The sequence below is a fragment of the Myceligenerans crystallogenes genome, from assembly GCF_039529775.1.
GTDB lineage: Bacteria > Actinomycetota > Actinomycetes > Actinomycetales > Cellulomonadaceae > Myceligenerans > Myceligenerans crystallogenes.
Genome location: NZ_BAAANL010000001.1, coordinates 779,909 through 1,010,594, shown reverse-complemented (window position 1 = coordinate 1,010,594; position 230,686 = coordinate 779,909). Strand labels below are relative to the sequence as shown.

At 73.0% G+C, this 230,686-nt stretch carries 177 protein-coding genes, 1 other RNA gene and 1 pseudogene (1 of these 179 only partly in view); 66 read left to right on the top strand and 113 right to left on the bottom strand.

The window, feature by feature from the left end; translation table 11 throughout:
- From ABD208_RS04110 to ABD208_RS04100, 3 genes are all read left to right on the top strand, one after another.
- On the top strand, positions 1-27 hold the 3' portion of the coding sequence (locus tag ABD208_RS04110) for a DUF3039 domain-containing protein (RefSeq protein ID WP_344099764.1). It extends 285 nt beyond the left edge of the window; 27 of the gene's 312 nt are visible here — the last part of the coding sequence; its start codon lies beyond the left edge, outside the window; it ends in the stop codon at positions 25-27.
- A complete protein-coding gene (locus ABD208_RS04105; RefSeq protein ID WP_344099762.1) occupies positions 24-1,856 on the top strand; it encodes a DEAD/DEAH box helicase in 1,833 nt (610 codons plus the stop codon). The genes ABD208_RS04110 and ABD208_RS04105 overlap by 4 nt, the downstream gene beginning before the upstream one ends.
- Positions 1,857-2,024: 168 nt before the next feature.
- Positions 2,025-3,527 carry a nicotinate phosphoribosyltransferase gene (locus ABD208_RS04100; RefSeq protein ID WP_344099760.1) on the top strand — a complete coding sequence of 501 codons (1,503 nt, stop codon included), beginning with the start codon at positions 2,025-2,027 and terminating at the stop codon, positions 3,525-3,527.
- A gap of 161 nt (positions 3,528-3,688) precedes the next feature.
- Here the strand turns inward: ABD208_RS04100 and nagB are convergent, their stop codons facing one another.
- The 6 genes from nagB to ABD208_RS04070 all read right to left on the bottom strand — a co-directional run bounded on the left by nagB (position 3,689) and on the right by ABD208_RS04070 (position 9,998).
- Positions 3,689-4,468 carry a glucosamine-6-phosphate deaminase gene (gene nagB / locus ABD208_RS04095; protein WP_344099758.1) on the bottom strand — a complete coding sequence of 260 codons (780 nt, stop codon included), beginning with the start codon at positions 4,466-4,468 and terminating at the stop codon, positions 3,689-3,691.
- Complete coding sequence (locus ABD208_RS04090; RefSeq protein WP_344099756.1) at positions 4,456-5,547, bottom strand: ROK family protein; 1,092 nt, start codon at positions 5,545-5,547, stop codon at positions 4,456-4,458. The genes nagB and ABD208_RS04090 overlap by 13 nt, the downstream gene beginning before the upstream one ends.
- Positions 5,547-6,407 (bottom strand): carbohydrate ABC transporter permease, encoded by an 861-nt coding sequence (locus tag ABD208_RS04085; RefSeq protein WP_344099753.1) that lies wholly within the window; start codon positions 6,405-6,407, stop codon positions 5,547-5,549. Before ABD208_RS04085 ends, ABD208_RS04090 begins: the two co-directional genes overlap by 1 nt.
- Positions 6,404-7,357, bottom strand: coding sequence for a carbohydrate ABC transporter permease (locus tag ABD208_RS04080; protein WP_344099751.1), 954 nt, complete (start codon positions 7,355-7,357; stop codon positions 6,404-6,406). Before ABD208_RS04080 ends, ABD208_RS04085 begins: the two co-directional genes overlap by 4 nt.
- Positions 7,358-7,454: 97 nt before the next feature.
- Positions 7,455-8,693, bottom strand: coding sequence for an extracellular solute-binding protein (locus tag ABD208_RS04075; protein WP_344099749.1), 1,239 nt, complete (start codon positions 8,691-8,693; stop codon positions 7,455-7,457).
- A 159-nt stretch (positions 8,694-8,852) separates the two neighbouring features.
- Positions 8,853-9,998, bottom strand: a complete 1,146-nt coding sequence (locus ABD208_RS04070) for an ROK family transcriptional regulator (protein WP_344099747.1) — start codon at positions 9,996-9,998, stop codon at positions 8,853-8,855.
- A 109-nt stretch (positions 9,999-10,107) separates the two neighbouring features.
- On the opposite strand from ABD208_RS04070, the gene ABD208_RS04065 reads away from it, so the two are divergent.
- Together ABD208_RS04065 and ABD208_RS04060 are read left to right on the top strand one after the other, a co-directional pair.
- Positions 10,108-11,313 carry an alanine racemase gene (locus ABD208_RS04065; RefSeq protein ID WP_344099745.1) on the top strand — a complete coding sequence of 402 codons (1,206 nt, stop codon included), beginning with the start codon at positions 10,108-10,110 and terminating at the stop codon, positions 11,311-11,313.
- Between the two features lie 251 nt (positions 11,314-11,564).
- Positions 11,565-11,963, top strand: a complete 399-nt coding sequence (locus ABD208_RS04060; RefSeq protein ID WP_344099743.1) for a RidA family protein — start codon at positions 11,565-11,567, stop codon at positions 11,961-11,963.
- A 151-nt stretch (positions 11,964-12,114) separates the two neighbouring features.
- Here the strand turns inward: ABD208_RS04060 and ABD208_RS04055 are convergent, their stop codons facing one another.
- Positions 12,115-15,801: a family 20 glycosylhydrolase gene (locus tag ABD208_RS04055; RefSeq protein WP_344099741.1), complete on the bottom strand. Its 3,687-nt coding sequence runs from the start codon at positions 15,799-15,801 to the stop codon at positions 12,115-12,117.
- 354 nt (positions 15,802-16,155) lie between these two features.
- Between ABD208_RS04055 and ABD208_RS04050 the strand changes: the two genes are divergently transcribed.
- On the top strand, positions 16,156-16,347 hold the full coding sequence (locus ABD208_RS04050) for a hypothetical protein (RefSeq protein WP_344099739.1): 192 nt from the start codon (positions 16,156-16,158) through the stop codon (positions 16,345-16,347).
- Positions 16,348-16,423: 76 nt separating this feature from the next.
- On the opposite strand, the gene ABD208_RS04045 is transcribed toward ABD208_RS04050, so the two are convergent.
- The 5 genes from ABD208_RS04045 to ABD208_RS04025 all read right to left on the bottom strand — a co-directional run bounded on the left by ABD208_RS04045 (position 16,424) and on the right by ABD208_RS04025 (position 23,585).
- Positions 16,424-18,148, bottom strand: a complete 1,725-nt coding sequence (locus ABD208_RS04045) for an AIPR family protein (RefSeq protein WP_344099736.1) — start codon at positions 18,146-18,148, stop codon at positions 16,424-16,426.
- A complete protein-coding gene (locus ABD208_RS04040) occupies positions 18,075-21,461 on the bottom strand; it encodes a helicase HerA domain-containing protein (protein WP_344099734.1) in 3,387 nt (1,128 codons plus the stop codon). The genes ABD208_RS04045 and ABD208_RS04040 overlap by 74 nt, the downstream gene beginning before the upstream one ends.
- A complete protein-coding gene (locus ABD208_RS04035; protein ID WP_344099732.1) occupies positions 21,458-22,096 on the bottom strand; it encodes a hypothetical protein in 639 nt (212 codons plus the stop codon). Before ABD208_RS04035 ends, ABD208_RS04040 begins: the two co-directional genes overlap by 4 nt.
- 146 nt (positions 22,097-22,242) lie before the next feature.
- Positions 22,243-22,881 carry a trimeric intracellular cation channel family protein gene (locus ABD208_RS04030; protein ID WP_344099730.1) on the bottom strand — a complete coding sequence of 213 codons (639 nt, stop codon included), beginning with the start codon at positions 22,879-22,881 and terminating at the stop codon, positions 22,243-22,245.
- A 101-nt stretch (positions 22,882-22,982) separates the two neighbouring features.
- Complete coding sequence (locus ABD208_RS04025; RefSeq protein ID WP_344099728.1) at positions 22,983-23,585, bottom strand: TetR/AcrR family transcriptional regulator; 603 nt, start codon at positions 23,583-23,585, stop codon at positions 22,983-22,985.
- Positions 23,586-23,681: 96 nt separating this feature from the next.
- On the opposite strand from ABD208_RS04025, the gene ABD208_RS04020 reads away from it, so the two are divergent.
- A complete protein-coding gene (locus ABD208_RS04020) occupies positions 23,682-24,698 on the top strand; it encodes an SDR family oxidoreductase (RefSeq protein WP_344099726.1) in 1,017 nt (338 codons plus the stop codon).
- Positions 24,699-24,753: 55 nt separating this feature from the next.
- Here ABD208_RS04020 and ABD208_RS04015 read toward each other — a convergent pair whose 3' ends face one another.
- The gene (locus tag ABD208_RS04015) at positions 24,754-25,416 is read right to left on the bottom strand and encodes a response regulator (protein WP_344099725.1); all 663 of its coding nucleotides are present in this window, start codon (positions 25,414-25,416) and stop codon (positions 24,754-24,756) included.
- On the bottom strand, positions 25,413-26,615 hold the full coding sequence (locus tag ABD208_RS04010) for a sensor histidine kinase (RefSeq protein ID WP_344099723.1): 1,203 nt from the start codon (positions 26,613-26,615) through the stop codon (positions 25,413-25,415). Before ABD208_RS04010 ends, ABD208_RS04015 begins: the two co-directional genes overlap by 4 nt.
- Before the next feature lie 189 nt (positions 26,616-26,804).
- Here ABD208_RS04010 and ABD208_RS04005 point away from each other — a divergent pair, with 189 nt between their 5' ends.
- Positions 26,805-27,476, top strand: a complete 672-nt coding sequence (locus ABD208_RS04005; protein WP_344099721.1) for a DUF2306 domain-containing protein — start codon at positions 26,805-26,807, stop codon at positions 27,474-27,476.
- A 156-nt stretch (positions 27,477-27,632) separates the two neighbouring features.
- Here the strand turns inward: ABD208_RS04005 and ssrA are convergent.
- From ssrA to ABD208_RS03935, 14 genes and pseudogenes are all read right to left on the bottom strand, one after another.
- Positions 27,633-28,000: a transfer-messenger RNA gene (gene ssrA, locus ABD208_RS04000) on the bottom strand.
- A 228-nt stretch (positions 28,001-28,228) separates the two neighbouring features.
- A complete protein-coding gene (locus ABD208_RS03995; protein ID WP_344099719.1) occupies positions 28,229-29,662 on the bottom strand; it encodes a ferredoxin reductase family protein in 1,434 nt (477 codons plus the stop codon).
- 63 nt (positions 29,663-29,725) lie between these two features.
- Positions 29,726-30,220: an SsrA-binding protein SmpB gene (gene smpB / locus ABD208_RS03990; RefSeq protein WP_344099716.1), complete on the bottom strand. Its 495-nt coding sequence runs from the start codon at positions 30,218-30,220 to the stop codon at positions 29,726-29,728.
- A 112-nt stretch (positions 30,221-30,332) separates the two neighbouring features.
- Positions 30,333-31,799 carry a peptidoglycan DD-metalloendopeptidase family protein gene (locus ABD208_RS03985; RefSeq protein ID WP_344099714.1) on the bottom strand — a complete coding sequence of 489 codons (1,467 nt, stop codon included), beginning with the start codon at positions 31,797-31,799 and terminating at the stop codon, positions 30,333-30,335.
- Between the two features lie 2 nt (positions 31,800-31,801).
- Positions 31,802-32,713, bottom strand: coding sequence for a permease-like cell division protein FtsX (ftsX, locus tag ABD208_RS03980; protein ID WP_344099712.1), 912 nt, complete (start codon positions 32,711-32,713; stop codon positions 31,802-31,804).
- Between the two features lies 1 nt (position 32,714).
- On the bottom strand, positions 32,715-33,452 hold the full coding sequence (gene ftsE / locus ABD208_RS03975) for a cell division ATP-binding protein FtsE (RefSeq protein WP_344099710.1): 738 nt from the start codon (positions 33,450-33,452) through the stop codon (positions 32,715-32,717).
- A gap of 238 nt (positions 33,453-33,690) precedes the next feature.
- Positions 33,691-34,806: a peptide chain release factor 2 gene (gene prfB / locus ABD208_RS03970; RefSeq protein ID WP_344099708.1), complete on the bottom strand. Its 1,116-nt coding sequence runs from the start codon at positions 34,804-34,806 to the stop codon at positions 33,691-33,693.
- Positions 34,807-34,849: 43 nt separating this feature from the next.
- Positions 34,850-35,482: a hypothetical protein gene (locus ABD208_RS03965; RefSeq protein WP_344099706.1), complete on the bottom strand. Its 633-nt coding sequence runs from the start codon at positions 35,480-35,482 to the stop codon at positions 34,850-34,852.
- Entirely contained in the window at positions 35,479-35,883 is a 405-nt protein-coding gene (locus ABD208_RS03960; protein WP_344099704.1) for a pilus assembly protein, read from the bottom strand. The genes ABD208_RS03965 and ABD208_RS03960 overlap by 4 nt, the downstream gene beginning before the upstream one ends.
- 224 nt (positions 35,884-36,107) lie before the next feature.
- The gene (locus tag ABD208_RS03955) at positions 36,108-36,485 is read right to left on the bottom strand and encodes a TadE/TadG family type IV pilus assembly protein (protein WP_344099703.1); all 378 of its coding nucleotides are present in this window, start codon (positions 36,483-36,485) and stop codon (positions 36,108-36,110) included.
- Positions 36,482-36,673 carry a hypothetical protein gene (locus ABD208_RS03950; protein WP_344099702.1) on the bottom strand — a complete coding sequence of 64 codons (192 nt, stop codon included), beginning with the start codon at positions 36,671-36,673 and terminating at the stop codon, positions 36,482-36,484. The genes ABD208_RS03955 and ABD208_RS03950 overlap by 4 nt, the downstream gene beginning before the upstream one ends.
- A gap of 169 nt (positions 36,674-36,842) precedes the next feature.
- The gene (locus ABD208_RS03945) at positions 36,843-37,838 is read right to left on the bottom strand and encodes a type II secretion system F family protein (protein WP_344099700.1); all 996 of its coding nucleotides are present in this window, start codon (positions 37,836-37,838) and stop codon (positions 36,843-36,845) included.
- Complete coding sequence (locus tag ABD208_RS03940; RefSeq protein WP_344099698.1) at positions 37,835-38,689, bottom strand: type II secretion system F family protein; 855 nt, start codon at positions 38,687-38,689, stop codon at positions 37,835-37,837. The genes ABD208_RS03945 and ABD208_RS03940 overlap by 4 nt, the downstream gene beginning before the upstream one ends.
- Before the next feature lie 266 nt (positions 38,690-38,955).
- Positions 38,956-40,200: pseudogene (locus tag ABD208_RS03935) on the bottom strand (TadA family conjugal transfer-associated ATPase); the annotation flags it as partial.
- A 270-nt stretch (positions 40,201-40,470) separates the two neighbouring features.
- On the opposite strand from ABD208_RS03935, the gene ABD208_RS03930 reads away from it, so the two are divergent.
- The 3 genes from ABD208_RS03930 (at position 40,471) to ABD208_RS03920 (ending at position 46,170) form a co-directional block, all read left to right on the top strand.
- Positions 40,471-41,745, top strand: a complete 1,275-nt coding sequence (locus tag ABD208_RS03930; RefSeq protein ID WP_344099696.1) for an ATP-binding protein — start codon at positions 40,471-40,473, stop codon at positions 41,743-41,745.
- A gap of 341 nt (positions 41,746-42,086) precedes the next feature.
- A complete protein-coding gene (locus tag ABD208_RS03925; protein ID WP_344099694.1) occupies positions 42,087-43,310 on the top strand; it encodes a pyridoxal phosphate-dependent aminotransferase in 1,224 nt (407 codons plus the stop codon).
- Between the two features lie 196 nt (positions 43,311-43,506).
- Positions 43,507-46,170 carry a hypothetical protein gene (locus ABD208_RS03920; RefSeq protein WP_344099692.1) on the top strand — a complete coding sequence of 888 codons (2,664 nt, stop codon included), beginning with the start codon at positions 43,507-43,509 and terminating at the stop codon, positions 46,168-46,170.
- 102 nt (positions 46,171-46,272) lie between these two features.
- Here the strand turns inward: ABD208_RS03920 and ABD208_RS03915 are convergent, their stop codons facing one another.
- From ABD208_RS03915 to ABD208_RS03875, 9 genes are all read right to left on the bottom strand, one after another.
- The gene (locus ABD208_RS03915; RefSeq protein ID WP_344099689.1) at positions 46,273-47,121 is read right to left on the bottom strand and encodes a metallophosphoesterase family protein; all 849 of its coding nucleotides are present in this window, start codon (positions 47,119-47,121) and stop codon (positions 46,273-46,275) included.
- Between the two features lie 137 nt (positions 47,122-47,258).
- Positions 47,259-48,020, bottom strand: coding sequence for a thioesterase II family protein (locus ABD208_RS03910; RefSeq protein WP_344099687.1), 762 nt, complete (start codon positions 48,018-48,020; stop codon positions 47,259-47,261).
- Complete coding sequence (locus ABD208_RS03905) at positions 48,020-54,343, bottom strand: type I polyketide synthase (RefSeq protein ID WP_344099685.1); 6,324 nt, start codon at positions 54,341-54,343, stop codon at positions 48,020-48,022. Before ABD208_RS03905 ends, ABD208_RS03910 begins: the two co-directional genes overlap by 1 nt.
- 29 nt (positions 54,344-54,372) lie before the next feature.
- Positions 54,373-62,991, bottom strand: coding sequence for a type I polyketide synthase (locus tag ABD208_RS03900; RefSeq protein WP_344099683.1), 8,619 nt, complete (start codon positions 62,989-62,991; stop codon positions 54,373-54,375).
- A gap of 37 nt (positions 62,992-63,028) precedes the next feature.
- Positions 63,029-76,243, bottom strand: coding sequence for an SDR family NAD(P)-dependent oxidoreductase (locus ABD208_RS03895; RefSeq protein ID WP_344099681.1), 13,215 nt, complete (start codon positions 76,241-76,243; stop codon positions 63,029-63,031).
- 371 nt (positions 76,244-76,614) lie between these two features.
- Positions 76,615-77,541, bottom strand: a complete 927-nt coding sequence (locus tag ABD208_RS03890) for a zinc-binding dehydrogenase (protein ID WP_344099679.1) — start codon at positions 77,539-77,541, stop codon at positions 76,615-76,617.
- 43 nt (positions 77,542-77,584) lie between these two features.
- Positions 77,585-78,412, bottom strand: a complete 828-nt coding sequence (locus ABD208_RS03885; RefSeq protein ID WP_344099677.1) for an NAD(P)H-binding protein — start codon at positions 78,410-78,412, stop codon at positions 77,585-77,587.
- A 72-nt stretch (positions 78,413-78,484) separates the two neighbouring features.
- The gene (locus ABD208_RS03880; RefSeq protein ID WP_344099675.1) at positions 78,485-79,981 is read right to left on the bottom strand and encodes an FAD-binding oxidoreductase; all 1,497 of its coding nucleotides are present in this window, start codon (positions 79,979-79,981) and stop codon (positions 78,485-78,487) included.
- A gap of 218 nt (positions 79,982-80,199) precedes the next feature.
- Positions 80,200-81,282 carry an alkene reductase gene (locus ABD208_RS03875; RefSeq protein ID WP_344099673.1) on the bottom strand — a complete coding sequence of 361 codons (1,083 nt, stop codon included), beginning with the start codon at positions 81,280-81,282 and terminating at the stop codon, positions 80,200-80,202.
- Positions 81,283-81,410: 128 nt separating this feature from the next.
- Here ABD208_RS03875 and ABD208_RS03870 point away from each other — a divergent pair, with 128 nt between their 5' ends.
- On the top strand, positions 81,411-81,836 hold the full coding sequence (locus tag ABD208_RS03870) for a MarR family winged helix-turn-helix transcriptional regulator (protein ID WP_344099671.1): 426 nt from the start codon (positions 81,411-81,413) through the stop codon (positions 81,834-81,836).
- A 62-nt stretch (positions 81,837-81,898) separates the two neighbouring features.
- Here the strand turns inward: ABD208_RS03870 and ABD208_RS03865 are convergent, their stop codons facing one another.
- From ABD208_RS03865 to ABD208_RS03830, 8 genes are all read right to left on the bottom strand, one after another.
- Entirely contained in the window at positions 81,899-82,429 is a 531-nt protein-coding gene (locus ABD208_RS03865) for an ester cyclase (protein ID WP_344099669.1), read from the bottom strand.
- 35 nt (positions 82,430-82,464) lie between these two features.
- Entirely contained in the window at positions 82,465-83,976 is a 1,512-nt protein-coding gene (locus tag ABD208_RS03860; RefSeq protein WP_344099667.1) for an FAD-binding protein, read from the bottom strand.
- Between the two features lie 73 nt (positions 83,977-84,049).
- The gene (locus ABD208_RS03855) at positions 84,050-85,582 is read right to left on the bottom strand and encodes an aspartate aminotransferase family protein (RefSeq protein ID WP_344099665.1); all 1,533 of its coding nucleotides are present in this window, start codon (positions 85,580-85,582) and stop codon (positions 84,050-84,052) included.
- Positions 85,579-86,442, bottom strand: a complete 864-nt coding sequence (locus tag ABD208_RS03850) for an alpha/beta fold hydrolase (RefSeq protein ID WP_344099663.1) — start codon at positions 86,440-86,442, stop codon at positions 85,579-85,581. Before ABD208_RS03850 ends, ABD208_RS03855 begins: the two co-directional genes overlap by 4 nt.
- A gap of 7 nt (positions 86,443-86,449) precedes the next feature.
- Positions 86,450-87,766, bottom strand: coding sequence for an FAD-dependent oxidoreductase (locus ABD208_RS03845; RefSeq protein WP_344099661.1), 1,317 nt, complete (start codon positions 87,764-87,766; stop codon positions 86,450-86,452).
- 208 nt (positions 87,767-87,974) lie between these two features.
- Complete coding sequence (locus ABD208_RS03840) at positions 87,975-89,927, bottom strand: AfsR/SARP family transcriptional regulator (protein ID WP_344099659.1); 1,953 nt, start codon at positions 89,925-89,927, stop codon at positions 87,975-87,977.
- Between the two features lie 482 nt (positions 89,928-90,409).
- Positions 90,410-91,789, bottom strand: coding sequence for an LCP family protein (locus ABD208_RS03835; RefSeq protein WP_344099657.1), 1,380 nt, complete (start codon positions 91,787-91,789; stop codon positions 90,410-90,412).
- Between the two features lie 202 nt (positions 91,790-91,991).
- On the bottom strand, positions 91,992-93,332 hold the full coding sequence (locus ABD208_RS03830) for a multidrug effflux MFS transporter (protein ID WP_425561061.1): 1,341 nt from the start codon (positions 93,330-93,332) through the stop codon (positions 91,992-91,994).
- A gap of 161 nt (positions 93,333-93,493) precedes the next feature.
- Between ABD208_RS03830 and ABD208_RS03825 the strand changes: the two genes are divergently transcribed.
- Both ABD208_RS03825 and ABD208_RS03820 read left to right on the top strand, forming a co-directional pair.
- Positions 93,494-94,294 carry an SOS response-associated peptidase gene (locus ABD208_RS03825; protein WP_344099655.1) on the top strand — a complete coding sequence of 267 codons (801 nt, stop codon included), beginning with the start codon at positions 93,494-93,496 and terminating at the stop codon, positions 94,292-94,294.
- A 62-nt stretch (positions 94,295-94,356) separates the two neighbouring features.
- Positions 94,357-96,078 (top strand): DUF885 domain-containing protein, encoded by a 1,722-nt coding sequence (locus ABD208_RS03820; RefSeq protein WP_344099653.1) that lies wholly within the window; start codon positions 94,357-94,359, stop codon positions 96,076-96,078.
- A gap of 29 nt (positions 96,079-96,107) precedes the next feature.
- Here the strand turns inward: ABD208_RS03820 and ABD208_RS03815 are convergent, their stop codons facing one another.
- The 4 genes from ABD208_RS03815 to ABD208_RS03800 all read right to left on the bottom strand — a co-directional run bounded on the left by ABD208_RS03815 (position 96,108) and on the right by ABD208_RS03800 (position 99,697).
- On the bottom strand, positions 96,108-97,115 hold the full coding sequence (locus ABD208_RS03815; protein WP_344099651.1) for a hypothetical protein: 1,008 nt from the start codon (positions 97,113-97,115) through the stop codon (positions 96,108-96,110).
- Positions 97,112-97,348, bottom strand: a complete 237-nt coding sequence (locus ABD208_RS03810) for an acyl-CoA carboxylase epsilon subunit (protein WP_344099649.1) — start codon at positions 97,346-97,348, stop codon at positions 97,112-97,114. The genes ABD208_RS03815 and ABD208_RS03810 overlap by 4 nt, the downstream gene beginning before the upstream one ends.
- Positions 97,345-98,001 (bottom strand): hypothetical protein, encoded by a 657-nt coding sequence (locus tag ABD208_RS03805; RefSeq protein WP_344099647.1) that lies wholly within the window; start codon positions 97,999-98,001, stop codon positions 97,345-97,347. The genes ABD208_RS03810 and ABD208_RS03805 overlap by 4 nt, the downstream gene beginning before the upstream one ends.
- A 94-nt stretch (positions 98,002-98,095) precedes the next feature.
- Positions 98,096-99,697, bottom strand: a complete 1,602-nt coding sequence (locus ABD208_RS03800; RefSeq protein ID WP_344099645.1) for an acyl-CoA carboxylase subunit beta — start codon at positions 99,695-99,697, stop codon at positions 98,096-98,098.
- A 124-nt stretch (positions 99,698-99,821) separates the two neighbouring features.
- Here ABD208_RS03800 and ABD208_RS03795 point away from each other — a divergent pair, with 124 nt between their 5' ends.
- Positions 99,822-100,724 carry a biotin--[acetyl-CoA-carboxylase] ligase gene (locus ABD208_RS03795; RefSeq protein WP_344099644.1) on the top strand — a complete coding sequence of 301 codons (903 nt, stop codon included), beginning with the start codon at positions 99,822-99,824 and terminating at the stop codon, positions 100,722-100,724.
- Between the two features lie 219 nt (positions 100,725-100,943).
- Positions 100,944-102,083, top strand: coding sequence for an adenylate/guanylate cyclase domain-containing protein (locus ABD208_RS03790; RefSeq protein WP_344099642.1), 1,140 nt, complete (start codon positions 100,944-100,946; stop codon positions 102,081-102,083).
- Positions 102,084-102,182: 99 nt separating this feature from the next.
- Here ABD208_RS03790 and ABD208_RS03785 read toward each other — a convergent pair whose 3' ends face one another.
- A complete protein-coding gene (locus ABD208_RS03785; protein WP_344099641.1) occupies positions 102,183-102,917 on the bottom strand; it encodes a crotonase/enoyl-CoA hydratase family protein in 735 nt (244 codons plus the stop codon).
- Between the two features lie 50 nt (positions 102,918-102,967).
- On the opposite strand from ABD208_RS03785, the gene ABD208_RS03780 reads away from it, so the two are divergent.
- The 7 genes from ABD208_RS03780 to ABD208_RS03750 all read left to right on the top strand — a co-directional run bounded on the left by ABD208_RS03780 (position 102,968) and on the right by ABD208_RS03750 (position 112,353).
- Positions 102,968-103,645 carry a Maf family protein gene (locus tag ABD208_RS03780; RefSeq protein ID WP_344099639.1) on the top strand — a complete coding sequence of 226 codons (678 nt, stop codon included), beginning with the start codon at positions 102,968-102,970 and terminating at the stop codon, positions 103,643-103,645.
- 251 nt (positions 103,646-103,896) lie between these two features.
- Positions 103,897-105,780 (top strand): acetyl/propionyl/methylcrotonyl-CoA carboxylase subunit alpha, encoded by a 1,884-nt coding sequence (locus ABD208_RS03775; RefSeq protein ID WP_344099637.1) that lies wholly within the window; start codon positions 103,897-103,899, stop codon positions 105,778-105,780.
- A gap of 75 nt (positions 105,781-105,855) precedes the next feature.
- Positions 105,856-106,317: a hypothetical protein gene (locus tag ABD208_RS03770; protein ID WP_344099635.1), complete on the top strand. Its 462-nt coding sequence runs from the start codon at positions 105,856-105,858 to the stop codon at positions 106,315-106,317.
- Positions 106,318-106,409: 92 nt separating this feature from the next.
- The gene (locus ABD208_RS03765; protein WP_344099633.1) at positions 106,410-106,916 is read left to right on the top strand and encodes an NUDIX domain-containing protein; all 507 of its coding nucleotides are present in this window, start codon (positions 106,410-106,412) and stop codon (positions 106,914-106,916) included.
- 64 nt (positions 106,917-106,980) lie between these two features.
- Positions 106,981-107,448 (top strand): hypothetical protein, encoded by a 468-nt coding sequence (locus tag ABD208_RS03760; RefSeq protein WP_344099631.1) that lies wholly within the window; start codon positions 106,981-106,983, stop codon positions 107,446-107,448.
- Positions 107,449-107,452: 4 nt separating this feature from the next.
- Entirely contained in the window at positions 107,453-108,886 is a 1,434-nt protein-coding gene (locus ABD208_RS03755; protein WP_344099629.1) for an NAD(P)H-quinone dehydrogenase, read from the top strand.
- Positions 108,887-108,978: 92 nt separating this feature from the next.
- Positions 108,979-112,353, top strand: coding sequence for a DEAD/DEAH box helicase (locus ABD208_RS03750; protein WP_344099627.1), 3,375 nt, complete (start codon positions 108,979-108,981; stop codon positions 112,351-112,353).
- Between the two features lie 33 nt (positions 112,354-112,386).
- Here ABD208_RS03750 and ABD208_RS03745 read toward each other — a convergent pair whose 3' ends face one another.
- Entirely contained in the window at positions 112,387-112,851 is a 465-nt protein-coding gene (locus ABD208_RS03745; RefSeq protein WP_344099625.1) for a hypothetical protein, read from the bottom strand.
- 5 nt (positions 112,852-112,856) lie between these two features.
- Complete coding sequence (locus ABD208_RS03740) at positions 112,857-114,140, bottom strand: AAA family ATPase (protein WP_344099623.1); 1,284 nt, start codon at positions 114,138-114,140, stop codon at positions 112,857-112,859.
- 142 nt (positions 114,141-114,282) lie between these two features.
- Here ABD208_RS03740 and ABD208_RS03735 point away from each other — a divergent pair, with 142 nt between their 5' ends.
- The 4 genes from ABD208_RS03735 (at position 114,283) to ABD208_RS03720 (ending at position 118,702) form a co-directional block, all read left to right on the top strand.
- Complete coding sequence (locus ABD208_RS03735) at positions 114,283-115,122, top strand: purine-nucleoside phosphorylase (RefSeq protein ID WP_344099621.1); 840 nt, start codon at positions 114,283-114,285, stop codon at positions 115,120-115,122.
- A 13-nt stretch (positions 115,123-115,135) separates the two neighbouring features.
- Positions 115,136-116,989 carry a phospho-sugar mutase gene (locus ABD208_RS03730; RefSeq protein ID WP_344099619.1) on the top strand — a complete coding sequence of 618 codons (1,854 nt, stop codon included), beginning with the start codon at positions 115,136-115,138 and terminating at the stop codon, positions 116,987-116,989.
- 54 nt (positions 116,990-117,043) lie between these two features.
- Positions 117,044-117,907 (top strand): glucose-1-phosphate thymidylyltransferase RfbA, encoded by an 864-nt coding sequence (rfbA, locus tag ABD208_RS03725; RefSeq protein WP_344099617.1) that lies wholly within the window; start codon positions 117,044-117,046, stop codon positions 117,905-117,907.
- A gap of 189 nt (positions 117,908-118,096) precedes the next feature.
- Positions 118,097-118,702 (top strand): acyltransferase, encoded by a 606-nt coding sequence (locus ABD208_RS03720; RefSeq protein ID WP_344099615.1) that lies wholly within the window; start codon positions 118,097-118,099, stop codon positions 118,700-118,702.
- Positions 118,703-118,774: 72 nt separating this feature from the next.
- Here the strand turns inward: ABD208_RS03720 and rfbD are convergent, their stop codons facing one another.
- Entirely contained in the window at positions 118,775-119,668 is an 894-nt protein-coding gene (gene rfbD / locus ABD208_RS03715) for a dTDP-4-dehydrorhamnose reductase (protein WP_344099613.1), read from the bottom strand.
- Positions 119,669-119,735: 67 nt separating this feature from the next.
- On the opposite strand from rfbD, the gene rfbC reads away from it, so the two are divergent.
- Complete coding sequence (gene rfbC / locus ABD208_RS03710; protein WP_344099611.1) at positions 119,736-120,350, top strand: dTDP-4-dehydrorhamnose 3,5-epimerase; 615 nt, start codon at positions 119,736-119,738, stop codon at positions 120,348-120,350.
- 45 nt (positions 120,351-120,395) lie between these two features.
- Here rfbC and rfbB read toward each other — a convergent pair whose 3' ends face one another.
- The 4 genes from rfbB to ABD208_RS03690 all read right to left on the bottom strand — a co-directional run bounded on the left by rfbB (position 120,396) and on the right by ABD208_RS03690 (position 124,211).
- Positions 120,396-121,391, bottom strand: a complete 996-nt coding sequence (rfbB, locus tag ABD208_RS03705; protein ID WP_344099609.1) for a dTDP-glucose 4,6-dehydratase — start codon at positions 121,389-121,391, stop codon at positions 120,396-120,398.
- A 49-nt stretch (positions 121,392-121,440) separates the two neighbouring features.
- Positions 121,441-122,607, bottom strand: a complete 1,167-nt coding sequence (locus ABD208_RS03700; RefSeq protein WP_344099607.1) for a nucleotide sugar dehydrogenase — start codon at positions 122,605-122,607, stop codon at positions 121,441-121,443.
- Between the two features lie 88 nt (positions 122,608-122,695).
- Positions 122,696-123,331, bottom strand: coding sequence for a DUF402 domain-containing protein (locus ABD208_RS03695; RefSeq protein ID WP_344099605.1), 636 nt, complete (start codon positions 123,329-123,331; stop codon positions 122,696-122,698).
- Positions 123,332-123,395: 64 nt separating this feature from the next.
- Positions 123,396-124,211, bottom strand: coding sequence for a siderophore-interacting protein (locus ABD208_RS03690; RefSeq protein WP_344099603.1), 816 nt, complete (start codon positions 124,209-124,211; stop codon positions 123,396-123,398).
- 129 nt (positions 124,212-124,340) lie between these two features.
- Between ABD208_RS03690 and ABD208_RS03685 the strand changes: the two genes are divergently transcribed.
- Both ABD208_RS03685 and deoC read left to right on the top strand, forming a co-directional pair.
- Positions 124,341-125,486, top strand: coding sequence for an adenosine deaminase (locus ABD208_RS03685; RefSeq protein ID WP_344099601.1), 1,146 nt, complete (start codon positions 124,341-124,343; stop codon positions 125,484-125,486).
- A gap of 52 nt (positions 125,487-125,538) precedes the next feature.
- Entirely contained in the window at positions 125,539-126,237 is a 699-nt protein-coding gene (deoC, locus tag ABD208_RS03680; RefSeq protein WP_344099599.1) for a deoxyribose-phosphate aldolase, read from the top strand.
- 150 nt (positions 126,238-126,387) lie between these two features.
- Here the strand turns inward: deoC and ABD208_RS03675 are convergent, their stop codons facing one another.
- From ABD208_RS03675 to sdhC, 12 genes are all read right to left on the bottom strand, one after another.
- Positions 126,388-127,392 (bottom strand): type IV toxin-antitoxin system AbiEi family antitoxin domain-containing protein, encoded by a 1,005-nt coding sequence (locus ABD208_RS03675; protein WP_344099597.1) that lies wholly within the window; start codon positions 127,390-127,392, stop codon positions 126,388-126,390.
- 139 nt (positions 127,393-127,531) lie between these two features.
- Positions 127,532-128,842 carry a thymidine phosphorylase gene (locus ABD208_RS03670; RefSeq protein ID WP_344099595.1) on the bottom strand — a complete coding sequence of 437 codons (1,311 nt, stop codon included), beginning with the start codon at positions 128,840-128,842 and terminating at the stop codon, positions 127,532-127,534.
- On the bottom strand, positions 128,839-129,273 hold the full coding sequence (locus tag ABD208_RS03665) for a cytidine deaminase (RefSeq protein ID WP_344099593.1): 435 nt from the start codon (positions 129,271-129,273) through the stop codon (positions 128,839-128,841). Before ABD208_RS03665 ends, ABD208_RS03670 begins: the two co-directional genes overlap by 4 nt.
- Before the next feature lie 29 nt (positions 129,274-129,302).
- Complete coding sequence (locus ABD208_RS03660; RefSeq protein WP_344099591.1) at positions 129,303-130,607, bottom strand: ABC transporter permease; 1,305 nt, start codon at positions 130,605-130,607, stop codon at positions 129,303-129,305.
- Positions 130,604-131,953 carry an ABC transporter permease gene (locus ABD208_RS03655; RefSeq protein WP_344099589.1) on the bottom strand — a complete coding sequence of 450 codons (1,350 nt, stop codon included), beginning with the start codon at positions 131,951-131,953 and terminating at the stop codon, positions 130,604-130,606. Before ABD208_RS03655 ends, ABD208_RS03660 begins: the two co-directional genes overlap by 4 nt.
- Positions 131,950-133,464 (bottom strand): ABC transporter ATP-binding protein, encoded by a 1,515-nt coding sequence (locus ABD208_RS03650; protein ID WP_344099587.1) that lies wholly within the window; start codon positions 133,462-133,464, stop codon positions 131,950-131,952. The genes ABD208_RS03655 and ABD208_RS03650 overlap by 4 nt, the downstream gene beginning before the upstream one ends.
- A 91-nt stretch (positions 133,465-133,555) precedes the next feature.
- Positions 133,556-134,632, bottom strand: a complete 1,077-nt coding sequence (locus ABD208_RS03645) for a BMP family lipoprotein (protein WP_344099585.1) — start codon at positions 134,630-134,632, stop codon at positions 133,556-133,558.
- Between the two features lie 178 nt (positions 134,633-134,810).
- Positions 134,811-135,998: an amidohydrolase gene (locus ABD208_RS03640; protein WP_344099583.1), complete on the bottom strand. Its 1,188-nt coding sequence runs from the start codon at positions 135,996-135,998 to the stop codon at positions 134,811-134,813.
- 204 nt (positions 135,999-136,202) lie between these two features.
- Positions 136,203-136,964 (bottom strand): succinate dehydrogenase iron-sulfur subunit, encoded by a 762-nt coding sequence (locus ABD208_RS03635; protein WP_344099581.1) that lies wholly within the window; start codon positions 136,962-136,964, stop codon positions 136,203-136,205.
- Complete coding sequence (sdhA, locus tag ABD208_RS03630; RefSeq protein ID WP_344099579.1) at positions 136,964-138,796, bottom strand: succinate dehydrogenase flavoprotein subunit; 1,833 nt, start codon at positions 138,794-138,796, stop codon at positions 136,964-136,966. Before sdhA ends, ABD208_RS03635 begins: the two co-directional genes overlap by 1 nt.
- A 9-nt stretch (positions 138,797-138,805) precedes the next feature.
- Positions 138,806-139,288, bottom strand: a complete 483-nt coding sequence (locus ABD208_RS03625; RefSeq protein ID WP_344099577.1) for a succinate dehydrogenase hydrophobic membrane anchor subunit — start codon at positions 139,286-139,288, stop codon at positions 138,806-138,808.
- Positions 139,288-139,668, bottom strand: coding sequence for a succinate dehydrogenase, cytochrome b556 subunit (gene sdhC, locus ABD208_RS03620; protein WP_344099575.1), 381 nt, complete (start codon positions 139,666-139,668; stop codon positions 139,288-139,290). The genes ABD208_RS03625 and sdhC overlap by 1 nt, the downstream gene beginning before the upstream one ends.
- A 177-nt stretch (positions 139,669-139,845) precedes the next feature.
- Between sdhC and ABD208_RS03615 the strand changes: the two genes are divergently transcribed.
- Both ABD208_RS03615 and ABD208_RS03610 read left to right on the top strand, forming a co-directional pair.
- The gene (locus ABD208_RS03615; protein ID WP_344099573.1) at positions 139,846-141,003 is read left to right on the top strand and encodes a mannose-1-phosphate guanylyltransferase; all 1,158 of its coding nucleotides are present in this window, start codon (positions 139,846-139,848) and stop codon (positions 141,001-141,003) included.
- A gap of 46 nt (positions 141,004-141,049) precedes the next feature.
- Positions 141,050-141,616: an endonuclease V gene (locus tag ABD208_RS03610; protein ID WP_344099571.1), complete on the top strand. Its 567-nt coding sequence runs from the start codon at positions 141,050-141,052 to the stop codon at positions 141,614-141,616.
- Here the strand turns inward: ABD208_RS03610 and ABD208_RS03605 are convergent.
- The gene (locus tag ABD208_RS03605; protein ID WP_344099569.1) at positions 141,586-143,556 is read right to left on the bottom strand and encodes a peptidoglycan recognition protein family protein; all 1,971 of its coding nucleotides are present in this window, start codon (positions 143,554-143,556) and stop codon (positions 141,586-141,588) included. The two genes, ABD208_RS03610 and ABD208_RS03605, sit on opposite strands and share 31 nt — an antisense overlap.
- Positions 143,557-143,935: 379 nt before the next feature.
- Here ABD208_RS03605 and ABD208_RS03600 point away from each other — a divergent pair, with 379 nt between their 5' ends.
- Complete coding sequence (locus ABD208_RS03600) at positions 143,936-144,892, top strand: M15 family metallopeptidase (RefSeq protein WP_344099567.1); 957 nt, start codon at positions 143,936-143,938, stop codon at positions 144,890-144,892.
- A 24-nt stretch (positions 144,893-144,916) separates the two neighbouring features.
- On the opposite strand, the gene ABD208_RS03595 is transcribed toward ABD208_RS03600, so the two are convergent.
- The 8 genes from ABD208_RS03595 to sigE form a co-directional block, all read right to left on the bottom strand.
- On the bottom strand, positions 144,917-148,852 hold the full coding sequence (locus ABD208_RS03595) for a S8 family peptidase (RefSeq protein ID WP_344099565.1): 3,936 nt from the start codon (positions 148,850-148,852) through the stop codon (positions 144,917-144,919).
- 186 nt (positions 148,853-149,038) lie between these two features.
- A complete protein-coding gene (locus ABD208_RS03590) occupies positions 149,039-149,926 on the bottom strand; it encodes a YihY/virulence factor BrkB family protein (RefSeq protein WP_344099563.1) in 888 nt (295 codons plus the stop codon).
- Positions 149,927-149,987: 61 nt separating this feature from the next.
- A complete protein-coding gene (locus ABD208_RS03585; RefSeq protein ID WP_344099561.1) occupies positions 149,988-150,527 on the bottom strand; it encodes a 2'-5' RNA ligase family protein in 540 nt (179 codons plus the stop codon).
- Positions 150,524-151,630: a tryptophan--tRNA ligase gene (trpS, locus tag ABD208_RS03580; RefSeq protein ID WP_344099559.1), complete on the bottom strand. Its 1,107-nt coding sequence runs from the start codon at positions 151,628-151,630 to the stop codon at positions 150,524-150,526. The genes ABD208_RS03585 and trpS overlap by 4 nt, the downstream gene beginning before the upstream one ends.
- Positions 151,631-151,706: 76 nt before the next feature.
- A complete protein-coding gene (locus ABD208_RS03575; protein WP_344099557.1) occupies positions 151,707-152,069 on the bottom strand; it encodes a twin-arginine translocase TatA/TatE family subunit in 363 nt (120 codons plus the stop codon).
- Positions 152,070-152,172: 103 nt separating this feature from the next.
- Positions 152,173-153,678 (bottom strand): S1C family serine protease, encoded by a 1,506-nt coding sequence (locus tag ABD208_RS03570; RefSeq protein WP_344099555.1) that lies wholly within the window; start codon positions 153,676-153,678, stop codon positions 152,173-152,175.
- Complete coding sequence (locus ABD208_RS03565; RefSeq protein ID WP_344099553.1) at positions 153,675-154,658, bottom strand: anti-sigma factor family protein; 984 nt, start codon at positions 154,656-154,658, stop codon at positions 153,675-153,677. Before ABD208_RS03565 ends, ABD208_RS03570 begins: the two co-directional genes overlap by 4 nt.
- Positions 154,655-155,242 (bottom strand): RNA polymerase sigma factor SigE, encoded by a 588-nt coding sequence (gene sigE, locus ABD208_RS03560; protein WP_344100025.1) that lies wholly within the window; start codon positions 155,240-155,242, stop codon positions 154,655-154,657. The genes ABD208_RS03565 and sigE overlap by 4 nt, the downstream gene beginning before the upstream one ends.
- Before the next feature lie 205 nt (positions 155,243-155,447).
- Between sigE and ABD208_RS03555 the strand changes: the two genes are divergently transcribed.
- Positions 155,448-156,053: an O-methyltransferase gene (locus tag ABD208_RS03555; protein ID WP_344100023.1), complete on the top strand. Its 606-nt coding sequence runs from the start codon at positions 155,448-155,450 to the stop codon at positions 156,051-156,053.
- Positions 156,054-156,114: 61 nt separating this feature from the next.
- Here the strand turns inward: ABD208_RS03555 and ABD208_RS03550 are convergent, their stop codons facing one another.
- The 4 genes from ABD208_RS03550 to dapE form a co-directional block, all read right to left on the bottom strand.
- Entirely contained in the window at positions 156,115-156,282 is a 168-nt protein-coding gene (locus tag ABD208_RS03550) for a DUF3117 domain-containing protein (protein ID WP_123815402.1), read from the bottom strand.
- Between the two features lie 196 nt (positions 156,283-156,478).
- On the bottom strand, positions 156,479-157,471 hold the full coding sequence (locus ABD208_RS03545; RefSeq protein ID WP_344100021.1) for a dihydropteroate synthase: 993 nt from the start codon (positions 157,469-157,471) through the stop codon (positions 156,479-156,481).
- Between the two features lie 113 nt (positions 157,472-157,584).
- The gene (locus ABD208_RS03540) at positions 157,585-158,391 is read right to left on the bottom strand and encodes an LOG family protein (RefSeq protein ID WP_344099550.1); all 807 of its coding nucleotides are present in this window, start codon (positions 158,389-158,391) and stop codon (positions 157,585-157,587) included.
- 64 nt (positions 158,392-158,455) lie between these two features.
- Positions 158,456-159,604: a succinyl-diaminopimelate desuccinylase gene (dapE, locus tag ABD208_RS03535; protein ID WP_344099548.1), complete on the bottom strand. Its 1,149-nt coding sequence runs from the start codon at positions 159,602-159,604 to the stop codon at positions 158,456-158,458.
- A gap of 103 nt (positions 159,605-159,707) precedes the next feature.
- Between dapE and dapD the strand changes: the two genes are divergently transcribed.
- Both dapD and ABD208_RS03525 read left to right on the top strand, forming a co-directional pair.
- Positions 159,708-160,661 (top strand): 2,3,4,5-tetrahydropyridine-2,6-dicarboxylate N-succinyltransferase, encoded by a 954-nt coding sequence (gene dapD / locus ABD208_RS03530; RefSeq protein WP_344099546.1) that lies wholly within the window; start codon positions 159,708-159,710, stop codon positions 160,659-160,661.
- A gap of 76 nt (positions 160,662-160,737) precedes the next feature.
- Positions 160,738-161,679 carry a hypothetical protein gene (locus ABD208_RS03525; protein ID WP_344099544.1) on the top strand — a complete coding sequence of 314 codons (942 nt, stop codon included), beginning with the start codon at positions 160,738-160,740 and terminating at the stop codon, positions 161,677-161,679.
- Here the strand turns inward: ABD208_RS03525 and ABD208_RS03520 are convergent.
- The 5 genes from ABD208_RS03520 to ABD208_RS03500 all read right to left on the bottom strand — a co-directional run bounded on the left by ABD208_RS03520 (position 161,657) and on the right by ABD208_RS03500 (position 168,589).
- Entirely contained in the window at positions 161,657-163,387 is a 1,731-nt protein-coding gene (locus tag ABD208_RS03520) for an ABC transporter ATP-binding protein (RefSeq protein ID WP_344099542.1), read from the bottom strand. The genes ABD208_RS03525 and ABD208_RS03520 overlap by 23 nt on opposite strands.
- Positions 163,387-164,430 carry an ABC transporter permease gene (locus ABD208_RS03515; RefSeq protein ID WP_344099540.1) on the bottom strand — a complete coding sequence of 348 codons (1,044 nt, stop codon included), beginning with the start codon at positions 164,428-164,430 and terminating at the stop codon, positions 163,387-163,389. The genes ABD208_RS03520 and ABD208_RS03515 overlap by 1 nt, the downstream gene beginning before the upstream one ends.
- A gap of 22 nt (positions 164,431-164,452) precedes the next feature.
- Positions 164,453-165,976, bottom strand: a complete 1,524-nt coding sequence (locus ABD208_RS03510; RefSeq protein ID WP_344099538.1) for an ABC transporter permease — start codon at positions 165,974-165,976, stop codon at positions 164,453-164,455.
- Between the two features lie 117 nt (positions 165,977-166,093).
- On the bottom strand, positions 166,094-167,923 hold the full coding sequence (locus ABD208_RS03505; protein WP_344099536.1) for an ABC transporter substrate-binding protein: 1,830 nt from the start codon (positions 167,921-167,923) through the stop codon (positions 166,094-166,096).
- Between the two features lie 195 nt (positions 167,924-168,118).
- Complete coding sequence (locus ABD208_RS03500; protein WP_344099534.1) at positions 168,119-168,589, bottom strand: cold shock domain-containing protein; 471 nt, start codon at positions 168,587-168,589, stop codon at positions 168,119-168,121.
- 172 nt (positions 168,590-168,761) lie between these two features.
- On the opposite strand from ABD208_RS03500, the gene ABD208_RS03495 reads away from it, so the two are divergent.
- Positions 168,762-169,346 carry a carboxymuconolactone decarboxylase family protein gene (locus ABD208_RS03495; RefSeq protein WP_344099532.1) on the top strand — a complete coding sequence of 195 codons (585 nt, stop codon included), beginning with the start codon at positions 168,762-168,764 and terminating at the stop codon, positions 169,344-169,346.
- A gap of 39 nt (positions 169,347-169,385) precedes the next feature.
- On the top strand, positions 169,386-170,360 hold the full coding sequence (pip, locus tag ABD208_RS03490; protein ID WP_344099530.1) for a prolyl aminopeptidase: 975 nt from the start codon (positions 169,386-169,388) through the stop codon (positions 170,358-170,360).
- Between the two features lie 55 nt (positions 170,361-170,415).
- Here pip and ABD208_RS03485 read toward each other — a convergent pair whose 3' ends face one another.
- Positions 170,416-171,972: a peptide deformylase gene (locus ABD208_RS03485; protein WP_344099528.1), complete on the bottom strand. Its 1,557-nt coding sequence runs from the start codon at positions 171,970-171,972 to the stop codon at positions 170,416-170,418.
- Between the two features lie 157 nt (positions 171,973-172,129).
- Between ABD208_RS03485 and ABD208_RS03480 the strand changes: the two genes are divergently transcribed.
- Positions 172,130-173,917: an asparagine synthase-related protein gene (locus tag ABD208_RS03480; RefSeq protein ID WP_344099526.1), complete on the top strand. Its 1,788-nt coding sequence runs from the start codon at positions 172,130-172,132 to the stop codon at positions 173,915-173,917.
- Positions 173,918-174,010: 93 nt separating this feature from the next.
- Positions 174,011-174,994, top strand: coding sequence for a DUF5829 family protein (locus tag ABD208_RS03475; protein ID WP_344099524.1), 984 nt, complete (start codon positions 174,011-174,013; stop codon positions 174,992-174,994).
- A 57-nt stretch (positions 174,995-175,051) separates the two neighbouring features.
- Here the strand turns inward: ABD208_RS03475 and ABD208_RS03470 are convergent, their stop codons facing one another.
- The gene (locus ABD208_RS03470; protein WP_344099522.1) at positions 175,052-176,125 is read right to left on the bottom strand and encodes an NAD(P)-dependent alcohol dehydrogenase; all 1,074 of its coding nucleotides are present in this window, start codon (positions 176,123-176,125) and stop codon (positions 175,052-175,054) included.
- Positions 176,126-176,222: 97 nt separating this feature from the next.
- Here ABD208_RS03470 and ABD208_RS03465 point away from each other — a divergent pair, with 97 nt between their 5' ends.
- Entirely contained in the window at positions 176,223-176,837 is a 615-nt protein-coding gene (locus ABD208_RS03465) for a TetR/AcrR family transcriptional regulator (RefSeq protein ID WP_344099520.1), read from the top strand.
- 25 nt (positions 176,838-176,862) lie between these two features.
- On the opposite strand, the gene ABD208_RS03460 is transcribed toward ABD208_RS03465, so the two are convergent.
- Positions 176,863-178,920: a right-handed parallel beta-helix repeat-containing protein gene (locus tag ABD208_RS03460; RefSeq protein WP_344099518.1), complete on the bottom strand. Its 2,058-nt coding sequence runs from the start codon at positions 178,918-178,920 to the stop codon at positions 176,863-176,865.
- Positions 178,921-179,050: 130 nt separating this feature from the next.
- Positions 179,051-179,893: an SDR family oxidoreductase gene (locus tag ABD208_RS03455; RefSeq protein WP_344099516.1), complete on the bottom strand. Its 843-nt coding sequence runs from the start codon at positions 179,891-179,893 to the stop codon at positions 179,051-179,053.
- Positions 179,894-180,028: 135 nt separating this feature from the next.
- Between ABD208_RS03455 and ABD208_RS03450 the strand changes: the two genes are divergently transcribed.
- Positions 180,029-180,910: a helix-turn-helix domain-containing protein gene (locus tag ABD208_RS03450; RefSeq protein WP_344099514.1), complete on the top strand. Its 882-nt coding sequence runs from the start codon at positions 180,029-180,031 to the stop codon at positions 180,908-180,910.
- Positions 180,911-181,038: 128 nt separating this feature from the next.
- Here ABD208_RS03450 and ABD208_RS03445 read toward each other — a convergent pair whose 3' ends face one another.
- Positions 181,039-182,568: a DNA recombination protein RmuC gene (locus tag ABD208_RS03445; RefSeq protein WP_344099512.1), complete on the bottom strand. Its 1,530-nt coding sequence runs from the start codon at positions 182,566-182,568 to the stop codon at positions 181,039-181,041.
- Between the two features lie 258 nt (positions 182,569-182,826).
- Between ABD208_RS03445 and ABD208_RS03440 the strand changes: the two genes are divergently transcribed.
- From ABD208_RS03440 to ABD208_RS03420, 5 genes are all read left to right on the top strand, one after another.
- A complete protein-coding gene (locus tag ABD208_RS03440) occupies positions 182,827-183,690 on the top strand; it encodes an ABC transporter ATP-binding protein (RefSeq protein WP_344099510.1) in 864 nt (287 codons plus the stop codon).
- A complete protein-coding gene (locus ABD208_RS03435) occupies positions 183,672-185,297 on the top strand; it encodes a hypothetical protein (RefSeq protein ID WP_344099508.1) in 1,626 nt (541 codons plus the stop codon). Before ABD208_RS03440 ends, ABD208_RS03435 begins: the two co-directional genes overlap by 19 nt.
- 92 nt (positions 185,298-185,389) lie before the next feature.
- Positions 185,390-186,475 (top strand): redox-regulated ATPase YchF, encoded by a 1,086-nt coding sequence (gene ychF, locus ABD208_RS03430; RefSeq protein WP_344099506.1) that lies wholly within the window; start codon positions 185,390-185,392, stop codon positions 186,473-186,475.
- Positions 186,476-186,525: 50 nt separating this feature from the next.
- Positions 186,526-186,828, top strand: a complete 303-nt coding sequence (locus tag ABD208_RS03425) for a hypothetical protein (RefSeq protein ID WP_344099504.1) — start codon at positions 186,526-186,528, stop codon at positions 186,826-186,828.
- Between the two features lie 82 nt (positions 186,829-186,910).
- Complete coding sequence (locus ABD208_RS03420; RefSeq protein ID WP_344099503.1) at positions 186,911-187,546, top strand: maleylpyruvate isomerase family mycothiol-dependent enzyme; 636 nt, start codon at positions 186,911-186,913, stop codon at positions 187,544-187,546.
- Between the two features lie 47 nt (positions 187,547-187,593).
- Here ABD208_RS03420 and ABD208_RS03415 read toward each other — a convergent pair whose 3' ends face one another.
- The 3 genes from ABD208_RS03415 to ABD208_RS03405 all read right to left on the bottom strand — a co-directional run bounded on the left by ABD208_RS03415 (position 187,594) and on the right by ABD208_RS03405 (position 189,826).
- Entirely contained in the window at positions 187,594-188,508 is a 915-nt protein-coding gene (locus tag ABD208_RS03415; protein WP_344099501.1) for an alpha/beta hydrolase, read from the bottom strand.
- Between the two features lie 30 nt (positions 188,509-188,538).
- Positions 188,539-189,171, bottom strand: coding sequence for an NAD(P)-dependent oxidoreductase (locus ABD208_RS03410; protein WP_344099499.1), 633 nt, complete (start codon positions 189,169-189,171; stop codon positions 188,539-188,541).
- Positions 189,172-189,382: 211 nt separating this feature from the next.
- Complete coding sequence (locus ABD208_RS03405; RefSeq protein ID WP_344099497.1) at positions 189,383-189,826, bottom strand: MarR family winged helix-turn-helix transcriptional regulator; 444 nt, start codon at positions 189,824-189,826, stop codon at positions 189,383-189,385.
- Between the two features lie 373 nt (positions 189,827-190,199).
- On the opposite strand from ABD208_RS03405, the gene ABD208_RS03400 reads away from it, so the two are divergent.
- Positions 190,200-190,640, top strand: coding sequence for a hemerythrin domain-containing protein (locus ABD208_RS03400; RefSeq protein WP_344099495.1), 441 nt, complete (start codon positions 190,200-190,202; stop codon positions 190,638-190,640).
- Here the strand turns inward: ABD208_RS03400 and ABD208_RS03395 are convergent.
- The 7 genes from ABD208_RS03395 to ABD208_RS03365 are packed head-to-tail and all read right to left on the bottom strand — an operon-like array spanning position 190,582 to position 198,052.
- On the bottom strand, positions 190,582-191,433 hold the full coding sequence (locus tag ABD208_RS03395) for an ABC transporter ATP-binding protein (RefSeq protein WP_344099493.1): 852 nt from the start codon (positions 191,431-191,433) through the stop codon (positions 190,582-190,584). The genes ABD208_RS03400 and ABD208_RS03395 overlap by 59 nt on opposite strands.
- A 28-nt stretch (positions 191,434-191,461) precedes the next feature.
- The gene (locus tag ABD208_RS03390; protein ID WP_344099491.1) at positions 191,462-192,670 is read right to left on the bottom strand and encodes a FecCD family ABC transporter permease; all 1,209 of its coding nucleotides are present in this window, start codon (positions 192,668-192,670) and stop codon (positions 191,462-191,464) included.
- Positions 192,667-193,959 (bottom strand): MFS transporter, encoded by a 1,293-nt coding sequence (locus ABD208_RS03385; protein WP_344099489.1) that lies wholly within the window; start codon positions 193,957-193,959, stop codon positions 192,667-192,669. The genes ABD208_RS03390 and ABD208_RS03385 overlap by 4 nt, the downstream gene beginning before the upstream one ends.
- The gene (locus tag ABD208_RS03380) at positions 193,956-195,251 is read right to left on the bottom strand and encodes an opine metallophore biosynthesis dehydrogenase (RefSeq protein ID WP_344099487.1); all 1,296 of its coding nucleotides are present in this window, start codon (positions 195,249-195,251) and stop codon (positions 193,956-193,958) included. Before ABD208_RS03380 ends, ABD208_RS03385 begins: the two co-directional genes overlap by 4 nt.
- A complete protein-coding gene (locus tag ABD208_RS03375) occupies positions 195,248-196,105 on the bottom strand; it encodes a class I SAM-dependent methyltransferase (RefSeq protein ID WP_344099485.1) in 858 nt (285 codons plus the stop codon). Before ABD208_RS03375 ends, ABD208_RS03380 begins: the two co-directional genes overlap by 4 nt.
- Entirely contained in the window at positions 196,098-197,039 is a 942-nt protein-coding gene (locus tag ABD208_RS03370; RefSeq protein WP_344099483.1) for a histidine racemase CntK family protein, read from the bottom strand. The genes ABD208_RS03375 and ABD208_RS03370 overlap by 8 nt, the downstream gene beginning before the upstream one ends.
- The gene (locus tag ABD208_RS03365; protein WP_344099481.1) at positions 197,036-198,052 is read right to left on the bottom strand and encodes an ABC transporter substrate-binding protein; all 1,017 of its coding nucleotides are present in this window, start codon (positions 198,050-198,052) and stop codon (positions 197,036-197,038) included. The genes ABD208_RS03370 and ABD208_RS03365 overlap by 4 nt, the downstream gene beginning before the upstream one ends.
- 501 nt (positions 198,053-198,553) lie before the next feature.
- Between ABD208_RS03365 and ABD208_RS03360 the strand changes: the two genes are divergently transcribed.
- Complete coding sequence (locus tag ABD208_RS03360) at positions 198,554-200,797, top strand: alpha/beta hydrolase-fold protein (protein ID WP_344099479.1); 2,244 nt, start codon at positions 198,554-198,556, stop codon at positions 200,795-200,797.
- Positions 200,798-200,958: 161 nt separating this feature from the next.
- Positions 200,959-202,578: an ATP-binding cassette domain-containing protein gene (locus ABD208_RS03355; protein WP_344099477.1), complete on the top strand. Its 1,620-nt coding sequence runs from the start codon at positions 200,959-200,961 to the stop codon at positions 202,576-202,578.
- Positions 202,579-202,618: 40 nt separating this feature from the next.
- Here the strand turns inward: ABD208_RS03355 and ABD208_RS03350 are convergent, their stop codons facing one another.
- A complete protein-coding gene (locus ABD208_RS03350; protein ID WP_344099475.1) occupies positions 202,619-203,548 on the bottom strand; it encodes a CPBP family intramembrane glutamic endopeptidase in 930 nt (309 codons plus the stop codon).
- 143 nt (positions 203,549-203,691) lie between these two features.
- On the opposite strand from ABD208_RS03350, the gene ABD208_RS03345 reads away from it, so the two are divergent.
- Both ABD208_RS03345 and ABD208_RS03340 read left to right on the top strand, forming a co-directional pair.
- Positions 203,692-204,888: a sensor histidine kinase gene (locus ABD208_RS03345; protein ID WP_344099473.1), complete on the top strand. Its 1,197-nt coding sequence runs from the start codon at positions 203,692-203,694 to the stop codon at positions 204,886-204,888.
- On the top strand, positions 204,885-205,508 hold the full coding sequence (locus ABD208_RS03340; RefSeq protein ID WP_344099471.1) for a response regulator transcription factor: 624 nt from the start codon (positions 204,885-204,887) through the stop codon (positions 205,506-205,508). Before ABD208_RS03345 ends, ABD208_RS03340 begins: the two co-directional genes overlap by 4 nt.
- A 24-nt stretch (positions 205,509-205,532) precedes the next feature.
- Here ABD208_RS03340 and ABD208_RS03335 read toward each other — a convergent pair whose 3' ends face one another.
- On the bottom strand, positions 205,533-206,543 hold the full coding sequence (locus ABD208_RS03335; RefSeq protein ID WP_344100019.1) for a 4-hydroxy-3-methylbut-2-enyl diphosphate reductase: 1,011 nt from the start codon (positions 206,541-206,543) through the stop codon (positions 205,533-205,535).
- A gap of 140 nt (positions 206,544-206,683) precedes the next feature.
- Here ABD208_RS03335 and xseA point away from each other — a divergent pair, with 140 nt between their 5' ends.
- Positions 206,684-207,946, top strand: a complete 1,263-nt coding sequence (gene xseA, locus ABD208_RS03330) for an exodeoxyribonuclease VII large subunit (protein WP_425561060.1) — start codon at positions 206,684-206,686, stop codon at positions 207,944-207,946.
- A 133-nt stretch (positions 207,947-208,079) separates the two neighbouring features.
- Here the strand turns inward: xseA and ABD208_RS03325 are convergent, their stop codons facing one another.
- Positions 208,080-209,045, bottom strand: coding sequence for a helix-turn-helix transcriptional regulator (locus ABD208_RS03325; protein ID WP_344099467.1), 966 nt, complete (start codon positions 209,043-209,045; stop codon positions 208,080-208,082).
- Between the two features lie 63 nt (positions 209,046-209,108).
- Between ABD208_RS03325 and ABD208_RS03320 the strand changes: the two genes are divergently transcribed.
- Positions 209,109-210,251 (top strand): epoxide hydrolase family protein, encoded by a 1,143-nt coding sequence (locus ABD208_RS03320; RefSeq protein WP_344099465.1) that lies wholly within the window; start codon positions 209,109-209,111, stop codon positions 210,249-210,251.
- Positions 210,252-210,336: 85 nt separating this feature from the next.
- On the opposite strand, the gene ABD208_RS03315 is transcribed toward ABD208_RS03320, so the two are convergent.
- Positions 210,337-210,588: a zf-HC2 domain-containing protein gene (locus ABD208_RS03315; protein WP_344099463.1), complete on the bottom strand. Its 252-nt coding sequence runs from the start codon at positions 210,586-210,588 to the stop codon at positions 210,337-210,339.
- 278 nt (positions 210,589-210,866) lie between these two features.
- On the opposite strand from ABD208_RS03315, the gene ABD208_RS03310 reads away from it, so the two are divergent.
- The 7 genes from ABD208_RS03310 to ABD208_RS03280 all read left to right on the top strand — a co-directional run bounded on the left by ABD208_RS03310 (position 210,867) and on the right by ABD208_RS03280 (position 215,421).
- A complete protein-coding gene (locus ABD208_RS03310) occupies positions 210,867-210,989 on the top strand; it encodes a hypothetical protein (protein ID WP_344099461.1) in 123 nt (40 codons plus the stop codon).
- A gap of 39 nt (positions 210,990-211,028) precedes the next feature.
- Complete coding sequence (locus tag ABD208_RS03305) at positions 211,029-211,367, top strand: type II toxin-antitoxin system CcdA family antitoxin (protein WP_344099459.1); 339 nt, start codon at positions 211,029-211,031, stop codon at positions 211,365-211,367.
- Entirely contained in the window at positions 211,364-211,774 is a 411-nt protein-coding gene (locus ABD208_RS03300; protein ID WP_344099457.1) for a hypothetical protein, read from the top strand. The genes ABD208_RS03305 and ABD208_RS03300 overlap by 4 nt, the downstream gene beginning before the upstream one ends.
- Positions 211,775-211,938: 164 nt before the next feature.
- Positions 211,939-212,202 carry an exodeoxyribonuclease VII small subunit gene (locus ABD208_RS03295; protein ID WP_344099455.1) on the top strand — a complete coding sequence of 88 codons (264 nt, stop codon included), beginning with the start codon at positions 211,939-211,941 and terminating at the stop codon, positions 212,200-212,202.
- The gene (locus tag ABD208_RS03290) at positions 212,199-213,146 is read left to right on the top strand and encodes a carbohydrate kinase family protein (protein WP_344099453.1); all 948 of its coding nucleotides are present in this window, start codon (positions 212,199-212,201) and stop codon (positions 213,144-213,146) included. Before ABD208_RS03295 ends, ABD208_RS03290 begins: the two co-directional genes overlap by 4 nt.
- Complete coding sequence (locus tag ABD208_RS03285) at positions 213,143-213,823, top strand: carbonic anhydrase (protein WP_344099451.1); 681 nt, start codon at positions 213,143-213,145, stop codon at positions 213,821-213,823. The genes ABD208_RS03290 and ABD208_RS03285 overlap by 4 nt, the downstream gene beginning before the upstream one ends.
- Before the next feature lie 158 nt (positions 213,824-213,981).
- Complete coding sequence (locus tag ABD208_RS03280) at positions 213,982-215,421, top strand: class II fumarate hydratase (RefSeq protein WP_344099449.1); 1,440 nt, start codon at positions 213,982-213,984, stop codon at positions 215,419-215,421.
- A 172-nt stretch (positions 215,422-215,593) separates the two neighbouring features.
- On the opposite strand, the gene phoH2 is transcribed toward ABD208_RS03280, so the two are convergent.
- A complete protein-coding gene (gene phoH2 / locus ABD208_RS03275) occupies positions 215,594-216,853 on the bottom strand; it encodes an RNA 5'-3' helicase PhoH2 (RefSeq protein WP_425561071.1) in 1,260 nt (419 codons plus the stop codon).
- 560 nt (positions 216,854-217,413) lie between these two features.
- On the opposite strand from phoH2, the gene ABD208_RS03270 reads away from it, so the two are divergent.
- Positions 217,414-217,971 carry a DUF1697 domain-containing protein gene (locus ABD208_RS03270; RefSeq protein ID WP_344099445.1) on the top strand — a complete coding sequence of 186 codons (558 nt, stop codon included), beginning with the start codon at positions 217,414-217,416 and terminating at the stop codon, positions 217,969-217,971.
- 128 nt (positions 217,972-218,099) lie between these two features.
- Positions 218,100-219,410, top strand: coding sequence for a Na+/H+ antiporter NhaA (gene nhaA, locus ABD208_RS03265; RefSeq protein WP_425561059.1), 1,311 nt, complete (start codon positions 218,100-218,102; stop codon positions 219,408-219,410).
- Between the two features lie 51 nt (positions 219,411-219,461).
- Here nhaA and ABD208_RS03260 read toward each other — a convergent pair whose 3' ends face one another.
- From ABD208_RS03260 to ABD208_RS03240, 5 genes are all read right to left on the bottom strand, one after another.
- The gene (locus ABD208_RS03260; RefSeq protein WP_344099441.1) at positions 219,462-220,655 is read right to left on the bottom strand and encodes an acetyl-CoA C-acyltransferase; all 1,194 of its coding nucleotides are present in this window, start codon (positions 220,653-220,655) and stop codon (positions 219,462-219,464) included.
- A 123-nt stretch (positions 220,656-220,778) separates the two neighbouring features.
- Entirely contained in the window at positions 220,779-221,435 is a 657-nt protein-coding gene (locus ABD208_RS03255; RefSeq protein WP_344099439.1) for a 3-oxoacid CoA-transferase subunit B, read from the bottom strand.
- A complete protein-coding gene (locus tag ABD208_RS03250; protein WP_344099437.1) occupies positions 221,432-222,214 on the bottom strand; it encodes a CoA transferase subunit A in 783 nt (260 codons plus the stop codon). Before ABD208_RS03250 ends, ABD208_RS03255 begins: the two co-directional genes overlap by 4 nt.
- Positions 222,215-222,341: 127 nt before the next feature.
- Positions 222,342-223,109 carry a 3-hydroxybutyrate dehydrogenase gene (locus ABD208_RS03245; protein ID WP_344099435.1) on the bottom strand — a complete coding sequence of 256 codons (768 nt, stop codon included), beginning with the start codon at positions 223,107-223,109 and terminating at the stop codon, positions 222,342-222,344.
- A complete protein-coding gene (locus ABD208_RS03240) occupies positions 223,106-224,479 on the bottom strand; it encodes an MFS transporter (RefSeq protein ID WP_344099433.1) in 1,374 nt (457 codons plus the stop codon). Before ABD208_RS03240 ends, ABD208_RS03245 begins: the two co-directional genes overlap by 4 nt.
- Positions 224,480-224,669: 190 nt before the next feature.
- On the opposite strand from ABD208_RS03240, the gene ABD208_RS03235 reads away from it, so the two are divergent.
- Entirely contained in the window at positions 224,670-225,599 is a 930-nt protein-coding gene (locus ABD208_RS03235) for a LysR family transcriptional regulator (RefSeq protein ID WP_344099431.1), read from the top strand.
- An 18-nt stretch (positions 225,600-225,617) separates the two neighbouring features.
- Here ABD208_RS03235 and ABD208_RS03230 read toward each other — a convergent pair whose 3' ends face one another.
- Entirely contained in the window at positions 225,618-227,132 is a 1,515-nt protein-coding gene (locus ABD208_RS03230; protein ID WP_344099429.1) for a helix-turn-helix domain-containing protein, read from the bottom strand.
- 175 nt (positions 227,133-227,307) lie between these two features.
- Here ABD208_RS03230 and aceA point away from each other — a divergent pair, with 175 nt between their 5' ends.
- Positions 227,308-228,696, top strand: a complete 1,389-nt coding sequence (aceA, locus tag ABD208_RS03225; RefSeq protein WP_344099427.1) for an isocitrate lyase — start codon at positions 227,308-227,310, stop codon at positions 228,694-228,696.
- 75 nt (positions 228,697-228,771) lie between these two features.
- A complete protein-coding gene (gene aceB / locus ABD208_RS03220) occupies positions 228,772-230,556 on the top strand; it encodes a malate synthase A (protein ID WP_344099425.1) in 1,785 nt (594 codons plus the stop codon).
- Positions 230,557-230,686: the final 130 nt, after the last annotated feature.

Here is a 230,686-nt window from a genome sequence, read left to right as displayed (position 1 = left end):
GACTCCGGGGGCGGTTCCGGCACGTGACCAACACGCCGCAGCTTCCGCGCACACCGTCGTCTGCGGCCGCATCGCACCTGAGTCCCGCGTTCCCGCGCCGTGCCCCCTGGGGTACGGCGTCGAACCTGCGCGCCTGGCAGGCCGCGGCGCTGGAGCTCTACCGCGAGAAGGCCCCGCGCGACTTCCTCGCCGTCGCCACGCCCGGCGCCGGCAAGACGACGTTCGCCCTGCGCATCGCCACCGAGCTCCTCGAGGCCGGGATCGTGCGCCGCGTCACCGTCGTCGCGCCGACCGAGCACCTCAAGCACCAGTGGGCCGACGCCGCCGCGCGCGTCGGCGTCGGCATCGACCCGAACTTCACCAACGCGCAGGGCCGGCACGGCTCGCACTACGACGGCGTCGCGCTGACCTATGCCCAGGTCGCGGCCAACCCCGCGCTGCACCGCGCCCGCACGGACGCCGCCCGCACTCTCGTGATCCTCGACGAGGTGCACCACGGCGGCGACGCCCTGAGCTGGGGCGACGCCGTCCGCGAGGCGTTCGACGACGCCACGCGCCGCCTGGCCCTGACCGGCACGCCGTTCCGCAGCGACACGTCCCCGATCCCGTTCGTGGTCTACGAGGAGGACCGCGACGGCATCCGCCGCTCGAAGGCGGACTTCACGTACGGCTACGGCGACGCCCTGCGGGACCACGTCGTGCGCCCGGTCCTGTTCCTGACCTACTCCGGCGACATGCGCTGGCGCACCCGCGCGGGCGACGAGGTCTCCGCGCGCCTGGGCGAGGCCATGACCAAGGACATGACCGCCCAGGCCTGGCGCACCGCCCTGGACCCGGAGGGCGAGTGGATCCCGAGCGTGCTGCGCGCCGCCGACAAGCGCCTGGCCGAGGTGCGCCGCGCCGTCCCCGACGCCGGCGGCCTGGTCATCGCCACCGACCAGACCACCGCCCGCGCGTACGCCCAGCACCTGCACGAGATCACCGGGCAGCGCCCGGTCGTGGTGCTGTCCGACGACGCCGGGGCGTCCGGCCGCATCGAGGAGTTCACGTCCTCGGACGACCGCTGGATGGTCGCGGTGCGGATGGTGTCCGAGGGCGTCGACGTGCCCCGGCTCGCCGTCGGCGTGTACGCGACGTCCACGTCGACCCCGCTGTTCTTCGCGCAGGCCGTGGGCCGGTTCGTGCGTGCCCGCTCGCGCGGGGAGACGGCGTCGGTGTTCCTGCCGTCGGTCGCGCCGCTGCTGGAGCTCGCGGGCGGGCTGGAGCTGGAGCGCGACCACGCGCTCGACCGGCCCTCCACCCCCGAGGAACAGGGCATCGAGTACGACCCGGAGGCCGCGCTGCTGGCCGCCGCGAACCGCGAGGAGAAGGCGTCGGGCGAGCTGCAGGGCACGTTCGAGGCGCTGGACTCGCAGGCCTCCTTCGACCGCGTGCTGTTCGACGGCGGCGAGTACGGCACGGGCGCGGACGCCGGCTCCGCCGAGGAGCTGGACTTCCTCGGCCTGCCCGGCCTGCTCGAGCCGGATCAGGTCACCACGCTGCTGCGCCAGCGGCAGGCGGACCAGCTCAAGGCGCGCAAGAAGGCCGCGACGTCGGACACGACGCCGGCCGACGCGCCGACCGACCGCGAACGGGCCGCCGAGCAGGCAGAGCACGAGCACCGGCGCGCGGGCGAGCTGCGCAAGGAGCTGTCCAAGCTGGTGGGCGCGTGGTCCAAGAGGTCGGGCGAGCCGCACGGCGTCGTCCACACGCGCCTGCGGCGCGAGTGCGGCGGGCCGGAGGTCCCGCTCGCGACCTCGGCGCAGCTGGAGGAGCGGGTCACCAGGATCCGGCGGTGGTTCGTCGGCACGAGATGAGCGGTTCCCACGCCGGGGTCGGGCTGAACCCAGGCTGACCACAGCCTGGTCCCCGGCGGGACGTGACGGACACCCGTGATGAACAGCACGGGGCCGGATCGTGAGACGAGTGCGAGGAAGCTGTGTTTTCGACCGGCCGAGCCGGGCCGCAGGCCATACCGTTGCCCTATGACCAGCGAGCCCCGGGGCATCGTCGCCCCGCACACCGACTGGCCTGCCCTGCGCCTCGTCGAGCCGACAACGTCGTCGGACCTCTCGGCGGACATCTCCTCGGACACTGTGTCCCCTCAGGGCCGGCCGCCACTTCCCGCGGACTTCCCCGCGGCGCCGCGCCCGGCGGCACGGCCGTCGGTCGCGCTGCTGACGGACCGCTACGAACTGACCATGCTGCAGGCCGCCCTCGCCGACGGCACAGCGCACCGGCACTGCGTCTTCGAGGTCTTCACCCGCCGGCTGGCGGCGGGCCGCCGGTACGGCGTCCTCGCCGGGACCGGGCGGGTGCTGGAAGCGCTGCCGCACTTCCGGTTCGGGGACGACGAGCTGCGCTACCTGGAACGCGAGCGCATCGTCGACGCACCCACCCTGGAGTACCTCGCGAACTACCGGTTCAACGGCTCGATCCAGGGCTACGCCGAGGGTGAGATGTTCTTCCCCGGTTCTCCCGTGCTGCAGGTGGAGGGCACGTTCGCCGAGGCGGTGCTGCTGGAGACCCTCGTGCTGTCGATCCTCAACTACGACTCGGCGGTCGCGTCGGCGGCGTCGCGCATGACGAGCGCTGCCGTGGACCGGCCGGTGCTGGAGATGGGTTCCCGGCGCGCGCACGAGCAGGCGGCGATCGCCGCGTCGCGCGCGGCCGTCATCGCCGGCTTCGCCGGCACCTCCAACCTCGAGGCGGGCATGCGGTACGGCCTGCCCACGATCGGCACGGCCGCGCACGCGTTCACGCTGCTGCACGACGACGAGCTCTCGGCCTTCCGCTCCCAGGTCGCGGCGTTCGGCCCGGGCACGACCCTGCTGGTCGACACGTTCGACGTGATGCGCGGCGTGGAGAACGCGGTCGAGGCCGCCGGGACGGGGCTGGGCGCGGTGCGGCTCGACTCGGGCGACCTGGGCGGGCTCGCCGTGGACGTGCGCAAGCGGCTCGACGAGCTGGGGGCCACGGAGGCCAGGATCGTGGTGACCTCCGACCTCGACGAGTACGCGATCGCGGGCCTCGCGGCCGCGCCGGTGGACTCCTACGGCGTCGGGACGCGGCTCGTGACGGGGTCCGGGGCGCCGACCTGCGGGATGGTCTACAAGCTGGTGGCCCGCGAGAACTCCGCGGGGCTGCTGGAACCGGTCGAGAAGACGTCGTCGGGCAAGAAGTCGCGGGGCGGCCGCAAGGCCGCGGGCCGGCGGTACGGGCCGGACGGCCGGGCGACCGAGGAGGTGCTGGTCACCGGTCCGGACGAGCTGGTGGCCGCCTGGACCCCCGACACCCGCGACCTGCGCCAGCTGCACGCGCCCCTGGTGGTGGCGGGCGCGGTGGACTCGCGCTGGGTGGGTGCGTACGGCGTCGAGAACGCGGCCCGCGCCCACGCCAACGCCCGCTCCGAGCTACCTCGCGGCGCCCGCCGCCTCTCCTGGGGCGAACCGGCGGTCCCGACGACGGACCTCCCCCTGACCCACTGACCGGAACCCCCACCACCACCTCAACCCCCTCCCCCGGCCGGGGGGGTACTGGGTGGGCCTCAGTAGCACGTTGGGGCCGGGAATCCCGACTTCGCATGGATTCGATCTGCTACTGACCTCACCTCAGCCCGCGGAGGGGGCCGGGGATGGGATCAGACGGGTCAGAGGGTTTGCCACTCCGGCTTCGCCGCGTAGGTCTCGCGGTAGTAGTCCGCTAGTTGCAGGCGGCTTGCCGCGGCGGCGTCCACCAGGATCGTGGCGTGCGGGTGGAGCTGCATGATCGTGGCCGGCCACATCGCCGAGACGGGGCCCTCCACGAGCTGGTGGACCGCCTCCGCCTTGGCCCGGCCCGTCGCGAGCAGCACCAGGTGCCGCGCCGACATGATCGTGGCCAGGCCCTGGGTGAGGCAGTGGCGCGGGACGTCGTCGACGGAGCCGCCGAAGAAGCGCGCGTTGTCCTGCCGGGTCTGCCGGGTGAGCGTCTTGATGCGCGTGCGCGACGCGAGCGACGAGCCGGGCTCGTTGAACGCGATGTGCCCGTCCGTGCCGATCCCGAGCAGCTGCAGGTCCACGCCGCCGGCCGCGGCGATCGCCTCCTCGTAGTCCGCGCAGGCCCGCGCGAGGTCCGCCGCGTTGCCGTCCGGGCCCCGGACCGCGCCCGGCGCGAAGTCGACGCGCGAGGCGATCTCCTTCTCGATGACGTTGCGGTACCGCTCGGGGTGGTCGTCCGGCAGCCCGACGTACTCGTCCAGCATGAACGCCCTGGCCCGCGCGAACGAGAGCCCGTCCTTGTGCCGCCGGGCCAGCTCGTCGTACACCTTGAGCGGGCTCGACCCGGTGGCCAGCCCCAGCACGGCCTGCGGCCGTCCGGTCAGCAGCGTCTCGATCGCCTCGGCGGCGAGCCGGGCGAGCTCGTCGCCCGGCGCGATCACGACCTCCATGTCAGCGCTCCCCCTCGGTCATCGGCCCGCATGTCCGTCTCCGACGACGCCGTCCTGCCCGACGACGACGCCGTGTCCGACGACGACGCCGCGCCCCCGGCCTCCGCCTCCTCGTCGCGGCGGCCCAGCACCGCGGCCCCGACGGCCGCCACCGGGATGTCCGACGGCGCCAGCCGCACCCGCCCCGGCAGCTCGAGCGACGCGAGGAACCCGGACACCTTCGCCTGTTCCCGGAGCGCCTCGCGGACGACATCAAGGAGCGGCTCGCCGAGCTGCGCCACCCCCCCGCCCAGCACCACGTAGTGCACGTCGACCGTCAGCACGAGCAGCCGCACCGCGGCCGCGACGGCGTCGGCGAACCGCGCCCGCACCCGCAGCGCCTCGGCGTCGCCGGAGGCCGCGGCCTCGAACAGCTCCACGGGCGCGGGCTTCCCGTGCCGCGCGGGCCAGGCCTGCGCCAGCGCCGTGCCCGACACGAACGTCTCGATGCAGCCGCGCTGGCCGCACGGGCACTCCGGCCCGGCCGGATCGATGGGCACGTGCCCGATCTCCCCGGCAGCGCCGGTCACCCCGCGCCGCAGCCGCCCGTCCATCACGAGCCCCGAGGCGACCCCGGTCCCGAGCGCGAGAAACGCGAGATCCTCGTGTTCCCGCGCGGCGTCGTCGGACATCGCCTCGCGTTCCAGGACGTGGGCGGCACCGACGGCGGCGACGTTGAGGTCGTTCTCGACGACGACGGGGACGCCGTCCAGCGCGGCGGACAGCCGGTCGGCGAGCGGCAGCTCGTCGGCGATGCCGAGGTTGACCGCGTGCCGGACCGTCCCGGCGGCGACGTCGATGATCCCGGGGATGCCCAGACCGACGCCGCCCACCGTGGCCGGGTCCGCGAGCTCGCGGACGGCACGCGCGGCGGAGCGGACGACGCCGTCGGGGCCGAGTTCCGTCGCCAGGCGCGTGGTCGCGACGACGGCGCCGGACGTGTCGAGCAGCGCCCCGAGGATCTTGGTGCCGCCGATGTCCAGGCCGACGGTATACCCGGGATCCTCGCGGCGCTCCGCTGCTTGTTCGATGGTGCTCATCAGCCTTTCACCGCGCCGGCGACCAGGCCGCCGGACATCCGGCCCTGGACGAGAAGGAAGAAGATGATCGCCGGGACGGCGACGAGCGTCGCGCCCGCCATGACCGCGCCCCAGTTCGTGGCCTGCGTGACCGACAGGAAGGTCCGCAGCCACAGGGTCAGGGTCATCACCTCGGGGCGCTGCATGATCACCAATGCCATCACGAACTCGTTCCACGCGTTGATGAACGCGAAGATCCCCGTCGCGACCAGGCCCGGGGCCAGCAGCGGGAAGGTGACGCGCCAGAACGCGCCCGCCGGGGAGCAGCCGTCGATCTGGGCCGCCTCCTCCAGCTCCCTGGGCACGCCCGCGACGAAGCCGCGCAGCGTCCAGATGGTGAAGGGCAGCACGCCCGCGATGTAGATGAGCGACAGCCCGATCACCGAGTTGATCAGCGCCCAGCCGTCGATGATGCGGAACAGCGAGATGATCATCGCCTCGCCCGGGATCATCTGGACCACCAGGATCAGCACGAGGAACGTGCGCCGCCCCTTGAACGAGAACCGGGTCAGCGCGATCGACGCGACGAAGCCCAGCACGAGGCAGACCACGAGGGTCAGGGCCGTGACCGTGATCGAGTTCAGCACCGCGGGCTCGAACGGGGCGCGCTCCTGGCTGAACATCGCCGAGCGGTAGTTGTCGAGCGTGAAGACGTCGGGCGTCGGGAAGAACGCGATGTCCTCGCCGCGGATCTTGTCGTTGGGCAGGAACGACGTGTTCAGCATCCAGTAGACGGGGAAGGCGAACAGGCAGAAGACGACGACGGCGACGGCTCCCCAGCCGGCGTCCGCGACCCGCCGGGCGGGTGATCTGCGGGTCACAGTTCCTCCTCCTTGATCGTGCGGCGCACGTAGTAGACCGACAGCAGCAGCATGATCGCGGTGAAGATGAACGCGATGGCGCTGGCGACCCCGAAGTGCCCCTGGCCCATGCCCATCTGGTAGATGTACACGCCGATGGTGTTGGTCTTCTCGCGGTCGCCGCCGATGTCCTGCAGCGCGTAGACCTGGGGGAACACCTTCAGGTCCCAGATCATCGAGAGCACCACGAGCACGGTGACGATGGTGCGCACGTACGGCAGCATGACGAGCCGGAAGCGCTGGAAGGAGCCTGCGCCGTCGAGCTGCGCGGCCTCCAGCACCTCGCCGGGGATCTGGCTGAGCCCGGCGTACATCGTGAACGCCACGAACGGGATCGCGCCCCACACGATGACGAACGTGAGGATCGTGAAGAAGCCGATCGGGTCGAGCAGCCACGAGTGGCCGAACCACCGCTCCCCCGTGATCCGGGTGAGCAGGTTGTTCACCAGCCCGTACTCGGTGTCGAAGATCCAGCCCCAGATGGTCGTGGAGCTCAGCGGCGGCATCGACCAGGCCAGCAGGAGGCCGACGGCGACGAGCAGGCGCAGGCCCTTGCGCAGCCGCATCATGAGCAGCGCGATCAGCGTGCCGAACACCATCGTCAGCACCACCGCGACGACCATGAACACGATGCTGCGGCCGAGCACCTCCCAGAACTCGGCGTCGCCGAGCACCTTCGTGTAGTTGTCGAGGCCCACCCATTCCGGCGGCAGGCCCATCACCTGGGCGCGCTCGTACTCCTGGAAGGACATGACCAGCATCCGCAGCACCGGGTAGCCGGTCAGGACGCCGAGGATCAGAACGGGGCCGGCCAGCAGCAGCCAGGGGACGACCGGCGTCTTGCGCCGGAGCCGCACCGGCGGGGGCGCGGCCGGCGGCGCGGGGGCCGCGCGTTCGGTGGCGAGGGTCATGAGGGACGCCTTTTCGCTTCGTGGCTTGGGGTCATGGGTACGGTCCCCCGCCCGTTCCGGGTGCGGCCGGGCGGGGGACCGTGGGTACCTGCCGGGGTCAGCCGTTGAGGATGGACTCGATCTCGGCGTCCAGGTCGGCGGCGACCTGCTCGACGTCGTCGCCGTTGGCGAGGCGCGTCATGTGGGTCTGCAGCACGGTCTGCGCCTCGACGTCGGCCCACTTGGGGGTGGCCGGGGTGAGCCTGGCGGTGGCGGCGGCCTCGACGCCCGCCTTGCCGATGGAGGTGTCCTGCGGCACCTCTCCGGCCAGGGAGACCTTGGCCGGGATGAGGCCGGTCTTGCCGATGATCGTCTGGTACTCGTCGCTCAGGATGATCTTGAGCGCCTCGTACGCGAGCTCACGGTTCGCCGACTTCTGCGCGAGGGCGATGTTCGAGCCGCCCGCGAACACCTGCGCCGGGCCGCCGTCCTTGCCGGGCAGCGGGAACGCCTCGAGGTCGCCGCCGTAGGTGGACGCGCAGCCGGGGACGCCGTCCTCGGTCTCCGGCTCCTCGGGCGCGTTGATGGACCACTGGATCCAGGTCGGGGCCGAGAGGTAGCCGATCTTGCCCTCGCAGAACGGGATCTGCAGGTCGGTCTCCTGCGCGTCGGCCGGGGCGTTGGACGCGTTCAGCATGAGGTCCTGGACCTGGGAGAGCCCGGCGATGCCGCCCTCGCTGGAGAAGCCCGCCTCCCACGTGCCGTCCGCGGCCTGCTCGGCGATGAAGCCGCCGTTCTCCCAGACGAACGGGAGGGCGTTGTACCAGTCCTGGCCGGGCCACCAGTGGCCGGAGAACTTGCCCTCCTTGTAGAGGTCCTTCGCCTGGTCGACGTACTCGTCGAGGGTGGCCGGCGGCTCGTCCTCGACCAGCTCCGGGCTGTAGAACACCGCGCGCGAGCCGGCGTAGTACGGCAGGGCGAAGTGCTTGCCCTCCCAGTCACCCGCCTCGACGAAGCCGGGCAGCAGGTCGCTGCCGCCGAGCTCCTCGAACTCCTCGGCCGTGATCTCGCTGAAGTAGCCCGACGACGTGAACGCCGACGCCTGGGTGTTGCCGACCTCCACGACGTCCGGGACGTCTGAGCCCGCGAGCGCCGTCGTGTACTTGTCGACGAGGCCGTCCCAGGTCTGCTCCTCGATGACCAGGGTGGCGCCCTCGTTCTGCTCCTCGAACGTCTTCTTCAGGTAGTCGCGGGCCTCGTCGGGGGTGTCGGTGCCGACGAGCCAGACGCGCACCTCGGTGTCCGCGCTGTCGCCGCTGTTGGTGCCGGTCCCGCAGGCACCCAGAGTCGCAGTCATCAGTAGCGTCGCCGAAACGGCGACGAGCCGGTTCTTCTTCACGAGGTCTTCCTCTCGCCACATGTGTGGGGTGTGGGTTCTGGGGTGTGGGTTCTGGGTCGTGAGTCGAGTTCTCGGTGGAGAGCTTCCTGCCTCGCCGTCGTCGGCACGGCCGTGTGCCTACGACACCCCCAGCTGGGCGGACAGGACCAGGACGGCCGCCCCGAGGAGCACCACGTCCTGGCCGAGCGAGGCCATCCGGAGCTGGAGCCCGGCGCTGACCGCCGGCATCGTCCGCTCGCGGAGGGTCTCCTGCGCCGCCTCCCGCAGGGGGCCGTCGAGCAGGTCCGGCGGACCGCTCAGCAGCACCTCGGCGAGGTTCAGCGCGCTGACGACGGGCGCGAGGGTCACCCCGAGCACCCTTCCGGCCTCGGCGAGGCCGGCGTCGGCAGATTTCTTGTCCTTCCCCTCGACCGCGCGGCGCAGCGCGGGAGTGGCGAGGACCGTCTCGAGACAGCCGCGGCGCCCGCAGGCGCACGGCAGGCCGTCGTCGACGGCGGTGGTGTGGCCGAGCTCGCCGGCGGCGTGGTGGATGCCGTGCACCCGGATGCCGTCGACGAGGATGCCGCCGCCGACGCCGAGGCCGACCAGCATCACGAGGGTGCCCGCGGCGGCGCCGCCGTAGGTGAACTCGCCGAGCGCGGCGGTGTTGGCGTCGTTGGCGACCTGGACGGGCAGGCCGATCCGGTCGGTGAGCACGTCGGCGAGGTGGACGTCGTACCAGCCGCGGTTCGGGGCCTCGATGACGCGGCCGTGCTCGTCGATGACGCCGGGCGAGCCGACGCCGATGCCGAGCACGGGGTGCGTGGCGTCCGCGACGAGCAGGCGGGCGAAGCGGGCCACCAGGTCGGTGAGGTCCTCGCCGGTGCGGCCGTCGACCTCGAGCGTGCGCCGTCCGACGATCTCGCCGGTGAGGCTGACGACCGCGCCGCGGATCTGGGCCTCGTCGGTCAGGTCGAGCGAGACGATCTGGAACGAGTCGCCGCGCAGGCCGACGAGGATCGCGGGCTTGCCGACCCGCTGGCCGGGGCGCGTGCCGAGCTCCTCGACCAGGCCCTCGGCGATGAGCACGGAGACGAGGTCGGAGATGGTGACGCGGGTCAGGGCGGTGGCCCGGGCCAGGTCGGCGCGCGACGTCGGCCCCTCGTGGAACAGGTGCTGCAGCACGAGCGAGCGGTTGTGGGCGCGTGCGTGCTCGGGGAGCACCTTCGAGGTCGCCCTCAGGCGTGCCCCGACCCGGCCACTGCTGCGTGTCGTCGTCGGCATGTTTGTTAGTACACCTCATTAACGCGGATCGTGTCCACCACCACTTTCCGCCGTTACCCGACCGTTACCGTCCGTAGGCCCGGCGGCGCCCATCCGGCAGGATGGCCCCGTGCGCATCGACGACCCTTCGCTGTCCTGGCCCCTGCTCACCGTCGACCGGGCCGCGATCGAGCACAACATCGCGACGGTCGCGCAGCTGTACACCGGCGCCGGCATCGGGTTCGCGCCGCACGTCAAGACGCACATGTCGCCCGGGATCTACCGCCGTCAGGCGGCCGCCGGGACGTGGGGCGCCACCGTCGCGACTCCCGGCCAGCTGCGCGAGGTCGTGTGGTGGGGCAAGGTCGGCATCCGCGCCCGGGTGCTGCTCGCGAACGAGCTCACCGACCCGCGCGACGCCGCCTGGCTCCGCGACGCGCTGGACTCCGGCGACGTCGAGGAGGTCTGGGTCTACGCCGATTCCGCGGAGGGCGTCGCCCTGCTGGAGAGGACGTTCGCCACCGCCGTCTACCCCGAGCGCCTCGGTGTCCTCGTCGAGGTCGGAGTGCTCGGCGGCCGCACCGGGGTGCGCTCGATCGCGCAGGTCACAGCCCTCGCGCGGCGGGTCACGCAGGCCGGCCTGCGGCTGGTGGGCGTGGCGGGCTACGAGGGCCCGGTCGCGTCCGGCACCAGCGCGGCCGAGCTCGAGGCCGTCGCCGGCTGGTGCGCCGACCTGCGGGCGGCCGCGGCGCGCATCGCCGGGATGGCCGACGGCGACGTCGTGCTCAGCGCCGGCGGTTCCGCGCACGCCGACGTCGTCCTGCGCGAGCTGACCAGGCCGCTCGCCGACCCGGCGGGCGCTCCCGTGCCGGCCCGGGTGATCCTGCGCTCCGGCGCCTACGTCGCCCACGATCACGGCCACTACCGGCGCGCCGACCCGTGGACCCGGCTCGGCGTGGCGCCGCTGCGCCCCGCGCTGACGGTCTGGGCGCAGGTGCTGTCCGTCCCCGAGCCCGGGTGGATCATCTGCGGGGCCGGACGCCGTGACGCGTCGTCGGACATCGACCTGCCGGTGCCGCTGACCGTCCGCGCGGTGGACGACGCCGGACGCCTCGGCGCGCCGCGCGACCTGCCCGAGGGCTGGGGACGCGTGACCGCCCTCAACGACCAGCACGCCTACGTCCAGGCGGACCCGGCGGTCACGGCCGCCGTCCGGCCGGGCGACGTCGCCGGCCTCGGCATCTCGCATCCGTGCACCACGTTCCAGCTCTACCGGACGGCTTACCTGACCGACGGCGACGAGATCATCGAGCAGCTGCCGCTCGCCTTCCACTGACCGCTGACCGCACGCAGGCTACGGGCGGACACGCCGGGCTACGGGCGGACAGCCCGCCATGGCCGGACGGGCCCGGCCACGAGTAGACAGCCACCACAGCTGGACACGCCCGGCCACGAGTGAACACGCCCGGCTACGGGCAGACAGCCCGCCACGGCCGGACGGGCCCAGCCACGAGTAGACAGCCCACCACAACCGGACACACCCGGGCTACGGCCGGACAACGCCCGCCACGGGCAGAGAGGATCGCCATGCGCAAGGAAGCCATCTCGACCGACGCCGCGCCGGCGCCCGCGCACACCTTCCACCAGGGGGTGCGCAAGGGGCCGTTCGTGCAGGTGAGCGGGCAGGGCCCGGTCGACCCGGCGTCGGGCGAGTACCTGTACCCGGGCGACGTCGGCGCCCAGACGACCCGCACCCTGGAGAACGTCCGCGCGATCGTGGAGGCGGCGGGCGCGACGTTCGACGACGTCGTCATGCTGCGCGTCTACCTCACCACCCGCGACGACTTCGCCGCGATGAACGAGGCCTACGGGGCGTTCGTCCGGGAGCACTCCTCGTCGGGAGTCCTCCCGGGCCGCACCACGGTGATCGCGGGGCTCCCGCGAGAGGAGATGCTGGTGGAGATCGACGCCCTCGCCATCAACTGACCGTGGAGACGGGGCGGGCGATGCAGTCGGCCGACCGTCGGGGGAGGTCGGTCCGAAGTCGAGAAGTCGGCCCCTCAAGGAACCGACCGCACGGACAGCAGACCGACTGCTCGACAGCAGGCCGACGGCATCGGCCCACCCCCGCGATCTCTCAGCGACCGGACGGGCGGAGAGGGCCGCCCGGGGTGGCGCCCGTGAGCGCGCCCGCTCGGAGGACCTGGACCCCGGCGACCAGGACGTCGTCGATGCCGGCCGCGACCACGCGCGGCAGGGCGTAGGTGGCGCGGGCGCGGATCGTGTCCGGGTCCGCCAGGACGACGTCGGCCGCCGAGCCCGCCGTCAGCGCGCCGCGCCCCGCGAAGCCGAAGCGGCGGGCGGCGCGGCCCGAGAGGTGCTCGGCGGCGTCGTGCCACGACCAGTCGCCGGAGCCGACGCGCTCCGCGAGCAGTGCCGCGAACGCGCCCCAGCCGCGCGGGTGCGGGCGTCCGCCCAGGTAGATCGCGTCGGAGCCGCCCAGGTGGGCGGGGTGGTTCGCGAGCGCCCGCACGGATTCCGCGGAGTTCGTGGGCGGCTGCTCGAACACGCACGTCGCCCGCAGCTCGGTCGCGGTGAGCACCTCGACGACGGCGGCGGCGGGGTCGAGCCCGAGCAGGCGCGCGACGTCGGGCAGCGTGCGCCCCTCGGCCCAGGTCAGGTTGCGCCGGCCCGTCCGCGCGGGGACGGACGCGAACGTGACGCGGGGCCAGAAGGCGGCCAGGTCGCCGAAGTGCTCGCGGCGCAGGCGCGCGACGACGTCGTCGTCCCCGAGCGCCGCGAGGGTCGCCCCCGGATCGGCGAGCGGCAGCCAGCCGGGCAGCGCCACCATCGCGAGGATCGAGCATCCGCGCAGGTAGGGGTAGGAGTCGAAGGTGACGTCGAGTCCGTCCGCGCGGGCCTCGTCGACGTAGCCCGCCAGTTCCCCGGCGGGCCCGTGGTAGTGCGACACGTGGGTCGCCGCCCCGGACGCCCGCGCGACCCGCACGAGCTCCGCGAAGGCGTCGCCCGCCTTGTCCTCGTACCCGCGCATGTGGCTGACGTGCGGCAGCCCGCGCTTCGCGACGACGGTGGCCAGCGTGACCAGCTCGCGCTCGTCGGCGTACCCGCCCGGCAGGTACTCCAGCCCGGTCGAGAGCCCGCAGGCGCCGTCGTCCAGCGCCTGCCGCAGCAGGCGCGACATGCGGGCGAGCTCCTTGAGCGTGGCGCGTTTCGGGTTGCCGCCGAGCACCTCGTGCCGGATGGTCCCGTGCGGGGCGAGGTAGGCGACGTGCACGGGGACGACGCCGTCGTACGTCGCGAGCAGCTCGCGCACGCGCGGCCCGCGGTAGCCCGGGTGCTCGCCGAGGATCCCCGCGAAGTACTCCCCCGCCCAGCGCCCGTCGCCCGGCGCGTACGACACGCCGTCCTGCCCGGTCACGACGGTCGTGACGCCCTGCCGCAGCAGGGCGTGCTGCACGTCGGGGTCGAACACCGCGCCTTCTGCGTGCGAGTGCGCGTCGATCAGCCCGGGCAGCGCGACGCGCCCGGCGCCGTCGAGCACGCACCCGTCGATGCCCGACGCCGCCCGGGCGGGCTCGACGGCGATGATCCGGCCGGCGGAGATCCGCAGGTCCCTCGGCGGGGAGAGTTCGCCGCCGGGCTGCGGGATCCGCACGCCGCGGACGACGGCGACGCCCCGGGGATCAAGGTGGGCAGGTGTGGTCGGTGCTTTGTCGAGCGGTCGGCCGGATGTCCGTGCGGCCGGTCCCCCGGGGAGCCGACTGCTCGCCATCGGACCGACCTCGCGCGACAACCGACCGACCAGGTCCCGCGGTGCGCCCGGCACGCCGGGGCGTCGCTGCCAGGGGCGCGGTCCGTCCGGTGGTCGGTACTCCACGCCGTAGGCGTCGAGCCTGGGTAGGTGATGCGTGGCCAGCCGGTCGAGGAATTCCGCCGACGACGGCGAGCCGGGCGCGCGATCGGCCCGCGGTGACCACAGCGTCTCCGCGACGGCGGCGAGCCGGGGGAAGGTCGCGTAGTCGATCCGCCGCGCGGAGTCGAGGTGCTCGGTCCACACCTGGGCCTGGCCTCCGAGCAGGCGACCGGCGCCCGCGCCGCGAGCGCGCCGCGGGCCCGTGCCGACCTGGCCATCAGGGTCGGAAGCCCGCCTGCCGGCCGACGCCGCGTCCTCGTCCGGGTCGTAGGCGAGCACGTCCTCGAGGGTGCGGACGAAGCCGACCGGGACCGGCTCGTCCGGCCGATCGCTCGCGCGATGGTCCAGGTAGTAGGCGTGTTCGGGCGCGACGACGACGTCGTGCCCGGCCGCGAGCGCCCGCGCGGCGACCCCGGGACTGCCGGACCGCCAGGCCATGACGACGACGTCGGCGGGCAGGTCCGGCCCGAACGCCTCGTCCCAGACGACGGCCCGGCGGCCCAGCCCGCGGACGTGGTCCGCCAGGCGCGCGACGAACCAGCCGTGCAGGCGGGCGACGTCGGGTTCGCCGGCGCGGCGGGCGTCGTCGGATGCGGCCGCGCGGCCGGCATCGTTGGGTGCGGCCGCGCGACCGGCGTCGTCGGATTGAATCGCACGGCCATCGTTGGGTGTGACCGCATGGTGCGCATCGTCGGGTTCGATGGCACGGCCGGCGTCGTCGGGTCGGACCACGCGACCGGCACCGTCGGGTCGGATCGCGCGGCGGGCGTCGTCGGCGTCGGAGCCCGCGACCGCAGGTTCCTCGGGCGGGCGGCCGCGGCCGTCGTCGTCCCTCGGGCGGACGAAGCCGAGCGCCTCGGCGCGGGCGCGGATCGTGGGGGACGACTCCCACCGGTCGGTGGGGACCTCGTCACCGCCGAGGTGGATCCAGGGGGTGTCGAAGACGTCGGCGACCTCGTCGAGGACGTGGCGGAAGAAGGACAGGGCCTCGTCGGACGGGTCGAGGACGTCCTCGCTGATGCCCCAGGTGGTGCGGACGCCGCGGCGTTCCTTGCGGGTGCCGAGGAACGGGTAGGCGGCGAGGGCCGCCTCGACGTGGCCCGGGACGTCGATCTCCGGGACGATCTGGACACCGCGGGCGCGTGCGTAGGCGACGATCTCGCGCAGGTCGTCCTGGGTGTAGAAGCCGCCGTGGGGTGTCCCGTCCGGGGTTCCGGTGCGCCAGGTGCCGACCGTGGATTCCGCGCGCCAGGCGCCGGTGCGCGTCAGCTCGGGGTAGCGGCGCACCTCGAAACGCCAGCCCTGGTCGTCGGTGAGGTGCAGCTGCACCACGTTGAGCTTGTGCGTCGCGGCCAGGTCCACGAACCGCAGGACGTCGTGCTTGGGCAGGAAGCGGCGGGCGACGTCGAGCAGGACGCCCCGCCAGGCGAAGCGCGGGTGGTCGGTGATCGTGACGGCGGGGAGGGCGACGACGGCGCCCGGGTCCTCCGCGGATCCGGGGGCGTTGTTCACCGGTGCGCGGCGGAAGGCCGCGGCGCCGGCGAGTTGCCGGAGCGTCTGGACGGCGGCGTGGGCACCGGGTAGGTCGGCGCAGCGGACGACGAGCCGGGGACCATTCCGGCACCGGCCCGGGTCCGGCGCCACGGTATCGACGGCGTATCCGCCGGCGGGGAGATCGCCGTCGTCCCGGAACAGGATCTCCGCGGCATCGGACGAGACCAGCTCCACGTCGAGAGCGAACGCCTCGTCCAGGACGCGCCGCCACCAGCGCGCTGCCGGGAGCAAGCTCGGGGTGCACGAGATCCGCGAACCAGGGCGCAGCAGGACCACGCCGTCGTGCCGCTGCATCCATACAGCGGCAGGCAGGATCCCTGAGGCGCCGTCGGTCACGAGACGCAACCCTAACCTCAGCCGTTCGGTTGGCTGCCATCCCTCCCCGATGACATCCGGACGTGTGCCGAGCCGGTGCTGCGACGACAACGGGCCGGCGATGCCCCCTACCGAGCGACCCGTGGCGCAGGGCCGCGGCCAGCCAACGTCCCAGATCTACAAGAATACAAATCCATTGCAAGAAAAAGAACGGTCGAGGGTGATGGACGTGTGTTCAAAAAGAACCCTCTCAATACTCTTGACGCCGCTCAGCAGGAGGTGAAAAGCTCACCGGCACCCAACGAGCTCGGCCCACACCTCACGAGGAAATCTCGCGCGACCCGGACCCGCTCGGACGACGGCGGAGGGAAGGCCATGGGCGAGGAGATCACCGAGGGCGCCAAGGTGCAGGTCACCGGAGCGGCGAACTACGAGCGCGGGACGGTGGGCGTCGTGACGGCGGTGCGGCGCGGCTGGTGCGGCCAGGAGGCGGTCATCGAGGTCCGGGGGCTGCTGCGCAGCCGCAAGATCACGACGCAGGTATCGGACCTGACCAAGCGGGACTGAGCCGGCGCCGGGCGCGGCGGGCCGCACCCGGAACGACGGAGTGCGGCGGCCCGACGCCGCCCGGGCCACGGAAACCTCAGCTGCCGGCAAGTTCCCTGCGGGCCCGCTCGGCGAACCGGGCGTTGCGTACTGCCTCCCCCAGGGGCACCCCAGCCTCCCGTTCGACGTTGATCACCCGCTGGATCGCGGGTAGCAGGTCGTGGACGACCAGCCTTTCCGCGGCCTCGGCGTTCCAGATCACGTCGAGGATCCGCTTGCACCACTTCTCGGCTGCCTTGCCGTCCGACGGCGGCTTCGCCGAACCAGCCAGCTGCTGCCGGATCAACGCCATCAGGTGGTACAGGGCAGGCCGGTAGCCGCGGCTGAGGCGCTGGGTCCGGATCAGCCACTCGAGCCGGTACCAGGTCGCCGTAGCCGTGTAATAGACGATCGGCGGCTGGCCCTCCCGGTACAGCTCCCCACCCCGCGCCTTCAGCAGATCCTGGAGGTGGCCCACGCGAGACGGTTCGTCGAGAAACATCGCCAGGTACGCCTTGCTGAGCTGAGTGCGGCTCACGACCCGGGTCTTCTCCACGTCCTTGCGCTCGCTGTACTGCTTGGCACGACGCTCGTAGAAGAGCTGCCGTGACTTCTCCTGGCCGAGGGCGAAGAAGTCTTCCAGTTCCTTGTGGAAGTCCTGCCGTGCGGACAGATCCTCGGCGCTGATCGGGGTCTGCTGGTTGGTCGCGGCGACGATCCCCTGGATCACGTCCTCGTCCGTCGAGTGAACGATGTGGACGCTGACGAAAACCTGGTCCGTGAGCTGATCGCGCTCGTGGAACAGCACGTGACAGGTCTGGCATCCGTTGACGATCTGGAAGTCATCGAGGACGAAGTTGTCACCGACCCGATCCATCTTCCGCGTCACGATCGTGATCCCGTTGTTCATCACGGCAAATCGCTGCCGCTTGACCGGATCTCGGAGCGTGCTGCGAATCTCCTTGTTCACGGCGTTGTATCCCTGGAAGGCCCGCACGTTGCTCTCGAACAGGTTCTCGCGCAGTTTCCCCGTGCCGTCGTCCAGGATCGTGCGGATGAGGTCCGGCGCGGCAACCAGCCCCACGAACGACTGTTCCACTCCCGGGGCGACCGGCACCGCGAACTGTTTGGGTACCGGCACATCGACGCGCACCGTGCTGGTCGCCTGCTGATACAGCTCGCGCAACTCCCGCCAGTTCACGCACCGCACGTCGGTCGCCTCGAATCGGTGGAGCCGATCCAGGCTCTTCTCGGCCGATCGCGCCTTCCTGCGGACCATCTCCGCGATCTGATCGCCGGTCGTCACATAACGAACGTGCAGTTCCGGAAGCCGGCCGGCCAGGCGGGCCGGCTCCTCGTACACCGCGTCCAGGCACTCGCGCAGACTCCTCACGTCGGCCGACACCTCGTAGGGGATCTCCCCCGCACCGCACAGATGACCGAGATTCTCGGCGAGGTCCGAGATCACCTTGGTCTCGAACTTGCTGCTGGTCTTGGCCTGGATGATCACCACCTGCACCTGCGGCCGTTTGCGCTGCTGCATCGCCGTGCGCACGTCCGCCGGGTCCCGGTACAGATCCCCGTCGATCAGCACGGCGTACGCGTCGATACCGAGGTCGTTGCCCCCGCCCGTGCGGTATGCGTCGGGGTTGAAGGGATCGTTGTGGTAAGAACTCAGCACGCAGTAGGCGGCGAACGCCTCGAACGCCTCAGGCTCCGGCAGCTTGGTCAGGTCCTGGTCCTGCTGGAACGCCTCCAGCAGGCTCTGGATCACTCTCTCCACGGCTGGTCCCCTTTTCCAGTGCGTGCACGGGCGTCGATCCCTGCCGGGCGCGGTCGATGACCTCTTCGACGGTCAGCGGGCTCGACGGGTGGTGGCTCAGGCAAATGGGAGTGCGGACCTTCTGGAACGCCAGCCCTTCGGCAACTGCATAGAACTGCCCGGCGCTCAGCCGGGAGATGTCCGGCACCGAACTGGACTTCGCGGCCGCCATCTCCCTGGCGGCCGCGATCTGCGACGGGCTGTTGAGGAAGCCGTAGAACTGTGTGGCGGCGTTGCCTGCGATCCGGTTGTGGATGCCCCGCGGCGCCTGCGTGGCGAACACCAGGCCGAGCCCGTACTTGCGTGCCTGCGAGGCCAGCGCGAGGGTGCTGTGCGTGCTGGCGGTCAGCGCGCCCGACGGAGCAATGGTTTGCGCCTCGTCCATGACCAGGAGCCCGCCGAGCGGCCGGTCACCCGCGGGGTGCCACTTGATCCAAGCGAACAGGGCCATCTGGAGCTGGTTGACGAAGCTCTGCCGTTGCACCTCGGCAGGCAGGCCCACCAGGCTGATCACGGAGATCCGGGCGCGCTTGCCGTCCGCCGGCGTGAGCAGCACACCGGGATCGACCGGTTCGCCCACCCCGCCGAACAACGGGTCGTTGATCATGGCCGCGCGCAACGTCTGCGCCATGTCCGAGGCCATCTCGCCCGCCCTGGCCAGCCGTGTCACGTCCTCGGGCAGGTCACCGAGCAGATCCAGGAAGTGGCTCAGCCCGCCGCCGTTCTCACGCGCGAAGTACCGCAGCGCCTGGTTGAGAACCGCGCGATGTTTCTCGGCCTTCGCCGTCGCGCCGTCGACGCGGGCTCGGGGTGCGAGCGCGGCCACGGCCGTGTCGATGGCCAGGCGGAACTCGTCCGGGTCGTCGGTGACGGCGGCGAAGTCGGGCAGCGGGCGGAACGTCAGCGGCCGCCCGGATTCCCGGCCGGGCGTCCAGACCACGACATCGGTGTCGCGAAGGTAGTCGTCGGCGCGTGCCGCGTCGTGAGGTCCCCAGGCCTGCGGCGGCTGCGGCCACGCGTCGCCGAGCCGCGCCAGGTCGTTGTTGGGATCGAGCACGATCGCGGACACGCCCCGCAGCGCGCACTCCTCGACCAGCCTGCGGATCAGCACCGTCTTGCCCGATCCGGACCCGGCGAAGATCGCGGTGTGCTTCCGCAACGCCTCCAGGGCGATCTCGATGGACGCCCCGGTGTCCATCCGGTTGCCCAGGTGCAGGGTCGCCGAGTCGGTCGTCACCGGTTCCGTCGGCATCGCGCCCGACGCCGTCTCGCCTGGGGCGTCCGCCACCGGGCCGGTGATACCGGGCACAGCGAGCGGCACGACTGCATCCGATGACCGTCCAGGTCCGGGTCCGGGATGCGGCACTTCCGGGGCGTCCTGGGCGTTGCCGAAGACGGCGCGCAGGAGCCCGGTGCGGCCGGCCGGGCGACGGCTGAGCAACCACGCGCTGAACCGGGCCGGCGGCTGGGTAGGGGCAAGCCTCTCCAAGGCGATGAAGGTACGGAGATCGGCCTCCAACGACTCCCTCGGAAGTTCGATCACGACTCCGCCGGCCGCCTCGAACTCCTGGACCTTCTGGCGGGTCTTGATGCCGTTCGACCACTCACCGGTGCGCAACAGGTAAGCCTTGCGCTTGGGCGCCGACGGATCGAGACCGGTCGTGTTCAGGACCCGGTCGATGCGGTTGATGACCGCTCGCCCGTCCCGCCATGCGATCGCCCGGAACGACCAGAAGACCTTGTCCTCGGTGCTCTCGTCCAGGGTCTGTTGCAGTTCGGCGTGCAGGGCTGGGTTACCGGCGGCCATCATCGGCACCGGTACCTCGTACTGGTAGCGTTCCTCGCCCTGCTCGGTGACCCACCACTTCAAGGCGGACCGAATGAGTTCCGGGACGCGCTGATCCTCCTGGCGCGGTTCGAACGCCCTGACAGTCTCGGCGACGACACCGGGATCGTTCACCAAGGCGATCAACTGCCCGTCGATCTGGCTGAGCATGCCGTCGTCTGCAGGCAGCGATGCCGGCTGCACGGCCGGCGCCGGTAGGTCGGCGCGGTTCGCCTCGACAAGGCTGGTCAGCTCGACGACCTCATCCGTTGCCAGGCACACCCGAAGATGGGCGTCGATCTCTCGGATGAGATCGCGAGGGGTGAACAGGTCGGCGTCGGCAAACGCTTCCGGTCGCACGGGCCAGCTGGGATACGGCGCAGTGAATCCGACCTTGGAGAACTTGCGGGTGAACCGCCTTTCGATGAGCACCCGCCCCACGCCTGGCTCCGGGATGGTGTCCAGTTGCTCGGCGCGGCGGAAGCGCTGTTCAACGGAGGCCGGCGCGTAGGCCCGGATTCCTTCCCAGACCGAATCCATGCAGGCAACCAGCACCAATGACCGGCGAGTAACCTCGCGCAACTGCATGAGACCGCTGCCGACTTCCTCAAAGAGCCGTTTCCTGGGTCCCATCGCATCAGATTCGACCTCAGGCTCCGCGAGCTCGGATGCGGCTCGCTCGGTCGAGTGTTCCGATTGCTGGATGAGCGTGTCGATCTGATCCAGGGCAATCACGCTCGGTCCGGCGAGAGCAATCAGCTCGAAGATTTCGCCGACAATCTCGTGCGGCGTGCCGGGGACTGCACGAAGGCCCCACTCGGCCCGCTCGTCGGCCACCGACTCAATCTCTGACGACAAGTACGCACGTCCGACCTCGCTGGTCGTCACGCTGCCCGCCAGCAGCAGCACCAAGGCTCGCAACGTGTGAGCGCATTCGAGGGCGATCCGCCGGTGGACTCGGCCCAGTGCCTCGACGATCTCGTCGAGTCCTGACCGCGTGGGCTTGTCGAGGCCCGTGAGCTGCCGGTGCAAGTGATCGGGCAGACCTAGTGTCCGGGACAGCTCCAATCCCAGGATCTCACCCTGCGGGACTCCGTCCTTGCCGGGCCGGAACAGGCCGTTGAGCACGTCGTGCACCACCCGCGGCCAGAACTCCCGCTCATGGCGTAGGTCAAGGGCGAAGAAGTACCCGCCCGCCGCGAGCACACTCGACCGCACGGTCGCGATGAGATGCGTCTTGCCTGAACCAGGCCGTCCGGTGACCACCACACCGATCGGGCTGTCGCCCGCGCTGAGCTTGGCGTCGTCGAAAGCACCCATGACCGTGCCGAACGCCGGACCGTTCAGGCCCGCGACGTGGATTTCCGGGTTCTCCCAGACGCCGTCCTTTCCGAGCGCCCAGGTGGTCCTGGTCAGTTCCTTCAATGCTTCGCGCTCGGCGGCCTTCATGGCCGTCCGATGGACAGCAGGTGCACGTCAGCACCACCCACACGCAGCGCGGCCGCCCTGTCCTCCGCGGTCAGCGTCTTCTGGTTGAACTCCGGGTTGAGCCGCACCGTCGGCTCCCGGACCAGCTGCAGCAATGCAGCATCCAGATCGGCGTGCCGAACGTCGCCGACAGCGCTCCGCACCCGTCTCAGGCTCACCCAGGCACCCGGCTCGGCGGCCAGCTCTGCATACACCGAGCGGATCCGGTCCGCGACGTCGGTGACAGGTGCGACGAACTCGTCGTCGAGCACAAAGACATCCGCGACCCGTAGATCGTTTCGCGCCATATAGGCCGCGAACCGGCGGGTCAGCCCGTACTGCAGCCGCGTCGCCTTCGGCGCGCCCGCCGGAGCTGGGCTACCCAGCTCGCCCCCGCAACGCCGCCAGCCCTCGTCCGTGAGCTCGTGCACCCATGCGCGGTACCGGCCGGTCTGCCATGCCCTGATATAGCCCAGCGCGAGCAGACGATCCCGCACCTTCTTCTCGATCTTGATACCCAGCTCGTCGGCGAGCTCCGCGTTGGACGCCTCTCGCGTCAGCGTCATCAGCGCTAGCAGCGCCGACCGTTCCGTCAGGTTCAGCTGGGAGTCCGCCATGGCGCAAAATGTACCCGGATTCCGACATGAGTGGCAGGGCATCGCCGCAGGCCGGAGCCGATTTCATCCCCATGAGTGATCCAGAGGATCGCCCACCAGAGGTGTCGAAGAGAACGGCGATCCGATGAGACCTGGAGTCGACACGGTCAGCGAGGAGGTGCGGGCTCCGTTCGGGCAGGATGTGACGTGCGGGCCGCGTGCGGGGCGTGCCAGTGGAAGCGGAGCGAGAGGATGCGCAGGGCGAAGACGAGGGCCGCGACGGCGGCCTCCAGCCAGACGCCGCGCCATCCCACGGCCCAGAACGCCGTGATGAGCGCCGCGCCCAGCATCGCCGGCAGCGCGTAGAGGTCGCCGGGGTCGAAGAGCTGCGGGTCGCGGTTGGCAACGACATCGCGCAGCAGGCCGCCGCCGACTCCCGTGGTCAGGCCGAGCAGGGCCGCGGCCACCGGGTTCATGCCGTGCTCGAGGGCCGTCACCGCGCCCGTCGTGCAGAACAGGCCCAGGCCCGCGGCGTCGAACACGAGAATGGGGCGCCGGAAACGGCGCACGGGACCGTGCAGGAAATACACGACGACGACGGCGGCCAATGGCGGCAGCAGATACACCGGATCGTCGAACGCCGTCGGCGTCACGCCGAGCACGATGTCGCGGACGACGCCGCCACCGAGCCCCGTCAGGGACCCGAGCAGCAGCGAGCCGACGATGTCGAACCCGCGCCGGGCCGCCAGCAGCGACCCGGACAACGCGAAGAAGAAGACCCCGAGCAGGTCGAACACGAGCGCCACGACGCCTACCTCGGGGTCGCCGGGCGGGCACGGGGCCGGTCGGGATCCAGGCGGGGCCCAGCAGCAGGGCGAGCGTCATGCGTCCACATCGAGAATCTCCTTCAGGAGCGGCCGGCCAGGCCGGAGACCAGCGTGAGGCAGCGCTCGACGAGGTCGTCGGCCGTCGTGTCCCACTTCAGGGCCGTGTGGTCGAGCTGGTGGTCGAGGGTCAGGGAGGCCAGGCCGTGGCCCAGGGCCCACAACATCGTGCCGAGGCCCGCCTGGTCCTCAGCGTCGACGTCGTGCAGCAGCCTGGCCAGCGCTCCGAACGCCTCCTCCATGGCGGACTGCACGTCCGGATGCTTCTCGGGCTCCGACAGCTCGTGCCGCCACATCACCTGGAAATGGCCCGGCCGCCGCCGCGCGAAGTCCAGGTAGCAGCGCACCAGGGCGGGAGCGGCGGCGGCCCTCGTGGTGCGGCCGACGGCGTCGATGTCGGCGGCGAGCTCCCGGAATCCCTGTGCCGCGATGGCGGACAGCAGCGCCGCCCGGTTCGGGAAGTGGTGGTACGGCGCACCAGGGCTGACGCCGGCCTCGCGGGCGACGCGGCGCAGGCTCACCGAGCCGATGCCCTCGGACTCGATGAGACGCACCGAGGCGTCGACGAGCTCGGTGCGCAGCGCGCCGTGGTGATAGGTGTCGCGCTTCTTCCCGGTGGTGGACACACGCCGATCCTAGGTCGGACCCAGGGCTTGACACCGCCGCCACCCCAATCTGTACAGTGCTCATATTCTAATCACCGTTCAGATTGAGGTCGTCGAATGCCCACCACACTCGTGACCGGCGCGACCGGGTTCGTCGCCGGACACGTCATCGAGGAACTCCTGGCCCACGGCCATCGCGTGCGCGGCACGGTCCGGTCCCTCCACGACCCGGAACGCGTCGCCCACCTGCGTGCGCTCGCCGCGCGAACCGGGGGGTCGCTGGAACTCGTCGAGGCCGACCTGCTCGACGACGCCGGCTGGGCCGATGCGGTGGCGGGGTGCGAGTACGTGCTGCACGTGGCCTCGCCGTTCCCGGCCACGATGCCCCGGGACCCGCGGGAGCTGGAGCGTACCGCCGTGGACGGCACGCTGCGCGTGCTGCGGGCGAGCGCCGAGGCCGGCGTGCGCCGCGTGGTCACGACGTCATCGGTGGCCGCCGTCTCGGCGGGCCGCCCGCGCGGCGAGACGCGGGTGCGGGACGAGTCGGACTGGGGTGACCCGGAGCTCGCCCCGCCCTACCCGCGCAGCAAGATCCTCGCCGAGCGCGCGGCCTGGCGGTTCGCGGGCGAGCACCCCGAGGTGGAGCTGACCGTGATCAACCCCGGCATGGTGCTCGGCCCGATCCGGCACGCGGCGGCCGGCACCTCCGTCGACACCGTGCGGCGCCTGCTGAACGGCGATCTCCCGGCAGTGCCGCGGCTGGGGTTCTGTCCCGTCGACGTGCGCGACGTGGCCCGCGCGCAGCGGCTCGCCCTGGAGACGCCGCACGCCGCCGGGAAGCGGTACGTCTGCGCCGGGGACAACCTGTGGTTCGGCGACATGGCGCGAATGCTCGCCGAGGAGTTCGGGCCGCGCGGCCACCGCGTCCCCACCCGCCACATGCCCTACGCGATGCTGTGGGCAGCCTCTCGGTTCGACGCCAACCTGCGCCTGGCGCTCACCTTCGCCGGCCGTCCGGAACTCGTCAGCGCCCGGCGGGCCCACGAGGACCTGGGCTGGACGATGCGCCCGATCCGCGAGACCCTCGCCGACACGGGTGACAGCCTGATCGCGCACGGTCTCGTCACCCGCTGAACCCGGCCGCGCCGGTCGCCGGCGCGGTCGTCGGGGCGGTCGACCCCGAGGCACCTCACGTCGTGCCCGCGACGGGCTCCGCGCGGTCCATGAAGCCGCTCCGGTAGGCCCAGACCACCGCCTGCGTGCGGTCGCGCGCGCCGATCTTCGCAAGCAGGTGCTTGACATGGGTGCGGACCGTCTCCGTGGAGATGAACATGGCGGCGGCGATCTCGCTCGTGGTGCGACCCGCGGCGAGCGCCCGCAGCACGTCGGCCTCCCGGCCGGTGAGCGGGACGTCCTCGCCGGCGGGACGTCGTCGGGCATGAAGCCGGAACAGACGTCTGGTGACGGACGGGGACAGGAGGGCGTCACCCGCGGCGAGGGTGCGGATCCCGGCGACGAGCTCGTCGGGGGTGGCCCGCTTGAGGAGGAAGCCGTCGGCGCCGGCGGCGATCGCGTCGTCGACGACGTCGTCGAGATCGAAGGTGGTCAGGACGAGGACGGACGGACGCGGCGCGGCCCAGGAGACGATCTCCCGGGTGGCGGAGTTCCCGTCCCGTCCGGGCATGCGGATGTCCATGACGACGACGTCCGGCCGCAGGCGCCGGGCGAGCTCGACACCGCTCGTGCCGTCGGCGGCCTCACCCGCCACGACGAGATCCGGCTCGGCGTCCACGAGCGCGCGCAGGCCGCCACGGACCAGGGCGTCGTCGTCCACGAGGACCACCGTGGTCACGAGGGACCTCCCGCGACGAACCCGCGCAGGGGCAGCACCGCACGGACCCGGAAGCCGTCCTCGTCGGGGCCCGCCTCGAAGGCGCCGCCCTCCAGCCGGGCACGTTCGCGCATGTTCACCAGCCCGTTTCCCGGGACGTGGCCCGGCGGAACGGGCCGGGCACCGGTGCTGCGCACCTCGGCGACCACCCGGCCGTCGGCCTCGGTCACCGTGACGACGATCGCACCGCTCGCGTGCTTGAGGGCGTTCGTCAGGGCCTCCTGGACGATGAGATGGATGGCACGGGACGCTCCGGGGCCGAGCTCGGGCGGGGACAGCTCCAGGACGACGTCCCGGCCGGTGGCGCGGACGCGCTCCACGAGGAGGGCCAGGTCCGCGGTGGTGCCGTCACTCGCGAGGGTACTGTCGCCCGCGACGGCGGGATCGGCACGCACCAGCAGGTCGAGGCGGTGCAGGGCATCGCGCCCGACCGTCTCGACATGGCCGAGCGCCTCCTGGGCGAAGGCGGGATTGACGTCGAACACGCGGCGCGCGACCCCGGCCTGGAGCACCATCACGTTGACGGCGTGCCCGAGCGCGTCGTGCAGGTCCCGGGCCCACCGAGCACGTTCCGCCTCGACCGCGCGCTCGGCCTGGGCGGCGCGCTCGCTGCGTTCGCTGCGCAGCCGCGCCTGGACGGCCTCCGCCTCGACACGCCGCGCGTGGACCACCTCGCCGGCGATCGTCGCGAACAGCACGCACAGGGCGATGCTCGCGGCCTCGTCCGTCGTGACGCGGCCGGGGCCGAAGACGCCGTAGCCGAGGACGCCGGCCGCCGTGACGACGACGGCGGGGACCCGCAGCCCGCGTCCGGAGGCCGCGAAGCAGGCGTACAGGGCGATCCAGACCGGCCATTGCACGGCGGAGACGCTGTAGCCGGCGAACGCGTTGAGCACGACGACGCCGCTGCAGCACGTCAGGACGACCAGCGGTGCGCGGCGCAGTCCGAGCAACGCCACCAGGGAGACGACGACGAGCACGACGCCGAGCGCGTCCGGCTCCCGGAAGGACGCGTCCTCGGGGGCGAGCGGGTTCAGCCCGGTGAGGATGATGATCAGGGCGAGGGCGGCTGCCGTGAGGGCCCACGCGGGGCGACGCGCGCGGGCTGCCACAGGGGCCTGGCCGTCTGCGTGGGGCGCGTCGTCAGGACCGGGGCGCATGCTGCATCCTGCGCCACGCCGGTCCGTCACCGCCAGTACCGAACCGGCCGGCGGCCGGATATCACCCGCATGGGGTAGGCCGGCTCCCCCGGAGAAGCACGTCCGCTCGACCCGGCCGGAGGACGCGCCCGGCGGCGTCGCGCGCCTAGCGTGTGACGCGTCGTGGCCGCCGTCCTTCCGGGAGTACTCATGTCCGTTGACCTCGAACGTCCCCGCTCCGTCCGCACGCGGCGAGGATGGTTCGTCTGGCTGGCTCTGACGTCCGTCGCGATCGCGGTGTACGCGCCCTTTCCCTACCTGACGAGCTCCCTGGCCTCGCTCGCGGTGGACGACGGCGGGCTGGCGGCGAACTACGTCTCGCGCCCGCCGGCGATCCAGGCGGCGCTCTACCTCCACATCGTGGCCGGCGGGCTCGCTCTCGGCCTGTCTCCGTTGCAGCTCGCGCGGCGGGTCCGGGCACGGGCGCCACGGCTCCACCGCGTGGTGGGACGGGTCGTGATCGCGGCGATGACGATGGGCGGGCTGTCGGGAATGGTGCTGTCCGGCGTCAACGCGGCAGGACCCGTGGGCGTCGCCGGGTTCGGCCTGCTGGGTGCCCTCTGGGTGGTGTTCCCCGTGCTCGCGCTGCGCGCGATCCGGCGTCGCGACGTGCGCGCCCACGAGCGGTGGATGGTCCGGGGCTTCGCGCTCACCTATGCCGGCGTGATGCTGCGCCTGTGGCTCGTGCTCCTCCTGACCGCCCAGGGGGCGGCGGGCATCCCCGCGGACGTCGCCTTCGAGCGCGCCTATGCGTTCATGCCGTTCCTGTGCTGGGTGCCGAACCTGGTGGTGGCCGAGCTGTACCTGCGTCGCAGAGCCTGAAAGATCTCCCGCGGACACGGCCGACCGAAGGTCCGAACTCGGGGGGCCGAGGAGGCCGGGACGCAGTCCCCCGGGACGGGGCCGAAGGTTCCGCCCCCGAAAGACGTGACGAAGGCGAGGTGGTCCGGCTTCGCCGGTCACACCTCGCCCCTCGTCGAGTGGAGCTGCCGGGAATCGAACCCGGGTCCGGTGACGCTTTTCCAGGACTTCTCCGGGCGCAGTCTGCTGGGATTTTCTCGGCCCCCGCGCTAGCGCAGACTCATTCGCGGACGGGCTCAGTCACCTAAGTGTCCCTGTGGCCCCGATGACGAGGACTACAGGCAGTGGCTTCCTAGATGACGCAGGCGACCGGGGCGGAAGCAATCCCCGGGCCCACGGACTTCGGGCTCGCTCAGGCGGCGAGGGCGAAGTCGTTGCGCGTGTTATCGGCAACTATTGGTTTACAGGCATCGTTAACGAGATAAGCCTGCATCCTCGGCCCGCTTCTCCTCGAAGCACGACCACCGTCGAAACCGATCAGCCCCATGTTGAGTTGACAACGTACTGCGTGTCCCGCCGTGCCCGCGAGGGCCCGGCAAGATCATCATCATAGTCGGTCAACACGCCGGGACCACACCTTATTTCCGCAGGAGCCGCCGCGGACGCCGTCGTCGTCGGACCTCCCCCGGCGGAACGCCGCGCGGCCGCGCGTTCCGCACGGACCGCGCAACGCGCGGGCCGCCGGAGCGCGCACAACGCGCGGACCGCCCCCCTCAGCCGATGCTGAGCCGCTCGTGGTGCAGGTCACGACGGCGCACGCCCAGCCGCCTGCAGGCCCGGGCCACCGAGCAGACCAGGCCCGGCGGCCCGCACACGAACACCTCGCGGCCGGCCACGTCCGGGACCGCGGCCAGCAGGCCCTGCTCGTCGAGCGGGTCGCGGCCCAGGTCGGCCCGTCGTCCGACCACGGGCACGTACCCGGCACCGAGGGCGGCCAGCAGCTCCTGCCCGAGCGCCAGGTCCTCGGCGGTGCTCGCGCGGTGCACGACGACGACGTCGCGCCCCTCCCGCGAGAACTCCTCGGCGAGCGCCCGCACCGGCCCGATGCCGGACCCGCCGGCGACCAGCAGCACCGCCGTGCCGCGCGCCCGCGCGGACGTGAACAGCCCGAACGGCCCCTCCAGCAGGACGCGCGTCCCCGGGCGCAGCGCGGCGACCGCGCTCGAGTGGTCCCCGAGGGCGCCCACGGTGAACCTGGTGAGCCCTTCGGCCGGGCACATGGCCGAGACGGAATAGGGGTGGGCCGTCACGGCGTGCCGGCGGTCCAGGAAGCGCACGAGGTAGAACTGCCCGGGCCGGGTCCCGAGCCGGTCCACGGCGCGGCCCCGCACCCACACGCTCGTGACCCGCGGCGACTCGGCCACCACGGCCTCGACCCGGAACCGGTGCCGGGCGAGCATCACGAGCGGCCGCACGACCCGCCACGTCAGCAGCACCGCGCCGGACGCGACATGCATCGCCGTCCAGACCGCGGTGGTGACCGGATGCCCCGCGAACTGGGTCCCGGCCAGGATCTGGTGCCAGAACGACAGGTAGATCCCGAGGTACATCGTCAGGTGGATCGCGAGCCACACCTCGTACGAGAGCCGCCTGCGGATCCACCGCATCGACACGACCCCGGCGCCCGTCACGAGCGCCGTCCCGAGGTAGGCCTCCAGGAGCCGCGGCTCGGCCAGCAGCGCGGGGACCTGCGCCCACACGGCGGTCGCCTCGCGCAGCGCACGGCCGGTGACCGCGAGCACGACGTGCGCCACGACCAGCAGCATCGCCCCCGACCCGAGCCGCCGGTGGCACGCCACGAGCACGTCGAGCCCGTACGCCCGCTCCACGAACGGCGCCCGCGACACCGCCACGAACAGCACGCAGACGAGGTAGGACGCCAGCAGCCCGGCGAGCCGGCCGAGCCCGGCGACGACGTCGGCCGGCGCGGGATCCGGCAGCACCGGGTGGGCGACGGTGACGTACCAGAACGATACGACCCCCGCTCCGCCGCCCCAGACGCCGTACCGGACCGCCGCACGCCACGGCGCGGGGCGCAGTCGGCGCTCGACCAGGCGCCGGGCACGCCGGCTGGGAAGGGGTGCGACCTCGGCGAGGTCGGCGGGATGGCCGTGGCGCCATTGCCCGGCTCGGGTTGCGGTTGACACGGACGGGACCGTCTCGCACCGCGAGATCACGCGCCTAGAGCGCGTAGCGTTTCAGCTCAGGTCTCAGCTGAGCTTCTCGTGGTGCCGCATGGCGCGCAGGGCCTCGCGGTTGTCCTGCTGCTCGCGCAGGGTCTGCCGCTTGTCGTACTCCTTCTTGCCGCGCGCGAGCGCGATCTCGACCTTGGCCCGGCCGTCCAGGAAGTACAGGCGCAACGGGATGACCGTGTGCCCCTTCTCGTGGGACCTGGCCTCCAGGCGCAGGATCTCGTCCTTGTGCAGCAGCAGCTTGCGCTTGCGGCGCGGCGAGTGGTTGTTCCACGTGCCCTGGAAGTACTCCGGGATGTGCACGGCCTCCAGCCACGCCTCGCCGCGGTCCAGGTGCACGTAGCCGTCCACGAGCGACGCCCGGCCCTCACGGAGCGCCTTGACCTCCGTGCCCCACAGCACGATCCCGGCCTCGAAGACGTCCTCGATCACGTAGTCGTGACGCGCCTTCTTGTTGTTGGCCACGACCTTGCGCGGGTCCTCGGACTTCTGCTTCTTGGCGCCCTTCGCCATGATCTCCCTCCACCGTCACCGCATGCACGCCGGCGCTCCGTCGTCGCACCGGGTCAGCGACGCTCCAGGATACGCGCCTGGCCCGCGCCCGCCACGTCTTTACCGGCGGCCCTCAGCCGAGGTAGATCATCGGGTCGACCGTGGAGCCGTTCCGGTAGACCTCGAAGTGGAGGTGGCAGGCGGTGGACGTGCCCGTGGTGCCCGAGAAGCCGATCACCTGGCCGCGCGACACCGTCTGGCCCGGCGACACCGCCCAGCTCGTGAGGTGGTTGTAGCTCGACATCAGGCTGTCGCCGCCGCTGGTGTACCCGTGGTCGAGGATCACCTGATTCCCCAGGCCTGCCACGGTCCGCGAGTACAGCACGGTGCCGGAGCTCGCGGCCAGGATCGGCGTCCCGCAGTAGGCCGAGAAGTCCGTGCCCGCGTGCAGGCGCCAGTAGTGCAGGATCGGGTGGAACCGCATCCCGTAGGGCGACGTCACGATCGCGCTCGCCGTCGGGTACGAGAGGTACGACGACGACGGCGCCTGCGGCGCTTCCCCGCCCGCCTCCGGGACGCTCCTGCCGCCGCCCCCGCCGCCGCGGCTCGCCCGCTCGGCCGCCCGGCGCTCGCGCTCGGCCTGCTCCGCCTGCTCGGCGATGATCCGCCGGAGGTCCGCCTCGATGTCGGTGATCGCCTGGGCGGTCTCGTCCAGCGACCGCTTCGCGGCCTGCCGGCGACCCTCGATGCGGTTCTTGAGCTCGGTCTGCTCGGCGATCAGGTCCTCGATCTCCGCCTTCTTCTCGGCCGCCTGCCCGCGGGCGACCTCCCGGCGCTCGACGTTCTCGTCCGCGAGCCGCTTCAGCTCCGCGACGGTCTCGCGGATCGCGGTGAGCCGGGCCCTGAGGTTGCGGGCCTGCGCCTCGGAGTCCCGCAGCTCCGCCAGCGCACGCGCCTGGCTGCGGGCCGCGGACGACGACACCGCATACCCGTCGAGGAACTCCTCGGTGCTCTGCGCGCCCGTGACCAGCCCGAACGCCGTCGTCTTCCCGGCCGAGCGGAAGTCCTCACGGGCCATCTGCACGATGTCCGCGCGGGCGAGGTCGGCCTTGCCGGCGTCGTCGGCGATCTGGCCGGTGACCCGCGTCTCCTCGGCCTCGGCGGCGGTGAGCCGCTGCGCGAGGATCGCGGCCTCGCGCTCGGCCCGCTCCAGGTCGGCCTCGGCCTGGGCCAGCTCGGCCTCGGCGACGGGCAGGCGCCCCTCGACGTCGTTCAGCTCCAGCGCGGCCTGCGCGAGCTTCGCGTCGGTGTGCTCGAGGTGGGCCTCGAGCTCCTCGCGCTCGGCCTCCTTCGCGGCGGCCTCCGCCTCGGCGGCCGCGCGCTGGTCGTCGAGATCGTCCGCGAGCGCGGGGACGACGACGGCCGCGCCGCCTCCCGCGATCAGGGTCGCGGCGATCACGGCCGCGGTGGCGCGATGCGCCAGGCGGACCGTCAGGCCGACGACGGCGCCGGGCATCGTGCGGAAACTCGTCCGGGAGGCCGTGCGGGACGGCGCGCCGGACGGCGTGCGGGGAACCTTGCGGAACGTCGTACGGGACATCATCAGATCCTCGTGTACCGGTTGAGCGTGACGACCGAGCTGACGGCGGCGAGCGCCATGGCCCCCAGGACCAGGAACGGCGCGACGGTCAGCACGTCGCCGGCGTCGACATAGGCCACCCAGTCGACGGATTGTTCCAGCCAGTCGGTGACCAGGAAACGGACCGCGAGCCAGAGCCCGGCTCCGGCGAACAGCGCGCCGGTGACCGCGGCGATGGCCCCCTCCAGCAGGAAGGGCAGCTGCACGAACAGGTTGGACGCGCCCACCAGCCGCATGATCTCGGTCTCCTTGCGGCGCGAGACGGCGGACAGCCGGATGGTGGTGGTGATCAGCAGCGCGGCGGCCAGGAGCATGACCCCGGCCAGGCCGGCCGCCAGCAGGGTCGCCACGTTGAGCGTGCGGAAGAGGGGCTCGAAGACGGCCCGCTGGTCCTCGACGAGCTCGACGCCGGCCCGGCCGGTGAGCACGTCGCTGACGACGGCGAACTCCTCCGGGTTCACGAGCTCGAGGCGCAGGGAGGCCTGCATGTCGTCCTGCGTCAGCTGCGTGCCCTGGTAGCCGTCGGGGTAGCGCTCCTGGAAGGCCTCGAACGCGTCGGCCTTGGTCTCGGTGTAGACGGCGCCGACCTCGTCGGCCAGCTCGGTGTCGATGACCTCGCGGACGGCGTCGACCTGCTGCTCCGTGGCCTCGCCGCCGGCGCAGGTGGGGGCGAGCGACCCCTCGGGGCACAGGAACACGGAGACCTGCACGAGGTCGTACCAGTCGTCCTTGAGCTTGCCGATCTGGGTCTGCAGGAGCGCGCCCGCGCCGACGAACGTGAGCGACACGAACGTCACGAGGACGACGGCGACCACCATGGTGGTGTTGCGCCGCAGGCCCGCGAAGACCTCGCCGGCGACGAACTGGAAGCGCACCTCAGGCCTCCCCGGCGAGCACGGGCGGGCGGCCGAGCCCGGGAAGGATGGACTCGCGTTCCCCGTAGGCACCCGAGGCCTCGTCGCGCACGACGACGCCGTCGGACAGCTCGACGACGCGACGGCGCATCTCGTTGACGATCTCGTCGTCGTGGGTGGCCATCACCACCGTGGTGCCCGTGTTGTTGATGCTCTCCAGCAGGCGCATGATGCCGAGGCTGGTGGTGGGGTCGAGGTTGCCGGTGGGCTCGTCGGCGAGCAGGATCTGCGGCCGGTTGACGATGGCGCGCGCGATCGCGGCGCGCTGCTGCTCGCCGCCGGACAGCTCGGTGGGCATGCGCTTCTCCTTGCCCGCCAGGCCCACCATCTCCAGCACCTCGGGGACGGCGGCGCGCACCACGGACCGGGGCTTCCCGATCACCTTGAGCGCGAACGCGACGTTCTCGTAGACGGTCTTGTTCTGCAGCAGGCGGAAGTCCTGGAAGACGACGCCGAGCTGCCTGCGCAGCTTCGGCACCCGCCAGCCGGACAGCCTCCCGACGTCGCGCCCCGCGACGTAGACGTCGCCCCGTGTCGGGCGGTGCTCCCTGAGGATCAGGGAGAGGAAGGTCGACTTGCCGGAGCCGGAGGCTCCGACCAGGAACACGAACTCGCCGCGCTGCACGTCCACGGAGACGTCCTGGAGGGCGGGCCGCGCACCACGCGTGTAGACCTTCGACACGTTCTCGAACCGAATCACGCGGACTCCCTCGGGTCTGGCACGGCCCCGGTCCGGGACCGGAGGGAATCGCCTTGCCGAAGTGACACCAGACGGTGCACTCGGCCATGCCACCAGATGGTGGATCAGGCGATGACCCTCATTGAGAGGCTAAGCGTGATATGGCCGTCGCACACGGCGGGACACGCCCAGGCGCCCGTTTCCTGCCGGGCCGGGCGCGGGTAATTTTCGGGTGAATTATCGGGATAATATCCGGGATTCAGGAATTGGCGATCGCCTGGTTGCGCCGCCAGCGGATGCCCGCCTCGATGAAGTCGTCGATCGCGCCGTCGAACACCGCCTGGGTGTTGCCCTGCTCGTGCTCGGTGCGCAGATCCTTGACCATCTGGTACGGCTGGAGCACGTAGGAGCGCATCTGGTCGCCCCAGCTCGCCTTGATGTCGCCGGCGAGCTCCTTCTTCTTCGCGGCCTCCTGCTGCTGACGCAGCAGCAGCAGGCGCGACTGCAGCACGCGGTACGCGGCGGCGCGGTTCTGGATCTGGGACTTCTCGTTCTGCATGGAGACGACGACGCCGGTGGGGATGTGCGTCATCCGGACCGCCGAGTCCGTGGTGTTCACGGACTGACCGCCCGGGCCCGACGACCGGAACACGTCGATCTTCAGCTCGGAGTCGGGGATGTCGATGTGGTCGGTGGTCTCGATGAGCGGGACCACCTCGACGGCCGCGAACGACGTCTGCCGCCGCCCCTGGTTGTCGAACGGCGAGATGCGCACGAGGCGGTGCGTCCCGGCCTCCACCGACATGGTGCCGAACGCGTACGGGGCGTTGATCTCGAACGTCGCCGACTTCAGGCCGGCCTCCTCCGCGTACGAGGTGTCGCCCACCTTGGTGGGGTAGCCGTGCCGCTCGGCCCAGCGCAGGTACATGCGCAGCAGCATCTCGGCGAAGTCCGCGGCGTCGACGCCGCCCGCGCCCGCGCGGATCGTGACGACGGCCTCGCGGGCGTCGTACTCGCCGTTCAGCAGGGTGCGGACCTCCAGCACCTCCAGGTCCTTGCGGATCCCGGCGAGCTCGGTCTCGGCCTCGGCGAGCGAGTCGGCGTCGTTCATCTCCTCGCCGAGCTCGACCAGCGTCTCGACGTCGTCGATGCGGGCGCCGAGCTTGGTCATGCGGTCCAGTTCCGACTGCGCGGCCGACAGCGCGGACGTGACCTTCTGGCCGTTCTCCGGGTCGTCCCAGAGGTCGGGTGCGGCGGCCTGATCCGACAGCTCGGTGATCTTGGCCTGCAGCGCGCTGGGGTCGCTGACCGCCTCGATCGACTCGAGGGTCGATCGGAGGGCCTTGATCTCGGACGGGAAGTCGATGGTTGCCACGAGGATCCAGCCTACCCGGCCCGGCTGACAGCCGCGGAGTGCTTTACCAGGCCCGGGCCGTGGACGTGGCCGTCAGCACGATCGGGGCGGTCTCGTGGGTGAACCACTCCAGGAGCGGCGGGCGGCTCGGGGCCGCCAGGGAGACCCGGGCGGACCTGCCGTCCGGCGAGCCCGCCTCGGTCACGACGAGCCCTTCCGGTGCGGCGGCCGGGTGCTCGGCGAGGTAACGGTCGACGGCGGCCGCGACGGCGTCGTCGTCCAGCGCGAGCAGGCCGGTGCCCGCGCGCGGATCGCCCAGCCCCCGGGCGTAGAGCCGCTCCTCGGAGACGGCCTGCGCGGCGTCCGCCGCGAGCAGGTCGGCCAGGTCCGCGAGCCGCTTCCGGTCGAGGTGCACGGCCGACGCCGAGGCGATCACCCCCACGAGCGCCACGGCGAACGCCACGAAGGCGAGGGTCAGCAGCAGGATCCGGCCGTCGTCGCCGGCCGGCCTCGCGCTGATGCCCGACGACGACGGCGGCGCGTGCGGCGACGGCGCCGACTGCTGGCGCGGAGGCGGCACGTGCGGCGGCCGCCCCGACGGCGACGGCGGACTCGGCGACCGCTCCCACGACGGCGCTTGCGGCGACGCCGGCGGCGGACACACCAGGTGAGCGATCCGCCGGAGGGTGCCGCTCATCCGCGGACCGCCCGGAAGCGGTCGACCGTCCCGGCGTGGGCGGCCTCGACCCGGATCGACGGCGGGGCTCCCGTGCCGATCGGGCCGGGGACGAACGGGAGCGGGACCGCGACCTGGACGACCGCCGCGATGTCGCCGCCCGGGGTCAGGCAGGGCTGGTGCTCGCACTCCAGGTCGAGGGTCGCCGCCGCGCGAGGCAGGCCCTGGTCCCGCAGCGCGAGGCCCACCGCGGCGTCGGCACGGGCCGCGCCCTGGGCGGCGGAGTCCGCGGTGACGACGGCGCGCACCGCTTCCCGCGCCGCGGTCCCGGCCGCGAACGTCCCGGCCTGCACCCGCCCGACGACGGCGACCAGGTACACGAGCGGCACCAGCAGCAGGATCGCGAGCAGTGCCTCGACCACGGCGGATCCGGCCTCGTCCCGCGGCCCGCGCCCCCGGACGGGCCGAGCGTCCCCGTCCCGCGGCCCGCGCCCCCGGACGGGCCGAGCGTCCCCGTCCCGCGGCCCGCGCCCCCGCACGAGCCGAAGGCTCTCGTCCCGCCGCGTGCGACCCCGGACGGGCCGGGCGTCCCCGGCTGGCGGCCGGCCGGCGGCGGGCCGACGACGGCAACCCGCCGGACTCCCGGTCACGGTTCCTCCAGGGCGTGGCCGCGGACGGTGACGCCGCCCGGCGGGCCGATCAGGCCGACGACCGGGAGCGGCGTCGTGACCTCGACCTCGATCACCGGCAGGCCGTTCAGCGTGGTCTCGGCGGCGGTCACCCGGCGCGCGTAGCCGGCGGTCAGGGACCCGGCCAGGAGCTCGCGGGTGCGGGCGACGCCGTCGGCCGGGCCGCGGTCGGCGCGGGCAGCCACCCGCGCGCCCTCGGCGGCGGCGTCGATCGCCAGGGCCCGGACGTGGGCCGCGAGCGCCACCTGGACCACGCCGAGGAACAGCGCCAGCACGAACGCCGTCACGACCAGCGCCTCGGCGACCGCCGACCCGCGTTCGCCGGACGGGTTCACCCCTGGCCCGTGACGGACGAGATCGCCTGCCGGAACGCGCCCTCCAGGAGCGGGCCGGCGACGGCCCACAGCGCGACGACCAGTCCCGCGGTCATCAACGTCACGAGCACCCAACCCGGGACGTCGCCTCTCTCGGGATCGCGGGCACGATCCCGGGTGACGGGCGTGACGTCGCTCTTCTTCACCATCGTGCTCCCCCTGAGCTGGTCCGGGTGATTCCCTCCGGCGCCCGGACGGTGCGCCGCCGAGCCGACTTTATGGGTATCCGACCTGTTCCGCCCGCCACAAACGGGGATCCTGTGGATAACTCCGGCCGGCCGGAACGCCTCGGGCCCCTTTCCCGGCCGGGCCCCCGCGTCAGAACCCCACTCGCAGGGCCGCGAGACTCGGGAACACGGCGAACATGACGGTGACGGGCAGGATCAGGAAGACGACCGGGACGAGCATGGCGATCTCCCGGCGGCCGCCCGACTCGATGAGGGAGCGGCGTCCGGCCTCCCGGACGTCCTGGGCCTGTGCCTGCAGGACGCCCGCCAGCGGGGTACCGCGCTCGAGCGCCACCACGACCGCGTCGGCGAACCGGCTCAGCGGGACGCAGCCGGTCCGGGCGGACATGGCGGTGAGCGCGTCGGGCACGGACGCGCCGGCCCGGACGGCCCGGACCACCCGGGTCAGCTCGCGGGAGAGCTCGCCGGTGGTCCCGCGGGCGACGCGGTCGAGCGCCGCCGCGGGTCCCTCGCCGGCGGCGACGGCGAGCGCGAGGAGGTCGGCGACCGCGGGGAACTCGGCGAGCATGCGCTCCTCGCGGCGCCGGATCGTCCAGGTCAGCGCCTGATCGCAGGCGACGTACCCGGCCGCGCCGCTCGCCAGGACGAGGGCGCCGAGCACCACGACGGGCGCGGGCCGCACCAGCGCGAGGACCAGCGCCAGCGCGAGCCCGGCCGCGAGCCCGAGCACGGTCCAGGTGAGCTGCCGGGCCCGGAAGTGCTCCACGGACTGTCCCGTTCCGGCGCGATCCAGGCGGCGGCGCAGACCCGCGGCCGGCGAGCCGAGGCGTTCCAGGCGCTCCGCGACCGAGGGCAGGCCGACCAGTTCCACGAGCAGGCCGAACGGTCCGGGACGCCCGCGGGCGTCGTCGTGCAGCAGGGACGAGGTGGCCGGGCGCGGGCGAAGGTACGGTTCGAGCCGCTCGGCCAGGCCGGGGCTGCGGGCGCGCAGGCCCGCCCGGATCAGCCACAGGCCGACGCCGATCCCGAGACCGGCGACGCCGCCCCAGGCCGCCCACCCGGTGGTCCAGCCGTGCGCCCAGCCACTGACCCACTCGGTCACCGGCACGTTCGCCCAGCCGGTCACCGCAGCACCCGGGCCTCGGCGGGAAGCCTGCCGACCCGCAGCATCAGGCGGTAGGCCACCAGCGAACAGGTCGCTCCGGCGACGAGCACCGCCGCCCCGGCAGCGGAGTCGTACGCGGCGGCCGCGCCGGGCCGGGTCGCCAGGAGCCCGAGCACGAGCCACGGCCCGGCGACGGCCACGCGGGCCCCGTTCACGGTCCAGCTCTGACGGGCCTCCAGCTCACCGCGCGTGCGCTGATCGTCGCGCAGAAACGCGGACAGGGTGCGCAACAGCCTGCCCAGGTCACGGCCGCCGACGTCGTGCGTGATCCGCAGGGCCTCGATGATCCTGTCGGCGACGGGGTCGGCGAGCCGGTCCTTGAGCGCGGTGAGGCAGTCGCCGAACCGCCCGGACGCCCGGAAGTCCTGCGCGAACTGCGCGAACGGCTCCCGCAGCGGAACGGGCCCGCGCTCGGCGAGCTGCGCGACGGCCTCGGGCAGCGACAGCCCGGCCCGCACACCGGACGCGAGGTGGTCGACGACGTCGGGCCACACCGTGCGCAGCGCTCGCATCCGCGCCCGGGCGCGGGCACGCAGCGCGGCGCCGGGCGCCAGGCCCGCGATCACCCCGAAGCACGCCGCAACCACCGGCGACCGGGTCAGCGCGAGGGTGACCAGTCCCGTGACCAGGGCCGCGCCGCCCATCGCGGCGTACAGCGATCTCGGAGAGGACTGCGGCAGTCCGGCCTGCGCCAGCAGCTCGCGGGTCCGCCGTGCCCGTGAACCACCAGCCGTGCCGGCCGGGCGTTCCCACCACGACCACCAGAGGCACCACACGCCCGCCCCGAGCAGCAGGCCGGCCACGACACCCATCAGGAGCCCACCCGGCCGCGGGCCGCGGCTGTCCAGGGCGACTCGGACGCGGGCTCCCGGGCTGTCAGGTCCGCTCCGGCACCCGCGCCCGACCGGGTTCCCGCCGCAGCAGCAGGCCCCGGGGCGGAAGCGGGTCCCGAGACGAACGCGGGTCCGGAGGCCGACGCAAGTCCGGAGGCGGACACGGGTGCGGGCGCGGAGGCCGAAGCCGGCCGTCCGCCCCACACCGAACCCGGATCGGCGGCCTCCAGGTAGCCGGCCTGCCCGGCCAGCACCGCGCGCAGGTCGATCCCGGCGTCGGCGAACCGCTCCGGCCGCGGCGGCGTCCCGTCGCCGCGCCGCAGGTCGCCGCCGTTCCGCCGGAAGATCGTCGCCGTCTCGACGACGCCGTCCTCCACGCGGCCGGTGACGCCCAGGATCTCCCGCACCACGCGCCGCCCGCGCTCGACGCCGAGCTGGACCACGAGGTCGATCGCGGACGCGACCGTCGGGACCACGAACCTGTCGGTCACGTTCTCCCCCGCGAGCAGCGGGAGCGTGGTCATCTTGGTCACCGCCTCGCGCGCGGAGCTCGCGTGCACGGTGCACATCCCGGGAATCCCGGAGTTCAGGGCGATGAGCAGGTCGAACGCCTCCGCCTCGCGCACCTCCCCGATGACGATCCGGTCGGGGCGCATCCGCAGCGCCTCCTTGACGAGCCGCCGCAGCGGGATCTCGCCCGTCCCCTCCAGCGAGGCCTGGCGGCACTGCATGGCCACCTGATCCCGCACGGGCAGCCGCAGCTCCCAGACCTCCTCGCACACGATGACCCGCTCGTGCGCCGCGATCGACCCCGCCAGGGCGTTTAGCATCGTCGTCTTCCCGGCCTGCGTCGCGCCCGAGACCAGGACGTTCAGGCCCGCGCGCACCGCCGCGCCGAGGAACGCCGCCGCGTGCGGCGTGAGCGACCCGAGCCGCACCAGATCCTCCAGCCCGGAGGCGCGCACGACGTGCTTCCTGATGTTCACGCTCAGGTGCTCACGCGTCACCCCGGGCAGCACGGCGTGCAGCCGCTCCCCGCCGGGCAGGCACGCGTCCACGAACGGGCTGCTCAGATCCAGCCGCCGCCCGGTGGACCTCAGCATCCGCTCGACGAGGTCGCTCACCTGCTCGGCGGTCAGGATCGTCGTCGTCAGCTCGCTGGCCCCACCACGCGCCACGAACACCTGGCTCGGCGAATTGACCCAGATCTCTTCGACGTTGGGATCGTCCAGATACGACTGCAGAGGACCGAGGCCGCCGATGGCGGCATGGACCTCTTGGGCGGCCCGTCCCGCATCCTGGAGCGGTTCGACGACGCCGCGTGCGCCGCGATCCTGGTAGTCCGCCACGGCCTCACGAACCAGGTCGCCGAAGACGTCGGGCTCCGCCACCGGGTCGATGCCGCGGCGACGGACGAGCTCACGCACCTCGGCCTCGAGGGCGGCCACGCGACCCTCGTCCGGTGAGACCGACGCGGTCGCGGCACGCATGGCGTCGCGCTGTCCCTCCGCCGGGTTCTCCGCTCGTTCCACCGCAACCGGCATGACTCGCCCCCCTGAGCAAATGTGCTGGCCGTGCCCCGTGGCGACGACCAGATCGATCACCGCCGCGACGAGCCTAGGCACCCCGGCCCCAGATCGCTCACCACGACCCGAATGCCTGTGGAAAACGCACATCGGTAGTCCAGAAAGCCGAAGATCGGTAGCGTAGGGAGGCGCAAATCGGTAGCGTAGGACCCTGCAAATCTGTAGCCTAGGACCGTGGACTACATCCCTCGGATCCTCGACCGTCAGTTGGACGACCTTCTCCAAGGACTCCCCGCACTGGCGATCGTCGGCCCCAAAGCAGTAGGGAAGACCGAGACCGCCTCGCGTCGGGCCCGGTCCGTCCTGGACCTGGGCGACGAGTTCGAGCTGAGCCTGCTCCAGAACGATCCGAGCCGCCTGACGAAGGCGGAACGCCCGGTCCTTGTCGACGAATGGCAGGTGCATCCGCCCGTCTGGGATGCGGTCCGGCGCGCTGTCGACCGCGGCGCGGACGCCGGAGACTTCTTGCTGACCGGCTCGGCAGCCCCGACGAAGAAGCCTATGCACTCCGGCGCGGGCCGTATCGTCCAGATGCGCATGCGTCCGATGTCACTCGCGGAGCGGGCGCTCGGCGAGCCCACCGTGTCGCTGGGCACGCTGCTCGCAGGAGGGCGCCCGGCACTATCGGGCGGCTCCTCGGTGGGCCTTGAGGAATACGCGCGGGAGATCACCTCCTCAGGCTTTCCAGGGATACGACGCCTACCGGAGCGGTTCCGGAAGGACGCTCTTGACGGCTATCTGGCGGCTGTGGTGGACCGCGACTTCGCGGAGCTCGGTCACGTCGTACGCCGTCCCGGAACACTACGTGCCTGGTTGCGGGCATACGCGGCCGCGACATCGACGACCACCTCGTACAACTCGATACTCGAGGCCGCGACACCCGGAGACGCCGACAAGCCGGCGCGCACCACGACGGTCGCCTATCGCGAGATCCTGGAACGCATGTGGCTTGTCGAAGAGGTCCCGGCGTGGACGGGCATCGGCAGCATCATGACTGCACTCGGTGCCTCGCCGAAGCACCAGATGTGTGATCCCGCACTGGCGGCACGACTTCTGAACGTCAGCAGTGATGCGCTCCTGGAACGCGCGCATCCCGGCACCGTCCCGCTCCCACGCAACGGCTCGCTGATCGGCGCGCTCTTCGAGAGCCTGGTCACGCTGTCCGTCCAGGTCTACGCGGAAGCCCATGGAGCACGCGTCAGCCACCTGCGTACCAAGCGCGGCGAGCACGAGGTCGACCTCATCGTCGAACGCGGCGACGGCAAGATCGTGGCCATCGAGGTGAAGCTCACGGCGATCCCCGACGGGGATGACGTCCAACACCTGAGGTGGCTCCAGGACAAGCTGGGCGACGACCTGCTCGACGCCGTTCTCATCACGACCGGCCCCGCCGCATACCGACGCGACGACGGAATAGCCGTCGTACCGGCGGAACTGCTCGGTCCCTGAAACCCGGCCGAACGCGCCTCGCGCCGGCACCCGAGTGCCCGTGGGTTGAGCACCCGGGCCCGTCCGGAGGGATCCGCTCACTGCGCTCGAGATGCCTGTGGATAACTTTTGTGCACGCTCGCCCGCCCCGAGGGCCGAGATTTCCGCGCCCTGTGGACGACATGCCAGGGCCCGGCCTGAGTTATCCACAGATCCACAGGGTTTTCCACATATACCGAGGTAAGGAGGGTTGTGGGGCCGGCGCGACGACCGGCGGCCTGTGGAAAGTCAGGGGACACCCGGTGGACAACCCCGCCGCGACACTCCGCGGACACCTCGTCGACACCGGTTACTGTCGCCCCATGACCCTCGTCGGCCCCTCCGGTCCCTGGCAGTCCGTGGCGCGCTCCGTCGGCCTCACCGCACCCGACGGCACCGTCGCCGCCACGATCTTCGCCGAGATGTCCGCCCTCGCCGTCCGCACCGGCGCGATCAACCTCGGCCAGGGGTTCCCCGACGTCGACGGCCCGGACTCCGTCAAGGAGGCCGCCGTCGCGGCGATCCGCGCGGGCCGCAACCAGTACGCCCCCGGCGACGGCATCCCCGAGCTCCGCGAGGCCGTCGCCGCCCACCAGCAGCGCCGCTACGGCATGACCCTCGACCCGGCCACCGAGGTGCTCGTCTCCACCGGCGCCACCGAGGGCATCGCCGCCTCGATCCTCGCGCTGGTCTCCCCCGGCGACGAGGTCATCACCCTGGAGCCCTTCTACGACGTGCACGCCGCGTGCGTCGCCCTCGCCGGCGCCACGCAGGTCACCGCGCCCTTGGTCCCGCGCGACGGCGCGTTCCGCCTCGACGTCGCCGCCCTGCGCGCCGCGGCCTCGCCCCGCACGCGCATGATCATCCTCAACACGCCGCACAACCCCACCGGCGCCGTCCTGACCCGCGCCGAGCTGGAGGCGATCGCCGCCGTCGCGCGCGAGCGCGACGCGATCGTCGTCACCGACGAGGTCTACGAGCACCTCGTGTTCGACGACGTCGCCCACCTCCCGATCGCCACGCTTCCCGGCATGCGGGAGCGCACGCTCACCGTGTCGTCGTCGGGCAAGACGTTCTCCTTCACCGGCTGGAAGATCGGCTGGGTGTGCGGCCCGGCGGACCTCATCACGGCGGTGCGCACGGTGAAGCAGTTCCTCACGTTCACGTCGGGCGCGCCGTTCCAGCCCGCCATCGCGGGCGTTCTGGGGGACGACGACGTCCCGCGGGCCCTGGCCGCCTCGCTCGCCGGGCGCCGCGACCTGGTCTGCGACGGCCTGACCGCGGCCGGGTTCGACGTCGCGGTCCCCGCCGGCACCTACTTCGTCACCGCCGACGCCTCGAGCCTCGGGTTCGACGACGGCGTCGACCTGTGCCGCCGCCTCCCGGAACTCGCGGGCGTCGTCGCGGTCCCCGTCTCCGCGTTCTGCACGCCCGGCTCCCCCACCTGGGAGTCCCTGCGCAGCTGGGTCCGCTTCACCTTCGTCAAGGAGCGCGCCACCCTGGAGGAAGGCATGCGGCGCCTGTCCGGCCTCCGCGCCCGGCGCTGATCAGGCCGTCCGCGCACGATCCGGGGCACCGGAGCCGGGGTTCACGCGGCGACGCCAAGGCACTGAAATCACCCTCGGGTTCACCCATGCCGGTATATCTCTTAAGTCATGTTCCGCACTAGATTCACCTATGGCCTGGTCATTCGGCCGCAAGGTGAGCAAGTCGTCCTGATCCCTCAAGATCCATGGAGGCACTGTGCGCTACCTATCCACTCGTCCCGGCGGCAGGCGGCAGCACGCCGTCGTCGCCGGGTTCGCCGTCCTGGCCCTGTCCCTGACGGCACCCGCGGCCGCCGACGAGCTCCCACCCGGGGAGCCGGGTTCGACGTGGTCCTTCGCAGGCGCGATCACCGAGCCGAACGGCGTGGACGTCCAGGTCCTGGAGGTGTCCTCCGAGCGCGTCACCGCTGCCGCAGGTGGTGGCGTCCTGCTGGCGGTGCGGGCCCACGGTGACGACGGGCTGGAGGTCGGCAAGGTCCAGGTGCTGTCGGAGACCGGGGCCGTGGAGCAGATCATGTCCCGGGCCAACGCGTACGGGACGTCGGACAGCTACACCGTCGTGCGCGTGGAGCCGGGGTCCTCCTACGACCTGCGCGTGGGGTCCGATCGCAAGACGACCGGGTCGTACGTGGCGAACGTGGACCTGGCCGGCGACGTGGACGGCAGCGGTGTCGTCGACGACGCCGACGTGCAGGCCGTGGTCGGCTCGCAGGGCGCGCTGCCGGGCGAGGCCGGGTACAGCGAGGGTACCGACATCGACGCGAACGGTCACGTGACCGGGCACGACCTGGAACTCGTTCAGGCCAACCACGGGGCGGCGGTCGCCTCGCCCGCGCCGGAGGAGGACGTCCCGCTGCCCGATGGTGCGCTGCTGCTCTCGGGCGTCAGCGAGTCCCGGCCGAACCCGACGGGAGCGACCCTGCGCTGGACGCTGACCGGAACGACGTTCGCCCCGGACGCCGTCGACCACCGGGTCTGGATCAACGACAGCCCCGTCCCGGCGGCCCGCTTCCTGGTCTCCGAGACCGAGGTGGCGGTGGCCTCGGCACTGACCGCCGGCCGGAACGTGATCCGGTACGAGGGCTACGACAGCGCTGACCGGCACCTTTACCACGAGGCCGTGATCTGGGCCGGGTCCTCGTCGGTGGAGGTGAACCTCGTGAGCGAGGACGGACTGCCGTTCACCGGTACCGCTGACGTGCGCCTGGCGTTCGCCGACAACCACTCCATCGGCGCGAACCAGTCGTGGACCGGAACGACGCTGACGTTCCCCGACCTGCCCAACCGGACGTTCGTGGTCACCGCGACGACCCCGGACAACCTCACCGGCGGCTCGGGCGGCCTGGCGGGCAGCCGCCTGACCGTTCGTATGGCACCGATCGGCGACCCGTCCCCGATCGACAACAACGACTTCTCCCTCGGCCTGGACGGCTGGAGTTTCACCGGCACCGGGACCGCATACACGGTTGACCACACCGAGGATGCCGGCCCGCCGTCCGCGGCCCAGGACGTCGTCGGGCCGACGAGCGAGCAGACCCCTGCACCGGCCGGTCAGACGCCGGAGGAACGTGCCGCCAGGAACACGGCCCTGGAACTCGACGCCACCGAGGAGGCCGCCGGGATCGCGTCCGCGACCTCAGGCTCCACGACGACGAACACGGACCTCGCGCTGGCGACCGTCAGCGAGGGCGAGCAGAACGCATCGCGGACGTTCCAGACCGACCCGGGCGTCACAGCGGTCAAGGTCCGCTACCGTTTCATCACCTCTGAGGTGCCCGGCGGCTACTTCGGCAGCCGGTACAACGACTACTACCGGGTCGCGATCCGCAGCGCCGGGAACGGCGGCCTCGGCCTGGAGGCGAACTCGATGAACGCGATGGGCCTGCCCGCGTTCGACGCGAGCGGCTCCACCCGGTGGCGCGACCTGACGATCGACACCGACAAGGCCGGCGACGTCGTCCAGGTCGACGTCGCCGTCGCGAACGTCGCCGACGGCGCGCTCGACTCCGCGGTCGTGGTCGACGTCGTCGAGGAGCGCGGGGGACGCGTCGTGCCGACCCTGACCTGGAACACCACCCGTGGCGGCCTGGACCTGCGCTACCGCGTCGAAGGCGGCCCGACGACCGAGGCCACGCCCGTCACCGTCCGGTTCGCGACCGGACCCACCTACGGTGCCCGCACCGGCGCCACCCTCCACACCCACGACGTGGCCGCCGACACCGCCGAGGGCGAGTACGGCCCCTTCCACATCCCCGGGACCGCATTGACCGCCGACCCCGCCGGAACCACGCACCTCGTCGCCGCGGCCGGCCCGGACGACATCGGAGCGGTCCAGGACGTCTCGATCGGTTACGGCCCGAACGCCGACCGCGCCGCCGTCTCCGCGGGGATGCTCGACGCCGTCAAGGACAGCCTGCGCATCGCCGGGCAGACGACCGTCACCATCTCCAGCACAGCCCGCGGGCCCGAGGACCAGGTCCGCGCCATGTTCAACAACCTCGTCTCCCCCGCCCGCCCGATCGCCGCGAACATCACCACGCAACTCGGCATCTACGCCGCACCCGGTGACGCCGTCATCAACGTGTTCGCCGCCCGGACCCAGGGCATGACCCGCGAGCAGATCACGACGAACGCGGCCACGATCAGGGACGCCATGCTCACCGAGATCAACAACCAGGGCTGCACCAATGTCAGCCGGCACTGCGGTGACCCGGCCGTCCGCTCCGTCATCGACGTCGGGGTCTCCCCCTTCACCGGCGCCCGCCTGACCGCCTTCACCGATGCCGTCACCACACGGGTCGACCGGGTCATCGACGAACGCGCCAGCAACAGTTGCATCCACCTCGAGAAGGCCGTCTGATCCCGGACGACGCCGTGCACCGGCGGGGGGTTCCCTCCCGCCGGTGCACACCATCAGCAAGTCATCGACCGCGAGATCCGGGCGCTCGGGACCTCGCGCCGATCAGGCCGGCCCGCCCAGGATGCGGCGGACCGGGGCCGGGGTCTCCGTGCGCCGTTTCCACTCGCGGGGGTAGCCCAGCGAGACCTCCTCGAAGGGGACGTCGTCGTACGTCGTCGAGCGGGGGATGTGCAGGTGGCCGTAGACGGACGCGGCCGCGCGGAAGCGGGTGTGCCAGTCCGCGGTGCGTACCGTGCCGCACCACTGGGCGAACTCGGGGTGCCACAGCACGTCGGTCGGCTGCCGCACCAGCGGCCAGTGGCTGACCAGCACGGTCGGGAGGGCCGGGTCGATCTCGGACAGCCGCTTCTCGGTCTCCGCGACGCGCGCCGCGCACCAGGACTCCCGGTCCGGGTACGGGTCGGGGTGCAGCAGCGACTCGTCCGTGCAGACCACGCCCGCGTCGTAGGCGAGCTTCAGCGACTCCTCCTTCGTGGTCGCGCCCGGCGCCCGGAAGGAGTAGTCGTAGAGCACGAACAGGGGCGCGACGACGACGGGCCCGTCCGGCCCCTGCCACACCGGGTACTCGTCCTCGGGCGTGTCCACGCCGAGCTCGCGGCACAGGCCGACCAGGGCCTCGTAGCGCGCCACGCCCCGGAGCTGGACCGGATCGCCCGGGTGCGTCCACAGCTCGTGGTTGCCCGGCGCCCACACCACGCGGCGGAACCGGCCGCGCAGCAGGCCCAGCGTCGCCCCGATGTCGTCGAACCGCTCGCCCACGTCGCCGGCCACGATCAGCCAGTCGTCGTCGGACTCCGGCACGATCGCGTCGACGACGCGGCGGTTCTCCTCGTACGCGACGTGCAGGTCACTGACCGCGAAGAGCGAAGCAGACGCATGCTCGTTTCCCATGACCGAAATCGTACGGTTCACAGCGCCTCCCCAGGACCACTCCGGGAGGCTTCACCCGGGTTGGTCACGAGGTTTGCTCCGGGACCACGAGCTTTCCGTCGAGGGCTCTCGGCCGATGCCCGGAAAGCTCGTGGTCGTCAGCCGAACCTCGTTGTCGTTTGCAGGTCGGTCAGGATGTCTTTGGCCAGCCGGGGGGCCTGGTCGTCCAGGTAGAAGTGGCCGCCCGGGTACGGGCGGAGGGTGGTGCCGGCCGTGGTGTGCTGGTCCCAGGCCCGCGCCTGGGTGGCGTCGACCAAGGGGTCGTCGTCGCCGATCAGGACCGTGACCGGGACGTCCAGCGGCGGGCCGGGGGTCCATTCGTACGTCTCGATGGCCGTGTAGTCGGCGCGCAACGGGGGCAGGACCATCGCCAGTACGTCGGGGTCGTCCAGGACGTCCGCACCGGTGCCCCGCAGGTAGCGGACGTCACCGAGCAGCCCGGCGTCGTCCAGCTTGTGCACGAACCGGCTGTTCGGGACCGACGGCGCCGCCCGTCCCGACGCGAACAGCCGCACCGGCCCGGCGCCGGCCACTCCGCCGCCCGCGCCCCCCGCATCGGCGAGCCGCCGCGCCACCTCGTACGCGACCACGGCGCCCATGCTGTGCCCGAAGAACGCGTACGGCCCCTCAGGAAGCACGCCCGCGATGCTCGTGGCCAGCTCGGCGACGTCGGGCACGAGCGGTTCGTTCCTGCGGTCCTGCCTCCCGGGGTACTGGACCGACAGCACCTCCACGTGCGGGCCGAGCGCACGCGCGAGCGTGCTGTAGGCGCTGGCCGCTCCCCCGGCGTGCGGGAAGCAGATCAGGCGCGGCCTGCCCTGGGCCTCGGGGGTGAACCGGCGGAACCACAAGCCGTCCATCACTGTCCCTTCTCGGTGGCGGCCGGGTAGAACCCGACCTGGGTGAAGAACGCGAGGTACCGGGACACGAGGTCCGCGGTCATCTCCGGCTGGGCCGGCCCGCCCGCCGCGACGACGGCGGCCTCGGTCGCCGCGGTCTCCATGGCCGGGTAGAACGCGGCGCCGTTCTCGCTCATCATCTGGAACGCGTCGAGCAGCGGCAGGAGCGCGTTCGCCGGGTCCTGCCGGACCCGCCGCTCCCACTCGTCCCAGGGCAGCTCGGCGAACGTGTGGCCCGCGTCCCGCGCACGGGCGACGAGCTCGGTGAACGGCAGCCCGTGCTGGTTGTAGAGGTGGTACGTGCCGCCGGGCGTCCCGGGGCCGGCGGCGAGCGCCGTGATCGCGGCGCTGACGTGGTCGACGGGGAGCATGTGCACGACGCCGCCCAGCCCGGCCGGGGAGGCGCCGGCCTGGAGCATGCCCTTGAGGCTGAGCCAGACGAAGTCCTTGGTCTGGCAGGCGCCGGTGCGCTGGTCGCCGGAGATCACGTCGACCCGGTACACCGACACGGGCAGCCCCCGGGTGCGGGCGGCGGCCACGAGCTGCTCGCCGACCCACTTGGTCTGGAGGTAGCCGCTGGCCAGCGCCTCGGGCGGGCCGGTCGGGTCCTCGGGGCGCAGGGGGGTGCCGTCGGCCAGGGCGCCGGCGAAGACGCCGGTGGTCGAGACGTGGTGCACCGGGACGGTGCGGTGCCGGGCGGCGAGCCGGAGGATCTCGATCGTGCCGCCGACGTTGGGGCCGCGCAGCGCCTCGTACGGGTGCAGCCAGTGGACGGTGGCGCCCGCGTGGTAGACGGCGTCGACGTCCCGGGCGAGCGCGTCGAGGACCGCGGGTTCCAGGCCGAGGCCCGGCCGGGACAGGTCGGCGGTGTGCAGGACGAGGCGGCCGAAGTCGATCTCGTCCGCGAGCCCGTACCACTCCAGGCTGTCGCGGAGCCGGGCGTCCGCGCGCTCCTCGTCGTCGGCCCGGATCAGGCAGTGCACGCGGGCCTGCGTCGTGCGGAGCAGGTCGCGCAGCAGGAAGCCGCCGAGGAAGCCGGTCGCGCCGGTCAGGAGCAGTTCGCGCGGGTCGCTGGTGAGATGGACCGGGCCGGCGGGCACGATGTCCTCGGGCAGCTGGGTCTCGGCGGCGAAGTCCGTGCTCGCGGCCGCCGCGTCGCCCGGCCGCCGGGTCAGCTCGGCGTGCAGGTGGGCGGCGAGCCGTTCCGGCGTCGGGTGGTCGAACACGACCGGGCCCGCGAGCCGCAGCCCGGCCGCGGCGGCCAGGCGGTTGCGCAGCTCGACCGACGTGAGCGAGTCGAGGCCCTGGTCGAGGAAGGCCCGGTCCGCGGGCACGGCCTGCGGGTCGCCGTGGCCGAGGACCGCCGCGGTCTCGGCGCGGATCGCGTCCAGGACGAGCCGGAGCTGGGCAGCCTCGTCCAGGCCCGCGAGCGTGTCGCCGAGGGCGACGGTGCGGTGGGCGTTGTTCTGCGCCTTGCGGCGGCCGGTGTGCCGGGCGAGCCCGGCCAGGATCGCCGGGGCCTGCTCCGGCCGGGACCGGAGCGCGTCGAGGTCGAGCGGGGTGACGACGACGGCGGGCCGGCCGAGCGCGAGGGCGTGGTCCAGCAGGGCGGGACCGGTGGCGACCTCGACCGGGCGGAACCCGGCGCGGGCGATCCGGGCCCGGTCGGCCTCGGTGAGGCCGGCGCCCATCCCGGAGTCCTGTTCCCACAGGCCCCAGGCCAGCGAGGTGGCGGGCAGCCCGGCCGCGGCGCGGTGGGCGGCGAGCCCGTCGAGGTAGGCGTTGGCCGCGGCGTAGTTGCCCTGGCCGGCGCCGCCCACGACGCCCGCGATCGAGGAGAACAGCACGAACGCGTCGAGGTCGAGGTCCCGGGTGAGATCGTGCAGGTTCCGGGCCGCGAGCGCCTTGGGCCGCAGCACGGCGGCGAGGCGGGCCGGGGTGAGCTCGGTGACGACGCCGTCGTCCAGGACGCCCGCGGTGTGCACGACGCCGGTGACCGGCGCGGGCTGGGCGTCGAGGAGCGCGGCGAGCGCGTCGCGGTCGGCGACGTCGCAGGCCGCGACGGTGGCGGTGGCGCCGAGGGCCGCGAGGTCGGCGACGAGCGCCGCGGCGTTCGCGGCGGCGGGGCCGCTGCGGCTGACCAGGAGCAGGTTCCGCACGCCGTGCTCGGCGGCCAGGTGCCGGGCGAACAGCCCGCCGAGGGTGCCGGTGCCGCCGGTGACGAGCACGGTGCCGTCCGGGCGCCAGCGGGGTGCGGTGGTGCCCGGGGTGACGGGGGTCAGGCCCGGGCACAGCACCCGTCCGGCGCGCACCGCGAGCTGGGCCTCGCCCAGCCCGGCCAGCCGCGGCAGCAGCGCGGCCGAGGCCGGGGCGTCGTCGAGGTCGGCGAGCACGATCCGGCCGGGGGCCTCGGCCTGCGCGGAGCGGACCAGACCCCAGACGGCGGTCGCGACCGGGTCGGTGACGTCCAGGACGGCGCCGCGCGTCGCGACGACCAGCGGCACCTCCTCGAGGCGCGGGTCGGTGAGCCATTCCTGGAGGAAGGCGAGCATGCGGTCGAGGCGGTCCCCGAGGGCTGCGGCGTCACCCGCGGCGCCGTCGTCCGTGAGCCGGAGCAGGACCGGGCCGCCGATCCCGGCCGCCGCCACGGCGGACGGGGACGGGAGGTCCGGGCCGATCTGCGCGAGTCCCGGGTCGGTGCCCGCGAGTTCCGGGTCGGTGCCGGACGGCGAGGCCGTGCCGGACGGCGAGGCCGTGCCCGACGACGGGACGGTCCCGGACCACGGGAGCGTCAGCGGCGTCCACGCCAGGTCGAAGAGCGCGTCCCGGGGAACCGGGACGGCCGCGCGGACCTCGCGCAGCTCCACCTCGTCGGCGGTGAGGACCGGCTGGCCGGACAGGTCGGCGGCGAGCAGGCGGTAGACGGTGCCGGTGCTGTCACCGGCGCCCTCGGCGGCGACTCCGGCGTCACCCGCGCCGTCGTCGTTCGCGCCGCCGTCGTTCGCGCCGCCGACAGGCGCCCCGGCGACAGGCGCCCCGCCGACCGGCGTCAGCCGGACGCGCAGGGCGGTCGCGCCGGTCGCGTGCAGGCGCAGGCCGCTCCACCGCACGGGGGCCCGGTCGCCGAGCGCCTGCGCCAGCAGGGCCGGGTGCACGCCGAAGCCCTCGGGGTCGAGGTCGGCGGGGGCGGTCTCCGGCCCGTCGTCGAGCATGCCGGCCGGGACGGGGGCGCTGGGGCTGATCCGGGAGCGCGCGACGGGCGTCCAGGGCGCGTCGGAGCCCTCGGGCCGGGCGCCGACGGTGACGTCGCGGCGGCCGTCGTCGTCCGGGCCGGCCACGTCGACCTGGAGCTGGAGCGCGCCGTGCGCGGGCTGCGTCAGCGGGAGCAGGGCGTGCAGCTCGTCCACGGCCGTGCAGCCGGTCTCGGCGGCGGCGTGCAGCACGAGCTCGGCCAGGACGGCCGCGGGGATCTCGCCCGACGCCGCCCACGGCACCGTGCGGGGCACGCGTCCGGTGAACAGGATCCGGCCGATGTCCGCGACGGGGACGGCGGGGCCGAGCAGGGCGTGCCCGCCGCCCTGGGCCTCGCCGCTCGTCGAGCTGAGCCAGTAGCGCCGCCGCTGGAACGCGTACGACGGCAGGTCGACGCGGCGGGCGCCGGAGCCGGCGAAGAACGCGGCCCAGTCGACGCCGGCCCCGCGGGTGTGCAGCGTGCCGAGCGCGGCGACCAACGCGTCCACCTCGGAGGCATCGCGGCGCAGCAGCGGGACGGCCGCGGTGTCCGCGCCCGGCAGGTCCGGCAGCATCGCGCCGGCCAGCCCGGAGAGCACGGCGCCGGGACCGAGCTCGACGAGCGTCGTCGCACCCTCCTGGACGAGCACGCCGACGGCGTCGGCGAACCGGACGGCCTGGCGGACCTGCCGCACCCAGTACTCCGGGTCGGTCAGGTCGGCGCCGGAGGCGCCGGTCAGGGTGGAGACGATCGGGATCGACGGCGCCGTGAAGGTCAGGCTCTCCGCCGTCCGGCGGAACTCCGCCAGCATCCCGTCCATCAACGGCGAGTGGAACGCATGGCTGACGGACAGCTGCTTGGTGCGCACGCCGCGGGCGGCGAGCAGCGCGACGGTCGCGCGGACGTCGTCGGCCGGGCCGGAGACGACGACGGAGGTCCGCGTGTTGACGGCGGCGACGACGGCGGCCCCCTCCAGGACGGCCTCCACGTCGGCCTCGGGGGCCTCGACCGCGAACATCTCGCCCCCGGCGGGCAGCGCCTGCATGAGCCGGGCGCGGGCGGACACCAGGCGGGCCGCGTCCGGGAGGGTGAGCATCCCCGCGACGTGCGCGGCGGCGAGCTCGCCCACGGAGTGCCCGGCCAGCAGGTCGGGCCGGACGCCCCAGGACTCCAGCAGCCGGAACAGCGCGACCTCGACGGCGAACAGCGCGGGCTGGGCGTAACCGGTGCGGTCCAGGAGGTCCGGGTCGGACCCGAGCACGACGTCCTTGAGCGGCAGCTCGAGGGCCAGCTCCGCGCAGGCGGCGTCGAAGGCGGCCGCGTAGGCCGGGAACACCTCGTACAGCTCGCGGCCCATGCCGAGACGCTGGCTGCCCTGGCCCGCGAACAGGAACGCCGTGCGGCCGGTGGCCCGTTCGCCGTCGGCGACGGCGCGCAGCGCGGCGGCGAGCTCGGCGCGGTCGCGGCCGGAGACCGCGGCCCGGACGGGCAGGACGGCGCGGGCCGTGGCCAGGGTGTAGGCGACGTCGAGCGGCGCGGCGCCGTCGTCGACGACGTCGGCCAGCCGCCGCGCCTGCGCGGTCAGCGCCTCGGTGGTCCGTGCCGACAGCACGAGCGGCACGGCGGGCAGGAACTGGTCCGGCTCGGCGGCGGGCTCCTCCGGCTCGGCCTGCTCGAGGATGACGTGCGCGTTGGTGCCGCTCACGCCGAAGGCCGAGACCGCGGCCCGCCGCGGGCGGCCGGTCTCGGGCCAGGGCCGGCCCTCGGTCAGCAGCTCGACGTTGCCCGCGGACCAGTCCACGAACGGGGTGGGCTCGTCCACGTGCAGGGTCGGCGGCAGGAAGCCGTGCCGGATGGCCTGGATCATCTTGATCACGCCGCCCGCGCCGGCGGCGGCCACGGTGTGGCCGATGTTGGACTTCAGCGAGCCGAGCCAGAGCGGCCGCTCCCGGTCCTGGCCGTAGGTGGCCAGCAGCGCGTGGGCCTCGATCGGGTCGCCGAGGCGGGTGCCGGTGCCGTGCGCCTCGACGGCGTCCACGTCGGCCGGGGCCAGCCGGGCGGACGCCAGGGCCTGCCGGATGACCCGCTCCTGGGAGGGGCCGTTCGGGGCGGTGAGGCCGTTGGACGCGCCGTCCTGGTTGACCGCCGAACCGCGCAGCACGGCCAGGACGCGGTGCCCGTTCCGGCGGGCGTCGGACAGCTTCTCGACCAGCAGCAGGCCCGCGCCCTCGGACCAGCCGGTGCCGTCCGCGGCAGCCGCGAACGACTTGCAGCGGCCGTCGGGCGCCAGGCCGCGCTGCCGGGAGAAGTCGACGAAGCCGCCGGGGTGACCCGACACCGTACAGCCGCCGGCGAGCGCGAGGCTCGACTCCCCCGAGCGCACCGACTGCGCCGCCAGGTGCAGCGCGACCAGCGACGACGAGCACGCGGTGTCCACGCTGACCGCGGGTCCCTCGAACCCGAGGGAGTACGAGATGCGGCCGGACGCGACGCTGCTGAGCCGCCCGGTCATGAAGTAGCCCTCGAGCTCCTGGGGCCCGTCGAGGCCGAGGTAGCTCTGCTCCACCACGCCCGTGAACACGCCCACGGCCTCGCCGCGGAGGGTGGTGGGGTCGATGCCGGCGTGCTCGAAGGTCTCCCAGGCGGTCTCCAGCAGGATCCGCTGCTGGGGGTCCATCGCGAGGGCCTCGCGCGGGGAGATGCCGAAGAAGTCGGCGTCGAACACCGTGGCGTCGGCGAGGAAGCCGCCGTCCTTGGTGTACGAGCGGCCGGGCTTGCCGGGCTCGGGGTCGTAGAGCGCGTCCACGTCCCAGCCGCGGTCGTCCGGCCACGGCGTGACGCCGTCGCGGCCTTCCTCGGCGAGCCGCCACAGGTCGTCGGCCGAGGCCACCCCGCCGGGGAACCGGCAGGCCATGCCGACGATCGCGACCGGTTCCTGCGCGCCCGACTCCACCTCCGCCAGCCGTTCGCGGGTCTTCTTCAGGTCGGCCGTCACCCACTTGAGGTAGTCGACGAGTTTCTGCTCGTTCGTCTGGGTGGGCTCAACGGACATGGTGTGCCTCTCTCCTCGGACCGCGGGCGTCAGCCGGCCGTGCGGCCGAGCTCGTTGTCGATGAAGTCGAAGATCTCGTCGGCGGACGCGGACTCGAGCCGCTCCTCGACGCCGGCCGCCCCGGCGGCGGCCGGCGTCTCGGTGAGCCGGGCCAGCAGGGTCTGCAGCCGGACGGTCAGGGACGACCGCGCGTCGTCGTCCTGGCCCAGCCCGGCGACGACGGCGTCGAGCCGGTCGAGCTCGGCCCGGCCCGGTTCCGCCGGGCCGTCCTCGGGCAGCACCAGTTCCAGCAGCCGCGCGGCGAGCGCCTCCGGGGTCGGGTGGTCCCAGACGAGCGTCGCGGGCAGCGGGGTGCGGGCGGCGGCCGCGAGCCGGTTGCGGAGGTCGACGGCGGTGAGCGAGTCGAGGCCGAGGTCGCGGAACGGCCGGTCCGGCGCCGCCGCCATCCCGCCCAGGACGTGGCTGACCTGCCGGAGCACGAGGTCGAGGACCTCCGGGCCGCGCTCCTGGGGCGACAGGTCGCGGAGGCGGTCGGTGAGGGGGAGGTCCGACGACGTCCCGGGCCCGCCGGTCTCGTCGCCCGCGCCGGGCTCCGGCTCGCCGGGCAGCGCGGGCCCGGCGGGGGCGGACCCGGCCCGGGTGGGCTCGAGCCAGTAGCGCCGGGTCTGGAAGGGGTAGGTGGGCAGTTCGACGGCGGGTCCCGCCGCGAGGCGGCGCCAGTCGAGGTCCAGGCCGTCGGCGTGCAGGGTGCCGAGGGCGGTGAGCAGGGCGGTCCGCTCCGGGCGCCGGGCGCGCAGGGCGGCGGCCGCGGTACCGGGCAGCAGGGCGCTGAGGACGGCGTCGGGGCCGAGCTCGAGGTAGCGGACGACGCCCGCCACCCGCAGGGTCTCGACGCCGTCGTGGAACCGGACCGCCGAACGGATCTGACGGGACCAGTACGCGGGCACGGTCAGCTCCGTCGCGACCTCGCCCGTCACGTTCGACACGACCGGGATCGACGGCTCACGGAACGTCAGGCCCGAGATGGTCTCCTCGAACTCCGCGAGGATCCCGTCCATGTGCGCCGAGTGGAACGCGTGCGACACCGAGAGCCGCTTGACGCGGTGCCCTCGGTCGCGCCACACCTGCGCGATCTGCTCGGCGGCGGCGTCGTCCCCGGAGACGACGACGGCCGCCGGGCCGTTGACCGCCGCGATCCCGGCGCCGGGGACCAGCGTCGCGACGACGTCCTCCTCGGCGGCTTCGATCGCGACCATCGCGCCACCGGCCGGGGCGGACTGCATCAGGCGCCCGCGGGCGGCCACCAGCGCGCACGCGTCGGCCAGATCCAACACCCCGGCCGCGTGCGCGGCGGTCACCTCACCGATCGAGTGCCCCAGCAGGAAGTCGGGGCGCACCCCGAAGCTCTCCACCAGCCGGAACAGGGCCGTCTCCACCGCGAACAGCGCCGCCTGAGCGAACACGGTCTGATCCAGAGCGGCAGCCGAGTCTCCGGACACCTCACCCGGGCCGCCGTCCACGCCGGCCGGGCCGCCTGCGGCATCGCCCGAGCTGCCGCCGGGGGTCACCGGACCGTCTGCGGCGTCGCCCGCGAACAGCACCTCGCGCAGCGAACGCCCCAGCGCCGGGTCCAGGTGACGGCAGACGTCGTCGAACGCCGACGCGAACACCGGCTCCGACCCGTACAACTCACGCCCCATCCCGAGACGCTGACTCCCCTGACCCGTGAACACGAACGCGGTCCGGCCGGGCCGGGCCTCGGTCACGGCGGTGTCGCCGCGGGCGATCTCGGCCAGGGCGTCGAGCAGGGCGGAACGGTCCTGCCCGACGGCGACCGCGCGGTGCTCGAAGCGGCTCCGCACGGCGAGGGCCGCGGAGACGCCGGGGACGGGCAGATCGGGGTGGGTCAGGAGGTGGTCGAGGAGGCGGGCCGCCTGCTCCCGGACGGCCTGCGCGGTGCGGCCGGAGACCGGCCAGGCCGCCGCGTCCGAGGCGGCCGCACCCGTGGGAACGGGCTCCACGGGCGCGGGCTGCGCCGGTACCGGCTCGGGCGGGGCCTCCAGGATGACGTGCGCGTTCGTGCCGCTGATGCCGAACGACGACACCGCAGCCCGCCGCGGACGCCCGGTCTCCGGCCACGCCCGCTCCTCGGTCAGCAGCTCCACCGACCCGGCCGACCAGTCGATGTGCGGCGAACGCTCCTGCGCGTGCAGCGTCCGCGGCAGCACGCCGTGCCGCATCGCCTGCAGCATCTTGATGATGCCGCCCACGCCCGCCGCCGCCTGCGCGTGACCGATGTTGGACTTCAGGGACCCGAGCCAGAGCGGCTCGCGCCGGTCCTGCCCGTAGGTCGCGAGCAGTGCCTGGGCCTCAATCGGGTCACCCAGCTTCGTCCCGGTCCCGTGCGCCTCGACCGCGTCGATGTCCCCCGGCTCCAGGCCGGCGTTGGCCAGCGCCTGGCGGATGACCCGCTCCTGGGCCGGGCCGTTCGGCGCCGTCAGACCGTTCGACGCGCCGTCCTGGTTCACGGCCGAGCCCTTGAGCACGCCGTAGATCCGGTGCCCGTTGGCCACGGCGTCGGACAGCCGCTCGACCACCAGCAGGCCCACGCCCTCGGCCCAGGCCGTGCCGTCCGCGCCGGCACCGAACGACTTGCACCGCCCGTCGGGCGCCAGGCCGCGCTGCCGCGAGAACTCCACGAACGCGGTGGGGGTGGACATCACGGTCACGCCCCCGGCGAGGGCCAGGTCGCTCTCGCCGCTGCGCAGCGAGGCCGCGGCCAGGTGCAGCGCCACGAGCGACGACGAGCACGCGGTGTCCACCGAGACCGCCGGGCCCTCCAGCCCGAACGTGTACGACAGCCGGCCCGACGCGACGCTCCCCGCGCTGCCGCCCGCGAGGAACCCCTCGAGGTCCTCCGGGACGGGCCGGGTCAGCGTCCCGTAGTCGTGGTACATGATGCCGGTGAACACGCCGCCCCGGCTGCCGCGCAGGTCGGCGGGGTCGATGCCCGCGTGCTCCAGCGCCTCCCAGGCGGCGGTCAGCAGCAGGCGCTGCTGCGGGTCGGTCGCCAGGGCCTCGCGCCGGGAGATCCCGAAGAACTCGGGGTCGAACAGGTCGGCGTCGTGCAGGAAGCCGCCGTGCCGGGTGGTCGAGGTGCCGGCGTGGCCGGGGTCCGGGTCGTACAGGGAGTCCAGGTCCCAGCCGCGGTTCTCCGGGAACCCGGACACCGCGTCGGTGCCCTCGGCGACCAGCCGCCACAGGTCCTCCGGCGAGCCGACGCCGCCCGGGAACCGGCACGCCATGCCCACGATCGCCACGGGTTCGTCCCGCGGGGCGACGGTCACGGCCGGGCCGCGTTCCGTCCCGGCGAGCAGGTCGCCCAGGTGCCCGGCGAGCGCGTCCGCGCTCGGGTAGTCGAAGACGAGGGTGCTCGGCAGGCTCAGGCCCGTGGCCGCGGCGAGCTGGTTGCGCAGCTCGACGGCGGTCAGCGAGTCGAAGCCCAGCTCCTGGAAGGGCCTGCCGCCGTCGAGCCCGGCGGCGTCGGCGTGCCCGAGCACGCCCGCGACCCGGGTCCGGACGAGATCGGCCAGCGCCGCGGCCCGCTCCTGGGGCGCCAGCGCGTCGTACCTGCCGGATCCGGCGGCGGCTCCCGCGGCGCGGGCCGCCGGCAGCAGCCCGCGCAGCATCGGCGTGGTCACGCCGCCCGCTGCCCGCGCGGCCGCCGGGTCCAGGCCGGTCAGCGCGAGGAGCGGCCCGCCGTGCCCGACGCCGGCGTCGAACAGGTCCAGGGCGGCCGCGGTCTCCAGCGCGCCGATCCCGGTCGCCGCCAGCCGCCGCCGGTCGACGTCGGTCAGCGCGCCGGTCAGCTCGCTGCCCTCGGCCCACAGGCCCCAGGCCAGCGACAGACCCGGCAGGCCCAGCTCCCGGCGGTGCGCCGCGAGCGCGTCCAGGAAGGTGTTGCCCGCCGCGTAGCTCGCCTGCCCGGCGTTGCCCAGCAGGCCGGCCAGCGAGGAGTACAGCACGAACGCCGTGAGGTCCTGGCCGAGCGTCAGCTCGTGCAGGTTCCAGGCGGCGTCGACCTTCGGCCGGAGCACCCGGTCGGCCTGCTCGGGGGTGAGCCCGGCGAGCGTGCCGTCGTCGACGATCCCGGCCGTGTGCACGACGGCGCACAGCGGCTGGTCCGCGGGGATGCCGGCCAGCACGGCCGCGAGCCCGTCGCGGTCGGCCAGGTCGCAGGCCGCGAACACGGCCTCCGCGCCCAGGTCCGCCAGCTGGGCCGCCAGCTCGGCGGCGCCGGGCGCGTCCGCGCCCCGGCGGCTGACCAGCAGCAGCCGGCGGGCGCCGTGCCGCCCGGCCAGGTGCCGGGCGAGCGCCGACCCCAGCGCACCGGTGGCGCCGGTGATCAGCACGGTGCCCTGGTCCCAGGCCACCGGGGCCGCCTCGGCGGCCCCGGCCGGCACCCGGGCCAGGCGCGGTGCCACGATCGTGCCGCCGCGGACGGCGGTCTCCGGGGCCGTGGCGGCCAGGGCCTCGCCCAGCGCCGGGCCGGGGGCGTCCAGCTCGACGAGCTGGAAGCGGCCGGGGTGCTCGGTCTGCGCCGCACGCACCAGGCCCGTGACGCCGGACCGGGCGAGGTCGCCCGCGCGGGTCACGACGGCCAGGCGGGCGTGGGCGTACCGCGGGTCGGCGAGCCACTCCTGCAGGACGGCCAGGACGTGGTGGACGGCGGCCCGGGCACGCTCCGCCGGACCGGCGCCGTCGCCGGCGGGGACGCCGCGGTCCCCGGCGGAGGCGGTGCCGCCCTGGGCCGGGGCGGCGTCGCTCTCGGCGGAGACGGCCCCGTCGCCGGCGGAGACGGTGCCGTCCGTGAAGGGAACGGGCAGGACGACGACGTCGGGCACGTCGGTCAGGGCGGCCAGGCCGGGAACGAGCGGGGTGCCGGCGGGCAGACCCAGGCGGTCCTCGCCCAGGACCGCGAGGCGCCCGGACGACGCCGCCGGCCCGGCGGGCTCCCAGACGACCTCCAGGAGGCTGTCGCGGCCCGGGGCGCGGAGGTCCGCGGCGGACAGCGGCCGCAGGGCCAGGGACTCCGCCGAGGCGACGGGCAGGCCGCTGCCGTCCGCGATGAGGAGCGCGACGGTGTCGCCGTCGCCGGGGGTGAGCCGGACGCGGAGCGCCCCGGTCCCGGCGGCGCGGAGGCGCACTCCCGTCCAGGAGAAGGGGAGCAGGGCGGTGTCGCGCCCCGGGGTCACGCCGGGCAGGAGCGGGTGCAGCGCGGCGTCGAGCAGCGCCGGGTGCACCAGGTGTCCGGTGCCGAGCTCGGCGGGCCCGACCTCCGCGAAGAGGTCGCCGCCGCGGCGCCAGAGCCGGCGCAGGTTCCGGAAGGCGGGGCCGTAGCCGTAGCCGTCGGCGGCGACGCGCTCGTACACGTCGGTGAGGTCGATCTCGTCGGCGCCCTCGGGCGGCCAGGACAGCAGGTCCTCGTCGGCCGGCGGTGCGGCGTCGGTCAGGGTGCCGGTGGCGTGCGGCGTCCAGGTCTCGGCGCCGTCGGCGCGGGACCAGAGGCCGATGCGGCGGGTGCCGCCGTCGTCCGGGCCGATGACGCACTGCAGGCGCAGCGCCCCCCGCTCCCCCAGGACGACGGGGGCGGCATGGGTGAGCTCGGCGACCGTGCCGAACCCGATGCGGTCCCCGGCCCAGGCGGCCAGCTCCAGCAGCGCGGTGCCGGGCAGGATCGCGGCGCCGTGGACGGTGTGGTCGGCGAGCCAGGCCGGGTGGTTCCGGGAGATCCGGCCGGTCAGGCGGATCTCGTCGCGGTCGGCGGCGGGCAGGGCGCCGCCGAGCAGCGGGTGGCCGGTGGCGTCGAGCCCGAGACCGGACGCGTCGCCGGAGGCGACCTGGTGCAGCCAGTAGCTGCGCCGCTGGAACGCGTAGGTGGGCAGCTCGACCGGGGCGCCGGGCGTCCGGGCGTAGTACGTCCGCCAGTCGGGGGCGACGGTGGCGAGCGCGGTGAGGAACGTCGTGCGCTCGGGGCGGCCGGCGCGCAGGGCGGGGACGGCGTCGGGCAGCAGTGCGCTGAGGACGCCGTCGGGGCCGAGCTCGAGGTAGCGGACGACGCCTGCGGCCTGCAGGGTCTGGACGCCGTCGTGGAACCGGACCGCCGATCGGATCTGCCGGGACCAGTACGCGGGCGACGTCAGCTCGGTGGCGATCTGGCCGGTCACGTCGGAGACGACCGGGATCGACGGCTCACGGAACGTGAGCGACGAGATCGTGGCCTCGAACTCCGCGAGGATGCCGTCCATGTGCGCCGAGTGGAACGCGTGCGACACCGAAAGCCGCTTGACCCGGCGGCCACGCTCACGCCAGATCTGGGCGACCTGCTCGGCGGCGTCGACGTCACCGGAGACGACGACGGCCGTCGGGCCGTTGATCCCGGCGATCTCGACGCCCGAAACCAGGGTCGGCGTGACGTCGTCCTCCGACGCCTCGACCGCGACCATCGCGCCACCGGCCGGGGCCGACTGCATCAGGCGACCACGGGCAGCCACCATCGCGCACGCGTCCGCGAGATCCAGCACCCCGGCCGCATGCGCGGCGCTCACCTCACCGATCGAATGACCCAGCAGGAAGTCCGGACGCACCCCGAAGGACTCCACCAGCCGGAACAGAGCCGTCTCGACGGCGAACAACGCCGCCTGGGCGAACACGGTCTGATCCAGCAGGGCGGCGTCCCCGGCCGCGTCAGCCGAGCCCACCGCGACATCACCCGAGCCGGCGGCGTCGTCCGCGAACAGCACCTCGCGCAGCGGACGCTCCAGCATCGGGTCCAGATGACGGCACACGTCGTCGAACGCCGACGCGAACACCGGCTCCGACCCGTACAGCTCACGCCCCATCCCCGGACGCTGACTCCCCTGACCCGTGAACAGGAAGGCCGTCGTGTCGCGGGCGTCCACGGAGGTGGCCTCGCCCGCGGCGAGCGCGTCCAGGGCCGTCAGGACCGCCGCGCGGTCCGGCCCGATCGCGGCCGCGCGCCGGTCGAACCGGGTGCGGGTCTCCGCGAGGGCGCGGCCGGCGGCGGCGGGCGAGATCCCGGGCCGGTCGCGCAGGTGCCGGGCCAGGCGGGCGGCCTGGTCGCGGAGCGCGGCGTCGTCCGGGGCGGACAGGGGCAGGACGGCGGGGTCCGGCCCGCCCGGCGCGGCCGGGTCCGCCGGGCCGGCGGTGATCCGCTCCGCGGGACCCGGGACCGGCTCCGCGGGCGCGGGCTCCGGCGGGGCCTCCAGGATGACGTGGGCGTTGGTGCCGCTGATGCCGAACGACGACACCGCAGCCCGGCGCGGACGGCCCGTCTCCGGCCACGCCCGCTCCTCGGTCAGCAGCTCCACCGCCCCGGCCGACCAGTCGACGTGCGGGGACGGGGCGTCCACGTGGAGCGTCCGGGGCAGGACGCCGTGCCGCATGGCCTCCAGCATCTTGATGATCCCGCCGACACCCGCGGCAGCCTGCGCGTGGCCGATGTTCGACTTGAGGGACCCCAGCCACAGCGGCTCCTGGCGGTCCCGCCCGTACGTGGCCAGCAGCGCCTGGGCCTCGATCGGGTCGCCCAGCTTCGTCCCCGTCCCGTGCGCCTCCACGGCGTCCACGTCCCCGGGCTCCAGCCCGGCGTTCGCCAGCGCCTGGCGGATGACCCGCTCCTGCGCCGGGCCGTTCGGCGCCGTCAGACCGTTCGACGCACCGTCCTGGTTCACCGCCGAACCCCTGAGCACGCCGAGGATCCGGTGGCCCTTGGCCACCGCGTCGGACAACCGCTCCACCACCAGCAGGCCCACACCCTCGGCCCAGCCCGTGCCGTCCGCGGCCGCCGCGAAGGACTTGCACCGCCCGTCCATCGCCAGGCCCCGCTGCCGCGAGAACTCCACGAACGCCACCGGCGTGGACATCACCGCGACCCCGCCCGCCAGCGCCAGGTCGCACTCCCCGTTGCGCAGCGCGGCGGCCGCGAGGTGCAGCGCCACCAGCGACGACGAGCACGCGGTGTCCACCGACACCGCCGGGCCCTCCAGCCCGAACGTGTACGACAGCCGGCCCGACGCGACGCTCCCCGCGCTGCCGTTGAACAGGTATCCCTCATCCTCCGGCGGCAGGTGCGGCCGGGAGCCGTAGTCGTTGTACATGACTCCGGCGAAGACGCCGGTGCGGCTGCCGCGCAGCCCGCGCGGGTCCATCCCCGCCCGCTCGAACGCCTCCCAGGCGCTCTCCAGCAGCAGGCGCTGCTGCGGGTCGAGGGCCAGGGCCTCGCGCGGGGACAGGCCGAACAGCTCGGCGTCGAACAGGTCGGCGTCGTGCAGGAAGCCGCCCTCGCGGATGTAGGACGTGCCCGGGCGCGACGGATCGGCGTCGTACAGGCTCTCCAGGTCCCAGCCGCGGTTCACCGGGAACCCGGACACGGCGTCGGTGCCCTCGGCGACCAGCCGCCACAGGTCCTCCGGCGACTCGACGCCGCCGGGATACCGGCACGCCATGCCGACGACGGCGATCGGCTCCTGCCGCCGGTCCTCCAGGTCCTGGAGCCGCTTGCGTGCCTCCTGGGCATCGGCGATGGCTCGCTTCAGGTAGTCGCGCAGTTTCTGCTCGTCAGCCATGGGGGTTCACTTCCGCGAGTCGAGGCAGGGCAAGGGGTCAGTCGAGGCCGTCGACGAGGGCGAAGAGGTCCTCGTCGCTGGCCGTGGCCAGGTCGTCGGTCCGGTCGTCGCCGCCGTCGTCCAGCAGGGCGCGCAGCATCCGGGCGACCTGCTCCCGGTGCTCCTCGCCGGCCAGGGCGTCGGCGAGCAGCGGCCGGAGCCGGTCCAGCTCGGCCAGGACCGGGGCGGGCCGGTCGACCTCGAGCTGGCCGAGGACGTAGCCGGCGACGGCGTCCGGGTTCGGGTGGTCGAAGACGAGCGTGGTCGGCAGCCGGAGGCCGGTCGCCTTGCCGAGCCGGTTGCGCAGCTCGACCGCGGTCAGCGAGTCGAACCCGAGGTCACGGAACGCCCGGTCCGGGCCGACGCCGCCGCCGTCCGCGTGCCCGAGGACGCTCGCGACCTGGGCCACGACCAGCTCGAGCACCGCGCGCCGCCGGTCCGGCGCGGGCAGCGCCGCCAGGCGGTCGGCCAGGGAGCCGCCCGCGGGTCCGGCGGACGCGGCCCTCGCCGGGGCGCGGACCATGCCGCGCAGCATGACGGGCGCCGACTCCGGGCCGAGCACCGAGGTGTCGAACCGCGTGACGGCCAGCACCGGGTGCCCGGCGCCGTGCGCCGCGTCGAACAAGGCCATCGCCTCCCCCGACTCCAGGGCGACCAGGCCGCTGCGGGCCATCCGCACCAGGTCGACGTCGGCGAGCTGGTCGGTCATCGAGCTGGACTGCGCCCACAGGCCCCAGGCCAGGGACGTCGCGGGGCGGCCGTGCGCCCGCCGGTGCTGGGCCAGGGCGTCCAGGAACGTGTTGCCCGCGGCGTAGTTGGCCTGGCCCGCGGTGCCCAGCAGGCCGGCGACCGAGGAGTAGAGGACGAAGGCCGTGAGGTCCTGGTCGAGGGTGAGCTCGTGCAGGTTCCAGGCGGCCTCGATCTTCGGGAGCAGGACCCCGTCGAGCCGTTCGGCGGCGAGGTCCGCGAAGACGCCGTCGTCGACGATCCCGGCGGTGTGCACGACGGCGCGCAGCGGCCGGTCCGCGGGGATGCCGGCCAGCACGGCGCGCAGCGCGTCCCGGTCCGCGAGGTCGCAGGCCGCGAAGGCGGTCTCCGCGCCCAGGCCGGCCAGCTCCGTCGCCAGCTCGGCCGCGCCGGGCGCGTCCGCGCCCCGGCGGCTCAGGAGCAGCAGCCGGCGGGCGCCGTGTGCCGTGACCAGGTGCCGGGCCAGGACCTGGCCGAGCGTGCCGGTGGCGCCGCTGATCAGGACGGTGCCGTCCGACCAGAGGGACGTCTCCGGTTCGTCGTCGGCCGGGGTGGTCCGCACGATCCGCGGGGCCAGCAGCACGCCGTCGCGCAGGGCGACCTGCGGTTCGCCGGAGGCCAGGAGCGGATCGAGGTCCGCGTCCGGGTCGTCCAGGTCGGCGAGCACGATCCGGTCGGGGTTCTCGGTCTGGGCCGAGCGGAGCAGGCCCCAGACCCCGGCGTGCGCCAGGTCGGGGACGTCCTCGTCCGGGCGGGTCGCCACCGCGCCGCTCGTCACCACGACCAGGCGGCGCTCGAGGGAGGTCTCCTCCCGCAGCCGCTCCTGAACCCGCTCCAGGACCTCGCGCACGGCCACGCGGGCCTCCGCGGGATCCCTGCGGTCCAGGCGCAGCACCGTGACCGGGCCGGGCGCCGCCGCGGCGTCGGGGCGCGCGACCGGCGCCCAGCCCACGTACGACAGCCCCTCGAGGCCGGCGCGCAGGCCCGCGGTGGTCAGCGGGCGCAGCGTCAGGGACGCCACCTCGGCGACCGGCGACCCGGCGTCGTCGAACAGGGCGAGGGACACCTCGCGGGAGTCGGGGGCGTCGGCGAGCACGGTGATCCGCACCCGGGCGGCGGTCACGCCCGTGCGGTGCACGCGGACGCCGGACCAGGAGAACGGGACCCAGTTCGGGCCGGGCTCGCCGGCGACGCCGGGCAGGAGCGGGTGCAGCGCGGCGTCCAGGAGCGCCGGGTGCAGGGCGTAGGGGCCGTCCGCGCCGCCCACCTCGGCGTACAGGTCGTCGCCGTCCCGCCACAGCTTGCGCAGGCCCTGGAACGCGGGGCCGTAGGCGTAGCCGCGGTCGCCGAGCCGGTCGTACACGCCGTCGAGGTCGACCTCGGTCGCGCCCGGCGGCGGCCAGACCAGGCCGGCGAAGGGCGCGGCGGCGGCGTCGTCCTCCGTGGTCAGCACCCCCCGGGCGTGGGACGTCCACGGCCGGTCGCCGGTGCGGGCGAAGATCTCGATGCCGCGCTGGTCGCCGTCGGCGGTGACCACGGCCTGGAGCTCGGTCGCCTCGCGGGCCGACAGCACCAGGGGCGCGGTCAGGGTCAGGTCGTCCGGGTGGCCGCCGCCGGTGAGCTCGGCGGCCCGGACGGCCAGCTCCACGAAGCCGGTGCCCGGGAACAGGGTCGCGCCGCCCACGGTGTGGTCCGCGGTCCAGGGCAGCGCGGCGCGGGAGACGGTGCCGCTGAGCACCTGCTCGTCCCGGCCCGCCAGGCCGACGGGCGCGCCGAGCAGCGGGTACCCGTCCGCGGCGGCCTCGAGCCAGTGGCGGCTGCGCTGGAACGGGTAGGTGGGCAGCTCGACGGTGCCGGCCTCGTGCCGGTCGAACGCGGTGAGCCAGTCGACGCCGGCGCCGTCGGCGTGCACGACGGCGAGGGCGGCCAGGAACGTCTCCCGCTCGGGGCGGCCGGCGCGCAGGGCGGGGGCCGCGGTGTCCGGGACGAGGGCGCTGAGGACGCCGTCGGGGCCGAGCTCGAGGTAGCGGACGACGCCCGCCGCCTGCAGGGTCTCGACGCCGTCGTGGAACCGGACCGCCGAACGGATCTGACGGGACCAGTACGCGGGCACGGTCAGCTCGGTGGCGGCCTGGCCGGTCACGTTGGAGACGACCGGGATCGACGGTTCACGGAACGTGAGCGACGAGATCGTCTCCTCGAACTCCGCCAGGATCCCGTCCATGTGCGCGGAGTGGAACGCGTGCGACACCGAGAGCCGCTTGACCCTGCGGCCACGCTCACGCCAGATCTGCGCGACCTGCTCGGCGGCCTCGACATCACCGGACACGACCACGGCCGTCGGACCGTTGATCCCGGCGATCTCCACACCCGGGACCAGGGTCGGGGTGACGTCGTCCTCGGACGCCTCGATCGCGACCATCGCCCCACCCGCGGGAGCCGACTGCATCAGCCGACCACGAGCGGCGACCAGCGCACATGCATCGGCCAGGTCAAGCACCCCGGCCACGTGCGCGGCGGTCACCTCACCGATCGAATGACCCAGCAGGAAGTCCGGACGCACCCCGAAGCTCTCCACCAGCCGGAACAGAGCCGTCTCCACCGCGAACAGCGCCGCCTGAGCGAACACCGTCTGATCCAACAGAGCGGCGTCCGCCGAGTCCCCGGCCGGACCGCCGTCCGCACCCTCACCGGGCCCGGACGCGAACAGCACGTCCCGCAGCGGGCGCTCGAGCATCGGGTCCAGATGCGCGCAGACGTCGTCGAACGCCGACGCAAACACCGGCTCCGACCCGTACAGCTCACGCCCCATCCCGAGGCGCTGACTCCCCTGACCCGTGAACACGAAAGCGGTCCCGCCCTCGCGCTCCACGCCGGTGACCAGCCACGGCACCTCCTGGCCCATGGCCAGGGCGGTCAGCGCGGCGGTCCGGTCGGCGCCGACGAGGACGGCACGGTGCTCGAACCGCGTCCGCTCGGCGAGCGTACGGCCGACCTGCAGGTCGGGTCCGGTGCCGGCGGCGAGCAGCAGGCGCTCCGCCTGGGCACGCAGCGCCGGCTCGCTCCGGGCCGACAGCACCCACGGCAGCAGGGCCGACGGCGCCGCGGCCTCGGGGGCCCCGGCCGGCTCGGCGGCCTCCGGCTCCGGCGCCTCGAGGACGACGTGCGCGTTGGTGCCGCTGATCCCGAACGACGACACCGCAGCCCGGCGCGGACGCCCGGTCTCCGGCCACGCCCGCTCCTGGGTGAGGAGTTCCACGGATCCCGTGGACCAGTCGATGTGCGGCGAACGCTCCTGCGCGTGCAGGGTCCGGGGCAGGACGCCGTGCCGCATCGCCTCCAGCATCTTGATGATGCCGCCCACGCCCGCGGCAGCCTGCGCGTGGCCGATGTTCGACTTCAGCGAACCCAGCCACAACGGCTCGTCGCGATCCTGACCGTAGGTGGCCAGCAGCGCCTGCGCCTCGATCGGGTCCCCGAGGCGGGTACCCGTGCCGTGCGCCTCCACCGCGTCCACGTCCCCGGGCTCCAGCCCGGCGTTGGCCAGCGCCTGGCGGATGACCCGCTCCTGCGCCGGGCCGTTCGGCGCCGTCAGACCGTTCGACGCACCGTCCTGGTTCACCGCCGAACCCTTGAGCACGCCCAGCACGCGGTGGCCGTTCCGGCGGGCGTCCGAGAGCCGCTCGACCACGAGCAGGCCCACGCCCTCGGACCAGCCCGTGCCGTCCGCGCCCGCCCCGAACGACTTGCACCGCCCGTCCGGCGACAGGCCGCGCTGCCGGGAGAACTCGACGAAGGTGTTCGGCGACGACATCACGGTCACGCCGCCGGCGAGCGCCAGGTCGCACTCCCCGTTGCGCAGCGCGGCGGCGGCAAGGTGCAGCGCCACGAGCGACGACGAGCACGCCGTGTCGACGGTGACGGCCGGGCCCTCCAGACCGTAGGTGTAGGCGAGGCGCCCGGACACGACGCTGGAGAGGTTGCCCGCCAGCAGGAAGCCCTCGAACTCCTCGGGGGCCAGCGCCAGCCGGGACGCGTAGTCGTCGTACATGGCGCCGACGAACACGCCGGTGCCGCTCCCCCGCAGCGACGCCGGGACGATCCCGGCGTGCTCCCAGGCGGCCCACGCCACCTCCAGCAGCAGCCGCTGCTGGGGGTCGGTGGCGGTCGCCTCCCGCGGGGAGATCCCGAAGAAGTCGGCGTCGAACAGGTCGGCGTCGTGCAGGAAGCCGCCCTCGCGCACGTACGAGGTGCCGGGGTGCTCGGGATCGGGGTCGTACAGGGCGCCGAGGTCCCAGCCGCGGTTCACCGGGAAGCCGGACACCGCGTCGGTCCCCTCGGTCACCAGCTTCCACAGGTCCTCCGGCGAGCCGACGCCGCCCGGGAACCGGCACGCCATGCCCACGATCGCCACGGGATCGTCGTCCGCGGCCGACGTCCTGGCGCGGACCACGGCCCGGGCCGGGCCGTCGACCCGCGTGAGCAGGTAGGCGGCGAGCGCCGTCGGCGAGGGGTGGTCGAAGACGACGGTCGCCGGGAGCGGGAGGCCCGTCGCGCTCGCGAGCCGGTTGCGGAGCTCCACGCCCGCCAGGGAGTCGAAGCCGAGGTCGCGGAACGCGCGCCGGGCCGGGACGCTCGCGGCGCCCGCGTGCCCGAGGACGCCGGCGACGGTGGTGCGGACCAGGGTCAGCACCGCCTCCTCGCGCTCCGCGGCCGCCAGCTCGCGCATCGCGTCCGGCCACGCCCCGGCCGCGACGGCCGGGGCCGCGCGCCGGGCCCGGGCGGGGACGAGGCCGCGCAGGATCGCGGGGGCGTCGGCGCCGAGCGTCCGCAGCGCGGCGCGGTCCAGGGCGACGGGCGAGAGCACGGGCCCGCCGTCCGCGAGCGCGGCGTCGAACAGCCGCAGCCCCTCGTCCGCGGCGAGCGGCAGGAACCCGGACCTGCGCCACCGGGCGAGGTCCGCCTCGCCGAGCGCCTCGCCCATCCCGTCGGCCCAGAGGCCCCAGGCCAGGGAGGTGGCGGGCAGGCCGAGCCCGGCGCGGTGCAGCGCGAGCGCGTCCAGGTAGGTGTTGGCCGCGGCGTAGGCGCCCTGCCCGGCGGTCCCGGTCAGGCCGGTGACCGAGGAGAACAGCACGAACGCCCGCAGCGGGGACGAGAGGGTCAGGTCGTGCAGGATCCGGGCGGCGTCGGCCTTGGGCCGCAGCACCGCGTCGATCGACGCCGGGTCGAGCGCGGCCAGGGTTCCGTCCGCGACGACGCCGGCGGCGTGCAGCACCGCGGTCAGCGGCCGGTCGGCGGGGATCCCGGCGAGCAGGTCGCGGACGGCGCCCGCGTCGCTCAGGTCGGCGGCGGCCACGACCGGCCGCGCACCCAGCGCGGTCAGCTCCGCGACCAGCTCGGCCGCGCCCGGCGCGTCGGCCCCGCGCCTGCTGACCAGCAGCAGGTCGACGACGCCGTGCCGCTCGGCCAGGTGACGCGCGAGGATGCGCCCCAGGCCACCGGTCCCGCCGGTCACGAGCACGGTGCCGTCCGGGCCGAACGGGGCGGCGGTGTCCGGGGCGGCGGGCGCCGCCTCCAGGCGCGGCGCGTAGAGCTGCCCGCCGCGCACCGCGACCTGCGGTTCGCCGGAGGCGACGGCCGGCGCGACGTCGTCGTCGGACTCGACGTCGACGACGACGACGCGGCCGGGGTACTCGGACTGCGCGGTACGGGCCAGGCCCCACGCGGCCGCCTGCCCGACCGCGGGCAGCGGGTCGCCGGGGGCGACCGCGACGGCTCCGCGGGTGACCAGGACCAGCGGGCGCGGGTCGGTCTCCGGGTGAGTGCGGACGGCGGCAAGAGCCTGGTGCGCGTTCTCGTGCGGGCCGGGACCGTCCAGGTCGACCACGACGTACTCGGCGCCGCCCGGCTCGGCGGCACCCGCCTCGACGACGGCGCCGGCCTCCACCGGCTGCCAGCCGAGCGTGAGCAGGGAACCGGGCGCGGACGTCGCGGCGGCCGGCCGCAGCACCAGGGAGCCGACGGACGCGAGCGGCGCGCCGGCGTCGTCGGCCAGCGCGATGGCCACGTCCCCGGGGCCGTTCGGCGTGACCCGGACCCGGGCCGTCGCGGCGCCCGGGCGGTGCACGCGGACGTCCGACCAGGTGAAGGGCAGCCAGACCCGGCCGTCCTGGGCCAGGTCGAGCACGACCGGGTGCAGCACCGCGTCCAGGAGGGCGGGGTGCAGCCCGAACGGTCCCGCCTCGGTGGTCAGCGCGACCTCAGCGAACACGGTGTCGCCACGCCGCCAGAGGCCGCGGACGCCCTGGAAGGCGGGCCCGTAGTCGTAGCCCAGCGCGGCCAGGCGGTCGTAGAGGTCGCCGAGCGGTTCGGCGACGGCGCCGGCCGGGGGCCAGCTGCGCAGTTCGTCGTCCGCGGCGGCCACCGGGGCGGGCGACGCGGCCGGGACCACCGTGCCCGAGGCGTGCCGGGTCCAGTCGTCGCCGTCCCGGCTGTGCAGGGTGAGGCGGCGGGTCCCGGCGGCGTCGGGCGCGGAGATCGTGACCTGGACCGGCACGGCGGCGTCCGACGCGAGGAACAGCGGGGCCTCCAGCGTGAGCTCGCCGAGCGTGCCGGTGCCCGTGCCGCCGGCGGCGGCCACGGCGAGGTCGAGGAAGGCCGTGCCCGGCAGGAGCACGGCACCGCCGACGGCGTGGTCGGCGAGCCACGGCCAGGCGGAGCGGCTGACCCGGCCCGTGAGCACGTGCTCGTCCCGGTCCGCCAGGGAGACCGTCGCGGAGAGGAACGGGTGGGTGCCCGGTTCCTGGCCGAGGCCGAGCGCGTCGGCGCGCTCGGCGGGGCGCAGCCAGAAGTGCTCGCGCTGGAAGGCGTAGGTCGGGAGCTCGGCCGGAACCGCGCCGGGGAAGAAGGGCGCCAGGTCGACCGGGGCGCCGTCGGCCAGCGCGGACGACAGCGCCCGCACGACGCTCTCGGGTTCCGGGCGCCCGGCCCGGAGCAGCGGGACCGCCCCGGGGACGAGCCCGGCCAGGACGGCGTCGGGGCCGACCTCCACGAACCGGACCGCGCCGTGGGCGGCCGACGCCGCCGCCGCGTCGGCGAACCGGACGGTCCTGCGGATCTGCCGCACCCAGTAGGTCGGGTCGGTCAGCTCGCCGGGGGCCGCGAGCGCCCCGGTCAGCGTCGAGACCAGCGGGATCGACGGCTCGTTGAGGGTCACGGACTCCACGACCCGCTGGAAGTCCGCCAGGACCGGGTCCATGTGGGGCGAGTGGAAGGCGTGGCTGACGCGCAGCTCCTTGACCCGGCGGCCGCGGCCGCGCCAGTCCTCGGCGAGGGCGCGGACGGCGTCGGCGTCCCCGGCGACGACCACCGACTCCGGCGCGTTCACCGCGGCCAGCACCGTGGTGCGTCCGTCGGTGACGACCTCGTCCTCGGTCGCCTGGATGGCGGTCATGGCACCGCCGGCCGGGGCGCTCTGCATCAGCCGCCCCCGGGCCGCGACCAGCCGCGCGGCGTCCTCGAGCGACATCACGCCGGCGACATGTGCCGCCGCGTACTCGCCGATCGAGTGCCCGGCGACCAGGTCCGGGACGAGCCCGTGCGCCGCCAGGAGCCGCGCGAGCGCCACCTCGAGGGCGAACAGCGCGGGCTGGGCCAGGTCGGTGCGGTCGAGCGCGGCGGCGTCGTCCCCGAAGACGACGCCGAGCAGCGGACGGTCCAGGTGCGCGTCCAGCAGGGCGGCCACCTCGTCGAGCGCGGCGGCGAACACCGGGAAGGCGGCGTACAGCTCGCGCCCCATGCCCAGGCGCTGCGCGCCCTGACCGGTGAACAGGAACGCCGTGGAGCCCTCCTGCGCCGTGCCGCGCAGGGCGGCGTCGCCCGCGGCGAGGGCGTCCAGCCCGGCGAGCAGTTCGGCCCGGTCGTGGCCGACGACGACGGCGCGCTCCTCGAACAGCGTGCGCCCGCTCGCGAGCGCGAGCCCGACGCCGTCCACGGCCTGCGTGCCGGCGGCGTCCCGGAGCCGGGCGGCCTGGGCGCGCAGCGCGGCGTCGTCGCGGGCCGAGACGACCCAGGGCACCGGGACCGCGGGGGTGCCGGCGGCGGGGTCCGGCCGCTCGGGCGTCACGGCGCCGGGGGCCGGGCGTTCCGGCGTCCCGGAGCCGGGCGCCGGCGACGTCGTCGGACCTGACACGGACGACGACGCCGGGCCGCCGGACGACGGGGCGGGCGCCGGGGCCTCCTCCAGGACGAGGTGGGCGTTCGTGCCGCTGATGCCGAAGGAGGAGACGGCGGCCCGGCGGGGGGTGTCCGAGGCGGGCCAGGGCCGCGGGGCGGTGAGCAGGCTGACGGTCCCGGCCGACCAGTCGACGTGGGGCGTGGGGGCGTCGACGTGGAGGGTCCTGGGCAGGGTCTCGGCGTGCAGCGCCTGGACGAGCTTGATGACGCCGCCGACCCCGGCGGCGGCCTGGGCGTGGCCGACGTTCGACTTGAGGGAGCCCAGGTACAGCGGCGCGCCGGCGGCGCGGTCGCCGTAGGCCGCGATGAGCGCCTCGGCCTCGATGGGGTCGCCGAGCTTCGTGCCCGTGCCGTGCGCCTCGACCGCGGCGACGTCGGCGGGGGCGAGCCCGGCGTCGGCGAGCGCGTCGCGGATGACCCGGCGCTGGGCCAGGCCGTTGGGGGCCGTGAGGCCGTTGGACGCGCCGTCCTGGTTGATGGCGGAGCCCCGGATCACCGCGAGCACCGGGTGCCCGTTGCGCCGGGCGTCCGAGAGTCGCTCCAGCAGGAGCAGGCCGGCGCCCTCGGCCCAGGCCGTGCCGTCCGCCCCGGCGGCGAAGGGCTTGCAGCGCCCGTCGAGGGCGAGGCCGCCCTGCCGGGTGAACTCCACGAACATGCCGGGCCCGGACATCACCGTGGCGCCGCCCGCGAGCGCCAGCCCGGTCTCCCCCGAACGCAGGGACCGGACGGCCAGGTGCATCGCCACGAGGGACGACGAGCAGGCGGTGTCGACCGTGACCGCGGGTCCGTTCAGGCCGAGCTGGTAGGCGATGCGGCCGGACATCACGCTGCTGGTGCTGCCGGTGAGGACCTGCCCCTCCACCTCGGCCGGGGCCTCGTGCATCCGGGGGCCGTAGTCGAGCGTGGTGGCGCCGACGTACACCCCGGTGCGGCTGCCCCGCAGGGTGCGCGGGTCCAGGCCCGCGCGCTCGACGGCCTCCCAGGCCAGCTCGAGCAGGATGCGCTGCTGCGGGTCCATGGCCAGGGCCTCGCGGGGCGAGATGCCGAAGAACGCGGCGTCGAACAAGCCGGCGTCGTGCAGGAACCCGCCGCGGGTGACGGGCAGGTCCACGTCCCAGCCGCGGTCGGCCGGGAAGGCGGAGGTGGCGTCGCGGCCCTCGGCGACGAGCCGCCAGAGGTCCTCGGGCGAGGCGACGCCGCCCGGGTACCGGCAGGCCATGCCGACGATCGCGATCGGGTCGTCGTCGCCGGAGGTGGTCCGCGACGGCGCGGCGTCCTCGATCTCACCGGCGAGCTCGGCGGTGAGGTGCCCGATCAGGTCCGCCGGGGTGGGGTGGTCGAACAGCAGCCCGCTCGGCAGGCCGAGCCCGGTGGCCCGGGCGAGCCGGTCGCGCAGCTCGACGGACATCATCGAGTCGAAGCCCAGTTCCTTGAAGGGCAGGGTCGCCTCGACCCGCTGCCCCGGCGCGTACTCGAGCACGGCGGCGGCCTCGGCCAGGACGAGGTCCTGGACGGCGCCCGCCGGGCGGCGGGAGCCCGGGCCGGGCCCGGTGGCACCCGCCGCCGGGCCGGCGGCCGGTTCCGGCGCGGGCCGGCCGGCGTCGTCCGGCTCCGGGCGGGCCGTGAGCAGGTCGCCGGCCGCACGGCCGGCCGCGCCCCCGGGACCGCCGGGCAGCCAGTGCCGGCTGCGCTCGAACGGGTAGGTGGGCAGCGGGACCCTCGTGGCGCCGTCGAAGAAGGCCGCCCAGTCGACGTCCGCGCCGCGGACGTACGCCCCGGCGACGGCGGTCAGCGCGGTCTCGGGCTCGGGGCGGGAGGCGCGCAGCAGCGGCAGGCACACGGCGTCCTGCGGGGCGGTCAGCGACGCGGAGGCCAGGGCGGCGACGACGGCGTCGGGCCCGAGCTCCAGGTAGGTCGACGTCCCGGCGGCCTCGAGGGTGCGGACCGCGTCGAGGAACCGCACCGGACGGCGCACCTGGTCGGTCCAGTAGTCCGGCGACCGCAGGAGGTCGGTCTCCGCCCGGCCGGTCACCGTCGAGACGACCGGCACGGACGGGAGGTGGTAGGTCAGGCCTTCCGCGACCCGGCGGAACTCGTCGAGCATCGGCTCCATGTGCGCCGAGTGGAAGGCGTGGCTGACCGTCAGGCGGTGGGTGCGCCAGCCGCGCCGCTCCGCCTCGGCGGCCAGTTCCGCGGCCGGGCCGGTCCCGCCGGAGACGACGACGGCGGTGGGGCCGTTGACCGCGGCGATCCCGAGATCGCCCGTGAGCAGGGGCAGCACGTCGTCCTCGGCCGCCTGGACCGCGAGCATCGCGCCCCCGGGCGGCAGCGCCTCCATGAGCCGCGCCCGCGCGGCCACCAGGGCGCAGGCGTCCGCGAGGTCGAGCACGCCGGCGCAGTGGGCGGCGGCCAGCTCGCCGATCGAGTGGCCGGCCAGCCGCGCGGGGCGCAGCCCCCAGGACTCCACCAGCCGGAACAGGGCCACTTCCAGGGCGAAGAGGGCGGGCTGGGTCCAGCCGGTCCGGTGCAGCTCGTCGCCGCCTGCGATCACGTCCCGCAGGTCGCCGGGCAGCAGGTGATCGAACTCGGCGCAGACGGCGTCGTACGCGGCGGCGAACACCGGGTACCGCTCGTAGAGCCCCGCGCCCATGCCGGTGCGCTGCGCGCCCTGGCCGGTGAACAGGAACGCCGTCGTGCCCGGGGTCACGGACCCGGTCACGGTCCCGGGCGCGGCGGCGCCGTCCGCCAGCGCGGCGAGCCCCGCGCGCAGCCCGGCGTCGTCGGCGCCGATCACGACCGCGCGCTGCGCGAACCGGGTCCGGCCGGTGGCCAGCGACCATCCGATGTCCCCCGGGCTGCCCTCGGCGGAGCCGAGCGCGGCGGCCTGCGCGGACAGTGCCTGCGGGGTGCGGGCCGCCAGGATCCAGGGGATCGGCGGGCGCTGCTCCGCCGGCGGCGTGCGCGGCACGGCCGGCGCCTCGGTGAGCACGAGGTGGCCGTTGGTGCCCCCGATGCCGAACGAGCTGACGCCCGCGACCAGGGGCCCCTCCGCACCGGGCCAGGGGGTCAGGGAGTCCTGGACTGCCAGGCCGAGCCGGTCCAGCGGGATGTCCGGGTGCGGCGTGGCGAAGTTCAGGCTCGGCGGGAGCTCGCGGTGGTGCAGGCTGAGGAGGACCTTGAGCAGGCCCGCCACCCCGGAGGCGCCCTCCAGGTGCCCGATGTTGGTCTTCACCGAGCCCACCCGCACCGGCAGGTCGCCCCCGTCGCCCAGCACGGCGCCCAGGGCGGCGGCCTCGATCGGGTCGCCGACGGGCGTGCCGGTGCCGTGCAGCTCCACGTACCGCACCGCCGCGGGCTCGATCCCCGCCGCGGCATAGGCGGCGCGGAGCACTTGCTCCTGCGCGGTCGCGCTGGGGACGGTCAGGCCGTCCGCGGGGCCGTCGTTGTTGACGGCGCTGCCGCGGATGACGCCGTAGACGCGGTCGCCGTCCGCGAGCGCCCGCTCGAGGGGCTTCAGGACGACGGCGCCGCCGCCCTCGCCGCGGACGAAGCCGTTGGCGCGGGCGTCGAAGACGTAGGCGGTCCCGTCCGGCGACAGCCCGCCGAACCGCTCGGCCGTCACGGCCGCCTCGGCCAGCAGGTTGAGGTTGACGCCGGCCGCGACGGCCAGGGTGGACCGGCCGGAGCGCAGCTCGTCGCAGGCGAGATGGACCGCGACGAGGCCGGACGACTGCGCCGAGTCGACGGTCAGGCTCGGGCCGCGCAGGCCGAGGGTGTGCGAGACCCGGTTCGCGATGACTCCCCGGTTGACCCCGGTGAAGGTGTGCTGGGTGATCGCGCCGGCGCCCTGCTGGTAGGTGAGGGCGGCGTAGTCGTCGCGGTGCGCGCCGACGTAGACGGCCGTCGGGCTGCCGGTCAGGGTGCCGGGGACGACGGCCGCGTCCTCCAGCGCCTCCCAGACCAGTTCGAGGGCCAGCCGCTGCTGCGGGTCCATGACGGCGGCCTCCCGCGGCGAGATGCCGAAGAAGGCCGGGTCGAAGGCGTCGACCTGGTCGAGGTACGCACCCCAGCGCGCGCCGCCGGGCCCGCGCCGCTCCGGGGGCATCTCGCGGATCGCGTCGCGGCCCTGCCGGAGCAGGTCCCAGAGTTCGCCCGGATTCCCCGCGCCGGGTAGGCGGCAGGAAATCCCGGTGACCGCAATCGCCGTCTGACCATCGATGATTGTCGACACGCCGGAAAACTAGCCCGGCGACCCCGTAGACCTCCAGCCTCACAGGTCATCACTTGGTAATTCCAGGCAATGAGCGAGCGATGGCGGGCAGGTGAGGAAGCGGTTGCCCGCCGAAGAATCACGGCGCATTCACAAAAGGGCAGCGAAGGCCTTACGGGAACGCATCATAGACCGTCCGCTGAGCGGAACGGCCTGGGGTGATGTTTCGAGGGCGGCGGTCTTTCGCGGCGCGTGGGCCACACGGGCCGGCGTGGACGAGCGATACGGCGGCCGCTCGAACGGCGGCGCATTGTGCGGGGCTTTCTCCTCACCGCCGCGGGGATCCCGTGACGCCTTCACGAAGGCGTCACGGGATCAGCATTCCCGGGCGATCAGAGATCGGCGTTGCGGACCTCCAGCACGGCCTTCCCGCGCACCTTCCGGTTCACCAGCTGCGTCACGGCGTCCTCGTAGGAGTGCCAGTCGCCCCGCCAGCCGAGCGGGATCCGCAGCTGCCCGCGGTCCGCCAGGTCCACGAGGTACTGCAGGTCGCGGCCGAGCGGCACGGAGATGCTGAACGTCTCGATCCGCCCGCGGTCGTGCGCGATCCGGGCCTCCTCGAAGTCGATCGTGGTGGGCTCCTTGGAGGCCATCCCCACGGCCGAGACGATGCCCCCGCTGGTGAGCCGCTGGTACGCGTCGGCCAGCTGCTGACCACCCACGTTGTCCACGACGGCGTCGACCCGCCGCGTCAGGGCCCGCGGGCCGACGACGATCTCCGCCGCCCCCAGCTCGTGCAGGCCCTCGCCCCGCTCGGGGGACCCGACGGACGCGACGACCTCGGCACCGCTCAGGTTCGCGAGCTGCACCGCGAACCCGCCGACCCCGCCCGACGCGCCCGTGACCAGCACGCGCTTGCCGAGCACGGAACCGAGCCGCCGGACGGCCTGCAGCGCGGTGACCCCGGCCACGGGCAGGGCCGCCGCGGCCGCGAGGCCGACGCCGTCCGGGACCACCGCGATCTCGCTGGTTTCGACCGCCCGGAGCTCCGCCCAGGCGCCGCCCCAGCCGAAGGTGACCACGCGGGTCCCGGCGGGCGGCCCCGAGCCGTCGGCGGCCGCGGCCACGACGGTCCCCGCCGCGTCCCAGCCCGGGATCCTGCCGTCCGGCGCGTCCGGCGACCGGAACACGACCTCGCCGAAGTTGAACGAGAACGCGGCGACCTCGACCAGCGCCTGCGACGGGCCGGGCGCGGGGTCGGGCGCGTCGGCGATGCGCAGCATGTGCGCGCTCGCCCGGTGGTGGACCAGTGCCTTCATCGTGAGTCCGATCTGCCGGTGTCGTGGGGGCGGCGCGCGGCGCTCAGGCGCGCCACTGCGCGGCGTGCTCGGTGACGAAGTCCCCGATCGCGCGCGCCCTGGTGCCCGTGACGGCCTCGACGTCGCCGCTGACGGCCGCGAACGTCCCGTCGTGCACCCGGCGGTACATGTCGCCGACGACCTCGGAGAGCCACGGGGGCATGCCGGCGACGGCCTGGTCCAGCGGGACGTCCGACGCCGTGACCTGGGCGCCGGTCACGGCGGAGAGGGCGGTCGCGACGCCGTCCAGGGTGACCGCCTCGGGCCCGGTCACGGTGTACGCCTTGCCGTGGTGCGTGCCGGGGTCCAGGATCGCCTGCACGGCGACGGCCGCGATGTCGCGGGTGTCGACCCAGGCGATGGGCGTGCCCCCGGTCGACAGGACGAGCCTGCGGTGCACGCGGATCGCGTCCAGGAAGTAGCGCGGGTCGGTCATGACCTGCTGGAACCACGACGGGCGCACGATCGTCCAGCGGCTCGCGCTGCCGGTGACGGCCGCCTCGACCTGCTGCACCCAGCCGCCGGGCGTGGCCTGCTCGGCGCCCTGCTCGGAGACGAGGACGATGTGCGCGCCCGGCGCCGCGGCGATCAGCTGCGTGATCAGCTCGGGAGAGTCCTGGACGTCGGGCCGGCCGAGGTAGATCGCGTCCGCCCCGCCCACCGCCTTGGGCCAGGTCGACTGGTCCCGCCAGTCGAAGGCGATCGTGGTCGGCGCCTGCGGGGCCTGCGAGGACCCGCCGCGGACCTCGGTGTCACCGCGTCCGGCGAGCTGCGCCACCACCTCGCGGCCGGTCTTGCCGCGCGCTCCGGTGACGAAAACGGTTCGGGTCATGTTGATCGGGTCCTTCCCCACTGCTGGTCTGGTTGGTCTGCTCGGCGCCCGGCGATCCGGCCGGGCGGGGGGTCACCCGGCGGGGCGGACGGCCAGCGCGTGGCCGAACTCGCCACGCGGGTCCCACTGCCTCTTGACCGCCTGGAGCCGGGGGTAGTTCGCCCCGAAGTACAGCTCGTGCCACGGGACCCCGGACTCATTCAACGCGGGATCGGCGAGGTCGGCATCGGCGTAGTTGATGAAGCACCCGTCGGTGACGTCGTTGGACCGCGGCACGCCGCCGGTCGCGGCATAGACGTCCGTGTAGCACTCCCGGATCCACCGGTCGTGCCGGTCGTCCTCGGACGGCTCGGTCCAGAGCGTCACGTACAGCAGCTTCATCACCGAGTCGCGCTGGGCCACCGCGGTCACCCCGGCCTCGACGTCGTTGATCCGCCCGCCGTAGGAGACCAGGGCGACCATCGAGAACGGGTTGTCGTAGTCCTCGCGCGTGAGCTGCCGGTACAGCGCGGCGAGCTGGTCGGCCGGCATCGCCTGGCGCAGGTACGCCGACTTGGCCTTCCAGCGCGGGAGCGACGGCTCGACGAACCCGAACCACTCCCGCACCACGTAGAACCACGGCAGGACGCTGCGGTCGTTGACCGAGTACTCCGCGCCGGTGCCCTCGTTCACGGCGGCGAGGAACGCGTCCAGCAGCTCGGGCGCACCCGGCACGCTCGCGTCCACCTGGGTGCTCATCCGGAACGCCCCCGCGGACCGGTGCTGCGTCTTGAGCTGGCTGTAGAGCCCGGCGCCCGGGGAGCCCGCCGCGGAGTTGGCCTCGTGCCACTCGCCGAAGTTGCGCACCAGGCGCGTGAAGCCCTCCTCGGTCAGGTCGTCCCACGACCACGCGACGTCGGACACGAGGAGCTCCGCGGGCGGGGCCGGCAGCTGATCCGCCGGTTCCGCCGACGCGGTGCCGGGAGCCCGCAGCCAGTACCTGGTGATGACGCCGAAGTTGCCGCCGCCGGCGCCGGTGTGCGCCCACCAGAGCTCGCGGTGCGGGTCGTCCGGCTCGGAGGTGGCCACGACGGTGCGGGCCCGCCCGTCCGCGCCGACGACGACGACCTCGACGGCGTGCAGGTAGTCGACGGTCAGCCCGTGCAGCCTCGACAGCGCACCGTAGCCGCCGCCGGCGATGTGCCCGCCCGCGCCGACCGTCGGGCACGTGCCGCCGGGGAGGGTGACGCCCCAGCCGCGGTACAGCGTCTCGTAGACCCGGCCCAGCGTCGCCCCCGGTTCGACGGCGAACGCCTGGCGCTCCTCGTCGTAGTACACGGCGTCCATGCCCGCGACGTTGATCACGACCTGGATGCCGGACGACGTCGTGAAGTCCTCGTCGCAGTGGCCGCCGCTGCGCACGGTGACCCGCAGGCCCTGGTCGACGGCCTCCTGCACGGCCGCCACGACCTCCGCGGCGGACGAGACAAGCCGGACGTACTCGGGCGTCCCGACCCAGCGGGTGTTCGCGCCGCTGATCAGTCCCCGGTAGCGGGCATCGCCGGGCCGGACCGTCGCTCCGCTCGACACGGCAACCGGTGAACCTTCGTGCATGACGCGAGACCTCCTGGTCCGACTGAATGAGTGGCGGCCCTCACCGCCGGGGGAATGCCCTCCCGGGCCGGGCGCCGGGACCGCGGGGCGGTCCGGCTACCGGGCAGGGCGGCGGGGCTTGCCCGGCGGGATGAGCGACCCTGCCCGGACAAGCCCCGTGTCGCCGCGCGGGACGCGCGGCGGATTCCTGCGTCCTACTTCGCGTTCTCCAGCGTCGGGTAGTCCGTGTACCCGGTGTGGTCGCCGCCGTAGAAGGTGGCCTGGTCCGGCGTGTTGTACGGGCCGCCGGCCTGGATGCGCGCGTCCAGGTCGGGGTTCGCGAGCCACAGCGCCGCCAGGGACACCGCGTCCGCGATGCCGGACTCCGCCGTCTCCTGCGCGACCTCGGCCGTGGCCGGGAAGATCTCCATGGTCTCGTGCGGGTTGAGGATGAGCACACCCGACCAGACGTCGCGGAGCTGCTTGGTCAGGCCGCGCGTGCCCATCTCGATGATGTGCAGGTAGGCGATGCCGAGCGCCGCGAGCTCGCCGAGCAGAGCCGTGTACACCGTGGCCGGGTCGCTCTCGACCATGCCGTTGTACGGGCTGCCCGGGGAGACCCGGATGCCGACCCGGTCGGCACCGATCGCGTCGGCGATGCCGCGCACGACCTCGACCGCGAACCGGATGCGGTTCTCGACCGAGCCGCCGTACTCGTCGGTACGGAGGTTGGTGTTGTCCGCGAGGAACTGGTGCACCAGGAAGCCGTTGCCGCCGTGCACCTCGACGCCGTCGAACCCGGCCTCGATGGCGTTGCGCGCGGCCTGCACGAACTCGGCCACGGCGCCGGTGATGTCCTCGGTCGTCATCTCACGCGGCGTCGGGTGGTCCAGCGGACCCTCGAAGCTGATCATCTGCTCGCCCGAGGCGACCGCGGACGGGGCGACGGGGAGCTCGCCGTTCGGGTACAGCGACGGGTGGCCGATGCGCCCGCAGTGGGTGATCTGCGCCACGATGCGGCCGCCCTTGGCGTGCACCGCGTCGGTGACCGTGCGCCACGCCGCGATCTGCTCCTCGGTGTGCAGGCCGGGGGTCAGGATGTAGCCCTGGCCGAGCACGCTCGGCTGGATGCTCTCGGACACGATCAGGCCCGCGCCGGCCCGCTGCGCGTAGTACTCGGCGGTGATCTCGGTGACGACACCCTGCTGGGTCGCCCTGTTCCGCGTCATGGGGGCCATCACCAGACGGGACGGCAGCTGCAGTGCGCCAACCGTCACCGGTTCGAACAGAGTGCTCACGACTTCTCCTCACTGACATGCCTGAACTCGAGTTGCTTGATCAACTCAAGCGACATCCTGGCACGGTTCCTTGAGTGGATCAAGCACCGATCCTTTATTCGCTCACGCATGTGGAATACCATCTCTTCATGGCAGTGCCCTCAGTCCCCGCGAGCGCCTCGACCGACCTCGAGCAGGCGCTGTTCACCTTCGTCGACGCCTACAACCAGGCCTGGGACGCCGCGGCGAGCGACCACGGCCTCAGCACCGCCCAGGCGTGCGTCCTGGGCCGGGTGGAGCACCGCCGCGGGATGGGCGAGCTCGCCGAGGAACTGCGCTGCGACGCCTCCAACATCACCCAGATCGTCGCCCGCCTGGAGACCCGCGATCTGGTCCACCGCGAGCCCCATCCCGACGACCGGCGGTCCCGCCAGATCGTGCGCACCCCGGACGGGGACAAGCTGTACGGCGACTTCGAGGAGTCCTTCGAGCTGCCCCGGACGGCCGCGGCCAACCTCACCGCCGCGGAGCGCGAGCAGCTCACCGCGCTGCTGCACAAGGCGCTGGGCAGCTGACGCGACGCCGGCCGGGCCCGGCGAACCGGGCCCGGCCGACACGCCGGCACGTCCTGCCTCGGTCACCCGATCGGCGGGATCAGGCCGATCTGCGTGCCCATCTCCAGGTTGTCGTAGCGGATCAGCCAGGTGGAGATCTTTCCGCCGGAGAACTCGTAGATGTCGTAGCCCTCGAGGTCGAACGACTTGCCCGTGGCCTTGACGACCGGCCCCGGGTTCTCCGGCGGCCAGCCCGAGATGTCACCGGTCAGCGTGGCCGTGCCACGCCACCGCACCGCGATGCTGCCGCCGTCCAGGGCGAGGTACGGCGCGCCGATCTCGGTGAAGCGCATGTCCGGGAACGCGATGTAGGTGATCTCGGCGAAGCGCCGGAACTCGTCCTTGCCGTCGGTGAAGCGGCCCTGCATGGCCGGGTCCTCGACGTGGATGTCGTCGGTGCACATCTCGAGCTGTGCGTCGATGTCCTGGGCGTTGACCGCCTCGAACCAGCGGGTCATGAAGCCCGCGAGGGACTCCGGCAGGGAGCCGCCGAGCTGGGCCCGCGCGGTGCTGTAGGCCTCGTCGAGGTAGTCGGTGTGCTGGGTGGTCGACATGGGGTTCCTTCGGGTCGGGGATGTGTGCCGGTGGTTCAGTCGGGTCGCCGCACGGCGAGCGCGTGCGTGAACGCGTCCCGCGGGTCCCACTTCGCCTTGATCTCCTGCAGCCTCGGGTAGGTGCTGCCGTGGTACAGCTCGTGCCAGGCGATGCCCGAGGTGTTGAGCTCCTCGTCGAGCGGGTCGGCGTCGATGTAGTTGAGGACGGCGCCGTCGGTGGCGCCGCGCAGGCCCGGCACCCCGCCCGTCGCCGCGTGGACGTCGGCGTACCAGCGCCGCAGCCAGGCCAGGTGCGCCGCGTCCTCCTCCTCGCCGGCCCACATGGTCAGGTAGAGCAACCTCATCACCGAGTCCCGCTGGCGGGTGGCCGTGGCGCCCTCCTCGACCGCGTTGACGGCCCCGCCGTACCCGCCGATCTCCACCATCGTCGCCGGGTTGTCGAAGCCCGGGTCGGACAGGTGCCGGTAGATCGCGCCCAGCTGCTCCCCGGTGAAGGCCGTGCGCTGGTACGCCGACTTCGCCTTGAACCGGCCCTTGCCCTCCCAGCCGTCCCCGCCGAGGCCCGCCCAGGCGGTCACGTGCTCCAGCCAGCCGACCGTCCGGCGCTCCTCGCGGTGGGTCAGGCCGGTGCCCTCGCTGACCGCGGCGAGGAACTCGTCGAGCAGGCCGGCCGCGTCCGGCGTCGCGGCGTCGACCTCCGTCGACATCAGGAACTCACCCGCCGAGACGTGCCGCGGCTTGAGTGCGCTGAACAGGGCGGCCGCCCGCGAGCCGGGGGCGCTGTTCGCCACGTGCCACGCGCCGAAGTTCGCCAGCAGGCGGGTGAAGGACTCCTGCGTCATCCCGTCCCACGACCACGCGACCTCCGAGACGATGAGCTCCTGCGGCGCCCGGGGCAGCTGGGCGGCGGGGTCGTCGCCGTCCGCACCGGGCGAGCGCAGCCAGAACTTGGTCACGAGCCCGAACGTCCCGCCGCCGCCGCCGGTGTGGGCCCACCAGAGGTCGCGGTGCTCGTCGTCGGCGCCCCGGCCGGCGACAACCTTGCGGGCGCGGCCGTCGTCGCCGACCACGACGACCTCGACCGCCTCGAGGTAGTCGACGAGCTGACCGAGCTTCCGGGTCAGCGGCCCGTACCCGGCGTTGGTCAGCTGCCCGGCCAGCGCCACCGGCGGCCCCGCGCCCGCGGGCACCGTCACCTGCCAGCCCTCGTACAGCTTCAGGTAGAGGTCCGCGGTCGAGATGCCCGGCCCGACCGCGAACGCGGACCGCTCCGGGTCGAACTCGACCGAGTTCAGCGCCGAGGTGCTGACCAGCGCCCGCACCGCGCTGTTGGTGAGCAGGTCCTCGTAGCACGCGCCGCTGCTGTGGATCGCGAACCGATCCCCGTTGTCGATCACGTGCTGGACGGCCTCGACCGCCTCGTCGGCGGTGGCGGGCAGCAGCACGTAGTCGGGCGTGCCGGATCCCCACCTCCCGTTGAAGCTCGCGGTCAGTGGTGCGTATCGTTCGTCGCCGGGCTTGATGACCTCGACCTGGGAACTGGGCATGCAATCCTCACCTTGATGATCGTCGTGGACGTGGAACCCGCCGGGCTCGGTGAGCCGGGCGGGCCCGGGTCGCTCAGCCGACCGGCGCCAGCCGCCCGCCGTCCGTGTCCCGGATCTCCCGGCACAGGTCGCGCAGCGCCTCGGTCAGCCGGGCGATGTCGGCGCTGCTGATCAGCGCCGACGGCTCGAAGCGCAGCGTGTGCACCGCGCTCGACGTCGGGAACGTCCGGATGCCGTGCTCGCGGAGCAGGAACCCGGCGAGGTAGTACCCGAAGAACCCGGAGCCGTGCAGCTCCCGCAGGATGCCGGAGCCGGCCTCGCCCTGCTCGGCGAACTCCAGGCCGATCATCAGGCCGCGCCCGCGCACGTCCGTCAGGACCTCCGGGAACTCCGTCCGGAGCCCCCGGAGGGCGTCCAGGAGCTCGGTCCCGCGCTCCTCGGCGGCGCGGTACACCTCGCCGTCGCCGGCCTCGAGCAGGTCGAGCACCTTGCCCGCGATGAGGCAGGAGAAGCTGTCCTTGGCGAACGTCGAGCTGTGCATCATCTCGAAGCTGCTCTGGTAGCGCGACGCCTTGACCAGCATGACCGCGGCCTTGGCGATGCCGCCGCCGAGGCTCTTGGCCAGCGCGTAGTAGTCGCCCCGCAGGCCGAGGTGGCTGCTCGCGAGGAAGGCGCCGGTGCGGCCCATCCCGGTCTGGATCTCGTCCACCACGACCGGGATGTCCAGCTCGCCGGCCAGCCGCTGGACGTCCTGGACGAACGCCTCCGGCATCTCGTGGATCCCGCCCTCGCCGAGGATCGGTTCCAGCACCACCGCGCAGAACCGCGGGAAGGGGCGCCGGACGACGGTGACCCGGCCGCCGTCGGCCACCACGTCGTGCAGCCAGCGGCTCTCGGACCGCACGACGTCGTCGATCGCGCCCGGCTCGTCCACCGGCACGAACCGCGCCTGCGCGGCGAGCGCCGAGAACACCGCCCGGTAGACCGGGTTGTAGGTGAGCTGCGTGCTGCCCGCGAGCTTGCCGTGGAACGAGCCCACCGGGGCGAGGAACAGCGGCGTGGCGGCGAACAGCGCCTCGTTGTGCGCCGTGGCCTCCGCGACGGCCGCGTCCACCTCGCCGGCGTCGACGACGCCGTCCGCCGCGGCCGCGCGCGCCGCCTCGGCGTGCGCGGCGATCTCGGCCCGCAGGCCCTCGACGCGGGCGTAGCGCTCGAGCTCCGCGTGCTTCATCGCGGCCTCGATGGCCTCGGCGCCGCTGTTGGCGAAGATCGCGAAGTACGACTCGTCGGAGCCCGTCTCGCGCCTGATGATCCGGTTCAGGCCGGCCGCGACGTCGTTCGCGTACGGGTGGCGGGAGAACTGGGCGTGGATCGGCGTCCCCGCGGCCAGCAGCTCCCGGGCGTAGGCGACCAGCTCCGGGTGGCTGTGGCCGAACATCGTCGACCCGTAGCCGCCCACGAGGTCCAGCACGGGGACCTCCTCGTCGCCGCGCCGGTAGTAGAGCGTGTCGCCCTCGCCCCGCACGTACTCGACGTCCAGGCCGGCGGTGGCGAGCACCCCGCGGAGGTACGGCTCGGCGAGTTCCTCGACTGCGACCTCGGTCATCGTGCCGCCTCCTGTTCGGTCGCGGCGAGCCGCAGGATCTCCCCGGCGACCGCCTCCGGCGCCTGCTGCGGCTGCCAGTGCGAGATCTCCGGCAGCGTGACGAGCTGGTACGGCCCGGTCACGTACTCCTGGGTCTTCTCGACCGACAGCTTGCTGACCGCGGTGTCGGACGGGCTCCAGACGAACGTGGTGGGCACCGTCACCGGGCCGAACCCGAACGGCTCACCGAGCAGGTTGTTCGCCCGGTACCAGTTCAGCGCCGCGTCCAGGACGCCGGGCCGCGAGTGCTTGGTGACGTAGCGCTCCACCTGCTCGCGGGTGAGGATGTCCTCGCCCGCCTGCGCGAACCAGGCCCACAGCCCGGCCGAGTCGTCGGCCAGGAACTGGTCGGCCGAGCCGGCCGCCATGAGCATCTCGACGTACTGCGAGCCGTGCTGCTGCTCCTCGTCGACGCGGAAGGCGTGCTGGTAGGCGTCCAGGTGGGGGATCGCGAGCGCGACCAGGGTGCGCACCCGCTCCGGGTGGCGGGCACCGAGGTACCAGGCGACCGCCGCGCCCCAGTCGTGCCCCACCACGTGGGCGGACCCGATCCCGAGGTGGTCCAGGATCCCGAGCGCGTCGCCCGCCAGCAGCGGCAGGGCGTACCCGGCGACGTCGGCCGGCCGGGCGCCGTCGGAGTAGCCGCGCTGGTCGGGGGTGATCGTGCGGAAGCCGGCGCCGTTCAGGATCGGCGCGACGTCCGCGTAGGACGCCCGGCTGTGCGGGAACCCGTGCAGGAGGAGGACGGCGGGGCCGTCGGCGGGGCCGTCGACCTCGACGTCGAAGGTGAGGTCACCGAGGGTGATCTGCTGGAGGGTCATGGCGCGTTCAGGCCCCCAGGATCTTGGCTTCGAGGTGCGGCTCGTGCAGCACGGTGTAGTGGTCGGCCAGGCCGATGACCCGCTGGAACGCGCGGGACACCTCGGCGTCGACCGCCGCGGCGTCCTGCACCTTCGCGATGAACTCGTGCGTCTCGGTGATCTCGGGCGTCCGCTCGCCCTCGACGCCGGGGAAGGCGAGGTCGTTGCTGACCGCCACGTCCCAGCAGCCGTCGACCGCGTTCTGGGCGAGGTCCTTGAAGTAGGCGAGGGTGTCGACGGGGCCGCCGCCGGCGACGTGGTCACGCAGCACGACCGAGCCGAGCGCGGCGACCGTCATGCCCTGCGCGTAGCTGGGGTTGAAGCTCGCGACGCCGTCGCCGATCGCCAGGATGCCGCTGGGCAGGTCGGACATGAGCTCGTAGTGCCGGCGCAGGTTCGTGGGGAACTTGTAGGCGACCGGGTCGTTGAGCGGCTTCGCCTGCTGGAGGATGTTGTAGATGTCGGGCGCGGCCAGGGACTTGATGAAGTCGAGGTAGCCCTCGGGGTCGGTCGGCGGGTGGTCGCCCAGGATGCCGTAGGCCGTCACGATGGCGCGGCCGCCGTCGATCTTCTGGCAGATGCACCCGCGCGGGACCTCCGGGGAGGCGACGGTGTTGACCGAGATGTTGCCCTCGAAGGCCTCGTCCGGGATCTCGTAGTACCGGGTGGCGTAGCCCATCCCGATCTTGTGCTTCTCCTCGGGCACCTTCCCGTAGCCGAGGTCGTCGAGCCACACGGACAGGCGCGAGCCGCGGCCCGAGGCGTCGACGACGAGGTCGGCGGGCAGGAGGGTCTCGTGCTTGCCCTCGGGGAACACCCAGACGCCCTGGACCCGCTTGCCGTCCTCGCTGACGTCGAGCCGGCTGATGTCGGTCTGCTCCGAGAGCACGACGTTCGGCAGGGCGAGGACGCGGTCGCGGATGTGCGACTCGAAGAACGGCCGGGACGCGGTGAGGCAGGTGAGCCCGGAGTCGGTCTGCACGAGCGGCTTGCCCGCGATGATCCAGCGCACGTCGTTGGACGCGTCGCCGATCGCCGAGCCGTCGGCGACCATCTGGTCGGTGATGCCGGGGAAGTGCTCCTCGGTGATCTCCTGGCCCCGCGCGAGGAGACCGTGCAGGTGGTGCCCCTGCGGCAGGCCACGACGGAGCAGGTTCGGCCCGGTCAGGTGGTCACGGTCGACCAGGGTGACGGTGTCGTAGTGCTCGGCCAGCACGCGAGTGGCGAACAATCCCGAGATTCCTCCGCCGAGCACGACAGCGCTCGTCGACTTACTGCTGTTCATTGCGACTCTCCTCTGGGACTCTGGTGTTCTCGCAGATCTCGCGGTGGTCCGCGCAGACCACCCGCCCCTTCTGCGCCCGTTCCGCGGTCAAGGTAGCCGCACCCGCATCACCGGCCGGTCATCGCGCGGAAACTGCGGGCGTTACCGAACGCCTAGAGCTGACACATCCGGGCGAACGCCGCCCCGGAGGGCGGCCGCACCTGCCCCGTCAGCCGTCGAGGTGCGCCCGGCCGCTCGCGACGCGGGCACGGGAACCCGCCCCCAGGGCCACGCCGAGGTGACGGTCCGCGATGTGCCACGCGCGGCGGCGGAGCACGTGCAGCTGGTCCAGGGCCGCCCCCGACAGGGGGTCCAGGGTGATCGTGGTCGAGTGCGGGCTGCCCCCGTTCCACTCGGGCCGGCGGCGCAGCAGCTCCGGACCCGCCGCCCCGACCACGAGCAGCGGCACGCCCCGGGAGACGCCGGCGAGGAGCTCGACGAAGTCGAGGAACGTCTCCGGCATCCGGTGCAGGTCGTCGACGATCACGACCAGCGGCCGGTCCAGGGTGGTCTCCGCGAGGAACTCCTTGCCCAGCCGCCGCATCCGGGCGATCGAGCCCTGCTCGAGCGACGCCTCGCGGAAGATCTCCTCCAGCCGGGCCGTCACGCCCGCGAGCCGCGTGGGCCCGGCGTCCCCTTGGACGCGCAGCCCTCCCGCCAGGCTGTAGCTCACCAGAAACTCCACGGCCTGCAGCTGGCCGGCGAGACGGCCCTCGAACTCCGCCAGGAACCGCGACTTCCCGCCCCCGGGGTCGCCCAGGACGGTGACGAGATGCGGCCTGCGCCGCGACCTCGCGCACTCCAGCAGGCAGCTCACCACGGACAGCTCCGATTCCCCGGCCCCCGGCGTCAGGTTGCGGCGCCCGGCCTCCTCGGCCGCGCCCTGCACCAGCCACCCGGCCGGGGTGTGCGGCGCGCGCGCGAAGAGGAACTGCTCCCCCGCGTCCCGGCGGGTGTCCGAGCAGACGACCATCTCCCCCTCGGCCGCCGTGGCGAGCAGGTCCTGGCACCGGTCCACCGCGGAGCCGCGGACCATCAGCCAGCCGCTCATCTCCGGGTCGCTGCGCACGAGCGCCGTTCCCGTCGCGACGGCGATCCGGGCCCCGCGGTCCCCCGCGGCGGCCAGCTGCCGCCGGATCTCCCAGCCGGCACGCACCGCGCACGGAGCGCCGTCCTCCGTGCCGGCCTCGAAGACCGCCATCGACGTCGAGCCGAACGAGACGGTCGGCTTCCCGCCGAAGAAGTGCACGGCCCTGCGGACCAGCCCGGCGGCGTCCTCCATGAGCCGGTCGGCCTGCCCGGGCCCCGCGCCCGGACTGGCCTGCCGGCGGACGAGCAGGACGCTGCCCCTGTCGGGCACGGCCTCCCGCACCACCGGCGCGCGCGCCGGCCCGGCCTCGGTGACGACCTGCCCGCCGGCCAGGGCCGGGTCGTGGTTCAGGATGGAGCGCTGGAGCAGCTGGAGGTCGCGGCTCGGGTCCAGGCCGAGCTCGTCCACCAGCGCGGACCGCGTCCGGGAGTAGACCTCGAGCGCGTCGGCGTGCCGTCCCGTGCGGTACAACGCGATCATCAGCTGGGCGCACGCCCGCTCCCGCTGCGGCTCGGCCTCCACCATCGCCTCGAGCTCGCGCAGGATGTCGTGCTCCCGGCCGCAGGCCACCGCGGCCTCGAAGTAGTCCTCCATGGCATCGAGCCGCGCGTTGCGCACCGCGGCCAGCTCCGGCCAGGAGATCCCCGTCTCCACCAGGTCGCAGAGCACGGGCCCGCGCCACATGTCGAGCGCCTGGCGCAACGTGCCCACCGCGCGCTCCGGGTTGCCCTGTTTCAGCTCGGCACGGCCCTCCCCGAGCAGCCGGTAGAAGACATAGAGGTCGACCTCCTCCGGATCGGCCACGATCCGGTAACCGGGCGGTCTCGTGACAAGCAGTTCCTCGCCCGCGGCCTGGTCCCCGTGCGCCAGCGCGCGGCGCAGCCCGCTGATCGCGTTGTGCAGGATCTTGCGTGCCGTCACCGGCGCCTCGCCGCTCGCCCAGAGGGCATCGAGCAGCTTGCTCGTGGCCACCACCTTGTTGGCATGGAGAAGAAGCAGGCCGAGCGTCGCGCGCTGCTTGGTCCCGCCCAACGGAATGACCTTGTCCCAGTCCCGAACTTCCAACGGACCCAGTAATTGAAATCGCATCAGTACATCCCGAAATGATTAAGGTGCATTGAGTCCGTGCCCCTGGAATCGTAGACATGGCCATCCCGCCGGTTGTGTAATCGGCTTGTGAATGTTCGGCACCGGATGGAGCGCCCAGGATAGCCCGTGACCTGCGGGTTCACCGACGAAGGGCACGCCGGTACGGGCTTAGGGAGACGGCGTGGCCGATGAGGGCGGAGGCGTTCGCGAACCGGCCGGTGATGCCGTTGGTGGCGATATCCCGCGTCTTGGCCCGCCCGCCCCGCGCCCGCAAACACCCGGTGAATGACCATCACCTGACAGCTGAAATTCGGAGTACGCGCGCCGGGCGCAAATCTTTCACCCGCAACCGTGGAGCCGCCGCGTGCGGGCAGCAGAACGAGGCCCGCGGCCTCAGGCCGCGGGCCCGCTCCCGGCGCGGGGGGTCAGCCGGCGCAGGTGCCGGTGGGCTGGCTGGGTTCCGGCGACGACGACGCCGAGGGCTTCGCGGTGTCGCCGGCCGTCGCGTCCGGCGTCGCCTCGCCGGCGGGGTCGGCCTCCGCGCCGCCCTCGGTCCCCGCGGCGCCGCCGTCCACCTCGACCTCGGCCGACGCCTCCTGGGCGCCGGCGGTCTTCTTGCTCGCGGCGCCCTCCTTCTTCTCCCCCGGGAGGGGCGGCAGCCCCGCCGGCGGCACGTCGTTGGTGATGTCGGCCCAGACCTGATCGGCGTCCGGGGTCCACTCGACCCGGTTCGGGTCCTGGGTCCACGGCTGGTTGGGGATCGTCGTGAACTTGATCCGGTTCTGCTGGATGTCCTTGAGGCTGAGCGCCAGGCCCGCGAGGTGGCGGGCGTCGCCGAGGGCGGGGTCCGGGCTCACCGATCCGAGCACCGCCTTGGACAGGTTCAGCATCGTGGCCGGGTTCGCCAGGGTCTCCGCCGACAGCAGCTGCCGCAGCATGGCGTTGATGAAGCCCTGCTGGCGGTCGATGCGCTCGAGGTCGCTCTGGCTGGTCCCCTCGACGTGCCGGGCGCGGAGGTAGTCGATCGCGTCCATGCCGTCCAGCCGCTGCTCGCCCGCCGGGAGGTTGACGCCGCCGTAGTTCGCGGGCGTGACGATGGGGTACGGCAGGCAGACCCGCACCCCGTCCATGGCGTCCACGACGTCGATCACGCCGTTCATCTTCACCACGACGTGGTTCGGCAGCGGTATGCCCGTGTTCTCCATGACGGTCTGGATGGTGCAGGCCGCGCCGTAGGTGAGATCGTCGGGCCCCTCGCCCGTGAGGCTTCCGGCCGCGTCGAACGAGCCGTTGAACTGGCCGATCTCGAAGCCCTGGGACATCCCCCCGCCCGGCAGCTTGCACGACGGCCGGTACACCATCGAGTCGCGCGGGATCGAGACCACGTGGATCCAGGACCGGTCCGCCGAGATGTGCACCAGCATCGTCGTGTCCGAGCGCATCCCGGTCTCGTCCCCCGCCCCGGCGATCGCCGCGTTCGCGGCGTCCCGGTGGTCGGTGCCCATCACCAGGATGTTCACCGGCGAGTCCGCGAACGGGTCGCCGGGGCCCTGTGCCACGGGAGTGGCGCCGATGATGCCCGAGACATCGGAGACCTCGACCTCGCCCATGAGCTCCTGGACGACGGCGAACGCGCTCGCCCCGCCCAGGGCCAGCACACCGACGGCCGCCATCGCCACGATCCGCGGCTTGCGCGACCAGCCCTTGCCCGACGAGTGCCGGTTGGCCGGCCGGTCGGCACGCTTCGGGACCGGATGCGGAGGCAGCGAGGCGTGCTGGGCCGATGGCCTTTCAGGCAGGGGCATGGAGCGGAGAATAGCGCCACGACGTTTCACATCTGTTCAGACGCTTGTCAGGAACAAATGGTTGTGCCGGATCCCCAGACTACTTCACGATATCTCCTTGACCCCGGCGACAAAACGGGTCCGCGCACCCGGTCAGGGACGCGGACCCGCGGCGCGGGTCCGGGAGCAGTTCACGGGCAGTTCGGGGCGGAACAGCGGCAGCTCAGTGGTGCGCCCCGCTCCGCGTGGCCAGCAGCACCACGAGCGCGACGACGATCGCGCCGAGCATCACCGCGGCCATCGCCACCGCCCCGCCGCCCAGGAACCCGGCGAGCGAGCTGACCACGCCCGCGGTGCCGGACTGCACGGCGCCGATCACGGCGGCCGACGTCCCCGCGATCTCCCCGTGCCGGGACATGGCGAGCGCCGCCGCGTTGGGCTGGATCATGGGCGCGAACAGCAGGGCGAGCCAGAGCACGCCCAGCAGGCCCGCGAGGCCTCCGGCGCCGGACACCGCCACGACGAGCAGCAGCGCCGTCAGCACCGCCTGCGCCACGACGGAGAACCGCAGGATGCGCATCGGGGCGATGCGGCGCACGAGCGCCGCGTTGACCTGCGCGGCGAGCACGAGGCCGACGCCGTTCGCGGCGAACAGCAGCGAGAACTCGCCGTGCGACAGGCCGAACTCCTGCTGGAACACCACGGGCGAGCTGACGACGTAGCTCATCAGCACGCCGAACGACAGGCCGGGCAGCACGGACAGGGCCATGAACTGCCGGTCGCGCAGCAGCGTGAGGTAGCCGGCGAAGGTGCGCACGAGGCCGCGCCGCGGGCGCCCGGCCGGAGCGGCCTCCGGCGCGGCGGTTCCGGCGGAGGCACCCTCCGTCGCCGTGCCCGACGTCGTCGTACCCGACGACAGCGCCGCCACCGCCGCACGCGCCGCCGGGCCGTGCGTCTCGGGCATGAACCGCACCACGACAAGCGCGAGCACCACGCCCATGGCCGCGAGCACCACGAACACCCAGCGCCAGGACGCCGTCCCGAGGATCGCGGAGCCGATCGTCGGGGCGAACATCGGCGCGATGCCGATGACGAGCATGAGCCGCGAGAGGATGCGCGCGGCCTCCGACCCGGTGAACCGGTCGCGGACGACGGCCATCGCCGTGGTCCCGGCCGCGGCGTTGAAGAAGCCCTGCAGCACGCGCAGCGCGATGAGCCCGCTCATCGTGGGGACGACGGCGCACAGCAGCGACGTGACCACGTGCAGGACGAGGCCCACGAGGAGCGGGGCGCGGCGGCCGAACCTGTCGGACAGCGGGCCGATCACGAGCTGGCCGAGGCCACCGCCCACGAGCATGGCCGACACGGTGAGCTGCGCCATCGCCTCGGTCGTGCCGAGATCGGCGGCGACCTGCGGGATGCCCGGCAGGTACATGTCGGTGGTGAACGCGGGCAGCGCGCACAGCGAGCCCAGCATGAGGACCCAGAGCGCGACGGTCCGCGCGCCGGGGCGCACGGCGACGGCGGGAACGACGGATGGGCTGGCGATTTGCGCGGCGGACACAGGTCTCCTGACGGCACGACGGGGGTGTGGGGCACGCGACGTTGCGAGAGCGGTGCCCCCACCGTATCGAATCGATACGACGAAGTCACGGTAATTTCGGTCACCCCGCGGGGTTAAGAAGCTCCGATCCGGTGTCAGACAGCCAGGGCAGACTGGGTCCCATGTGCGGACGGTTCGCGTCGTTCAGTGACGCCCAGGATCTTGCCGACGAGCTCGCGGTCGCGGAGCTCGCCGAGGACGCGCGGCTGCTCGGGCCGTCGTGGAACGTGGCGCCGACGGATCCGGTGCGGATCGTCGTCGAGCGGCCGGACCGGGCCTCCGGCGAGGTCACGCGGTCGATGCGGGTGGCCCGGTGGGGCCTGGTGCCGTCCTGGGCGAAGGATCCGGGCGTCGGCGCGCGCATGATCAACGCCCGCAGCGAGTCGCTGCTCGACAAGCCGGCCTTCGCCAAGCCGTTCGCGGCCCGGCGCTGCCTCGTCCTCGCGGACGGCTACTTCGAGTGGCGCAAGCTCTCCGGCGGCGCGGCGGCGGCAGGCACCGGGGGCGCGGCGTCGTCGTCCGGCGCGAAGGGCCGCGGGACGCCGAAGCAGGCGTACTGGATCCACCCCGCGACCGGCCGCTTCGCGGCCTTCGCGGGCCTCTACGAGTTCTGGCGCGACCCCTCGCGGGCCGACGACGACCCGGCGCGCTGGCTCGTGACGGCCACCGTGATCACCCGCGCGGCCACCGGGGAGATGGAACGGATCCACGACCGCATGCCCGCCCACCTGACGCCCGGCGCCTGGGACCGCTGGCTCGATCCGCGGGTCGGCGCGCAGGAGGCGTCCGCGCTGCTCCAGGCCCCGGGGGTGGAGCTGGCGACGCTCCCGGTGGGCGCCGCCGTCGGCTCGGTGCGCAACGACGGGCCGGAGCTGATCGCACCCGACACCGCACCGCGCGACCCCGAGCCCGTGTGGCTGTAGACCCTGACCCCGTGCCCGCCGGGCACGGGCACCACGACTTCACGAGGAAGTAACCTCACGCTGTGACCGAACCCACTGGCACCAGACAACCGACCGCCGTCGACGCCGTCGCCGACACCCACCTGCGCAAGCACGCCGCGCTGAGCCCCATGGACGCCACCGCGATGGGCCTTGCCGGGTACGACCACCTGATCGACCCCCTGGATCCCGCGCAGCGCGAGGCGTTCGCCGCGCTGAACCGGGCCACGCTCGACGACCTCGCCGCCGTCGACCCGGTCGACGAGATCGACCACGTGACCATTGCCGCCATGCGCGAACGGCTCGGCCTGGAGCTCGAGCTGCACGACGCCGGCGAGGACCTGGCCGAGCTGAACAACATCGCCTCGCCCGTGCAGGGCCTGCGGGACATCTTCGACGTGATGCCCACCGGCTCGGTCGAGGCCTGGGAGAACATCTCCGCGCGCCTGCAGGGCCTGCCGGGCGCGATCGACGGCTTCACCGAGTCGCTCCGGCTGGCGGCCTCGCGCGGTGACGTCGCCGCGATCCGGCAGGTCCGGGAGTGCGTCGGTCAGGCGCGCGAGCTGGCCGGTGACGGCTCGTTCTTCACCTCCTTCGTGACGGGCGAGGCGGCGCGCGCGGCGCTCGGCGACGGGCAGGACGCCCTGGCCGCCGATCTCGGCCGCGCGGCCGACGGCGCACGGGCCGCCTACGGCAAGCTGGCGGACTACCTGGAGACCGAGCTCGCGCCGCTGGCCCCGGAGGCCGACGCCGTCGGCCGGGACCGCTACGCCCTGCTCAGCAGGCGGTTCCTCGGGGCCACCATCGACCTCGAGGAGACCTACGCCTGGGGCGTGGAGGAGCTCGCCCGCGTCACGGCCGAGCAGGAGGCCGTCGCCCGCGAGATCGCCGGGCCGGGCGCGACCGTGCAGGACGCGGTGCGCAAGCTCGACGAGGACCCGGCGCGGAAGCTCGCGGGCACGGACGCGCTCAAGGCCTGGATGCAGGAGACGTCCGACGCCGCGATCCGCGACCTGGCCGGCACCCACTTCGACATCCCGGAGCCGATCCGCACGCTGGAGTGCATGATCGCGCCCACGCAGAACGGCGGCATCTACTACACCCCGCCCAGCGACGACTTCTCCCGGCCCGGCCGCATGTGGTGGTCCGTGCCGCCGGGCGTCACCGAGTTCAACACCTGGCGCGAGAAGACGACCGTCTACCACGAGGGCGTTCCCGGCCACCACCTGCAGTGCGCCCAGGCCGTGCACGCGCGCGACACGCTCAACTCCTGGCGCCGCCTGGCCTGCTGGGTCTCCGGCCACGGCGAGGGCTGGGCCCTGTACGCCGAGCGGCTCATGGCGGATCTCGGCTACCTGGACGACCCGGGCGACCGCCTCGGCATGCTCGACGGGCAGCGGATGCGCGCCGCCCGCGTCGTGTTCGACATCGGCGTCCACCTCGGCCTGAAGGCGCCGGCGGCCTGGGGCGGGAACACCTGGGACCCGGACACCGCCTGGGAGTTCCTGCGCGCCAACGTCAACATGCCCGAGGAGTTCATCCGGTTCGAGTACAACCGCTACCTGGGCTGGCCGGGCCAGGCACCGTCGTACAAGATCGGGCAGCGCCTCTGGGAGGAGATCCGCGACGAGGCGAAGGCCGCGGCCGAGGCCCGCGCCGGGCAGTTCGACGCGAAGGCGTTCCACGCCAACGCCCTGAACCTGGGCTCGGTCGGCCTGGACGTCCTGCGCGAGGCCCTGACCGTCTACCCGGACGCCGCCGAGTAGTCCCTACGGGAGTCCCCTACAGGAGTCTCCTACGGGCGGTCCGTGGCCGCCCGGGCGTCGCCCGCCAGGTCCGCGAGGGCCGCCGCGTCCTTGCGGACCTGGTCGGGGACGCCCTCGGTCCACCAGTCGTCCGGGACCGGGCGCACGTCCACCGCGACGCCGCGGCGCCCGAGCATCGAGGTGAGCAGCACGCTCGACGTCGTCGGCAGGCTCAGCACGCGCTGCCCCGAGCGCATCCCCGAGAGCCGCAGCTCCAGGACGGCCCCCGGATCCGCGATCGTCACGCCGGGCGTGGTGCGCAGCACCCGCCGCACCAGGGGCTCGTCACGCCGGTACGGCACGTAGAGCACGGGCCCCTGGGCCGCGAGCGACAGCACCCACTCCAGGTACGGGTCGGTGTCCACGAACCCGGCCCCCACCAGACCGGACCCCACCACGACCGTCGGCTCCGCGGGCGCGCTCTCCAGCGGCTGCGAGGTGTACCAGTCGAACTCGTTGCGCACCACGCGCACCCCGGCGCCGGACAGCCGCGCCAGCGCCTCGGCCGCCAGCGGCAGCGCGGTGAACAGCGTCAGCCCGCCGCGCTCGGCCAGCGCGCGCAGCCGGGCGGCGGTCCTGCGGCCCAGCGCCCGCCGCGCCGCGCCGGCGGGGACCGCGGAACGCACGAACGCGCCGGTGGGCGAGGTCAGGATCCGGTCCAGGTCGAGGGCCGCCAGGCCGTCGTCGACCATCGTGACCGACGTGACCGGCCGCGTCAGCAGCGCGGTCTGCACGATCCCGGAGAACATCTCGCCGACGATCCGGTTGCGGTGCCACGACCACATCTCGTGTCCCACCGGCCGCACGTCGGTGTGCAGGCCGTCCGGCAGCGCGGCGCGTTCGAGCGCGTTGCGGGCCTGGGCGAGCGTGGGCACGTCGTCGCGCACGTGCACGCGCGTGGTGTGCCCGCCGAGGCCCGCGGCGTGCGCCTCGATGGTGCACAGCAGCTGCAGCGGCGACTCGACCAGCGCGCCGGCCACCCGGGGCCGCTCCGTCACGAGCGAAGGCTCCAGCGCCAGGCGTCCGCGTTGTGGCGGCCGGACCGGCCGCCGAAGTTCTGCGCCGTGGCCGCACCGTTGCCGCGCTGCACGCGCGACTTGTTGGTCCACTCGTCGATCGGCGCGGCGTCCTCCGGCTCGACGGCGGCGGCCACGGCCGCCAGGCCCGCCACCAGCGCGGCCAGCTCCTCGTCGTCGGGCGCCCCGCGTACCACCCGGACCTGTGCGTTCACCGTTCGTCCTCCCTGAAGTCGTCCCGGCCGTTGTCGTCGTCGGAGCCGACGACGTCGTCCCGCCCGGCACCGTCGCGGCCCTCCCGCCCGCCGTCGGCGTCGTCCGGCCCGCCGTCGTACCGCGGGTCGTCCCCGAACGGGCCGTCCTCGGCCAGCTCGTCGTCGAACCCTGCCGCCGCACCGCGCGAGGAGACCCATTCCAGCACGTCGTAGCCGACGGCGTTGAGCCGCTCGGCGACCGCCTCACCGGCGGCGTCCAGCTCCGCGAGCGCCCCGTCCAGCGACGACTCCAGGTGCCCCGGCACCACGAGGAAGCTCAGGTAGAACGAGTCGGCGCGTTCCCGTGCGCGGTCCTCCGCGTCCGGGGTGTCGGAGTGCGGCTCCCAGATCGAGGAGGTGAGGTCCGGGTGCATGCCGAGGGCCCCGTGCAGCGTGTCGAACAGGGCGGCGTTGCGCTCGCCGACCTTCTCCTCCAGGGCGTGGACGCGAGGATCCTGGTCGGCCTCGGCCGCGCCGAACTCCGAGCGCACGCCGACCGCGGTGCGGACGTACGAGTGCAGGGCGGCGGCGAGCTCGTCCACCGCGCGATGCAGCGGTTCGGGATCCACGGAGCCCAGCGGTGCCGGGCCGTGCGTGGCGTCCTCGTGGCTCATGGGTTTCCTCCGAAGGGACCGGCCGGGGACGGGCCGTGAGAGGTCAAGGGTAATGGGCGTGCCTGGGTGCCCGGGCGTGAGCGCCGGCGGCGGATCAGAGCGGGATGTTCCCGTGCTTCTTCGGCGGCAGGCTCGCGCGCTTGGTGCGCAGCGCCCGCAGCGCACGCACCACCTGCACACGCGTCTCCGACGGCCGGATCACGGCGTCCACGTAGCCGCGCTCGGCGGCGTCCCACGGGTTGACGATCGCCTCCTCGTACTCGGAGGTGAGCCGGGCCCGCTCGGCCTCGACGTCCCCGCCCTCCTCGGCGACCTTCTTCAGCGCGCCGCGCTGCAGGATGTTCACCGCGCCGCCCGCGCCCATGACCGCGACCTGGGCCGTCGGCCAGGCGAGGTTGACGTCCGCGCCGAGCTGCTTGGAGCCCATCACGATGTACGCGCCGCCGTACGCCTTGCGGGTGATGACCGTGACCAGCGGGACCGTCGCCTCGGCGTAGGCGTAGATGAGCTTCGCGCCGCGGCGGATGATGCCCTGGTGCTCCTGGTCGACGCCCGGCAGGAAGCCCGGCACGTCCACGAAGGTGAGCACGGGGATGTTGAACGCGTCGCAGGTGCGCACGAACCGCGCGGCCTTCTCCGCCGCGGAGATGTCCAGCGTGCCCGCCATGGACAGCGGCTGGTTCGCGATGATGCCGACGGCCTGGCCCTCCACGTGGCCGAAGCCCGTGAGCACGTTCGCCGCGTACATCGGCTGGACCTCCAGGAACGACTCCGGGTCCAGCACCGCCTCGACCACCGTGCGCATGTCGTACGGCTGGTTGTCCGAGTCCGGGATGATCGCGTCCAGCGCCTCGTCGTCGGCCGTGACCTCCAGCGGGGTGTCCTCGGCCGGGAAGGCGGGGGCGTCGCCCAGGTTGTTCTGCGGCAGGTAGCCCAGCAGGTGACGCACGTAGTCCAGGGCGTCGTCCTCGTCGCTGGCCATGTAATGCGCGACGCCGGAGGTCGCGTTGTGGGTGCGCGCGCCGCCCAGCGTCTCGAAGTCGACGTCCTCGCCGGTCACCGACCGGATCACGTCCGGCCCGGTGATGAACATGTTCGACGTGCCGTCCGCCATGACGATGAAGTCCGTCAGGGCCGGCGAGTACACCGCGCCGCCCGCGCTCGGCCCGAGGATCAGGGAGATCTGCGGGACGACGCCGGACGCCGCCACGTTGCGCCGGAACATCTCCGCGAACTGCGTCAGGGCCGCGACACCCTCCTGGATACGCGCGCCGCCGCCGTCGGAGATGCCGATGATCGGCACGCCCGTGCGCAGCGCGAGGTCCTGGACCTTGGTGATTTTCTGGCCGTGCACCTCGCCGAGGCTGCCGCCGAACACGGTGAAGTCCTGCGAGTAGACGCACACCTGGCGGCCGTCGATCGTGCCGTACCCGGTGACGACGCCGTCACCCGGGATGCGCTTCTTGTCCAGCCCGAAGTTGCGGCTGCGGTGCGTCGCGAGCGCGTCGAGCTCGACGAAGCTGCCCGGGTCGAGCAGCTCGTCGATGCGCTCGCGCGCCGTCTTCTTGCCGCGCTTGTGCTGCTTGGACTGTGCCGTCACCTCCGGGTCGGTGACGGCCGCGGCGCGGCGGGCGTCGAGATCGGCGAGCTTGGCCTGGGTTCCCGCAGGTGCCGCGGTGGCGATGGCGTCGTTCACGCACCTGAGCCTAGTTGGCGATTCCACCCAACTCGATGGGTACGTCAGCACCTTGACACCCCTCGGCTTTGTGCGATGCCTACATGTCAGGGCGCTGGACCCTGTCAGACGGCAGGATGAGGACATGAGGGAATCCCTGCGGACGGACGAGATCAAGGTCAGCGGCTTCGGGCGGGTCGACGTCGTCGGCGAGTCGCCGAGCACCAACACCGCGCTCGTCGCGGCCGTGCGGGCCGACCCCGGCGCCTGGCCGGCGCCGTCGGCCCTGGTCACGGAGCATCAGACCGCGGGGCGTGGCCGCGCCGGCCGCAGCTGGGAGGCGCCGCCGCGGGCCGCGCTGACCGTGTCGGTCCTGCTGCGCCCGGCCGTCCCGGCCGAGCGCCTCGGCTGGCTCCCGCTGCTCGCGGGGGCCGCGGTCGTGCGCGTGCTGTCCCGGTACGACACCGGGCACGGCGCCTACGGCGGCGCCGCCGTGGCGGGCAGCGGGGACGACGACGGCACGGGACCGCTGGCGGTGAAGTGGCCCAACGACGTCCTGGTCAAGGCCGAGCCGCCGCGGGACGGCCTGGGGACCTTCCGCAAGGTCGCGGGCATCCTGACGGAGGTCGTGCCCGGAACCGGGACGGGACCCGGCGAACGCGCCGCCGTCGTCCTCGGGATCGGCCTCAACGTGTCCCAGACGGAGCAGGAGCTCCCGGTCGAGACCGCGACCTCGCTGGCCCTGGCCGGGTTCGGCGAGATCGACCGGACCGCGCTGCTCGTCGCGCTGCTGGACGAGGTCGTGGCCGCCGCCGGGCGCTGGGAGCTGGCCGGCGGGGACCCGGACGCCTCGGGACTGGCCGCCGAGTGCGCCGCGGTCTCCGCGACGCTCGGCACGCGCGTCCGCGCGGAGCTGGCGGCCGGGGCGGGTGAGATCGTGGGCGAGGCGGTGCGGCTCGACGCGACGGGCGCCCTGGTGATCCGCACGGACGCGGGCGAGGAGCGAACGGTCGCGGCGGGCGACGTCCACCACCTGCGGCGCTCCTGAGGCCGGGCCCCTGCGGCCCTCGGACCGGCCGGCATGACGGGGCGGGCCCGGCCAAGTGGCCGCCACGGCGTCGTCGGCCCGGCTCGGCTCGGCCGGCTCGGCACGGCTCGGCACGGCCGGCACGGCTCGGCACGGCCGGCACGGCCGGCTCGGCACGGCACAGCCCGGCACCACGAGCACACGAGCCGCCGGCACAGCTCTACCCAATAGGCTGGTGCCGTGCTCCGCCACAGCGACCAGAACGATCCCGAGCCCGAGACCCCCGGGACCTCCACAGGCCCCGGGGCCGAAGCCGCCGGGAAGAGCGAGACCCCGCACCACGGCGTCGGCTCGGACACCGCCACGCGCCTCGACGAGGCGATCCTCGGCGGACCGCGCGAGTTCACGTACCCGGAGCTCGTCGAGCGCAGCGGCCTGGACGAGGACACCATCGACAACTTCTGGCGCTGGATGGGCCTGCCGGTCGACCACGAGCACGAGACCGACCCCCGCTTCACGGCGTCGGACATCCTCGCGCTGCAGGAGGTCGACGAGCTGTTCCGCGCCCAGGAGATGGACAACAGGGCGCGGATGGCGTTCGTCCGCGCCATGGGGCACACCACGGAACGGCTCGCGCTGTGGCAGGTCGAGGCGCTCGTCGAGCACCTGGCTCGGCGGTACGACCTGGACGAGACGTCGGCCCGCCTGCTGGCCCTCGACCGGCTGCCGGACCTCGCCGAGGTGCTGGGCCGCGAGCTGCAGCACGCCTGGCGGCGGCAGCTCGCCGCCCTCACGGGCAGGATGGCGATCGAGTTCGCGGGCGCCCGGGACGACGCCGACCACGACGCCCACCAGCTCCCCCTGCCCCGCGCGGTCGGGTTCGCCGACATCGTCTCCTTCACCAAGCGCACCGCCGGGCTCGGGTCCGCGGAGCTCGCGGACTTCGTGCAGCGCTTCGAGGCCGGCGCCCGGGACATCATCACCACCTGCGGCGGCCGCGTCGTCAAGACCATCGGCGACGCCATCCTGTTCGTGGCCGACGACGCGCAAACCGGCGCCGAGGTGGCCCTCGGCCTGGCGGAGGCCACCGGCGCGGACCTCGGCACCGCCCAGCCCGGCGAGCCCGAGATCCCGGTGCGGGTGGCCTTCGTCTGGGGCCGGGTGCTGTCGCGGTTCGGCGACGTGTTCGGCCCGTCGGTGAACCTGGCCTCGCGCCTCACGGACCAGTCGGAGCCGTCGACGGTCCTGGTCGACACCGCGACCGCGGACATCCTGGCGACGATGCCGGCCCGCTACGCCCTGACCCGCCAGCCGGAACGCGAGGTCCCGGGCCTGGGCCCCCTCACCCCGGTCCGCCTCCAGCGCGCCTACGGCGCCTGACGGGTCCCCCGAGCCCCCGGAGCCCGGGCGACCATGTCATCCCGGCCGATGGCCGCGTTCCCATCGACCGACATGACATGTTCGCGACCTGGCCGGACCTCAGCGGCGGAGCGCGCCCGGGAGCAGGCGGAGCTGGGCCGCTCGTTCCGCGGCGAACGTCGCCAGCGGCCCTCGGGGCCAGGTCCCGTTGAGCAGGCGTTTCGCTGCGCGGACCGCCTCCGGGCGTCGCTGGGCGATCGTCGCGGCGAGGGCCTCGGCCGCACCCATCGGGTCGTCCGACGCCGTCCCGGCGAGGCCGAGCTCCACCGCCCGCGTCCCGGAGAACTCCTCGGCGGTCAGCGTGAGCCGCTTGGCGGTCTCCAGCCCGGTCAGCTCGGACAGTGCCTGGATCCCGGCCATGTCGGGGACGAGCCCGCGCGCGACCTCCATGACGCACCATCGCGCGTCGGGCGTGGTCACGCGCAGGTCGGCGCCGAGCGCGAGCTGCAGCCCGCCGCCGAGGACGTGCCCGTGCACGGCGGCGACGACGGGCACGGGAAGCCGCCGCCACGCCCAGCACGCCTCCTGGAACAGATTGGTCCCGCGCCAGGTGGGAACGAAGGCCCGCGCCACTCCCCCGGGGTCGCCGGCCGCCGCCTTGAGGTCGAGCCCGGCGCAGAACGACCGCCCCTCGCCCGAGAGGATCACGGCCCGTACCGCGGGCTCCCGCCGCAGCCGCCGCGCCGTGACCGCCAGGTCCCGGAGCATCTCCAGGCTCAGCGCGTTGAGCTTGCCGGGCCGGTCGAGCCGAACCCGCGCCACGCCGTCGTTGACCTCGCACGCAATATGACCCACGCCGCGAAGCGTAGCCCGCTCGCCTGCTCGCACCCGGCTAGCCTGGCCCCGTGGTCCGACTCGTGCTCGCCTCCCGTTCCCCCGCCCGGCTCGCGACGCTGCGCTCGGCAGGGGTGGAACCCCTCGTCCGGGTGTCCGGCGTCGACGAGGACGCGGTGCTCGCCGCGGCCCGCGCGGGCAACGAGCACCTGACCCCTGCCGACGCCGTGCTGCGGCTCGCCCAGGCCAAGGCCGAGGACGTCGCGAGCCCTTCAGGAACCGGAGCCGGGATCGCGGGCGGCGTCGTCGTCGGCTGCGACTCGATGCTGGAGATCGACGGCGCCGTCGTCGGCAAGCCCGCCGACGCCGCGGCGGCGCGCGAGCGCTGGCGCGCGATGCGCGGCGGCAAGGGCGTGCTGCACTCCGGCCACTGGCTCGTGGACCTGCGCGAGGCCGCCGACGGCGGCACCGGCGCCACGCTGGGCGCGACCAGTTCCACCACGGTCTGGTTCGCCGAGCTGGACGACGCCGAGATCGACGCCTACGTCGCCACCGGCGAGCCGCTGCACGTCGCGGGCTCGTTCACCATCGACGGCCTGGGCGGGCCGTACGTCGAGCGGATCGAGGGCGACCACCACGGCGTCGTGGGCATCAGCCTGCCGCTGCTGCGCGCCCTCCTGGCCGACATCGGCGTTCCCTGGCGGAACCTCCGGAACGTTGGGGGCGAGAGCGGCACCGACCCCGCCTAATTCCGCCGCACCGGGGCCCCGGCGGAACCCCGGCCCGGACAGAGCTCTGGCGCGAAGCCGGGGAGGTTGCGGAAATCCACAGACTCCCGCGCCTGATCAGCCGCCGGAACCGCCGATCACCAGCGCTCATGGTGGATTCCTCCAAATGGTCCCCGGTCCGCTTGGCGGACTTTCCACACCCCTGAGGTCGCCCGCCCGCGTTACCGTGAGCCGTGCCCAGTTCTCGTGTACCCAGCGCCAGCATCTCCAAGGTGCTCATCGCCAACCGCGGTGAGATCGCCGTCCGTGTCGCGCGGGCGTGCGCCGACGCCGGGATCGCGTCGGTCGCCGTGTACGCCGACCCGGACCGGGATGCCATGCACGTGCACCTCGCCGACGACGCGTTCGCGCTCGGCGGGACCACGGCGGGCGAGACCTACCTCGACATCACCAAGCTGCTCGACGTCGCGCGCCGTTCCGGGGCCGACGCCGTCCACCCGGGCTACGGGTTCCTCTCGGAGAACGCCGAGTTCGCCCAGGCCGTGATGGACGCGGGGCTCGTGTGGATCGGGCCGCCGCCGTCGGCCATCGAGTCCCTGGGCGACAAGGTCAGCGCCCGGCACATCGCGCAGCGCGCGGGCGCGCCGCTGGTCCCGGGCACGCCGGACCCGGTCGCGGACGCCTCGGAGGTGCGGGCCTTCGCCGAGCAGCACGGCCTGCCGATCGCGATCAAGGCAGCCTTCGGCGGTGGCGGCCGCGGCCTCAAGGTCGCCCGCACGTTCGACGAGATCGAGGAGCTGTTCGAGTCCGCGGTGCGCGAGGCCGTGGCCGCGTTCGGCCGCGGCGAGTGCTTCGTGGAGCGCTACCTGGACAAGCCCCGGCACGTGGAGACGCAGTGCCTCGCGGACGCGCACGGCAACGTCGTGGTGGTCTCCACGCGCGACTGCTCGCTGCAGCGCCGCCACCAGAAGCTGGTCGAGGAGGCCCCCGCGCCGTTCCTCACCGCCGAGCAGACCGCGCGCCTGTACGAGGCCTCGGAGGCGATCCTCCGCGAGGCGGGCTACGTGGGCGCCGGGACGTGCGAGTTCCTGGTGGGCCAGGACGGCACCATCTCGTTCCTCGAGGTCAACACCCGCCTCCAGGTGGAGCACCCGGTGACCGAGGAGGTCACGGGGATCGACCTGGTCCGCGAGCAGTTCCGCGTCGCCGCGGGCGAGAAGCTCGGCTACGGCACCCCGGAGATCCGCGGCCACTCCTTCGAGTTCCGCATCAACGGCGAGGACCCGGCCGCGAACTTCATGCCGGCCCCCGGCAAGCTCGAGAAGATCGTCTGGCCGTCCGGCCCGGGCGTGCGCGTCGACACGGGCGTGGTCGAGGGCGACGTCGTCTCCGGCAACTTCGACTCGATGGTCGCCAAGCTGATCGTCACCGGCGCCACGCGCACCCAGGCCGTCCAGCGCGCCCGCCGCGCGCTGCGCGAGCTGAGGATCGAGGGCATCCCGACGGTGGTCCCCTTCCACCGCGCGGTGCTGGAGGCCCCGGCGTTCGTCCCGGAGCTGGCCGAGGTCAAGGAACTGCAGACCGCCTCGGTCGCCGGGGCGACGCCGCAGGCGTCGCCGGCCGGCACCCTGCCCGGTGGCACGACGGCCGACGACGTCGCGGCGAACGCGCGCTTCGGCGTCCACACCCGCTGGATCGAGACCGAGTTCGCCGAGACCGTCAGGTCTCTCGCCGGCACCGCTCCGGCCGCCCCGGCACCCGAGGCCGAGCCCGAGGTGCTCGCCGAGCGCGTCGTCGTCGAGGTCGGCGGGCGCCGGCTCGAGGTCGTGCTGCCCGCGGGCCTGGGCGTGGCCGCCAGCCGTGCCCGCACGGCGAACGCCGCCCGCCGCCCGGCGCGCCGTTCCGGCGGCGCGAAGTCCGCGGTCACGGGCAACACGCTCGCCTCGCCGATGCAGGGCACGATCGTCAAGGTCGCCGTCGCCGAGGGGGACACGGTGGCCGAGGGCGACCTCGTCGTCGTCCTCGAGGCGATGAAGATGGAGCAGCCTCTGGTGGCGCACCGTTCGGGCACGATCACGTCCCTGACGGCCGAGCCGGGAGCGGGCGTCACGGCGGGCGCGGCGATCTGCGAGATCACTTCGGCGCAAGGCGACTGAGGCCGGGGCGCAGGGCCCCGCGATCTTCCCTCTGACGTGGTCATTCGGCCTCCCTGGTTCCGCTAGTGTTTGCCCGTGACTGAAGCACTGACACTCACCCCCGAAGAGGCCATCGCCCTCGTTCGCCCCGGCTCCGGCCTGCCCACGTTCATCAGCGACGTCAAGGTCGACGACGGCACCGCCTCGGCGCAGGCCGACCTGCGCAAGCTGGTCGACGCCCCGACGGCCGTCAAGGCCGCGGCCAAGATCGTGCCGACGCTCAACGCGTCGTTCGTGGTCCGGGACGTGACCGACGGCGTCGCGACGTTCGACCTCAAGGCCGACGCCGCGGGCCTCCCGGTCGGCAAGCTGCTGGGCCTGGCCCAGCCGGTCGTCAAGGGCCTCCTCAAGGAGAAGGGCCTGCCCGAGGACGTCGTGTCGCTCGGCTCGGGCACCTTCTCGGTGAACCTGGCCCACGTCCTGAAGGACAAGGTCGCCTCGGTGACCGGCGTCGTCCTGGACGACGGCAAGGTCACCATCGAGGGCTCCCCGGCCTGACCGGTCCCTCGCAGCACCCCGCCGCCGGGCCGCCGGACCTGAAACACGATCAGGTCCGACGGCCCGGCGTCGTGTCTGCCAGACTGGCGGGCGTGTCCGAAGCACTGAAGCCACCTGCCGATCTACCCCGGCACGCCGGGGACGAGTGGGTCGCCTGCGGCGATCACCGGCACTGGGGCCTGTACGGCGCCGCCGGGCTGCTGCTCGTCCGGCGCGGAGACGACGGCGTCCCGAGTCACCTGGTGCTGCAGCATCGCGCGCCCTGGTCCCACATGGGCGACACCTGGGGGATCCCCGGCGGTGCGCTGGCCCCCGGGGAGAGCGCCCGCGACGGCGCGCTGCGCGAGGCCGCCGAGGAGGCCGATGTCGCCGCGGCGGCCGTCGTCGTCGTCGGCGAGCACGTGCTGCGGCACGACGCCTGGACGTACACCACGATCGTCGCCGAGGTCCGGGCCGGGGCCGACGTCGTCCCCCGTGCCGCCGACGCGGAGAGCGTCACCGTGCGCTGGGCCCGGATGGACGAGCTCGGCACCCTCGCCCTGCTGCCGCCGTTCGCCGCCGCCCTGCCGGAGCTGCTCGCCCTGCTGCCGCGGCCGTAGACCGCCGCGCGACCACGTGGCCGGATGTCCGCCCGCCTCGCCGGGGGCGGGATAGGGTCGCGGTGTGCATATCCGCATCACTCCCGCCGAAGTCCTGGGCCTGGTCAAGGTCGCCGGCCAGCCCGTCCCGCCCGTGATCACCTCGGTGAGCGGCGAGGGCGACGTCGTCCGCGTCGTCGCCGACCTGCGGCGCATCGACGCGCTACCCGGCCCGCTCAAGCTCGCCGTCCGGATCGCTCCCATCGTGCGCGCCGACGTGCGCGTGGTCGCCTTCGTCGCGGGCGTCGCCACGCTCCAGGTCGAGGCCAACGCCGCCGGGATGCCCGCCCACAAGCTGCTGTCGATGGCCGCGGGGCCCATCGAGCAGGCCCTGGCCCAGCAGAAGCTGCCGCCGGGCGTCGTCGACATCCAGCAGGACGCGAGGATCGCCGTCGACGTCGAACGGCTCCTGGAGGCCAAGCTCCCCGGCCTGACCGTGACGAACCTGCGCCTCGCCGAAGGAGAGATCCTGCTGGACGGCTCGGTAGGCTGACCGTGTGAGCACCCCGTCACCCAGGTCCGCGTCCAGCCACGTCGTCGTCATCGGGGGTGGTCCCGGCGGGTACGAGGCCGCGCTCGTCGCGCGGAGCCTGGGCGCCCGCGTCACGGTCGTCGAACGCCAGGGGCTGGGCGGGGCGGCGGTCCTGACCGACGTCGTCCCCTCCAAGACCCTCATCGCCACCGCCGAGTGGATGACGATCGCCGAGCGCGCCCCCGACCTGGGGATCCGCACGTCCGACGGGACGTCGGTGCACGGCCTCGGCGTCGACCTGCAGGCCGTGAACAAGCGCGTCCTGGCCCTCGCGGAGGCGCAGAGCGCCGACATCCGCGGGCGGCTGGAACGCGAGGGGATCGAGGTCGTCAACGGCACGGGCAGGCTGGACGGCCCGTCGCGCGTCGTCGTCGACGCGCCGGGCAGCCCGGACGACGACGGCCGCGTGCTGGAGACCGACACCATCCTCCTGGCCACGGGCGCCACGCCGCGCACGCTGCCGACCGCGCAGCCCGACGGCGAGCGGATCCTCACCTGGACGCAGCTGTACTCCCTCACCGAGCTGCCGGAGAAGCTGATCGTGGTGGGGTCCGGCGTCACCGGCGCGGAGTTCGCGGGCGCGTACAACGCGCTCGGGGCCGACGTCGTGCTGGTGTCCTCGCGCGACCGCGTGCTGCCGGGCGAGGACGAGGACGCGGCCGAGCTGATCGAGGGCGTGTTCCGCTCGCGCGGGATGACGGTGCTGTCCCGCACCCGTGCGGAGTCCGCCGTGCGGACCGCCGACGGCGTCGCCGTGACCCTGTCCGACGGGCGGGTGATCGAGGGGTCGCACGTGCTCATGGCCGTGGGCGGGGTGCCGAACACCGAGGGGATGGGGCTCGAGAAGGCCGGCGTCGTCCTCGACGACCGCGGGTACATCGAGGTCGACAAGGTCTCGCGCACCTCCGTGCGCGGGATCTACGCCGCGGGCGACTGCACGGGCGTCTTCCCGCTGGCGTCGGTGGCCGCGATGCAGGGCCGGATCGCGATGCACCACGCGCTCGGCGACGCCGTCGTGCCGCTGCGGCTCGGCGCGGTGGCCTCCAACATCTTCACCGCCCCCGAGATCGCGACCGTGGGCTACAGCGAGGAGGCTCTCAAGGGCCAGAACTCGCGCTACATCACCACGACGCTGCCGCTCGCCCGCAACCCGCGCGCCAAGATGACCGGCGTCCGCGACGGCTTCGTCAAGCTGTTCGCGCACCCGGAGGCGGGCGTCGTGCTGGGCGGCGTCGTCGTCGCGCCGCGCGCGAGCGAGTACATCTTCCCGATCACCCTCGCCGTCCGGAACCACCTCACGGTCGACGACGTCGCCGCGACGTTCACCATCTACCCGTCCCTCTCGGGCACGACGGCGGAGGCGGCACGAGTCCTGGACGCCCGCGTCCAGGAGCGCTGAATCACCGTCAGGTAAATGCCTCGCGGTAATTGACGCCTCTGGGGCCACTCGCGATTATTGCCCGCGTGAGGCGTATGGCGAAGAGCCGTAAGATGTCTGATGTTGTCCGTTATTGGCAGACGATCGAGCACTTCGATCCGCAGCCGTTGCCGCGAGGGCTCGGTCTTGTGGATGTTCGAGCCGGGAAACCACTCCCGTGGGACGCCACAGAGGCCAATACGCTGGGCAAGGTATGGCGCCACACCGTCTACCTCGGCATCTTCGATCTCGCACGGGTTGCCGACGCGGTGTGCGAGTCACTCGAGCTGACACCGACCGCGGATCCCGGCGGGAAACGCCGCAGAGCGTCCGGACGATCTGCGTTGGCCACATTCGACGTGGATGACCGAGGTCGATACATCGTCGGCAGCCTCGCGATCTCCAGTTGTGCCTGGGCGGTGGGGAGCGCTCGCCGCCTCAAGGAGAACGACGAGGACTGGTTCGACCAGTTCGACGACGCCCAGGAGAACTTGGCCGCGATCCTCACCGGGGTCGGCGCTGGGGTGATCGACATCGGCCGGACCACCGGCAAGAGTGGTGTGGCGGGCGCGGCCGGCTGGGCCCTTGCAGCCGTGACCGGGGGCATCGGAGCGATACCCGCGATCCTAGTCACCGCGGCCGCACCGGTGCTCAGCCAGCTCACTGCGATCGTCGCCGAAAAGGTCGGCGAGGCGATCGCCGCCAAGGCCACTGACGATCTCCGTGACGAGGTCACCAGGAATGCGGCAACGGACGGCAGGAGACCGGCCGCCCCGAGCATCGGGCCCCACGCGCTGACCTACGACGACCTCGCCGGGCTGACCGAGTGGGCCGCCGAGGCCTTCGGGGTGCGCGAGTCCCTGGTACCGGTCCACGTCGGGGTTCACAGGCGCGAGGTCTCCGCCGGTTCGGACTCCTCGTCGATGCTCGCGAGCTTTCAGGCCCACGACCTGGGAACGGTTGCCACGGCGCTGCGCCGGAACGACGTCGGACCAGCCCTCACCCGCTATCTCACGCACGACGACGCCGTGGATCACTCGGCCCGCACCGACCTGCGCGTGCATCCTCGCGCCCTGCTCGACGGGCTGTCGCCGACTCGGATCCCCGCAGGGTGCTGGCCAGGCGAGTACCGTCTGTCCGCCAGCCAGCAACTCGCGATCAACGAGATCTTCGCCGACCTGGGCGCGTCTGGAAGCCGAGGCCTACGCAGCGTCAACGGCCCGCCGGGAACAGGTAAGACGACGATGCTGCAGGACGTCGTCGCCGGCGTCGTCGTCGAACGAGCGAAGATACTCGCCTCGCTTCCGAACGCCAGGAACGCCTTTGCCCCTGACCCGTTGACCTGGAGGACCGCGGCCGGGATGGAGCAAAGGGTCCATCCGCCGATCGCCGCTCTGACCGGATACGAACTGGTCGTCACGTCGTCGAACAACGGTGCGGTCGAGAACATCTCGCGGGAACTGCCCCTACGCCAGTCCATCGACCACGAGAGCTACCCCGATGCGGACTACTTTGCTGAGCAGGCGGGGATCGCCACCGGAAAGGACTCCTGGGGTGCCGTGTCCGCGGTGCTCGGCAAGAAGGACCACCGCGAGAGGTTCGTCGAGAACCACTGGCGCAAAGCCTTGCCCGCGGACCCTCGAATCGGGCTCCACGAATTCCTGAAGTCGGCCGCCCCCGGCGACGGAACGGTCGTGGCCTGGCATGACGCCGTCGCCAGGTTTAACGAGGCTCTCCGCCTGGTGGAACGCCTGCGCAGTGCCCGCCAGTCCGTGGCGGATGACCTCGTCCGACCGGGGAAGCCAGTGGTCACGGAGGAGTTCCTGGCGGAGGAGTACCGCGTCGCGTGGACACGGCACAACGAAGCCGTCACCGCCCGGGAGCAGGCGCAGACACTGACCGACGACGCCGAGAAACGCGTCGGCGAACTCCTTGACGGCCTGCGAGCGACGACTGCCGCTGTCGACAGCCACAACGCGGCGCGTCCGGGATGGCTGACGCGTCTCTTCCGGCGCGCGAGGTATACGGAGTGGCTCCGCACCCATGAGACGTTGTCCGCCGGGCTCGCCACCTCCCAGGTCGCATGGTCGGCGGCCTCGGACGAGCACGCCGAACTGCGCAAGGCACTGGAAGTTGCTCAAGGGACCGAGCAGACCGCATCCGCCGCCCAGAACGAGGCACAACGGCGGGCCGCCGAGCTGGCGCACGTCAGAAAAACCTGGCCCGGAACGGTCCCCGGCGCGGAATGGAATGCCGGAGGCCGCGACGTCTCTGCCATGGAACTGCGGGAGAGGTCGTCCCCCTGGATGGACGAGGAGTTCTTCCGTGCGCGGTCGGCGTTGTTCCTCGCCGCGCTGGACCTGCACAAGTCCCTGCTCGTCGAGGCAGGCGGCGTCGTGCGCGCGAATCTGTTCACCATGACGAAGGTCCTTGAGGGCCAGGTGCCACCAGATGTCTCCCCCGACCGGATCCTCGCCGCCTGGCAGACTCTGTTCCTCGCGATCCCGATGGTTTCCACGACATTCGATTCGCTTCCGCGAATGTTCGACCGTACCGGGCGCGAGGCGTTCGGATGGCTCGTCGTCGACGAAGCGGGGCAGGCCCGCCCGCAGCATGCCGTGGGCGCCCTGTGGCGGTCACAGCGCGCGGTGATCGTCGGTGACCCGCTCCAGCTCGATCCCGTTGTCACCCTGGACCCGAAAGTGCAGGAGTACCTGCGCGCACACTTCGGCCTCGATCACCAGTGGCTGCCCTCGCACCGCTCCGTGCAGGCCACGGCCGACCGCGTCACCCCGTTCGGCACGTTGCTGCCCGCCGACGACGGGAACGACGTATGGGTGGGGATGCCGCTACGGGTGCATCGCCGCTGCGCGAACCCGATGTTCGCGATCAGCAACGCGATCGCCTACGACGGCATGATGGTGCACGGGGTCAAGGACGACGACTCCCCGCGCCTTCTGAACCACAACACCTGGATCGACGTACCGTCCGGCCCGGGACGCTGGGATCCCCTGCTCGGGCTGTGGGCACGGAGCGTGCTGGGCAGGATCGACGCCCGTGGGAAAGAGCGCCACGGCGCGACATGGAACCTGGCGGAGAGGGTCTTCGTGATCAGCCCGTACCGCGACGTCGCTGACACACTTGAGGTGGAACTCGCTGACCTGCTCCCCAGAAGGGCGGAACGCGTCGGCACCGTGCACAAGACCCAGGGCAAGGAGGCAGAGGTCGTCCTACTCGTCCTGGGCGGTTCTGCCACCGAATCGATCAGCTGGGCCGCGATGAACCCGAGCGTCCCGAATGTCGCCGTCTCTCGCGCCCGGCGCGGGATCGTCGTCCTCGGAGACCTCGAGCGCTGGTCGAGACTGCGGTACTTCTCGGTGCTTGCCGGACACATCGGCGAAGGGCCCGGGCAGATCCGCAAGCACGACGGCAGGAGGCCACCACGGTGATGCAGGACCGCCCAGGCTCACCGACCCGTCGAATCAGCCTTGGGCCGCGAGCAGACCATCCAACGTCCACACCTCGACCGAATCCGACGGCAGCCCAGATGCGGCAACGTACTTGTCGCGTTCCGCGATGATCGCCAGGTCTCCTGTGCCCATCTGCTGGCACAGGAGGTCCAGGAGCGTCTGTCCGGTCGAAGCGCCACGAAGCAGGGCGTCCCAGTAGTCCTCCGACCAGGCCGCCGGATTGAACTGCCAGGGCGCCTTGCCGTCCCGGACCAGTTCGAGCAGGCGGACGAATCGCTCGGCGGTCGTGCGGCGAGCCCTGCCGTCCTTGACCTGGGCGACATGGTTCCCCGTCTCGATGACCGCCGTGACCGGAAGGACGAGCCGGACGCCACGTTCCACACGATCCTTCAGGCCGATCTCGACGGTCTCCCGGTCCTGGTCACGGCCCGGCACCGGGACGACGTTGTCGAGCACACTCGTGTCGATGAAGGCCACCCGCATCATTCCGCAGACCTCATGAAGTCGAAGAACTCGGTGTAGTCCTGCGGCGGCTCAGGGTCCCCGCTCAGCTTCCCGCGCGTGACCGCCTCGCCGATGCCACCCACGGTCATGTCACGGGCGTAGGTCGGTAGATCTGTGACGCGGCTGAGCATGGAGCGTCCGGTCTCCCGATCGCGGTAGCAGACGATGACCGAACTGTTGATCTCTCCGGTCGCTGCGTCCAGGAACGCCGGGTTATGGGTGGTCAGGACGATTCTGTTGCCCAGTTCAGCCGTCGTCCTGCGCACGAGATCCAGAACGCGTTCGGCTTGCGCAGGATGCAGTCCGTTGTCGATCTCCTCCATCACAAGCGTCGTCGTCGGCTTGTCGACCAGAGGCTCCAGCAGATCCAGCTCATCCCGCTGGGCCACGAGCGCTGAACCGACCGCGGCAAGACGCAAGATTCCATCACTTAGTTCGCGAGCCGTCGAGTCCTCAACTCTTGGGCCAACCTGTTCGGAGACACTCAGCATGACATCGTTGACGGATGTCCTGATCAGTGCGAGTTTCTGGATTTCCAGATCTGACACGACATCGACAAGGGACCGCAAGCGCTCCAGGCGACGACCATCACCTGAATTCTCGAACCTGGCCAGGGTGGCGGAGATGTTCGCAGCCCCCCTTTCGAGCGCGAAACTGTCAGCTGCTACGTATTCGCGCATCGAGTACGGGGTTGGTTCAAGGTGAAATACAGACCTCAACGCCTCAGCGATGACTACCTGAGCCGCATCGCCCCCCATTTTTCCGCTCGGGAACTGTGACCTCGCCCGAACATTGACGATCGGGCCGGTCGATAGCCGTCCAGCCGGAACATGTTGCTCAGGTTCATCTTTAATACTCAGAATCTCGATGCCATCGGCGGCATGAATGTCGATAACATTTCGCCATTCGTCGCCGCCAGACGTCACAGCAATCCGCTCCGAAATAATTTCAACCCTCGGCCTGATCCGAATGCCGACGTCGTATCGGAACTGCCCTTCACTGGAATCTACGGTGCATCCCAGTTGGAACGAGTCGCTCCCATGCGGCGCGCACCCCGAGGCGCCCCCACGAATCGGTCGAAGCGCCTCGGCCAGAGTCCCCCCACGCACGAGCCTCGCCATGACATCCAAGGCATCGAGTACGTTCGACTTCCCCGACCCGTTCCTCCCGATCAGGATCGTCGTCGGGTCGATCGGCAGGACCTGGTCGCGGAACGACTTGAACGCCGTCAACCGCAGTTCGGTCAGGTGCGCGTAGGACATGGGTTCCCTTCTCGGGTCCGTGGACGCCACCACTCTAGACACAGCACGCGCGACGTCCCAAGTTTTACGCCGGTGAGTCTGTCAGACGCACCCGTTCCCCGGCCGTTGGCCGGGCATGTCAGCGGCGGTTAACCTCGATCCCATGAGCACCGTCCCAGACCTCGACGATCCCAGCACCGACCCGTTCGACGTCGCCGCCGCCGCGGCGGAGTACATCGCGGGCAAGTCCGGCGTGGCCGGGCACGACATCGCGCTGGTGCTCGGGTCCGGCTGGGGCGGGGCGGCCGAGCTGCTCGGCGACGTCGTCGCGGAGCTGCCCACGTCGGAGATCCCGGGCTTCCGCGCGCCGGCCGTCGACGGGCACCGCGCCACCACGCGGTCCATCCGCGTGGAGCGGGCCGACGGTTCCGTGCGGCATGCGCTCGTGCTCGGCTCGCGCACCCACCTCTACGAGGGCAAGGGCGTGCGCCGCGTGGCGCACGGCGTGCGCACCGCCGCCGCGACCGGCGCCGAGACCCTGATCCTCACCAACGGCTGCGGCAGCACGCACATCGGCTGGCGCCCGGGGCAGCCGGTCCTCCTCAAGGACCACCTGAACCTGACGGCGCGCAGCCCGCTGGAGGGCGCGACGTTCGTCGATCTCACCGACGTCTACTCGCCCCGCCTGCGCAAGCTCGCCCAGGAGGTCGAGCCGGAGCTCCCCGAGGGCGTGTACGCGCAGTTCCCCGGCCCGCACTACGAGACCCCGGCCGAGGTCAAGATGGCCACGATCCTCGGCGCCGACCTGGTCGGCATGTCCACGGTCCTCGAGGCCGTCGCCGCGCGGCACTGCCGCATGGAGGTGCTCGGCATCTCCCTGGTCACGAACCTCGCCGCCGGCATCAGCCCGCAGCCGCTCTCCCACGAGGAGGTGCTGGAAGCGGGCAAGGAGGCCGGCCCGCGCATCAGCGACCTGCTCGCCCGCATCGCCGCGAAGATCTGAGGTGGCACGTCCCATGAGCATCCTGGACGACGGCGTGATCGCCCACGACGACGTGATCGAGCGGGCCGAGCGCTGGATCGCCGACGACGTCGACGACGCCGACCGCGCGGACCTGCGCGCCCTGCTCGCCAAGACCCAGGACCCGCGCCTGCGCGACATCGCGTTCGCCGAGCTCCGCGACCGGTTCTCCGGCCTCCTGGAGTTCGGCACCGCGGGCCTGCGCGGCGTGATGGCGGCCGGGCCGCACCGGATGAACCGCGCCGTGGTGATCACGGCGGCCGCGGGCCTGGGGGCCTACCTGACGTCCGAGCTCGAGGAGGCGCGGCCCCGCGTCGTCGTCGGCTACGACGCGCGGCACCGCTCCGAGCGGTTCGCGCACGACACCGCCGCCGTCCTGACGGCCGCGGGCGCGGACGTGTCGCTCCTGCCCGCCGCCCTGCCGACGCCGGTCCTCGCGTTCGCGGTGCGGCACCTGGACGCGGACGCCGGCGTCATGGTGACCGCGAGCCACAACCCCGCCGCGGACAACGGCTACAAGGTCTACCTCGGCGGCCGCGTCGTCGGCGACGCCGGGCAGGGCGCGCAGATCGTGCCGCCGTACGACACCCGCATCGCCGCGGAGATCTCCCGGTTCGCGTCCGCCGAGGGCGGCGCGTCGGCGGTCCCCCGCGCCGACGCCGGCTGGACCGTGCTGGGCAGCGAGATCCACGAGGCCTACCTCAAGAGGGTCGCCGCCCTGCGCGACCCGGACCTGCGGATCCGGGACGCCCACGCGCCGCATCTCCCGCCGCCGACCCTCGGGCAGACCGCGCTCAAGATCGTCGACGAGCCCGGCACGCAGCCGCTGCGGATCGTCACGACGGCGCTGCACGGCGTCGGCGGCCGCACGCTGGCCCGGGTGCTCGCGGACGCCGGGTTCACCGACGTCATCCCCGTCGAGGAGCAGCTGGAGCCCGATCCCGGCTTCCCCACCGTGCGCTTCCCGAACCCGGAGGAGCCGGGCGCGCTCGACCTGGCCCTGTCGATCGCGTCCGACGTGCGGGCCGACGTCGTCATCGCCAACGATCCCGACGCCGACCGCTGCGCCGTGGCCGTCCTCGACCCGGACTGGGGCACGTACCAGGGCGCCGAGACGGCGCGCTCGCACGGCTGGCGGATGCTCACCGGCGACGAGGTCGGGGCGCTGCTCGGCTGGGACGTCGCACGGCGCACGCAGGAGGGCACGCTCGCCTGCTCCGTCGTCTCGTCCCGCCTGCTGGGGCGGATCGCGGAACGCCACGGCCTGCGCCACGCGACCACGCTGACCGGCTTCAAGTGGATCGCGCGCACGCCCGGCCTGGTGTTCGGCTACGAGGAGGCCCTCGGCTACTGCGTGGACCCGGAGGCGGTACGCGACAAGGACGGGCTGTCCGCGGCCCTGCAGGTGGCGCTGCTCGCCGAACGGCTCAAGGAGTCCGGGAGCAGCCTGCTCGGGGCGCTCGACGACATCGCCCGGACGTACGGCCTGTTCACCACCGGTCAGCTCGCGGCCCGGTTCGACGACGTCGCGCGCATCGGCGACGCGATGTCCCGGCTGCGCGGGGCCCCGCCGGCGAGCCTGGACGGCTCCCTGGTCACCCGCGTCCAGGACCTCTCCGAGGGCGCGGACGGCCTGCCGCCCACCGACGGCCTGCTGCTGCTCGCCGCCGACGACACCCGGGTCATCGTGCGCCCGAGCGGCACCGAACCGAAGGTGAAGTGCTACCTCGAGGTCACGACGCCGGTCGCCGGCACCACCGGCGCGCAGGAGCTGGGCCGCCTCCGGGTCGCGGCGCAGCGGCGCCTGGAACGCCTCAGGCAGGAGCTGTCCGGGGCGCTGGGTCTCTGACCCACGCACCACGCCTCGAATTGCCCGGAATGCTTGCCATGAAAGGATCCGGGCATGCGCGGAATCATTCTGGCCGGCGGGTCCGGTACGCGGTTGCACCCGATCACGCTCGGGGTCAGCAAGCAGCTGGTCCCGGTCTACGACAAGCCGATGATCTACTACCCCCTGTCCACGCTGATCCTGGCGGGGATCCGGGACATCCTGGTCATCACCACACCGCACGACACCGAGCAGTTCCGGCGGCTGCTGGGCGACGGGTCGCAGTTCGGCGTCTCGATCCAGTACACCGTCCAGGCCTCCCCGGACGGCCTCGCGCAGGCGTTCGTGCTGGGTGAGTCCTTCCTCGGGTCCGACGACGCCGCCCTCGTCCTGGGCGACAACATCTTCTACGGACCCGGCCTCGGCGGCCAGCTGACCCGGTTCTCCGGCATCGACGGCGGCGCCGTGTTCGCCTACCGGGTCGCCGACCCCACCGCGTACGGCGTCGTCGAGTTCGACGACGAGTTCCGCGCGATCTCCCTGGAGGAGAAGCCCGCGGACCCGAAGTCCAGCTACGCCGTTCCGGGCCTGTACTTCTACGACAACGACGTGGTCGAGATCGCCAAGGGCCTGGAGCCCTCGGCCCGCGGCGAGTACGAGATCACCGACGTCAACCGGCACTACCTGGAGCGCGGCAAGCTCCAGGTCGAGGTGCTGCCGCGCGGCACCGCCTGGCTCGACACCGGCACGTTCGACTCGCTCCTGGAGGCCTCGGACTACGTCCGCACCATCGAGCACCGCCAGGGCCTCAAGATCGGCTCCCCGGAGGAGGTCGCCTGGCGCCGCGGCTTCCTGTCCGACGACGAGCTCCGCGCCCGCGCCGAGAAGCTCACCAAGTCCGGCTACGGCCGCTACCTGCTGGGCCTGCTGAACGGGTAGCCCGCGGGCCGCGTGGCCAGGAGAGGCGCGTGGACGACCGGCCGGGGATGGTCCGGTCGCCCACGCGCCTCGGCACGCAGCAGCGTGGTAAATTCCGATCTAACCGATCGGGTATGCCAAACTTAACCCAGGAACGAAGGGGGCGCACGTCCGGCCCCTGCCGCGAGGACCACGGAGGTGCATGGAGCCATGCCGGTACAGGATGCCGAACCGACAGGACCGTACGTCAGGAAGCTGCGCCGAGCCCTCGGCAGGATCACCACGCCGCCGCAGGAGCTCCCCGCCCGTGACGGCGTCACGATCGGCGAGAAGTGCTCCATCGACCCGGGCGTCCGGTTCCTGGAGAGCGACCGGGGCGACGTGGTGATCGGCGACCTCGTGACGATCTACCGGGACACCGAGATCCTCGGGCCCGTGCAGATCGGCAAGGGCACGTTCATCAACCGGTCGGCCTACATCCGGCCGGGCACGACGCTCGGCGAGCGGGTGAACGTCGGGCCGTTCGCGCGGTTCATCAGCGACACCCACGAGATCGGCCCGGCGCAGCGCCGGGCGGGCAAGCTCTACTGGGCACCGATCGAGATCGGGGACGGCGCCTGGATCGGCGCCGGCGCCACCATCCTGGGCGGTGTGACGGTCGGCGCGGGGGCGGTCGTCGCCGCCGGCGCGGTGGTCACCGCGGACGTACCGGAGAACGCGCTCGTGGGCGGCGTCCCGGCCCGCCTCATCCGCGACCTGGCCACCCAGGACGACCAGAGCGACGCGGCGCGGGTGTCCCAGGCGCGGGCTTCCTGACGCCTGACCCGTCCGGTGCGGCCGCGGGCGGGAGCCTCGATCCTGGCTCCCGCCCCGCGCCTCGCCGCGCTCTCAGGCGAGCACCTCCGGCGCGGCCCGGGCCCAGCGCCCGGCCCAGTCGCCGATCGGCTCGACGCCCGCCCGCTCCAGCGTGTCGTGCGACAGCACCGAGTAGGCCGGGCGCGGGGCCGGGCGGGGGAAGGCGTCCGTCGTGGTCGGCTCGAGCTTCACCTCGGCGCCCGACGCCGCCACGATCCGCTCGGTGAACCCGAACCACGACGTCTCGCCCGACGCCGTGCCGTGGTAGATGCCCGCCGGCGCGCCCGCCGCGACCAGCCGCACGATCAGGTCCGCGAGGTCCCGTGTCCAGGTGGGCTGGCCCACCTGGTCGTCGACGACGTGCAGCAGCTCCCTCTCGGCCGCGAGCCGCGCCATCGTCCTCGGGAAGCATCCGCCCCCGGCGCCGTACAGCCACGCGGTACGCACGATCAGGGCGTCCGGCGCCTCGGCCCGCACGGCCCACTCCCCCGCCGCCTTCGTCCGCCCGTACGCGGACCGCGGCGCGACGACGCCGTCGGCCGGGTAGGGCGCCGTCGCCGCGCCGTCGAACACGTAGTCCGTGGAGACGTGCACCAGCCGGGCGCCCGACGCCGCACAGGCCCGCGCGAGATGCGCCGCCCCCGCGGCGTTCACGGCGAACGCCTCCGCCTCGTGCGTCTCGGCGTCGTCGACGGCGGTCCAGGCCGCGCAGTTGACGACGACGTCGTACCCCCGCACCACCTCGGCGACGGCCACCGGATCGAGGAGGTCGAGCACCGGCCCCGGCCCGCCCGCCCCGCCCGGTGCCCGCCGGGTTCCCGCGACGTCGTGCCCGGCGGCCGTGGCGGCCGCCGCCATGTCCTGCCCGAGCATGCCGGCCGCGCCGACGACCAGCCATCGTTCGCGCACGTCCGCGTCGTGTTCCATGCGTACGATCCTAGGGTCCGTGACCCACCTGATGCCTGGTGGACCCCTGTTGCCCCGAGGAGCCCCGATGCAGTACCGCGAGCTGTCCGTGCCCGGCGCGTTCGAGATCACCCCGAAGCAGTTCGGCGACCCGCGCGGGCTCTTCCTGGAGGCGTTCACGGCGCGCGCGTTCGAGGACGCCGTCGGCCACTCCTTCGACCTGCAGCAGGCCAACTGCTCCGTCTCCGCGGCGGGCGTGCTGCGCGGCATCCACTTCGCCGACGTGCCGCCCGGCCAGGCCAAGTACGTGCAGTGCCTGCGGGGCGCGGTGCTCGACGTCGTCGTCGACCTCCGCGTCGGCTCCCCGACGTTCGGGCGGTGGGACGGCGTCCTGCTCGACGACACCGACCGCCGCGCGATCTACCTCTCCGAGGGCCTGGGCCACGCCTTCCTGTCCCTGGAGGACCACTCCACGGTCATGTACTTCTGCTCGGCGGGCTACGCGCCCGAGCGCGAGCACGGCATCCACCCGCTGGACGAGCAGATCGGCATCGAGTGGCCGGCGACGGCTCGCGACGGGAGCCCCCTCACGCCGCTCCTGTCGGAGAAGGACGACAAGGCCCCGACCCTCGAGGAGGCCGGGCGCCAGGGCCTCCTGCCCTCGATGGAGTCGGTCGGCGACTTCCTCGCGACCAGGCGGTGACCGAGCCGGCGGGCGCCCCGGCGGGACCGTGAGGACGTCGCGTCCTCACTGTCCCGTCTTCGCGTACCTGGCCTCGGTCGCGGCCTTCGCCGGGCGCCACCACGGTTCGTTGGCGCGGTACCAGTCCACGGTCGCCGCCAGGCCGTCCCGGAACTCCGTGTAGCGCGGCGTCCAGCCGAGCTCGTCGCGGAGCTTGGTGGCGTCGATCGCGTACCGCAGGTCGTGGCCGGGGCGGTCGGCGACGTGGTCGAAGTCGTCCGGCTCGCGGCCGAAGAGCTCCAGCAGGGTGCGCACGACCTCGAGGTTGTTCCTCTCGCCGTCGGCCCCGATCAGGTAGGTCTCCCCGATCCGGCCCCTGTCGACGATCGCCCAGACGGCCGCGTTGTGGTCCTCGACGTGGATCCAGTCGCGCACGTTCAGCCCGGCGCCGTACAGCCGCGGCCGCACGCCGTCGATCAGGTTGGTGACCTGCCGCGGGATGAACTTCTCGATGTGCTGGTAGGGGCCGTAGTTGTTGGAGCAGTTCGAGATCGTCGCCGCGACGCCGAACGAGCGCACCCAGGCCCGCACCAGCAGGTCGCTGCCGGCCTTCGTCGAGGAGTACGGGCTCGACGGGTTGTACGGCGTGTCCGCGGTGAACTTCTCGGGCGTGTCCAGCGGCAGGTCCCCGTACACCTCGTCGGTCGAGATGTGGTGGAACCGCACGCCGTGCCTGCGCACGGCCTCCAGCAGCGTGAACGTCCCGACGAGGTTCGTGGTCACGAACGGCGACGGGTCGTCCAGCGAGTTGTCGTTGTGCGACTCCGCCGCGAAGTGGACGACGACGTCGGACTCCCCGACGAGGCCGTCCACCAGGCCGGCGTCCGTGATCGAGCCCTCGACGAGCCGCACCCGCTCGGCGACCGGGGCGAGCGAGCCCCGGTCCCCGGCGTAGGTGAGCGCGTCCAGGACGGTGACCTCCGCGTCCGGGCGCTCCCGCACCGTCTGCTGGACGAAGTTCGCTCCGATGAAACCGGCTCCGCCGGTGACCAGTACCTTCACGCTGGGCAACTCCCCGTGTGTCGTTCGTCCTGCGCGCGGTGCGGACGGATCAGTCGCGGCCGTAGATGTCGCGGGTGTAGACCTTCTCCGCGACGTCGTCGAGGAGCTCCGTGCGGCGGTTGGCGATGATGACGTCGGCGCGCGACTTGAACTCGTCGAGGTCGTCGATCACCTCGGAGTGGTAGAACTCGGACTCGCCGAGGGTGGGCTCGTACACGACCACCTCGACGCCCTTGGCCTTGATCCGCTTCATGATCCCCTGGATGGCCGACGCGCGGAAGTTGTCGCTGCCGGCCTTCATCACGAGGCGGTACACCCCGACCACCTTCGGGTCGCGCCGCAGGATGTCGGCGGCGACGAAATCCTTGCGGGTCGTGTTCGCGTCCACGACCGCCTGGATCAGGTTCTGCGGCACGTCGGAGTAGTTCGCCAGCAGCTGCTTGGTGTCCTTCGGCAGGCAGTAGCCGCCGTACCCGAACGACGGGTTGTTGTAGTGCGAGCCGATGCGCGGGTCCAGGCCGACGCCCTCGATGACCTGCGCGGTGTCCAGGCCGTGGGTGACGGCGTACGAGTCGAGCTCGTTGAAGTACGCCACGCGCAGGGCCAGGTAGGTGTTGGCGAACAGCTTGATCGCCTCGGCCTCGGTGGGGTCCGTGAGCAGGATCGGCACGTCCTTGGTGATCGCGCCCTCCAGCAGCAGGTCCGCGAACTTCTTGCCGCGCTCCGACCGGTCGCCGACGACGATCCGCGACGGGTGCAGGTTGTCGTACAGCGCCTTGCCCTCGCGCAGGAACTCCGGGGAGAAGATGATCGCGGCGCCCGGGTGCTCGGAGCGCACGCGCTCCGTGAAGCCCACCGGGATCGTCGACTTGACCACGATCGTCGCGTCCGGCGAGACGCGCAGCACGTGCGCGATCACGGACTCGACCGAGGAGGTGTCGAAGAAGTTCGTGGCCTCGTCGTAGTTCGTCGGCGTGGCGACGACGACGACCTCGGCGCCCTGGTAGGCCGCGTCCGCGTCCAGCGTCGCGGTCAGGTTGAGGTCGCGGCCGGCGAGGTACTCCTCGAGCTCGGCGTCGACGATGGGCGACCTGCCCTCGTTGACCAGCGCGACCTTCTTCTCGTCCAGATCGACTGCCCACACCTCGTGGTTCTGTGCGATCAGGACTGCGTTCGACAGGCCCACATAGCCCGTACCGACGACGGCGATCTTCATGGCGCCCATGGTACGTGCAGGCGCCTCGGGCGAATGTCCGCTTCGGCCCGAACCGCAGGACTTCCCCTCAGCTCGTTCCCGGACCTTCTCATCGAGCCTCCTCGCGCGGCAGCCGTTCCAGCGCGGCGAACCACCGTTCGGGGACGACGTCGTCGAACGGCGCGGTCCCCGCGAGCACGGCCGCGAGCAGGTACTCCGCGTCCGCCTCGACCCGGGCGACCAGCTCCGGCGGATACCCGTATCGCTCGCGGTGAAGTGCGAACTCGTCCTGGTCGTCGATGAAGGCCGGGCCGCGCCCGCGCTTGTCGGTGCGCCCGTCGCGGACGCCGATCACGTCGAGATCGAGGTCCACCATGGTGACCTCCCAGCGCGGGTCGGGCACGTCGTCGTTCCCGCGGGCGCCGCCGTGGCCCGCGCCGCCGATGCGCCGCCACGCCGGGACGGTCGTCAGGTCGACGTACACGCGGTTCTTGCCGGGGGGTTCCGCGTCGCGCGGGTAGAACGCGGGCGTCCACCCGGCGCCGGGAAAGCACCCGACCCCGGCGGTCCCGGCCCGGTACGAGAGCCCGGGCCGCGCGAACAGCGTCCCGGCGGGATATCCGACCCACTCGCCGAACTCGTCGGACCCGAGATACCGGACCCCGAACTCCCAGTGGGGACTCCCGTCGAACTTCGTGTACCGCACCCACACGCCATCACCAGCAGTAACGGGTCTCTCGGCCACGCCCCGACCCTATCTCGACCACGGAGGCCGGCCGCAGCCCCGGGCGGTGCCACCGCGCCGGCCGCTACCCCAGCGCCGCGTCGTCCTGTTCGACGGCGGCGTTCCAGGACTTCTTCTCGGCGCGCCAGCCCTCGTCGTCGCGGCCCTGCTTCCAGTAGCCGGACGCGGAGAGCAGCTCCCGGGGGACGCCGAGCTCCGCGCGGGCCCAGCGACGCAGGTCGCGGACGACGCCGGCCTCGCCGTGCAGGAAGGCGTGCGGCACGCCGCCGGGCAGGTCGCCCGCCTCGTGCGCGGTGCGGACGACGTCGGCCAGCGTGACGCCGTCGGCGGACCGGTGCACCCAGGTCACGCGCAGCGCGCCGTCGGACACGATCTCCTGCCGCTCGGCAGGCCCGGCGACCTCGATGAACGCGTGCGCGACGGCGCCGCTCGGCAGCGCCTCGCAGGCCGCCGCCACGGCGGGCAGCGCGGACTCGTCGCCGACCAGGAGGTGCCAGTCGGCGTCGGCCGACGGCGCGTACGCGCCGCCCGGGCCGAGGAAGCCGACCTCGTCGCCGACCTGCACGCGCCGGGCCCACGGCCCGCCGTACCCGACGTCGCCGTGCTCGACGACGTCGACGTCCCACCCCTCGGCGTGCACGCGCCGGATCGTGTACGCCCGCACGACCGGCCGCGCGTCCGGCGCGGGCGGCGGCGCGAGCACGAGCTTGACGTACCGGTCGGTGAACTCGCCCGGGTCGACGGCGCGCAGCGCGTCACCCCCGAGCGTGACGCGCACCATGTGCGGCGTCAGCCGCTCCACGGCGATGACGACGGCGACGACGGGCGGGGCGGCGCGACGGGGCGCGGCACCCGGGGGGCTCTCGACGATCTGTGACATGGTTAGGTCAGCCTAACCCCGATCGCCGCGAGGTTCGACGCGGCCCGCGTCACACCGGACGGCCGCCGCGGGGGCGCGCCGGTCCGCCGCCGGACGCCCTCTCCGCCGGGCAGTAGGTAGGTTGGTGGCATGACACATCTCGGGGCCGACGTCGTGCAGGCGCTGCCCAAGGTCCTCCTGCACGACCACCTCGACGGCGGGCTGCGGCCCGCGACCGTCCTCGAGCTCGCCGCCGACGTCGGGCACGAGCTCCCCGCCGCCACCCCGGACGCCCTGGCCGACTGGTTCGCCACGTCCGCGGACTCCGGGTCGCTGGAGCGCTACCTCGAGACCTTCGCCCACACGGTCGCCGTCATGCAGACCGCCGAAGCCCTGGAGCGGGTCGCCCGCGAGGCCGTGCTCGACCTCGCCGCCGACGGCGTCGTCCACGCCGAGCTCCGCTGGGCCCCCGAGCAGCACCTGGCCCGCGGCCTCACCATGACGCAGGCCGTGGAGGCCGTCCAGGCCGGGATCGACGACGGCATCGCCCGCGCCGCCGCCGACGGCCGCACCCTCCGCGCCGGCCAGATCCTGTGCGCGCTGCGGCACACCGACCACTGGGCCGAGGTCGCGGGCCTCGCGATCGCCCTGCGCGGCGACGGCGTCCTCGGCTTCGACCTCGCCGGCCCCGAGCAGGGCTTCCCGCCCTCGCGGCACGACGGCGTCTGGCGGCACCTCGCCACGCACCAGATCCCCGTCACGATCCACGCGGGCGAGGCCGCCGGCGTCGGCTCCGTCGCCGACGCCGTCGCCGTCGGGCAGGCCCTGCGCCTCGGGCACGGCGTACGGATCATCGAGGACATCACGTTCGGGACCGACGACGGCGCTCCGGCGCCGGGCACCGACCGGATCTCCGGGTCCGACGGCGCGGGCGGCTCGGCCACCCTCGGCCCCGTCGCGAACTGGGTCCGCGACCAGCAGATCCCGCTGGAGGTGTGCCCGGTCTCCAACACGCAGACCGGCGCGGCCACCTCGATCGCGGACCACCCGATCACGCGGCTGAAGGAACTCGACTTCGCCGTGACGCTGAACACCGACAACCGCCTGATGTCCCGCACGTCCCTGAGCCACGAGATGATGCTCCTGAACACCGAGGCCGGCTGGACCCTTGAGGACCTGCTCGACGTCACCGTGACCGCCGCGTGGAGCGCGTTCGCGCACCACGACGAGCGCCGCGCGCTGGTCGAGCAGGTCATCGTGCCCGGTTTCCAGAAGATCGAGCGGGCCTCGCTGTAAGGCCCGGGCACCAGCAGGCCCGGGAGACAGGCAACACCAGGACGGAGCACCCATGACCATGGACCGCGCGGCGCTCGCCGCCGTCGTCGACCACACCCTCCTCAAGCCGGAGGCGACCGCCGCCGACGTGACCGCCCTCGTCGAGGAGGGCGCGGCCCTCGGCGTCTTCTCGGTGTGCGTGTCGCCGACGTTCGTCGCGCACGCCCGCGAGGTCGCCGCCGGGCGCCTCGAGATCGCCACGGTGTGCGGCTTCCCCTCCGGGAAGCACGCGAGCGAGACCAAGGCGGCCGAGGCCGCCCGGTCGATCTCCGACGGCGCCGACGAGGTGGACATGGTCATCGACGTCGGCGCCGCGAAGGCCGGCCTGTTCGACGACGTCCGGGCGGACATCGCGGCCGTGCGCGCCGCGGTCCCGGCGGGCCGGGTCCTCAAGGTCATCATCGAGTCCGGCGCGCTGACCGACGAGGAGATCGTCGCGGCGTGCGAGGCCGCCGAGGCCGCCGGCGCCGATTTCGTCAAGACCTCCACGGGCTTCCACCCCACCGGCGGCGCCACGCTCGAGGCGATCACCCTGATGGCCCGCACGGTCGGCGGCCGCCTGGGCATCAAGGCCTCGGGCGGCATCCGCGACTGGCCCAAGGCCACGGCGATGATCGAGGCGGGCGCCACCCGTCTGGGCCTCTCCGCCACGGCCGCGGTCCTGGACGCTGCCACTCCGGCCGCACCCCCGCAGTCCCCGGACACCTACTGACGAGGGACCACGAGGTTCCTGATCGCTCCACGAGTTTGCTGTGCGGTCTTCCTGGCACGATGCGACGCAACCTCGTGGTGGCGGACAGCAACCTCGTGGTCCTCAGCCCCCGGGCCGACGTCTGCCCGGCCGCGCCGGGCCCGCCGGTGGTCAGGTCGAGGTAATCACCGATGTCGGGCCCGGGACCTGTCGGCCGGAGGTCCAGGCTTCCTCTCGGAGGACGGCCTCGATCTCCGCGACGAACCCGTCCGGCGGGAACAGCTGTGGCGCCCGGTACCGGAGGAGCCGGTACCGGAGCTGGTTGAGGACGCCGTTCTGGCGGACCGCGTCCGCGGCGAGCTGCGAGGTGCTCGAGTGGTGCTCGCTGCCGTCGATCTCCACGAGCAACCATCTGCCCCTCCCGAGATACCACGCCATGTCGGCGCGGCCCAGGAACCTGCCGTCGGGGGCATGAATGTCTCGTTGAAGCTCGTCGGGAACGATGTCGGCGTCCCACAGCGCGAGCCAGGCCCTCGTCTCGAGAGGCGACTCCAGGAGCTTGTTCGTCAGGCCGAACCAATGACGACGCCGCGCGACGCCCCGGCGGGCGCGGCCGGCGTGCAGCGCGTCCGCCAGTTCGACGCCGGTGGTCAGCCCGCGTCGGAGCGCGTCATTCGCGCAGGCCACCCAGGACTCCCGGTCCAGGGTGTCGAGCGCCTGGACGAAGGCGACGGGCAATCGCGCGACCGGCGCGCCCTCGATACGCACGGTGTTCCCGCGCAGGTCGATCTGCCTGACCCGGATGTCGCCGCGCGGTTGCGCGTAGCCGCCGCCACGCATCGCCACCTCGACGGTGATCACCCGGGGAAGCCCGCGCACCCCGTGCAACGCCAGCGCTCCGGCGCCGACGGCCGCCCCGTTCGCGTACGCGACCAGAGCGCGCCGCACCGATCGCCGTCTTTCACGGTCGTAGGGGTGCCGCTCCCGGAGGTCCCGGGACAGGACGCCGGTGTCGTAGACGCCGCGCATCACACGGACCAGCCGCCCGGCGTGGACGAGCTGACGAAACCGCCTGTCCGAGATCCGGCACCCGCTGACCTGCGCGGTGCTCACGTAACCGGCCTGCCCGCGGGCCAGCACGATGAGGTCGGACGGCAGCGATACGTCGTCTGTCACCATGCCATGACATCACATAGCACTCCCCGGGCAATTCAGCTATCCACAGGGATATACGTCCACGACGAGCTCGCCCGGCGGCTCGGCTCCTCGAAGACGTCCTCCGGCCCGCACCGTCAGGGCTGCCGCCCCGGACGCCTCACGCGATGCGGTCGAGGATCAGCTTGCCCGGGGTGGTCGCGGCGATCGCCTCCGGGGTGCCCTCCGGGGCCACCTCCCAGGCGCCCTCCAGGGACTGCCCGGCACGGGTGAAGCGGTCCGGGGTGTCCGTGTGGAGCGTCAGCAGGGGCTGGCCGGCCATGACGCGGTCGCCCGGCTTGGCGTGGAGCCGGACGCCCGCGGCGGCCTGCACCGGGTCCTCCTTGCGGGCGCGGCCCGCGCCCAGGCGCCAGGCCGCGATCCCGACCGCGTAGGCGTCGAGGCGGGTCAGGACGCCGTCGGCGTCGGCCGTGACGGTCTCCGTCTCCTGCGCGACCGGCAGCGGCGCGTCCGGGTCGCCGCCCTGGGCGGCGATCATGCGGCGCCAGGCGTCCATCGCGCGGCCGTCGGTGAGCGCGGCCCGCACGTCGTCGGGCGACGCCGGCTTCCCGGCGCCCGCCAGCATCTCGACGGCGAGCGCCACGGTCAGCTCGACGACGTCGGCCGGCCCGCCGCCCGAGAGCACCTCGACGGACTCGGCGACCTCCAGCGCGTTCCCGGCGGTCAGCCCGAGCGGCACCGACATGTCGGTGAGCAGGGCGACGGTGTGCACGCCCGCGTCGCGTCCCAGGTCCACCATGGTGCGGGCGAGCTCGCGTGCGTCGCCGAGGGACTTCATGAAGGCGCCGGAGCCGACCTTCACGTCGAGCACGAGCGCGCCCGTCCCCTCGGCGATCTTCTTGGACATGATCGAGCTGGCGATGAGCGGGATCGACTCCACGGTCCCGGTCACGTCGCGCAGGGAGTAGAGCTTGCGGTCCGCGGGCGCGAGGCCGCTGCCGGCGGCGCAGATCACGGCGCCGACGTCGTCGAGCTGCGCGAGCATCTCGTCGTTCGACAGCGCGGCCCGCCACCCCGGGATCGACTCCAGCTTGTCCAGCGTCCCGCCGGTGTGCCCGAGCCCGCGCCCGGACAGCTGCGGCACGGCCACGCCGAAGCAGGCGACGAGGGGCGCGAGCGGGAGCGTGATCTTGTCGCCGACGCCGCCGGTGGAGTGCTTGTCGGCCGTCGGCCGCGACAGCCCGGAGAAGTCCATCCGCTCCCCGGACGCGATCATGGCGCGGGTCCAGGCCGCGATCTCCGCGCGCGACATCCCCTTCAGGAAGATCGCCATGGCCAGGGCCGACATCTGGTAGTCAGCCACGGCGCCCCGCGTGTACGCGTCGAGCACCCAGTCGATCTGCCCCTGCGACAGGGCGATCCCGTCCCGCTTGGCCCGGATCACGTCCACGGCGTCGAACTGCTCGGTCATGACTTGTCCTCTCCGCTTCCTGGCGGGCCGGGCCGCGACACCCGCGCCAGATCCTCCGGTCCGAACGCCTGCGGCAGCACCTGCTCCATCGTGAGCACGCCCTGCGGCGTCTCCACGAGCAGGCCGGGCCCGCCGTGCTCCCACAGCAGCTGCCGGCACCGCCCGCAGGGCATGATCAGTTCCGCGTCCCCGTTCACGCACGTGAACGCCACGAGCCGCCCGCCTCCGGACATCATCAGCGCGCTCACGAGGGAGCACTCCGCGCAGAGCGTCACGCCGTAGGCGGCGTTCTCGACGTTCGCCCCGGTGAGCACCCGCCCGTCGGCGGTGATCGCGGCCGCCCCGACAGGGAAACCGGAGTACGGCGCATAGGCGAAGCGCAGGGCCTCACGCGCGGTCGCCCGCAGCCCCACCCAGTCGACGTCGTTCACAGCGCCATCCCTCCTGGTCCGCCCACGCCTCAGCCCTTGACGTAGGGTTCGCCGTTGGCCGCCGGGGGGCGGGAGCGGCCCACCAGGCCCGCCACCGCGAACAGGGTGACCACGTACGGGATCATGAGCATGAACTGGCTCGGGACCGGTGAGCCGACCACGCTGAGCACGTTCTGCAGGTTGGACGCGAAGCCGAACAGCAGGCCGGCCAGGGCCGCCCGGACCGGGTCCCACTTGCCGAAGATCATCGCGGCCAGGGCGATGAACCCGGCGCCCGCCGTCATGTTCTGGCCGAACTGCGCCAGCACCACCGTCGTGTAGAACGCGCCGCCCAGGCCGGCGCAGGCGCCGCCGATCAGGAGGGCGCCGTAGCGGGTGCGGGCGACGTCGATGCCGACGGTGTCCGCGGCCTTGGGGTGCTCGCCGACGGCGCGCAGCCGCAGGCCCCAGCGGGTGCGGTACATCCCGAACCAGACGCCCGCGACCACCAGGTACATGAGGTAGACGAGCGGGGTCTGGTCGAACAGCACCGGGCCGATCACGGGGATCTCCGAGAGCAGCGGGATCCCCCAGCTGCCGAACCGCGGCGACGTGTTGAGCCGGGCGGCGTCGGGCACCAGGACCTGCGTGTACAGGAACGTCGTCAGGCCCAGCACCAGCACGTTCAGCACGACGCCGACGATGATCTGGTTGACCTTGTGCGTCACCGTGAACAGCCCGAGCACGAGCGCCACGAGCACGCCCGACAGCAGCCCGCCGGCCAGCCCCACCCACGGCGAGCCGGTCAGCGAGCCCGCCACCGCGGCCGTGAACGCGGCCGCGAGCATCTGCCCCTCGATCGCGATGTTGATCACGCCGGACCGCTCCCCGATCACGCCGCTCAGGGACCCGTACACGAGCGGCACGGACCACAGCAGCGCCCCGCCCAGCAGACCCACGACCGACAGCGTCCCCGAGCTCCCGGACCCCGCCCACGCGAGGAACCCGGTGAGGATCGCGACGCCGAACACGGCGATCGCCCACAGCGGCGTCCTGCGGTTCCGCAGCGTCAGCGCCACGGAGAACGCCGCGACCAGCGCCACGACCACCAGCGCGCCCCACGCCAGCGGCATCCCCGGCACGGAGATCACCGGGATCTGGATCGCGTCCGCGCGCCGCGACAGCGCGAAGTTCACGTCGCCGCCGCGCGGCGTCGCCACGAGCAGCAGCGCGTACAGCACGCCCACGGCGAGCAACCCGCCCGCCGCCTTCCAGCCGACCTGCGTCACACGCCGTTCCGTGCCGCCCGACGACGGCGCGCCCGCCGCGCCCTGGGTCTCGACCACGGCGCTCATGCTGCTGCTCCCTTGCTCGCGACAGTGCTCCCGGCGGCCTTCGGGGCCTTGCGGGATCTCCCGGGCGGACGACGCCGCCGGGCCGGATCGGGCAGCCGGAAGATCGCCCGCACCAGGGTCGGCGCGGCGATGAACAGCACGATGAGGGACTGCACCACGAGCACGATGTCGCTGGGCACGCCCTCCGACGCCTGCATCGCGGTGCCGCCCGCCTTAAACGCGCCGAACAGGATGCCGGCGGCCAGCACGCCCCACGGGCTCGACCCGCCGAGCAGGGCGACGGTCAGCGCGTCGAACCCGACGCCCGCGTCGATGTCCCCGCTGAACCCGGTGGTCACCTGCCCCAGCACCTGGGACGCGCCCGCGATCCCGACCAGCGCGCCGGACAGCAGCATCACCTTGACCGTGCTCCACCCGACGTCGATCCCCGCCACGCGCGCGGCCCGCGGGTTCGATCCCACCGCGCGGTACTGGAACCCCTCCGAGGAGCGGTTCAGCAGCCACCACGCGAACACCACCGCGGCCAGCGCCAGCACGAAGCCCCAGTGCAGGCTGTACCGCTCGCCCAGCAGCGGCGGCAGCTGCGCCGAGGGCAGCGTGGGCGGCGTCTTCGGGTTCGCCGACCCGGGGGCCTGCAGCAGGCCCGGCGTCGCGAGCAGGTAGGCGAGCAGGTAGAAGGCGATCCAGTTGAGCATGATCGTGACGATCACCTCGTGGGCGCCGGTGCGGGCCTTGAGCACGCCCGCGATCCCGGCCCAGACCGCCCCGCCCGCCATGCCGGCGACGACGGCGAGCGCCGCGTGCAGCCCGGCGGGCAGCCCGGTGACGCCGAAGCCGACCCAGCCGGCGCAGACCGCGGCCATGAGCATCTGCCCCTGGCCGCCGATGTTCAGCAGGCCGGCGCGGAACGCCAGCGCGATGCCGATCCCGGCCGCGACGAGCGGCGTCGCGTAGTTGAAGGTCTCGGTCAGCGGCCGGATCTGGGCCGCGAAGCCCTCCGCGCGCGGGTTGAACACCGCGCCGCGGAAGAGCGCCGAGTAGGCGCCGCCGATCGCGTCGCCCAGCGCCGCGAACGTGTCGCCGGGGCGGCTGAAGAAGTAGGCGGCCGCGGCGGTGACGTCCTCGTCGGTGAACGCGATCATCACCGAGCCGACGAGCACCGCGAGCAGCACCGCGCCCACCGCCGTCGTCCACGGATGGGCCATCGTGTCCTGCAGCGCCTTGGCGAGCCACGCCTCGGTGTCGGCGGCGTCCGGGCCCGCGGGGGCACCGGCCTGCCGCGCCTTCTCCTGCTCGAGCTCCTCGGCGAGGCCCGGCTCGATCCCGGGCTTGCTGTCCTCGTTCATGCCGCCTCCTGCTCCTGCGGCGCGATGCCCGCCATCATCAGCCCGAGGGTGTCGCGCGGCGTCGTCGCCGGGACGATGCCCACCACGCGCCCGCGGTACATCACCATGATCCGGTCGCCCAGCGCGACGGCCTCGTCCAGTTCCGTCGAGACGACGATCACGGGGACCCCGGCGTCGCGCGTCGCGACGATCTGCTTGTGGATGAACTCGATGGAGCCGACGTCGACGCCGCGCGTCGGCTGCGCGGCGACCAGCAGCCGCAGGTCGCGCTTCAGCTCGCGGGCGAGCACGACCTTCTGCTGGTTGCCGCCCGACAGGCGGCCCACCGGCGTGTCGATGCCCTGCGTGCGCACGTCGTACTCGGCGACGGCGTCGCGGGCGAACGTGTCGCGGAACCCGAGCTGCAGGGACCCCGATCTCACGAACGGCGCGCCGTCCGACCGGTCCAGCATGAGGTTCTCCGCGATGGTGAACTCCCCCACCAGCCCGTCGTGGGTGCGGTCCTCCGGCACGAAGCCGACGCCGCGGTCGAGCACCTTGCGGACGCTTCTCCCGGTCAGCTCCGCGCCGTCGAGCAGCACGCTCCCGGCGACGTCGTCCTGCAGCCCGAGCAGCGCCTCCGTGAGCTCGGTCTGGCCGTTGCCCTGCACGCCCGCGACGGCGAGCACCTCGCCGCCGCGCACCTCGAAGGAGACGTCGTCCACGACGACGACGCCGGACTCGTCGACCACCTGCAGGCCGCTGACCGTCAGGGAGTGCTCGCCGTAGGCCGGCGCGCCCTTGCGCACGGTCAGCTCGACGGCACGGCCCACCATGAGGGAGGCGAGCTCCGCGTCCGACGCCGTGGGGCTGGCCTCGCCGACCACCTTGCCGTGCCGGACGACGGTGATGCGGTCCGCGACCTCGCGGACCTCGCGCAGCTTGTGGGTGATGAAGACGATGGCGGCGCCGGAGTCGCGCAGCTGCCGCATGATCGCCATCAGCTCGTCGGTCTCCTGGGGCGTGAGGACCGCCGTCGGCTCGTCGAAGACCAGGACGTCGGCGTTGCGCGACAGCGCCTTGATGATCTCGACGCGCTGCTGCACGCCCACCGGGAGGTCCTCGACCAGCGCGTCCGGGTCGACGTGGAAGCCGAACCGCTCCGAGATCTCCCGGACCTGACGCCGCGCGGACTCCACGTCCAGCACGCCGCGGCGGCCCGGCTCGTGGCCGAGCATGACGTTCTCCGCCACCGTGAACACCGGCACGAGCATGAAGTGCTGGTGCACCATGCCGATCCCCGCCGCCATCGCGTCGCCCGGGCCGCCGAACCGCTGGACGACGCCGTCCAGCAGGATGTCGCCCTCGTCGGCGTCGTACAGCCCGTACAGCACGTTCATCAGCGTGGACTTGCCCGCGCCGTTCTCCCCCAGCAGGCAGTGGATCTCGCCGGGTTCGACCGTCAGGTCGATGTGGTCGTTCGCGACCAGCGCCCCGAAGCGCTTCGTGATTCCCCGCAGCTCCAGCCGCATGATTCTCCTCCCGGCAGTCCGGAACTAGTGCCCATTCACGCACTCGGGGGCCGTGCGCGGCAACCGCGCACGGCCCCCGCCTACCGTCCGATCACTCGGCCAGGTAGGACTTGACCTCGATCTCGCCGGCGATGATGTCGGCCTCGAGGGCCTCCACCTCCTCGACGAGGGCCGGGTCGACCTTGTCCTCGAAGTTGTGCAGCGGGGCGATGCCCACGCCCTCGTTCTCCAGGGTGCCGATGTACGGCTCCGGGTCGAACTCACCGTTGGCGGAGGCCTCGACGGCCTGCTGCGTGGACAGGTCCATGCCCTTGAGGATGGAGGTGAGCACGAGGTCCTGCGTGGCCGGGTCGGTCTCGTACAGGTCCGCGTCCGTACCGATCAGCGCGACCTCCTCGCCCGAGTCCTCGATCGCGTTCAGCGCGGCCTGGTAGATCGGGCCGCCCACCGGGAGGATGACGTCGACGCCCTGGCCGAGCACGTTCTCCGCCGTGGCCTTGGCCGCGGCGTCGGCCGAGAAGCCGCCGGTGAAGGAGCCGGTCTTGCCGTCCCAGCCCACGACCTTCACGTCCGCGCCGTTGACCTCGTTGTAGTGGTCCACGCCCTGCTTGAAGCCGTCCATGAAGATGGTGACCGTCGGGAACTCGGCGCCGCCGTAGGTGCCGACCTTGCCCGCCTCGGAGTAGCCCGCGGCGAGGTAGCCCGCGAGGAACGCGGCCTCGGCCGTGTTGTACAGCAGCGGCTTGATGTTCTCGGCGTCCGCCGTGCCGTCCTGGTCGGCGTCGGCGGGGTCGTCGATGAGGACGTAGTCGATCTCGGGGTTGGCGGTCGCCGACTCGATCGTCGCGGCGGACAGCGCGAAGCCGACCGTGACGATCGCCTCGCAGCCCTCGTCCACGAGCGACTGGACGTTGCCCTGGTACTCGCTCTCGCTGGTGGACTCGACCTCGCGGGTCTCGGACCCGACGGTCTCCGCGGCGGCCTGCAGGCCCTCGTAGCTGAGCTGGTTGAAGCTCTTGTCGTCGAACCCGCCCTCGTCGGAGACGATGCACGGGAGGAAGTCGCTGGCGGTCGCCTCGCCCGTGGACTCCTCGGGGGGCGCCCCGCACGCGGTCAGTGCGATGACGGCGGCACCGGTCAGCGCCGTGAGCGCTACAGACTTCTTCACCTGATGCTCCTCGATGGGTTCTGGAGGGTCGCGCGGTTCCGACCCTGCAACGCACCGAGAGTAGTCACGACACCCGCTGTTCCGCGTATCGAGACGGTTTCGGCGACAAGTCGTTACCGAAGCGTCACTCAGCAGGGGTGGTGGTTGTGAGGAGCGACATACCCGGGCCGGGACCCGATCAGCGCGCCGCGTACCGCGCGAGCAGGCGGACGCCGACGCCGATCGCGCGCTCGTCCACCACGAGGTCGCCCTGGTGGAGATCGTAGGTCCGGCCGCCCGGGGTGCGCGTGCCGAGGCGCGCCATCGTGCCGCGCACCTTGGTCAGGTACCAGCCGAAGTCCTCGCCGCCCATGGACTGCTCGGTGAGGACCACGGCGTCCGGCCCGACGGTCTCGCGGACGGCCTCCTCCAGGGCGGTCGTCTCGGCCGAGTCGTTGTCGACGGGCGGCACGCCCCGCGTGTGGTGCACGGTGACCTGCACGTCGTACGGCTGCACCACCTGCCGGACCACCTCCTTGACCAGCTCCCCCGCCTTCTCCCACGCGCTGACGTCGAGGCAGCGCAGCGTCCCCTTGACCGTCCCCGTGCTCGGGATGACGTTGGGCGTGCTGCCCGCCTGCACCGTGCCCCAGGTGAGGTTCACGCCGGAGCGCGGGTCGAGGCGCCGCCCCAGCGCCGCCGGCACCTGGGTGATGACCTGGCCGAGCGCGAACACGACGTCGCCGGTCAGGTGCGGGCGCGAGGTGTGGCCGCCGGGCGAGGTGACCGTGACCGAGACGGCGTCGGCGGCCGACGTGATGGAGCCGATGCGCGTCCCCACGGTGCCGACGTCGATCTTCGGGTCGCAGTGCAGGCCGGCGATGCGCTCGACGCCGTCGAGCTCCGACGTGCCCAGGATGTCCAGCGCGCCGCCCGGCATGACCTCCTCGGCGGGCTGGAAGAACAGCCGCGCGCCGCGGGTCAGCAGGCCCTCGTCCGCGAGGCGGGCGAGCACGAGCCCGGCGCCCAGGACGGCGGTCGTGTGCACGTCGTGGCCGCACGCGTGGGCGGCGCCGGGCACGGTGGAGGCGAAGGGGACGCCGCTGGTGTCCTGCAGCGGGAGGGCGTCCAGGTCGGCGCGCAGGCCGGTGCGGCCGTCCGTGTCCGGCCCGATGTCGCAGACCAGCCCGGTGCCGTCCAGGAGGCGGGGAGCCAGGCCCGCTGCGCGCAGCCGCTCGGCCACCGCCGTCGTCGTCCGTGACTCCTGGCGGGACAGCTCCGGATGGGCGTGCACGTCACGCCGGAAGGCCACCAGCTCGTCCTGCAGCTCGCCCGCGAGCTGGACCACACGTTTCGTCAGGTGGGCGCGCGACACGGTGGCAGGCATGGTCGAAACGATCTGATCGAGTTCCGTGACACTCGGAACTGGGTGGGTAGACGTCACCCGCCCCACTGTAACGGGGCCGATATCACTCCGCGCCGCGACGTCTCAGCATCCGGGACCGGCATGTGGGACGCCGCTCCCGCGCACGGCGGCGGGCCGGGGACCCTTCCCGCGAAGGATCCCCGGCCCCCCGTCGTCGTCGTGCGATCAGAACGCGCGGGTGATCATCGCGCGCTTGACCTCCTGGATCGCCTTCGTGACCTCGATGCCGCGGGGGCACGCCTCGGTGCAGTTGAAGGTCGTGCGGCAGCGCCACACGCCCTCCTTGTCGTTGAGGATCTCCAGGCGCTGCTGGGCGCCCTCGTCACGGCTGTCGAAGATGAACCGGTGGGCGTTCACGATCGCGGCCGGCCCGAAGTACTGGCCGTCGGTCCAGAACACCGGGCAGCTCGACGTGCAGGCCGCGCACAGGATGCACTTGGTCGTGTCGTCGAACCGCTCGCGCTGCTCGGCGGACTGGATGCGCTCCTTGGTCGGCTCGTTCCCCTTCGTGATGAGGAACGGCATGATCTCGCGGTACGACGCGAAGAACGGCTCCATGTCCACGACCAGGTCCTTCACCACGGGAAGGCCCTTGATCGGCTCCACGAGGATGGGCTTGCCCGGGTTGACGTCCTTCAGCAGCGTCTTGCACGCCAGGCGGTTGCGGCCGTTGATCCGCATCGCGTCCGACCCGCACACGCCGTGCGCGCACGAGCGCCGGAACGTCAGCGAGCCGTCCTGCTCCCACTTGATCTTGTGCAGCGCGTCCAGGACGCGGTCGGTGCCGTAGGCGGTGACGGTGTACTCGTCCCACCTTGATTCACCGACGGCATCGCCCTCCGGGTTGAACCGGCGGATCTTGATCGTGACGTCGAAGGAGGGAATCTCTCCGGCCTTCGCCTCAGCTTTCTCCATGACAGCAGTCATCAGTACTTCCGCTCCATCGGCTCGTACCGGGTCTGGGTCACCGTCTTGGAGCCCAGCACCACCTTGTAGCCGTCGAACTCCTCGACGTGATCGAAGTAGCCCGCGATGTGCCCGTCCGCCTCGTCGGCCGCGGCCGCCGGCCGCCGGTACGCCATCGTGTGCTGCATGTAGTTCGCGTCGTCGCGGTCCGGGAAGTCCTCGCGGTAGTGCCCGCCGCGCGACTCCTTCCGGTTCAGCGCGCCGACCACGGTCACCTCGGCGATGTCGAGCAGGAAGCCCAGCTCGATCGCCTCCAGCAGGTCCGTGTTGAACATCTTGCCCTTGTCCTGGACGGACGCATTCTGATAGCGCTTGCGCAGCTCGCGGATGTCGGCCAGGGCCTGGTTCAGCGACTCGCCGGTGCGGAACACCTGGGCGTTCGCGTCCATGGTCTCCTGCAGGGCGCGGCGGATGTCGGCGATGCGCTCGCCGTCGGGCCGCTCGCGCAGCTCCGTCAGCTGCGCGACGACGGCGTCGGCCGGGTTCTCCGGGAGATCGGTGAACGACGCCGTCCTCGCGTACGCGGCCGCCGAGCGGCCGGACCGCTTGCCGAAGACGTTGATGTCCAGCAGCGAGTTGGTGCCCAGGCGGTTCGACCCGTGCACCGAGACGCACGCGACCTCGCCCGCGGCGTACAGGCCCTTGACGACGTCCTGCCCGTTGCGCAGCACCTCGCCGGCCACGTTCGTCGGGATGCCGCCCATCGCGTAGTGCGCCGTCGGGTACACCGGCACGGGCTCCGTGTAGGGCTCGATGCCGAGGTAGGTCCGCGCGAACTCCGTGATGTCCGGGAGCTTCGCGTCGATGTGCGCGGGCTCCAGGTGCGTCAGGTCGAGCAGCACGTAGTCCTTGTTGGGTCCCGCGCCGCGGCCCTCGCGCACCTCGTTGGCCATGGACCGGGCGACGATGTCACGCGGCGCCAGGTCCTTGATGGTGGGCGCGTAGCGCTCCATGAACCGCTCGCCGTCGGCGTTGCGCAGGATGCCGCCCTCGCCGCGGGCCGCCTCCGACAGCAGGATGCCGAGCCCGGCCAGGCCCGTCGGGTGGAACTGGAAGAACTCCATGTCCTCCAGCGGCAGGCCGCGCCGGTAGGCGAGCGCCATGCCGTCACCGGTCAGGGTGTGCGCGTTCGACGTCGTCTTGAAGATCTTGCCCGCGCCGCCGGTCGCGAACACGATGGCCTTGGCCTGGAAGACGTGGATCTCGCCGGTGGCGAGGTCGTAGGCGACGACGCCGGTCGCGTTGACCTCGGCGCCCTCCTCGACGTCCTCGGCCGCCAGGTCGCGGTCCGTGATGAGGTCGAGCACGTAGAACTCGTTGAAGAACTCCACCTCCTGCTTCACGCAGTTCTGGTAGAGCGTCTGCAGGATCATGTGGCCGGTGCGGTCCGCGGCGTAGCAGGCCCGGCGCACCGCGGCCTCACCGTGGTTGCGGGTGTGCCCGCCGAACCGGCGCTGGTCGATCTTGCCCTCGGGCGTGCGGTTGAACGGCAGGCCCATCTTCTCCAGGTCGAAGACGGCGTCGATGGCCTCCTTGGCCATGATCTCCGCCGCGTCCTGGTCGACGAGGTAGTCGCCGCCCTTGACGGTGTCGAACGTGTGCCACTCCCAGTTGTCCTCCTCGACGTTGGCGAGCGAGGCACACATGCCGCCCTGGGCGGCACCGGTGTGGGAGCGGGTGGGGTACAGCTTCGAGATGACCGCGGTGCGCGCCTCTTTCGAGGACTCGAGCGCCGCGCGCATGCCCGCGCCGCCCGCACCGACGATCACGACGTCGTACTGGTGGGTGATCAAGGAAGTCTCCTACTCGGTGCAGAACGAGGCGAGCAGATCGGGGTCGGCGTTCGCGGGGCACGGCTCGAACGTGAAGATGACGAGCGTGCCGAGCACCACCACGATCGTGAAGGCCACGTAGAGCAGGCTCTTGAGGATGCCGCGCGTCACGTCGCGCTCCGCGTAGTCGTTGATGATCGTGCGCACGCCGTTGGTGCCGTGGATCATCGCGAGCCACAGCATCAGCAGGTCCCAGATCTGCCAGAACGGGCTCGTCCACTTGCCGCCGACGAACGCGAAGTCGATCGCCTTCACGCCGTCGCCGACCATGAGGTTCACGAACAGGTGCCCGAACACGAGCACGACGAGCACCACGCCCGAGGCCCGCATGAACACCCAGGAGTAGAGCTCGGCGTTGCCGCGCGTGCGGGCCTTGCGCCGGTAGGGCGAGCGGGGCGCGTCGAGCGTGCCGACCTTCTCGGCCACCGCGGGGGTGCCGTGTGTCGCGCTCATCAGTGGCCTCCGAACACGTTCATCAGGTGACGCGGCAGGAAGCCCGCCATCGTCACGACGAAGAGACCGAGCACGACCCAGAGCATCACCTTCTGGTAGCGCGGCCCCTTGGCGAGGAAGTCCACGAGGATGATGCGGATGCCGTTGAACGCGTGGAACACGATCGCCGCGACGAGGCCCACCTCACCCAGGCCCATGATCGGTGTCTGGTAGGTGCCGATGACGGCGTTGTAGGCCTCGGGCGACACGCGTACCAGCGCGGTGTCCGTGACATGGACGAGCAGGAAGAAGAAGATCGCGAACCCGGTCACGCGATGCGCGACCCAGGACCACATGCCTTCGCGGCCGCGATAGAGCGTGCCGCCTGATGCGGTGGGCACTTCGGGAGCCTCCTATGGCTATCCGGTGATGAATTGAGGCAGGCGCTCCCACTGTACTGACACGGAGTCACATGGATCGTCCGGAAGGCGGCCCCATGTGCCGTGACGTGCGCCGTTTGTGAGAGATCGCACAGACGAGATGTCGCCCCACCTCCCGGCGTCACTATGCTCGTGGCCATGAGCAACCCCGCCGGCACCAGCAGTGCCGCATCCGAGACCGCCGTCGGTCCCATCGAAGGTTTCCACGCCGTCATCCCGGCGGGTGGCGCGGGTACCCGGCTCTGGCCGCTGTCCCGCCGCAAGGCACCCAAGTTCCTGCACGACCTGACCGGTTCCGGCCGCACGCTGCTGCAGGCCACGGTCGACCGCCTCGCCCCGCTCACGGGCGACGACGGCGTCATGCTCGTCACCGGCACGCACCACGTCGCGGCCTGCCGCACGCAGCTGCCGGGCCTCGGCGACACGAAGGTGCTGGCCGAGCCCTCACCCCGCGACTCCATGGCGGCGATCGGCCTGGCCGCGGCGGTGCTCGCGGAGCGCCACGGCGACGTCGTCATCGGCTCCTTCGCCGCCGACCACGTCATCTCCGGGCAGGCCGCGTTCGAGCGCGCCGTCCGCGAGGCGGTGGCCGCCGCGCGGGCCGGCTTCGTGGCGACGATCGGCATCGCCGCGTCGCGCCCGTCGACGGCGTTCGGGTACATCAGGTCCGACGGCGCCCTGGGCGTCGACGGTGCCCCCTCGGCTCAGCACGTGCGCGGCTTCACCGAGAAGCCGGACGCCGCCACGGCCCGCGAGTACCTGGCCTCGGGCGAGTACCGCTGGAACGCCGGGATGTTCGTGGTCAAGACGTCGGTGCTGCTGGGCCACCTCGCCGAGCAGCGCCCCGAGCTGCACGACGGCCTGCTCACCATCGCCAAGGCCTGGGACACCGACGACCGCGACCGCGTCCTGGCCGAGGTCTGGCCCGGCCTGGAGAAGATCGCCATCGACCACGCCATCGCCGAGCCGGTGGCCGACGCCGGCGGCGTCGCCGTCGTCCCCGGCACGTTCGGCTGGGACGACGTCGGCGACTTCAACTCCCTGGCCGCGCTGCTCCCGTCCGACGACGACCGGGGCTCGAAGGTCCTCGGCGACGCGGGCGAGGTGATCCGCGTGGACAGCGCGGGCTCAGTGGTGGTCCCGGCCGGCGGGCGGCTGGTCAGCGTGCTCGGCCTGGACGACGTCGTCGTCGTCGACACCCCCGACGCCCTCCTGGTCACCACCCGCGCCCGCGCCCAGCAGGTCAAGCAGATCGTGGACGCGGTCCGGGCCCGGGACCTGGAGGAACTCCTCTGACTCCCGGCGTGGCCCGGCCGCTCGCGGAGGAACGGGGTGCGGACTCGTGACGGGCCGCTTCGGCGCGGTGGACGTCCACTACCTGCCGGAGGGCCGCGCCCGCGCGGCTCTCGTGGTCTGCCCGACGCCGGCGTTCGGCGAGGTGACCGAGGAGCGCACCGTTCTCGTGGACGGCGTCGCGGAGTACCGGCCGGGCAACTTCTACGAGCGGGAGCTGCCGCCGATGCGGGCCCTGCTCGCGGCCGGCACGGTCGAGCCGCTGGACCTGCTGGTCGTGGACGGGTACGTGACGCTCGACCCCGAGGGCCGGCCCGGCCTGGGGGCGCATGCGCACCAGGCCGGGCTGGCGCCCGTCGTCGTCGGCGTGGCAAAGACCCGCTTCGCGGCGGCCACGCACGCCATCGAGGTGACCCGAGGCGCGTCGTCCAGGCGACCGCTGTACGTCACGGCCCTCGGCCTGCCGCCGGACGAGGCTGCGCAGATGGTCCGCGACATGGCGGGCGAGGCCCGCTTCCCGGACGCGCTGCGCCGGGTCGACCGCCTGGCCCGCTCGGGCGACCCGGCCCGCGACCCGATCAGGGGTCAGTACCGGGCGTCGGCGCGGTCCGCGTAGGAGGCGGTCGTCATCAGGCCGTAGCGCAGGGCCTTGTCCGAGAGCCAGGAGCTCTTCAGCTTCTCCCGCCACCGGGTCACCGCGCTCGCCGTCGGCGTCCGGCCGAGGTACAGCTCGTAGGCCTCGGTGACGCGGTGGTTCTCGGCCGCCTCGCTGTTCCACAGCCGCTGGACGGTCTTCCGGCGGCCGTCGGCGTCGAACCACGACTTGATCGTGGACACCTGGGACGCGGTCGGGGTCGTGTTCGTCAGGTTCTGGTAGACCGCCTTGACGTAGGCGTCCATGCCGCTGAACGAGTACCGGTACGACGTCGACCACAGCAGGCTCAGCCGCACCTGGTCGACCGTGAGGCGGCCGTCCACGATCGCGTCGAGCTGCGCGGCCCGCTCCGTCGAGGTCGGGTCGCGGTGCAGTACCGCGCGGTAGGCCAGCGTGATCTGCCGCTTGCGGAACTTCTCCGACGTCTCCGTCCACGTGGCCAGCGGCCCGGCGCCGTTCGCCTCGACCCTGTCCTGCCACGTGCCGATCTGCGCGGCGGTCGCCACGGCACCGGTGTTGTCCTTGAAGATCGCCTGGACGATGTTCGCCGCGCGCTGCTCCTCGGCGGTCACCGTGTACTCGTCGTAGTAGGCCGCGGCCCTGGTGCGGATGTTCCCCAGCACCGGGTAGCCCAGGTTGCCCGGGCACTCGGTGTCGTGCGTGTCGCGGTGGCCGAAGATCCTGTTCAGCTCGACCTCGGTCCCGGCCGCGTATTTGCTGTTCGACCCGGCGGACGTGAGCGTCGTCGTCCCCGTCGGGACCACCCCGAACGCGGAGAGCCGCCATGCGGCGATCTTCGCCACGCCGGACTGCTGCGCCGACGACGGCGTGACCGTCGAGTACGTCCCCAGCATCGCGATACCGACCGTGCTCGTGTTGAACCCGCCCGCGTGGGCGCCGATGATCGCGGAGTCGATGCTCCCGGCCGCGCCCTCGTAGACGTTGCCCCACTTGTCGACGAGGAAGTTGTAGCCGATGTCGCACCAGTTGTTGCCGTCCTGATGGAACGCCTGGTCGTTGCGGATCAGCTGCATCGCCTCGGCGACCGTGTCGTAGTCGTTCGGGTTCACCGTGTGGTGCACGGCCGCGGCCTTCAGGCCGTCCGGCGCGGGCCGCCAGGTGGCGCCGTCATAGTCGGGCGGCAGCTCGCACTGCGGGGCGGCGCCCCACTCCGCGCGCGTGATGATCGTGGGACCGCCCGTGTCCGACGACGTCGTCTCGGCCGCGACCGGGCCCGACGTCGTCGCCGCCGCAGTGGTGACCTGCTCGGACGAGACAAGCCTCAGCTCGACGTCCCTCGGGATCTCCTGGGCGGGGTCGACCGTGGCGATCTGGACGGCGTCGGACTCTCCCACGTAGACCGGGGTCGAGGTCCGGACGGCGGACGCCTCGTCGGTGCCGTCGGTCTGCTTCTCCAGGTGGGACCACCGGGACCAGCCGCCGCCCTCCGCACGGGTGCGGACCTGGAGCTCCGGGACCCGGGAGTCGATCTCGGAGGGCCACGAGGCGCCGACCGTCTGGAAGCCGGCGGGCGCCTCGACGGTGCCCGCCAGGCGACCCTTCTTGTCCTTGGTGTCGAGTTCGACGACGCCGTCCTCGACCTGGGACGCCTCGCCGGCGCGCTCCGGGGCGGCCTGCGTCACGTCCGCGACCTGCTCGGTCTCCGCTGCGGGCGCGTCCGCCAGCACGATCGTGTCGACCTGGGCGTCGGTCGTCCCGGCGTCCGCGAGGGCGGAGCCGGTGGTGTCCGGTGTGTTGGCCTCGGACGCCCGATCGGCCGTCGTCATCGCCGCCGCGGGACCGAACGCACCGAGCGCCAGCACCGGCGCGATTCCCAGCCCGATCGCCTTGCCCACGACCCCGCGTACCGACGATCCCGCCTGCTTTGCATGCCGTGCCACGACATTCCCCCATCTCGTCGAGGGCCAGAAAAGGCGCTGCCCCGGGTATCAGGGAGCGCCATTTCAGCTTCACAGCGACGGGAGGACTTCGGAACTGGAGGGACACTCAAGGTAAAACCTTGCCCAGTGCCTTGACAGCGTGCCCGCTCTACTCCCCAGCTGCCGGTGAGCAACGACGGGCCGCGCGTCCAGGAGTCGATCAGAAGGTCGTCCACAGGTCGACTACAAGTTCGTCCAGAGGTAGGGCGCGGACCGCGCACGCGCCGTCGTCCGGGATCACGACGACATCTACACTGCGAAGGATCTCGGCGAGGGCCGGGAGGCCACCGAGCCCGGCCAGGGCGAGGCGTAGCCGGCCGCCTGACGCGGGAGGTGTCGCATGAACCAGTCCGAGATCTGGCCGCCCGTGACCGGGTCCGATCAGCAGAGCCGAATCGATCCGTTCGCCGGGCTGGGACCCGCCTCCGCGCGGCGGGAGCGGCGCCGCCGTCGCGCCGCGCGCCGGGGTCAGATGGTCGCGGTGGTCGTGACGGGCTCCGTGGCGCTTGTCGCGGGAGGTTCCTACGCGCTGTTCCAGTCGGGGGGTTCCGGGGACGACGGCGCGCCCGCCGGAGTGGCGGCCCCTGCGCTCTCGCCGTCCCCGGCCGGTCCCGGGACGCCGCTCCGGCAGGCCGCGGATCCCTTGCGGAAGCCCCCGGAGAAGGCTCCGGCCGACGACGAGCCCACGGTCCCGGCCGAGGATGAGGCGGCGACGGCCGGGGCTGCCGGCGCCGAGGCACAAGCGACCGCCGGGTCGGACGCCGCGGCAGCGTCGTCGGACACGAGCCCCGCCGCCGAACCGGACACGTCCGGCGAGCAGGACACCCCCGAACCCACCGCCGACGAGCCCGCCATCGGCACCTGCCCCCACCCCGACCAGGTGTGGACGCCCGAGAACGGGCACCTGTCCGCGGGCAAGCTCGCCGCGCTGCCGTTCGCACCCGGGCACGCCGTGCGGGCCGACGTCGTCGACGGGCTCGTCGCGCTGAACGCCGCCTACCGGGCGGCCTTCGGCGTGAACCTGACGATCAACTCCTCCTACCGCAGCTACGAGGACCAGGCGGCGCTGTACGACCCGTCGTCGCCGACGGCGGCCCCGCCCGGGTGCTCCAACCACGGGACGGGGCTCGCCGTCGACATCGGCGGCGGCGTCGAGGCGTTCGGCTCCGCGCAGTACGACTGGCTCACGGCCCACGCCGAGGGCCATGGCTGGGTCCATCCGCCCTTCGCGGAGCCAGGCGGCCGCAACCCGGAGCCGTGGCACTGGCAGTCGACGCTGGCGCCGAACAGCTACTGACCGCGGTCGCGCCGCCCGGCGGGGTCACTTGATCTTGTACGCGCGGATCACCGTTTCCTTGAGGCGGGAGCCGGTACCGTCCCAGGTCTCCGCGCGGAGGCTGACGTACGCCGTGCCCTCCGGGACCGTGACGTCGGCGGCCCAGCGGCCGTCGTCGCGCGGGGTGGCCGGGGTGCGGTGCCAGGTGGCGCCGTCGTCGGCGGACCACCACAGGCGGACGCCGGCCACCTCCCCTGCCGTGGAGCCCTGCTGGTGACCCACCGAGATCAGCGCGCGCTCGGTGCGGTCGCCCCGGTTGCGGTCGTCGAGGGTGAGGCCGTAGTCCAGCGTGAGCAGCGGCAGGACCGTGAGCTCCGCCGTGCTGCCGGACGGGAACCGCCACTGCGTGGAGACCTTGGTCGACATCGTCCACCACTTCTGGCTCCGCTCGGTGTCCAGGCGCAGGCGGTAGGCGCGCTCTTCCGTCGGCATCTCGGCGGTGCCGAACGGCGCGTAGGGCTCGTCGGCGATCAGCTCGTCGTCGGCCCACAGGCGGAAGCGGACCTTGACCTGGGACTCGTAGTTCTCGAGCCAGTGGCCCGCGTCGTCCACGTAGGTGGGCAGGCGCAGGCCGAGCAGCTCGCCGTCCCGCCAGGCCGACGAGTACGCCGGGTGGGGGAACTCGCCGTACAGGCCGCCGTGGTGCGCCTGCGCCCCGAACGTCAGCCGGGCCCGCTCGCCCGGGGCATACGTCCGGGCCGCGCCGGTGAACGGCTGGGGGAACTCGGCGTTGTCCCAGGTGTTGACGGCCGCGCCGTGCGTCCAGGTGACGGCGGGGTCCGTGGAGACGTACTCCGTGGTGACCGACGGCGCGCTCAGCTCCGACTCGAACGTGACCGGGCCCATCCACTCGACGCCCGTGCTCGCGCTCGCCGAGGTCAGCACCTGGTGGCGGCCCCCGAGGGTACGCACGTCGAGGGTCAGCGGGGCCGTGTTCGAGCCGTCGGCGCGGTAGGCCGGGCGGGACGGGACGGCGTCGTGCTCGACCTCGGCGAGCGTGTAGCGGTACGACGCGCGGTCGCGGCTCGTGCCGCTGAGGGGGACGACGGCGTCGGCGGCCAGGAGGTCACGCAGGCGGTCGCCCTGGGCGTCGTCGGCCCAGAGGACCGGGAGGCCGGAGTCGCCGGGGTTCGCCCAGAGGAACGAGCCCTCGTGGTGCAGCACCAGCCCGAGGGCGCCGGCGGCCTTGGCGTCGGCGGCCAGCCGGGAGACGTCGCCGTACTGCTCCTCGGGACCCGGGACCAGGACGAAGTTGCCCGCGACGTCCGCCGCGGCGAGATCCTCCGGCGACCCGCTGCCGCCGTCGACCAGGCCCGTGCGGACCTTGCCGATCAGGTGCTCCGAGTCCTCGAGGTACCTCAGGCGCACGGGGTCGCCGCCGTCGCCGCCCGCCCGCAGCTCGATGAGCGGCTGGCTGCCGCGCAGGGCCGCCTGGAAGATCAGCTCGCCCTTCGTGACCGGCTCGGTCGGCAGCACGTAGAGGTCGCCCGGCCCGCCCCCGCCGACGCCCTCCCCGTAGTCGAAGCCGAGCATCGGGCGGAACAGGGTCAGCCTGACCTCGTCGGTGTCGATCGGGCGGTGCGTGGAGAAGGTGAGCGGGACGCCGTCCCGGGCGTCGAGCACCACCGTCGTGTCGCCCGTGACGTCGAGCTCCGGGTGCGAGACGAGAGTCTGCGCAGAGTCGTCCTCCAGCGTGAAGGTCCCGCCGAGGAAGTACGTCCCGGTCGGCACCTCGAGCGTCGCGACGCCGTCCGTGAACTCGATCTCGTCGCGGTTGTCCAGCTTCTCGTCGAGGTTCGCCATGACCACGTAGTCGTAGGCGCCGGTGGGGTCCGAGCTCGCCGGGCCGCCGTCGCGGTCGATCCCCTCGATCCGGAGCGTGACGATCTCCCGCTCGTCACGGACGCCGACGGGCGTGCGGACCGTGCGGCCCTGGGCGTCGCGCGCCACGAGCACGCCGCTGAACGACCCGCCCGCCGAGGTGCTCCCGTCGAAGACGACCCCGACCCGCGCGGATCCGCCCGCCGGGACCGTGACGCGGTCCCGGTCCAGGGTCATCAGCCCGGCCGGTGCCGGGTCCCCGGTGTCGTACGTGACGTCCAGGTCCAGGTCGTAGGTGACGGGCGCGGCGGTCTTGTTGGCGTAGGTGATCTGCTTGGTCACGCTCGGCGAGTCGAACGGCACGCGGCCGAACGACAGCGCCCCCGGCCGGGCGATCACCGGCTGGCGCAGCGCGCCCGGAATCCACAAGCGGCCGGAACCCTCGGCCCAGGTCGCGGGCGGGCCGTCCTGCGCGGCGCCGATCAGCACGGACTTCAGGTCCGGCGCGGACAGCCCGGGCCGCTTCTCCAGCACGGCGGCCGCGGCGCCCGCCACGTGCGGGGTCGCCATCGAGGTGCCGTCGGCGGCGACGTAGTTCTCGTCGACGATCCGGCCCATTGACGTCCCAGCCGCCCGGGCCGCGACGATCCCCACGCCCGGCCCGGCGATCTCGGGCTTGGGGTAGGCGTCCCCGGTGCGCGGCCCGGTGCTGGAGAAGCCGGCGAGCTCGTCGTGGTCGTCCACGGCCGACACCGTCAGCGCCCGCGTGGCGGAGCCGGGCGTGTTCACGGTGCGCCGGCCGCCGTCGTTCCCGGCGGCGACGACGAACAGGGCGCCGCTCTCCCGGCTGATCCGGTTCACGGCGCGTGCCATCGGATCGGAGCCGTCCGTCCAGCTCCCGGGTGCCCCGACGCTCAGGTTGACCACGTCGGCGCCCTGCTCGGCGGCCCAGGTCATCCCGCTGATGATCCACGACTCGAAGCCGGCGCCGTCGGCGTCCAGCACCCGGGCGTTGAGCAGGTCGGCGTCGGGCGCGACGCCGCGGTTCGCCGGGTCGGCGACGCCGCGTCCCGCGGCGATCGACGCGACATGCGTGCCGTGCCCGACGGCGTCGGCCACCGACCCGAGTCCCGTGAAGTCGCGCGCGGCGACGACGGCGCCCGCCAGATCGGGGTGCTCGGCGTCGACGCCGCTGTCCACGACCGCGATCCGCACGCCGTCCCCGGTCCAGCCGCCGTCCCACGCCTGCGGCGCGCCGACCTGCGGCATGCTGTCGGCGTCGGACATCCGCACGGGGGCGTCGAGCCAGACCTTGCCGAGCCGGTCGCCCGACGACGACGGCGTGGACGTCGCGGACGGGCCGGTTGCGGACACGCTCGCGGGCTGGTCGGTCGCGGACTCGCTCGGGGGCTCGCCGGCGGGCGAGGCGGTCGCACCCCCCTGGCCGCGCGAGGCGAGCAGTTCCCTGACGACGTCCGGCATGCGGCCGTCCCGTGCGACCTCACCGGCGACGGCGCCGGTGCCGAGGCCGTTCAGGCCGCGGCGGCGTTCCAGGCCGGACGTGAGATCCGGTGGCGCGATCCGCCGGCTGCCCGACGCCGCCGGCGGTTCCACGATCAGCGGGAGGGTGTCGCGCGAGGCGTCGTCGTACCCGGCCGCGGCGAGGCCGGTGACGTCGAACAACCGCGGGTCCAGGACGCCGGGGACGAGGTGGGCGACGTCGGACGGGATGACGTGGAGGTGGCCGTCGCGGAACACCTCGCGATAGCCCGGGCGCTCTCCGGACGGCCGGTCCGCCTGGTCGACGCGGAGGAGCGCACCCGGGTCGCCGTCGGCGGCGCCGGGGCGGTACGTGACGACGTCGCCGGTGATCAGGGTGATGCGAACGTCGGCGGCGGTCTTGCCCTGCCCGCCGGGTGTGCCTGGCGCCCGCGCGCCGTCGTCGTACCCGGACGCCCAGCCCGCGGCCTGCGCGACCGCCGGCGGAGAACCCGCCGCGCCCGGCGGGCCGGCGGCCGAGACGACCGTCGCGGGCAGCAGCGCGGCGCAGGTCACGAACGCGGCGAGCGCGAGACGCCTGGAGACTGGCCTGGTGTTCATCGAAGACCCCCGGAGCCGTGTGCGGCGCGCCGGTGCGGCGCGCTCCTGATCACATGACGCAGGCCGCCCCCGAAAGGTTGCGAGCGCGACCACGCCAGGCACCTCGAATCTAGACCTGGCCCGCGGGCCCCCGCGCCACGTACGACGCCGTTCGGCTCGTTCGCCCGATGCGCCCGCACGGCTTCCTCACGCGGCCGGCGCCTCGACGTGATCGTGCTGCCTGCCGTTCGCCTCCGCGGCCCAGGCGCTGGCCAGGAGGAGGACCCGGGCCACCACGTTGACCAGGACCAGGACGCTGACCAGGACCGCGAAGCCCGCCAGGAGGGCGTTCTGGGCCGCCGAGCCCACCACCAGGGAGCTGCCCGCCCAGCGGAGCAGGCCCGTGGTCACGCCCACCACGGCCGCCGCGACGTACAGCTCGCGGGCCGGCAGGCGCACGCCCGCCACGAAGCGGATGACCAGGGCCACCACGACGGCGTCGACGACCACGCTCGCCACGAGACCCAGCACGCGGACCACGACCCGGCTGGCGCCCGCCATCCCGAACTGGTCCAGCACCCACGGCGCGGCGGTGCTCACCAGGACGCCGGTGGCGGCCGCCACGAGCACGCCCGCCAGCAGCAGGACGAATCCCGCGAGCTGCAGCAGTTTCTCCACGACCGGGCTCGTCCGGTCGACGGGCAGGTCGAACATGGTGCGCACCGACACCCGCAGGGCACCCATCACCGCCGTCGCGGACCACAGCAGCACCAGCACCGCCACGACCGACGTGAGGCTGAACCCGCCGGAGAGCATCAGCTGCTCCGGCCGGACCAGACCGCCGGACCCGGTGTCGACCAGCCCCGGCACCCACTCCTCGACCTGTGCCAGCGCCTGCTCGCTCAGCTCGGCGTCCCGGCCCAGCACGCCCGAGAACACCGTGAACCCGATGGTCAGCGCGGCGAAGAGGGAGAACAGCGCGGTGTACGCCATGCCCCCGCACAGCACCGAACCGCCCCGGTCCGAGTACCGCTGCAGGGCCCGGCCGCCCCGGGACCGCTGCCAGCGCCGCCACAGCTCCTTGAGCTTCTCCATGGCCGTCAGCCTGGCAGAGGGCGCCACGCACGGCGGCGGCCACACGCCGTACCGGCGGGGCTCAGCGTTCCAGGTCGAACCGCTGCTGGGGCCGCCAGACGCCGTCGTCGCCGTGCTCGTACTGCCAGAAGCTCGTGACCTCGAAGTCCGCCTCGAAGTCGCGCAGGGCGTGGAACGCCTTGTCGAGCGCCTCGTCCGGCACCTCGTGCGCGACGGTCACGTGCGGGTGGTAGTTGAACCGCAGGTCCTGGGCCAGCAGGCCGGTCCGCACGCGCTGCTCGATCTGCTCGCACTCCGCGATGCCCTGGGCGAGCGACACGAACACCACGGGCGACACCGGCCGGAAGGTGGCGGTGCCCCGCAGCCGCACCGTGAACGGCGGGATCTGCGCCGCGACGTCCCGCAGGTGCTCGCGCACCTTCTCCAGGTCCGTCTGGTCGACGACGGTCGGGCCGAGCAGCGTGATGTGCGGCGGGATCACGTCCGCGAGCGGGTCGCCCGCCGCGGACCGGGCGGCGGCGAGTTCGGTCGCGTGCGGCTCCGGGATCGCCACGGCGATCCCGATCCGCACCTGCCCCGGTGCCCGGTCCGGAATGTTCACTGCGCCCTCTCGGCCGGGGACACGGCTGCCGCCGGCCTGGCGGCACGCGCCGGCAGCAGCCCGAACCGGCTCTTGACGCGCTCCAGCACCGGCTGCGCGATGTCCCGCGCCCGGTCCGCGCCGTCGGCGAGCACGCGGTCCAGCTCGGCAGGGTCCGCGAGGTAGCCGTTCGCCCGCTCCTGGAACGGCTCGAGGAAGGCGACGACGGCGTCGGCCAGCGCCACCTTGAGGTGGCCGTACCCGCGGCCGTCGTACTCGGCGGCGATCTCGTCGACGCCGCGGCCCGTGACCGCGGAGAAGATGGTCAGCAGGTTCGAGATGCCGGGCTTGGCCGCCGGGTCGAACCGCACGGCGTACGTCTCGTCCGCGTCCGTGACGGCCGACTTGATCTTCTTCGCCGTGCGCTTCACGTCCTCGAGCAGCAGCAGCGAGCCCTTGCCCGCCTCCGACTTGCTCATCTTGGCCGTCGGCTCCTGCAGGTCGTAGATCTTGGCCACGGCCTTGACGATGTGCGCGTCGGGCACGACGGCGGTGCCCTCGCCGAACCGCGTGTTCAGGCGCTCGGCCAGGTCCCGCGTGAGTTCGAGGTGCTGCCGCTGGTCCTCGCCCACGGGCACCAGCGCGGCGTCGTACAGCAGGATGTCCGCGGCCATGAGCACGGGGTACGTGAAGAGCCCGACGGTGGTGCCCTCCGTACCCTGCTTCTCGGCCTTGTCCTTGAACTGGGTCATCCGGCTCGCCTCGCCGTAGCCCGTCTGGCACGACAGCAGCCACGCCAGCTCGGTGTGCTCCGGCACGTGCGACTGCACGAAGAGCACCGACCGCTCCGGGTCGACGCCGCCCGCCAGGTACTGCGCCGCGGTGCGGCGGGTGCGCTCGCGCAGCACCGCCGGGTCCGGGTGGACCGTCAGCGCGTGCAGGTCCACGACGCAGTACAGCGCGTCGTACGAGTCCTGCAACGCCACCCACTGCTGCAGCGCACCGATGTAGTTCCCGATGGTGAGCGAGTCATGGGTGGGCTGCATCCCCGACAGGATGCGCTGCCGCACGCGCGGGGCGGTCGCGACCGCCGCGTCGTGGGCAACCTGAGTTTCGGACGGCATGGGGATCATTCTGGCAGGCCGCCCGCCGGACGGACGAATTTCCACCCCGTTTTTCACCCGCACCTGCGGGAGGGGCTCAGGTGGCCTCGGTGTCGTACGGGGCGCGGGCGGGCGGCGGCGTCCCCGGTGCGGACGACGACGCCGGGCCGGCGTCGGGCGTGCTGCCGTTGGTCCAGGAACGCGGGGAGTCGTCGAGCAGGGCGTCGCGGACGATCTTGCGCGGGTCGTACTGGCGCGGGTCGAGCTTGGACCAGTCGACGTCCTTGAACTCCGGGCCGAGCTCCTCGTCGACGCGGCTGCGCGCCGTGGTCAGGTAGTCGCGGGCGGTGCGGGCCGCGCGGCCCAGCTGCTCGGCGTACCCCGGCAGCCGCTCGGGCCCGATGAGCACGACGGCCAGCACGACGATGAGACCGAGCTCCCATCCGTTGATCCCCAGCACGCGCCCACCCTATCCGCTGCGGCCGTGCGCCAGGTACAGCCGCCCGGTGCGCACGCCGCGCGCACGACCCGGCACGATCGGGCCGCGCGCACGACCCCCGCCGTCAGCCGTCGCTGGCCTTCTCGTCCAGGACGACGCGCACGTCGCGCCCCTCGCCCTGGCCGCCCGTGCGGACCTTGAGCGTCACCGCGTCGCCCGGCGCCATGGCCCGGATCGCGACGACCAGTTCGTCCGACTGCGAGACCGGGCGCCCGTTGATCGCGAGGATCACGTCGCCGGGCCGGATCCCGGCGCTCTCGGCGGGTCCGCCCGGCGTCACCGGCGGCTGCCCCTGCTGCGTCTCCGAGGCGACCTTCACGCCCTCGCCCTGGTACGACGGGTCGAGCAGCACGCCGATCACGGGGAACGTGGCCCGGCCGGTCTCGATCAGCTGCTCCGCCGTGCGGCGGGCCTGGTTCGACGGGATCGCGAAGCCGAGCCCGATGTTCCCGGTCGCGGCGAGCGACCCGGGCGCCTGGGCGATGGCGGAGTTGATCCCGATGACCTCGCCGTTCGAGTTCAGCAGCGGCCCGCCCGAGTTGCCGGGGTTGATCGCGGCGTCGGTCTGGATCGCGTCGATGAACGCCGCCGACGACTGCTCCCCCGCCTGCACCGGACGGTGCAGCGCCGACACGATGCCCGTGGTCACCGTGGAGTCCAGCCCGAGCGGCGCGCCCGCGGCCAGCACGTCGTCGCCGACGACGACCTCGTCCGAGTCGCCCAGCACGAGCGGCGTGAGCCCGTTCTCCCGGACCTTGAGCACCGCCAGGTCGTAGTCCGGGGTGGCGCCCACGATCTCGGCCTCCTGCTCGTGCCCGTCCGCGAACGTCACGAAGATCGGGGCGCTCGAGGCACCCGCGGCCGCCGGGGCGATCACGTGGTTGTTCGTGAGGATGTAGCCGTTCTCCTTGAGCACCATCCCGGAACCCGTGGCGGCGCCCTCGGAGGCACGCACCTCGATCGAGACGACGCTCGGCAGCGCCTTCGCGGCGATGGCGGCGACGGAGCCCGCGGGTCGCTCGACCTGCTGGCCCCCGGACTCCGGCAGCGCGGCATCGGCCCGCAGCCCGGCGCCGTCGTCGTCGTTCGCGTTCAGCAGCGCGGCCCCGCCGATCCCGCCCACGAGACCGGCCACCAGCGCGAGCACGGCGACCAGCACGACGGCCCCCGGCCCGAGGCCCCGGCGCCGTTCCTTGACCGGGGCCGCCTGCGGCAGGGCCGGCAACGGCGCGGGCGCGGGCTGCGACCCGAAGATCGCCGCCGTGGGCAGGACCCCGCCGGCGGGCGGTGCGGCCTGCGGGTGCCTGGACGGATGCGGCGGCGCGGGCTGCTGCTGCGCGGACGGCGGGGCAACGAGCGGCGGGGGCACGGCCGACGGCGGCGGCAACCGCACCGTGTCGACGTGCTGCGCCGCCGGCTGCTCCGGCGGGCCCGCCTGCTGCGCCGTGGCTCCCGGCCGCGGAGGAGCCGACGGCGGGCCGCCCGGCACCGCCGTGCCCTGTTCCGGCAGTCGCGGAGGTACCGGACCGGGCGCCGTCGGCGGCGCGAAGAGGTTGTCGTCGTCAGTCATGGACCGGTGATCGCTCCCGTGGCAGTGCTCCACCCGCGTTCGATGCGGGAAAGGACCCCGGCATCGTAGCCAGCGGCGGGGAAGGATGCCACGAAGGAGTCGAGCATGTCTTCGGGCAGGTCGGCGACGACATCGACCACGACGCCGTCCGCCTGCCACGCGACATGCGCGGGAGTGCGGCCCAGCACGTGGACCGACTCGTCGCCGGGGAGCGTGCCCACCTGCTCGCGCACGACGGCGTGTCCCGCCTCGCCCGCGAGGTCGATCTCGAGGATCTCGCCGCGGGAGCCCACCAGCCGCACCGCGCTGACCTCCAGGCCGTCGGGCAGCGTGCCGGGCACCACCCAGCCCTGCGCGGTCGCCCAGTCGAGCGCGGCGGCGCTGCGCTGCTCCGGCACCGCGCCCGCGGGGGCGAGCCCGGCCAGGACGTCCACCCCGGCCGCCCGCTCGTCGGGGCCGGTGCGGGCGAGCATCGTCATCGCGTCGGCCGCCGACACCTCGGGGACCACCTGCGGGCCCTGCCCCAGCACGAAGAGCGCCGCCAGGCCGAGCGCGCCCGCGCTCCCGGCGCCGAACACCAGGAACCGCGCGGTACGACGCCGCCCGGTGGAGAGCTGCCCGGTGAGCCGCACGCCGTCGACCAGCCCGGGGAGCGGGACCCCGCCCCAGCCCGCCGGGCCACCGCGCCGCGAGGGCGCGTCGAGGGCCGGCGAGCCGAAGCCCGTCGTGCGCCGGCTGCGCAGCGGGTCGTCGGCGGCGTCGGGGATCGAGGCCTGCAGGGCCATGAGCCGCGCGGTCAGCTGCGGGTCCGGGCGCAGGTCCTCCGACGCCGCCGACAGCAGCCGCCGGGAGCGCCGCGCGTCGTCCAGCTCGCGCGCGCACGCGCGGCAGACCGCCACGTGCTCCAAGGCCTGCTCCGTCTCGGTGGCGTCCAGCTGCCCGTCCGCCAGGGCGGAGATCCACGATCCGAGGTGCGTCATTCCCACCCCTCCGGCTCACCGGCGCGGACCGCGTCCGGCGACCGGTGCTCCAGGGCCTCGCGCAGCTGCGCCCGGGCCCGGTGGATGCGCGAGCGCACCGTGCCGAGCTTCACCCCGAGCGTCTTGGCGATCTCCTCGTAGCTCAGCCCCTCGATGTCGCACAGCACGACGGCCGCGCGGTACTCGGGGCGCAGCTCGCCCAGCGCGCGCTGCACGTCGTGGCCGAGGTTGGCGTGCTCGAACTCCCGCTCGGGGCGGCCCTGTTCGCCCGTGGCCACCACGGCGCCGTCGTCGTCCCCCATGGCCTCCATGCGGATGCGCTTGCGGCGGCGCGCCATGTCGAGGAAGAGATTGGTGGTGATGCGGTGCAGCCAGCCCTCGAACGTGCCCGGCGTGTAGCTGGACAGGGAGCGGAAGACGCGGATGAAGGTCTCCTGCGTCAGGTCCTCCGCGTCCTGCTGGTTGCCCGTGAGGCGATAGGCGAGCCGGTAGACGCGCGCGGAGTGCTCGCGCACGATCTCCTCCCAGCTCGGGGGCTGCCAGGAGGCACCCGCGGCGGGGGCCGCGCCGTCGCCCCGGTCCACGTCGGTGAACGGCGCGACGCGGCCGCCGTCGTACGGCTGGGATGTCCTCACGAGATTCATCGTCCCTCACAACGCGCGAGGGTCTCCAGTCGTTCCCGGCACACCGGTAGCCTTGGCCGAGCCTTGGGACAAATCTCACCGGGAGGATGTCATCAGCGCAGCCACGGAGCATACGGGCGGCCGTCACGTGAAGGCCGCCGCCTGGATGTACGGCGAGTCGTTCGTCGTGGAGGACGACGTGCTGCTGCGCGCCCGCGAACGGGCGTCCGACCTCGGCTGCCCCGCGATCCCGCCCGGCAGCGGCGCGCTGCTGCGCGTGCTCGCCGCCGCGATGCGGGCCCGGGCGGTGGTGGAGGTCGGCACGGGCGCCGGCGTCGCGGCCCTGTGGCTGCTGCGCGGCATGCCCGACGACGGTCAGCTGACCACCATCGACCGCGAGGTGGAGCATCAGCGCGCCGCGCGCGAGGCGTTCGCGGAGGAGAAGATCGACCCGCGCCGGACGCGGATCATTCCCGGCAAGCCCGACGAGGTGCTGCCGCGGCTCACCGACGGGCACTACGACCTCGTGCTGGTGGGGGCCGAGCCGTACGCCTACCCGGAGTACGTGGAGCAGGCGATCCGCCTGCTGCGGCCGGGCGGGCTGCTCGCGGTCGACAACGCGCTGTACCGGGATCGCGTCCCGGATCCGACCCGGCGGGACGAGCTCACCACGATCGTGCGGGAGGTCGGCCGGGCGGTGCGCAACGACGATCGCGTGATGCCCGCCATGGTGCCCAGCGGCGACGGCCTGCTACTGGCGGTACGGCGCTGAACCGGCGGGCTCGCCCGCCCCGGTCCGACCGGGGCCGAGCCCGCCGGGGGTCGGCACGTGATCAGCCGACAACGCCCTTGAGAGCCTCGCCCAGTTCGGTCGCCTCGGTCGCGTTGAGCTCGACGACCAGCCGGCCGCCGCCCTCGAGCGGAACACGCATGACGATGCCGCGCCCCTCCTTGGTGACCTCCATCGGCCCGTCACCCGTACGCGGCTTCATCGCAGCCATGTGTGGCTCTCCCATTCCTTTGTCCGTGACACTGTGCTCGTCCGCCGTCGCCCTGCGACTACCACCGTGCGACAACGGGCACCAGGCCATTCTAATGGGTTTCGCACCACAGTCTTCACAGTTCCGTTTCCTCCCGGGAGCCGCCGGACGCGGCGCCGGCCGGCCCGGCCATGGGCGGGACCGCCGGCAGCGCCCGTCACGCCAGGCCACGCAGCGCCGCCGCGGGCGGCGCCTCGTCGCGGATCGCCGCCACCATGTCGAGCACCCGGCGTGTCGCGCGCACGTCGTGCGCGCGGAAGACCCGCGCCCCCAGCCACGCGGCCACCGAGGTGGCGGCGAGCGTCCCCTCCAGGCGCTCGCCGGGCGGCAGGTCGAGGGTCTCCCCCACGAAGTCCTTCCGGCTCAGCGCCATCAGCAGCGGGAACCCGAGGTCCGCGAGCGCCGCCGTCCGCCGCAGCAGGTGCAGCGAGTGCCAGGTGTTCTTGCCGAAGTCGTGCGTCGGGTCGACGAGCACGGACGCCGCGGGCACCCCGGCCGCCACGGCGCGGCGCGCGCCGTGGGTCAGCGTCCGCACGACGTCGTCGGTCACGCCGTCGCGCGGGTCCCCCGTGGCGGCCGCCTCCGGCCCGCCGGGTGCCCGCGGGGCGAGCGGTGATTGCGGCGTCGAGCCACGGCCGGCCGACGCGGAGCGTGCGGGGTACTCGACGCGGTACGGGTCCGTCCGGGGGTGGGCGCCTCCGGTGTGGGAGACGACGACGCCGACGCGGGCCGCGCCCGTGACCTCGATGAGGCGGGGGTCGTGGCCGGACCAGGTGTCGTTGATCAGGTCCGCGCCGGCGTCGATCGCGGCGCGGGCCACGCCGGACCGCCAGGTGTCGACCGAGACCATGAGGTCGGGCAGTTCGGTGCGGACCCGTGCCACGAGGGGGACGACGCGGCGGATCTCCTCCGCCTCGCCGACCTCCGGGCCGACGCCGGCGCGGACCCCGCCGATGTCGAGGATCTCGGCGCCGCCGGCGAGAGCGGCCTCGGCCGCACGGAGCGCGGCGTCGTCGTCGGACATCCTGGCGGGGGCGAAGAACGAGTCCGTCGTGCGGTTGACGACCGCCATGACGACGGGCCGGACCGCCGTGCCGTCGCGGCCGAGTTCCCGGCCGCGCAGGACGAGGGGCGGTGACGCGGGCGGCACGGGACGGCTCGCCTCGCGCCCGCCGCCGTTCCCGGCCGGGGCCGCGCGGCCCGGGGCGGGGCCGCCGTGGTCCGGACGGCCGTCGCCCGCCCCGGGTGCGGCACCCGGGGCCGTCACGCCGGTTCGACCGCGGCGTGCTGCTTCTCGGCGAGCGCGCGCGCCTCGTCGGCGAGGGCCTCGCCGCGCCGCATGACGTGGCTGACGGCCTCGGCCGGGTCGTCGGTCAGGTACAGCAGGTCGAGGTCCGCCTCGGAAATCATGCCGCGGTCGAGGACGGCGGTGCGGACCCAGTCCAGGAGGCCGCCCCAGTACTCGGAGCCGAACAGCACGAGCGGGAAGCCGGTGACCTTGTGGGTCTGGACGAGGGTGATCGCCTCGAAGAGCTCGTCGAACGTGCCGAAGCCGCCGGGCATGACGATGAACCCCTGGGCGTACTTGACGAACATCGTCTTGCGGGCGAAGAAGTAGCGGAAGTTGATGCCGAGGTTGACGTACTCGTTGACGCCCTGCTCGAAGGGCAGCTCGATGCCCAGGCCGATGGAGACGCCGCCGGCGGCGCGCGCGCCCTTGTTGGCGGCCTCCATGATCCCGGGCCCGCCGCCGGTGATGACGGCGTAGCCGGACTCGACCAGGAGGCGGCCCACCGTCTCGGCGTGCCCGTAGTCCGGGTGGTCGGGCTTGGTGCGGGCGCTGCCGAACACGGAGACGGCCGGGCCGATCTCGGCGAGCGCGCCGAAGCCCTCGACGAACTCCGACTGGATGCGCAGCACGCGCCACGGGTCGGAGTGCACCCAGGCCGCGCTCTCGCCGGAGGCGAGCAGGCGCTGGTCGGTGGTCTCCAGGGGGATCTGGTTGCCGCGCAGCAGCACGGGACCCTTCCGGTAGCCGCGCCCCTGCTGCGGAATGCCGTCGTCGCTCATACGCACCAACCTATCTCGCGCCTGTGACACTTTCGCAGACGGCGGGCCGACGACGCCCGGCGCGTCAGCCCAGCAGCCACGCCCGGAGGGCGTCGCGGCAGGCGGCCAGCTCGGCGACCGGAAGCCGCTCGTCGTCCTTGTGGGCCAGCAGGGGGTCGCCCGGCCCGAAGTTCACCGCCGGGATGCCGAGCCCCGCGAAGCGGGCGACGTCGGTCCAGCCGTACTTGGGCATCGGCTCACCGCCGGTCACGGCGAGGACCGCGGCCGCGAAGTCCTGGGCCATGGGCGCGTCCAGCCCGGGACGGGCGCCGGGCGAGGAGTCCGTGACGGTCACGTCGAAGCCCTCGAACACCTCCCGCAGGTGCTTCTCCGCCTCCGCCTCGTCGCGCGACGGCGCGAACCGGTAGTTCACCGTGACCACGCACTCGTCCGGCACGACGTTGCCCGCGATCCCGCCGCGGATCCCCACGGCGTTGAGCCCCTCGCGGTACGCGAGCCCGTCCACCTCGACGGTGCGCGGCTCGTAGCGCCGGAGCCGGGCCAGCACCTCGGCCGCGCCGTGGATGGCGTTCTCGCCGGTCCAGGAGCGCGCGGAGTGCGCGGCGACGCCGTGCGTGACGACGTCGGCCCGCATGGTGCCGTTGCAGCCGCCCTCGATCCCGGCGTTGCTGGGCTCGCCCAGGATCGCGAAGTCCGCGGCCAGCAGGTCCGGCCGGTTCCGGGCGAGGCGGCCCAGCCCGTTGCGCGCCGCCTCGACCTCCTCGTGGTCGTAGAACACCCAGGTGAGATCGACGCCGGGTTCGACGCCGGGAGTCCCGATCTCGCAGGCGAGCGCGAGCGCCACGGCCACCCCGCCCTTCATGTCCACGGTCCCCCGCCCCCACAGGACGCGGTCGTCGCCCTGGACGTCGCCGGTTCCCTTGGTGCCAGGCTCAGCGGTCCCCGCGAGCCGGGTCGGGAGATTGCCCGCGATCGGCACGGTGTCGATGTGCCCGGCGACCACGACGCGGCGCTCCCGCCCGAGGTTCGTCCGCGCCACGACGGCGTCCCCGTCCCGGATGACCTCCAGGTGCGGCCGGGCCCGCAACATCGCCTCGATCGCGCGGGCGAGCGCCGCCTCGTCGCCGGAGACGGACGGGATGTCGCAGATCGCGGCGGTCAGTCCCACGAGGTCGGAGTCGGGGGCGAGGAGGGCGTCGTCGAAGGCGGTCACGCCCCCGAGGTTAACGCGGCCCGCGGGGCGCGCCGTCCGGCCCGGCCGACTCGACTGGCGGACACGACCGCCCGGCCGGGGGCGTTCCCCCTAGGCTGGCGGCATGAGCTCGAGCGCGTCTTCGCCCACTGCCGCCTGGGGCCACGGCCTCGCCACGATCGCCGCCGACGGGACCGTCCTGGACACCTGGTTCCCCGCCCCCGTGCTCGGCGAACCGCCCGCCGAGGGTGCGGCGGAGGCGGCGCCGTCGTCGGACCTGCTGGCCCTGGAGGGCCACGACGACGCACGCGGCGTCACGCTGCGCGTCGTGACCACGGTGGCCGACCTGACGACCGGGCCCAAGGACGCGTCCGACGCCTACCTGCGCCTGCACCTGCTCTCGCACCGCCTGGTCCGGCCGCACGAGCAGAACCTGGACGGGATCTTCGGCGTGCTGGCGAACGTCGTGTGGACGAGCGCCGGGCCGTGCGCCGTCGAGGGCTTCGAGGCGACGCGGCTGCGCCTGCGGGCGCGCGGGCCCGTCGCCGTGTACGGCGTCGACAAGTTCCCGCGCATGACGGACTACGTGCTGCCCACGGGCGTGCGCATCGCCGACGCCGACCGCGTGCGCCTCGGTGCGCACCTGGCCGAGGGCACCACCGTGATGCACGAGGGCTTCGTGAACTTCAACGCCGGGACGCTCGGCTCGTCGATGGTCGAGGGCCGGGTGTCGGGGGGCGTGACCGTGGGCGACGGGTCCGACGTCGGCGGCGGCGCGTCGATCATGGGCACGCTGTCCGGCGGCGGGCGAGAGGTCATCTCGCTGGGCGAGCGCTGCCTGCTCGGCGCGAACTCCGGGCTGGGCATCCCGCTGGGCGACGACTGCGTGGTCGAGGCGGGCCTGTACGTCACGGCGGGCACGAAGGTGACGATGCGCGGCGGCATGACCGTCAAGGCCGTGGAACTCGCGGGGCAGAGCAACCTGCTGTTCCGCCGCAACTCGACCACGGGTGCCGTGGAGGTGCTGGACCGCTCCGGGACGGGCGTCGAACTGAACGAGGCCCTCCACAAGAACTGACCCCAACCTTGGTAACCGGATGACGTCGGGCGTCTAAACTTGGTGGTCAACGTCCGAGGTCATCCGGAAGGTTCGCATGGTTCTGCTCTCCCACTCGGCCCATGACACGGCCGGTGACGCGACGCCGCGGCGCCGCCCCGTACGGCGCGCCCTGAAGTATCTGGTCGCGACAGCGGTCGTGGGGACGGGTGCGACGGTCGGCGTCGTGCTGCTGCTGAACCATCTGTCCGGCACCGCGCCGCTCACCGAGCGGTGCGCGGCGGTGCTGGACGGGACGGACTGGTACCTCTCCCCCGCGCAGGCGGACAACGCCGCGCTCATCACGGGCACCGCGATGCGGCGCGGCCTGCCCGCGCGCGCCGCGACCATCGCCCTGGCGACGGCGCAGCAGGAGTCCAAGCTCATCAACATCGAGCACGGCGACCGCGACTCGCTCGGGCTGTTCCAGCAGCGGCCGTCGATGGGCTGGGGCACGCAGGCGGAGATCCTGGACCCGGTGTACTCGACGAACGCCTTCTACGACGGCCTGGTGAAGGTCGAGGGCTACGAGGACATGGCCATCACCGTCGCCGCGCAGGAGGTGCAGCGTTCCGGCTACCCGGACGCGTACGCGCGGCACGAGGTGCGGTCGCGGGCCTGGGCCTCCAGCCTGACGGGCCACTCCCCCGCGGCGCTGACGTGCGAGATCGCTCCGGTGGAGGAGTCCGAGACGCTTCGCGAGAGCGCCGCGCGGGACGTCGTCGTCGGCCGCCTCGGGCGGGACCTGGGGCTCGGGCCGACGGGGGCGATGCCGGGCGGCGCGACCGTCGAGGTCGACGCGGCGCCGCTGGTGCAGGGCGAGCCCGCGCGCGCGGGCTGGTCCGTCGCCCAGTGGGCGGTGGCGGCGGCCGCGGAGACGAACGTGATCGAGGTCCGCGTCGGCGATCGGGTGTGGACGCGTGAGTCCGCCGAGTGGACGGCCGCCGGCAAGGCCCTGGACCCCGGCCTCGTGCGGATCACGCCGGCGGTCGCCGGGTAGCGTCCCGGGGTGCGCGGCGGCGGCGCTGCTCGGCGGGGTCGGGGACGGGCACGGCCGCCAGGAGGCGCTTCGTGTAGTCCGCGCGCGGGGCGTGCAGGACGTCCTCGCGCGGGCCCTGCTCCACGATCCTGCCGTCGCGCAGCACGACGACCCGGTCCGCGAGCTGGTCGACCACCGCGAGGTCGTGGCTGACGAACAGGCACGCGAACCGGTACCGCTCCTGCAGCGACGTGATCAGCTGCAGGACGCCGGCCTGCACCGACACGTCCAGGGCCGACGTCGGCTCGTCCGCGACCAGCAGCTCCGGTCCCAGGGCGAGCGCCCGGGCGATGCCGACCCGCTGCCGCTGCCCGCCGGACAGCTCGTGCGGGTACCGGTTGCGCACCTCGCGCGGCAGCTCGACGGCGTCGAGCAGCTCCAGGACCTGCGCGCGGCGGGAGCGCGCGTCCCCGGCCCGGTGCACCACCAGCGGCTCGGCGACGACGTCGCCCACCGGGAACCGCGGGTCGAGCGACGCGGCCGGATCCTGCAGGACGACGCCGATCCGGCGCCGCAGCTCCTTGAGGCGCCGCCCGCGCGCCGCCCGGAGGTCCGTCCCCAGGACCGAGACGGCACCGGAGCGCACCGGGATCAGGCCGAGCGCGCACCTCGCGATCGTCGACTTCCCCGAACCGGACTCCCCCACCAGGCCCACGACCTCGCCGGGCGCGACCTGGAACGACACGTCGTCGACGGCACGGAACGCCCGTCTCCCGGCGCGGCGGTACTCGATCACGAGGTTGCGCAGGTCGAGCGCGGGCGCCTGCGCGGGCGCCTGCGCGGGCGTCTCGTCGCCCGACGACGACGGCGCCGCCGGGCGCACCGCGCCGGACCCGCCGGGCCCCGCCCCGAGCCGGGGCACCGCCGCGAGCAGCGTGCGCGTGTACTCGTGCCGCGGCCGGCCGAGCACCTGGTCCACGGTGCCGGTCTCGACGATGTTCCCCGCCAGCATGACGGCGACGCGATCGGCGAGATCGGCCACGACGCCCAGGTTGTGGGTGATCAGCAGGATCGCGGTGCCGAGGTCCCGGGTCAGCGAGCGCAGGAGGTCGAGGATCTCGGCCTGCACGGTGACGTCGAGCGCCGTCGTCGGCTCGTCCGCGATGATCACCGCGGGTTCGCAGGAGATCGCCATGGCGATGACGACGCGCTGGCGCTGCCCGCCGGACAGCTCGTGCGGGTACTGCCGCAGGCGGCGTTCCGGCTCGGGGACGCCGACCCGGCGCAGCAGGCCGGCGGCACGGGCGGTGGCCTGTCTGCCGTGGGCGACGTCGTGCAGGGCCAGGGCCTCGGTGAGCTGGTCGCCGATGGTCAGCACGGGGTTGAGCGCCGTCATCGGCTCCTGGAACACCATGGCCACGTCGTTGCCGCGCAGCGCGCGCAGGCCGGAGCCGTCGAGCGAGCCGATGTCCTTGCCGGCCACGCGGATCGCCCCGGTGACCCGGGCGTTGCCCGGCAGCAGCCCGAGGGCGCTGGTGGAGGTCACGGACTTCCCGGACCCGGACTCGCCGACGAGCGCGACGACCTCGCCGGGCCGTACGTCGAGGTCGAGGCCCCGGACGGCGTGCACGTCGCCGAACTCGGTCCGGAACGTGACGGACAGGTCCCGGAAGGACAGGACCGCGTCGCCGGACGACGTCGCCGCGCCGGAGAGGCCGAGGGTGTCCATCAGAGCCCCGCCTTCCCGCTGGGCAGGGCCGCCGTGCGCGGGCCGCGGGCCCGGGTCCCGCCGCTCGTCTGCCGGGGGTCGAACGCGTCCCGCAGCCCGTCGCCGATGAAGTTCACGCACAGCGCCACGGCGAGGATCAGCAGGCCGGGCCACCAGAACAACCACGGCCGCGTGCTGAACGCGCCCTCGTACTCCGAGATCAGCGAGCCGAGCGAGACGTCCGGCCGCTGCACCCCGAAGCCGAGGAAGCTCAGGCTCGTCTCCAGCAGGATCGCGACCGCGATCGTGAGGGTGGCCTGCACGATGACGACGCCGACCGCGTTGGGCAGCAGGTGCCGCAGGATGATCCGGGCCGGGCCCGTTCCGACGGCGCGCGCGGCCAGGACGAAGTCCCGCTCGCGCAGGCTCAGCACCTCGGCCCGCACCAGCCGCGCCAGGCTCGTCCACAGCACCGCCCCGAGGGCCAGCACCAGCAGGCCCAGGTTGCCGTCGCTCGTCCGGCCGAGCACCGCGGCGATCGCGAGCAGCGGGACGATGATGACGACGTCGGTCACGCGCATCAGGATCGCGTCCAGGAACCCGCGGAAGTACCCGGCCACGGCGCCCACGACGGTCCCGACGACGGTGGAGATGACGCCCACCCCGAACGCGATGAACAGCGAGACCTGCGTGCCGCGCATGACGAGCGCGAGGTAGTCCTTGCCGATCGTGTCCTGGCCGAACGGGTGCTCCCAGGTGGGGGCGCCGTCGCCGAGCTTGTCGTAGGCGGTGGCGACGTCCTTGTCCCACCAGCCCGGGACCGGGCCGACGCCGATCGACGTGAACGCGGCGAGCACGACGACGACGAGCACCGCCGTGGCGACCATCGCGCCCCGGTGCCGCAGGAACCGGCGCAGCACGAGCCCGCCGGCGGTGTAGTGCCGCGCGCCGGGGTCGCCGGGCGGTGCGCCCGCGGCGGCGGGGCGGGCGGCGGCGGGGGGCGCGGTGCCGGGGCTCGCGGCGGGCGCGGCGTCGTCGTCGGCCCTGAGGGCGTGATCGTTCATGAGTTCTCCTGGCGGACGGCGCTCAGCGCCGGATCCGCGGGTCGAGACAGGCGTAGGCGAGGTCGGCGAGCAGGTTCATCACGATCGCGGCCGCACCCGTGACCAGGAAGAACGCCATCACCGGCGCGGGGTCCACGGCCATCAGGCCGTCCCGGAAGAGCTGGCCCATGCCCTTCCAGCCGAACACCGTCTCGGTGATCACCGCCCCGCCGATCAGCGCCGCGAAGTCGAGCGCGACGACCGTGGTGATCGGGAGGAGCGCGTTCCGGAACGCGTGCCTGACCACCACCTCGCGCTCCGGCAGCCCCTTGGCGCGGGCCGTGCGCACGTAGTCCTGGTCGAGCACCTCGAGCATCGCGGACCGCGCGAACCGGGAGTGGGCCGCGACGGACACGAGCGCCAGCAGCGTGGTCGGCAGCACGAGCTGGGTGCCGAGGTCGAGCAGCTGCTGCCAGAAGTCGCCCGTGAAGTTCGGGGTCCGGGAGCCGATCGTCGAGATCGGCCGCGGCTTCAGCCCCAGGAACGAGGACCAGTACGCGACGAGGATGTCGGCCACGACGACGAGGGACGTCAGGACCCCGGTCACGCCCGAGACGAGCAGGATCCGCCGCCGGTCCCGGGCGCCCCAGGCGAACCCGATCCCCAGCGACACCACCACGGCCAGCACGAACAGCCCGGTCAGGCCCGCCCACGACGGCTCGGCGAGCAGGGGCGTGAAGGCGAGCACGGCGTACGCGACGGTCCCGGCGACGGCGGTGGTCAGCGCGGCGTACAGCGCCCGCCGGTCGCGGAGGCCGGCCACGATCGCGGTGACCAGCACGCCCGCGCCGCCCGCGACCAGGAGCACCGACACGAAGCCCGCCCGCGGGTCGCGGTACCAGTCCAGGGCGTTGAGCAGGAACAGCACGGCGACGGCGAACGCGAACGTCGCGGCGCCCGCGACGAGCCCGCGCCGCGGCGGACCGCCCGCCACACCGGCCACGACGACGGCGAGCACCGCGGCGACCAGGAGGATCACCGGTGGCTCGACCCGTCCGGTCGCGATCCAGTCGTTGTAGCGGATCGCACCGAACTCCTTGAGCAGTACCGCCGCCCAGAAGACCGGCAGGGAGAAGAACAGGAAGGCCGCGAAGGTCACCGCGTAGTCGAACCCGGAGTACTGCCGGATCGCGGTGAGGACGCCGAGCCCGATCCCGAGGACGATCGCGATCACCGTGGCCACGGTCACGAGCCGCAGGGTGGACGACGCCGCCTGGCCCGTGAGGAACAGGACGTCCTGCCCCGTGCGGGTGGTGCCCAGGTCGCACGCGCCCGCGAAGCAGCCGGCCACGCCCTCGAGCCAGAGCCCGTAGCGCTCGTACCAGGGCAGGTCCAGATTCATCGCCTCGACGCGCGCCGCCATCAGCTGGCGCGCGTTCCTCGCGCTGGATCCGCGCAGGTCCGCCAGGGGATCCCCGGAGTTGACGGTCAGCCAGAACATCAGGACCGAGGAGAGCGCCAGGACGACGACGGAGATCAGCGTGCGCCGGAGGAGGAAGCTGAGCACGGGCTCGTGACCCTTCGCGGACGGCCGGACGGGACGGCCGGGGATTCTTCGGGGGTGCGGGGACGGCCCGCGGGGAAGGGACGCCGGGTCCCTTCCCCGCGGGCCGGGGTCAGTGCGTCACCCGGCGCGCTGCCACTGGTCGGCGTTCCAGGCGATGCCCGACTGCGCCGCCATCGGGCGCACGTTGCGCACCGAGGAACTGCTCGCCCACAGGCCCGGGTGGGAGTAGAGCGGGAGGCTGAACAGGTCCTCCCACAGCTGCTTCTCCACGATCTTGGTCTGCTCGAGGTGGACGGCCGGGTCCAGCGACGCCGACACGGTCTTCCACGCCTTGTCGACGGTCTCGTTCGAGTACCCGCCGTAGTTCTGGAAACCGGTCGTCGCGTAGAAGCCCTCGCCCGCCGTCACCTGGCCGGACACCCCCCACGCGAAGAGCGCGGCGTCGAAGTCGCCGTTGGGCTGCTCCTCCTCGAAGAACGTGCCGGTACCCGCGTCCACGACGTCGAAGCCGACCTGGTCGCACGACGCCTTGATCAGCTCGACCGTGTCGGTGCGGCGCGGGTTCGGCGGGTCGTTGAGGTAGGCGATCTCGACCTTCGTGCCCTCGTGGAGGCCCGCCTCGGCGAACTTCTCCCGGGCCGCGTCGAGGTCGACGTCGTCGTACCGGCCGTCGTAGGAGGCCTCGACGACCTCCTGGTAGGTGTCCTGGTAGGGCAGTCGCTCGCGGGCGTTCAGGACCACCGCGGACTCGTCGACCGGCTTGACCAGGTCGTCGACGATCTTCTGCCGGGGCACGCAGAGCGCGAACGCCTCACGCGCGGCCGGACCGCCCTCGTCCTGCGAGAACGGGCCCTGCGCGAAGTTGAGGTCGAGGTGCTCCCAGCTCATCGTCTGACCGGTCTCGACGTGGACCGCCTCCCCCAGCTCCTCGAGCTGCTCGACCATGTCGACGGTCGGGCCGTTCGGCTGGATGACGTCGAGGTCGCCGTTCGCCAGGGCCTGGACCTGCGCGTCCGCGCCGATCTGACGGAACGTGATCGTCCTGGTCGCGGGCGGCGTGCCCCACCACCCCGGGTTCGCGGTGAGGGTGACCGACTGCCCGGCCGACCAGCCGTCCTCGGCGAACATGTAGGGGCCGCTCGACGGCGTCAGCGCGGGATCCAGCAGTTCGCCGGGCTTGTCGAAGTCCCAGCCCGTGTTCCAGAACGTGGCGGCGTCCCGCAGGACGTCCTTGTCGAGCTCCAGGATCGCGTCGACGAGCTCGTCGGTCGTTACGCCGATCTGGTCGGCGACGACGTGCGCCGGGTAGGCGCGGGTGACGAGGATCTCCCAGTCGGCGTTGGTGCGCTCGTAGTTGTAGGTGAATTCCTTGGCGTCCGCCGCGTCCGCCTCCGGCGGCTCGGGCGCGAAGTCGCCGAGGTACAGGCCGCCGATGTGATCGAACAGCGGCACCTCCGAGCCGTCCTCGGTGACCGTGCCGTCCTCGGTGATCGCCTGTGTCGCCCAGTCCAGCAGGTAGTCCGCGTAGGTGACGGGCGTGCCGTCGGACCAGGTCGCCGCGTCGCTCAGCGTGTACACGACCTGGGTGTCCGTCGTCGCCTCGAAGTGGCCGAACTCCTCGTCGTGGCAGATCGTGCCGTCCGTGCCCCAGTCGAGGAAGCTGCCGATCATCCGCTCGGTCACGGCGTTGTTGTACGCCGAGTACTTCGTGTAGACGAGCGAGTTGTAGCCGAAGATCTCGGACTCGTTCGCCACCTTGATGTCGCCCTCGGCGGTGGTGACGTCGCCCAGGTCGAGGTCGGCCTTGCACGGGCCCTCGGCCTGCGCCACGGGCACGCTGTCAGCCTCGGCGGGCTTCTCGCCACCGAGCGGGCTGGAGCACGCCGAGAAGAGCAGCGCCCCCGCGGCACCCGCCGCGAGCGCGGCGCTCCATCGCCTGATCTTCACTTGTTCCTCCTGTAGGAAAGTGATGTGGCCCGGGAGCCCGGCCGGCCCTCGGCGCAGATCGCCGGGGGCCGGCACCCGGCAAGGCACACATCATGCTTGCCGGTCACTCTACCCATAGGGGATTTGATCGGCTTCTACCGAGATTTGTACCCGAACCGATCGTTTCGGGCTTGATCCTGTTCCTTCACCACCGGCTCAGGCCTGGGTCTCGACCCAGCCGTGCGCCTTCGCCAGAGCCACCATCGCCTGCCGGGTCAGCACCACCTGCTCGGCGGTGAGCGTCGGCACGCCCGCCAGCAGCATCTCGGTCACCTCGGCGGTGAGCTGCCGGTCGGTCACCGCGTCGCCGTCGTCGGCCCCCGTGTCCGGGAGCACGATCATCGGCGCGCCCGCGGCCGCCGTCGTCCCGTTCAGCACCGGGACCGCGATGGGCGCCGCCTGCGGCTGCGCCGCCGGCGTGGACACGAGCGTCACCTGCGACGCCTTCGGGCCCCTGTCCCCCTCCTCCGTCTCGAACTCCACGACAGCCCCCACCACGAGCTTGCGCTTGTCGAAATCAAGATCGTTCACGTGCAGGAACACGTCGTCCCCGCCCTCGTCCGGCGCCACGAAACCATATCCGCGCACCTCGTCGTATCGGATCACCCGACCCTGGACCACTCTCATCACCTTCAACCTCTGGAGAACACTTCTTCGCGAGTCTATGACCCGCGCCCGAGGTTCGCCCAGGCCATCCTCCGGATCTCGCCCACCGCGGGCTTCCCGGGTGCCGGCGGTGTCACGTCCGGGAGGCGTGCCGTGTCGGAGGGGATGCAACCACCGAGAGAAGGAGCCAGACATGAACCACCCGGCCCGCGTCCCTGCCGTCGAGCTCACCGGCCTCACCGGTGCGATGGTCAGGTTCTACGCCAGGAAGCGCCTCGGCGGCACCGTGCCGGCCGCGCTGGGCGTGCTGTGGAACAACCGGAAGGTGCTGCGCGGCACGATGGGCATCGGCGGGAAGATCGAGAAGTGGGACGCCTGCGACAAGAGCCTGAAGTCGTTCGCCCACATGGCGGTCGCGTCGATGATCGGCTGCACGTGGTGCCTCGACTTCAACTACTTCAAGGGGCACGACGAGGGCCTCGACCTGGACAAGGCCCGCGAGATCCCGCGCTGGCGGGACTCGGCCGTCTTCACGGACCTGGAGCGCGACGTCCTCGCGTACGCGGAGGCGATGAGCACCACGGAACCGACGGTCACGGACGAGATGGTGGACCGCCTGCTGAAGAAGCTCGGCGCGGAGGCGCTCGTCGAGCTGACGTCGGTGATCGCGTTCGCCAACCTCACCACCCGTACCAACGTGGCCCTCGGCATCGAGTCGGACGGCTTCGCCGCCGCCTGCGGCCTCAAGCCGATGGCGGAACGGCCGGCGACGGTCTGACCGCACGCCTCCCGCCGCGGCCTGCGCGAGGATGGGGGCATGCGCGACCTCTACCCGCCGATCGAACCGTACGACTCCGGGTCGCTGGACGTCGGCGACGGCCAGCACGTCTACTGGGAGACCTGCGGGAACCCCGACGGCAAGCCCGCCGTGTTCCTGCACGGCGGGCCGGGCGGCGCCGTCGTGCCGGACCACCGGCGCCTGTTCGACCCCGAGGCGTACCGGGTCGTGCTGCTCGACCAGCGCGGCTGCGGGCGCAGCACGCCGCACCTGAGCGACCCGGCCGCCGGCCTCGGCGCGAACACGACCTGGCACCTCGTGGCCGACCTGGAGCTGCTGCGCGAGCACCTCGGGATCGAGGGCTGGCAGGTGTTCGGCGGCTCGTGGGGCAGCACGCTCGCGCTCGCGTACGCGCAGACCCACCCCGGGCGGGTCACGGAGCTGGTGCTGCGCGGCGTCTTCACGATCCGCGAGCGCGAGCTGGACTGGATCTACGGCGGCCGGCTCGCGGCGATCTTCCCGGAGGCGTGGGAGGAGCTCCTGGCGGTGATCCCGGCCGGCCGTGACACGGGCGACCTCCTGGAGACGTTCGCCGGCCTGGTCGACGACCCCGATCCCGCCGTCCGCGAACCCGCCGCGGTGGCGTGGGCGCGCTGGGAGGCGCGCACGATCACTCTGGTGGAGCGTCCCGAGCTGGTGGACGCCTTCGCCGACCCGGCCTTCGCGGCGGCGTTCGCGCGGCTGGAGATCCACTACTTCCGCCACGGCGCGTGGCTCGGCGAGGGGCAGCTGATCCGGGACGCCCCGAAGCTGGCGGGCATCCCGGGCGTCATCGTGCAGGGCAGGTACGACGCCGTCTGCCCGCCCGTGACCGCATGGGACCTGCACCGGGCGTGGCCGGGGTCGGAGCTGGTGGTGGTCCCGGACGCGGGGCACGCCTTCGACGAGCCGGGGATCCTGCATCACCTGCTCGAGACGACGGACCGGTTCCGCGGGGCGCGCACGCCGCGCTGAGCCCGGCCGTGCGCCCGGACGACGCCGCGACGCCCGCGCCGTGCGCCGGTCCGGCTCAGCCGGTCGCGCGGTAGCTCCAGCCGCTGCCGGTCCCGCGGTACTGCTCGATCGGCAGCGGTTCCTCGCCGGGTGTCATGTGGTCCTTGCACAAGATCCCGCTGAGGTGGTCGATCTCGTGGGCGACGAGCCGCGCCATGCCGTTCTCGAAGATCGTGATGCGGTCGTGCCCGTCGATGTCGGTGTGGCGCACGTGGATCGTCAGCGCCCGGGGCACCCGGCAGCGCACGTCGAAGAAGCTCAGGCAGCCCTCGAACTGCTGGTCCCGCTCCGCCCCGGACTCGATGACCTGCGGGTTGAACAGGACCAGCGGGTCCTCGCCGTCGGGCGGCAGCACGATGGCGGCGGCACGGTCGATCCCGATCTGCGGCGCCGCGACGCCGAGGCCCTTGCCGAACGTGTGGGCGCCCGCGACCCGGCGGGCCGCCGAGGCGAGCTCGGAGACGATGCGCCGCGCGACCTCGGCGTCGTCGGGCAGCGTGAGCGGGCGCGCCGCACGGCGCAGCCCGGGATCGCCGTCCTGCACGATGCCGAGCGCGGACATGGTGTCCGTGACGGACCGCGCGGTCTTCTCGTGGCTACCCTCGAGGGATCCGTTGCGCAGGTGCCATTCGAGCCGGTAGCGGGCGTGCAGCGGCGGGTTCTCGGTGGACCAGGAGTAGAGCATGCGGTCGCCGTCGGCGCGTTCGCGGATGGCGTTCTCGAACGGCATCGACTCCGCGGCCATCGAGGTGTGCAGGCCCCAGACCGACGGCCCCATCTCGCTCGGCAGGTCGAGCGTGACCGACATGCGCTCGGTCGGCAGCCGCACCGCGCGCTGGAACCAGTGGCCCCACTTGTAGTCCCGGACCGTGTACACGTACTCGATCCAGGTGCTCTGCCCGGGGTACAGCGGGAACCGCAGCCGGTCGTCCGAGAACTGGAGCCAGACCTCCTTGAACGCGTCCCGGTCGTGCTGCACGGTCCACGTCATGGGCTGGCGCCGGCCCTCGCCGTGCCAGGCCCGCAGGTTGATCTCCCGCCAGGTCAGCGGGTCGTTCCGGTACAGCTCGTTGGAGCGCTGCGGGTCGCCGGGATAGCGGTCCACGGAGATCCGGATGTGGTACCGGGTGATGGGCGTGGTGCCGTTGTTCACGAGCCGACGGCGCATGGTCGCCTCGTAGATCCCGTTCTCGTAGCGCAGGGTGGCGTCGTCGTGCGCGACGACGAGGCCCCGCGTGGCGGGCGGGCTCGGGAGCGGGGCGGGGTCCCAGTCCGGGGGCGGGGTCGCGTCCTGGCGCTGGGGCCGCGGATCCCGGTGCCTGCCCCGGAGGTTCTCCTGCTCCTGCAGCTGCCAGGCCCGCCGGAGCGCTCCCCCGGCGTCGAGCGCGTCGTCGGCGGCCGCGGCGAACTCCTGGGAGGCGTGCTCGGTGCCGGACGCCACCTTCGAGATGTAGGACCGGTGGTACCCCATCAGCCGGGCCAGGGCAGCCCGGGACAGGCCCCGCGCCTCACGCCACCTGCCGAACTCGGCGGCGAACCGCGGAACGGCGGAGCTTCCCTGGGTGCTGTCCAACGCTTCTCCGTACCGGGCGTGAGCGTGCGTGAACCGTGCGTGACCGCCGCTCGGCCTATAAATCACACTTCATTGGGATTGGGATGGTACTGCACGCGATCGATGCATGTCACCCCCTTGACCGGTCACCCGGTCCTGGTGAAGTGGAGGCACGTGGATGGGATGGATCTGCGGAACGACGGCCCCGGTCGCCCCGCTCGGCGGGCGCCCCCTCTGGCAGGAGGAGACCTCGTCGCATCGCGTGTGGGTCGTCGACGACGGCGACTTCCCCGGCGTGCGGACCTGTGAGTCCACGGACGCACGCCTCGCCGTCGTCGGCGACGCCTGGGTGAGCGAGGACGAGCTGCGCAGGGCCCTCCTGGACGTCCGGCGCGAGGCCTGGCGGTTCCTCACCCGCTGGCCCGGCTCCTACTGGGTGATCGCCCAGCACCGGAACCGGACCGTGGTCCTCTCCGACCTCGCCGGGGCGCGGCCCGTCTTCCACGCGCGCCTGCGGGGCGAGGCCGTCTGGGCGACCGAGGCGACGCCGCTCGCGGCGCTCACGGGCGCACGCACCGACCACGAGGCGATCGTGCAGACCATGGTGACCCCGGACCTCGGCGAACTGGCCCCGCTCACCACGACGTTCCGCGGCGTCCGCCGCGTCCCCGGCGGGCACCTGTTCACCGTCGACGACGACGCCGGCAGCACACGACCCTACGAACCCCTGGGCCAGGGCACACCGTTCGCCGACGGCGTCGACCGGTTCCGCGACGCCCTGCTCGGAGCCGTCGAGGTCCGCGTCCGCAACGCCGGCGGCCTGGTCAGCGCCGACACCTCCGGCGAGGACAACACCACCTCGCTCGGACGCCTGACCGTACGGCGCTCGCCGCTGCTCGACCCCGGCATCGTCGCCCCCCTGCCCGCCCCCGCCGCGTTCTGGGACCTCGAGCGCTCGCCTCTCACGGACCAGCCGTTCGCCGACGCCGTCCGCTGGCCCCAGCTGCGGGACCGCTACCGGCGGGCCGCGAGCGCCGGCAGCGCCCTCCACCTGGTCGGATCGGGCCGCGACCAGCTGCTGACCGCGCCGGTGACGGCGCTCGCGGATCTCGCCGCCACCGGGCAGCACCTGGCGCTGTGGCGGGCGTCGGTCACGCAGGCGCGACGACGGGGCCTCGCGACGCACGAGGTGTACCGCGCCGGCGTGCTGCTGGCGCGGACGTCGTACAGCGCCGCGCTGCGGGAGCTCGCGGACGGCATCACGGCGCCGGGCCGGGCGGCAGCCCGGGCGATCTCGTGGCTTCCCCCGTCCGGCGCGGCGGCCTGGCTCACGCCGGCCGCCCGGGTGGCGACAGCCGCCGTCGTGCAGGGCGTGGCGATGCGCGCGCACGACATCGCGATCGGGATGAGCGCCCGCCGCATCTGGGACGAGGTGCACCTGACCGGCCCGCGGTTCGCGGGCCTGGCCGCGCAGGCCGCGGCCGCCGGGTGCGCGCTGTCCGCCCCGTTCCTGGACAACGAGGTGGTGCGGGCGGCGCTCGCGGTGCCCGTGCACGAGCACCTCCACCTGCATCAGCGCACGCCGCTGCTCACCGCGGCGTTGCAGGCCGTCGGGGAGGAGCCGGTGGAGCGGGGGGCCGGGCGCGCGGACGACGACGGGCGGCTGGGCGTGACGGGGAACCTGGCGGCGGTGCGGGAGCTGCTGGCCGGGTCGGAGCTGGTGGCCCACGGGTTGCTGGACGCGCGGGCGATCGAGCGGGACCTGGAGGCGCTGCGGGCCGATGGGGCGGCCGGCGGTGCGGCCGGCGGACCGGCGGCGGACCGTGGTGGCGGGCGGCGGGAGGCTGCCCGGGTGACGACGGTCCGGGCGCTGGAGACGCTGGTCAGCACGGAGCTGTGGCTCTCCCGGCACCGTCACGTGTCCGCCGCTGACCTCTGGGAGACGAACGTGCGCGTCCGCTGCTGACACGGGTGCGAGGAGTGCAGGCGACTGCAGGTGACAGTGCCGGTCCCGGCGGCCACACTGGAGCGCATGCGGACTCAACGGAGAATTCCATCCTTGATCGGCGTCCTGGTGGCCGTCGTCGCTCTGGTCGCCGGGGCGTTCGCCCTCCCCGCACAGGCCGACGACGCTGTCGGCCCGCAGGCTTCCCGTCACCCGGAACCGCTCCTCGCGTTCAACCACGCGTGGGCGATGGTCGACCAGGAGACCGCGGACGCCGTCCAGCACTCCGAGTACCTCGGGCAGTTCGCGGACCGGCAGGTCCGCACCGGCAACGACGGGTCGCAGACCTGGACGGGGCGGTACCTGCGCGGCAAGGAGACCTACCTCGAGTTCTTCGGGCCCGGGGACGCGCCGGGAGCCGTCGTCGGCGACACCGGGCTGGCGGTGTCCGCGGACGACGACGGCGACCTCGCGGCGGCGTCGGACGCACTGCGGGAGCTCGGCGTCGAACCGCAGGAGTTCACGCAGGTGACCGACCCGGGCGACGGCGTGCCCATCCCGTGGTTCGACGTGCTGTTCACCTCCGGCGAGTACGACACCTTCTTCGCCTGGGCGATGGAGTACCGGGACGAGTTCCTCGGCGACCCGCGGTTCGGTTTCCCGCCACCGGCATACGACGGCGACGTCAGCCGCGACCGGTACAACGCGGACCGCTACCTCGAGCACGAGCTGCGCGACGTCGTCGGCGTCCGGATCGCGACGACCGCGGCCGACATCGAGGCCATGGTGCCGCTGTGGCGGGCAGGCGGGCTCGCCGTGCGCGAACTGCGCGACGGAGGCGTGGTGGCGTTCGACGGTATGACGGCGATCCACCTGGTCCCGGTCCCGGCCGAGGAAGCCGGGGTGCGGCACATCGCCCTCGCGCTCAACGAAGCCGCCGCGGAGACGCACACCGAGCGGATCGGGAACTCGACCCTGCGCGTCGGGCCCGGGGCGTACGCCCTGTGGACCTTCGGGCAGAACGACGCGGCGAGCACCCGATCCACCGGAGCCGGAGGCCCGCTCTTCCCCGCGCTCCCGAGCGGCAAGGCCGGCTGACCGGGACGGACGTCGGCGGGGTTGCTCAGGCCCTCTTGCTGCGCGACCGCAGCCGGCTCACCCGCGCACCGGCACGACCGGCGCCGGCCCGGCGTCCAGATCTGACATGTCCAGCACGAACCGGTACCGCACGTCGCCCCGGGCCAGCCGCTCCAGCGACTCCCCGGCACGCGACGAGGGCAGCAGCTCGATGTCGGCGACCACGCCGCGCTCGGCACAGAACTCGAGAAGCTCCGCGGTCCTGGTTCTGCCACCGCTGCCGCCCGAGGAGAGCTTCTTGCGACCGATCAGCAGATCGGTGGTCTCGACGGAGACCTGGCCGAGGTAGCCGAGCAACGAGAGTTCTCCGTCCAGTGCGAGCAGTGCGAGGTAGGGCGCCAGGTCATGGGCCACCGCGATCGTGTCCAGGACCACGTCGAACTGCCCGCGAGCTCCGGTCATGGCCGCCTCGTCGGTGGAGACGATCAGGTGCTGGGCCCCGAGCCGGCGCGCGTCGTCGGCCTTGTCCGCCGACCTGCTCACGACGGTGGTCTCGGCCCCGAGCGCCACGGCCAGCTTGACCGCGAGGTGACCGAGCCCTCCGAGACCGATGACGGCGATCCGGGTTCCGGGCCCGACACCGAGGGCGCGCAGCGGTTCCCACACGGTGACCCCGGCGCACATCAGGGGCGCGGCCGCGGCGGGATCGAGGCCCCGCGGCAGGCGGTAGGCGAAGCCCTCCCGCACGACGTACTCGCGGGCGAAGGCACCGGATGTCGGGGTCCCGTCACGACGGTCCACTCCCCCGTAGGTCAACGTGGGGAACGCGCGGCAGAAGTTCTCCTGTCCCGCCCGGCACATGTCGCAGGCCAGGCACGCGTCGACGATGTTGCCCACCGCGACGGCGTCCCCGACGGCCAGGTTCCGCACGTCTCGCCCGACCTCGGTGACGGTGCCGGTGAACTCGTGACCGGGGACGAGGGGCACCGACGAGTCAGGATCGTGGGCGTGGACGGCGTGGAGATCGCTGTGACACACGCCGCAGTAGTCGATGCGCACGGCGACGTCGTCGGCGCGCAGCTCGCGCCGGCGCAGTTCCGCCCTGCGCAGTTCGGTCGTCCCGTGCGACACCCAGCCCCGTGTGGTCCTCATCGTGACAACTCCTTAAACAGACTGTTCGGTCTGCTACAGCATGCGACAGGCCGCGGCGAAATGCAAACCAACCGGTCTGTCTGTTAGCCTGCCGACCATGGCCGAGAAGCAGCTGACGGCACGGGGTGCGGCGACCCGCCAGCGGATCGTCGACGCGGCCGCCGACGAGTTCTCCGCCCACGGCATCGCCGGAGCGCGCGTGGAACGCATCGTCGCCGCGGCACGGACGAACAAGGCCCAGCTCTACGGCTACTTCGGGAGCAAGGAGGGCCTGTTCGACGCCGTCTTCCGCGCATCCCTCGAGCGGATCCTCGACGTGGTCCCCATCGAGGCCTCCGACCTGCCGGGCTGGGCCGTGCGTCTCTACGACGAGTACCTGCGCCGCCCGGACCTCATACGCCTCGCCACATGGGCCCGGCTCGAACGCCGCCCCACGGGGCACCTCGTCGACGACGCCGATCGCCTCGACGGCCGCAAGCTGCGGTTCATCGCCGACGCGCAGGCGAACGGGACCGTCGTCCCCGGCGATCCCTTCGACATCATGGCCCTTGTCATCGGCATGTCGATGGCATGGTCGCCGGTGAGCAACGTCTACGCCGCGTCCTCCGACGAGCCGGTGGCGATCCACGAGGCGCGCCGCGAGCTCCTGAGAACGTGCGTCGCACGCGCCGTCGTGATCGATGCCGCCGTCCAGCACCCCTCAGGAGCCTGAAGGGCTGACCCGGGGCGCCGGGTCGTCACGTGCGCCGGTTCCGCCGCCCCGGCCGGCCATCAGGCGCCGGGTCCATGCGTACCGAGTGCCCGGGTGCCGGCGACGGGGCGAACGGCCCGGGCACGGCCACGTCCCGCGGGTTGCCGATGATGTCGGCGCCCAGGTCCAGCTCGGTGCCGTCCGGGTTGGTCCAGGCCATCTCGGCCTGGTAGGACGTCCCGAGGCGTGCGGTCGTCACGGGCGCCACGGCGGGGAAGCCCTCGGGTCCGGTCACGTCGATGCGTACGGTGCCCGCCATGCCGTCGAGCACCTCGACACGCACCGGTGCCGTGCCCACGACGACGGCACCGCGCTCCCCGCGGAACGGCTCCGCACCCTCCGCGTACAGGTTGCCCTCGATGTGGACCGGGAGGCGCTGCCCGTCCGTCGGGCCGCCGCCGTCGCCGGGGTATTCCTCCGGCATCGGGTAGGAGTCGTACTGCGACGTGCCCACCGGGGTCGGCACGAAGGCGGCCTGGCCGGGTACGCCGTCCATGTCGACCGCACCGGTCCAGAAGCTCGCGAGCTCCGGTGCTCCGTGCGGATCGGTGCGACCTGCGTCGGCGTCGCCGACGAAGACGTTGTTGAGGAAGCGGTTGTCGCCGCCGAGGATGTTCGCCACGCCGTGCACGGCTGTGCCGTGCGGGAGGTGGTACGGGGTGTACCGGTGGTGGTCGACGCAGTTCGCGATGCGGCCCGCGATGTAGTTCTGCACGTAGGCACCGCCGGTGGACATGTCCTTGACGGCCCACGACGACAGGAACAGGTTCGAGTCCACGAGATACGGGCCGTGGCAGACCTCGACCATGAGATCCTCCGCGGTCGAGGCGTAGAAGACGTTGCGCCGCACCAGCGTTCCTTGCGCCTGCCAGTCGAGCCACAGGGCACGGTGGGTGTGGTGGATCGTGTTGCCGCTGATCACGGTGTCGATGGCCGCGTGCAGCTTGATGCCCGCCACCTCGGCGCCGTGCCACTGCCGCTTCACGTGGATGCGCCGGATGTGGTTGTCGCTGATGGTCGAGAAGACCGCCCCCAGGTGCCCTGCGATCCCGGCCTGCTCGCAGTCCTGGATCGTGTTGCGGCGCACCGTGTGGGAGCCGACGTGTTCCCGGGTCCACGGGTGCGGCTCCCCGGCGTCGGGCCCGCGGAGGGCGAGCGCCCGCTGGATGACCTCACGTTCACGCTGGGTACCGCCCTTGGCGCCCTTCGCCCCGGTGGTCCACTCGTTCTGACCGGTGCTGATCTCCTTGCCCAGCGCGATGCCGACGTTCTTCGAGTCGGTGATCGTGTTGTCCTCGATCACCCAGCCCTTCGACCAGTGCGGACCGATCAGGCCCTCCTGCAACGCGGTGGGCGGGGCCCACTGCGTGGCAGCTTTCGTCAGGGTGAAACCGCGGACCGTGATGTGGCCGACGCCGGTGACCGCGGGCCAGAAGACGTGCTTGCGCACGTTGATCTCGATCTGATGTGCCGCCGGGTCGGCACCACCGAAGTTCGCCCAGATCGTCGTGAGGTCGTCGCCCACCTCGCAGTACCACGTCAGCAGGGAGCCGGCCGGGTCGGACGAGTCCGCCATGACCTCGGGACGTACGACGCCGCCGAGCGTCTGCGACTCGTACAAGGACTTGCCGTCGAGGTACACCTCGCCGGTGTGCCACGTGCTGGTCTCGTCGAAGAACCAGTCCCCGCCGATGCGTTCGACGTAGGGATGGCACGCGCCGAACAGGGTGTTCGGAACCGTCACCACCCAGACCCGGCCGTCGTGTCCCGGGCCGGGATGGGGCCGCCAGCCGGTGATCGCCTCGGCCCCGGAGATCGTGACCGGCTCGAATCCACCGTCCGCCCGCTCCGCGGCCCGATACGTGATCGGCGCGTCGGCGGTGCCGCCACGCGGCGGGTTCACCCACTCGCGATACACACCCTCATGGACGACGACGGTGTCCCCCGGCCGGGCCAGCGCCGCGGCCGCGCCGATGGTGCAAAGGGGTTCCTCGGCCGTTCCGGGAGCGTCATCGGACCCGGACTTCGCGACGTGCAGGTTCACACCCCGCACCCTAGGGGATCCGCAGGCCGGGCCTCTCCCGGTATCGCCGGATCACCCCGCGACGGTTCCGGTGAGTGTGCTCACGCCGAGGAGTCCTTTCGATGGGTGGTCCGAGTGTGCGGCGGTGTCGTCAGTCGTCGTGGCCGAGACCGGTGGACAGGTCCGGGTGCGCGGCGGCCTGCGCGGTGAGCCGGCGGCCCTTGTCCGCGACCGCCTCGACGGCGTCCGCTCCGGCGACCCAGCGCGCCGGCGGCTCCTCCAGCGCGAGGACCCCGATCAGGCCGGCGGCGAGCTTGGCGGGATCGCCGGACTGCCGGCCGTTCATGCCCTTCCATGCCTCGATGGTCCGCGCCGTGGACTCGTCGTAGTCCGCGACGCTCACCTCGGGCCAGATCGTCGAGGAACCCTCGACGAGCAGCTCCGTGCGGAAGAACCCGGGCTCGACGATCGTCGCGCCGATGCCGAAGCGAGCGAGCTCCGGAGCGATCGACTCCATCCACCCCTCGAGCGCGAACTTCGAGGCGGCGTAGGCGGAGGTGAACTCCCCGCCCACAGCCCCGGCCAGCGAGGTGATCGTGACGAGCCGGCCGCTGCGCTGGGCGCGCATGACCGGCAGCACGGCCCGGGCGACGTTCAGCGTGCCGAAGAAGTTGACCTCCATCTGCGCGCGGATCTGCGCGGCGCTGAGGGTCTCGAAGAACCCGGCGTAGAACATGCCTGCGTTGTTCACCAGCACGTCGATGCGCCCGAAGCCGTCGACGGCGGTCCGGACGGCAGCCTGGGCCGAGGCCTCGTCCGTGATGTCCAGCGCGACCGGGAGCAGGTCCTCGTGCTCGCCGAGCACTTCGGTCACCTTCTGTACGGAGCGGGCGGTGGCGACGACCCGGTGCCCTGCCGCGAGGGCGGCCTTCGCGATGTCGACGCCCATCCCGCGCGCGGCACCGGTGACAAGCCAAACCTTGTGATCAGTCATCGTTCGTGTGTCCTTTTCGGAGGCGGATCGGTCACCATCCAGTAGACGATCGCTGCCCCACCGCCGCCACGCCCGCCTCATACAGGCACTGACAGGGCCACCCTCAGCGAGAGCTCTCCGCATAAAGTCGAGACCATGGAGGCGAGAGGCGACATCAAGGAGTTCCTGACGACCCGCCGCGCCCGGCTGACCCCGCAGCAGGCCGGCCTGCCGGACTACGGAGGACATCGTCGCGTGCCGGGCCTGCGCCGCGAGGAGGTCGCTCTCCTGGCCGGAATCAGCGTCGAGTACTACAACCGCCTCGAGCGCGGCGTCGCCACGGGGGTCTCCCCCGCTGTCCTCGACGGCCTCGCCCGCGCCCTGCAGCTCGATGATCTCGAGACCGACCACCTGCGCCGTCTCCTCCAGGCCGCGGACTCACCGACTCCGGGGAGGCCATCGAGGCCCAAGCGACGGCGTGTTCACCCAGCGCTGCAGCAGCTGCTGGACGCCATGACCGGCGTACCCGCCATCGTGCAGAACGGCCGCTACGAGCTCGTCGCCACCAATGCGCTCGGCGCCGCGCTCTATTCCGAGGTCCTCGACCAGGAGCAGAAGCCCCCGAGCTTTCCTCGGTACGTCTTCCTCGATCCTCGTTCCCAGAGCTTCTATCAGGACTGGGACGAGTCCGCGGAGCTCACAGTGGCACTCCTGCGCACGCGAGCCGGCCAGGACCCGCACGACCTCGCCCTGCAGGCCGTCATCGGCGAGCTCTCCACGAAGAGCGAGACATTCCGGCGCATGTGGGCCGAGCACCGCGTCCGCGAGCACCGTTCCGGGAAGAAGAGGCTCCATCACTCCGTCGTCGGAGATATCGAGCTCGCGTACGAGGGCATGGAGCTCCAGACCGACCGGGACCTGATCCTCACCACCTACACCGCCGAGCCCGGCTCTGCGTCCGCAGACGCCCTGACGCTGCTCTCGACGATGTGCGCCGAGTTCGATCCACTCGGTGCAGACCTCACGACGGAGACGTGACCGCCCCCGGCGAGTGCTCGGCATCCACGCCCGATGTCAGCAGACGTCAGACCGCAAATCTAGACTCCACCGTGTTCTGGCCGGCCGGTCACCGGGCGGTTCCCGGGCGGGCCGCGGCCTGCCTGTTCTCAGCTGCCCGAGGCGTGGGTGCGGTTCGTGGTGTCCGTGGCGGTGAGGGCCCGCCGGTCCGTCGTGGCCAGTTCCGTGACCTCGACCTGCTGGATCAGCAGGTCGTCAAGGGCCTCGTCGTCCCGTTCGCCGTCGCCGGGCCGTTTGGCGTCCGACGACGCGTCGCGGGCCGATTCGATCGCGACGACGCCGCCCTCGTCGGCGATCAGGAGTTCCGAGCGGGTGATCGAGCGGGGAACCTCCTCGATCTCGCGGGGTTCGGGAATCGCGTCCTTCGGGTCGACGACCTCCAGCTCGACCATCTTGCGGGCCGAGCTCAGGACGTTGCGTTCCAGGGAGCCGATGAACCTGTTGTAGTCCTTGGTGGAGGACTCCAGGGAGCGGCCCATCTTCGTGATGTGTCCCGTCATCGTCACGAGACGCGAGTGCAGTTCCTTGCCCACCTGGTGGACCTTCGCCGCGTTCTCGGCGAGCGCTTCCTGGCGCCAGGCGAACGCGACGGTGCGCAGCAGCGCGATGAGGGTCATCGGCGTGGCGAGGATGACGTTCTTGCGGGCCGCGTACTCCAGCAGGTCGGGCTGCTGTTCCACGGCCGCCGCGAGGAACGCCTCGGCCGGGACGAACATGACGACGAACTCCGGCGCCGCGTCGAACTGCGCCCAGTACTTCTTGCCCGCGAGCTCGTCGACGTGCTTGCGCATGTGCCTCACGTGGGCGTCGAGCAGCTGCTCGCGGTGATGCGGGTCCTCCGTCTGCTGGGCCTCCAGGTAGCGGATGAAGGCGACCTTGGAGTCGACGACGACGTTCTTGCCTCCGGCGAGGTGGATCACCATGTCCGGCCGCAGCAGGCCGGTGTCCGAGCTGAACTCCTCCTGCTCGGTGAAGTCGACGCGGTTCAGCATCCCCGAGGCCTCCACCGTGCGGCGCAGCTGCAGCTCGCCCCAGGCGCCGCGCACCTCCGAGGTGCGCAGGGCCGCCACGAGGTCACTGGTGCCGCTGCGCAGGCGCGCGGACTCCTCCGCGACCTGCCGGAGCTGCTCGGTGAGCTGGCCGTGGCCCTGGGCACGTGCCTTCTCGGCTTCCTCCACCTGCGTACCGAGCCTGTCCATCACCTTGGACAGCGGGTCGACCAGGTTGCGGACGGCCTGCTCGCGCTTGGCGAGCTGTTCCTCGTTCCGCACCGTCGCCGTGGACAACCGCTGCTCCGCCAGGGTGAGGAACTGCCGGGTGTTGGCCTCCAGCGCCTCGCCCGCCAGCAGCTTGAACTGCTGGGCGGCCCGCTCCTGCTCCTGGCGAGCCGCGGCGACCTGCTCGGCCGCGCGATCCCGCGCCACCCGCACGTCGGCCTCGGCCCGCTCCCGGATACCGGCCATCTCCCGCTCGGCCGCCTCGACGCGGGCGCCGAGCCGAGCGGTCTCCAGCTCCGCCTCCCGCACCGCGGCCGACGTTCGCATGGCGTGCCCGAGCCAGCCGACGAGCACGCCGGCCACGAGCGTCAGCAGCGCCACGAGAATCGAGCCGAGTTCCATGCCCCCAGGCTGCCACGGGTGACTGACATCGACGAAGGGCGACGCGCAGGGTGAGGGGCGAGGAACGAGCCACTCGCCCGGAGCGGAGCCCGAGGAGATGGCACATCGGCACCGCCGTCGACGAAGGGCGACGCGCAGGGTGAGGGGCGAGGAACGAGCCACTCGCCCCGCACACCCACCAGGTTCAACCTCGCGCCGGACCCCAGATCATCCGCGCGGCGGATCTTCCGTGTCGGAGTCGCCGTCTACGTTGTGCGCATGACCTTCGAGACCGGACCCCAGACCGGCGAGCCGGCGGGCGGCCGGGCACCCGGCACGCCGTCGGACGGCGTGACGCCTGAGCCGACCACGACCCGTCCACCCGATCCCGGCGCGGCGCTCAGCCTGCGCGGGCTGTGGAAGCGGTTCGGGCAGAAGGTCGCCGTGCGGGACCTCGACCTCGACGTGCCCGTCGGGTCCTTCTACGGGCTGGTCGGCCCCAACGGCGCGGGGAAGACCACCACGCTCTCCATGGCGACCGGCCTGCTGCGGCCCGATTTCGGCACGGTCCAGGTCCGGGGCACCGACCTGTGGGCCCACCCGGAGCAGGCCAAGGCCACGCTGGGCATCCTGCCCGACGGCGTCCGCCTCTTCGACCGCCTCACCGGCCTGCAGCTCGTCACGTACGCGGGCCTCCTGCGCGGCATGGACCGCGACACCGTCGCCGAGCGCGCGAAGAGCCTGCTGGCGGCGATGGACCTCACGGCGGACGCGAACACCTACGTCGTCGACTACAGCGCCGGCATGACCAAGAAGATCGCGCTGGCCAGCGCCATGATCCACGCGCCGCGCACCCTCGTGCTCGACGAGCCGTTCGAGGCCGTCGACCCCGTGTCCGCCGCCAACATCCGGGACATCCTCGCGGACTACGTCACCAGCGGCGGCACCGTCATCGTCTCCAGCCACGTGATGGACCTGGTGCAGCGGATGTGCGACCACGTGGCGATCGTCGGCGCCGGCCAGGTGCTCGCGGCCGGGACGGTCGACGAGGTCCGGGGCGATCAGACCCTCGAGGACAGGTTCGTCGACCTCGTCGGAGGCCGCACGCGAGCGGAGGGGCTGGAATGGTTGCACAGTTCCTGAGGCTCAAGCTCACGCTGCTGGCCAACACCCTGCGGCGCAGCGTCTGGCAGGTCATCGGCCTGGCCGTCGCCCTGCTGTACGCGTTCGGGGTCGTCGCGTTCCTCGTGGCCACGGCCATCGCGGGCGGCGGCCGGGATCCGGTCGTCACGGGGCACGCGATCACGATCGCCGGAGCCCTCGCGGTGCTGGCGTGGTGGGTCGTGCCCGTCTTCGCGTTCGGCGTCGACCAGACCCTGGACCCGCAGCGGTTCACCACGTTCGCGATCCCGCGCCGCACGCTCCTCGCGGGTCTGGCCGTCGCGGGCCTGGTCTCGGTTCCGGGCGTGGCCACCGCCCTCACCGCGGCCGGCGTCTCCTTCGCGTGGTGGCGCGAGCCGTGGCTGATCCCCGCCGCCCTGCTCGGTTCGGCGCTCGGCGTCGCGGCGTGCATCATCGGCTCACGGGCGATCACGACGGCGCTCGCGCCGCTGCTGGAGTCGCGGCGGTACCGGGAGGTCCTGGCGGCCTTCGCGATCGTGCCGATCGTGCTCATCGGCCCCGCGATCGGCTGGATCAGCGAGGAGATCGGCGCCGTCTCCAGCGAGACGACCGGCGACTCGGTCACCGTCACCGCGGACGGATCCGTCCTGGGTGCGGTCGTCGCGCGGTTCGGTGAGCTGGTGGCATGGACGCCGCTCGGCGCGGCGTGGTCGCTCCCGGTCGCGGTGCACGACGGCGCCTGGGGCGCCGTGGCGGCCCGGCTCGCCATCTCCCTGGCCACCCTCGCGGTGCTCTGGCTGATCTGGGACCGCTCGCTGGCGAAGGCGCTGGTCACCCCGGCAGTCGGCGGTGGCAAGGGCGCGAGGAGCAAGGGCCTGGGCTGGTTCGCGCGGTTCCCGGACACCCCGATGGGCGCCGTGGCCGCGCGGTGTGCGACCTACTGGATCCGGGACCCGCGGTACTCGGCGGGCATCAGCATCATCTTCCTGATGCCCGTTATTCTGTGGCTGCCCGCCCAGAGCGCGGAGAATCTCGGCATCCTCCTGCTGGCCGGGCCGATCGTCGCCTGGGTGCTGGGCTTCAGCGTCTCGAACGAGATCGGGTACGACTACACGGCCTTCGCCCTGCACGTCGCCACCGGCGTGGACGGACGGGCCGACCGCTGGGGCCGGGTCCTGCCCGTGCTCTACCTCGGTACGCCGCTCGTGGTGATCGTCGTCCTCGTGGCGGCCGCTCTCTCCGGGCAGTGGGGCGTGCTGCCGGCGGTCCTCGGGGTCTGCCTCGGCACTCTCGGGCTCACGCTCGGGGTGTCGAGCGTGAGTTCCGCCCGGCTCGTCTACCCCGTGCCCAAGCCGGGCGAGAGCCCGCTCAAGTCACCGCAGGGCGCCGCGATGGCGACGATGGTGGCGCAGATGCTGGCGATGCTCGTGGTCGCCGCCCTGTCGGTGCCGGTGGTCGGCCTCGGGATCTGGGCCCTGACGTCCGCGAACCAGCTCGTCGGGTGGATCACCCTGCTGGTGGGGATCGCGGAAGCGGTGCTGTTCCTCGTGGTGGGCGTCCGGATCGGCGCGCGGATCTACGACCGGCGAGGCCCAGAGCTCCTCCAGCAGGTGCAGGGCTTCCCGTGACGGGTGCGGGCCGGCGGCGAGCGCGACGTCGTCGGCCCGCCTCACGCCGCCAGGCGTCCATGAACCGCCCGTGACACGTAAACTTGCGCGACGTGGCACTCACTATCGGCATCGTCGGCCTGCCCAACGTCGGCAAGTCCACCATCTTCAACGCGCTGACCCGCAACCAGGTGCTCGCGGCGAACTACCCGTTCGCCACGATCGAGCCCAACGTCGGCGTGGTCCCGCTGCCGGACGCGCGGCTCGGCAAGCTCGCGGAGATCTTCGGGAGCGAGCGCCAGCTGCCGGCCACGGTGTCGTTCGTCGACATCGCGGGGATCGTCAAGGGCGCGTCCGAGGGTGAGGGCATGGGCAACGCGTTCCTCGCGAACATCCGCGAGGCCGACGCCATCTGCCAGGTGACGCGGGCGTTCGAGGACACCGACATCGTCCGCGTCGACGGCTCCGTCGACGCCCCCGGCGACATCGAGACCATCTCCACCGAACTGATCCTGGCCGACCTCCAGACCCTCGAGAAGGCCCTGCCGAGGATGGAGAAGGAGGTCAAGATCAAGAAGGGCGACCCGGTCCTGCTGGCCGCGGCGCAGAAGGCGCAGGGGATCCTCGAGGCCGGCACCACGCTCTTCGCCGGTGCGGCCGACGCCGGGCTGGACCTCGCCGAGATCGCGAGCCTCCACCTCATGACGGCCAAGCCCTTCATCTACGTCTTCAACACCGACGAGAAGGGCCTCGCCGACACCGCGTCCCAGGAGGCGCTGCGCAAGCTCGTCGCCCCGGCCGACGCGATCTTCCTGGACGGCAAGTTCGAGTCGGAGCTCGCCGAGCTGGAGCCCGAGGAGGCCGCGGAGATGCTGGCCGACTCCGGCCAGGAGGAGTCCGGCCTGGACCAGCTCGCGCGTGTCGGCTTCCACACGCTCGGCCTGCAGACCTATCTCACGGCCGGCCCCAAGGAGGCCCGCGCCTGGACCATCCGCAAGGGCTGGACCGCCCCGCAGGCCGCGGGCGTCATCCACACGGACTTCGAACGCGGCTTCATCAAGGCCGAGGTCACCTCGTACGACGACCTCGTCACGGCGGGCTCCATGCAGTCGGCCAAGGCAGCCGGCAAGGTCCGCATCGAGGGCAAGGACTACGTCATGCACGACGGCGACGTGGTGGAGTTCCGCTTCAACGTCTAGTCGCGTTCCGGTGCCGTTCCCGAAGTGTGCAGGGAGATGACGACTCAGCGATGAGCAATATCGATGGCGTGGACCTCTGCTGCCTGCTGTGGGCGCGAGCGGATGAAGCCGCAGGTCTCGAGGCATACGAAGATCGCGTGCTGGCACTGATCCCGGACCACGGCGGGCAGGTGCTGCAGCGCGTCCGGAGGACGTCCGACGAGGCCGGCCCCAACGAGGTGCAGATCTACCGTTTTCCCTCGCAGTCATCGCTTGATTCCTACCTCGCGGACCCTCGGAGGCTCGCGCTCGCCGCGGAACGCGACCGGGTGGTGAGCCGGACGGAGCTCTTTCCCGTCGCTTTCCTCGCGTGACAGGCGTCTCGCATCGCTCACCGAGAGGTTGCCTCGTGCGGCGACGTGGTGGGGATCCGTTTCAACGTCCGAGAGGCACGAAGTGAGTGACGTCTGGCCGGTGGTGCACGCCGAACGGCGCGCCTTGATCGTCTTCCTGGAGTCGCTCGACGACGATCAGTGGGACGTGCCGTCGCTGTGCGACGGGTGGAGCGTGCACGACGTCGTCGCGCACCTGATCGACTCGGCGAAGGCGACCCGGCTGAACTTCATCGCCGGCATGGCGAGGGCCGGGTTCGACTTCGACCGGCAGAACGCGCTCGGGGTCACCCGTGAACGTGGCGCGACGCCCAGGGAGACGCTGTCCGGCCTGCGGGCCGTGGCGGGCCGGACATCCACCCCGCCCGCCTCGCCGGACACCCGCCTCGTCGAGGCGATCGTGCACGGGGAGGACATCCGCCGGCCGCTCGGCACTTCCGGGGACTATCCGCTGGGGGCGGTGGAACGTGCCCTGCGGTACCAGGTGAGGACGCCCGTCTCGTTCGGCGGCGGCAAGCAACTCGTCGCCGGGCTGACGCTGAAGGCGGACGACGCGGAGGTCTCGATCGGCGGCGGTCCGTCCGTGACCGGACCGCTCCTCTCACTCCTGCTGGCCGCGTCCGGCCGGGGCACCGCCCTCGGCGACCTGGCCGGTCCCGGTGCGCGTGAGCTGGCTGACCGTCTCGGAAGCGATTCCTGAACAGCAACCTGGTGGAGTCGCGCTTCAACCTGTAGTCGCGTTCCGCTTCAACCTCTCGATGCGATGAGGTCCTCGGCGAACTCCGTCAGGAACTGGTCGCCCCGCCGACGCGCTGCCGGGGAGATGGTGTCCAGGTTGATCACACCGTGGACCATGCCGTCGAGGTGGTGGTGCGCCGTGAGTCGTCCCGCCCGGCGCAGGTGCTCGACCAGGGCCAGCCCTTCGTCGCGCAGCGGGTCGTGCTCGCTCGTGACGATCGTCGTCATCGGAGCCGCCGCGGCCGGCTGTCGCAAAGGGTTGAGCGCCGGGCCGGCGCGCAGAGCGGCCGTCGGTGCCCACTGCGACACGAACCAGCCGAGATCCCGTGAGCTCAGGCCCCAGCCTGTGCCCTTGGTCCGAACGCTGGGCCGGGAGAGGGTGAGGTCCACGTTGGGGTTGATCATCAGGAGGCGGTCGACCGTGATGTCGGTCGCACCCGCCGCGAGGAAGGCGATGAGGGCTCCCGCGGAGTCTCCGGCGAGGCCCAACGGCCGGTCTCCGTCGGCGCTCCTGCCGAGCGACTCGAGAACTGTGCGGACGTCCTCGACGGCTGCGGGAGCCGGATGCTCGGGCGCGCGTCGGTAGTCCACCGCGACGACATCGATCCCGCCGAGAGCTGCGAGGCGCCGGCAGGCGCGGTCGTGGGAATCGAGGTCACCGAACACGAATGCTCCGCCGTGGACGTAGACACAGGTGGCGCGCGTCGTCCCGGTGTCGTGCCGGTACGCGCGGACGGGGACGGCGGTGTCGTCTCCGGAGGGAAGCAGCAGGTCGTGGACCAGCGGGATCTCGGGCCCGCCGGGTCGGGATCGCTTCTCGCGAAGTTGCGCCGTCGACGGAGCGCCGGGCTCCTGTCCCTGGAGGCCGGCGAGCCAGGCCTCCAGCTCAGGATCGGCGATCCTTGGTGTCGTTTCGCCGCTCATCGACAGATCTCCCTCCCCTGCGCCCGTCGCCTACCTGGCGTCGACGACCACGGCGACCTGACGCACGTAGGTGCCCTCCACCGCCGAACGGAGCAGGAAGTCGGCGACGTTGGCGCGAGAGGTGGACGGGAAGAGCGGCAGCTTCGAGACGTCCTCGAGCGCGGCCGCGGTGTAGGAGGTGCCGTCCCGGTCGTTCAGCGCACCCGGGTACTCGAGGGTCCACGTGAGGTCGCTGGCCCGGAGCAGTTCCTCGGAAGCGGCCTTGTCGGCATAGGCCTTGCGGAGCACGGTGCGGAAGAGCGGCGAGACGAGGAACGAGGCCTTGGCGAGCGATTCGCCGACCCCGAACGCGGACACGATGACGACGCGGTCGACGCCGGAGGTCCTCGTGGAGGCGATGATCGCGCGAACGGTGTCCGTGATCAGCGTGGGGGTCTCACGGATGCTCCGCACGCCGAGGGTGCTGACGATCGCGTCGACCCCCTGCGAGGCCTCGGCGACGGCCGCCGGGTCGGTGACGGAGCCGGTGACGAGCCGGACGCGGGGGTCGACGCCGGCATCGGGCCTGCGGACCAGGGCGGTGAGCTCGTGGCCCTCGCCGAGGGCCTGGGCGGTGAAGAGGCGGCCGGTGCGGCCGGTTGCTCCGATGACGAGGAACTTCATGGTGGTTCGCCCTCTCTGGACGTCGTGCGATGTGACGCTGATCCGGCCGTTCGGCAGAGGTGTCCCGCGCCGGTGGCGGCGAAGGGGCAGTGACTCGTTCCGCCGACGAGATATCGTCAGGAACATTGACCATCATAGTCAATGATGTTGACTACTTCAAATGGGACCGGACCCGTGATCGCGCGATCCTGTGGTCGCGTCGCGCTCGGGGCTATCGCGCGTAGGGGTCGGTGATCTCGCGCAACTGGTCCAGGAGCTCCTGCAGCAGCGCGAAGTTGCGGGCGCCGAGATGGGCCTTCCACTGCGCGTGGATCTCGTCGAGGGTCGCCATCGCGACCTCGACCGCCTGCTTGCCTCGTGACTCGAGCACGATCAGCCGCGCGCGGCCGTCCGACGGGTCAGGGATTCGGCGCACGTACCCCATGCGCTCGAGCTGGTCGACGAGCACGCCCGCGCTCTGCTTGCTCATCTGCGCCTGTTCGGCGAGGTCCGTGAGGCGCGAGCCGTCGCGGGCGATGCGCTGCAGCACCCGGCACTGGGTGAGGGTCCAGTCGTCGAACCCGGCCTCCTGGACGGCTCGGAACATCTTGTCCTCGGTGTACCGGTAGGGGATGAACAACGACATCCCCATGTTGCTCCGCCGCTCGTCCGTCATGCCGTCCTTCGATTCCTTCGCCGTGACACCCGATAAGCCCCCGAACGGAACCTCACCGAGTTCCCCGAGGGTACTGATGGTCAGGAAAATTGACCAGTCGACCACGAGATCCACGAACCCGCTGCTGCGGGAGTGGCTACACCGGGACTGGAGTTTGGATCAGTAGAACTTCACGCCCGCTGACACGAGTTTCGAATGGATTCGAAGTGCTGCTGATGCCACCTCAGCGGGTGTTGGCCAGTAAGATTCCCTGTAGCGTCGCGTGTTGGTGGCAGGCCGTGTCAGGCATGGAGGCGTGGGACCCGAAGGAGAAGGACGATGACCGCGTCCGCCCCTTCGCCCTCTCGTGACTGAGGGCGAGAAGACCAGGCTGGTGGCCTGGAGCGATGAACTGCGCGGCATGCACGCGCGATTGCGCAAGGCGTTGACACTCACCCAGGAGGCCCTCGCCTCGGGCGAGCCCGTAGAGGTCGCGAGCCATGACCTGCTGCTCTTCTGCCACGGGTTCTGCACCGCCCTCACCGGGCACCACGAGGGTGAGGACCGCGTGCTGTTCCCCGCGATCGCGGCCGAGCACCCGGAGCTGCGGGAGACGCTGCGGAAGCTGGAGCAGGACCACTCGATGATCGCCTACCTGATCTCCGGGCTGCAGGCCGCCGTCGACGCGAAGGCGTCACCAGGCGACCTGTCCCGGCACCTCGAAGGCATCTCCGCGATCATGGAGAGCCACTTCCGCTACGAGGAACGGCAGCTGCTCACCGTCCTCGAGACCCTCGCGCTCGACGCGGGCCCGGACGTGCTGGGACCGCTGTGAGCCCGGACGCCACGGGCACCGCGGCAGACCCCGCGCCGTCGTCCGGGCTGAAGACGAGCTGCAGGCAGCCGTTCACCGTCACGCGCTCGGCCCGGATCTCGTAGACCCGGTGGAGCAGGTCCGGGGTGAGGACCTCGTCCGGCGTGCCCGTGGCGACGACCCGGCCGGCCGCCAGCAGCACCAGCGTCGTGCAGTAGCGCGCGGCGAGGTTGAGGTCGTGCAGGACGACGACGGTGGTGACGCCGAGCTGCCCCACCAGCCGCAGCAGCTCGTGCTGGTAGCGGATGTCGAGGTGGTTGGTCGGCTCGTCGAGCAGGAGATGGTCGGCCTGCTGGGCCAGCGTCCGGGCGACCAGGACGCGCTGCTTCTCCCCGCCCGACAGCGTGTGGTAGCCGCGATCGGCGAGATGCCGCGCGCCGACCCGGGTCAGCGCGGCCGCCACGGCCCGGTGATCCTCCCGGTCGAAGGACGCGAGGGCTCCGCGGTGCGGGGACCGGCCCAGCAGCACCAGGTCCGCGACGGTGACGGGCAGGTCCGACGACGTCTCCTGGGCGACGACGGCGATCCGCCGGGCGAGCTCGTTCCCGCGCAGCCCGGCCACGGGCCGGTCGTCGATCGTGACGAGCCCGGCCCGCGGCCTCAGGGCGGCGTACAACGTCCGGAGGAACGTCGTCTTGCCGCTGCCGTTCGGCCCGATCAGCCCGACCACGTCGCCCGGCCCGGCCCGCAGCCCGGCGCCTTCGACCACCATCCTGCCGTCGTAGCCGACGGAGACGTCGCTCGCTGAGATCACGGTGAGATCCTCCTTGCGGGGTCGTGGGTCATCGGGCCGGGTTGAGGCGGCGGACCAGCAGGAACAGCAGCGGCGCGCCGATGATCGCCGTGACGATGCCCAGCGGCAGCTCCTGCGGGGCGAGGGCGATCCGGGCGATCACGTCCGCCCACACGAGGAAGACCGCGCCGAGCAGCGCGGCGACCGGGAGCAAGCGGCGATGGGCGGTCCCGACGCACATCCGCGCGACGTGCGGGATGATCAGCCCCACGAACCCGATGCCGCCGGCGGCCGCGACCAGGGCACCCACGCAGAGCGCGACCACCACCATGACCGTCGCGCGCAGCCGGGTCGGTGAGATCCCGAACGTCCGGGCGGTGTTGTCCCCCAGCGCCAGGGCGTCCAGGGGCCGCGCCCAGACCAGCAGCAGCACACCCGTGAGCAGCACGACCACCCAGGTGACCAGCACCGACTGACCGGTAGCGAGCGTCAGCGACCCCAGCGTCCAGAACAGTACTGAGCGCCCGGCGTCGGGGTCGTCGGAGGCGAAGATCAGGAACGACGTCAGCGCGTGGAGCACATACCCGGCCGACACCCCCGCCAGCACGAGCCGCGTCGAGGTCATCTGCCCTCCCACCCTGGCCAGCAGGAACACCCCCACCCCCGCGGCCAGCGCCCCGAGGAACGCGCTCCCGGCCAGCGACCCCGAGCCGATCCCGGCTCCGACCCCGAAGAGGATCGAGGCCGCGGCCAGGGTCGAGGCCCCCGAGGTCACGCCGAGCAGGTAGGGCTCGGCGAGGATGTTGCGGGTGAGCGCCTGGAGGGCGACCCCGGCGACGGCGAGTCCCGCCCCGACGGCGGCGCCGAGCAGCACGCGCGGCACGCGCAGCAGCCAGACGATGGAGTCCTCCGTCGTCGACCAGGTGACCTCGGCCGGGAAGCCGACGAGGTTCCAGCCCACGATCCGCGCCACGGTCCCGACCGGGACGGCGATCGGCCCGATCCCCACGGCGATCGGCAGGCTGAGCAGAAGAGCCACGGACAGTCCGGCGATCCAGAGGACGGTACGCCGACGGCGCCCGTCGTGGTCGAGGTCGTCGACGCCGGCGGCACGCCCGGGATCGCCCGCGTCCACGCCGCCGACGCCGTCATCCTGGCCGCCGACGCCGTCGTCCGGGCCGTCCTCCACGAGGTCGCCGACGACGCCGTCTTCGCCCGATGCGGTCGCAGCCGCGACGGAACCTCGTTCCGCGGTCATCGGGGCTCCGTCCGCACGGTCATGGCGGCGACGACGGCGAACGCCGTGAATCCGCCGAGCACCACCGCGGCGCCTTCCTGACCCACCAGCGCCAGCCCGGCCCCGGCGGCGGCCGTGCCGAGGAACAGCCCGAGGCTCATCCCCGCGGCGTTCAGGCTCAGCGCGGTGCCGCGCACCTGCGCGCACCGGCGGACCAGCAGCGTCGTGACCGCGGCCGCCACCACCGCGTGGCTGCCCGACAGCACCGCGGTGCAGACCAGGGCGATCGGCAGCTCCGGCGCGAGGTACACCCCGGCCAGCGCGCCCAGGCCCGTCAGCAGGCTCAGGACCATCACCCGCCGGGCCCGGTGGTCCGACTCGTCGAGGTTGAGCAGCCGGCCCGCGGCCAGGTGCCCGACGAAGAACGACCCCCCGCTGAGGCTCCAGACGAACGCGAACATGCCGGCCGACAGCTCGAACCTCTCGGAGTAGAGCGGAGCCAGGAAGGCCAGGTGCCCCATGAACGCCCCGGCCCGGCCGAACGCCACGAGCAGCAGCGGGACGGCCCCCTGGATGCCCGCGAGCGCCCGGAAGGCGGCCAGGTAGCCGAGCCGCCGGCCCGCGTCGTCGTCGGCCCGCTCGACGCTGCCGCGCCGGAACAGCACCACCGCGAGGACCAGCGCCACCACGGCGATCGCGACGAGATCCCCCTGCCACCCCCACCACAGCGTGGGCAGCACGATCAGCGGCGCGCCCAGCGTGGACGCGAGCGTCTGGGCGGTCATGACGAGGGTCGCGGCGCGCCCGGCGGCGGGCCCGGACCCGAACCGGTCGGCCGCCGCGGCGGAGAGCGCGGGGTACAGCAGCGCGTTGGAGATCCCGGTGAGCACGCAGAACACGGCCAGGGCAGGGAGCAGCGCGGCGGTGCCGGCCAGCGCGGCGACGCCCAGCAGCACCAGCGCGGCGGATGCCACCCGCGCGGGCGCGATCCTGCCGATGAGCGGCGCCAGCGCGACGCCGGTCAGCACCGCGCCGATCCCGGCGAGCCCGCGCAGGGACCCGATCTCCGCGTACGCCCCGCCGGCCGCGTCCGAGATGGGCACCAGGTAGGTGCTGAAGACGGTGAAGGGCAGCAGCCCCACGGCCGACGCGAGCAGTGCCGGCCACACGGCGGCGATGATCTGCCGCTCGCCGGGCAGCGCCTCACTGCCGGTCGGCTCCCCGCTGGGCCCTTCCCCGCCGGGCGGCTCGCCACCGCTGGTCCCGTCCGTTCTGGTCTCGTGGGTGGTGGTCTCGTCGATACGGCTCATGACGCCTTTCCGATCGCCGTGCGAATGATGTCGAGGTCGGTGCCGAAGTCCTGCACCACGAAGGCCGCGGACAGCGGCTCCCCCGCCCGCTCCCCCGGCGCCCGCCGCAGCTCGTCCTCGTAGGCGGCCAGCAGCCCGTCGATGGTCGGGCACGCCACCCCCAGCTGCCGGGCGAGCCCCTGGATGACCTTGGTGCGGTAGTAGTCCTCCCGCGGCATCCGGGGCACGTCCCATTCCCCCGTCTCGCTGCGGAAGACCGGCCGGATCGGGACGGCCGAGAAGTCGAAGTACCTCCCGTCGCCGTCCGGTTCGGAGAAGGGGTCGATGAGCAGGGACGCGTAACGCACGTAGACGAGGTACTCCTGGTGGACGGCGGGCAGTTCCTCGAAGCGGGCGACGTCGTCCGGGCCGATGCTCTCCGGGCGTACCGGGTAGCTGTCGTCGAGCATGAACGCGAGCAGGTTGACGCCCGCCCCGCCGAGCGCGACGACGACGTCCGTCAGCTCCCGCCACTGCGCGACCATCGTGCGGACCAGCGACGGCGTGACGGGCCCCTCGGGGAAGAGCTTGTAGACGTACCGCGGCGGCCCCGACGGGCGGAACACGGCCCGCAGGGCGACGTCGTTCATGAACAGCGCGGGATGCACGTACAGGGAGATGTTCCGCGACTCCGCCTCGACGGGGCCGCCGAGGACCTCGACGTGCACGCCCGCGGACGCGTGCAGGGCACGCAGCCGTTCGAGGGCCGACGACGACGGCGTGGTCGACGCCGCGTAGATCCGGCGCTTGACCCCGGCCGTGAGCACGGTGGCCCCCGGGGTCCCGCCCGGCGTCCGGGTGTCGCCCAGGTAGCTGGAGAAGCTGATCACCTCCGGGTCCGCGCCCAGGCGGCGGGCGTACTCCCGCACCAGCGCCGCCGAACCGAGCGTGGGCGACGTCAGCACGATCCGGCCGAGCCGCGCCAGGACCCGCCGGTCCAGCTGCCCGAGGACCGGGACGTACGCGTCCGCGGTCACCGTGAGGATCAGCGTGTCCCACTCGCCGGTCACCGTCCCGTACCCGCGGAAGACCTCCCGGACCCGGCACCGGCCGGCCAGGGCCCGGTGCTGCTCGTTCTGCACCTCCGCCCGCAGGACGCCGCCGGCGTCGGCGAGGGCGGCGAAGAACGAGTCCGCGCGCGCGGATTCACGACCCGCGACGCCGACCGCTCCGGGGAGCCGGCCGGCCAGCACCGCGGTCTGCACCGCGGTCGGCCCCGTCCCCGCGATCAGGATCCTTCCCAGGTCGCTCATGCGTCACCGGCCTCGCTCCCGGCGTCGTGCTTCACGTACACGGCGACGTCGAACACCTGGTCCGGCCTGCGGACCGTCTCGAGCAGCCGCCACCGTGCGGGGTCGACGTCCTGCATGGGGTAGTTGAACAGCGACTTCAGGCCGTCGCCGAACCGCATCGCGACGACGACGTCGTCGCGGGTGCCCGCGTGAAGCCGGTGCAGGAGGTCGTACTTGGCGGCGACGGTGGAGCTGAAGACGATGTGGGTCGCGGTCCGGGTGAAGGGCAGTTCCCCGACCGGCCGGGAGTCCAGGGTGATGTCGTACGAGCCGCCCAGGAGCCGTACGACCCGGCGGCCGAGGTCGACGGCCTCCGCGTCGATGTCGACCCCGGCGGCCACCGCCCCGGTGCGGGCGGCGACGTTGAGCAACGTCATCGGGAAGGATCCCGACCCGACCAGGAGCACCCTGGACGTGCCCGCCGGCGAGACCGCCCCGAACTCCTCCTCGATGCAGGACTCGACGTTGTCGAAGTAGCCGCCCGTTCCGGTGCGGCCCTCCAGCAGCCGCAGGGCCCGGTACTTCTCCGAGACCGCGGCGCAGCGGGCGGACCGGGCACGCAGCGCGGTCACCAGCTCGGCCGTCTCGGCGGCCCGGTCGCGTTCGAGCTCGGCGAACGGTGCGATGTTGCGCTCGTCGGTCACGAGCTCGGAGTACCCGGCCATGGCCGTCTCCAGGATGGCGGCCCGCGACGTCGACCCGTCGTAGCCGTCGGCGGCCGCGGTGAAGCGCCGGAGGTACTCGTGCAGGACGCCGAGCAGGCCCGACGCGGCGGCACTCAGCGTCCGGGACGTGCCGGACGAGAGATCAGACATGAACGTACGCCCTTCCCTCGGCGATGACCCGGACCTGACCGGAGATCGTCAGCTCGGTCAGCCCCCGTGGCCCCTGACTCGCCCGGACCCGCATGACGCCGCCGGGCTGCCGGACGCTCGCCCGCACCTCGCCGCCCTGCCGCGCGGCCAGGTAGGCGCCGACGGAGGCGGTCCCCGAACCGCAGCTCCGCTCCCACACCAGGCTGTCCAGCGCCGGGACGTAGACCAGCGGGGCGAGCTCGCCCCGGCTCGGGTCGTAGAGCATGACCCCGGCCACGGACACGTCCTCGGCCGCACCCAGCCGCACCGCCAGCTCCTCGGCGCGGTCCCGCAGCACCAGATCGGGCAGAGCCGCATCGGGCAGGTCGCATTCGACCACCAGATGCGCGGCATCCGGGTAACGGACCAGCGCGGCACCGCCGGCCGGCGTCCCGGGAACCGGATACGGCACGACGCCGCTCGGCCGGGGCGCGGTGAGCTCGCAGTCGTAGCCGTCCGCCAGGCGTTCCACCCGGCACGTCACCAGCTCCGCGGCGCCCGACACCTCCAGGACGACCTGGGTCCGCCGGCCGGCGACCAGGCCCCGTCCGGCGGCCTGCAACGCCGCCAGCGCCATCGACGCGTTCCCGCAGAACTCGTCACCGGCCATGTGCAGGCGCCCGTGGGCACCCGCCGACACCGGAGCCTCGACGAAGCCGACCTGCTCGGCGTGGACGTGCCCCGCGGGCAGGAGCTGGGCCGCGATGGCCCGGTAGTCGCCGGAGCCGTGCCGGCTGGTCACGAGCACCGTCATGTTCTGCGTCGGGCTCAGCTTGACGAACTCGACCTCGGTCGCGGTCCGCGCCGTGGCCGTCACCGTGCCCGACGACGCGGCGTGCGCGACGTGCCGGCGCTCGCGGGCCGTGCCGTCGCGCACGACTCCCGGGCCGCTCATGACGCGGTCAGCCGCTCGGCGAGCAGCTCGAGCCCGTCCACGGCCAGCGGGCCCGGTGACGTGTAGTAGTAGTTCAGCGGCACCAGTGCGGCGTCGTCGTCGATCGCCCCGAGACCGGCCAGCTCCGGGCGGGCGCGCAGCGCCCCGACGACGTCCGCGTCCGTCTCCAGGGCCGACGAACCGGTGGGCAGGTACATCGCGAAGACCAGGTCGGGCGCGCGTCCGACCAGCTCCTCGGTGCTGGGTTCGAAGTAGCGCTTCGGCACGTCGGCGAACACGTTCTCCAGGCCCAGGAGCGTCATCTGCTCCGAGACCAGGGACTGGCCGCCGTAGGAACCGAGGGTGCCCTCGACGGGCACGTAGAGCGGGACGGCGCTCCGGCCGGATCGCTCGCCGGCCAGCTCCCCCGCGGCCGCGACGCGGTCCCGCAGGTCCTGGACGGCGTCGGCCGCGGTCTGCTCGGTGCCGAACAGGCGGCCGTACGTCTCGATGTCGCGGTAGATCAGGTCGAACCCGCTGACACCGTCCGTGGAGCGCCCCTCGATGCCGGCGCAGTAGCCGCTCACGGTCACGAGCTGCACCCCGGCCTGGTCGAGGCGCTCGGCGAGGGCGTCGATGTCCAGGCCGGCGGTGATGTCGGTGCCGATGACGACGTCGGCGCCCGACGCGACGATCATCTCGTAGGAAACGTCGTGCGAGTCCTCCGTGACCCGCTCGGCCGCCTCCACCACGGCCCTGGTCCCCGCGTCGAACGGCACCTCCAGGGTGCCGGCGTAGTGCGTCACCTTGTCCCCCGCACCGGCGGCGGCCAGCAACGACGGCGCCTCCGAGCCGACCGCGAGCACCCGCTGCGGCGGCGCGTCGAACACCACCTCACGGCCGCAGCTGTCGATCGTGACGGACCGGCCGGCCGGGCCGGCCGCGTCGTCGCTCCGGGCCGCGGCGACGCAGCCTGCCGTCGCCAGGATCGCCAGGACCGGCAACGCCGCGGCCCAAGGGCTGGGAATTCGCATGGGTCGATCACTCCGTCTCTCGTGGGGGCGCGCCGCCGGACCGCCGGGGGGCGGCTCGGAACGGCGCGGAGGAGGGCCGGGAAACGGGCGCGCGGACATCCCGCGCACGGCTCGTCACCAGGCAGGCTAGACGCTAATGCGAACCATTCTCATTGTCAACGAGGGGTGCCGGGGTTGCGGGCGGCGTCGTCCGTGAGACCCGCGGCCGGCCGGGCCGGCACGGCGGCGGCCAAGGCCCGCGCGGCGGCGACCGGACCGACGCCGCGGCGACCGGGCCGACATGGCGGCGACCAGGCGAAACCCCGCTCGCCGCGATCGGGGTGACCGCGTCCTTGACTTCTGTTTATCGATATATCACCCTAGGTGCGTCGATTCGAAAACGTTTGAAGAGACGCTTTCGTCCGACGACCGCGAAACCCTGACCAGGGCCGGCGCGGCGTCGTACCCCAACGGGACGGCCGCCCTGCCCTGCCGAGCACATGGCACGAGAGGAAGTCGACGATGACGGAGACTCACGCACGACGAACCGCCTGGCCGTACCGCCCCGGACGCACGATGCTCGCGGCCGTCGCCGCGGTCGCGGTCGCGGCGGGAACGGGCGCGTTCCTGGCGGCGTCGCCCACCGAGGCAGCCGTGAGCGGCGACCCCTGGGTGGCCGAGCTGCCGGACAACCCGATCGAGAACGTGTACCGGTTCACCGTGCCCCGCGAGGCCATGACCGCGGCGACCGGCATCGAGGACGGCCAGGTCACCGTGCAGGGCACCTTCGGCCCCGGCGGGACGTGGACCGAGTTCAACGCCGACGCGCCGCGGGGGTCCGGCGGGGCGGACCGCGTCGCCGTGTTCGGCCCGCTCGAACCCGGCGTGTACACGTACCAGTACGCCGTCCGGCCGGCGCCGGACGCCGACGCGGTCGCGTTCAGCAACCCCGGGACCGAGCCGGAGGTGACGGCGCGGCCGCACCTGCGCACCCTGTTCGTGCCCGGCCCGGGCGCGGAGTGGCTGGCCGACGCCGCCGACGGCGGCGCGCTCCGGACGCTGAGGTACGGACGCGGCGGGAGCTCCGAGGCCCTCGTGTGGACCCCGCCGGGCTACGACGCGGACCGCGACGAGCCGTACCCCGCCCTCTACCTGCTGCAGGACGCGGGGCAGAGCCACCGCGAGTGGGCCGAGCTCGGCCGCCTGAGGCAGATCCTCGGCAACCTCGTGCTCTCCGGCGACGCCGAGCCGATGGTCGTCGTGATGGCCGACGGCGACCGGCCGACGGCGCAGCGCGACCTCACCCGGACGCTGCTCCCCGCCGCGCAGCGGGCGTTCCACCTGTCCTCCGACCCGGACGACCGCGCCGTGGCCGGCATCGGCCGGGGAGCCGGGCAGGCCCTGCGCACGCTGGTCACCGACACCGGGACCTTCGCGTCCGTGGGCGCCTTCTCGGGCGGGCTCGACGAGCGGATCGACCGGGGCAAGGCGCGCCAGATCAACCGGCGCACGGATCTGCTGCGCGTCTACGGGGGCAACGCCACCGACCCGGCGTACGACGACGTCGTCGCCCTGGAGGCCGCGCTCACCCGCGCGGGCGTCGAGTTCCGGTCCGACGGCTCGAACCCGGCCGCGGGCGGCACCTGGGACACCTGGCGCGAGAACCTGCACGACTTCGCCGGGCGCCTGTTCCGCCCGGCCGGTGACGACGGCCCCGGCGCGGGCCACCTGCCCTTCGCACCCCGCGAGGTGCCCGCGCCGGGCACGGCGCCCACCCCGTGGGTCGACGCGAACGGCGTCGTCACCTTCGAGGCCGGCCCCGAGTTCGCCGACGCCTCCCGCGTCACCGTCTGGGGCAACTTCGGCCCGGCGGGAAGCTGGCCGCGCACGCCGATGGAACGGCAGGCGGACGGCTCCTGGCGCCTGTCGATGCCGCTCGAGGGCGGCTCGTACTACTACAAGTTCGAGGTCGAGGGCGTCGACCAGAAGGACACGCACAACCCGACGTCCGTCACCAACGAACCGGCGTGGAGCACGTTCACCGTCGAGGGCGACACCCTCCGCGGCCGGTACACCGCTCAGGTGCCCGCCGCCGAGCGCGGCGAGGTGGGCGTCATGGGCTACGCCAGCACCGCCGGGGAGGAACAGCGCTCGGCGTACGTGTGGACTCCCCCGGGCTACGACGCGGACCGGGCCGAGCCGTACCCCGTGCTCTACCTGCAGCACGGCGGCGGGCAGACGTGGACCCACTGGATCGAGGTGGGCCGCGCGGACCGGATCCTCGACAACCACTTCCGGAACGGCACCATCGAGCCGATGGTCGTCGTGATGGCCAACGGCAACGGCGTGGACTTCCCGCTGGAGATGACCACGCGCATCGCGCCGGCCGCCGAGGAGAGGTACAACATCAGCACCGAACCGTCCGGGCGCGCGCTGGCGGGCTTGTCCATGGGCTCGGGCCACACGCTCAGCACCCTGTGGGCCCATCCCGGGGAGTTCGGGTACATCGGTGTGATGTCCACCTTCGGCACGGTGCCGGCGGGGGCCGACGTCGACGCCGTCAACGCGGGCACCGAGCTGTTCCGGGTGTACTCCGGCGACGAGCAGGACTTCACCTACGCCCCGACGCTCGCCCTCGTCGACTCGATGGAGTCCCGCGGCGTCGAGCACGAGTTCGCGCCCATCATCGCGGGCCCGCACAGCTGGGACGTGTGGCAGAAGTCGCTGATCGACTTCCTGCCGCGCCTGTTCACGGCCGGTAGCTGAGGTCGCACCGGCCGCGACGCGGGCGTCGTCGTCGGCCGGCGTCATCAGCGGGTGCCGCACGGCGGGGCGGGGTGCCGGAGCATCCGGCGTCCCGCCCCGCCGTGCGGCGCCGGCCGCGAAATGGGTTTGGGATCCCGGCCCCGACCGGCGACCATGTGGCCATGGGCCACCTCGAAGCAGCGCATCTCGAGTACTACCTCCCCGACGGGAGGGCGCTGCTCGGGGACGTGTCGTTCCGGGTGGGCGAGGGCAGCGCGACGGCGCTCGTCGGGCCGAACGGCGCGGGCAAGACGACGCTGCTGCGGCTGCTGACGGGTGAGCTGGATCCGGACGCCGGGTCGGTCACGGTGACGGGCGGGCTCGGGGTGATGCGGCAGTTCGTCGGGTCGGTGCGCGACGAGTCCACCGTGCGCGATCTCCTGGCCTCGGTCTCCGCGCCCCGCATCCGCGACGCCGCCCGCACCCTCGACGAGGCGGAGCACGCGATGCTCACGGTCGACGACGAGCCCGCGCAGATGGCGTACGCGCAGGCCATCGTGGACTGGGGCGAGGCGGGCGGCTACGAGTCCGAGACGCTGTGGGACGTGTGCACGACGGCGGCGCTGGGCGTCCCCTACGAGCGCGCCCGGCACCGCGAGGTGCGCACGCTGTCCGGCGGCGAGCAGAAACGGCTGGTGCTCGAGGCCCTGCTGCGCGGGACCGACGAGGTGCTGCTGCTCGACGAACCGGACAACTACCTCGACGTGCCCGGCAAGCGCTGGCTCGAGGAGCAGCTGCGGGCGACCCGCAAGACCGTGCTGTTCGTGTCCCACGACCGCGAGCTGCTGGCCCGGGCCGCCGACCGGATCGTCTCCCTGGAGCCGGGACCGGCCGGAGCCGACGCCTGGGTGCACGGCGGCTCGTTCGCGACGTTCCACGAGGCGCGGCGCGAGCGGTTCGAGCGGTTCGAGGAACTCCGGCGCCGCTGGGACGAGAAGCACGCCCAGCTCAAGAAGCTGGTGCTGACCCTGCGGCAGCAGGCCGCCAACAGCCCGGACATGGCGTCGCGCTACCGCGCCTCGCAGACGCGCCTGCGCAAGTTCGAGGAGATCGGGCCGCCGCCGGAGCCGCCGCGCGAGCAGGAGATCTCGATGCGCCTGCACGGCGGGCGCACCGGTCTGCGCGCTGTGACCTGCACGAAGCTCGAGCTGACCGGGCTGATGAAGCCGTTCGACCTGGAGGTGTTCTTCGGGGAGCGGGTGGCCGTGCTCGGGTCGAACGGCTCCGGGAAGTCGCACTTCCTGCGGCTGCTGGCGGGCGGCGACGTGGCGCACACCGGCGGGTGGAAGCTCGGCGCGCGCGTCGTGGCGGGCCATTTCGCGCAGACGCACGCGCACCCGGAGCTGTTCGGCCGCGAGCTGCTGGAGATCCTGTGGACCGAGCACGCCCAGGACAAGGGCAAGGCCATGTCCCGCCTGCGCCGCTACGAGCTCACCGACGCCGCCGACCGCCCCTTCGACCGCCTGTCCGGCGGCCAGCAGGCCCGCTTCCAGATCCTCCTGCTCGAGCTGGCGGGCTGCACGGCCCTGCTCCTCGACGAGCCCACCGACAACCTCGACCTGGAGTCGGCCGAGGCCCTCCAGGAGGGCCTGGAGGCGTTCGAGGGCACGGTCCTCGCCGTGACGCACGACCGCTGGTTCGCCCGCTCCTTCGACCGCTACCTGGTCTTCGGCTCGGACGGCGTCGTCCGCGAGACCCCGGAACCCGTCTGGGACGAGCGGCGCGTCGACCGGGTGCGATGAACCGCCCGGGGCGGTGCTGCGGTGCACCACAGCACCGCCCTCAGCCCTTCGGGCCGAGGATCCGCCTGCCGCTGCGGAGCGCGGTGACCGTGAGGGCGAGCCCGAGGCCCGCTTGCACGCCGCCGATCGCGAGCCACGACGTCACGGCGTCGGCCTGCGGCAGGAGCGCCGTCGCGAGGTAGTTGCCGACGTGGAAACCGCCGTGCACCCCCACCGCCGCCCACAGCGACCCGGTCCACAGCAGCAGGCCGACGGCGAGCAGGGCGAACCCGAGCGGCAGCGCGAGGTAGAGCACGCGTTCCCAGGCCGATTCCTGACCGCCGTTCGAGACGAGGTGGATCACCGTGAAGGCCAGGGTCGTCACGACGACGGCGGTCACCGGCCGGTGCCGCAGCCGCCACAGGAGCCAGCCGCGGAAGAGGAGTTCCTCCGGCAGGCCCTGCTGCAGGAACGCCAGACCGAGGTAGTGGACGACGAGCCCGGCGATCACCGCCGGGTGCGCCTCCTGCTCGCCGAGCAGGGCCGCGCCGCCCGGCGGCGGCGCGATGTCCGGCAGCGCGGCCGTCACGACGACGACGCTTCCGGCGGCGACGGCGATCCCGAGCAGCAGCCAGACGACCGAACGGCGGTCCCACCGCCAGCCGATGTCGCGCATCGTGCCGCGCTCGATCCACCGCATCCACGCCTGGACCGCGAGCGCCACGAGCACGAGAACGAGCACCTGCATCCCGAGGGCGAACACGAAGGCCCAGGGTGACTGCCCGGAGACCGCCGCACGCACGCCGGGGACGAGGGCGACGACGCCGAGCACCAGGTTGGCCCCGAGGTTCGCGGCCAGGAGGATCACGACGGCGACGACGACGCGGCAGGCGATCCCGAACGGGCCCAGGCCGAGCCTGGGTGCGGTTCCGGGCGCGGTTCCGGGTGCGGCGGACGACGACGCCGCTGCGGGCGACAGGGATGAACTCATGTCCGGGACGCTACGGAGACCACCGGCGGTCGCGACTCCCCCTGCGGTCACCGCTGGTCATGACCGGGGTCACCGGCTCCCGCGCACGATTCATGACCGGAGTCATGTTCACCACCCGGACCAACCGGCCTACGCTGAGGAGCGTGCCCCGCCTCCCGACCTCGCGCCACGCGCTCCTGGATGTCGCGGCCGGCATCGGCCTGGCCGGGCCGGCGCTCATGAACCTGTACTCGCCGGCCGGGCGGCCGAGCTGGGTGGGCGGCGCCGTCGTCACCCTGCTCGCGGGCGCCGTCGCGCTCTGGGTTCTCTGGCGCCGCTCGGGGCAGCGGTCGCGGCTGACGGCGGGCGCCTTCGCCGTGGTCGCCGCCGCGACGATGGCGCTCGGCAACGGGCCGATGTTCTACGGCATCGTCTGGACGGCCTGCCTGATGCTCGGCGTCACCTTCGCCGCCGGCGCGGTGCTCTGGGGCTACACGGCAAGCCTTGTCGTGCTGGTGATCGTCCTGCACCTGAGCGCGGGCAGCCCGCCCGAGGTCGCGTTCGTCGAGGCGGTCGCCGCCGCGTTCCTCGCGGGGATGGCCGCGGCGGTGTCGGTCGTGCTGCGCGACAGCCGCCAGGTGGGCGAGTCGTTGCACGACGCGCTGGTGCGGCTGGACACCGTCAACGAGGAACTGCGCCGGCGCCTCGACACCGACCGCGACCTCGTCCTCGCCCAGGAGCGGGAACGCACCGCCCGTTACCTGCACGACGACCTCGGGCACCGGCTCACGGCCATCGGCCTCTCGCTCGACTACGTCGCCCGCGTCGGCGACGAGGCCGCGGCCCACGCGGAGGTCACGCGGGCCCGCAGCCTCGTGGGCGAGTCGCTGGACGCGATGCGTCGTGGGGTGCGGGCCATGCATCCGGTCGAGCTCGGCGCGCTGCGCGACGCCGAGGCCTTCCACGCCGTCGCGGACGCCTTCCGGGGCACGGGGATCGACATCACGGTGTCCGTGGACGGCCCGGACACCTCCCTGCCGCACGAGCACTCGCTCCTGCTGCTGCGCTTCGTGCAGGAAGGACTGACCAACGTGGTGCGCCACGCCGACGCCACCTCGGCCGTCCTGCGCGTCGTCGTCGGCCCGGAGGAGGTCGCGGCCGTCCTGACCGACAACGGCGACGTCGTCTCCTCTGTCGAGGAGGGCTTCGGCCTGCGTGCCCTGCGGACGCGCGCCGAGGCACTCGGCGGAGGCCTCGACGCGGGGCCGGCGCCGGACGGCTTCCGGCTGGCGGTCACGCTCCCCCGGGTCCCCGCGGCGGACGTGGCGCCCGCGGTCCAGCCGACGCAGGCCGTCGCGTGAGCCGGATCCGCGTGCTGGTCGTCGACGACCAGGAGCTGCTGCGCCGCGGGCTGCGGATGATCCTGGAGACGGACAAGGACATCGAGGTGGTCGGCGAGGCCGAGCACGGCAGGCGGGCCCTCGCCCTGATCCCCCAGGTCACCCCGGACGTCGTGCTCGCGGACGCCCGGATGCCGGTGCTCGACGGCGCCGGCCTCGCCCGCCGCTGCGCGGCCGACCATCCCAGCCTGCCGGTGCTTGCGCTCACCACGTTCGACGACGCGCGGCTCGTCCGCGAGCTGCTCGATGCCGGGGCCGCGGGCTTCCTGCTCAAGGACGTCTCCACCGACGTGCTCACCGACGCGATCCGGCAGGTGGTCGCGGGCGGGCTCGTGCTCGACCCGCGCGTGGCGCGCGCCGCGCTGTCACCGGTGCCGGAACCGCGTCGCCCGGACCTCACCGAGGCGGAACGGGCGGTGGCCCGGCTGGTCGCCCGGGGCCTGCCCAACGCCGAGATCGCCGCGACGCTGCACCTGGCGCACGGCACCGTGAAGAACACGGTCTCCGCCCTGCTGCGCAAGCTCGGCCAGCCCGACAGGACGGCGCTGGCCCTCCACCTGGTCCGGGAACTCGCCGACTGACCTGCAGGAGGCCGGCGGCGACGCTCAGGCGAGCGGGAGCTCCTTGCGGGTCTCCTTGCGCGGGCGCTTGTCGTCCTCGCCCGCGGCCTTGAGGCCGGCGCGAAGCTCGCGCGGGAGGGAGAACATGAGGTCCTCCGTGGCCGTGCGGACCTCCTGGACGTCGTCGAACCCGCGCTCCTCCAGGAGCGAGATGACGTCGCGCACCAGGATCTCCGGTACCGAGGCGCCCGAGGTCACGCCGACCGTCGTCGCGCCGTCGAGCCATTCCGGGGCGACCTCCGTGGCGCGGTCGACGCGGTACGCGGACCGCGCGCCGGCCTGCAGCGCGACCTCGACCAGGCGCACCGAGTTCGACGAGTTCGCCGAGCCCACCACGATCACGACGTCGCACTCCGGCGCCAGCTTCTTCACGGCGACCTGGCGGTTCTGGGTGGCGTAGCAGATGTCGTCGCTCGGCGGGTCCTGGAGGGAGGGGAACTTCTCGCGCAGGCGGCGCACCGTCTCCATGGTCTCGTCCACGGACAGCGTGGTCTGCGAGATCCACACGACCTTGGCCGGGTCCCGCACGACGACCTCGTCCACCTCGTCCGGCGAGTTCACGACCTGCACGTGGTCCGGCGCCTCACCGGCGGTGCCCTCGACCTCCTCGTGACCGTCGTGGCCGATCAGCAGGATGTCGTAGTCGTCCTTCGCGAAGCGCACGGCCTCCTTGTGCACCTTCGTGACCAGCGGGCACGTCGCGTCGATCGTGTCCAGGCTGCGGGCCTCGGCCGCCTCGCGCACCGCGGGCGAGACGCCGTGCGCGGAGAAGACGAGCCGGGCGCCCTCGGGCACCTCGTCGGTCTCGTTGACGAAGATCGCGCCGCGCTCGCTCAGCGTCTCCACCACGTACTTGTTGTGCACGATCTCCTTGCGGACGTACACCGGCGCCCCGTAGGTCTCCAGGGCCTTCTCGACGGCGACGACGGCGCGGTCGACACCCGCGCAGTATCCGCGGGGGGCGGCGAGCAGGACGCGCTTGGTGAGCGTGGACATCGGGGAAGTCACGTCGATCAGTCTATGGGCCGTTCGGCGCCGGATCACCGGGGTGCGCTGTGACGTCGTCGTCCCTCCGCATGATGCGCACGGGCGCACCACACGTCGGCGGACGGCTGATGTCAGTGAGCCGTTGCAGGATGGTTCCCGTGACCGACGAGACCGCCCCGCTGCCGCTGCCCGAGAAGGCGCTCGACACGAGCCCCGCCCGGCCGTGGCCGGTGCGCGTCCTGTCGGACAAGATCAAGGGATACATCGACAGGATGCCGCCCGTGTGGGTGGAGGGTCAGGTCGTGCAGTTCAACCAGCGCAACGGCTCCGGCATGCAGTTCCTGACGTTGCGCGACGCCGATCGCGACGTCTCCCTGCCGGTGACCATCTACAGCAGCGCGCTGGCACGGCTGGCGAAGGTGCCCGCCGAGGGCGACCACGTCGTCGTCCACGCGAAGCCCACGTTCTGGACCAAGCGCGGCACGCTGCAGCTGCAGGCCGATCAGATCCGGGCCGTCGGCGTCGGCGAGCTGCTCGCACGGATCGAGGAACTGAAGCGGGTGCTGGCCGCGGAGGGCCTGTTCGACCTCGACCGCAAGCGGCCGCTGCCGTTCCTGCCCGGGGTGATCGGGCTGGTCTGCGGCCGGGAGTCGAAGGCGGAGCACGACGTCGTCGTGAACGCCAGGGCGCGCTGGCCGCAGGTGCGGTTCGAGATCCGCGAGGTGGCCGTGCAGGGCGTGAGCGCCGTCCCCGAGGTGAGCCGCGCCATCGCGGAGCTGGACGCGCGCCAGGACGTCGAGGTCATCGTCGTGGCGCGCGGCGGCGGGTCCGTAGAGGATCTGCTGCCGTTCAGCAACGAGGCGCTGGTGCGCGCGGCCGCCGCCTGCCGTACCCCCGTGGTCAGCGCGATCGGCCACGAGACGGACGCCCCGCTGCTCGACCTGGTCGCCGACTACCGGGCCTCGACCCCCACGGACGCCGCCAAGCGGATCGTGCCGGACGTCTCCGAGGAGCGGCAGCGGCTGGTGCAGGCCAGGCAGCGCATCCGGGGCGCGGTCGCGGCGTTGCTCGACCGCGAGCAGCACGGTCTCGACGGCGTCCGCTCGCGCCCGGTCCTCGCCGCGCCGCACACCATGCTCGAGTCGCGGGACCGCGAGGTGTCCCAGGCGATCGGCCACGCGCGGTACGCGCTGAACGCCCTGCTGCTGCGCGCGTCGGGCGAGATCGGGCGCCTGGAGGCGCAGGTGCGCGCGCTGTCACCGGCGTCGACCCTGGAGCGCGGCTACGCGGTCGTGCAGCGCACGGACGGTCACGTGGTGCGCGCGCCCGGCGAGGTCGCCGAAGGCGACGACGTCCAGATCCGGCTGGCCGACGGCGCGCTGGGGGCGGTGGTCACGTCGACCGGGAACTGAGACGGCGCGATTCCCGGCGCACCCGGCGGCGGGTCACGTCGGCCGGGAGATGAGCCGCGCGATTCCCGGCGCACCGAGTCGCACGGGAATGCCGTCGACCGGGAGGTGCGGCCCGGGCGTACCGTGCGGCGAGTCACGGCCGGGGTCCGGGACCGCCCGCCGCGCGGCGGAACCGGCCGGCGAGCCGGCCGAAGGCCGCGGCCAGCTCGTCGCCCTCGAGGATCTCGATGTCCGCGTCGAGCTGGGCCAGCCACAGCGCCAGCCGGTCCGGGTCGTCGGAGCCCAGCTCGACGCGGCACCTCGAGTCGCCGGCCGCCTCGATCGCGAGCGGGATGCGGATCTTCGCCGTGACCTCCGCGACGGGTGCGTGCACGAGCAGCAGTGCGCGGTACTTCCAGGCGGCCCTGCTGACCCGCCGGACGACGTACTCGACGACCTTGTCCTCCGGGATCATCCGCGGCCGGAACCGCGCACCGGTCGGCGGGCGCGGCGTCATGCGGTCGACGCGGAAGACGCGCCAGTCGTCGCGGTCGAGGTCCCAGGCGAGCAGGTACCAGAGCGCCCCCCAGCTCACCAGTCGCTGCGGCTCGACATGGCGTGACGTCTCGGTGTCCCCCGGCTTCGTGTACCCGAACCGGAACCGCTCGTGGGCGCGGACCGCGGCGGCGACCACGCCCAGCACCGAGAGATCGAGGGGCGGGTCCACGCCCGGGACGACGCTCGTCGCCTCCCGCACCGCCTCGACGCGCCGGCGCAGGTGCGCGGGCAGCACCTGTTCCAGCTTCGCGAGCGCCGTCAGCGACGTCTCCTCGACGCCGAGCCGCCCGGTCGCGACGGTGCTCAGCCCGACCGCCACGGCCACGGCCTCGTCGTCGTCCAGCAGCAGGGGCGGCATCGCCGTCCCGGCGGCGAGGCGGTAGCCGCCCGCGACGCCCGGGCGGGCATCGACGGGATAGCCGAGCGACCGCAGCTTGCCGACGTCGGCGCGGACCGTCCGCGTGCTGACGCCCAGCCGCCCGGCGAGCTCGGAGCTCGTCCAGTCGCGCTTGAGCTGGAGCAGCGAGAGCAGTTCGAGCAGGCGGGCCGAGGTCTCCAACATGGTCCCGATCATCTCAGCTATTGCGGAAGGGAACCTGCCGCGATAGCCGGAACAGTGACACCCATGAACGAGAACAGCGAACTCATCCCCTTCCGCGTCGACGTCCCGCAGGCCGACGTCGACGACCTGCACCGGCGGCTCGACGGCACCCGCTGGCCGCACCCCGTGCCGGGCCGTGGCGACGCCACCGACTTCAGCCGCGGCACGCCGCTCGCCTACCTGACCCGGCTCGCGGACCACTGGCGCGAGGGCTTCGACTGGCGCGCCCAGGAGACGGCGCTCAACAAGTACGAGCAGTTCACCACCGTCGTCGACGGGCAGACGTTCCATGTCGTGCACGTGCGCTCGGCGAACCCGGACGCCACCCCGCTCCTGCTGTGCCACGGCTGGCCGGGATCGTTCGTCGAGTACCAGGGCCTGATCCCGCTGCTGACCGGAGACTTCCACCTCGTGGTCCCGTCGTTGCCGGGCTTCGGGTTCTCGACCCCGCTGTCGGGCACGGGCTGGGAGCTGGCCCGGACGACCGAGGCCTACGCCGAGATCATGACCCGCCTCGGGTACGAGCGGTTCGGCGCCCACGGCACCGACATCGGCTCCGGCGTCGTCGGCCGCCTCGGGGCGGTCCACCCCGAGCGCGTCCTCGGCACGCACATCGCCTGCGACAGCCAGATGCTCAGCCTGGTGGGCGAGAAGTTTCCGTTCCCCGAGGGGCTGTCGGAGGACGAGATCGCCCAGATCGAGGAGGTGCGCACCCGGGGCGCCGCCGATCGCGGGTACTACGAGCTGCAGAACCACCGCCCCGACACGATCGGTCCGGCGCTGGTGGACTCGCCCGCCGGGCAGCTCGCCTGGATCGCCGAGAAGTTCAAGGCGTGGACCAGCGGTGCGTTCGCGACGCCCGAGGAGGCGGTCGACCGCGACCAGCTCCTGGCGAACATCAGCCTGTACTGGTTCACCCGCAGCGGCGCGTCGAGCGCGCAGTTCTACTACGAGGCCGAGCACTCGGGGCTGAACTGGATCGCGCCTTCCGACGTGCCCGCGGGCTGGGCCGTCTTCGGCACCCACCCGCTCATGCGCCGCGTCCTGGACCCGTCGCACGCGATCGGCCACTGGAGCGAGTTCACCCAGGGCGGTCACTTCCCGGCCATGGAGGAGCCCGAGCTGCTGGCGACCGACCTCCGGACGTTCTTCGGCGGCCTCGCCTGAGCCGGCCGCGACGTCGCTCGTGACGCGGCACGCCGATCGCCGGGCCCTCGGATCCTGCGATCGGCGTGCCGCGCCGCGAGCGGCGTCACGCGACCGCGACGAGGACGGCCCGGGGCAGGACGGAGAGGTCGACGGCGGGGCGGGCGCGCCGCGTCGTCACGGGCGCCGCCGTCCAGCGCGACTGGCGCAGGTCGACGTACTCCCGGATGCATCCCGCGCATCCGACCAGGTGGTCCTCCATCCGGCGCCGGCGTCCGGGGAGCATGCGGTTGCGCAGGTAGTCGCGCATCGCGGCGCGGGTCTCGGGGCATTCGGTGGCGGGCGTCTTGTCCTGCATGCCCCCGTGACGCGGAGGGCAGCGGGATCTCACGCCACTTTCCGAGAAAATTTCAGATTGCCGCGAGATCGGCCGGACCGCCACCGGAAAGCGACGCCCGGCAGCCGCCGCCCGGCTGGTCCAGCGGTGCCGTCCTGATCGAGCCGATCGAGCTCGACCTGCACTTCGCTCCCCCGCTCACCCGGCAGTACCCCGCGCCCCAGCCCCAGCCCCAGCCCCAGCCCGAGAGCTTCACCTTCCACCTCTCGGCCGGCGAGGCCGAGGCCCTCCGCAGCCACGTGGTCGACGCCGCCGTCGCCGAACTCGCCCTCCGCTCCCCCGGCACGGCCGCCGTCCTCACCTCCGACGTCGGCACCCTGACCGACCTGGTCTCGGGCGGCGCCCGGGTCGCCTCCGTCTGACCCCACTTCCCGCTTCACCAACCCAAGAAAAGGAAGCGCATGACCATCGCTCCCGAACGACCGCCGGAGACCATCGATTTTCCACCCGTCGCGCCCCCGCCGAAGCCGTTCATACCCGAGTATGCTCTTGCCATGAGCGGGACGAAGCGCATCACGGTCACTCTGCCCACCGAGCAGGTTGAACTGATGCGCCAGTACACGACCAACATCTCCGGCTTCGTCGCAGACGCTGTCAGCGAACACATCCGCTCCTGGAACCGGAGCCGCGCCCTGGCCGAGTACCAGGAACAGCACGGCCCGTTCACAGAGGACGAGCGGGCGGCGGCCCGCGCCCGGCTGAACAGGGTCTACGTCCCTGACGAGGAGGACTCGAAGTGAGCATCACGACGCGCGGACGAGTAGTCGCCGTCCTCGACTCGGAGATGTTCTCCGCACTGCTCCGGGACGACCGCGACGCCTGGGCCGAATACGAGGGCCTGCACGAGTCCGGCGCGCGGATCGTCGTGACGGCGAACACGATCATCGAGGGCACGCATCCCCGGACACACCCCGCCAGACTCGCCTGGGTACTGGACCAACTGCAGGTGGAGCACGTGACCAAGACATCCGCTGTCGAGTCGGTGTCACTCCTGAGGTCCGCCGGGATGCACGGACACAGCGCGGCGATCGACTCGACAGTCGCTGAGCTCGCGCTGCGTGACAAGGAGCAGGCCACCATCTACACCTCAGATCCGAAGGACATGCACCGTCTGACGGACGGCGCGGTCCGCATCGTCCGACGCTGACCGGGACCGCTCAGGTACGACAGCGAGCGGGCGGGAGTAGTCAGCCCGGTCGGCCCGAGAAGCACCAGACGCTTCGACAGGACGCACCGATCGGCTCTGCGTCCCGCCCGCTGCCTGTGGACAACTTCCGTCGGATGTCGGTGACGTGTTGTTGACTTGTGCCTGTGAACACCGATGCCGAGAAGACCGACGTACCCGACGTCGCCGACCTGTCGTACGAGCAGGCACGGGACGAGCTCGTTCGCGTGGTCCAGCGACTGGAGGCCGGCGGGGAACCGCTGGAGGACTCGCTCGCGCTCTGGGAGCGGGGCGAGGCGCTCGCCGCGCGGTGCCAGGAGTGGCTGGACGGCGCGCGGGAGCGGCTCGCCGCGGCGCAGGCGGCATCGGGCAGCGGCCCTACGAGCAACGACAGTGAGGTCAGTGAATGAGCAGTCACGTACTCGCCGTGGGCGAGGCCCTGATCGACGAGGTGCACCGGCCGGACGGGTCGGTGGCGGAGCACCCGGGCGGCAGCATCGCGAACGTCGCGCTGACGCTCGGGCGGCTGGGCCGGGAGGTGAGCCTCGCGACCTGGCTGGGCCGGGACGAGCGCGGGGACACCGTGCGTTCGTGGCTCGCGGAGTCCGGCGTCGCGCTCGCCGAGGGCAGTGACGGCGCGGAACGCACGAGCGTGGCGGTCGCGACGCTGGACGACGGCGGCTCGGCGTCGTACGAGTTCGACCTGACGTGGCAGGTTCCCGCACAGGCAGCGGCCGGGCCGGACACGCTGGCCGTGCACACGGGGTCGATCGCGGCGGTGCTGGAACCGGGCGGGGACCAGGTGCGCGAGCTCGTCACGTCCGCGCGGGCGACCTCGACCATCACGTACGACCCGAACGCCCGGCCCGTGATCATGGGATCCGCCGACGCGGCACGCGGGCCGATCGAGGCGCTCGTCTCGCTGGCGGACGTCGTGAAGGTGAGCGACGAGGATCTCGGCTGGCTGTACCCGGGCCAGGACCCGATCGAGGCGGCTCGCGGCTGGCGGGCCACCGGCGGCGGGGACAGCGCGCTGCCTGCGGCGGCGGGCCCGGCACTGGTCGTCGTCACACAGGGTGGCGCGGGGGCGGTCGCGATCTTCGCGGGCGGCGAGGTCGACGTGAAGGCGCCGCGCGCCGAGGTGGTCGACACGGTCGGCGCCGGCGACTCGTTCATGGGCGCCCTGATCGACGGCCTGTGGGAGCACGACCTGCTCGGCGTGGCACGCCGCGGCGCGCTCCGGGACATCACGGCCGAGACCGTGACCGCGGTGCTCGAGCGCTGCGTCGCGGTCGCCGCCGTCACCGTGTCCCGCGCGGGGGCGAACCCCCCGCGGAAGGAGGAGCTCGCATGACCGGCACGATGATCGGCGCGGGCGAGATCGAGCGACTGACCCCTCAGGCCGCATGGACGCGGCTGCGTACCGGCAACGAGCGGTTCGTCGCCGACGCACCGACCCACCCGTTCCAGAACGCCGCGCGGCGTGCCGAGCTCAAGGCCGCCCAGCACCCGCACACGGTGATCTTCGGCTGCTCGGACTCCCGGGTCGCGGCGGAGATCATCTTCGACCAGGGCCTGGGCGACGTGTTCGTGGTCCGCACGGCGGGGCACGTCCTGGACACCACGGTGATCGGCTCGATCGAGTACGGCGTGGACCTGCTCGGGGCGTCGCTCGTCGTCGTCCTCGGGCACGACTCGTGCGGCGCGGTCGCCGCCGCGGCGCACACGCTGGCCACCGGTGAGCAGCAGAGCGGGTTCGTGCGCGCGGTCGTGGACCGGGTCATCCCGTCGATCGTGAACATCACGGCGGGCGATCCGGGCATCGACGTGGCCGCGCTCTCCGACCAGGACGTCCTGCGGCGCGAGCACGTCAAGCACACCGTGGGCATGCTGCACGCCTACTCGGCGGGCCTCGCGTCCGCGGTCGCCGCAGGGCGCTGCGCCGTCGTCGGCGTCGAGTACGACCTGGCCGACGGCGCCGCCAAGCTGATCCACACGCTGGGCGACGTCGGCGAGGAACCGGCGGAGTGACCGCTGCGGCATGACCGCAGCCGCTGACGGCCACCGGGCGATCGCCAGGTCATGACCGCCGGGGTGGCCGCCGGCGGGTCACGTGACGCGCCTCGGGCAGCGCGTCACGTGACAGGTTTCACCACGAAGGCCCGGCGCGGGTGCGGCAGGATTGGGGCATGAGTTCCGACACCGCCGTCCCCGCGCCGTCCGGCGCCGCCGAGGAGACCGAGTACCGCATCGAGCACGACACGATGGGTGAGGTCCGCGTCCCGAGGAACGCGCTGTACCGCGCCCAGACGCAGCGCGCCGTGGAGAACTTCCCGATCTCCGGCACGCCGCTCGAGCGCGGCCACATCGAGGCCCTCGCCCGCGTCAAGAAGGCCGCCGCCCAGGCCAACGCCGAGCTGGGCGTCCTGGACCAGGACATCGCCGACGCCATCGTGGCCGCCGCCGACCGCGTCGCGTCCGGCGAGTTCGACGCGCACTTCCCGGTGGACGTCTACCAGACGGGGTCCGGCACGTCGTCGAACATGAACACGAACGAGGTGCTCGCCACCCTCGCGACGCAGTCGCTGGGCAAAGAGGTGCACCCGAACGACCACGTCAACGCGTCGCAGTCGTCCAACGACGTGTTCCCGACCTCGGTCCACGTGGCCGCGACGTCGGGCATCGTGAACGACCTCGTCCCGGCGCTGCGGCACCTCTCCGGTGCGCTCGCCGCGAAGTCCGAGGAGTTCGCCGTTGTCGTGAAGTCCGGCCGCACGCACCTCATGGACGCGACGCCGGTCACGCTGGGCCAGGAGTTCGGCGGCTACGCGGCCGCGATCCGCTACGGCGTCGAGCGCGTCGAGGCCGCCCTCCCCCGCGCCGCCGAGGTCCCCCAGGGCGGCACCGCCGTCGGCACCGGCATCAACACCCCGGCCGGGTTTCCGCAGCGGGTCATCGCGCTGCTCGCCGAGGACACCGGCCTGCCGATCACCGAGGCCCGCGACCACTTCGAGGCGCAGTCCGCCCGCGACGGGCTCGTGGAGCTGAGCGGCGCGCTGCGCACCATCGCCGTCTCGCTCACCAAGATCTGCAACGACCTGCGCTGGATGGGCTCCGGCCCGAACACCGGCCTGGGCGAGATCGCCCTGCCCGACCTGCAGCCGGGCTCGTCGATCATGCCGGGCAAGGTGAACCCGGTCATCCCCGAGGCCGTGCTCATGGTCTGCTCGCGCGTCATCGGCAACGACGCGACCGTGGCGTGGGCCGGCGCGTCGGGCGCGTTCGAGCTGAACGTGCAGATCCCGGTGATCGCGCAGGGCGTGCTGGAGTCGATCCGGCTGCTGTCGAACGCGTCGCGCGTGCTCGCCGACAAGACGGTCACCGGCATCACCGCGAACGTCGAGCGCGCCGCCGCGCTGGCCGGTTCCTCGCCGTCGATCGTGACGCCGCTGAACCGCGTGATCGGCTACGAGGCCGCCGCGAAGATCGCCAAGCACTCCGTGGCGAACAAGCTCACGGTCCGCGAGGCCGTCGTCGACCTCGGTTTCGTCGAGCGCGGCGAGATCACCGAGACGCAGCTCGACGAGGCCCTCGACGTCCTGAAGATGACGCGGCCGCCGCAGGCCTGAACGCCGGCCGGGCGAGCAGCTTTGGTAAGCCTTACCTAATCTGCTACGCTCCGGCCCGTACTACGTACACGGCAGAGGCGCGCTGCCGGGACCCGCGGGGCTGGGGGGCTTCCGTCCGGGCAGCGCGCCTCTGCTGCTGCCCGGACGGAATCCCGTCGGCGAACGCCCTCCGTCAGACCTCCAGCTTCTCCAGCATGTCGGTGACCAGCGCAGCCACCGGGCTCCGCTCGGACCGGGTCAGGGTCACGTGCGCGAACAGCGGGTGCCCCTTGAGCGCCTCGATGACCGCCGCGACGCCGTCGTGCCGCCCCACGCGCAGGTTGTCGCGCTGCGCGACGTCGTGCGTGAGCACCACCCGCGCGTTCTGCCCGATCCGGGACAGCACCGTGAGCAGCACGTTGCGCTCCAGCGACTGCGCCTCGTCGACGATGACGAACGCGTCGTGCAGCGAGCGGCCGCGCACGTGCGTCAGCGGCAGCACCTCGAGCATCTCCCGGGCGATGATCTCGTCGACCACCTCCTTGGAGACCAGCGCCTCCAGCGTGTCGTAGACCGCCTGCCCCCAGGGGTTCATCTTCTCGGCCTCGGTCCCGGGCAGGTAGCCCAGGTCCTGCCCGCCGACCGCGTAGACCGGCCGGAACACCACGACCTTGCGGTGCTGCTGCCGCTCCAGCACCGACTCCAGGCCCGCGCACAGCGCGAGCGCGGACTTCCCGGTCCCGGCCCGCCCGCCGAGCGAGACGATGCCGATCGACTCGTCGAGCAGCAGGTCGATCGCGATCCGCTGCTCGGCCGACCGGCCGTGCACCCCGAACACCTCCTGGTCGCCGCGCACGAGCTTGACCCGCTTGTCGGGGGTGATGCGCCCGAGCGCGGAGCTGCCCGGCGAGTGGATCACCATGCCGGTGTGCACGAGCAGCGGGGCGGCCGCCTCGACGACCTCCGGGGCCAGCGCCGCGACGTCGAGGCTCTCGGCCTCCCACAGCTCGGACATCTGCCGGTCGGTGAGGTCCAGCTCGCGCATCCCGGTCCAGCCGGAGTCGACGGCGAGCTGTGCGCGGTACTCCTCCGCCGCGAGCCCGACCGCGGACGCCTTGACCCGCATCGGCAGGTCCTTGGACACCACGGTCACGGGCACGCCCTCGGCCGCCAGGTTGGCGGCCACGGACAGGATGCGGGTGTCGTTGTCGCCGAGCCGGAACCCGGCGGGCAGGACGGTCGGGTCGATGTGGTTGAGCTCCACCCGGAGGGTGCCGCCGGCGTCGCCCACCGGGACGGGCGCGTCGAGCCGGCCGTGCTGCACGCGCAGGCCGTCGAGCATGCGCAGGGCGCTGCGCGCGAAGTAGCCGAGCTCGGCGTGGTGCCGCTTGGCCTCGAGCTCGCTGATGACGACGACCGGGAGCACGACGTCGTGCTCGGCGAACCGGAACATCGCCCGGGGGTCGCTCAGGAGGACGGAGGTGTCGATGACGAAGGTGCGACGATCGTCCCCGGCCGAGGAGTCGTCCCCGGCCTGGTCGATCGGGGAGCTACCCGAGCCGGGGCCTGCGGCCCCGCTGTGACGATCTGGGAGGGCGTGGTTCGAGACAGCGGCGGAACGGGTCATGGCAACTGCTCCCTCCGGCGCCGAGGCGCCGTCGCAGCAACGTCGTGGGACTACGGTGCTGGTGGATGAGCGGTCGGCCCGCCCCTGGCGCACACCCCGGTGGCGCAGGACCGGGACCGGCCCTCTCCACGGAGCGATAACTCCATAGGTGGCCTCCCGAAGAACGACTGGGTGCCGTCCTTGTTACGTGAACGTACGCCGCTGTGGAAGTTCTGACCAGACCCAGATGCTCCCGGGTCCCCAGATGTCACACACTGTTCACAACTTTGTAACTTCTTGGCCTCAACTCCAAGAAACGGTCAAGAAGACAGCTTGACACAGACTTGCCCGGCGCGCATTCACACCGGACCCTGGCGCCGCTCAGAACGATCCGACACGATGTTGCGATGGCTGCATACGTCGTCCTCCTCCGCGGGGTGAACCTCGGGCCGCACCGTCGCGTGCCCGCGGCCGACCTGCGCGGTGCCGCCCTGGACGCCGGCTTCGCCGACGTCCGCACCCTCCTCAACAGCGGGAACCTCGTCCTCACCACGGGAACGTCCGGCGCCGTCACGGCCGACGACGTCGCCCGGCTCGTCACGGACCAGCTGACCGGACGCGTGGACACCGAGGTCCCCGCGATCGCCCTGACCTCCGACCGGGTCCTCGCCGTCGTCGCCGAGAACCCCTTCCCCGCCGCTGCCCGCCAGGACCCGTCGCACCTCCAGGCCCACGTGCCCTTCGGGACCGTGAACGAGGCCGGCATCGCCCGCTTCGACCTCCAGCACCGCGGACGGGAGCACATCGGCGTGGCCGACGGCATCGTCTACGTGCACTACGTCGACGGGATCGGGCGGTCGAAGATCACCGCGGACGCGCTCGACCGGGCCGCCGGCACGACCCTGACGGGCCGGAACTGGAACACGATCACGCGGCTGGTCGAGATGGTCGAGGATCTGTCGTGACCAGGCAGCTCCCGCGACCACCAGCCCCTGACCGGCGGGAGGTATGGCGTCGCCTTGGGTAAGGTAGGGCGAAGGTGTGCCGGGAAGACTGGTCGGCGTCCTCATCCAGCGACCCCGAACGGAATCTCGTGCACGCAACCGCCCCCGCAGGCACCCCCGGACCGCTCCAGACTCTCCGCAGGTGGGTGACCCGGGAGACCACCGGGGGCGCCCTCCTCATCGGCGCCGCCGTCCTCGCGTTGCTCTGGGCGAACTCGCCCTGGCGGGAGGCGTACCAGGAGCTCGCCCACACCGTCGTCGGCCCGGCCCGCCTGTTCGGGCTCGACGTCCACCTCGACCTGTCGCTCGCGCACTGGGCCGCCGACGGCCTGCTCGCGATCTTCTTCTTCGTGGTGGGCGTCGAGCTCAAGCACGAGTTCGTCGCGGGCAGCCTGCGCAGCCCGAAGGAGGCGGCCGTCCCGATCATCGCCGCGGTGGGCGGCATGGTGGTGCCCGCCGCGATCTACAGCACCCTCCTGCTCACGTCCGGCCACGGCGACCTCCTGCACGGCTGGGCCATCCCCACCGCGACCGACATCGCCTTCGCCCTGGCCGTCCTGGCGGTCTTCGGCAAGGGCCTGCCCACCGCGATCCGCACCTTCCTGCTCACCCTCGCCGTCGTCGACGACCTGCTGGCCATCGTCGTCATCGCGGTCTTCTACACCTCCGAGATCGCGTGGTGGCCGCTGCTGGCGGCCTTCGCGTGCGTGGCCCTGTTCGGCCTGCACGTCCGCGCCCGCACGCCGCGCTGGTGGATCCTGCTCCCCCTCGCGCTGCTCGCCTGGGTCTTCATGCACTCCTCGGGCGTCCACGCCACGGTCGCGGGCGTCCTGTGCGGCTTCATGGTCCCCGCGTCCGTGCTGCACGGCGAGCCGGAGACCCGCACCCACGCCTTCGAGCGCGGGCTCCGCCCGACGTCGTCGGGCATCGCCCTGCCGGTCTTCGCCTTCTTCTCCGCGGGCGTCACGATGGTGGACGACGGCGGCCCGGGCGCGGTCCTCGGCCAGCCCGTCGTCGCTGCGATCGTGACCGCGCTCGTCCTCGGCAAGCTGATCGGCGTGGTGGGCACGACCTGGATCGTCACGCGGGCGACGCCGCTGCGGCTCGCGCCGGGCATCGGGGTTCGCGACCTGCTCCCCGTCGGCCTCCTGGCGGGGATCGGGTTCACCGTGTCCCTCCTGATCAGCGAGCTGTCGTTCACGGACCCGGCCCACGAGGAGTTCGCGGCGGGCGCCAAGGTGGCCGTCCTCTCCGGCTCCCTGCTGGCGGCCCTCCTGGGCGCCCTCGCCCTCCGCTGGGACGCCCGCAAGGCCCGCACCGCCGACATGAACGTCGACGGCGTCACCGACGAGATCGAGGGCTACATCGGCGACGAGCAGGACCGCAGGGAACACGGCTGAGGTCGCCCCGTGGACGAGACGACGTCCGTCGCCTCGTCCACGGAGCAGGCATCAGGCCTCGAGGAGCAGCGCCTCGCCCTGACCGCCGCCGCCGCACAGGGCCACCGCGGCGCGGCCGCCGCCCCGGCGCGCCAGCTCGTGCGCCGCGTGGACCGCCAGGCGCGCACCCGAGGCGCCCACGGGGTGGCCCAGCGAGATCCCGCCGCCGTGGATGTTGACCTGCTCCATCGGCACGCCCAGGCGACGCGCGGACACCACGGCCACCACGGCGAACGCCTCGTTGATCTCGACGAGGTCGAGGTCCGGCGCCGTCCAGCCCTCGCGCTCCAGCGCCTGCTCGATCGCGCGCGCCGGCTGCGAGTGCAGCGAGTTGTCGGGCCCCGCCACCTGGCCCCACGACCGCACGGTCGCGAGCACCGGCACGCCCGCCGCCTCCGCCCGCGCGCGCGTGGTCAGGACCACCGCGGCCGCGCCGTCGGAGATCTGCGACGAGTTCCCGGCCGTCAGCGTCCCGCCCTCGCGGAAGGCCGGCCGCAGCTTCGCGAGCCCGTCGGCGGTCGTGTCGGGCCGCACGCCCTCGTCCGTGCGCACCTCGACCGGCTCGCCGCGCCGCTGCGGCACGGACACCGGCGCCAGCTCCGCCTCGAACAGCCCGTCCTTCCAGGCCGCGGCCGCCCGCTGGTGCGAGGCCGCCGCGACGGCGTCCTGCTCCTCGCGCGGCACCTCGACGTCGCCCCGGTTGTGCTCCTCGGTCGACTCCCCCATCGAGACCCGGTCGAACGAGTCGGTCAGCGCGTCGTGCGCCAGCGAGTCCTGCATCGTCACCGGGCCGTAGGCGTACCCGGCGCGCGACCCGAGCAGCAGGTGGGGCGCGTTCGTCATCGACTCCTGCCCGCCCGCCAGCACGACGGTCGCCTCGCCGGTGCGCAGCATCCGCGCGCCGTCGATGATCGCCGTCAGCCCGGACAGGCAGACCTTGTTGATCGTCACCGCCTGGACGTCCCAGGAGATCCCGGCCGCGACGGCGACCTGCCGCGCCGGGTTCTGCCCGGCGCCCGCCTGGACCACCTGACCGAGGATCACCCGGTCCACGTCGCCCGCGAGCGCCCCCGCGTCCGCGAGGGCCTTCCTCGCCGCCACCGCGCCGAGTTCCGCCGCGCCGAGGGTACCCAGCGCGCCCTTGAGCCGTCCCTGCGGGGTTCGCGCCGCCGAGACGATGACCACGTCGTCGTGCTCACTTGTCATTGTGTTGTTCACTCCTTCATTCTGCGCCCTGCCGAGGTAGCGCCCGATCGGATCGCGCCTGCGGAAGGCACTACCGCGTGATACGCGCACTACCTCGCGCTTCATGGCAGCCGTTGGTGGGGGTCAGGCAGGCGCTTCGGCCAGGTCGACGGTGAAGTCCGGTTCGGTGGCCGCCGCGACGTCGTCGGCCGTGACGCCCGGGGCGAGCTCGCGCAGGACCAGGCCGTCGTCGGTCACGTCGAGGACCGCGAGGTCCGTGATGATGCGGTCGACGACGCCCTTGCCGGTCAGCGGGAGCGTGCACTCGCGCACGATCTTCGGGGAGCCGTCCTTGGCCACGTGCTCCATGAGGACGACGACGCGGCGGGCGCCGTGCACGAGGTCCATGCCGCCGCCCATGCCCTTGACCATCTTGCCGGGGATCATCCAGTTGGCGATGTCGCCCGCGGCGGAGACCTGCATGGCCCCGAGGATCGCGGCGTCGATCTTGCCGCCGCGGATCATCCCGAAGCTGGTCGCGGCGTCGAACACGGAGGCTCCGGGGTTGAGGGTGACGGTCTCCTTGCCGGCGTTGATCAGGTCGGGGTCGACGGCGTCCTCGGTGGGGTAGGGCCCCACCCCGAGCAGCCCGTTCTCGGACTGCAGCACCAGTTCCCGCCCCGCGGGCACGTAGTTGGGCACGAGCGTGGGCAGCCCGATGCCGAGGTTGACGTACATGCCGTCCTGCAGCTCGCGCGCGGCGCGCGCGGCCATCTCCTGTCGCGTCAGAGCTCCGCTCATGATGCCGCCTCCTTCGTGACCGTGCGGCGCTCGATGCGCTTCTCGATGTCGCCGCCGACCTCCACGACCCGGTGGACGTACACCCCGGGCAGGTGGATCTGGTCCGGGTCCAGCTCGCCCGGCTCGACGAGTTCCTCGACCTGCGCGACGCAGATCCGCCCCGCCATCGCCGCGACCGGCGAGAAGTTCCGGGCCGACCTGTTGAACACCAGGTTCCCGTGCCGGTCGCCGCGCAGCGCGTGGACGAGCGCGAAGTCGCAGGTGATCGCGGTCTCCAGGACGTACTCGTGCGCGCCGTCGTACCCCTCGAACGTCCGGACCTCCTTGGCCCGGCTCGCGAGCGCGACGCCCCCGGCGCCGTCGTACCGCATGGGCAGGCCGCCCTCGGCGATCTGCGTGCCGACGCCCGTGCGCGTGAAGAACGCCGCGATGCCGGACCCGCCGGCGCGCAGCTTCTCCGCGAGCGTGCCCTGCGGCGTGAGCTCGACCTCGAGCTCGCCGGACAGGTACTGCCGCTCGAACTCCTTGTTCTCCCCGACGTACGAGGAGGTCATCTTGCGGATCCGCTTGGCGCCGAGCAGGAGCCCGAGGCCCCAGTCGTCCACGCCGCAGTTGTTGCTCACCACCGACAGGTCGGTGGTGCCCTGCTCGAGCAGCGCGCTGATCAGCGCCATCGGGTTCCCGCAGAGCCCGAACCCGCCGACGGCGAGCGAGGCTCCGTCGGGGATGTCGGCCACGGCATCGGCCGCTGTGGCGACCTGCTTGTCCAGTCCGGTCATCGTTGACTCCTTGTCCTCCCGGCGGGTCTCGCCCGGAACTCTCATCCTGCACCCACGACCGCCGACGTCGTGGTGAACACCACGCCCGGCACGTCCAGTGTCGCTCCAGCGGGACCCGGACGTGCCGTCACCTCGCGCTCCACCCCCCGTCGAGGGTCCAGGAGGCGCCGGAGACCATCGCGCCGTCGGGCCCGGTGAGCCAGCCGATCAGCGAGGCGACCTCGGCCGGTTCGACGAGCCGCTTGACCGCCTGCTCCTTGAGCAGCACCTGCGCCAGCACCTCGTCCTCGCCGATGCCGTGGGCCGCCGCCTGATCCGCGATCTGCCTCTCGACCAGGGGCGTGCGCACGTACCCGGGGTTGACGCAGACGCTGGTCACCCCCTTCGGCCCGCCCTCCAGCGCCGTCACCTTGCTCAGCCCTTCGAGCCCGTGCTTGGCCGACACGTACGCGCTCTTGTACGGCGAGGCCACCAGGCCGTGCACGGACGACACGTTCACCACCCGGCCCCACCCGCCGTCGTACATGTGCGGCAGGGCGGCGCGGATCAGCAGGAACGGGGCGACGAGCATGATCGAGTGGATGGTCCGGAACATGTCCGGGGCGAACTCCTCGATCGGGCGGACGTGCTGGATCCCGGCGTTGTTGACCAGCACGTCGACGTCGAGCGTCAGGTCGTCGAGCGCCGTCGTGTCCGCCAGGTCCACCACCCAGGCGTCGCCGCCGATCTCACGGGCGACGGCCTGCGCGCCGTCGGCCGACACGTCCGCGACGGTCACGTGCGCGCCCCGCGCCGCGAGCTCGCGGGCCACGGCCGCACCGATACCCGACGCGCCGCCCGTGACGAGAGCCCTGCGGCCCGCCAGGGCCGGGGCCGGGAGGCTCGGCTCGGTCACGCGGCGGCCGCCTTCCGCCCGGCGGCATCGGCGGCGTCGACCTCGTGCAGGGAGACGCCCCTGGTCTCCCGCATGGACACCACCGTCACGGCCGTGATCAGGCCCGCCACCAGCAGGTACACCGCGGTGGGCCACCAGTGGCCCGTGTCCCGCAGCCAGGTGGTGGCGAGGATCGGCGCGAGGGAGCCCGCGAAGATCGACGTGACCTGGTAGGAGATGGACACGCCCGAGTACCGCATCCGGGTCGGGAACATCTCGGCCATGATCGCCGGCTGGCCGGCGTACATCATGGCGTGGAACACCAGGCCGACGACGATCGCGGTGAGGATCAGCGCAGTGTTCCGGGTGTCCAGGAGCGGGAAGGCCCAGAAGCCCCAGGTGCCGCCGAGGATCGCCCCGGCGAGGTAGACGGGCTTGCGGCCCAGGCCGTCCATCGCCCGGCCCACGGCCAGGATCACCACGAAATGGCTGACGTGCGCGACGGCGACGAGGCTCAGCACGCGCGTGGTGTCCATGCCCAGGCCCTCGTTGAGGTAGACGATCGAGAAGGCGACCACCAGGTAGTACATGATGTTCTCGGCGAACCGCAGGCCCATGCCGGTCAGCACGCCGCGCGGGTACTTCCGCAGCACCTCGACGACGCCGTAGCCCGCGTGCTTCTCCTGGTTCTGCCCGGCGCGCGCGGCCTCGAAGATCGGCGACTCCGAGACGGTCGTCCGGATCCAGTAGCCGACGACGACCACCAGCGCGGACAGCCAGAACGCGACGCGCCAGCCCCAGGAGAGGAACGCCTCCTCGGTCAGGACGCCCGACATGACGGTGAGCACCAGGGTGGCCAGCAGGTTGCCGACCGGGACCGCGGCCTGCGGCCAGGCCGTCCACGTGGCGCGGCGGTCGTCCGGCGCGTGCTCGCCCACCAGCAGCACCGCCCCGCCCCACTCGCCGCCGAGCGCCAGGCCCTGCACGAACCGCAGCAGGACCAGCAGGATCGGAGCGGCGACACCGATCTGACCGTACGTGGGCAGGCAGCCCATGAGCACCGTCGCCGCACCGATCAGCATGATCGTGAGCTGCAGGGTGTGCTTGCGGCCGAGCTTGTCGCCGAGGTGGCCGAACACGATCCCGCCGAGCGGCCTGGCGGCGAAGCCGACGGCGTACGTGACGAACGCGGCGATGATGCCGTCGTACACGTTGTTCATCTCGGGAAGCAGGACCTTGGCGAACACGAGCGCCGAGGCGGTGGAGTACAGGAAGAAGTCGTACCACTCCACGACCGTGCCGGCCATCGAGGCGGCAACGACCCTGCGGAGCAGTGATCTCTCGGGTGCGGGCCCGGACGCGGGCGGGTCCTGGGTCTGGCTCGTGGCCATGATTCCTCCGGTTGTCCTCGTCGACACCCGCACCGGCTCCGTTGCCGGCGCGAGGACTCCTCACGACGCGGCGCGGGCGGTGCCGCGCCATGACGTCGTGGGGAGTCTGGCAGCGGCCCCGATGTGCGTGCAACGCGCATGTCAGCACACACGGTGAACGAATTCGCACATCACCGGTAGCCTGGGTGCCGTGCCGCCGGTCCGGAAGCCCTCGCCCGAACACCTCCTCGTGCTGCTGGAGGTCGCGCGTTCCGGGCGGTACACGAGCGCGGCGCAGGCGCTCGGGCTCACCCACACGACCGTCGCCCGGAACGTCGCGGCCCTGAACCGCGCGCTCGGCGGGCGGGTCCTGGTGCGCGGGGCCGACGGGTGGGAGCTGACGGCGCTCGGCGAACGGGCGGCACGCGCCGCCGAGGGCGTGGCCGAGGCGATGACGGCGCTCGCCGACGGCGGCTCCGCGGCGGACCGGGTGACCGGCGTCGTCCGGATGACGACGACGGACGGGTTCGCCGCGTACCTCGCCTCCCCGGCCGTGGCGCGGTTGCGGGAGGAGCACCCGGACCTGTCCGTCGAGATCGTGACCGTCACCCGCCGCGCGGCGCAGCACCGGTCCGGCGTGGACGTCGAGGTGGTGGTCGGCACACCGCAGGTGAACCGGGGCCGCGCGGTCCAGCTGGCCGAGTACGAGCTCGGGCTGTACGGGGCGCGCGACTACCTGGCCCGGCAGGGCACGCCGTCGTCGGTCGCCGAGGCGGCCGCGCACCACCTCGTCTACTTCGTGGACTCGATGCTGCAGGTCGACGACCTCGACGTGCCACGGCGCCTGCTGCCCGGCATCCGGGACGCGCTGACCTCGACGAACGTCTTCGTCCACGTCGAGGCCACCCGTGCGGGCGCGGGGCTGGGGTTCCTGCCGTGCTTCATGGCGGACCGCCACCCGGACCTCGTCCGCCTGCTGCCCGGCGAGGTCCGCGACCGGCTCCCGTACCACGCCGTCATCCACCCGGAGTCCTGGCGCCGCCCGGCGGTCGCCGCGGTCCTCGAGGGCCTCCGAGCGGAGGCGCTCCGGCAACGCAAGGCCCTGCTGGGAGACGCGAGCTCCGGCCCGGCCTCGTCCTGACGCCCGGGCCCGCGTCGGTCAGGCCGGGGCGTGGCGTTCCAGGAAGGCGTAGACCTCGCGGGTCTCCACGCCCGGGAAGGCGCCCGCCGGCATCGCGGCGAGCATCGAGGCGTGCGGGCGGGCGCTCGGCCAGGCGTAGTCCGCCCACTTCTCCGCCAGCTCCGACGGCGGCCGGCGGCAGCAGGACTCGTCCGGGCAGCGGGACTGGTCACGGGCCGAGGTCTCCCGGCCCGCGAACCACTTGACGTGCGCGAACGGCACGCCGACCGACACCGAGAACGCGCCGTCCGACGTGTTCTCCACGCGTGAGGTGCACCAGTACGTGCCCGACGGCGTGTCCGTGTACTGGGCGTACGGGTTGAACTTGTCCTCCACGCCGAACACCACGCGCGCGGTCCACTTGCGGCACACGTGCTGCCCCTCGACCGCGCCGAGCGGGTCCGCCGGGAAGCTCACGCCGTCGTTCTCGTAGGCCTTGTGCAGGATCCCGGACTCGTGGACCTTCATGAAGTGCACCGGGATGCCGAGGTGCTTCGTGGCGAGGTTGGTGAACCGGTGCGCCGCGGTCTCGAAGGACACGGCGAACGCGTCGCGCAGGTCCTCGATCGCGATGGTCTTGGAGTCCTTCGCGTCCCGCAGGAACCTCACCCCGCTCTTCTCCGGCACGAGCAGGGCCGCGGCCAGGTAGTTCGCCTCGACGCGCTGGCGCAGGAACTCGCCGTAGTCGTGCGGCTCGGTGTGGCCCAGGATGTGCGAGGCGAGCGCCTGCAGCATCGCCGAACGGGTGTTGGACCGGCCGCGCGGGCCGCCGGCGGGCAGGTAGAGCCGGTGGTTGCGGTTGTCGATCACAGAGCGGGTCGAGTGCGGCAGGTCCGGGACGTAGTGCAGCGTGAAGCCCAGGTTCTCGGCGATCTCGGCCGCGATCCGCTGCGGCAGCGGGCCGCCCGTGTGCCCGACGTCGTCCAGCAGTTCCCGCGCGACCCTCTCCAGCTCGGGGATGTAGTTGTCGGCCGCGCGCATCTCGGCCCGCAGCTCGGCGTTGGCGCGGCGCGCCTCCTCGGGGGTGAGCGCGCGCTCGGCGTGCAGCCGCTCCAGCTCGCGGTTCAGACCCAGGATGGTGCGCAGGGCGTCGTCCTGCAGCGACTTGCCGATGCGGACGCCGTCGAGCCCGAGGGCGGCAAAGAGGGGCCCGCGCTGCACGCGGTCCAGCTCGATCTCCAGGGCGTCGCGTTGCGACGGCGGCGTGGGGTCGAGCAGGTCGTCGACGCTCGCGCCCAGGGCCCGGGCCAGGGCCTGCAGCTGGGAGAACTTCGGCTCGCGCTTGCCGTTCTCCAGCGCGCTGACCTGCGACGGCGCACGGCCGATCGCGGCGGCCAGCTCCTCCAGCTTCATTCCCTGGCGGGTGCGCAGGAAGCGCACCTGGCGGCCGATCGTCAGGGCGTCCGGCTCCGGCTCGGCGGCCGTCCCGGCGCCGGCCACCGCGGCGGGGAGATCATTTCTCTCGGTTCCGCGATTCGAGGTCGTCGTGGGCATACCAGAGGGTGACACACCGAGAACGTTCCGTCCAGCAGAAGAAGCTCATAATTTCTGTTGGGTACTGGTAGATCCGGAGCGATTCGATGACAGAAGGTCGGATCAGTCACAGCGACGAACGCCCGGCCAGAGGGACGGCCGCCCGCCTCGCCGCATCTCACCAGGAGGTCCCGCCATGACCGCACCGACCATCGTCACCCGCCGCACCCTTCCCGGGGCCGCCACGCCGCAGGCCGCCGGGGACGGCAGCTCCCCCGCGCCGTCGTCGGCCGCGAACGCCTCCCGCGCCGGCGACCGGACGGTCGGCGCGCAGGCCCTGGCGGAGAACTGGAAGACCGACCCGCGCTGGGCGCACACCGAGCGCACCTTCACCGCCGAGGACGTCGTCGCGCTGCGCGGCTCCGTCGGCGAGGAGCACACGCTCGCCCGCCGCGGCGCGGAGCGGCTGTGGAAGCAGCTGCACGAGGAGGACTTCGTCAACGCGCTCGGCGCGCTGACCGGCAACCAGGCCGTGCAGCAGGTCAAGGCCGGGCTGCAGGCGATCTACCTGTCGGGCTGGCAGGTGGCCGGCGACGCGAACCTCTCGGGCCAGACCTACCCCGACCAGTCGCTCTACCCCGCCAACTCGGTGCCGGCGGTGGTGCGCCGCATCAACAACGCGCTGCTGCGGGCGGACGAGATCGACGTGTCCGAGAACGGTGAGCCCACGCGGGACTGGCTGGCCCCGATCGTGGCCGACGCCGAGGCAGGCTTCGGCGGCCCGCTGAACGCGTACGAGCTGATGAAGTCGATGATCGCGGCCGGCGCGGCGGGCGTGCACTGGGAGGACCAGCTCGCGTCGGAGAAGAAGTGCGGCCACCTCGGCGGCAAGGTGCTCGTCCCCACCCAGCAGCACATCCGCACGCTGAACGCCGCGCGCCTCGCGGCCGACGTCGCCGACGTGCCGTCGGTCCTCATCGCCCGCACGGACGCCGAGGCGGCCACGCTCATCACGTCCGACGTCGACGACCGCGACAAGCCGTTCGTCACCGGCGAGCGCACCGCCGAGGGCTTCTACAAGGTGATCAACGGGATCGAGCCGTGCATCGCGCGCGCCAAGGCGTACGCGCCCTACTCCGACCTGATCTGGATGGAGACCGGCACGCCGGACCTGGAGCTCGCGAAGAAGTTCGCGGAGGCCGTCAAGGCGGAGTTCCCGGACCAGATGCTCGCGTACAACTGCTCGCCGTCGTTCAACTGGAAGAAGCACCTGGACGACGACACGATCGCGCGGTTCCAGAGGGAGCTCGGCGCGATGGGCTTCACGTTCCAGTTCATCACGCTGGCCGGGTTCCACGCCCTGAACTACTCGATGTTCGACCTGGCCCACGGGTACGCCCGCGAGCAGATGAAGGCGTACGTGGAGCTGCAGGAGCGCGAGTTCGCCTCCGAGGCGCGCGGGTACACCGCGACCAAGCACCAGCGCGAGGTCGGCACCGGCTACTTCGACCGGATCTCGACGGCGCTCAACCCGGAGTCGTCGACGACGGCGATGGCGGAGTCGACGGAGTCGGCCCAGTTCTAGCCGGCCCGGGTCCCGATGGACGGGGGAGCTCGCGTGAGCTTCCGAGGACGTAGTTGTGAGGATGGAGGAACGATCATGACCAGCACGATCGACTCGAGCGCTCCGCGCACCGCGGTCGCCGGCATGCCCGACGACGTGGCCGACGACGCCGCGCCGCCCGCGACCCCGGCGGCCCCGCGGGCGGTCGCGAAGAGCGGCGTCCTCGGCGTCGTCCCGCGCGGCACGGTGCGGGTGGCCGCCGCGCTCGGCGACCGGTACGACGAGATCCTCACCCCCGAGGCCCTCGACTTCCTCGCCCTGCTGCACGACAGGTTCGCCGCCCGCCGCACCCGCCTGCTCGCCCAGCGCGAGCACCGGCGGGAGGAGATCTCGTCCGGCGCCGACCCCGACTTCCGGGCGGTGACGCGGCCCGTGCGCGAGGACCCGTCCTGGCGGGTCGCGGGCTCCGCCGGCGCGCCCGGGCTGGAGGACCGGCGCGTGGAGATCACGGGCCCCACCGACCCGAAGATGACGATCAACGCGCTCAACTCCGGCGCGCGGGTGTGGCTGGCCGACGCCGAGGACGCGTCGGCCCCCACCTGGCCCAACGTCGTCGAGGGCCAGCTCGCGCTGCACGACGCGATCCGCGGCACGCTGGAGCACACCAGCGCGGCGGGCAAGCACTACGCCCTGCGCTCGCCCCACCTGATCGACCTGCCCACGATCGTGTTCCGGCCGCGCGGCTGGCACCTCGTGGAGAAGCACCTGCGGTACACCGGCCCGGAGGGTCACGCGACCTGTACGTCCGGCGCGCTCGTGGACTTCGGGCTCTACCTCTTCCACAACGCCGCGGAGCTGATCGCCCGGGGTCGCGGCCCCTACTTCTACCTGCCGAAGCTGGAGAGCTACCGCGAGGCCCGGCTGTGGAACGAGGTGTTCGAGGTGGCCCAGGCCGCGCTCGGGCTCCCGCGGGGCACGATCCGCGCCACGGTGCTGATCGAGACCCTCCCGGCCGCGTTCGAGATGGAGGAGATCCTCTACGAGCTGCGCGATCACTGCGCCGGGCTGAACGCCGGCCGCTGGGACTACCTGTTCAGCGTGATCAAGTGCTTCCGCTCGCGTGGGGAGTCCTATGTGCTGCCCGACCGCGGCCAGGTCCCGATGACGGCGCCGTTCCTGCGCGCCTACACCGAACTGCTCGTGGCGACGTGCCACAAGCGCGGCGCGCACGCCATCGGCGGCATGAGCGCGTTCATCCCCGACCGGCGCGACCCGGAGGTCACGCGCCAGGCGTTCGAGAAGGTCGCCGCGGACAAGCGCCGCGAGGCCGGCGACGGGTTCGACGGCTCGTGGGTGGCGCACCCCGACCTCATCCCCGTGGCCAAGGCGGAGTTCGACGCCGTGCTGGGCGCCGCTCCGCACCAGGTCTCCCGCCTGCGCGACGACGTGCGCGTGACGCCGCACGACCTGCTCGACGTCGCCTCGCTGCGGCGCGCGGGCGCCACGGTCACGTCGCAGGGCCTGCGGACCAACGTGTCGATCGCGATCCGGTACCTCGACTCGTGGCTGCGCGGCACGGGCGCCGCGGCGCTCGACAGCCTCATGGAGGACGCCGCCACCGCCGAGATCTCCCGGTCGCAGGTGTGGCAGTGGATCGCCGCGGGCACGCGGACCGACGACGACGGGCGGACCATCACCCGGGACCGCGTCGAGTCGCTGATCCTGGACGTCCTGGCCGAGCTGCCGCGGCCGCACGGCCACCGTCTCGACGACGCGACGGCCGTCTTCCGCTCCGTGGCGCTGGGCGACGACTTCCCGTCGTTCCTCACGCTCGGCGCGTACTCCCAGTACCTGGTGGGTTCTCCGGCCGATCAGCCGTAGGCCCTCCCGGCCGGCACCCTCCGGATTCCGAGGCAGACGGAACCGCGCCTTCTGGGGGCGCGGAGGGTGCCGGCGGGCGGGGTCGTCGTCCCCGGAGGACGACGCCGCCCGCGGGGCACGACCCCGCAGG

Coding starts and splice junctions, on each gene's coding strand:
- ABD208_RS04100 (WP_344099760.1), top strand. CDS start 2,025: ATGACCAGCGAGCCCCGGGGCATCGTCGCCCCGCACACCGACTGGCCT.
- nagB (WP_344099758.1), bottom strand. CDS start 4,468: ATGGAGGTCGTGATCGCGCCGGGCGACGAGCTCGCCCGGCTCGCCGCC.
- ABD208_RS04090 (WP_344099756.1), bottom strand. CDS start 5,547: ATGAGCACCATCGAACAAGCAGCGGAGCGCCGCGAGGATCCCGGGTAT.
- ABD208_RS04080 (WP_344099751.1), bottom strand. CDS start 7,357: ATGACCCTCGCCACCGAACGCGCGGCCCCCGCGCCGCCGGCCGCGCCC.
- ABD208_RS04075 (WP_344099749.1), bottom strand. CDS start 8,693: ATGACTGCGACTCTGGGTGCCTGCGGGACCGGCACCAACAGCGGCGAC.
- ABD208_RS04070 (WP_344099747.1), bottom strand. CDS start 9,998: ATGCCGACGACGACACGCAGCAGTGGCCGGGTCGGGGCACGCCTGAGG.
- ABD208_RS04060 (WP_344099743.1), top strand. CDS start 11,565: ATGCGCAAGGAAGCCATCTCGACCGACGCCGCGCCGGCGCCCGCGCAC.
- ABD208_RS04050 (WP_344099739.1), top strand. CDS start 16,156: ATGGGCGAGGAGATCACCGAGGGCGCCAAGGTGCAGGTCACCGGAGCG.
- ABD208_RS04040 (WP_344099734.1), bottom strand. CDS start 21,461: ATGAAGGCCGCCGAGCGCGAAGCATTGAAGGAACTGACCAGGACCACC.
- ABD208_RS04035 (WP_344099732.1), bottom strand. CDS start 22,096: ATGGCGGACTCCCAGCTGAACCTGACGGAACGGTCGGCGCTGCTAGCG.
- ABD208_RS04020 (WP_344099726.1), top strand. CDS start 23,682: ATGCCCACCACACTCGTGACCGGCGCGACCGGGTTCGTCGCCGGACAC.
- ABD208_RS04010 (WP_344099723.1), bottom strand. CDS start 26,615: ATGCGCCCCGGTCCTGACGACGCGCCCCACGCAGACGGCCAGGCCCCT.
- ABD208_RS04005 (WP_344099721.1), top strand. CDS start 26,805: ATGTCCGTTGACCTCGAACGTCCCCGCTCCGTCCGCACGCGGCGAGGA.
- smpB (WP_344099716.1), bottom strand. CDS start 30,220: ATGGCGAAGGGCGCCAAGAAGCAGAAGTCCGAGGACCCGCGCAAGGTC.
- ABD208_RS03985 (WP_344099714.1), bottom strand. CDS start 31,799: ATGTCCCGTACGACGTTCCGCAAGGTTCCCCGCACGCCGTCCGGCGCG.
- ABD208_RS03965 (WP_344099706.1), bottom strand. CDS start 35,482: ATGAGCGGCACCCTCCGGCGGATCGCTCACCTGGTGTGTCCGCCGCCG.
- ABD208_RS03950 (WP_344099702.1), bottom strand. CDS start 36,673: ATGGTGAAGAAGAGCGACGTCACGCCCGTCACCCGGGATCGTGCCCGC.
- ABD208_RS03940 (WP_344099698.1), bottom strand. CDS start 38,689: ATGGGTGTCGTGGCCGGCCTGCTGCTCGGGGCGGGCGTGTGGTGCCTC.
- ABD208_RS03925 (WP_344099694.1), top strand. CDS start 42,087: ATGACCCTCGTCGGCCCCTCCGGTCCCTGGCAGTCCGTGGCGCGCTCC.
- ABD208_RS03915 (WP_344099689.1), bottom strand. CDS start 47,121: ATGGGAAACGAGCATGCGTCTGCTTCGCTCTTCGCGGTCAGTGACCTG.
- ABD208_RS03910 (WP_344099687.1), bottom strand. CDS start 48,020: ATGGACGGCTTGTGGTTCCGCCGGTTCACCCCCGAGGCCCAGGGCAGG.
- ABD208_RS03905 (WP_344099685.1), bottom strand. CDS start 54,343: ATGTCCGTTGAGCCCACCCAGACGAACGAGCAGAAACTCGTCGACTAC.
- ABD208_RS03900 (WP_344099683.1), bottom strand. CDS start 62,991: ATGGCTGACGAGCAGAAACTGCGCGACTACCTGAAGCGAGCCATCGCC.
- ABD208_RS03890 (WP_344099679.1), bottom strand. CDS start 77,541: ATGAAGGCACTGGTCCACCACCGGGCGAGCGCGCACATGCTGCGCATC.
- ABD208_RS03885 (WP_344099677.1), bottom strand. CDS start 78,412: ATGACCCGAACCGTTTTCGTCACCGGAGCGCGCGGCAAGACCGGCCGC.
- ABD208_RS03870 (WP_344099671.1), top strand. CDS start 81,411: ATGGCAGTGCCCTCAGTCCCCGCGAGCGCCTCGACCGACCTCGAGCAG.
- ABD208_RS03865 (WP_344099669.1), bottom strand. CDS start 82,429: ATGTCGACCACCCAGCACACCGACTACCTCGACGAGGCCTACAGCACC.
- ABD208_RS03860 (WP_344099667.1), bottom strand. CDS start 83,976: ATGCCCAGTTCCCAGGTCGAGGTCATCAAGCCCGGCGACGAACGATAC.
- ABD208_RS03855 (WP_344099665.1), bottom strand. CDS start 85,582: ATGACCGAGGTCGCAGTCGAGGAACTCGCCGAGCCGTACCTCCGCGGG.
- ABD208_RS03850 (WP_344099663.1), bottom strand. CDS start 86,442: ATGACCCTCCAGCAGATCACCCTCGGTGACCTCACCTTCGACGTCGAG.
- ABD208_RS03845 (WP_344099661.1), bottom strand. CDS start 87,766: ATGAACAGCAGTAAGTCGACGAGCGCTGTCGTGCTCGGCGGAGGAATC.
- ABD208_RS03835 (WP_344099657.1), bottom strand. CDS start 91,789: ATGCCCCTGCCTGAAAGGCCATCGGCCCAGCACGCCTCGCTGCCTCCG.
- ABD208_RS03825 (WP_344099655.1), top strand. CDS start 93,494: ATGTGCGGACGGTTCGCGTCGTTCAGTGACGCCCAGGATCTTGCCGAC.
- ABD208_RS03805 (WP_344099647.1), bottom strand. CDS start 98,001: ATGAGCCACGAGGACGCCACGCACGGCCCGGCACCGCTGGGCTCCGTG.
- ABD208_RS03795 (WP_344099644.1), top strand. CDS start 99,822: ATGAGGGAATCCCTGCGGACGGACGAGATCAAGGTCAGCGGCTTCGGG.
- ABD208_RS03750 (WP_344099627.1), top strand. CDS start 108,979: ATGTCTGATGTTGTCCGTTATTGGCAGACGATCGAGCACTTCGATCCG.
- ABD208_RS03740 (WP_344099623.1), bottom strand. CDS start 114,140: ATGTCCTACGCGCACCTGACCGAACTGCGGTTGACGGCGTTCAAGTCG.
- ABD208_RS03735 (WP_344099621.1), top strand. CDS start 114,283: ATGAGCACCGTCCCAGACCTCGACGATCCCAGCACCGACCCGTTCGAC.
- ABD208_RS03730 (WP_344099619.1), top strand. CDS start 115,136: ATGAGCATCCTGGACGACGGCGTGATCGCCCACGACGACGTGATCGAG.
- rfbA (WP_344099617.1), top strand. CDS start 117,044: ATGCGCGGAATCATTCTGGCCGGCGGGTCCGGTACGCGGTTGCACCCG.
- ABD208_RS03720 (WP_344099615.1), top strand. CDS start 118,097: ATGCCGGTACAGGATGCCGAACCGACAGGACCGTACGTCAGGAAGCTG.
- rfbD (WP_344099613.1), bottom strand. CDS start 119,668: ATGGAACACGACGCGGACGTGCGCGAACGATGGCTGGTCGTCGGCGCG.
- rfbC (WP_344099611.1), top strand. CDS start 119,736: ATGCAGTACCGCGAGCTGTCCGTGCCCGGCGCGTTCGAGATCACCCCG.
- ABD208_RS03700 (WP_344099607.1), bottom strand. CDS start 122,607: ATGAAGATCGCCGTCGTCGGTACGGGCTATGTGGGCCTGTCGAACGCA.
- ABD208_RS03690 (WP_344099603.1), bottom strand. CDS start 124,211: ATGTCACAGATCGTCGAGAGCCCCCCGGGTGCCGCGCCCCGTCGCGCC.
- ABD208_RS03685 (WP_344099601.1), top strand. CDS start 124,341: ATGACACATCTCGGGGCCGACGTCGTGCAGGCGCTGCCCAAGGTCCTC.
- deoC (WP_344099599.1), top strand. CDS start 125,539: ATGACCATGGACCGCGCGGCGCTCGCCGCCGTCGTCGACCACACCCTC.
- ABD208_RS03670 (WP_344099595.1), bottom strand. CDS start 128,842: ATGACCGAGCAGTTCGACGCCGTGGACGTGATCCGGGCCAAGCGGGAC.
- ABD208_RS03660 (WP_344099591.1), bottom strand. CDS start 130,607: ATGAGCGCCGTGGTCGAGACCCAGGGCGCGGCGGGCGCGCCGTCGTCG.
- ABD208_RS03655 (WP_344099589.1), bottom strand. CDS start 131,953: ATGAACGAGGACAGCAAGCCCGGGATCGAGCCGGGCCTCGCCGAGGAG.
- ABD208_RS03650 (WP_344099587.1), bottom strand. CDS start 133,464: ATGCGGCTGGAGCTGCGGGGAATCACGAAGCGCTTCGGGGCGCTGGTC.
- ABD208_RS03640 (WP_344099583.1), bottom strand. CDS start 135,998: ATGCCTGCCACCGTGTCGCGCGCCCACCTGACGAAACGTGTGGTCCAG.
- ABD208_RS03635 (WP_344099581.1), bottom strand. CDS start 136,964: ATGACTGCTGTCATGGAGAAAGCTGAGGCGAAGGCCGGAGAGATTCCC.
- ABD208_RS03625 (WP_344099577.1), bottom strand. CDS start 139,288: ATGAGCGCGACACACGGCACCCCCGCGGTGGCCGAGAAGGTCGGCACG.
- ABD208_RS03615 (WP_344099573.1), top strand. CDS start 139,846: ATGAGCAACCCCGCCGGCACCAGCAGTGCCGCATCCGAGACCGCCGTC.
- ABD208_RS03600 (WP_344099567.1), top strand. CDS start 143,936: ATGAACCAGTCCGAGATCTGGCCGCCCGTGACCGGGTCCGATCAGCAG.
- ABD208_RS03595 (WP_344099565.1), bottom strand. CDS start 148,852: ATGAACACCAGGCCAGTCTCCAGGCGTCTCGCGCTCGCCGCGTTCGTG.
- ABD208_RS03590 (WP_344099563.1), bottom strand. CDS start 149,926: ATGGAGAAGCTCAAGGAGCTGTGGCGGCGCTGGCAGCGGTCCCGGGGC.
- trpS (WP_344099559.1), bottom strand. CDS start 151,630: ATGCCGTCCGAAACTCAGGTTGCCCACGACGCGGCGGTCGCGACCGCC.
- ABD208_RS03570 (WP_344099555.1), bottom strand. CDS start 153,678: ATGACTGACGACGACAACCTCTTCGCGCCGCCGACGGCGCCCGGTCCG.
- ABD208_RS03565 (WP_344099553.1), bottom strand. CDS start 154,658: ATGACGCACCTCGGATCGTGGATCTCCGCCCTGGCGGACGGGCAGCTG.
- ABD208_RS03555 (WP_344100023.1), top strand. CDS start 155,448: ATGTACGGCGAGTCGTTCGTCGTGGAGGACGACGTGCTGCTGCGCGCC.
- ABD208_RS03550 (WP_123815402.1), bottom strand. CDS start 156,282: ATGGCTGCGATGAAGCCGCGTACGGGTGACGGGCCGATGGAGGTCACC.
- ABD208_RS03540 (WP_344099550.1), bottom strand. CDS start 158,391: ATGAGCGACGACGGCATTCCGCAGCAGGGGCGCGGCTACCGGAAGGGT.
- dapD (WP_344099546.1), top strand. CDS start 159,708: ATGAGCTCGAGCGCGTCTTCGCCCACTGCCGCCTGGGGCCACGGCCTC.
- ABD208_RS03525 (WP_344099544.1), top strand. CDS start 160,738: ATGGTTCTGCTCTCCCACTCGGCCCATGACACGGCCGGTGACGCGACG.
- ABD208_RS03520 (WP_344099542.1), bottom strand. CDS start 163,387: ATGGACACCCTCGGCCTCTCCGGCGCGGCGACGTCGTCCGGCGACGCG.
- ABD208_RS03515 (WP_344099540.1), bottom strand. CDS start 164,430: ATGAACGATCACGCCCTCAGGGCCGACGACGACGCCGCGCCCGCCGCG.
- ABD208_RS03500 (WP_344099534.1), bottom strand. CDS start 168,589: ATGAGAGTGGTCCAGGGTCGGGTGATCCGATACGACGAGGTGCGCGGA.
- ABD208_RS03495 (WP_344099532.1), top strand. CDS start 168,762: ATGAACCACCCGGCCCGCGTCCCTGCCGTCGAGCTCACCGGCCTCACC.
- pip (WP_344099530.1), top strand. CDS start 169,386: ATGCGCGACCTCTACCCGCCGATCGAACCGTACGACTCCGGGTCGCTG.
- ABD208_RS03480 (WP_344099526.1), top strand. CDS start 172,130: ATGGGATGGATCTGCGGAACGACGGCCCCGGTCGCCCCGCTCGGCGGG.
- ABD208_RS03470 (WP_344099522.1), bottom strand. CDS start 176,125: ATGAGGACCACACGGGGCTGGGTGTCGCACGGGACGACCGAACTGCGC.
- ABD208_RS03465 (WP_344099520.1), top strand. CDS start 176,223: ATGGCCGAGAAGCAGCTGACGGCACGGGGTGCGGCGACCCGCCAGCGG.
- ABD208_RS03455 (WP_344099516.1), bottom strand. CDS start 179,893: ATGACTGATCACAAGGTTTGGCTTGTCACCGGTGCCGCGCGCGGGATG.
- ABD208_RS03450 (WP_344099514.1), top strand. CDS start 180,029: ATGGAGGCGAGAGGCGACATCAAGGAGTTCCTGACGACCCGCCGCGCC.
- ABD208_RS03445 (WP_344099512.1), bottom strand. CDS start 182,568: ATGGAACTCGGCTCGATTCTCGTGGCGCTGCTGACGCTCGTGGCCGGC.
- ABD208_RS03440 (WP_344099510.1), top strand. CDS start 182,827: ATGACCTTCGAGACCGGACCCCAGACCGGCGAGCCGGCGGGCGGCCGG.
- ABD208_RS03435 (WP_344099508.1), top strand. CDS start 183,672: ATGGTTGCACAGTTCCTGAGGCTCAAGCTCACGCTGCTGGCCAACACC.
- ABD208_RS03425 (WP_344099504.1), top strand. CDS start 186,526: ATGAGCAATATCGATGGCGTGGACCTCTGCTGCCTGCTGTGGGCGCGA.
- ABD208_RS03415 (WP_344099501.1), bottom strand. CDS start 188,508: ATGAGCGGCGAAACGACACCAAGGATCGCCGATCCTGAGCTGGAGGCC.
- ABD208_RS03410 (WP_344099499.1), bottom strand. CDS start 189,171: ATGAAGTTCCTCGTCATCGGAGCAACCGGCCGCACCGGCCGCCTCTTC.
- ABD208_RS03405 (WP_344099497.1), bottom strand. CDS start 189,826: ATGACGGACGAGCGGCGGAGCAACATGGGGATGTCGTTGTTCATCCCC.
- ABD208_RS03390 (WP_344099491.1), bottom strand. CDS start 192,670: ATGACCGCGGAACGAGGTTCCGTCGCGGCTGCGACCGCATCGGGCGAA.
- ABD208_RS03385 (WP_344099489.1), bottom strand. CDS start 193,959: ATGAGCCGTATCGACGAGACCACCACCCACGAGACCAGAACGGACGGG.
- ABD208_RS03380 (WP_344099487.1), bottom strand. CDS start 195,251: ATGAGCGACCTGGGAAGGATCCTGATCGCGGGGACGGGGCCGACCGCG.
- ABD208_RS03375 (WP_344099485.1), bottom strand. CDS start 196,105: ATGTCTGATCTCTCGTCCGGCACGTCCCGGACGCTGAGTGCCGCCGCG.
- ABD208_RS03370 (WP_344099483.1), bottom strand. CDS start 197,039: ATGAGCGGCCCGGGAGTCGTGCGCGACGGCACGGCCCGCGAGCGCCGG.
- ABD208_RS03365 (WP_344099481.1), bottom strand. CDS start 198,052: ATGCGAATTCCCAGCCCTTGGGCCGCGGCGTTGCCGGTCCTGGCGATC.
- ABD208_RS03360 (WP_344099479.1), top strand. CDS start 198,554: ATGACGGAGACTCACGCACGACGAACCGCCTGGCCGTACCGCCCCGGA.
- ABD208_RS03355 (WP_344099477.1), top strand. CDS start 200,959: ATGGGCCACCTCGAAGCAGCGCATCTCGAGTACTACCTCCCCGACGGG.
- ABD208_RS03350 (WP_344099475.1), bottom strand. CDS start 203,548: ATGAGTTCATCCCTGTCGCCCGCAGCGGCGTCGTCGTCCGCCGCACCC.
- ABD208_RS03335 (WP_344100019.1), bottom strand. CDS start 206,543: ATGTCCACGCTCACCAAGCGCGTCCTGCTCGCCGCCCCCCGCGGATAC.
- xseA (WP_425561060.1), top strand. CDS start 206,684: ATGGTTCCCGTGACCGACGAGACCGCCCCGCTGCCGCTGCCCGAGAAG.
- ABD208_RS03325 (WP_344099467.1), bottom strand. CDS start 209,045: ATGTTGGAGACCTCGGCCCGCCTGCTCGAACTGCTCTCGCTGCTCCAG.
- ABD208_RS03320 (WP_344099465.1), top strand. CDS start 209,109: ATGAACGAGAACAGCGAACTCATCCCCTTCCGCGTCGACGTCCCGCAG.
- ABD208_RS03315 (WP_344099463.1), bottom strand. CDS start 210,588: ATGCAGGACAAGACGCCCGCCACCGAATGCCCCGAGACCCGCGCCGCG.
- ABD208_RS03305 (WP_344099459.1), top strand. CDS start 211,029: ATGACCATCGCTCCCGAACGACCGCCGGAGACCATCGATTTTCCACCC.
- ABD208_RS03290 (WP_344099453.1), top strand. CDS start 212,199: ATGAGCAGTCACGTACTCGCCGTGGGCGAGGCCCTGATCGACGAGGTG.
- ABD208_RS03285 (WP_344099451.1), top strand. CDS start 213,143: ATGACCGGCACGATGATCGGCGCGGGCGAGATCGAGCGACTGACCCCT.
- ABD208_RS03280 (WP_344099449.1), top strand. CDS start 213,982: ATGAGTTCCGACACCGCCGTCCCCGCGCCGTCCGGCGCCGCCGAGGAG.
- phoH2 (WP_425561071.1), bottom strand. CDS start 216,853: ATGTTCCGGTTCGCCGAGCACGACGTCGTGCTCCCGGTCGTCGTCATC.
- ABD208_RS03270 (WP_344099445.1), top strand. CDS start 217,414: ATGGCTGCATACGTCGTCCTCCTCCGCGGGGTGAACCTCGGGCCGCAC.
- ABD208_RS03260 (WP_344099441.1), bottom strand. CDS start 220,655: ATGACAAGTGAGCACGACGACGTGGTCATCGTCTCGGCGGCGCGAACC.
- ABD208_RS03255 (WP_344099439.1), bottom strand. CDS start 221,435: ATGAGCGGAGCTCTGACGCGACAGGAGATGGCCGCGCGCGCCGCGCGC.
- ABD208_RS03250 (WP_344099437.1), bottom strand. CDS start 222,214: ATGACCGGACTGGACAAGCAGGTCGCCACAGCGGCCGATGCCGTGGCC.
- ABD208_RS03240 (WP_344099433.1), bottom strand. CDS start 224,479: ATGGCCACGAGCCAGACCCAGGACCCGCCCGCGTCCGGGCCCGCACCC.
- ABD208_RS03230 (WP_344099429.1), bottom strand. CDS start 227,132: ATGCCCACGACGACCTCGAATCGCGGAACCGAGAGAAATGATCTCCCC.
- aceA (WP_344099427.1), top strand. CDS start 227,308: ATGACCGCACCGACCATCGTCACCCGCCGCACCCTTCCCGGGGCCGCC.
- aceB (WP_344099425.1), top strand. CDS start 228,772: ATGACCAGCACGATCGACTCGAGCGCTCCGCGCACCGCGGTCGCCGGC.